At 56.1% G+C, this 230686-nt stretch carries 211 protein-coding genes, 3 tRNA genes, 3 rRNA genes and 1 pseudogene (2 of these 218 only partly in view); 87 read left to right on the top strand and 131 right to left on the bottom strand.

The annotated features are described in order from the left end of the window. Together ACMGGP_RS03110 and ACMGGP_RS03105 are read left to right on the top strand one after the other, a co-directional pair. Positions 1 to 524, top strand: partial view of an AAA family ATPase gene (locus ACMGGP_RS03110; RefSeq protein WP_498798125.1) — the 3' end only. The gene continues 3151 nt to the left of window position 1, outside the view; 524 of the gene's 3675 nt are visible here — the last part of the coding sequence; the start codon falls outside the window, past its left edge; it ends in the stop codon at positions 522 to 524. A 124-nt stretch (positions 525 to 648) separates the two neighbouring features. After that, positions 649 to 1041: a cell envelope integrity TolA C-terminal domain-containing protein gene (locus tag ACMGGP_RS03105; protein ID WP_157351621.1), complete on the top strand. Its 393-nt coding sequence runs from the start codon at positions 649 to 651 to the stop codon at positions 1039 to 1041. On the opposite strand, the gene qhpR is transcribed toward ACMGGP_RS03105, so the two are convergent. Beyond that, complete coding sequence (gene qhpR / locus ACMGGP_RS03100) at positions 1038 to 2105, bottom strand: AraC-like transcriptional regulator QhpR (protein ID WP_498798124.1); 1068 nt, start codon at positions 2103 to 2105, stop codon at positions 1038 to 1040. The genes ACMGGP_RS03105 and qhpR overlap by 4 nt on opposite strands. Before the next feature lie 162 nt (positions 2106 to 2267). Continuing rightward, complete coding sequence (locus tag ACMGGP_RS03095; RefSeq protein ID WP_498798123.1) at positions 2268 to 3272, bottom strand: phosphotransferase enzyme family protein; 1005 nt, start codon at positions 3270 to 3272, stop codon at positions 2268 to 2270. Positions 3273 to 3521: 249 nt separating this feature from the next. On the opposite strand from ACMGGP_RS03095, the gene eat reads away from it, so the two are divergent. Further along, positions 3522 to 4886, top strand: coding sequence for an ethanolamine permease (gene eat / locus ACMGGP_RS03090; RefSeq protein ID WP_033766618.1), 1365 nt, complete (start codon positions 3522 to 3524; stop codon positions 4884 to 4886). 86 nt (positions 4887 to 4972) lie between these two features. On the opposite strand, the gene mak is transcribed toward eat, so the two are convergent. Beyond that, the gene (mak, locus tag ACMGGP_RS03085) at positions 4973 to 5884 is read right to left on the bottom strand and encodes a fructokinase (protein ID WP_010255298.1); all 912 of its coding nucleotides are present in this window, start codon (positions 5882 to 5884) and stop codon (positions 4973 to 4975) included. A gap of 146 nt (positions 5885 to 6030) precedes the next feature. On the opposite strand from mak, the gene rdgC reads away from it, so the two are divergent. Then, entirely contained in the window at positions 6031 to 6942 is a 912-nt protein-coding gene (gene rdgC / locus ACMGGP_RS03080) for a recombination-associated protein RdgC (protein ID WP_284672411.1), read from the top strand. A 646-nt stretch (positions 6943 to 7588) separates the two neighbouring features. On the opposite strand, the gene ppnP is transcribed toward rdgC, so the two are convergent. From ppnP to aroL, 7 genes are all read right to left on the bottom strand, one after another. Continuing rightward, positions 7589 to 7879 (bottom strand): pyrimidine/purine nucleoside phosphorylase, encoded by a 291-nt coding sequence (gene ppnP, locus ACMGGP_RS03075; RefSeq protein ID WP_009091800.1) that lies wholly within the window; start codon positions 7877 to 7879, stop codon positions 7589 to 7591. A 95-nt stretch (positions 7880 to 7974) separates the two neighbouring features. Further along, positions 7975 to 8652 carry an AroM family protein gene (locus ACMGGP_RS03070; protein WP_498798122.1) on the bottom strand — a complete coding sequence of 226 codons (678 nt, stop codon included), beginning with the start codon at positions 8650 to 8652 and terminating at the stop codon, positions 7975 to 7977. 1 nt (position 8653) lies between these two features. Beyond that, a complete protein-coding gene (locus ACMGGP_RS03065) occupies positions 8654 to 9586 on the bottom strand; it encodes a DUF1177 domain-containing protein (protein WP_124889733.1) in 933 nt (310 codons plus the stop codon). A gap of 10 nt (positions 9587 to 9596) precedes the next feature. Continuing rightward, on the bottom strand, positions 9597 to 11156 hold the full coding sequence (locus ACMGGP_RS03060) for an OPT/YSL family transporter (protein ID WP_010671176.1): 1560 nt from the start codon (positions 11154 to 11156) through the stop codon (positions 9597 to 9599). A gap of 288 nt (positions 11157 to 11444) precedes the next feature. Beyond that, the gene (locus ACMGGP_RS03055; RefSeq protein WP_010255274.1) at positions 11445 to 12197 is read right to left on the bottom strand and encodes an IclR family transcriptional regulator; all 753 of its coding nucleotides are present in this window, start codon (positions 12195 to 12197) and stop codon (positions 11445 to 11447) included. 349 nt (positions 12198 to 12546) lie between these two features. Next, positions 12547 to 12738, bottom strand: a complete 192-nt coding sequence (locus ACMGGP_RS03050) for a YaiA family protein (protein ID WP_010255272.1) — start codon at positions 12736 to 12738, stop codon at positions 12547 to 12549. A gap of 111 nt (positions 12739 to 12849) precedes the next feature. Continuing rightward, positions 12850 to 13374, bottom strand: coding sequence for a shikimate kinase AroL (gene aroL, locus ACMGGP_RS03045; RefSeq protein ID WP_010255270.1), 525 nt, complete (start codon positions 13372 to 13374; stop codon positions 12850 to 12852). 315 nt (positions 13375 to 13689) lie between these two features. On the opposite strand from aroL, the gene ACMGGP_RS03040 reads away from it, so the two are divergent. Next, positions 13690 to 14406: a DUF2076 domain-containing protein gene (locus ACMGGP_RS03040; RefSeq protein WP_187496333.1), complete on the top strand. Its 717-nt coding sequence runs from the start codon at positions 13690 to 13692 to the stop codon at positions 14404 to 14406. A 2-nt stretch (positions 14407 to 14408) separates the two neighbouring features. On the opposite strand, the gene ACMGGP_RS03035 is transcribed toward ACMGGP_RS03040, so the two are convergent. Beyond that, a complete protein-coding gene (locus tag ACMGGP_RS03035) occupies positions 14409 to 14861 on the bottom strand; it encodes a YaiI/YqxD family protein (RefSeq protein ID WP_498798121.1) in 453 nt (150 codons plus the stop codon). A gap of 165 nt (positions 14862 to 15026) precedes the next feature. Here ACMGGP_RS03035 and proC point away from each other — a divergent pair, with 165 nt between their 5' ends. Beyond that, positions 15027 to 15839, top strand: a complete 813-nt coding sequence (gene proC / locus ACMGGP_RS03030) for a pyrroline-5-carboxylate reductase (RefSeq protein ID WP_031590347.1) — start codon at positions 15027 to 15029, stop codon at positions 15837 to 15839. Positions 15840 to 15906: 67 nt separating this feature from the next. Here proC and ACMGGP_RS03025 read toward each other — a convergent pair whose 3' ends face one another. The 3 genes from ACMGGP_RS03025 to iraP all read right to left on the bottom strand — a co-directional run bounded on the left by ACMGGP_RS03025 (position 15907) and on the right by iraP (position 18308). After that, positions 15907 to 17433, bottom strand: coding sequence for an FAD-dependent oxidoreductase (locus tag ACMGGP_RS03025; protein ID WP_437380892.1), 1527 nt, complete (start codon positions 17431 to 17433; stop codon positions 15907 to 15909). A gap of 205 nt (positions 17434 to 17638) precedes the next feature. Further along, entirely contained in the window at positions 17639 to 17941 is a 303-nt protein-coding gene (locus ACMGGP_RS03020; RefSeq protein ID WP_010255256.1) for a PsiF family protein, read from the bottom strand. 115 nt (positions 17942 to 18056) lie between these two features. Further along, positions 18057 to 18308 (bottom strand): anti-adapter protein IraP, encoded by a 252-nt coding sequence (iraP, locus tag ACMGGP_RS03015; RefSeq protein ID WP_498798120.1) that lies wholly within the window; start codon positions 18306 to 18308, stop codon positions 18057 to 18059. 601 nt (positions 18309 to 18909) lie between these two features. Between iraP and ACMGGP_RS03010 the strand changes: the two genes are divergently transcribed. Continuing rightward, on the top strand, positions 18910 to 22047 hold the full coding sequence (locus tag ACMGGP_RS03010) for a beta-galactosidase (RefSeq protein ID WP_498798119.1): 3138 nt from the start codon (positions 18910 to 18912) through the stop codon (positions 22045 to 22047). Here the strand turns inward: ACMGGP_RS03010 and ACMGGP_RS03005 are convergent. After that, positions 21929 to 23203 carry a multidrug efflux MFS transporter gene (locus tag ACMGGP_RS03005; protein WP_073970658.1) on the bottom strand — a complete coding sequence of 425 codons (1275 nt, stop codon included), beginning with the start codon at positions 23201 to 23203 and terminating at the stop codon, positions 21929 to 21931. The genes ACMGGP_RS03010 and ACMGGP_RS03005 overlap by 119 nt on opposite strands. A gap of 434 nt (positions 23204 to 23637) precedes the next feature. Between ACMGGP_RS03005 and ACMGGP_RS03000 the strand changes: the two genes are divergently transcribed. Next, on the top strand, positions 23638 to 23889 hold the full coding sequence (locus tag ACMGGP_RS03000; protein WP_010255246.1) for a biofilm development regulator YmgB/AriR family protein: 252 nt from the start codon (positions 23638 to 23640) through the stop codon (positions 23887 to 23889). 9 nt (positions 23890 to 23898) lie between these two features. Here ACMGGP_RS03000 and ACMGGP_RS02995 read toward each other — a convergent pair whose 3' ends face one another. From ACMGGP_RS02995 to ACMGGP_RS02985, 3 genes are all read right to left on the bottom strand, one after another. After that, positions 23899 to 24219 (bottom strand): hypothetical protein, encoded by a 321-nt coding sequence (locus ACMGGP_RS02995; protein WP_010255244.1) that lies wholly within the window; start codon positions 24217 to 24219, stop codon positions 23899 to 23901. A 155-nt stretch (positions 24220 to 24374) separates the two neighbouring features. Further along, complete coding sequence (locus ACMGGP_RS02990) at positions 24375 to 24671, bottom strand: I78 family peptidase inhibitor (protein WP_010255242.1); 297 nt, start codon at positions 24669 to 24671, stop codon at positions 24375 to 24377. Between the two features lie 272 nt (positions 24672 to 24943). Further along, on the bottom strand, positions 24944 to 27547 hold the full coding sequence (locus ACMGGP_RS02985) for a bifunctional diguanylate cyclase/phosphodiesterase (RefSeq protein ID WP_010255240.1): 2604 nt from the start codon (positions 27545 to 27547) through the stop codon (positions 24944 to 24946). A 213-nt stretch (positions 27548 to 27760) separates the two neighbouring features. On the opposite strand from ACMGGP_RS02985, the gene ACMGGP_RS02980 reads away from it, so the two are divergent. From ACMGGP_RS02980 to ACMGGP_RS02970, 3 genes are all read left to right on the top strand, one after another. Further along, positions 27761 to 28411 (top strand): CPBP family intramembrane glutamic endopeptidase, encoded by a 651-nt coding sequence (locus tag ACMGGP_RS02980; RefSeq protein ID WP_010255238.1) that lies wholly within the window; start codon positions 27761 to 27763, stop codon positions 28409 to 28411. Positions 28412 to 28583: 172 nt separating this feature from the next. After that, positions 28584 to 28754 (top strand): hypothetical protein, encoded by a 171-nt coding sequence (locus ACMGGP_RS02975; protein ID WP_003850083.1) that lies wholly within the window; start codon positions 28584 to 28586, stop codon positions 28752 to 28754. Positions 28755 to 28853: 99 nt separating this feature from the next. After that, a complete protein-coding gene (locus ACMGGP_RS02970; RefSeq protein ID WP_029519422.1) occupies positions 28854 to 29084 on the top strand; it encodes a hypothetical protein in 231 nt (76 codons plus the stop codon). A gap of 115 nt (positions 29085 to 29199) precedes the next feature. Here the strand turns inward: ACMGGP_RS02970 and yniD are convergent, their stop codons facing one another. The 6 genes from yniD to ACMGGP_RS02940 all read right to left on the bottom strand — a co-directional run bounded on the left by yniD (position 29200) and on the right by ACMGGP_RS02940 (position 34903). Then, positions 29200 to 29307 carry a small membrane protein YniD gene (gene yniD, locus ACMGGP_RS02965; protein ID WP_022625163.1) on the bottom strand — a complete coding sequence of 36 codons (108 nt, stop codon included), beginning with the start codon at positions 29305 to 29307 and terminating at the stop codon, positions 29200 to 29202. A 121-nt stretch (positions 29308 to 29428) separates the two neighbouring features. Next, positions 29429 to 29857, bottom strand: coding sequence for an OsmC family protein (locus tag ACMGGP_RS02960; RefSeq protein WP_022625164.1), 429 nt, complete (start codon positions 29855 to 29857; stop codon positions 29429 to 29431). A 58-nt stretch (positions 29858 to 29915) separates the two neighbouring features. Continuing rightward, the gene (gene lldD, locus ACMGGP_RS02955) at positions 29916 to 31103 is read right to left on the bottom strand and encodes an FMN-dependent L-lactate dehydrogenase LldD (protein WP_022625165.1); all 1188 of its coding nucleotides are present in this window, start codon (positions 31101 to 31103) and stop codon (positions 29916 to 29918) included. Then, positions 31103 to 31876, bottom strand: a complete 774-nt coding sequence (gene lldR / locus ACMGGP_RS02950; protein WP_045140739.1) for a transcriptional regulator LldR — start codon at positions 31874 to 31876, stop codon at positions 31103 to 31105. Before lldR ends, lldD begins: the two co-directional genes overlap by 1 nt. Next, positions 31873 to 33528 (bottom strand): L-lactate permease, encoded by a 1656-nt coding sequence (gene lldP, locus ACMGGP_RS02945; protein WP_010255230.1) that lies wholly within the window; start codon positions 33526 to 33528, stop codon positions 31873 to 31875. The genes lldR and lldP overlap by 4 nt, the downstream gene beginning before the upstream one ends. Positions 33529 to 33733: 205 nt before the next feature. Next, positions 33734 to 34903, bottom strand: a complete 1170-nt coding sequence (locus ACMGGP_RS02940; protein ID WP_045140740.1) for a cyanate transporter — start codon at positions 34901 to 34903, stop codon at positions 33734 to 33736. A gap of 87 nt (positions 34904 to 34990) precedes the next feature. Here ACMGGP_RS02940 and ACMGGP_RS02935 point away from each other — a divergent pair, with 87 nt between their 5' ends. The 3 genes from ACMGGP_RS02935 (at position 34991) to dbpA (ending at position 39622) form a co-directional block, all read left to right on the top strand. Then, positions 34991 to 35851 carry a LysR family transcriptional regulator gene (locus ACMGGP_RS02935; RefSeq protein ID WP_498798118.1) on the top strand — a complete coding sequence of 287 codons (861 nt, stop codon included), beginning with the start codon at positions 34991 to 34993 and terminating at the stop codon, positions 35849 to 35851. Positions 35852 to 35941: 90 nt separating this feature from the next. Then, positions 35942 to 37330 carry an amidohydrolase gene (locus ACMGGP_RS02930; RefSeq protein WP_480276283.1) on the top strand — a complete coding sequence of 463 codons (1389 nt, stop codon included), beginning with the start codon at positions 35942 to 35944 and terminating at the stop codon, positions 37328 to 37330. A 909-nt stretch (positions 37331 to 38239) separates the two neighbouring features. Then, on the top strand, positions 38240 to 39622 hold the full coding sequence (gene dbpA / locus ACMGGP_RS02925) for an ATP-dependent RNA helicase DbpA (protein WP_167423921.1): 1383 nt from the start codon (positions 38240 to 38242) through the stop codon (positions 39620 to 39622). Between the two features lie 35 nt (positions 39623 to 39657). On the opposite strand, the gene ACMGGP_RS02920 is transcribed toward dbpA, so the two are convergent. Then, positions 39658 to 40050 carry a YgiW/YdeI family stress tolerance OB fold protein gene (locus ACMGGP_RS02920; protein ID WP_033785405.1) on the bottom strand — a complete coding sequence of 131 codons (393 nt, stop codon included), beginning with the start codon at positions 40048 to 40050 and terminating at the stop codon, positions 39658 to 39660. A gap of 167 nt (positions 40051 to 40217) precedes the next feature. Between ACMGGP_RS02920 and ACMGGP_RS02915 the strand changes: the two genes are divergently transcribed. From ACMGGP_RS02915 to ACMGGP_RS02905, 3 genes are all read left to right on the top strand, one after another. Further along, positions 40218 to 41180 carry a chemotaxis protein gene (locus tag ACMGGP_RS02915; protein WP_010255217.1) on the top strand — a complete coding sequence of 321 codons (963 nt, stop codon included), beginning with the start codon at positions 40218 to 40220 and terminating at the stop codon, positions 41178 to 41180. A gap of 80 nt (positions 41181 to 41260) precedes the next feature. Next, positions 41261 to 41410 carry a hypothetical protein gene (locus tag ACMGGP_RS02910; protein WP_022625169.1) on the top strand — a complete coding sequence of 50 codons (150 nt, stop codon included), beginning with the start codon at positions 41261 to 41263 and terminating at the stop codon, positions 41408 to 41410. A 299-nt stretch (positions 41411 to 41709) separates the two neighbouring features. Next, entirely contained in the window at positions 41710 to 43287 is a 1578-nt protein-coding gene (locus ACMGGP_RS02905) for a methyl-accepting chemotaxis protein (RefSeq protein WP_010255214.1), read from the top strand. A gap of 283 nt (positions 43288 to 43570) precedes the next feature. Here ACMGGP_RS02905 and ymcF read toward each other — a convergent pair whose 3' ends face one another. The 10 genes from ymcF to proB form a co-directional block, all read right to left on the bottom strand. After that, complete coding sequence (gene ymcF / locus ACMGGP_RS02900; protein WP_498798710.1) at positions 43571 to 43735, bottom strand: cold shock small protein YmcF; 165 nt, start codon at positions 43733 to 43735, stop codon at positions 43571 to 43573. A gap of 9 nt (positions 43736 to 43744) precedes the next feature. After that, positions 43745 to 43957 carry a transcription antiterminator/RNA stability regulator CspE gene (gene cspE / locus ACMGGP_RS02895; RefSeq protein ID WP_003854408.1) on the bottom strand — a complete coding sequence of 71 codons (213 nt, stop codon included), beginning with the start codon at positions 43955 to 43957 and terminating at the stop codon, positions 43745 to 43747. A 381-nt stretch (positions 43958 to 44338) separates the two neighbouring features. Then, positions 44339 to 46093, bottom strand: coding sequence for a putative phage tail protein (locus ACMGGP_RS02890; protein ID WP_033766603.1), 1755 nt, complete (start codon positions 46091 to 46093; stop codon positions 44339 to 44341). 203 nt (positions 46094 to 46296) lie between these two features. After that, complete coding sequence (locus ACMGGP_RS02885) at positions 46297 to 46590, bottom strand: hypothetical protein (RefSeq protein WP_010255207.1); 294 nt, start codon at positions 46588 to 46590, stop codon at positions 46297 to 46299. Continuing rightward, positions 46587 to 46934, bottom strand: coding sequence for a DUF7940 domain-containing protein (locus tag ACMGGP_RS02880; protein WP_010255205.1), 348 nt, complete (start codon positions 46932 to 46934; stop codon positions 46587 to 46589). Before ACMGGP_RS02880 ends, ACMGGP_RS02885 begins: the two co-directional genes overlap by 4 nt. Further along, complete coding sequence (locus ACMGGP_RS02875) at positions 46931 to 47398, bottom strand: glycoside hydrolase family protein (RefSeq protein WP_010255203.1); 468 nt, start codon at positions 47396 to 47398, stop codon at positions 46931 to 46933. The genes ACMGGP_RS02880 and ACMGGP_RS02875 overlap by 4 nt, the downstream gene beginning before the upstream one ends. A gap of 204 nt (positions 47399 to 47602) precedes the next feature. After that, entirely contained in the window at positions 47603 to 47881 is a 279-nt protein-coding gene (locus ACMGGP_RS02870) for a transcriptional antitermination N peptide (protein WP_071785064.1), read from the bottom strand. Between the two features lie 423 nt (positions 47882 to 48304). Continuing rightward, positions 48305 to 49036 carry a S24 family peptidase gene (locus tag ACMGGP_RS02865; protein WP_010255201.1) on the bottom strand — a complete coding sequence of 244 codons (732 nt, stop codon included), beginning with the start codon at positions 49034 to 49036 and terminating at the stop codon, positions 48305 to 48307. A 359-nt stretch (positions 49037 to 49395) separates the two neighbouring features. Further along, positions 49396 to 50649: a glutamate-5-semialdehyde dehydrogenase gene (proA, locus tag ACMGGP_RS02860; protein ID WP_033766601.1), complete on the bottom strand. Its 1254-nt coding sequence runs from the start codon at positions 50647 to 50649 to the stop codon at positions 49396 to 49398. A gap of 10 nt (positions 50650 to 50659) precedes the next feature. Next, positions 50660 to 51763: a glutamate 5-kinase gene (gene proB, locus ACMGGP_RS02855; RefSeq protein WP_010255198.1), complete on the bottom strand. Its 1104-nt coding sequence runs from the start codon at positions 51761 to 51763 to the stop codon at positions 50660 to 50662. A 237-nt stretch (positions 51764 to 52000) separates the two neighbouring features. On the opposite strand from proB, the gene ompC reads away from it, so the two are divergent. Next, positions 52001 to 53113, top strand: a complete 1113-nt coding sequence (gene ompC / locus ACMGGP_RS02850; protein ID WP_489737669.1) for a porin OmpC — start codon at positions 52001 to 52003, stop codon at positions 53111 to 53113. 411 nt (positions 53114 to 53524) lie between these two features. On the opposite strand, the gene crl is transcribed toward ompC, so the two are convergent. The 3 genes from crl to gpt form a co-directional block, all read right to left on the bottom strand. After that, a complete protein-coding gene (gene crl, locus ACMGGP_RS02845; protein ID WP_003851176.1) occupies positions 53525 to 53926 on the bottom strand; it encodes a sigma factor-binding protein Crl in 402 nt (133 codons plus the stop codon). A gap of 132 nt (positions 53927 to 54058) precedes the next feature. Then, a complete protein-coding gene (gene frsA, locus ACMGGP_RS02840) occupies positions 54059 to 55306 on the bottom strand; it encodes an esterase FrsA (protein ID WP_033779697.1) in 1248 nt (415 codons plus the stop codon). Positions 55307 to 55422: 116 nt separating this feature from the next. Then, positions 55423 to 55881, bottom strand: coding sequence for a xanthine phosphoribosyltransferase (gpt, locus tag ACMGGP_RS02835; RefSeq protein WP_009091894.1), 459 nt, complete (start codon positions 55879 to 55881; stop codon positions 55423 to 55425). Between the two features lie 254 nt (positions 55882 to 56135). Here gpt and pepD point away from each other — a divergent pair, with 254 nt between their 5' ends. The 4 genes from pepD (at position 56136) to ACMGGP_RS02815 (ending at position 61450) form a co-directional block, all read left to right on the top strand. Further along, the gene (gene pepD, locus ACMGGP_RS02830) at positions 56136 to 57593 is read left to right on the top strand and encodes a beta-Ala-His dipeptidase (protein WP_010671162.1); all 1458 of its coding nucleotides are present in this window, start codon (positions 56136 to 56138) and stop codon (positions 57591 to 57593) included. A gap of 260 nt (positions 57594 to 57853) precedes the next feature. Next, positions 57854 to 59359, top strand: a complete 1506-nt coding sequence (locus ACMGGP_RS02825; RefSeq protein ID WP_031292786.1) for a sugar ABC transporter ATP-binding protein — start codon at positions 57854 to 57856, stop codon at positions 59357 to 59359. Beyond that, complete coding sequence (locus tag ACMGGP_RS02820) at positions 59356 to 60357, top strand: ABC transporter permease (protein WP_010671160.1); 1002 nt, start codon at positions 59356 to 59358, stop codon at positions 60355 to 60357. The genes ACMGGP_RS02825 and ACMGGP_RS02820 overlap by 4 nt, the downstream gene beginning before the upstream one ends. Positions 60358 to 60382: 25 nt before the next feature. Continuing rightward, complete coding sequence (locus ACMGGP_RS02815; protein ID WP_010255186.1) at positions 60383 to 61450, top strand: sugar ABC transporter substrate-binding protein; 1068 nt, start codon at positions 60383 to 60385, stop codon at positions 61448 to 61450. A gap of 36 nt (positions 61451 to 61486) precedes the next feature. On the opposite strand, the gene dinB is transcribed toward ACMGGP_RS02815, so the two are convergent. After that, positions 61487 to 62542, bottom strand: coding sequence for a DNA polymerase IV (gene dinB / locus ACMGGP_RS02810; RefSeq protein WP_010255185.1), 1056 nt, complete (start codon positions 62540 to 62542; stop codon positions 61487 to 61489). A gap of 244 nt (positions 62543 to 62786) precedes the next feature. Here dinB and dpaA point away from each other — a divergent pair, with 244 nt between their 5' ends. Then, on the top strand, positions 62787 to 63530 hold the full coding sequence (gene dpaA, locus ACMGGP_RS02805) for a peptidoglycan meso-diaminopimelic acid protein amidase (RefSeq protein ID WP_010255183.1): 744 nt from the start codon (positions 62787 to 62789) through the stop codon (positions 63528 to 63530). Here the strand turns inward: dpaA and ACMGGP_RS02800 are convergent. Then, a complete protein-coding gene (locus ACMGGP_RS02800) occupies positions 63501 to 64268 on the bottom strand; it encodes a class II glutamine amidotransferase (RefSeq protein ID WP_033766600.1) in 768 nt (255 codons plus the stop codon). The genes dpaA and ACMGGP_RS02800 overlap by 30 nt on opposite strands. A gap of 51 nt (positions 64269 to 64319) precedes the next feature. Continuing rightward, positions 64320 to 64898 carry a D-sedoheptulose 7-phosphate isomerase gene (gene lpcA, locus ACMGGP_RS02795; RefSeq protein WP_033756701.1) on the bottom strand — a complete coding sequence of 193 codons (579 nt, stop codon included), beginning with the start codon at positions 64896 to 64898 and terminating at the stop codon, positions 64320 to 64322. Between the two features lie 253 nt (positions 64899 to 65151). On the opposite strand from lpcA, the gene fadE reads away from it, so the two are divergent. Then, complete coding sequence (gene fadE / locus ACMGGP_RS02790) at positions 65152 to 67602, top strand: acyl-CoA dehydrogenase FadE (RefSeq protein ID WP_010255176.1); 2451 nt, start codon at positions 65152 to 65154, stop codon at positions 67600 to 67602. 682 nt (positions 67603 to 68284) lie between these two features. On the opposite strand, the gene mtnK is transcribed toward fadE, so the two are convergent. Further along, positions 68285 to 69484: an S-methyl-5-thioribose kinase gene (mtnK, locus tag ACMGGP_RS02785; RefSeq protein ID WP_033756697.1), complete on the bottom strand. Its 1200-nt coding sequence runs from the start codon at positions 69482 to 69484 to the stop codon at positions 68285 to 68287. A 122-nt stretch (positions 69485 to 69606) separates the two neighbouring features. On the opposite strand from mtnK, the gene mtnA reads away from it, so the two are divergent. Further along, positions 69607 to 70629 carry an S-methyl-5-thioribose-1-phosphate isomerase gene (gene mtnA, locus ACMGGP_RS02780; RefSeq protein ID WP_022625179.1) on the top strand — a complete coding sequence of 341 codons (1023 nt, stop codon included), beginning with the start codon at positions 69607 to 69609 and terminating at the stop codon, positions 70627 to 70629. 56 nt (positions 70630 to 70685) lie between these two features. On the opposite strand, the gene ACMGGP_RS02775 is transcribed toward mtnA, so the two are convergent. The 3 genes from ACMGGP_RS02775 to ACMGGP_RS02765 are packed head-to-tail and all read right to left on the bottom strand — an operon-like array spanning position 70686 to position 72524. After that, the gene (locus tag ACMGGP_RS02775; RefSeq protein WP_010671156.1) at positions 70686 to 71228 is read right to left on the bottom strand and encodes a 1,2-dihydroxy-3-keto-5-methylthiopentene dioxygenase; all 543 of its coding nucleotides are present in this window, start codon (positions 71226 to 71228) and stop codon (positions 70686 to 70688) included. A gap of 1 nt (position 71229) precedes the next feature. Continuing rightward, complete coding sequence (mtnC, locus tag ACMGGP_RS02770; RefSeq protein ID WP_498798117.1) at positions 71230 to 71913, bottom strand: acireductone synthase; 684 nt, start codon at positions 71911 to 71913, stop codon at positions 71230 to 71232. Further along, on the bottom strand, positions 71910 to 72524 hold the full coding sequence (locus tag ACMGGP_RS02765) for a methylthioribulose 1-phosphate dehydratase (protein WP_498798116.1): 615 nt from the start codon (positions 72522 to 72524) through the stop codon (positions 71910 to 71912). The genes mtnC and ACMGGP_RS02765 overlap by 4 nt, the downstream gene beginning before the upstream one ends. 351 nt (positions 72525 to 72875) lie before the next feature. Between ACMGGP_RS02765 and ACMGGP_RS02760 the strand changes: the two genes are divergently transcribed. Together ACMGGP_RS02760 and ACMGGP_RS02755 are read left to right on the top strand one after the other, a co-directional pair. Further along, positions 72876 to 74036 (top strand): pyridoxal phosphate-dependent aminotransferase, encoded by a 1161-nt coding sequence (locus tag ACMGGP_RS02760; protein WP_033766594.1) that lies wholly within the window; start codon positions 72876 to 72878, stop codon positions 74034 to 74036. Continuing rightward, positions 74024 to 74791, top strand: a complete 768-nt coding sequence (locus ACMGGP_RS02755) for an amidohydrolase (RefSeq protein WP_498798115.1) — start codon at positions 74024 to 74026, stop codon at positions 74789 to 74791. The genes ACMGGP_RS02760 and ACMGGP_RS02755 overlap by 13 nt, the downstream gene beginning before the upstream one ends. A gap of 27 nt (positions 74792 to 74818) precedes the next feature. Here the strand turns inward: ACMGGP_RS02755 and uraH are convergent, their stop codons facing one another. The 9 genes from uraH to hpxU all read right to left on the bottom strand — a co-directional run bounded on the left by uraH (position 74819) and on the right by hpxU (position 82017). Continuing rightward, positions 74819 to 75154, bottom strand: coding sequence for a hydroxyisourate hydrolase (uraH, locus tag ACMGGP_RS02750; protein WP_010671151.1), 336 nt, complete (start codon positions 75152 to 75154; stop codon positions 74819 to 74821). Further along, the gene (uraD, locus tag ACMGGP_RS02745; RefSeq protein ID WP_010671150.1) at positions 75151 to 75645 is read right to left on the bottom strand and encodes a 2-oxo-4-hydroxy-4-carboxy-5-ureidoimidazoline decarboxylase; all 495 of its coding nucleotides are present in this window, start codon (positions 75643 to 75645) and stop codon (positions 75151 to 75153) included. Before uraD ends, uraH begins: the two co-directional genes overlap by 4 nt. A gap of 2 nt (positions 75646 to 75647) precedes the next feature. Next, positions 75648 to 76901, bottom strand: coding sequence for an allantoate amidohydrolase (gene hpxK, locus ACMGGP_RS02740; protein ID WP_158149535.1), 1254 nt, complete (start codon positions 76899 to 76901; stop codon positions 75648 to 75650). After that, positions 76898 to 78133: a pyridoxal-phosphate-dependent aminotransferase family protein gene (locus ACMGGP_RS02735; RefSeq protein ID WP_045140749.1), complete on the bottom strand. Its 1236-nt coding sequence runs from the start codon at positions 78131 to 78133 to the stop codon at positions 76898 to 76900. Before ACMGGP_RS02735 ends, hpxK begins: the two co-directional genes overlap by 4 nt. Positions 78134 to 78153: 20 nt before the next feature. Next, positions 78154 to 78885 (bottom strand): amino acid ABC transporter ATP-binding protein, encoded by a 732-nt coding sequence (locus tag ACMGGP_RS02730; protein ID WP_010671147.1) that lies wholly within the window; start codon positions 78883 to 78885, stop codon positions 78154 to 78156. Beyond that, positions 78866 to 79525: an amino acid ABC transporter permease gene (locus ACMGGP_RS02725; protein WP_191918955.1), complete on the bottom strand. Its 660-nt coding sequence runs from the start codon at positions 79523 to 79525 to the stop codon at positions 78866 to 78868. Before ACMGGP_RS02725 ends, ACMGGP_RS02730 begins: the two co-directional genes overlap by 20 nt. Then, on the bottom strand, positions 79522 to 80190 hold the full coding sequence (locus tag ACMGGP_RS02720) for an amino acid ABC transporter permease (protein WP_010255155.1): 669 nt from the start codon (positions 80188 to 80190) through the stop codon (positions 79522 to 79524). The genes ACMGGP_RS02725 and ACMGGP_RS02720 overlap by 4 nt, the downstream gene beginning before the upstream one ends. A 10-nt stretch (positions 80191 to 80200) precedes the next feature. Continuing rightward, entirely contained in the window at positions 80201 to 80986 is a 786-nt protein-coding gene (locus ACMGGP_RS02715) for a transporter substrate-binding domain-containing protein (RefSeq protein ID WP_010255154.1), read from the bottom strand. Positions 80987 to 81177: 191 nt separating this feature from the next. Beyond that, positions 81178 to 82017, bottom strand: coding sequence for a MurR/RpiR family transcriptional regulator HpxU (gene hpxU / locus ACMGGP_RS02710; RefSeq protein ID WP_061901730.1), 840 nt, complete (start codon positions 82015 to 82017; stop codon positions 81178 to 81180). Between the two features lie 138 nt (positions 82018 to 82155). Here hpxU and ACMGGP_RS02705 point away from each other — a divergent pair, with 138 nt between their 5' ends. Genes ACMGGP_RS02705 through hpxZ form a run of 4 tightly spaced genes read left to right on the top strand, consistent with a single transcriptional unit; the run spans position 82156 to position 85711 of the window. Next, the gene (locus ACMGGP_RS02705) at positions 82156 to 83742 is read left to right on the top strand and encodes a gamma-glutamyltransferase family protein (RefSeq protein WP_033766591.1); all 1587 of its coding nucleotides are present in this window, start codon (positions 82156 to 82158) and stop codon (positions 83740 to 83742) included. A gap of 12 nt (positions 83743 to 83754) precedes the next feature. Further along, the gene (gene hpxX, locus ACMGGP_RS02700; protein ID WP_033766590.1) at positions 83755 to 83937 is read left to right on the top strand and encodes an oxalurate catabolism protein HpxX; all 183 of its coding nucleotides are present in this window, start codon (positions 83755 to 83757) and stop codon (positions 83935 to 83937) included. Further along, positions 83934 to 85331, top strand: coding sequence for an AtzE family amidohydrolase (locus ACMGGP_RS02695; RefSeq protein WP_187493478.1), 1398 nt, complete (start codon positions 83934 to 83936; stop codon positions 85329 to 85331). Before hpxX ends, ACMGGP_RS02695 begins: the two co-directional genes overlap by 4 nt. Next, a complete protein-coding gene (hpxZ, locus tag ACMGGP_RS02690; protein WP_182500296.1) occupies positions 85331 to 85711 on the top strand; it encodes an oxalurate catabolism protein HpxZ in 381 nt (126 codons plus the stop codon). The genes ACMGGP_RS02695 and hpxZ overlap by 1 nt, the downstream gene beginning before the upstream one ends. A 50-nt stretch (positions 85712 to 85761) precedes the next feature. On the opposite strand, the gene puuE is transcribed toward hpxZ, so the two are convergent. The 3 genes from puuE to ACMGGP_RS02675 are packed head-to-tail and all read right to left on the bottom strand — an operon-like array spanning position 85762 to position 88198. After that, positions 85762 to 86715, bottom strand: a complete 954-nt coding sequence (gene puuE, locus ACMGGP_RS02685; RefSeq protein WP_089414541.1) for an allantoinase PuuE — start codon at positions 86713 to 86715, stop codon at positions 85762 to 85764. 32 nt (positions 86716 to 86747) lie between these two features. Then, positions 86748 to 87479, bottom strand: a complete 732-nt coding sequence (hpxA, locus tag ACMGGP_RS02680; RefSeq protein WP_010671141.1) for an allantoin racemase — start codon at positions 87477 to 87479, stop codon at positions 86748 to 86750. Beyond that, positions 87476 to 88198, bottom strand: coding sequence for a GntR family transcriptional regulator (locus ACMGGP_RS02675; protein WP_010255133.1), 723 nt, complete (start codon positions 88196 to 88198; stop codon positions 87476 to 87478). Before ACMGGP_RS02675 ends, hpxA begins: the two co-directional genes overlap by 4 nt. Before the next feature lie 144 nt (positions 88199 to 88342). On the opposite strand from ACMGGP_RS02675, the gene ACMGGP_RS02670 reads away from it, so the two are divergent. Beyond that, positions 88343 to 89851 (top strand): NCS1 family nucleobase:cation symporter-1, encoded by a 1509-nt coding sequence (locus ACMGGP_RS02670; RefSeq protein WP_033756668.1) that lies wholly within the window; start codon positions 88343 to 88345, stop codon positions 89849 to 89851. Positions 89852 to 89900: 49 nt separating this feature from the next. On the opposite strand, the gene ACMGGP_RS02665 is transcribed toward ACMGGP_RS02670, so the two are convergent. After that, positions 89901 to 89977, bottom strand: a tRNA-Asp gene (locus ACMGGP_RS02665). A 134-nt stretch (positions 89978 to 90111) separates the two neighbouring features. Next, positions 90112 to 90843 (bottom strand): DNA polymerase III subunit epsilon, encoded by a 732-nt coding sequence (dnaQ, locus tag ACMGGP_RS02660; RefSeq protein ID WP_010255127.1) that lies wholly within the window; start codon positions 90841 to 90843, stop codon positions 90112 to 90114. A gap of 51 nt (positions 90844 to 90894) precedes the next feature. On the opposite strand from dnaQ, the gene rnhA reads away from it, so the two are divergent. Beyond that, complete coding sequence (gene rnhA / locus ACMGGP_RS02655) at positions 90895 to 91362, top strand: ribonuclease HI (protein WP_010255125.1); 468 nt, start codon at positions 90895 to 90897, stop codon at positions 91360 to 91362. Here rnhA and ACMGGP_RS02650 read toward each other — a convergent pair. Further along, on the bottom strand, positions 91344 to 92081 hold the full coding sequence (locus ACMGGP_RS02650; RefSeq protein WP_010671138.1) for a class I SAM-dependent methyltransferase: 738 nt from the start codon (positions 92079 to 92081) through the stop codon (positions 91344 to 91346). The genes rnhA and ACMGGP_RS02650 overlap by 19 nt on opposite strands. Positions 92082 to 92120: 39 nt before the next feature. Between ACMGGP_RS02650 and gloB the strand changes: the two genes are divergently transcribed. Then, on the top strand, positions 92121 to 92879 hold the full coding sequence (gloB, locus tag ACMGGP_RS02645) for a hydroxyacylglutathione hydrolase (RefSeq protein ID WP_498798114.1): 759 nt from the start codon (positions 92121 to 92123) through the stop codon (positions 92877 to 92879). A 71-nt stretch (positions 92880 to 92950) separates the two neighbouring features. Further along, entirely contained in the window at positions 92951 to 94327 is a 1377-nt protein-coding gene (gene mltD / locus ACMGGP_RS02640) for a murein transglycosylase D (protein ID WP_022625195.1), read from the top strand. A gap of 110 nt (positions 94328 to 94437) precedes the next feature. Here the strand turns inward: mltD and ACMGGP_RS02635 are convergent, their stop codons facing one another. Further along, positions 94438 to 95229 (bottom strand): endonuclease/exonuclease/phosphatase family protein, encoded by a 792-nt coding sequence (locus ACMGGP_RS02635; RefSeq protein ID WP_010255114.1) that lies wholly within the window; start codon positions 95227 to 95229, stop codon positions 94438 to 94440. 262 nt (positions 95230 to 95491) lie between these two features. On the opposite strand from ACMGGP_RS02635, the gene yafC reads away from it, so the two are divergent. Together yafC and ACMGGP_RS02625 are read left to right on the top strand one after the other, a co-directional pair. Beyond that, a complete protein-coding gene (gene yafC / locus ACMGGP_RS02630) occupies positions 95492 to 96394 on the top strand; it encodes a DNA-binding transcriptional regulator YafC (protein WP_022625197.1) in 903 nt (300 codons plus the stop codon). A 62-nt stretch (positions 96395 to 96456) separates the two neighbouring features. Continuing rightward, on the top strand, positions 96457 to 96603 hold the full coding sequence (locus tag ACMGGP_RS02625) for a hypothetical protein (protein WP_155724509.1): 147 nt from the start codon (positions 96457 to 96459) through the stop codon (positions 96601 to 96603). Between the two features lies 1 nt (position 96604). On the opposite strand, the gene ACMGGP_RS02620 is transcribed toward ACMGGP_RS02625, so the two are convergent. The 6 genes from ACMGGP_RS02620 to gmhB all read right to left on the bottom strand — a co-directional run bounded on the left by ACMGGP_RS02620 (position 96605) and on the right by gmhB (position 102890). Then, a tRNA-Asp gene (locus tag ACMGGP_RS02620) sits at positions 96605 to 96681 on the bottom strand. Between the two features lie 87 nt (positions 96682 to 96768). Then, positions 96769 to 96884: ribosomal RNA gene (gene rrf / locus ACMGGP_RS02615) — 5S ribosomal RNA — on the bottom strand. Positions 96885 to 97082: 198 nt separating this feature from the next. Beyond that, positions 97083 to 99990 (bottom strand): 23S ribosomal RNA (locus ACMGGP_RS02610). 230 nt (positions 99991 to 100220) lie between these two features. Continuing rightward, positions 100221 to 100295, bottom strand: a tRNA-Glu gene (locus tag ACMGGP_RS02605). A gap of 88 nt (positions 100296 to 100383) precedes the next feature. Next, a 16S ribosomal RNA gene (locus tag ACMGGP_RS02600) occupies positions 100384 to 101925 on the bottom strand. The 16S, 23S and 5S rRNA genes sit together here with 2 tRNA genes alongside, the layout of an rRNA operon. A gap of 404 nt (positions 101926 to 102329) precedes the next feature. Beyond that, the gene (gene gmhB, locus ACMGGP_RS02595) at positions 102330 to 102890 is read right to left on the bottom strand and encodes a D-glycero-beta-D-manno-heptose 1,7-bisphosphate 7-phosphatase (RefSeq protein WP_163639955.1); all 561 of its coding nucleotides are present in this window, start codon (positions 102888 to 102890) and stop codon (positions 102330 to 102332) included. A 189-nt stretch (positions 102891 to 103079) separates the two neighbouring features. Between gmhB and metN the strand changes: the two genes are divergently transcribed. From metN to proS, 6 genes are all read left to right on the top strand, one after another. Further along, on the top strand, positions 103080 to 104111 hold the full coding sequence (metN, locus tag ACMGGP_RS02590; RefSeq protein WP_010254188.1) for a methionine ABC transporter ATP-binding protein MetN: 1032 nt from the start codon (positions 103080 to 103082) through the stop codon (positions 104109 to 104111). Further along, on the top strand, positions 104104 to 104757 hold the full coding sequence (locus ACMGGP_RS02585; RefSeq protein ID WP_031375299.1) for a methionine ABC transporter permease MetI: 654 nt from the start codon (positions 104104 to 104106) through the stop codon (positions 104755 to 104757). Before metN ends, ACMGGP_RS02585 begins: the two co-directional genes overlap by 8 nt. Positions 104758 to 104791: 34 nt before the next feature. Then, the gene (locus ACMGGP_RS02580; RefSeq protein ID WP_010254184.1) at positions 104792 to 105607 is read left to right on the top strand and encodes a MetQ/NlpA family lipoprotein; all 816 of its coding nucleotides are present in this window, start codon (positions 104792 to 104794) and stop codon (positions 105605 to 105607) included. 128 nt (positions 105608 to 105735) lie between these two features. Continuing rightward, positions 105736 to 106134: an envelope stress sensor lipoprotein RcsF gene (gene rcsF, locus ACMGGP_RS02575; RefSeq protein ID WP_010254182.1), complete on the top strand. Its 399-nt coding sequence runs from the start codon at positions 105736 to 105738 to the stop codon at positions 106132 to 106134. Beyond that, complete coding sequence (gene tsaA / locus ACMGGP_RS02570) at positions 106131 to 106835, top strand: tRNA (N6-threonylcarbamoyladenosine(37)-N6)-methyltransferase TrmO (RefSeq protein ID WP_010254180.1); 705 nt, start codon at positions 106131 to 106133, stop codon at positions 106833 to 106835. The genes rcsF and tsaA overlap by 4 nt, the downstream gene beginning before the upstream one ends. 89 nt (positions 106836 to 106924) lie before the next feature. Beyond that, positions 106925 to 108643 carry a proline--tRNA ligase gene (gene proS, locus ACMGGP_RS02565; RefSeq protein WP_022625458.1) on the top strand — a complete coding sequence of 573 codons (1719 nt, stop codon included), beginning with the start codon at positions 106925 to 106927 and terminating at the stop codon, positions 108641 to 108643. A gap of 232 nt (positions 108644 to 108875) precedes the next feature. Here proS and arfB read toward each other — a convergent pair whose 3' ends face one another. Further along, positions 108876 to 109286: an alternative ribosome rescue aminoacyl-tRNA hydrolase ArfB gene (gene arfB / locus ACMGGP_RS02560; RefSeq protein ID WP_010254175.1), complete on the bottom strand. Its 411-nt coding sequence runs from the start codon at positions 109284 to 109286 to the stop codon at positions 108876 to 108878. 217 nt (positions 109287 to 109503) lie between these two features. On the opposite strand from arfB, the gene ACMGGP_RS02555 reads away from it, so the two are divergent. Both ACMGGP_RS02555 and rof read left to right on the top strand, forming a co-directional pair. Further along, a complete protein-coding gene (locus tag ACMGGP_RS02555; protein ID WP_010254172.1) occupies positions 109504 to 109704 on the top strand; it encodes a YaeP family protein in 201 nt (66 codons plus the stop codon). Beyond that, complete coding sequence (rof, locus tag ACMGGP_RS02550) at positions 109691 to 109951, top strand: Rho-binding antiterminator (RefSeq protein ID WP_010254167.1); 261 nt, start codon at positions 109691 to 109693, stop codon at positions 109949 to 109951. Before ACMGGP_RS02555 ends, rof begins: the two co-directional genes overlap by 14 nt. Before the next feature lie 40 nt (positions 109952 to 109991). On the opposite strand, the gene ACMGGP_RS02545 is transcribed toward rof, so the two are convergent. The 21 genes from ACMGGP_RS02545 to rpsB form a co-directional block, all read right to left on the bottom strand. Beyond that, positions 109992 to 110300 carry a c-type cytochrome gene (locus tag ACMGGP_RS02545; protein WP_033787335.1) on the bottom strand — a complete coding sequence of 103 codons (309 nt, stop codon included), beginning with the start codon at positions 110298 to 110300 and terminating at the stop codon, positions 109992 to 109994. Next, positions 110300 to 111619, bottom strand: coding sequence for a tRNA lysidine(34) synthetase TilS (tilS, locus tag ACMGGP_RS02540; protein ID WP_498798113.1), 1320 nt, complete (start codon positions 111617 to 111619; stop codon positions 110300 to 110302). The genes ACMGGP_RS02545 and tilS overlap by 1 nt, the downstream gene beginning before the upstream one ends. A 52-nt stretch (positions 111620 to 111671) precedes the next feature. Beyond that, positions 111672 to 112061, bottom strand: a complete 390-nt coding sequence (locus ACMGGP_RS02535; protein ID WP_010254157.1) for a VOC family protein — start codon at positions 112059 to 112061, stop codon at positions 111672 to 111674. A gap of 64 nt (positions 112062 to 112125) precedes the next feature. Beyond that, positions 112126 to 114276 (bottom strand): lysine decarboxylase LdcC, encoded by a 2151-nt coding sequence (locus tag ACMGGP_RS02530; protein WP_010254154.1) that lies wholly within the window; start codon positions 114274 to 114276, stop codon positions 112126 to 112128. A gap of 169 nt (positions 114277 to 114445) precedes the next feature. Continuing rightward, positions 114446 to 115402: an acetyl-CoA carboxylase carboxyl transferase subunit alpha gene (gene accA / locus ACMGGP_RS02525; protein WP_010254150.1), complete on the bottom strand. Its 957-nt coding sequence runs from the start codon at positions 115400 to 115402 to the stop codon at positions 114446 to 114448. 12 nt (positions 115403 to 115414) lie between these two features. Then, the gene (gene dnaE / locus ACMGGP_RS02520) at positions 115415 to 118897 is read right to left on the bottom strand and encodes a DNA polymerase III subunit alpha (protein ID WP_010671865.1); all 3483 of its coding nucleotides are present in this window, start codon (positions 118895 to 118897) and stop codon (positions 115415 to 115417) included. Between the two features lie 31 nt (positions 118898 to 118928). After that, entirely contained in the window at positions 118929 to 119555 is a 627-nt protein-coding gene (rnhB, locus tag ACMGGP_RS02515; protein WP_010254141.1) for a ribonuclease HII, read from the bottom strand. Then, complete coding sequence (gene lpxB / locus ACMGGP_RS02510; RefSeq protein WP_010254138.1) at positions 119548 to 120696, bottom strand: lipid-A-disaccharide synthase; 1149 nt, start codon at positions 120694 to 120696, stop codon at positions 119548 to 119550. The genes rnhB and lpxB overlap by 8 nt, the downstream gene beginning before the upstream one ends. A gap of 3 nt (positions 120697 to 120699) precedes the next feature. Further along, complete coding sequence (lpxA, locus tag ACMGGP_RS02505) at positions 120700 to 121488, bottom strand: acyl-ACP--UDP-N-acetylglucosamine O-acyltransferase (RefSeq protein ID WP_010254134.1); 789 nt, start codon at positions 121486 to 121488, stop codon at positions 120700 to 120702. Between the two features lie 3 nt (positions 121489 to 121491). Next, positions 121492 to 121947 (bottom strand): 3-hydroxyacyl-ACP dehydratase FabZ, encoded by a 456-nt coding sequence (gene fabZ, locus ACMGGP_RS02500; protein ID WP_003852639.1) that lies wholly within the window; start codon positions 121945 to 121947, stop codon positions 121492 to 121494. Between the two features lie 152 nt (positions 121948 to 122099). Beyond that, positions 122100 to 123125, bottom strand: a complete 1026-nt coding sequence (gene lpxD / locus ACMGGP_RS02495; protein ID WP_010254128.1) for a UDP-3-O-(3-hydroxymyristoyl)glucosamine N-acyltransferase — start codon at positions 123123 to 123125, stop codon at positions 122100 to 122102. A gap of 3 nt (positions 123126 to 123128) precedes the next feature. Continuing rightward, entirely contained in the window at positions 123129 to 123626 is a 498-nt protein-coding gene (gene skp, locus ACMGGP_RS02490) for a molecular chaperone Skp (protein WP_010254125.1), read from the bottom strand. Positions 123627 to 123736: 110 nt separating this feature from the next. Next, a complete protein-coding gene (gene bamA / locus ACMGGP_RS02485; RefSeq protein ID WP_498798112.1) occupies positions 123737 to 126142 on the bottom strand; it encodes an outer membrane protein assembly factor BamA in 2406 nt (801 codons plus the stop codon). Positions 126143 to 126199: 57 nt separating this feature from the next. Continuing rightward, positions 126200 to 127546: a sigma E protease regulator RseP gene (gene rseP, locus ACMGGP_RS02480; RefSeq protein ID WP_033780608.1), complete on the bottom strand. Its 1347-nt coding sequence runs from the start codon at positions 127544 to 127546 to the stop codon at positions 126200 to 126202. Positions 127547 to 127558: 12 nt separating this feature from the next. After that, positions 127559 to 128416 (bottom strand): phosphatidate cytidylyltransferase, encoded by an 858-nt coding sequence (cdsA, locus tag ACMGGP_RS02475; RefSeq protein ID WP_010254111.1) that lies wholly within the window; start codon positions 128414 to 128416, stop codon positions 127559 to 127561. An 18-nt stretch (positions 128417 to 128434) separates the two neighbouring features. After that, a complete protein-coding gene (gene ispU, locus ACMGGP_RS02470) occupies positions 128435 to 129187 on the bottom strand; it encodes a (2E,6E)-farnesyl-diphosphate-specific ditrans,polycis-undecaprenyl-diphosphate synthase (protein ID WP_010254107.1) in 753 nt (250 codons plus the stop codon). A 181-nt stretch (positions 129188 to 129368) separates the two neighbouring features. Continuing rightward, a complete protein-coding gene (gene ispC / locus ACMGGP_RS02465; RefSeq protein ID WP_498798111.1) occupies positions 129369 to 130565 on the bottom strand; it encodes a 1-deoxy-D-xylulose-5-phosphate reductoisomerase in 1197 nt (398 codons plus the stop codon). 111 nt (positions 130566 to 130676) lie between these two features. Beyond that, entirely contained in the window at positions 130677 to 131234 is a 558-nt protein-coding gene (gene frr / locus ACMGGP_RS02460; protein ID WP_010254103.1) for a ribosome recycling factor, read from the bottom strand. 143 nt (positions 131235 to 131377) lie between these two features. Then, positions 131378 to 132103, bottom strand: coding sequence for a UMP kinase (pyrH, locus tag ACMGGP_RS02455; RefSeq protein WP_010254099.1), 726 nt, complete (start codon positions 132101 to 132103; stop codon positions 131378 to 131380). Positions 132104 to 132260: 157 nt separating this feature from the next. Then, a complete protein-coding gene (tsf, locus tag ACMGGP_RS02450) occupies positions 132261 to 133112 on the bottom strand; it encodes a translation elongation factor Ts (protein ID WP_010254097.1) in 852 nt (283 codons plus the stop codon). A 181-nt stretch (positions 133113 to 133293) separates the two neighbouring features. Next, on the bottom strand, positions 133294 to 134019 hold the full coding sequence (gene rpsB / locus ACMGGP_RS02445; RefSeq protein WP_008925636.1) for a 30S ribosomal protein S2: 726 nt from the start codon (positions 134017 to 134019) through the stop codon (positions 133294 to 133296). Positions 134020 to 134337: 318 nt separating this feature from the next. Between rpsB and map the strand changes: the two genes are divergently transcribed. The 4 genes from map (at position 134338) to ACMGGP_RS02425 (ending at position 139378) form a co-directional block, all read left to right on the top strand. Further along, on the top strand, positions 134338 to 135132 hold the full coding sequence (map, locus tag ACMGGP_RS02440) for a type I methionyl aminopeptidase (protein ID WP_033767962.1): 795 nt from the start codon (positions 134338 to 134340) through the stop codon (positions 135130 to 135132). 66 nt (positions 135133 to 135198) lie between these two features. Continuing rightward, complete coding sequence (glnD, locus tag ACMGGP_RS02435; protein WP_111534817.1) at positions 135199 to 137853, top strand: bifunctional uridylyltransferase/uridylyl-removing protein GlnD; 2655 nt, start codon at positions 135199 to 135201, stop codon at positions 137851 to 137853. A gap of 83 nt (positions 137854 to 137936) precedes the next feature. After that, positions 137937 to 138761, top strand: a complete 825-nt coding sequence (gene dapD / locus ACMGGP_RS02430; protein ID WP_062759654.1) for a 2,3,4,5-tetrahydropyridine-2,6-dicarboxylate N-succinyltransferase — start codon at positions 137937 to 137939, stop codon at positions 138759 to 138761. Positions 138762 to 138985: 224 nt separating this feature from the next. Beyond that, a complete protein-coding gene (locus ACMGGP_RS02425; protein ID WP_010254085.1) occupies positions 138986 to 139378 on the top strand; it encodes a DUF3461 family protein in 393 nt (130 codons plus the stop codon). 60 nt (positions 139379 to 139438) lie between these two features. Here ACMGGP_RS02425 and ACMGGP_RS02420 read toward each other — a convergent pair whose 3' ends face one another. The 3 genes from ACMGGP_RS02420 to dgt form a co-directional block, all read right to left on the bottom strand. Then, entirely contained in the window at positions 139439 to 140596 is a 1158-nt protein-coding gene (locus tag ACMGGP_RS02420; protein WP_010254083.1) for a CdaR family transcriptional regulator, read from the bottom strand. A gap of 184 nt (positions 140597 to 140780) precedes the next feature. Next, positions 140781 to 142226 carry a serine endoprotease DegP gene (gene degP / locus ACMGGP_RS02415; protein WP_010671858.1) on the bottom strand — a complete coding sequence of 482 codons (1446 nt, stop codon included), beginning with the start codon at positions 142224 to 142226 and terminating at the stop codon, positions 140781 to 140783. Between the two features lie 134 nt (positions 142227 to 142360). Next, positions 142361 to 143851 (bottom strand): dGTPase, encoded by a 1491-nt coding sequence (gene dgt, locus ACMGGP_RS02410; protein ID WP_010254077.1) that lies wholly within the window; start codon positions 143849 to 143851, stop codon positions 142361 to 142363. 92 nt (positions 143852 to 143943) lie between these two features. On the opposite strand from dgt, the gene mtnN reads away from it, so the two are divergent. The 3 genes from mtnN (at position 143944) to ACMGGP_RS02395 (ending at position 145804) form a co-directional block, all read left to right on the top strand. Next, positions 143944 to 144642, top strand: a complete 699-nt coding sequence (gene mtnN / locus ACMGGP_RS02405; RefSeq protein ID WP_010254075.1) for a 5'-methylthioadenosine/S-adenosylhomocysteine nucleosidase — start codon at positions 143944 to 143946, stop codon at positions 144640 to 144642. Beyond that, positions 144635 to 145429 carry a vitamin B12 ABC transporter substrate-binding protein BtuF gene (gene btuF / locus ACMGGP_RS02400; RefSeq protein ID WP_010671857.1) on the top strand — a complete coding sequence of 265 codons (795 nt, stop codon included), beginning with the start codon at positions 144635 to 144637 and terminating at the stop codon, positions 145427 to 145429. Before mtnN ends, btuF begins: the two co-directional genes overlap by 8 nt. A 123-nt stretch (positions 145430 to 145552) precedes the next feature. Next, positions 145553 to 145804 carry a hypothetical protein gene (locus ACMGGP_RS02395; RefSeq protein WP_010254068.1) on the top strand — a complete coding sequence of 84 codons (252 nt, stop codon included), beginning with the start codon at positions 145553 to 145555 and terminating at the stop codon, positions 145802 to 145804. Between the two features lie 30 nt (positions 145805 to 145834). Here the strand turns inward: ACMGGP_RS02395 and erpA are convergent, their stop codons facing one another. Next, positions 145835 to 146182, bottom strand: coding sequence for an iron-sulfur cluster insertion protein ErpA (gene erpA, locus ACMGGP_RS02390; RefSeq protein ID WP_010254064.1), 348 nt, complete (start codon positions 146180 to 146182; stop codon positions 145835 to 145837). Between the two features lie 203 nt (positions 146183 to 146385). Between erpA and hemL the strand changes: the two genes are divergently transcribed. After that, on the top strand, positions 146386 to 147666 hold the full coding sequence (gene hemL, locus ACMGGP_RS02385; RefSeq protein WP_010254062.1) for a glutamate-1-semialdehyde 2,1-aminomutase: 1281 nt from the start codon (positions 146386 to 146388) through the stop codon (positions 147664 to 147666). Between the two features lie 318 nt (positions 147667 to 147984). On the opposite strand, the gene fhuB is transcribed toward hemL, so the two are convergent. The 6 genes from fhuB to hrpB form a co-directional block, all read right to left on the bottom strand. Further along, complete coding sequence (gene fhuB / locus ACMGGP_RS02380) at positions 147985 to 149964, bottom strand: Fe(3+)-hydroxamate ABC transporter permease FhuB (protein WP_122889292.1); 1980 nt, start codon at positions 149962 to 149964, stop codon at positions 147985 to 147987. Beyond that, positions 149964 to 150845, bottom strand: a complete 882-nt coding sequence (gene fhuD, locus ACMGGP_RS02375; protein ID WP_498798110.1) for a Fe(3+)-hydroxamate ABC transporter substrate-binding protein FhuD — start codon at positions 150843 to 150845, stop codon at positions 149964 to 149966. Before fhuD ends, fhuB begins: the two co-directional genes overlap by 1 nt. A gap of 7 nt (positions 150846 to 150852) precedes the next feature. After that, positions 150853 to 151647, bottom strand: coding sequence for a Fe3+-hydroxamate ABC transporter ATP-binding protein FhuC (fhuC, locus tag ACMGGP_RS02370; RefSeq protein ID WP_498798109.1), 795 nt, complete (start codon positions 151645 to 151647; stop codon positions 150853 to 150855). 39 nt (positions 151648 to 151686) lie between these two features. Continuing rightward, positions 151687 to 153885, bottom strand: coding sequence for a ferrichrome porin FhuA (gene fhuA, locus ACMGGP_RS02365; RefSeq protein ID WP_498798108.1), 2199 nt, complete (start codon positions 153883 to 153885; stop codon positions 151687 to 151689). Between the two features lie 199 nt (positions 153886 to 154084). Further along, positions 154085 to 156616: a bifunctional glycosyl transferase/transpeptidase gene (gene mrcB / locus ACMGGP_RS02360; protein ID WP_191917904.1), complete on the bottom strand. Its 2532-nt coding sequence runs from the start codon at positions 156614 to 156616 to the stop codon at positions 154085 to 154087. Between the two features lie 98 nt (positions 156617 to 156714). Further along, a complete protein-coding gene (gene hrpB, locus ACMGGP_RS02355) occupies positions 156715 to 159198 on the bottom strand; it encodes an ATP-dependent helicase HrpB (protein WP_498798107.1) in 2484 nt (827 codons plus the stop codon). A gap of 36 nt (positions 159199 to 159234) precedes the next feature. Between hrpB and thpR the strand changes: the two genes are divergently transcribed. The 9 genes from thpR (at position 159235) to panD (ending at position 166292) form a co-directional block, all read left to right on the top strand. Continuing rightward, positions 159235 to 159792: an RNA 2',3'-cyclic phosphodiesterase gene (gene thpR, locus ACMGGP_RS02350; protein WP_010671851.1), complete on the top strand. Its 558-nt coding sequence runs from the start codon at positions 159235 to 159237 to the stop codon at positions 159790 to 159792. Next, entirely contained in the window at positions 159770 to 160474 is a 705-nt protein-coding gene (gene sfsA, locus ACMGGP_RS02345) for a DNA/RNA nuclease SfsA (RefSeq protein ID WP_033756614.1), read from the top strand. The genes thpR and sfsA overlap by 23 nt, the downstream gene beginning before the upstream one ends. Before the next feature lie 247 nt (positions 160475 to 160721). Continuing rightward, complete coding sequence (gene dksA, locus ACMGGP_RS02340; protein WP_010254035.1) at positions 160722 to 161177, top strand: RNA polymerase-binding protein DksA; 456 nt, start codon at positions 160722 to 160724, stop codon at positions 161175 to 161177. A 73-nt stretch (positions 161178 to 161250) separates the two neighbouring features. Beyond that, positions 161251 to 162129, top strand: a complete 879-nt coding sequence (gluQRS, locus tag ACMGGP_RS02335) for a tRNA glutamyl-Q(34) synthetase GluQRS (RefSeq protein ID WP_033756612.1) — start codon at positions 161251 to 161253, stop codon at positions 162127 to 162129. A gap of 65 nt (positions 162130 to 162194) precedes the next feature. Then, on the top strand, positions 162195 to 163634 hold the full coding sequence (pcnB, locus tag ACMGGP_RS02330) for a polynucleotide adenylyltransferase PcnB (RefSeq protein WP_029519478.1): 1440 nt from the start codon (positions 162195 to 162197) through the stop codon (positions 163632 to 163634). Further along, a complete protein-coding gene (gene folK, locus ACMGGP_RS02325) occupies positions 163631 to 164116 on the top strand; it encodes a 2-amino-4-hydroxy-6-hydroxymethyldihydropteridine diphosphokinase (RefSeq protein WP_022625440.1) in 486 nt (161 codons plus the stop codon). Before pcnB ends, folK begins: the two co-directional genes overlap by 4 nt. Positions 164117 to 164199: 83 nt before the next feature. Next, complete coding sequence (gene panB / locus ACMGGP_RS02320; protein ID WP_010254026.1) at positions 164200 to 164994, top strand: 3-methyl-2-oxobutanoate hydroxymethyltransferase; 795 nt, start codon at positions 164200 to 164202, stop codon at positions 164992 to 164994. A 15-nt stretch (positions 164995 to 165009) separates the two neighbouring features. Continuing rightward, positions 165010 to 165864 carry a pantoate--beta-alanine ligase gene (gene panC, locus ACMGGP_RS02315; protein WP_010254024.1) on the top strand — a complete coding sequence of 285 codons (855 nt, stop codon included), beginning with the start codon at positions 165010 to 165012 and terminating at the stop codon, positions 165862 to 165864. 47 nt (positions 165865 to 165911) lie between these two features. Continuing rightward, positions 165912 to 166292: an aspartate 1-decarboxylase gene (panD, locus tag ACMGGP_RS02310; protein WP_010254022.1), complete on the top strand. Its 381-nt coding sequence runs from the start codon at positions 165912 to 165914 to the stop codon at positions 166290 to 166292. A gap of 65 nt (positions 166293 to 166357) precedes the next feature. On the opposite strand, the gene ACMGGP_RS02305 is transcribed toward panD, so the two are convergent. The 3 genes from ACMGGP_RS02305 to ACMGGP_RS02295 all read right to left on the bottom strand — a co-directional run bounded on the left by ACMGGP_RS02305 (position 166358) and on the right by ACMGGP_RS02295 (position 169492). Next, on the bottom strand, positions 166358 to 167371 hold the full coding sequence (locus ACMGGP_RS02305) for an acyltransferase family protein (protein ID WP_010254020.1): 1014 nt from the start codon (positions 167369 to 167371) through the stop codon (positions 166358 to 166360). A 424-nt stretch (positions 167372 to 167795) separates the two neighbouring features. After that, positions 167796 to 168566 carry an ABC transporter permease gene (locus ACMGGP_RS02300; protein WP_010254018.1) on the bottom strand — a complete coding sequence of 257 codons (771 nt, stop codon included), beginning with the start codon at positions 168564 to 168566 and terminating at the stop codon, positions 167796 to 167798. Then, positions 168563 to 169492, bottom strand: coding sequence for an ABC transporter ATP-binding protein (locus ACMGGP_RS02295; protein WP_010254017.1), 930 nt, complete (start codon positions 169490 to 169492; stop codon positions 168563 to 168565). Before ACMGGP_RS02295 ends, ACMGGP_RS02300 begins: the two co-directional genes overlap by 4 nt. A gap of 108 nt (positions 169493 to 169600) precedes the next feature. On the opposite strand from ACMGGP_RS02295, the gene can reads away from it, so the two are divergent. Then, on the top strand, positions 169601 to 170257 hold the full coding sequence (can, locus tag ACMGGP_RS02290) for a carbonate dehydratase (RefSeq protein WP_029519477.1): 657 nt from the start codon (positions 169601 to 169603) through the stop codon (positions 170255 to 170257). Between the two features lie 80 nt (positions 170258 to 170337). Here the strand turns inward: can and hpt are convergent, their stop codons facing one another. Continuing rightward, positions 170338 to 170874, bottom strand: coding sequence for a hypoxanthine phosphoribosyltransferase (hpt, locus tag ACMGGP_RS02285; protein WP_010254010.1), 537 nt, complete (start codon positions 170872 to 170874; stop codon positions 170338 to 170340). A gap of 235 nt (positions 170875 to 171109) precedes the next feature. Here hpt and ACMGGP_RS02280 point away from each other — a divergent pair, with 235 nt between their 5' ends. Continuing rightward, positions 171110 to 172393 carry a cystathionine gamma-synthase family protein gene (locus ACMGGP_RS02280; protein ID WP_033756602.1) on the top strand — a complete coding sequence of 428 codons (1284 nt, stop codon included), beginning with the start codon at positions 171110 to 171112 and terminating at the stop codon, positions 172391 to 172393. On the opposite strand, the gene cueO is transcribed toward ACMGGP_RS02280, so the two are convergent. After that, a complete protein-coding gene (cueO, locus tag ACMGGP_RS02275) occupies positions 172394 to 173989 on the bottom strand; it encodes a multicopper oxidase CueO (protein ID WP_498798106.1) in 1596 nt (531 codons plus the stop codon). A 181-nt stretch (positions 173990 to 174170) separates the two neighbouring features. On the opposite strand from cueO, the gene ACMGGP_RS02270 reads away from it, so the two are divergent. The 3 genes from ACMGGP_RS02270 to speD all read left to right on the top strand — a co-directional run bounded on the left by ACMGGP_RS02270 (position 174171) and on the right by speD (position 176322). Continuing rightward, positions 174171 to 174518 carry a YacC family pilotin-like protein gene (locus ACMGGP_RS02270; protein WP_003854673.1) on the top strand — a complete coding sequence of 116 codons (348 nt, stop codon included), beginning with the start codon at positions 174171 to 174173 and terminating at the stop codon, positions 174516 to 174518. Between the two features lie 102 nt (positions 174519 to 174620). Further along, positions 174621 to 175484, top strand: a complete 864-nt coding sequence (speE, locus tag ACMGGP_RS02265; RefSeq protein WP_498798105.1) for a polyamine aminopropyltransferase — start codon at positions 174621 to 174623, stop codon at positions 175482 to 175484. Between the two features lie 28 nt (positions 175485 to 175512). Then, positions 175513 to 176322: an adenosylmethionine decarboxylase gene (speD, locus tag ACMGGP_RS02260; RefSeq protein WP_489737674.1), complete on the top strand. Its 810-nt coding sequence runs from the start codon at positions 175513 to 175515 to the stop codon at positions 176320 to 176322. A 248-nt stretch (positions 176323 to 176570) separates the two neighbouring features. On the opposite strand, the gene ACMGGP_RS02255 is transcribed toward speD, so the two are convergent. From ACMGGP_RS02255 to dtnK, 3 genes are read right to left on the bottom strand one after another with little or no spacing between them, the layout of a single operon-like run. Further along, complete coding sequence (locus ACMGGP_RS02255; protein ID WP_033756597.1) at positions 176571 to 177335, bottom strand: DeoR/GlpR family DNA-binding transcription regulator; 765 nt, start codon at positions 177333 to 177335, stop codon at positions 176571 to 176573. A 6-nt stretch (positions 177336 to 177341) separates the two neighbouring features. Further along, positions 177342 to 178322, bottom strand: coding sequence for a D-threonate 4-phosphate dehydrogenase (locus ACMGGP_RS02250; protein WP_022625433.1), 981 nt, complete (start codon positions 178320 to 178322; stop codon positions 177342 to 177344). After that, positions 178315 to 179574: a D-threonate kinase gene (gene dtnK, locus ACMGGP_RS02245; RefSeq protein ID WP_498798104.1), complete on the bottom strand. Its 1260-nt coding sequence runs from the start codon at positions 179572 to 179574 to the stop codon at positions 178315 to 178317. The genes ACMGGP_RS02250 and dtnK overlap by 8 nt, the downstream gene beginning before the upstream one ends. Positions 179575 to 179761: 187 nt before the next feature. Between dtnK and ACMGGP_RS02240 the strand changes: the two genes are divergently transcribed. The 5 genes from ACMGGP_RS02240 to ACMGGP_RS02220 all read left to right on the top strand — a co-directional run bounded on the left by ACMGGP_RS02240 (position 179762) and on the right by ACMGGP_RS02220 (position 185179). Further along, positions 179762 to 180910, top strand: coding sequence for an iron-containing alcohol dehydrogenase (locus tag ACMGGP_RS02240; protein ID WP_187494531.1), 1149 nt, complete (start codon positions 179762 to 179764; stop codon positions 180908 to 180910). A gap of 11 nt (positions 180911 to 180921) precedes the next feature. Further along, positions 180922 to 181806 (top strand): dihydrodipicolinate synthase family protein, encoded by an 885-nt coding sequence (locus ACMGGP_RS02235; RefSeq protein ID WP_187494532.1) that lies wholly within the window; start codon positions 180922 to 180924, stop codon positions 181804 to 181806. A gap of 76 nt (positions 181807 to 181882) precedes the next feature. Next, complete coding sequence (locus ACMGGP_RS02230; protein WP_022625429.1) at positions 181883 to 183301, top strand: sodium:solute symporter family protein; 1419 nt, start codon at positions 181883 to 181885, stop codon at positions 183299 to 183301. A 1-nt stretch (position 183302) separates the two neighbouring features. Next, positions 183303 to 184499, top strand: coding sequence for a sialidase family protein (locus tag ACMGGP_RS02225; RefSeq protein ID WP_187494533.1), 1197 nt, complete (start codon positions 183303 to 183305; stop codon positions 184497 to 184499). After that, positions 184496 to 185179 carry an SDR family oxidoreductase gene (locus ACMGGP_RS02220; RefSeq protein ID WP_498798103.1) on the top strand — a complete coding sequence of 228 codons (684 nt, stop codon included), beginning with the start codon at positions 184496 to 184498 and terminating at the stop codon, positions 185177 to 185179. The genes ACMGGP_RS02225 and ACMGGP_RS02220 overlap by 4 nt, the downstream gene beginning before the upstream one ends. A 93-nt stretch (positions 185180 to 185272) precedes the next feature. Here the strand turns inward: ACMGGP_RS02220 and yacL are convergent, their stop codons facing one another. From yacL to ACMGGP_RS02200, 4 genes are all read right to left on the bottom strand, one after another. Beyond that, positions 185273 to 185650 carry a protein YacL gene (gene yacL / locus ACMGGP_RS02215; protein WP_010253973.1) on the bottom strand — a complete coding sequence of 126 codons (378 nt, stop codon included), beginning with the start codon at positions 185648 to 185650 and terminating at the stop codon, positions 185273 to 185275. 189 nt (positions 185651 to 185839) lie between these two features. Then, on the bottom strand, positions 185840 to 188437 hold the full coding sequence (gene acnB / locus ACMGGP_RS02210; RefSeq protein ID WP_031593569.1) for a bifunctional aconitate hydratase 2/2-methylisocitrate dehydratase: 2598 nt from the start codon (positions 188435 to 188437) through the stop codon (positions 185840 to 185842). Between the two features lie 425 nt (positions 188438 to 188862). After that, positions 188863 to 189720, bottom strand: a complete 858-nt coding sequence (locus ACMGGP_RS02205; RefSeq protein WP_158149553.1) for an MBL fold metallo-hydrolase — start codon at positions 189718 to 189720, stop codon at positions 188863 to 188865. An 86-nt stretch (positions 189721 to 189806) separates the two neighbouring features. After that, the gene (locus ACMGGP_RS02200) at positions 189807 to 190316 is read right to left on the bottom strand and encodes a phenolic acid decarboxylase (RefSeq protein ID WP_010253965.1); all 510 of its coding nucleotides are present in this window, start codon (positions 190314 to 190316) and stop codon (positions 189807 to 189809) included. 105 nt (positions 190317 to 190421) lie between these two features. Between ACMGGP_RS02200 and ACMGGP_RS02195 the strand changes: the two genes are divergently transcribed. From ACMGGP_RS02195 to ACMGGP_RS02175, 5 genes and pseudogenes are all read left to right on the top strand, one after another. Further along, positions 190422 to 191306 (top strand): LysR family transcriptional regulator, encoded by an 885-nt coding sequence (locus ACMGGP_RS02195; RefSeq protein ID WP_498798102.1) that lies wholly within the window; start codon positions 190422 to 190424, stop codon positions 191304 to 191306. A 610-nt stretch (positions 191307 to 191916) separates the two neighbouring features. Further along, positions 191917 to 192051, top strand: a pseudogene (locus ACMGGP_RS02190) (hypothetical protein); the annotation flags it as partial. 63 nt (positions 192052 to 192114) lie between these two features. Beyond that, positions 192115 to 192381 carry a Thoeris anti-defense Tad2 family protein gene (locus ACMGGP_RS02185; RefSeq protein WP_498798709.1) on the top strand — a complete coding sequence of 89 codons (267 nt, stop codon included), beginning with the start codon at positions 192115 to 192117 and terminating at the stop codon, positions 192379 to 192381. A 100-nt stretch (positions 192382 to 192481) separates the two neighbouring features. Then, a complete protein-coding gene (locus tag ACMGGP_RS02180; RefSeq protein ID WP_498798101.1) occupies positions 192482 to 194011 on the top strand; it encodes an AAA family ATPase in 1530 nt (509 codons plus the stop codon). Between the two features lie 6 nt (positions 194012 to 194017). Next, the gene (locus tag ACMGGP_RS02175; RefSeq protein WP_498798100.1) at positions 194018 to 194875 is read left to right on the top strand and encodes an HNH endonuclease; all 858 of its coding nucleotides are present in this window, start codon (positions 194018 to 194020) and stop codon (positions 194873 to 194875) included. 48 nt (positions 194876 to 194923) lie between these two features. Here the strand turns inward: ACMGGP_RS02175 and ACMGGP_RS02170 are convergent, their stop codons facing one another. From ACMGGP_RS02170 to pdhR, 5 genes are all read right to left on the bottom strand, one after another. Continuing rightward, positions 194924 to 195967 (bottom strand): hypothetical protein, encoded by a 1044-nt coding sequence (locus ACMGGP_RS02170; protein ID WP_498798099.1) that lies wholly within the window; start codon positions 195965 to 195967, stop codon positions 194924 to 194926. Positions 195968 to 196143: 176 nt separating this feature from the next. Further along, positions 196144 to 197571 carry a dihydrolipoyl dehydrogenase gene (gene lpdA, locus ACMGGP_RS02165; protein WP_022625421.1) on the bottom strand — a complete coding sequence of 476 codons (1428 nt, stop codon included), beginning with the start codon at positions 197569 to 197571 and terminating at the stop codon, positions 196144 to 196146. 157 nt (positions 197572 to 197728) lie between these two features. Further along, complete coding sequence (gene aceF, locus ACMGGP_RS02160) at positions 197729 to 199630, bottom strand: pyruvate dehydrogenase complex dihydrolipoyllysine-residue acetyltransferase (protein WP_010671838.1); 1902 nt, start codon at positions 199628 to 199630, stop codon at positions 197729 to 197731. A 14-nt stretch (positions 199631 to 199644) separates the two neighbouring features. Next, positions 199645 to 202311 carry a pyruvate dehydrogenase (acetyl-transferring), homodimeric type gene (gene aceE / locus ACMGGP_RS02155; protein WP_010253944.1) on the bottom strand — a complete coding sequence of 889 codons (2667 nt, stop codon included), beginning with the start codon at positions 202309 to 202311 and terminating at the stop codon, positions 199645 to 199647. 103 nt (positions 202312 to 202414) lie between these two features. After that, positions 202415 to 203182, bottom strand: coding sequence for a pyruvate dehydrogenase complex transcriptional repressor PdhR (gene pdhR, locus ACMGGP_RS02150; protein ID WP_498798098.1), 768 nt, complete (start codon positions 203180 to 203182; stop codon positions 202415 to 202417). Between the two features lie 512 nt (positions 203183 to 203694). Here pdhR and aroP point away from each other — a divergent pair. The 3 genes from aroP to ACMGGP_RS02135 all read left to right on the top strand — a co-directional run bounded on the left by aroP (position 203695) and on the right by ACMGGP_RS02135 (position 207617). After that, positions 203695 to 205050 carry an aromatic amino acid transporter AroP gene (gene aroP / locus ACMGGP_RS02145; RefSeq protein ID WP_010253939.1) on the top strand — a complete coding sequence of 452 codons (1356 nt, stop codon included), beginning with the start codon at positions 203695 to 203697 and terminating at the stop codon, positions 205048 to 205050. Positions 205051 to 205248: 198 nt separating this feature from the next. Next, the gene (locus ACMGGP_RS02140) at positions 205249 to 206661 is read left to right on the top strand and encodes a glycoside-pentoside-hexuronide (GPH):cation symporter (protein ID WP_010671837.1); all 1413 of its coding nucleotides are present in this window, start codon (positions 205249 to 205251) and stop codon (positions 206659 to 206661) included. Next, positions 206658 to 207617 carry a glycoside hydrolase family 43 protein gene (locus ACMGGP_RS02135; RefSeq protein ID WP_010253932.1) on the top strand — a complete coding sequence of 320 codons (960 nt, stop codon included), beginning with the start codon at positions 206658 to 206660 and terminating at the stop codon, positions 207615 to 207617. Before ACMGGP_RS02140 ends, ACMGGP_RS02135 begins: the two co-directional genes overlap by 4 nt. On the opposite strand, the gene ampE is transcribed toward ACMGGP_RS02135, so the two are convergent. Continuing rightward, positions 207599 to 208453 carry a beta-lactamase regulator AmpE gene (gene ampE, locus ACMGGP_RS02130; protein WP_010253930.1) on the bottom strand — a complete coding sequence of 285 codons (855 nt, stop codon included), beginning with the start codon at positions 208451 to 208453 and terminating at the stop codon, positions 207599 to 207601. The genes ACMGGP_RS02135 and ampE overlap by 19 nt on opposite strands. Before the next feature lie 16 nt (positions 208454 to 208469). Beyond that, the gene (gene ampD, locus ACMGGP_RS02125; RefSeq protein WP_010671836.1) at positions 208470 to 209021 is read right to left on the bottom strand and encodes a 1,6-anhydro-N-acetylmuramyl-L-alanine amidase AmpD; all 552 of its coding nucleotides are present in this window, start codon (positions 209019 to 209021) and stop codon (positions 208470 to 208472) included. A gap of 197 nt (positions 209022 to 209218) precedes the next feature. On the opposite strand from ampD, the gene nadC reads away from it, so the two are divergent. From nadC to hofC, 4 genes are all read left to right on the top strand, one after another. After that, positions 209219 to 210115 (top strand): carboxylating nicotinate-nucleotide diphosphorylase, encoded by an 897-nt coding sequence (gene nadC / locus ACMGGP_RS02120; protein ID WP_010671835.1) that lies wholly within the window; start codon positions 209219 to 209221, stop codon positions 210113 to 210115. A 174-nt stretch (positions 210116 to 210289) separates the two neighbouring features. Continuing rightward, on the top strand, positions 210290 to 210745 hold the full coding sequence (ppdD, locus tag ACMGGP_RS02115; RefSeq protein ID WP_010253922.1) for a prepilin peptidase-dependent pilin: 456 nt from the start codon (positions 210290 to 210292) through the stop codon (positions 210743 to 210745). After that, positions 210732 to 212117: a type II secretion system protein GspE gene (gspE, locus tag ACMGGP_RS02110; RefSeq protein WP_010671834.1), complete on the top strand. Its 1386-nt coding sequence runs from the start codon at positions 210732 to 210734 to the stop codon at positions 212115 to 212117. Before ppdD ends, gspE begins: the two co-directional genes overlap by 14 nt. Further along, on the top strand, positions 212110 to 213309 hold the full coding sequence (gene hofC / locus ACMGGP_RS02105) for a protein transport protein HofC (RefSeq protein ID WP_010671833.1): 1200 nt from the start codon (positions 212110 to 212112) through the stop codon (positions 213307 to 213309). The genes gspE and hofC overlap by 8 nt, the downstream gene beginning before the upstream one ends. Before the next feature lie 25 nt (positions 213310 to 213334). Here the strand turns inward: hofC and ACMGGP_RS02100 are convergent, their stop codons facing one another. Continuing rightward, positions 213335 to 214375: a GMP reductase gene (locus ACMGGP_RS02100; protein WP_010671832.1), complete on the bottom strand. Its 1041-nt coding sequence runs from the start codon at positions 214373 to 214375 to the stop codon at positions 213335 to 213337. A gap of 234 nt (positions 214376 to 214609) precedes the next feature. On the opposite strand from ACMGGP_RS02100, the gene coaE reads away from it, so the two are divergent. The 3 genes from coaE to yacG are packed head-to-tail and all read left to right on the top strand — an operon-like array spanning position 214610 to position 216172. Continuing rightward, the gene (gene coaE / locus ACMGGP_RS02095) at positions 214610 to 215218 is read left to right on the top strand and encodes a dephospho-CoA kinase (RefSeq protein WP_010253911.1); all 609 of its coding nucleotides are present in this window, start codon (positions 214610 to 214612) and stop codon (positions 215216 to 215218) included. 4 nt (positions 215219 to 215222) lie between these two features. Beyond that, positions 215223 to 215966, top strand: a complete 744-nt coding sequence (gene zapD, locus ACMGGP_RS02090) for a cell division protein ZapD (protein WP_033756556.1) — start codon at positions 215223 to 215225, stop codon at positions 215964 to 215966. A gap of 8 nt (positions 215967 to 215974) precedes the next feature. Continuing rightward, entirely contained in the window at positions 215975 to 216172 is a 198-nt protein-coding gene (gene yacG / locus ACMGGP_RS02085; RefSeq protein WP_010253903.1) for a DNA gyrase inhibitor YacG, read from the top strand. Between the two features lie 35 nt (positions 216173 to 216207). Here yacG and mutT read toward each other — a convergent pair whose 3' ends face one another. The 12 genes from mutT to murD all read right to left on the bottom strand — a co-directional run. Then, positions 216208 to 216603, bottom strand: coding sequence for an 8-oxo-dGTP diphosphatase MutT (gene mutT / locus ACMGGP_RS02080; RefSeq protein WP_010253900.1), 396 nt, complete (start codon positions 216601 to 216603; stop codon positions 216208 to 216210). Between the two features lie 154 nt (positions 216604 to 216757). Next, positions 216758 to 219466 carry a preprotein translocase subunit SecA gene (gene secA, locus ACMGGP_RS02075; RefSeq protein ID WP_010671827.1) on the bottom strand — a complete coding sequence of 903 codons (2709 nt, stop codon included), beginning with the start codon at positions 219464 to 219466 and terminating at the stop codon, positions 216758 to 216760. 74 nt (positions 219467 to 219540) lie between these two features. Continuing rightward, a complete protein-coding gene (gene secM / locus ACMGGP_RS02070; protein ID WP_323054595.1) occupies positions 219541 to 220047 on the bottom strand; it encodes a secA translation cis-regulator SecM in 507 nt (168 codons plus the stop codon). A gap of 299 nt (positions 220048 to 220346) precedes the next feature. Then, the gene (gene lpxC / locus ACMGGP_RS02065; RefSeq protein ID WP_010253894.1) at positions 220347 to 221264 is read right to left on the bottom strand and encodes a UDP-3-O-acyl-N-acetylglucosamine deacetylase; all 918 of its coding nucleotides are present in this window, start codon (positions 221262 to 221264) and stop codon (positions 220347 to 220349) included. A gap of 101 nt (positions 221265 to 221365) precedes the next feature. After that, a complete protein-coding gene (gene ftsZ, locus ACMGGP_RS02060) occupies positions 221366 to 222520 on the bottom strand; it encodes a cell division protein FtsZ (protein ID WP_010253892.1) in 1155 nt (384 codons plus the stop codon). A 71-nt stretch (positions 222521 to 222591) separates the two neighbouring features. Next, positions 222592 to 223848: a cell division protein FtsA gene (ftsA, locus tag ACMGGP_RS02055; protein ID WP_010253890.1), complete on the bottom strand. Its 1257-nt coding sequence runs from the start codon at positions 223846 to 223848 to the stop codon at positions 222592 to 222594. Continuing rightward, positions 223845 to 224669 carry a cell division protein FtsQ gene (gene ftsQ / locus ACMGGP_RS02050; RefSeq protein ID WP_498798097.1) on the bottom strand — a complete coding sequence of 275 codons (825 nt, stop codon included), beginning with the start codon at positions 224667 to 224669 and terminating at the stop codon, positions 223845 to 223847. Before ftsQ ends, ftsA begins: the two co-directional genes overlap by 4 nt. Before the next feature lie 16 nt (positions 224670 to 224685). Then, positions 224686 to 225606, bottom strand: a complete 921-nt coding sequence (locus tag ACMGGP_RS02045; protein WP_010253885.1) for a D-alanine--D-alanine ligase — start codon at positions 225604 to 225606, stop codon at positions 224686 to 224688. Continuing rightward, a complete protein-coding gene (gene murC / locus ACMGGP_RS02040; protein WP_010253883.1) occupies positions 225596 to 227074 on the bottom strand; it encodes a UDP-N-acetylmuramate--L-alanine ligase in 1479 nt (492 codons plus the stop codon). The genes ACMGGP_RS02045 and murC overlap by 11 nt, the downstream gene beginning before the upstream one ends. A gap of 70 nt (positions 227075 to 227144) precedes the next feature. Continuing rightward, positions 227145 to 228203, bottom strand: a complete 1059-nt coding sequence (gene murG, locus ACMGGP_RS02035) for an undecaprenyldiphospho-muramoylpentapeptide beta-N-acetylglucosaminyltransferase (RefSeq protein ID WP_010671824.1) — start codon at positions 228201 to 228203, stop codon at positions 227145 to 227147. After that, positions 228200 to 229414, bottom strand: coding sequence for a cell division protein FtsW (gene ftsW, locus ACMGGP_RS02030; protein WP_010253879.1), 1215 nt, complete (start codon positions 229412 to 229414; stop codon positions 228200 to 228202). Before ftsW ends, murG begins: the two co-directional genes overlap by 4 nt. Continuing rightward, positions 229414 to 230686, bottom strand: partial view of a UDP-N-acetylmuramoyl-L-alanine--D-glutamate ligase gene (murD, locus tag ACMGGP_RS02025; RefSeq protein WP_010253876.1) — the 3' portion only. 44 nt of this gene lie beyond the right edge of the window; 1273 of the gene's 1317 nt are visible here — the last part of the coding sequence; its start codon lies beyond the right edge, outside the window; it ends in the stop codon at positions 229414 to 229416. Before murD ends, ftsW begins: the two co-directional genes overlap by 1 nt.

The raw sequence follows: 230686 nt of genomic DNA, 5'->3' as shown, positions 1-230686 counted from the left end.
ATGGTGTGGCGCTGGCGCAGTGGAGCCTGCTCAACGATCTGATTGGCTCCGCCAGCGGCGATAAATTCCGGCGCTTCGCCCAGGGCTTAACGCTGGATCACCTGGTGGCCCTGGCTAACCGTCAGCTCGATCGACTGCATGGCCGCTATCTGCTGCAGCGACGGGCGCAGGATCTGCTGGAGCTGGATGTGGTCGATACCTGGCAGGCCGATGCGGCGCGCGATACCCGCACGCTGTCGGGTGGTGAGAGCTTCCTGGTGAGTCTGGCGCTGGCGCTGGCGTTGTCGGATCTGGTCAGCCACAAAACGCGCATCGAATCGCTGTTTCTGGATGAGGGTTTTGGCACGCTGGATGCGCAGACGCTCGACACCGCGCTGGATGCCCTGGACGCGCTTAATGCCAGCGGCAAAACCATTGGGGTCATCAGCCATGTTGAAGCGATGAAGGAGCGCATTCCGGTACAGATTAAAGTACGCAAGATGAATGGGCTGGGTTACAGCCAGCTGGAACTGCCGCAGGGATAGCGGGCGCCAGGGCGGCAAATTCTGGTTCTGTCGACAGTCGGAGTAATGCCATAGCATTCATGATGCCGGTCTGTAGACTGTCGGCAGCAGACCGGAAGATCTTTAAGGAAAGTTGGCCAGTTAAATGAATTTAATTAATATAACGATGAGAATGTTGCCGGGGGTGATTATTGCAATGTCGCTCAGCGCCTGTCAGCATCCTGTGACAAAGCAACGGGATAGCGTGGCAAACCTCTGTCAGCCGTCGAAAGATCCTGACAGCCAATCCTGTCACTGGACTAATCAAATGCAGCCAGTACTGAACCGGCAGTTCAGCGATGCGGCGCGTTACGCCGGGCAGCAATGTCTGGTACGGATGGAGTGGCAACCACACAGCAGACATTATGCGGTGACCCAGACGCAGGGTGATGAAGCGCTCTGCCTGCGCGCCTGGCAGCTGGTCGCGCAGACCCGCGATCTGCCGCCGCCGCCGGAGCCTGGACAGCCGGCGTGGTTCGGCTTTGCGCCGCGCGGTTAGCTGGCCAGACCTTCCTGACGCCACTGGCGCGGACTGATGCCAAACCAGCGACGAAACGCGCGTGAAAACGCGCTGACTTCCGAGTAGCCCAGCAGCAGCGCCATCTCAGAGATGGGCAGCTGCTTCTGCTGCAGATAGTATGTCGCCATTTCGCAGCGCACCTGATCGACCAGCGCGGTAAAGCTGCTGCCCTCTTCGCGCAGCCGCCGCTGCAGTGACCAGCTCGACAGTCCGAGCTTATCCGCCACCTCTTCCAGCACCGGCTCACCCTGCATCAGCGATAAATTAACCTGCGAACGCGCCTGTTCAATCATGCTCTGCTGCGACGTCCCACGGTTAAGCCGTCGGATCGCATCCTGCATCACCATTAACAGGATCGGATCGCTCTCCGGCATGGCGCGCAGCAGATCGCGCTTGGGGATCACCAGTGAATTAAACGGCTGATCGAACCAGACCGGCGCATCAAACACTTTGCAGTGATCGTGCCACTGCCCGGGACGCGGATGTTCAAAGTGGACTTCGCGCGGTGCCCAGTGTCTGCCCGCCACGTGGCGGATCAGATTCATAAACATCCCCAGCGTCAGCTCCGCATCCTGACGGCGCGACAGGATCGCGCCATGTCGCACCTGATAGTCCAGCCGCCAGCACTCTCCCTTATCCACCAGCCGGGTTAAGGTGTCGTGCTGATGCCAGGGAAACGCGTTGACCACATTATACAGCGCCTGTTCCAGCGTGGCGGAGCACAAACCGATGTAGCCGATCAGGCCTAATGACTGCGGTTTAAACTGCCTGCCGTAGTGCAAACCGAAGTTATCAAAACCGGAGTGACGCGCTGCCTCTTCCAGCACCCGACAGTAGTTAACCAGCCCCAGGCTGAGCGTCGGGCTGGCCAGGCGCTCCGGATCGATGCCGCTGATGCCGAAGATGCGATCAACATCTCCGCCCTGGGTATGAATAAAGTCGCTTAAGCCAGTCGCCGCCGCTGCCAGCACGCCGTGATTGCCTGCCCCCGCCGCTGCCGGGCAGGCCGCAAACGCATCGGGCTTTATCAGTGTCGGATTCATGGTCGCCTCAGTCAGAATTCAGGTGGATCACCCGTTACTTCTATCCGAGCAATTTCCATACCAGGTCCCTGATGCCCGACGCGCCGCCTGCGGGCTGTCCGGGCGGCGCGCGGGCTACGCGCAGGGCACTGCGGCGGCGCAGCGACGCCCGCCGCTGGTGCATCAGACGCCGACCGGCAGCTGCTCACCTTCCAGATAGCGGCGGCAGAGGCGGACCGAGTGGCTGGCCCACGCCGATCCCAGGCTGCGCGCCATTTCGGTTTCGGCATGTGATCCCACCCACGCGGTGAGCTGGATACGACGCTGGATCAACAGCGCGGGCAGCATGGCCATCTCCGCATCGCTGATATGCGCCACCTGCTCATAGCCGCGGATCCAGTGATCGATCCACTGTGGCGCGCGCGGATGATGCTCAACAAAACTGATCGCCGCCGCCAGATCGTGCAGATACCAGCCGAGCCCGCAGTCATCGAAATCGATCACCCGCGTTTCGCCCTTGTGCAGCAGCAGATTGGTCAGCCGCAGATCGGCGTGGATCAGGCCATAGCGATCCGATCCTTTACCGAACTGCGTCATCGCCGCGCCGACCTGGCTTATCGCCTGCTCTACCACGCCGTGATCGGCAGGATTCAGATTCGGCGCATCCTGCCAGCGTCCCCAGTGACTCTCTGCGCTGGTCATGGTGTGGTGATCCCAGATGATGCGCTGGAAACCCGCAGGCGGCTGCCACTGTTTACTGTGCTGATGCAGCCGCGCGGTGATCTGACCGAGCTGCTGAAAAGCGCGGGGATCGACGTCGGTGGTCGGCATCTCTCCGTCGATCCAGTGAAACAGCACCACGTAGCGTTCACCGCCCTCCGGCAGCCGCAGCGTCAGCACGGTTTCGCCCTCTTTGTCCGGCACCGCTTCCGGCACCATAATGCCGGTTTCGCGCAGCGCATTGAGCCACAGTAGTTCACTGACGATGTCGGCTTTTTGATGATAATCGCCGCGATGCAGCCGCAGCGCATAACGCCGGCCTGCCGCCTGCAGCAGAAACGTGGCGTTCTCTGAGCGGCACAGCAGGCTGAGCTGGCCCTGCAGCGCGGCGGGATAACAGGCCAGCGCCTGCTGCGCCATCAGGGTGAGTTGGGAATCAGTCAGGTTGTCATATTGTTTAGCGCTCATCAGTCCGGCTCCTTGTCACTTGCGTTATCTCAGCATGCGTTGCCAGAAGGTGAGCTGCTTGACTCCGGAAGAGACAAAGTTGACCGCAGCGTGCAGCTGGCCCGGTTGTTGCCTGTGAGTTGACCGTGGAGGACAGAAGTCACTGCGCCCGCGTCAAGTCGTGGCGAGTAATGCAACGGCATTATCCCCTTACTGTAGCGTAATGGCGGTGTAACGCCGCGCGAAGCCAACAACGACGGGGATAACAGTATGACAAACAGACTCAAGCCCACTCTGGGCACCCTGCATCTGTGGGGGATTGCGGTTGGCCTGGTCATTTCAGGCGAATATTTTGGCTGGAGTTACGGCTGGGCCGTGGCGGGCACGCTGGGATTTCTGGTCACCACCGCGTTGATCGCCACGCTCTATACCTGCTTTATTTTTAGCTTCACCGAACTGACCACCGCGATCCCCCATGCAGGCGGGCCATTTGCCTATAGTCGCCGCGCCTTTGGCGAAACCGGCGGACTGATTGCCGGTCTGGCGACGCTGATTGAGTTTGTCTTTGCGCCACCGGCGATTGCCATGGCGATTGGGGCTTATCTCAACGTGCAGTATCCCGAACTGAACCCGAAGACTGCGGCGGTCGGGGCTTACCTGGTGTTTATGACGCTGAATATTCTCGGCGTAAAACTGGCGGCGATGTTTGAACTGGTTGTGACGGTGCTGGCGGTGATTGAACTGCTGGTGTTTATGGGTGTGGTTTCACCCGGCTTCAGCCTGGCGAACTTCGCCGCGCACGGCTGGGCAGGCAGTGACAGCTTCGGACTGCCCGCCTTCTCCGGGATTTTCGCCGCCATTCCTTTTGCCATCTGGTTTTTCCTGGCCATTGAAGGCGCGGCGATGGCGGCCGAAGAGGCGAAAGATCCGACCCGGACCATTCCCCGCGCCTACATCAGCGGAATTCTGACGCTGGTGGTGCTGGCGATAGGTGTGATGCTGATGGCGGGCGGCGCGGGCGACTGGCGCAAACTTGCCGACATTAACGATCCGCTGCCGCAGGCGATGAAAATGATTGTCGGCGAACACTCTAACTGGATGCATATGCTGGTGTGGATTGGACTGTTTGGCCTGATTGCCAGCTTCCACGGCATCATCCTCGGCTATTCACGGCAGTTTTTTGCCCTGGCACGCGCGGGCTATCTGCCGCCTTCTCTGGCCAAACTGTCGCGTTTCCAGACCCCGCATCGGGCGATTATTCTCGGCGGCGTGCTGGGTATCGCGGCAATTTACAGCGATGGCGTGATTAATCTGCAGGGGATGACGCTGACGGCGGCGATGATCACCATGGCGGTATTTGGCGCGATTGTGATGTACATCATGAGTATGCTAAGTCTGTTTAAATTGCGCCGCAGCGCGCCGGAGATGGTCCGCAGTTTCCGCGCGCCGGGCTATCCGATTGTTCCGGGCATCGCCCTGCTGCTGTCGGTAGTCTGTCTGCTGGCGATGCTGTGGTTTAATCCGGTGATTGGCGCGCTGTTTTTCGCCATCATGCTGGCAGGCTATCTCTACTTCCTCGCCACCAAAGCGCAGCGCGATCGGGCGCCGCAGGACAGTATGCTGGTCGGCGAATAACACTGGCGCGGGTGAGTGCCGTGGGTTAACGATTCAGCGCCAGCGATACCCGGCGCTGAATCGTCAGCGGGAGCGTGCCTGCGGCATCAGCCGTTAAGCGGCCAGAGCCACGCCGCACCGCGAACGCCGCTGGAGTCGCCATGCTGCGCCTTCAGCACCGGCGTTTCACACTCCCCGCCAAATACCCACTTCTTCATCAGCACCGGCACGGTCTGATAGAGACGATCCACATTGCTCATCCCACCGCCCAGTACAATCACATCGGGATCGATCAGGTTCACCACCTGCGCCAGCGATTTTGCCAGCCGCAGCTCATAGCGGCTCATCGCCAGTTCGGCGATCGGATCCTGCTGCGCCAGCAGCGAGACGATCTCCGCACCTTTGCGATGCACGCCGCTCAGCCGCTGATAGTCGATACCAAAACCGGTGCCTGAAACAAAGGTCTCAATGCAGCCCTGCTGCCCGCAATAACAGGGCACTTCCTGACGGTAGCGCAGCTCATCCTCATCCATCCACGGCAGCGGATTGTGGCCCCACTCACCGGCATTGCCGTTGCCCCCGATACGCGACTCACCGTTGATCGCCACACCGGCGCCCGATCCGGTGCCGATGATCACGGCAAACACCAGCGACTGTCCGGCACCGGCACCGTCGATCGCTTCCGACACCGCCAGGCAGTTGGCGTCGTTGGCGATACGCACTTCCCGGTTCAGCGCCTGCGCCAGATCTTTATCCAGCGGCTGACCGTTGAGCCAGGTGGAGTTGGCATTTTTTACCCGCTTACTGTAAGGCGAAAGCGTGCCGGGAATACCGAGGCCGACCGTGCCGGTTTCGCCGGTTTTCTGCTCCGCCAGCGTGACCAGATCGACAATCGCCTGCACCGTTGCCTGATAGTCATCACGCGGGGTATTCACCCGGTGGCGGAACAGCTCCTCTCCCTTATCCGACAATGCGATCACTTCTGTCTTGGTGCCACCCAGATCTATGCCTATGCGCAAGATTACGTCCTCGTTATTCGTTCAGGTGAGAGATACAGTAAAAGGCGTCTGCCGGAAAGGCAATGAAACCACTCCGATGTTTCGCTATCATGCGCGCTGACTCTCGCAGACTTGTGCGCCCGATCGCGCCACGGTAAGGAATCCCGATGTTGTGGTTTAAAAATATGATGGTTTATCGTCTGAATCGTGACATTCCGCTGTCCGCAGATGAGATGGAAAAGCAGCTCGACGCCTTCACGTTTTCACCGTGTGGCAGTCAGGATATGAGCAAGACCGGCTGGGTCTCGCCGATGGGCAACCGCAGCGATGCGCTGACCCATGAAAACAAAGGCCAGATTGTGATTTGCGCCCGCAAAGAAGAGAAAATCCTGCCTTCGCCGGTGGTGAAACAGGCGCTGGAAGCGAAAATCGACAAGCTGGAATCTGAGCAGAGCCGCAAGCTCAAAAAGACCGAAAAAGATTCGCTGAAAGATGAAGTGCTGCACAGCCTGCTGCCGCGCGCCTTCAGCCGTTTCAGCCAGACCTACCTGTGGATCGATACGGTCAACAACCTGATTATGGTTGACTGTGCCAGCGCTAAAAAAGCGGAAGATACCCTGGCGCTGCTGCGTAAAAGCCTGGGCTCACTGCCGGTGGTGCCGCTGACGCTGGAAAGCCCGATTGAACTGACCCTGACCGAATGGGTACGTTCAGGCGAGCTGCCTGCCGGATTCGCCCTGATGGATGAAGCGGAGCTGAAAGCGCTGCTGGAAGATGGCGGCGTTATCCGCTGCAAGAAACAGGATTTGGTGTGCGATGAGATCGCCAACCACATCGAAGCGGGCAAGCTGGTAACCAAACTGGCGCTTGACTGGCAGGAGCGCATTCAGTTTATGCTGGCCGATGACGGTTCAGTGAAGCGTCTGAAGTTCAGCGACACGCTGCGCGACCAGAACGACGATATTGACCGCGAAGATTTTGCACAGCGCTTTGATGCGGACTTTATTCTGATGACCAGCGAACTGGCCGCACTGACCAGCAATCTGGTAGAAGCGTTGGGCGGCGAAGCCCAGCGTTAATCAGTTACCGGCAGAATCATCCTGACAGACGATATTTGCCAAAAAAAGGACCGCTAAGCGGTAATGTCAGTCAGTTAAACGACAGGTGATACCGCAGTCTGGTGCCGGGCAGGGGCTGGCGGTCCTCGCGCCGCTTCGCGGTTCCTTCACTTCATTCGCCTGCCTGACGGACCGCCGGGGATGGCACATCCTGTGCCGCCCCGCCTTTCGCCCGCGTCCTGCGGGCTCTCCTGGCAGACTCATTCTGTTCAGCGCTGCGGATTGCCTGCCCCTGCCCGCCACCGGCCTGCTCTGAAACTTCAGTGTGTATTCTTAAAAAGGGCACGAGAGTGGAGGCCTGAGCGCCTCTGCTGCTGAAAGGGCTATCCGCAGCGCTGAGGCGTGACGGTGGGCCAGAAGTCCACGCCGGGAAGCGTGGACAGTTCGGGGCCGGCCAGGGAGGGCCGATCCCCGAACGGTTCGTCGGCACAACGTCAAAGCCGAAGGTACCGCGTGAGCGGCGCGAGGACGGCCCGGCAGCAGCAGAGGTGCGCTGGCCCGCACTGCGGCACGCTCGCCCTGACAAAAAAGCTGCCACGTTTGACCGTGACAGCCTTTACAAATCTAATCTTAACTGACCAGCATTACCGCTAAGCGGCCATTTTTTTTAATCTTTCAGGTAACGGCAGAGATAGGAACTTGGCTCGCCAACCTGCAGATGAAATTCGCTGTGACCCGGCACGTTAAACACCGAACCCGCTTCAAACCATTTCCACTCGGTTTCACCTGGCAGTAATACCTTAAGCGAGCCGCTGACCACGGTCATCTCCTCCGGCTGGCCGGTACCGAATGTGTATTCGCCTTCAGCCATTACGCCCACGCTGGCACGTCCGGTGCTCGCACTGTCAAAACCGATAGACTTAACTTTTCCGTCAAAATACTCACTTACGTTGAGCATAATAGTTCTCCAGAGCACATGTTGTGTGTCTGGCAGTGTAGAAGGGAACCCGCTGATCTGTCACGCGAAATGATGGCCGTTTGTGATCTCTTCACTCAGGGAAGCAACTCCGCCGCCAGGCGCGCCACCAGCTGATTAGAGAGCAGAACCGGTACGCCCAGCCGCTGCTGTAACCCTATCCGATGCTGCTGGTGATACCCCATACAGTCGAGCACCACCAGCGCTGCGCCCTGCGCTTTCAGACTGTTTGCAGCATCGGCGAAGGTTGCCTGATCGCCCTGATAGGGACTGGCGACCGCAAAGCAGGGCTGCGCGGGCAGTTGCTGCCACTTACCTGCCTGCTCAACAATCTGCTCCTCAACCGGCACGACAATGCCGACCCGCTGCTGCTGCACCATGGCGCAGATGAGCGGTGGAATCAGGCGATCCGGCTCCAGCAGTAGCGCACGCTGGGTGCGGAGCCGGCTGAATTCACCGGTGCAGAGCAGCAGAATGGTCGCATAGCCCGCCTGTTCCAGCGCACTGATTTTGCGCTGCAATCCCTGCTCCACTTTCGAGGCCGCCAGCAGCACCTGTTCGCCACTCTGCAGCCGCGACACCAGAACCCGGTCGCCCGCTGCTGGCGCGAAGCGTGCGGCAATCTCTGCCGCGCTGAGTCCATCCAGTAAACCGACGTGATCGGTCAGCGCATCCGGCAGATGCTGCCGCAGCAGCGGCAGAATATCGCTGCGCGGAGACTGGCCGATAGTCAGCGTTACCAGTGGTTTCGTCATCTTAGTGATTCCGGTGACGCAGATGCGCCAGGCTGCCATAGAGTGAAATCAGCCGCGCATACTCTTCCGCGTCGTAGAAGTGACAGGTTCCACGACCAAACTCCTTGGCCACCTCAATGGCAAACTTCGCCGCTGCCGCAATGTCCACTTCATGGCTGGCGCCGGTTCCGCAGCCCGGCACCACCGACTCGGCAGTGATCGCCACCCCCACCACCGGCACATCCGTGGCGGTAGAAGGTTGCAGAATGCTGTTGAGGTGATAAACCCCATTGCCGTAAGGCGTAATATCCTGCGTGGTAATGGGAAAGGTCACCGCCGGACGGCCGCTGGTCATCTCCATGATGCGCAGCAGATCCTCCGAAACCCGCAGGATGTAGCCCTCTTTCACCGTCGGCGACAGGGCAAAGCCTTTGTGGTTGATAATGCGGTTACCTTTGGTGGTGTCGATTGACAGAATCGCATCCACACCCGCCACCACTTCATTATCATTCATGGTGATATCGTCAATCGGCGAGTCCATGAAATCGACCGGCAGATGCGGCCGCGTTGGCGCATCCGGGCAGATATGGGTGGTAATGATGACGTCGCCATCGAGCCTGTCGCCTTTGCTCTGCATCTGCGCCAGTTTAAGCGCGCTGGCAATGGCCGCGATCGCGCCATCCGCATCTGACACCATGCCGATACGGCCAGGACGGGCACCGATGCCACCAAGGCGACCAATAATCCCCAGCGTCGGTGCACTGCCGCCGCCTGATTTGCCCTGCGTCCCCGGAATATCAATGCGCACAAAATCGGTGCGGCCTTTGGGACCGGAGACACGGGTAAAGCGGGCATCAACATCAGGATACGCCGCGAAGAGATCCACCACCTGCTGTCCGTCAATGTGGGCGCTATCCAGTAACTCAAAAACCGCCAGGGTCTGCTGCAAACTCATGCTTTATCCTTTATTTCTTGCTGCTGCTGGCAAACAGCGAATGAAAGAAGCTGTAGAGGGCATCACCGGCAATAAAGCCTGCCGCCATCACCTCCATAGGCGACCGGCCCCGCTCGCCCCAGATCCGGATGATTACGATGCGTAAGGCGATCCCCACCACTACTGCCCAGCCCGCCATGGCGTTATTAATTAATAAACCGGTGGCGAGCAGCACGCCCAGCTGGCGTTTCGGCCCGCCGATCAACTGAATAATCGCACCCGGAATCGCCCACATCAGCAGATTACCGGCGATACCTGGCTCAGCACCCGCCTGAATGGTTTTGGCATACACCCGCGCTACAGGCGGCAGCAGGTTGTCAGCAAAGAAGAAGGTATGGGCGTACCAGACCAGCGGAATCGACACAACAAAGGCGATCATAGCTGCGATGAGCTGAATACGACGTCCCCAGAGCTCCTGCTGCAGATCGGCACCGTTGCCGCGCAGGATAAAGCCTGCCTTCAGGTCATAACCCATATCGGCGAACGCCGGACCGGTGGCGGCGGTAAAGCCGCACAGCAGGCAGAGCGCCAGCGGTGGGAAGCCGATCAGAATGCCGATAATCAGCGTAATCAGCGCCACGGCAAAGGCCGGGAACCAGCCGGAGTGCATAGCGGCAATGCCGACAATCAGTTCATGGGCGAAAGCAGCAAACGCGGCATAAAGAACAAACAGCAGCAGCATCGCGATGCCCATCTCACTCCACAGGCCGCCCGCCAGCGCCAGCAGCGCCGAAATCACGATGTAACCCACGCTGCCGAAACCCAGCGCCCGCTGCACCTCATTGCCATTGCGGCTCACCACCAGCGCATCATTTTTGCGGCTGCGAATCACCATCACGACCTGAATCAGCGCTACCAGACCGGCACCGACCATCACGCCATGCGGAATATAGAGCGCATTAATATCAATACCGGCCACCGGCTGCGCATAGGCACGCAGCAGAAAACCGATGCCGAGCATCGACAGCGCCCAGATATTGCCGATAAACGCGGTGCCGAAGGCGGACATCGGGATCTTCAGCATGGCACCGACGACGCCACCCACGATGCCCAGCACCAGCAGCCACGCCTGGCGTCCGCCTTTATCACCCGCTTTGATCGCTTCTGCTGCCGCAACGCCCGGTGGCCAGGCATTACTGGCCGGAAAGACGCGGGTATCAAACAGCCGATAGAGCAGCCAGGCATCCAGCAGCATCGCGGCGCTGACGCCACAGAACAGCGGCAGGACCAGTTGCGGTTCACCCAGCGCCCAGGGCACGGCAATCGGCATCAACAGACTGTTCGCCGCCCCAAAGGTGGCTGAAGAGATGGCGGTCTGCGCCAGGTTCTGGATTTCAATTGAACGATAACGGCGAAATGCCTGCAGCGGAATACGCGCCAGCAGCATGGCAAACAGCGCGCCGATAATAGAGGTGTTAGGCGTTACGCCAATGGTGGTAATCAGCTGAATGCCAATAATGGCACCCGCGATGGAGAGAAGAATTAAAACCAGTGCCACGCCAACGTGCTTAATCGGATTTACCCGTTCCATATGTCCCCGCCAGTCCTTGTCCAGAAGAAATGAAATAACGTCTACCCGCTCGCTGGCCGGTTTACGCCGGTTATCAGTTTCACTGCTCTGATGCGCACAGAGATTGCAACAGCCACTACAGATGGTCGTCCCTCCGCATGCTGAACCGATACAGGAGGCAATGAGAGACGGACACAGGCAACCGGGGTGCTGCATAAAGCGTGGCGATCAGATTGAAAGAAAAAGGCCCGAAGGCCTTTGTTTTCCCTGGTGTGGCGAAAGTACTACGCCGATAAAAACGGTGTGAAGTTACGCGCCATATTTTTCGGTCATCTCAGTGGCCGTTGCGCGTAATGCTTCAAGGAGCTCTGACGGGAAACCCGGTTCAGACTCCATAGACGGAAACGACAGGCAGAGTGCCACCGTTTCGCCATGATGTTTGTTATGAACAATAACTGACAGCGAGCTGATGCCTGGCAGCGATTCATTTCGGGCCAGTGACCAGCCCTGCTGGCGGATCTCAGCCAGTCTGGCACAGAGTGCCTCAGGACTTTGCGGCGAGTTCGCTGATGCGACCTGCCATTGATCATGGAAGCGCGCCAGCACCTCTTCATCGCTTAACTGCGCTAACAGCGCCCGGCCGGTTGAGGTCGCGGCAGCCGGCATCCGACTGCCCGGCGGCGTGACCATTTGCGTAAAGTGACGCCCATGAAACATACGCATCACTAATACTTCCCGCCCGTCGAGCTTCGACACGTAACCCATGCAGCCGGTCTTCGCAGCCAGCCTGACCATCGCCGCTGAAACGCTGTCAACCAGCGGTGCCGAAAGATAATGTCCGGCGGCAGCCAGCAATACGCGACCAATGTGATAACCGCGCGTATCCGCATTCCGCTCCAGCAGCCCCTGACTTTCCATGGTGGCCAGCAGACGCGAAACGGTGCTTTTTGGCAGGTTTAACGCCTCAACCACCTCACTGAATGAGAGACCAACATGCCCCTGCGTCACACCTTTGTGCTGAAACAATCGAAGTACGGCGGCAGCATTTTCAAGTGTGGTCATGTTACGTGTTCCACTATATGGAACTAAGTTCCTCTGTTGGTTTGATGAAAATAAAGCGTGGCGCTGAATCGGTCAAGCGACAATTTGACTCACACAGAGATCGGCAGCAGAGAAAATAAGGGGATAAAAATGATTAGCGGGGCTTTATCTGGTGAGACAAGGAGAGTGCAGAACAGAAGCATACGCAGAGAGCATTCGACAGTAAATCTGCGTCAATTTCGCTTCTTAAATAACCCGATCGACTGCAGGTGGGAGTAAAAAAAGGCGTGGTTCAGGCACAGCGTCAGGCGGGTCAGTAATAAGCAGTTATCCGGTGTAACAGGCTGGCGTCCCTGCCAGCAGTGAAGCTTTACTCTTTTTCAACGTCTTCGTAGCGCGCTTTAGCGTCACGCGCTTCTTCTTCCGTTTCGTGCTCACTGATTAATGAATTCGGTTTGGGATGATCAGCACGCAATTCGTAAGAGGTTACTTTATTACCTTCAGTGCCCTTTTCAACTGGCACAACTTTCGCTTCACGTGGATACGGTGGTCTGGTCGGCATACTGTGTCCCTCTTGTCTGAATAACATTCCACAGGACAGGCCGCTGCCTGTCATAGGATAAGTATAGACAATGCCGTCTGAAGCGGGATCAAAGCGGGAAAAATCTGAGGGTTAGCTGGCGCGCGCCAGAGAGAGTGACAGCAGAATTTCCTCTACCACGCACTCGGGCGATTGCATCGCATTCACCTGATGATGGGCCGCAGCCTGATAGAGATGCGCACGTTCACGCAGCACATCACTCATCTCATCAGCAATCGGACGGCCGGTTAAGGTCGGACGCTGGGCCGCTTCAGGTTCACTTTCCAGCCGCTCTGCCAGCACCTCGGGGGACGCGCTAAGCCAGATCACCTGGCCCTGCTCCTGCATAAAACGGCAGTTCTCTTCAGCAAGAATCATGCCGCCGCCGGTGGCAATGACGGTTCCGGGTGCCGTCACCGCTTTAAGCGATTCCGTTTCACGGGCGCGGAAACCTTCCCAGCCTTCCTCCGCCACAATCTCCGTCACGCTCCGCTGCGTGCTGAGTTGCAGATGGTGATCGGTATCAGTAAAGGCGTAGCCCAGCGCCCGCGACAACGCCTCGCCGACCGTGGTTTTGCCGCAACCGCGAGCGCCAATCAAAAAGATGGGTAGTGACATCAGGGCCGTTCCTCCGCCTGACCGCGCGATGCGGCTGCATGGTGAGCTTATTAATGCGACGCATAATAACTGGAAATTATTATGGCCTCTACCTGTCAGGCACGATTTACGCATTTTCGTCCCCTGAACAGCGACAATCTTTGTGTTTTCAAGGGGAAATGCATGCACGTTTTGTGCATCAGGGCCGTAACAGAGCGATAAAAACTCCGCAAAAGAGCGGCTAAAATGCGTCGGCAATATTTGCTTACTGCCCCGATTTTACTTTTCACGCTGGCGCCCACATATACTGGTAACAATCGCCACAGGAGAGTCATCATGCAACGCGAAGAACAACAACTGATCGAAGGGCTGTTCAGCCGTCTGAAACATGCTGAAAGCCAGACCGTGGCACGCGATGCCGCTGCCGAACAACTGATTAACCAGCATCTGCAGGCGCAGCCGGGCGCGCCTTACTACATGGCACAGGCGATCCTGATTCAGGAAGCGGCGCTGAAAAAACTCAATGAGAAAGTATCGGCGCTGGAAAGCCAGCTGGCCCAGCAACAGCAGCAGCAACCTGCACAGAGCAGCGGCGGCTTTCTGTCCGGGCTGTTTGGCAGCGGTTCGCGTCAGCAGCCGCCTGTGCAGCAGCAACAGCAATCGTCACCGTGGAACAGTGCGCCACAGCAACCGGCTCAGCCGCAATATGCGCCTGCACAAGCGCCTGCACCACGCGGCACCGGTTTCCTCGGCGGCGCACTGCAGACAGCTGTGGGTGTGGCGGGCGGTGTGGTGATGGCCGATATGCTGACCAGCATGTTCCACCATTCACAGCCGGAAGAGATTGTGAACATCATCAATGAGCCACCCCTGCCCGATGTGAATGACAATCTCAACACCTTCAACGGTGGCGATGACAATGCCGATACCTTTAACGGCGGTAACGACAACGCCTTCCTCGACCAGAATACGGGCTGGGACAGTAATTATGCCGACAACAGCGATCTCAATGATTTTGGCGGCAACGACTACGACGACGACAGCTTCGTTTAACTTCAGCGTTTCTGCTGGGTGAGCCAGCTATCCAGCTCATTTGCAAACTGCTGGCGGTCACGCGGACTCATCGCCGCGGGGCCGCCGGTCTGCACCCCACTTGACCGCAGGGTATCCATAAAATCCCGCATCGTCAGGCGTTCACGTATCGTCGCCGGTGAGTAACGCTCGCCGCGCGGATTCAGCGCCGCCGCACCCTTCTCAATGACCTCTGCTGCCAGCGGGATATCGGCGGTGATCACCAGATCGCCTGGCTGACAACGTCTGACGATCTCATTGTCCGCCACATCAAATCCGGCAGGCACTTGCAGGGTGCGCAGATACGGTGAGGGCGGCACACGCAGAAACTGGTTCGCCACAAAAGTGATGGTAGTTGCGGTGCGGTCGGCTGCGCGGTAGAGCACCTCTTTGATTACATTCGGACAGGCATCGGCATCGACCCAGATAAACATCATGATTCCTTACAGTCAGAGAAGAGTAAGATCTTGCCGGGTTCCCCTTAAATGGCAAATTTTATTTGCGGCGCGCTTTCCAGCCTGCGCCTGGCTGACTTGTTATTCAGGCTGGCTGAAGTAAGCTAGCTCACTGAGAAAAACGAATAATGTCCTAAGGAGATGGCGATGCTGGCAAAGAAAATCGGGTTTATCGGCGGGGGAAATATGGCGAAAGCCATTATCGGCGGACTGGTCAACAGCGGCAAAATCGCCCCGTCTGATATCTTCGTTTACGATCGCAAAGCAGAGACCAACCAGGCGATGGCAGAGCAGTATGGCATCAACGCAGCCGAGAGCGCTGAAGCGCTGGCGCGTGAAGTAGACATCCTGTTCGGCGCGGTCAAACCCAATGTCATTCTGAAAGTCTTAAAAGAGCTGACAGGCAGCCTGAAAAAAGAGGCGCTGGTGGTGTCGATTGCGGCTGGGGTGACGCTCGATTCGCTCTCATCGGTGCTGGGTTACGATCGTAAAATTGTCCGTGCGATGCCGAATACTCCCTCGCTGGTCAGCGAAGGCATGACCTCGGTCACGCCCAACGTGCTGGTTGAGCAGGCGGAAATCGACGAGGTGGTGGCGATTTTTGAAAGCTTCGGCAAAGCGGCCGTGGTGGATGAATATCTGATTCACTCCGTGGTCGGCGTCAGCGGTTCTGCGCCGGCCTACGTGTTTATGTTTATCGAAGCGATGGCCGATGCGGCCGTACTGGGCGGCATGCCACGCGCTCAGGCCTATCAGTTTGCTGCACAGGCGGTGAAAGGGGCGGCGCAGATGGTGCTGACCACAGGTAAACATCCGGCTGAACTCAAAGATATGGTCTGCTCCCCAGGCGGCACCACCATTGAAGCGGTGAAAGTGCTGGAAGAGAAAGGCATGCGCTCGGCGGTGATGGAAGCGATGCTGCAGTGCATGGCGAAGTCAGAGAAACTGAGCCGCAGCTAACCGCTCAACAAAGGATGTGCAAGGCGGCGCCGTACGCTGGCCCGCCTTGCCTCCAGCTTAACAGATATTAACGGATCTGTTCCTGACAGAGCGCCACCGCGTCGGCAAACGTCATCGGCTGCTGCATCCGCTCCACCAGCTCAGCGGTCAGCGTATACATGCCGCATGAGCAGATTGCCGCCAGCCTCCCCTGCTGGCCATAAAACGCCATAAACTTTTTATCCTCCAGCGAGCCGAGCAGCTGGAATGAATCCCATTCTTTGGCATGGCCCAGATACTCATAACGGGTGCCATACTGCGTAGTCCAGAAGAACGGCACACGATCAAACGCGACGGTCTGGTCCAGCATATTCCATGCGGCGGTTTGTCCCTGCTGATGCGCGACGCGATAGTGTTCAATGCGCAGCGGCCCCTGCGCCGACGGATACGTGGCGATATCTCCCGCCACCCAGATATTGTCAGCGACCCGCAACTGCTCATCCGCCTGCAGGCTGCCATCCTCTGCCAGCGGGAGATCGTGGATAAAGTCGGTAGCCGGTTCGACCCCGGTGGCAAACAGCACCACCGTCGCGTCCAGCAACCGTCCGCCCTTGAGCTGCACGCCACTCACCCGCTGGTCGCCCTGTAAGGCTTCGATCTCGCCCTGCACCCACTTCACGCCGTTCTGCTCATGCAGCTGATAGAAATAGCGGCCAATCTGATCGCCAAACTGTTTAGCAAAGGGCAACGCCTGTCGGGCGATTACCGTCACGTCAATGTCACGATTACGCAGCGCCGACGCCAGTTCGGTGCCGATAAAACTGTTGCCGATAATCACGATTTTATGGCTGGCATCCACCGCCTGAAGCAGCTCATCGGTCTGCGCTTTGCTGCGCAGCAGATGGACCCCATCAAGATCGCTGCCCGGCAAATCGGGGCGGACTGGCGTCGCGCCGCTGGCGATCAGCAGTTTGTCGAAGGCGAGCGTCTCGCCATCCTCGAAGATCAGCCGTTGCTGCTGGGCATCCAGGCGGCTCACGGTAGCCTGAAGCCGTTCAACGTGGTCCATCACATCCGCTTTCAGCAGCTGCGGCACCTCGCTGATATCCATTTTGCCCGACGGCACAAATTTGGTCAGCGCGGTGCGGTCGTAAGGCGCATCCGCTTCCCGCTCAACCAGAATCACACGGCCTTTGAAGCCTTCATGGCGCAGACGCCACAGCGCCGCGCTGCCCGCTGCCCCACCACCGAGCACCACATAGACCGGTGCGGCTGCCCCACTGCCAATCGGCGCCGCGGGCGACATCGCTTTCGGATTCACCAGCACCCGGCCCTCTTCAATGCGCAGCGGATACTGTTTGAGATCGGCTAACGCCAGCGGTTCACACATTTTTCCACTGGCCAGATTAAACGCGGCTTTGTGCCACGGACAGACCAGCCGATCGCCACAAATCGCGCCCTGCTCCAGCGGCGCGCCTGCGTGCGGGCATTTCGCCTGATAAGCACGTACATTGTCGCCTTCGCGGATCAGCAACACTTCCACCTCGCCGAGCGTTTTTTTAACCGGCTGGCGCTGGGGCAGATCGTTCAGGTCGACGGTAAATTGATAGTTCACGACATGGCTCCTTTAACGGTTCTTGTCTTGTGCTGCGCGGCAAAACAGAGTGCTGCGCAAATCCCCACAAACAGTAAGTGTGGCAAAAGAACCGGGAAGCCTGGCGATGAATGCTTATCAGAAGGTTAACATGCTGTTATATAATTGAATTTAATCAGCATTGCGCGGGAAGGAGAAGCGGCCACCTGCGTGGCCGGGGGGATAATCAGCTTTTTTTCAGGCACTGGCTCATAAAGGTTTTACGCGCATCGCCCGCCAGTTTTTTATCACCAGCTTCGCCGTTACAGCTTTTCATTTTCATCTGCTGCGGTGACATCTGCGACAGCTTGCTGTCCTTTTTCAGGCATTCACTCATAAAGGTTTTGCGCGCATCCCCTTTAAGATCCTGTGATTTAGCATGCTGGTTACACATCGTCATCTTCTCCTGCTGCGGGGTCTTTTCCGCCGCACCGGCCAGTCCACTGACCAGCAGGCCCGCCATCATCATCGCCATTAAACCGACTTTCATCTTGTTATCTCCACAGTGGATTGTCCTTTGTTATTCTGGCAGCGAATAAGCAAAGCGGAAAATGTTTCAGGTCAAAGTGATGTGAAGATCCCATTCCAGTCTGGCACTGGGATTGTTACTGACGAGGATGGCGGAGTAACTTTTCGATGTAATTGCGCAGCAGTTGCGCATTTTCATCTCCGGCATCGGCCACATTGTCTATTGCGGTCTCAATAATGGTGGTTATAGCCAGATGTTGTTGCGGCTCCAGCTTGCGAACCAGCGCGGTAACAACAATCTCCAGCGCTTCGATTTGCGCCATCTGCTCTTTGGCTGTCGCCTCTTTTTCAGCCAGCTTTACCAGCAATTCAGCAATCAGGTTTTTCATGCTGTTATCTCAGCGGTGGAGAAAAGCTGAAATTATCACCACGCTGGCTAAAAAAACAGAGGGTAACCGCTACTTTTTTCAGTGAGTTAGCCCGCATTCCTCACCGTCTGCTCAGACGATTCCGGCTAACCTTGCGAGCGAAACGTTTTCCCTGCAATCAACGCTATGGTCAAACGTTTCGCCCGCCCGAAATCGGTCTTTTGCTTAGCGAGGATCGACAAATCCGCGGCCTGGTCCGCCGCCGTGTCCGCCCCAGCCACCGCCACCGCCGCCTGGAGGCGGGAAAATACATCCGCTTAATGCAGTAACCAATGCCACAACGGCAGCCAGCTTAAAGATTCGTACCATATCTACCTCAGGGTGATGAAATCGGGCTGAGTGTATGGAGCCACCTGCATGGCGACAAGTGAGATTCTTCCGCATCCGGCGACTATTCATCTTTGCTGACCAGGCTTAACGATTTACCACCATTAAGGCGGCACAATCTCAACATCCCGGCTGGATTACAGCACAAATTATTTGTGCAAATCGGGAGAGTGAACACTTTACAGGCGGCGTAATTTTGCGCATTGTGAGCGCATTACATTTACAGGATATAAACATGACTCTCTCTCAGGCTGCTTTCAGTGACATCCTCTCCCGGCGCGACTGGGAAAATCCGGTCGTGACCTCGCTGCATCGGCTGGATGCGCACCCGCCATTCGCCAGTTGGCGAGATGAAGCAGCCGCGCGGGATGACAGCCCCTCGGCGTCACTGCAGAGCCTCAACGGAGAGTGGGGTTTCCGTTATTTTACGCAGCCTGAAGCGGTCCCGGCCAGCTGGTTACTGCAGGATCTGACGGACACTACGACCCTTCCGGTTCCGGCCAACTGGCAAATGCACGGCTTCGATGCCCCCATTTATACCAACGTGCAGTATCCGATTCCGGTCAATCCTCCGCTGGTACCCACAGAGAATCCAACCGGATGTTACTCGCTCACATTCAGCACTGACGCAGCCTGGCTGGATAATGGGCAGACACGCATCATTTTTGACGGCGTAAACTCGGCCTTTCACCTGTGGTGCAACGGACACTGGATTGGCTACTCTCAGGACAGTCGTCTGCCCGCTGAATTCGACCTGACGCCTTATCTGCTGCCGGGCAAAAACCGGCTGGCAGTAATGGTGCTGCGCTGGAGCGACGGCAGTTATCTGGAAGATCAGGATATGTGGCGAATGAGCGGTATTTTCCGTGACGTCACGTTATTGCATAAACCGCAGGTGCATCTGGCCGATGTTCAGCTGGAAATCCGGCTCAGCCCGGAGTTTTACCGTGCCGAATTGCGTGCCCGGGTCCGTGTTGCTCTGCCAGCTGACGTCAGCTCGCGCTATCAGCTGCGCCTGACGCTGTGGCAGGGTGACCAGCAGATTGCTCAATGTCAGCAGCCGCTGGGCAGTGCCATTATTGACGAGCGGGGTCACTATCCCGAACGCGCCCTGCTCAGCCTGCCGGTGGAACAGCCTGCGCTGTGGAGTGCCGAAACACCCCACCTCTATCGCGCCACGCTGGCGCTGCTGGATGAGAATCAGCAGCTGATCGAGGTGGAAGCCTATGATGTCGGCTTCCGTCAGGTCACCATCGACAACGGACTGCTCTGTCTGAACGGCAAGCCGCTGCTGATCCGCGGCACCAACCGTCATGAACATCATCCGGAGCGCGGTCAGGTGGTGGATGAGGCGACGATGCGCCGCGACATCGAGCTGATGAAGCAGCACAATTTTAATGCGGTGCGCTGTTCGCACTATCCTAATCATCCGCTCTGGTATCGGTTGTGCGATCAGTATGGGCTTTATGTGGTGGATGAGGCCAATATCGAAACCCACGGCATGCAGCCGATGAACCGGCTCTCCGATGATCCCCGCTGGTTTGCCGCCTATAGCGAACGCGTGACGCGCATGGTGCAGCGCGATCGTAATCACTGCAGCATTATTATCTGGTCGCTGGGCAACGAGTCAGGACATGGTGCCACACACGATGCGCTCTACCGCTGGGTAAAAAGCAGCGATCCAACGCGTCCGGTTCAGTATGAAGGCGGCGGTGCGGATACCGCTGCTACCGATATCATCTGCCCGATGTATGCCAGGGTTGATGAAGATCAGCCCTTCCCGGCGGTGCCGAAATGGTCGCTGAAAAAGTGGATCGGTCTGCCGGGTGAGACGCGTCCGCTCATCCTGTGTGAGTACGCGCATGCCATGGGCAACAGCTTTGGCGGTTTTGCTAAGTACTGGCAGGCCTTCCGCCAGTTCCCGCGTCTGCAGGGCGGCTTCGTCTGGGACTGGGTTGATCAGAGCCTGACCCGCTATGACGATCAGGGCGAACCCTGGCAGGCCTACGGCGGCGATTTTGGCGATAAACCCAACGATCGTCAGTTCTGTATGAACGGGCTGGTATTTGCCGATCGCACGCCGCATCCGGCGCTTTATGAGGCGCATTGCGCCCAGCAGTTCTGGCAGTTTGCCGTCGATCCCGGCGATCCGCTGAGCTTTACGGTCAGCAGCGACTATTTGTTCCGCCACAGTGACAACGAAGTGCTGCGCTGGCGCATCGAACAGGCGGGTCGTGTAGTAACGGAAGGAGAAGTGCCGCTGGATATCGTTCCACAGGGCCAGCAGCGGATCACGCTGCCGTCACCGCCAGCATTACAGGGCGAATGCTGGCTGAACGTCGCGGTTCATCAGATTCAACCGACCCAATGGAGCGCCGCTGGCTGGCGTGTCGCCTGGCACCAATGGGCGCTGCCCTCGTCGCTGGCGCTGCCATCAAAGCCGGAAAGTGGCGACGCACCGGGCCTGCACGATGATACCCGTGAGATTGTCATCACCCATCAGCAGCAACGCTGGCATTTTTCACGCCACAGCGGCGAACTGACGCAGTGGTTTGTGGATGAACAGCCCACGCTGCTTTCACCGCTTCAGGACTGCTTTATTCGCGCCCCGCTGGACAATGACATCGGCACCAGCGAAGCGGAACGCGTTGATCCCAATGCCTGGGTTGAGCGCTGGAAAGCGGCGGGTTATGACCAGATGAGCAGCCAGCTGGTGTCGATGACGGCGAATGCGTTGCCACAGGCGGTGCAGATTGAGACGCTGCACAGCTGGCTCGCCAATGGCCAGATCGCCTTTATCAGCCGTAAACGTTATCTGATCAATGCGCAGGGTGAATTGCAGTTGCAGCTTTCCGTTGAGCAGTCGCGCGGATTGCCCCCGCCCGCGCGCATCGGATTACGCTGTGAGCTGACGCAGATACCACAACAGGTGAGCTGGCTCGGCCTGGGTCCGCATGAAAACTATCCCGATCGCCAGCTGGCCGCGCAGTTTTCCCGCTGGGAGCTGCCGCTGGATCAGCTCTCAACGCCTTATGTTTTCCCGGGTGAGAACGGTCTGCGCTGCGGCACCCGTCAGCTCGACAGCGGCAGCTGGCAGGTCAGCGGCGATTTCGCTTTCTCACTGAGCCGTTTCAGCCTGGAGCAGTTGCGGGAGGCATCACACCGCCACCATCTGCGTCCGGAAGCGGGCTGCTGGCTGCATCTGGATGCCTGCCACATGGGTGTCGGCGGCGATGACTCCTGGAGCCCCAGCGTCAGTCCTGAGTTTTTACTGACTCAGCAGCGCTGGCAGGCTGAACTGACGATTTGCCAGCCGACGCGGGCAGCGCTGTCTTCGGACGCCGGTAAAAGCGCTTCAGAAACAGCACGTTAATCAGCACGACCACGGCGGTGGCAAAAAAGACCCAGCGGAAACCGGCCACCGCCGACACCGCGGCGCCCAGCAGCGGACCCGCGACATTGCCGAGATACATAAAGGACTGGTTATAGCCGAAGATCCGGCCGGTGATGTTGTCACGCGAGTGACGCACCAGCAGGGTCTGCACCGCGGGCATCATCGCGCCATCGGCAAAGCCCAGCAGAAAACGTAATACCCCCAGCTGTGTCGTGCTGGTGACAAACGACATGGCGATAAACAGCAGCAGCGAGATGACCATCGTTGCCAGCAGGATACGCTGCGTGCCGATGCGATCGCCCAGTCGTCCCAGACGAGGCGCGGCCAGCAGTGCAGAGACGCCAGGCAGCGCGGCAATAACCCCGCTAAGAAAAGCGATATTCTCAGCGGTGGGTGCCAGTTCCCGCACAAAGAGCGTCAGGATCGGGTTCACCGATCCGTTGCACATCTGGATCACCATGGTGGTGAAAAAGAGGCAGAGCATCAGTTTTGGATTATCCAGCGAGCGGAAAACCTCGCGTCCGCTGAGCTTCTCCTTTTTACTCACCGGGATGTAACCGGTCTCCTTGATCAGGAACAGCGTCACCAGAAAGCTGACCATCAGCAGCGCTGCGGTGACAATAAACACCGTACGCAAACCGACCCAGTCTGCCAGCAGCCCGCCCAGCATCGGTCCCAGAATCACCCCGCCAATCTGACCGGTTGAGACACAGCTCAGCGCCCAGCCGCTGCGTTCACGCGGCACCTGAGCGGCCACCAGCGCCATGGCGTTGGGAATATATCCGGAGGTCAGCCCCATCAGGGCACGCAGCAGCAGCAACTGCCAGGCTTCGGTGACAAAAGCCTGTAGCAGAATTACCACGCCCATGCCAAAAGCGGCGCGCAGCAGCATCAGCTTACGGCCTTTACGATCGGCAAGACTGCCCCACAGCGGGGCTACGGCCGCCGAAACCACAAAGGTGATACTGAAGGTAAGACCCGACCAGAGGCTCAGTGATTCGCCACCGGTTACGCCAAGCTGCTCAAGGTAGAGCGGCAGAAACGGGATGATCTGACTGATGGCCAGGCCGGTAAAAAAGCAGCCAAACCAGACCGAGATCAGGTTTATCTTCCAGGGTTCTATAGTGCGTGGCATGAGCAGATATTTTAAAGAGAGGGAATGCTCAGTCTAACGCGGCTATTCTCAGCGTGACCGACAAAACATGGCACAAATGGCAAAAGATCGGATTCCTCTTTGATTCAGCGCAATCACCGGCGCAAATTTTCCAGCCCGCCGGGTTTTTAGCGCGAAGCACGCGGGCGATGGTCTGGCCGGACGCAATCTTCCCTGACCCGCCCCGTCAATATAGAAAAATATGTCATTCTGTTACTGACAACTCTTCCCCCCGCTTCTATGTTTAAAAAACCGCCAGCCGCGGCGGTGTGGCAATCTTTTTAATCGGCGCGACATCCTCCGCAAAAAACGGTGCAGACCGTCCGGCTACGCTGAGGCGAACCAGCTTATTTCATGGTTAAACGCCCTTATGCTCAGGTGTAAGGGAGGGGGTCTTGTTTTAGCGGAGGTGGGTAATGAGAGTACAACCTGACAGCGCCAGCCGTGCTATCAGCGACTATTTTAACAGCCCGGACTGGCGAATACCGCCTGAGTCCGATCTGCTGGCGGTGATTCTGCGTGAAATAATGGAAGCGGGAGAACCCGCCACCAATAAAGCCCTTATTGCGCGGGTTATCGATAAACTGGAAGTAGAGGGCGACGAGACGCAGTTGCAGCGTTATCGCACCCTGCTGGCGCAGTTGATCGACACGCAGCCGGAGGCGTAAACCCACCACCTACTTCACCCAACGCAATTTATCCGCTTCGCTGATACTGGCCCGTCCGCTGCTGCGCTGAAACAGGCACAGCTCCCGTCCACGCTTATTTTTCATCTGCGGCTGGGGATAGCGTCCTTCCAGCAACAGTGCGCTGTAGCCCGTGTTGTCGTCATACTCGATCGCCTCGCCCAGCACCTTTACTTTGCTCAGATGACTGGCGTTAATGCAGGCCTGCACCATCACCTGACGGCTCTTTTGCCAGGCCTCTTCACTGGAAGCCTGCGCCAGTGTGCTGCTGAGTAACAATGCGGGCAGAAGTGCCCCGATTATGCGTTTCATCTTCTCTGCTCCTGTTACGGCCCGAAGCCGCTAAAAAAATTCCCGCCGGGGCGGGAATAAACAAGACGAGCACTATCTATTGTGTGACGAGGAAGTTTCTTAAACGCGCTGCTATCCTCGCCTGCCGTTATGACAAACCTATGACATCTTTGCCGTTAACCACAATAAACTGAGCTGATATTGCCATTTTTGTCAGCCAGGAAGTTCAGCCGATTAAGGTTGAAGTCCATGGTGACGGCAGAATTATAGGGAATGGCGCGGACCTTCTGTTCGAAGTGCTGACCCTGCAGCGCGGTTAACGGTTTACCGACATAATTCTGAAACTGAGAGGCACCACAGCGGTCAGCTTCCGGATCCTGCGCCACACTGGCGGTATCGGGCTTAGAGGCAGATTGACAGGCGGTTAATGCAAACAGCCCCACTACCAGCAGCCCTTTTCCATAAAATTTCACGTTTATTCTCCTGTTGGACGTGTAAAACCCTGCCCCAAGAGTAGCAAAGCGCACCTGCTGACCTGAACCCCTAAAAAGTAAAGTTGTTACAGCAGCATTAAACGGGTCGCAGCACAGGTCATCTTTTAAGATTAATCGCACTCATTGCCTAAAAAAAGCACTCCAGGAAACTACAATATTAAGAATAGTCTTAGTCCTGTGGAGGTCATGATGGAACTGATTATTTTTGTCGTCTGCGCAATGCTGATGACCGCCGTGGCGGTCAAAGTCCGTTAAACGGGTTCAGCCTGATTCTGCGCGGTTCTTTCCAGAAGCGTACTGAATGCAGCCAGCGGCATCGGTCGACCGAGGAAGTAGCCTTGCCCCTCTTCGCACGAAAGCTGTTTAAGCTGATTCAGCTGCGCTTCTGTCTCAATCCCTTCAGCCGTAATTGTCAGGGCAAAGGCGCGTGCCAGCGCAATAATCCCCGCGACCACCGATTGTGCCTGCTGCGACTCCGGGAAATCTTTCATCCAGGAGCGATCGATCTTCAGCCCATTAAATGGGAAGGTCTTCAGGTAGCCCAGGGCCGCATAGCCGGTGCCGAAATCATCAACGGTTAACCTTACCCCGAGTGACCGTAAACCCTGCATCACCTCCAGCGCATGCTGCGGATGTTCAAAGGTCACGTTCTCCGTGATCTCCAGCTCCAGCCGGGTAGCCGGCAGGCCACTTTTCGCCAGCACATCCGCAACCCGCTGCACTAAATCGCTGGTGCGGAACTCCATGGGCGAAATATTAACCGAAACATAGCGATCGCCCCCCCATCCCAGCGCATCCTCACATGCGCGCATCAGCACCCAGTCGCTGATGGTGGCGATGAGACCGCTCTCTTCCGCCAGCGGAATAAAGTGATCGGGGGTAATCCACTCATCCGGCGCAATCTGCCAGCGAATCAGCGCCTCAGCACCTGCCAGCTGACCCGTCAGCAGTTGATAGCGGGGCTGGTAGTGCAGGCGAAATTCATTGTTCTTCAGCGCTTTCTCAATCCGCCGCGCCATTTCACGCTTATCCTCACGCTGACTGGCCATCTCATTGGCATACCAGACCCACTGATTGCGTCCCGCTTCGCGTGCTTCATTCAGCGCGATATCCGCCATTTGCAGCAGCGCTTCCGGATGGCTGGCATCCTGCGGTACACAGGCAATCCCCATGCTGACGGTGAGATAGTGAACATGCTGGCCGGTGCTGATGGGCTGCTGAACCTCGTGCACCAGCTGTGCGCAACGCTGATCGACCCGCTCACGGTTCGTTTCACGCAATACCAGCACAAACTCATCGCCACTCAGCCGCGCCACCAGCTCCTGCGGGCCGATACAGCGCTTCAGACGCTGCGCTATCTGGCTCAGCACTTCATCGCCCGCCGCATGGCCCCAGGTTTCATTAATCGGCCTGAACTGATCGAGATCGAGGGTAATCAGCGTCAGCGGCGCAGCGCCATCAGGCAGCTCAAGGTGTAGCGTCAGAAACTCCTGCAGCTGCACGCGGTTCGACAGGCCGGTTAAGACGTCGTGACGCGACAAAAAATGAATGCGCGCCTCGGCTTCCATGCTCTGAGTGATGTCCGACACCGTGCCGCGAAACCCGATACGTCGCGCCTCATGCCAGATTGTTTTCGCGACCAGCTGGCCGATACGGCGGTTGCCGTGCGCCGACATAAACTGACAGCGCAGTGGCATCCGTTGCCCCTCCTCCTCCTGACGCTGCAGCCAGGCGACCAGCGAATGGCTGGGATGCGTCAGCAGGTGATCGATGTGACGGCCCAGCCAGTGTGTAATATCGTGGCCGGTCACGGTTTGAAAGCGCGCTGAGAGGTAGATGAGGCGGCCCTCTTCGTCCGTTTCCCAGATCCAGTCTGACGCTGCCTCAGCGAGATCGCGAAACCGCGCTTCGCTGTTGGCCAGCTCCTGCTGACTGATCGCCAGCAGGGCAAAGCGCCGGTCAGAAAGAATCGCATTAGAGAGCGCATGGCGGCTGACGCGATGGGTGATTATGCCTATGATGATCGCCATGAGCATCAGCAGTGGCAACAGAAACCAGACCAGGCCCATGCCAGGCATCTTTGGCGTCCAGCGCAGCACAATCAGATCGCCGCCGGGTAACGGTTGCACCATCCGCGGTTCACGCAGGGCATCCCCTGCACTGACGGGCAGGCGCAGTTCGCGCACATCCAGCGTGGCGCCCAGCGCCTGTAATTTGGCAGGGGTGAAAAGATTCACAAACACCATGACTGACGCTGGCCCCGCCATCGGCGGCATATTCGTCAGTTTGCCGCTGCCGATGGGGGCGGCAACCACAATGGCGGGCAGATGATTAATCAGTGCATCACGGGTTATCGCCGCGTCGTTGCGCTGACGTGCCGCCGCAATCAGCGCTGGAGCCTCTTTTCCCAGCCAGGCTTCCAGCGGCGTATCCACCAGCTGCCCATTAATGACGCTGTACGTGGTGTGACCGTTGCCGTCGACCACGAATACGCCCTCATAGTGATACTCTTCGTAGAGGCCCGGACCAAAGTTCTCTTCGTCATAAGCCCAGACTTTGTTGACCCTGACATGGAGATTGCGCCAGGCTTCGCCCCAGAACGCATAGTCCCGGATATCAGTGACCATCGCCTCCTGACGATTTTTCCACGCCTGCTGCATCAGCAACTGGTCATGCTCAACCGATACGCTGTTTTGCCGCTGCGCAATTGTCAGCACCATCAGCATCGAGAGCACCAGCACGCCAAACAGCAGCAGCGAAAGCGTGCGCAGGCTGCGCCGCGTAAAGCGGACAGTGCGGTCTTCAGCGGCATGACTGAATGGAGGCGAGGGTGGCGCCGGAGGGTTAGAAGTCATTAAGAGTGCTCACTACACAGTCAGAGTTTGAGATGACGGGCCTGCAATACAACATGCAGTGCTGACCAGATTAGTTTCCTCAGTTATCGGCTCACGCGCGCGGGTGTTTAGTCTGCGGTTAACATTTTGCGCTTAAATATTGTGTTACAGGCTGACTCGACAGCGATCTGGTGCATTGCTACTATGCGCTAACCTTCGCTGGCAGAGTCGCCTATGAATACCAATTCCGACAGAGTGACACTGACGCTGTTCTACGTCGGCAGCTTTGTGGTCTATTACCTGGTTACCATGCTGATCACGCTGTTCCCTAATTACAGCGTGCTGCGTAATGACGGCCTGCTGGTGCCGGTGCTCTGCCTGTTTGAATTTGCTGTTATCTATCCGCTTTACCGCTTTTACTGCCAGCGCCGCACCGACCTGCCGCTGGGTGAACTCTGCACGCTGCAAACTCTGCTGTTTACTGGCGCGCTATTTGTTCTGATGGCCGCACAGATGCAGTTCATGCAGCCGGAAGGATGGCTGGTGATGCAGGCCCAACAGGGACGCAATTCGCTGCTGATTCTGCTGCTCACCGCCGTGCTGCTCGCACCGGTGTTTGAAGAGGTGCTGTTCCGCGGTTTTCTGTTGCAGGGCTTTCTGCTGTGGGCGCCACGGAGCCGCTTTGCCTGTATGCTGCTGACCTCACTGCTGTTTGCGGTGATGCATACGCAGTATGTGCACTGGCAGACCCTTATCGCCCTGACGCTGTTTTCGCTACTGCTCTGTTACGCCCGGCTGCGGAGTAACAGTCTGGCGCTGCCCATCTTCCTGCACACGCTGAATAACCTGATTGCGCTGCTGCCCGCCTGGTATTTCGCAGGCTAGCGCCAGGCCCGCCCCTTCTGACACACCTTACAGGCCGCCGCATCACACCCTGGCTGGCGGACCATAGCTCACACTGACAATGCCGCCCCGGCACGTTTGTCTATACTGGATGTTAAAAAGGGATAAAAAGCACCACAGTCCGGACCACCAGACCGTGTAAAGGAGAGGATCTATGTTGATAGGATTTGTGTTGTTAGTGAGCGCATGCGGCTACGATGCCTGCGAGGCGCTGCCGGTATCAGAGCGCATCTATCCGACGAAGGTCGACTGTGAAACGATGGCGAACCGCATTCATAAAGTCAGACCGAATGTGGTACTGCTGTGCGGCGAAGTACATCGCTAATTCAGGGCCATGTTCAATAAAGCAGGGCTGTAACGTTGCAAGCTGACGCTTTAGCGTACAAAATATAAGCTGTTGTTAACCATTATCGTTGTGAATCCCATGAAAACATCACGCCCCCGTCGTCCTGGTGGACGCTGGGTTTACTATCTTTTGTATGATGGCATTCTGTGGCCCTGCCCCGTCCGTTGGGAGTGGGAGAGCAGCTATGGCGGCTGGCTGCCATTTTACTACACGCCAACCTTTGAGTTTGTGGTAGGCGATCCGCGCAAGGCTTATCGCATTGCGCGCAGCGATGTGCGGGCTAAAAGGCGCGAGGATGCCTTTGTCTGAGCGCGTTTATCGCCACGGCAGCCATGAGGCAGTAAGCAGATAGTGAACCGCTTCCAGCACAATAATCACCATTAATAATATGCCCAGCGTGTGGCGGCCAATCCCCTTCATCTGTTCAGGCCCAGATCATGGCAGCCCAGCGAATCAGCAGCAGCGCGCCACAGATGCACAACAGAACCAGCACCATCTTCCAGTACTTTTTGGCTGCCCGGTATCTCGTCACCTCAGTTTCCTCTGGTCAGAAAGCGAAGATGCGCCAGAAGGCGCATCTGTTCCGGTCAGCAACAGGACCGGTGAGGCATAGCATAACGCCCGGGCCGCCAAAAGGCGACCCGTTACCGGCATCAGTTGTTCAGGGTGTAATCCAGCGTAATTTCCGCGTTCAATACCTGAGAAACCGGGCAGCCCGCTTTGGCTTTATTGATGATCTCGTCGAAGGTCGACTCATCAATGCCTGGCAGAGAGATGGTGCTGGTCAGTGCCACTTTGGTGATGGCAAAGCCATCGCCTTTTTTGTCCAGCGACACGTCGGCCGTGGTATCAATGCTTTCCGGTGGATGACCTGCGTTGCCCAGCATCAGCGACAGCGCCATAGAGAAACAGGCTGCATGCGCTGCACCAATCAGTTCTTCCGGGTTGGTGCCTTTGCCGCCTTCAAAACGGGTGTTAAAGCCATAAGGCTGCTGGCTCAGCACGCCGCTCTCGGTGCTGACGGTGCCTTTGCCTTTGATATCGCCTTCCCAATGCGCCGAACCTTTCTTATGAATAGTCATGTCGTTCCTCCTGTTGGTAAAGAAGCTAAGTATAGACAATACATTCATTTTCGCAGGCTCAACTCACCGCGCGGGGACGTGGCGGTGTGCTCTGCGGTGCCAGTAACGCTTCCGCCTGCACCAGCGAATCGCGGGTAATTTCACCGATCGACTTCGCGCCGGTGAGGGTCATGGCAACGCGCATCTCTTTTTCAATCAGCGTCAGCAGGTTTTCTACGCCGCGCTGACCGTGGGTTGCCAGCGCATAGATAAATGCCCGTCCCAGCAGCACGCTGTCTGCCCCCAGCGCAATCATCCGCACCACATCCAGCCCGTTGCGAATGCCACTGTCCGCCAGAATGGCGATGTCACCTTTTACCGCATCGGCAATGGCCGGTAGCGCACGCGCCGAGGAGAGCACGCCATCCAGCTGGCGTCCGCCGTGATTAGAGACCACGATGCCATCGGCGCCAAAGCGCACCGCATCACGCGCATCTTCCGGATCGAGAATGCCCTTGATTACCATCGGCCCATCCCAGAACTCGCGGATCCACTCCAGATCGCGCCACGAGATAGAGGGATCGAAGTTATTCGCCAGCCAGCCGATGTAATCTTCCAGCCCGGTAGGCTTGCCCAGATACGTGGAGATATTCCCCAGATCGTGAGGGCGCCCCTGCAGACCCACATCCAGCGCCCACTGTGGATGGGTGACCGCCTGCCAGTAACGACGCAGCGCCGCATGATTGCCGCTCATCCCGGAGTGCGCATCGCGATAGCGCGCGCCCGGCGTGGGCATATCCACGGTAAACACCAGCGTGGAGCAACCGGCGGCTTTGGCGCGCTCCAGCGCATTGCGCATAAAGCCGCGGTCACGCAGCACATAGAGCTGGAACCACATGGGACGCTTAATCTGCGGGGCCACCTCTTCAATCGGGCAGACCGAGACGGTCGACAGGGTAAACGGAATGCCTTTCAGGTCTGCCGCGCGCGCCGCCTGTACTTCACCCCGGCGGGCATACATGCCGCACAGGCCGACCGGTGCCAGCGCAACCGGCATCGACAGGGTTTCATTGAACAGTTTGGTTTCAAGACTCAGTTCCGACATATTTTTCAGAATGCGCTGGCGCAGCGCCACATCCGAGAGATCCTCTACGTTGCGACGCAGGGTGTGCTCGGCATAGGCACCGCCATCAAGATAGTGAAACAGGAACGGCGGCAGGATACGTTGCGCGGCCGCGCGATAGTCACTGGCAGCGGAGATAATCATCAGTCAGATTCCTTTGGGTTGCGTGTGTCGTTATCCGGTAAGCGGGTGATGCGCGCCTGACGCGCTTCATCTTCATGCAGGCTTTTCATGGTGGTGTGCACGAATCCCAGATGCTGCATCGCCGCCTGGCGCGCAGCGTCGGCATCGCCAGTGAGGATCGCATCGAGCAGCGCCTGATGCTGTTCAGTCAGGCAGGCGAAAATCGCGGGCTGGGTATACATGCGCTGACGGCTCTGCATTACCGACGATTGCAGCAGCTCAAAAAAACCACGCATGGTCTGCAGCAGCACCACGTTGTGCGATGCCTCAGCAATCGCCAGATGGAAGCGCACATCCGCCTGGGCGGCGAGATCGGGATCGTCACTCTCTTTCAGCTTCAGGGTGGCGTCGAAAGCGTACTGCAGCTTCTCTTTGTCGGCATCGGTGGCGCGCAGTGCGGCGTGCCAGGCGGTGCTGGCCTCGATGGCATGGCGCGCTTCCAGAATGTCGTAGCGGTAGTCGGGATCGTCGCGCAGCAGCTGGCGAATCGGCTCGACGATGCGCTGTTCCGACCAGGGCGCCAGCTGCTGACGGATCCAGGTGCCGCCGCCGCGTCGGCTAATCAGCATGCCGTTGCTGATCAACTGTTGTATGGCTTCACGCAGCGAGGAGCGCGAGACGCCAAGCTCCGCAGAGAGCTGCCGCTCGGCGGGCAGGCGCATGCCCGGCTCGAGCTGATGTTCGGTGATATAGGCCCGCAGGCGCGTCACCAGCGGATCGGCATTGCTGCTCATGGGATCATCCAGGGGAAGACGTAGGCCTGAAGCGTGGTTATTACACCGACCATACAGGTGAAAATCAGGCTGTGTTTAACGGTAAACCGGAACAGGTCGGACTCTTTACCCACCAGCCCGACCGCCGCACAGGCGATAGCGATCGACTGCGGCGAGATCATCTTACCGGTCACGCCACCGGTGGTGTTGGCCGCCACCAGCAGAATATCGGAGACGCCAATCTGCTGCGCGGTCGTGGCCTGTAAAGCAGCAAACAGCGCATTCGATGAGGTGTCTGATCCGGTCAGGAAGACGCCCAGCCAGCCCAGGAACGGTGAGAAGAAGGTAAAAGCGTGGCCGGTGTGCGCCAGCGCCAGTGCCAGCGTCGCAGACAGCCCGGAGTAATTCGAGATAAAGGCAAAGGCCAGTACCATCCCGATAGAGTAGATCGGCAGCGCCAGCTCTTTCAGCGTTTCACCAAAGGTCTGCAATGCCGCCTTTGGCTTCATGCGCAGGAAAATCATCGCCATGATCGCTGCAATTAAAATGGCGGTGCCGGTGGCGGACACCAGATCCAGCTTAAAGATGGCCGGATAAGGGGTTGCAGTGCCGACCACGGGCGGCATCCGCGCCACCAGTTCATTCAGCATCGGCACCGGCATAGCCAGCACCCACTCATAGAGCGCACCGCCTTTGGCGAACAACGCTTTAAACGGCGGGATACTCCAGAGCGTGACGGTGGCGGTGAGAAACAGGAAAGGCATCCAGGCGCGGATCACCTGCCCCAGCCGATACTTCTGCGGTGGCAGCAACGGATCGCCCTGTTTCGCCTCTGCATCCGCAAAGCGGAAGATGCGCACCGGCTTCCAGACCCGCAGGAACAGCGTCAGCGAAATCAGCGAGGCGAGCGACGAGATAATATCGGGCAGCTCCGGACCCAGGAAGTTGGAGCTGAGGAACTGGGCAATGGCAAACGATCCCCCTGCCACGACCACCGCCGGCCAGGTCTCTTTCACTCCGCGCCAGCCATCCATGATCGCCATAATCCAGAACAGCACAATCAGGGTCAGCAGCGGCAGCTGGCGTCCGGCCATCTGGCCGATGGCAAAACTGTCCAGCCCGGTCACCTGCCCCGCCACAATAATCGGGATGCCCATCGCGCCAAAGGCCACCGGCGCGGTGTTCACAATCAGGCAGAGCCCGGCGGCGTAGAGCGGATTAAAGCCGAGTCCCACCAGCAGCGCGGCGGTAATCGCCACCGGCGCACCAAAGCCCGCAGCCCCCTCCAGAAACGCTCCGAACGAGAAGCCGACAATCAGCATCTGCAGACGCTGATCGGGAGTAATCGACAGGATAGAGGCGCGGATAATGTCGAACTGGCCGGTTTTGACTGAGATCTTGTAGACGAACACCGCGGCGACAATAATCCAGGCAATCGGCCACAAGCCATAGAGAAAGCCATACACCACGGCGGCCAGCGCCTGTGCAACCGGCATCTGATAGAGAAACAGCGCCACCAGCAGCGCCAGCACCACGGTGGTGGTGGCCGCCAGGTAGCCTTTCATCTTCAGCTTAATCAGCGCAAAGAAGAAAAAGAGAATCGGGATCAGTGCGATCAGGCTTGAAAGCCAGATATTACCCAGCGGATCGTAGTTTTGTTGCCAGATCTGCATGCCAGTATCTCCAGAGGAAAAGGTGACGTGGCACGCAGCCGCAGCGCTGGTGCCATCTGCCCCGGATTGGTCAGACCAAACCGCTCTATCGGGGCTTATGGCAACAGATAGTTAACGCATTGTTAACCTGTGGCAACAGAAGATGCGCGAATTTTCCCGGAGTGTGAACCAGAGAAAAATATTGCCGGGATTGGTCGGACCAAAATCAGCGATTCACCTCCGGAAAGGCGTGCTGATAGCTGCGCGGATGGAAACGCAGATTAAGCACGATTAACAGCAGCGTGACCGCCGCCTGCAATAACCAGACGCTGGTGAAGTGACCGGTGAGCGCATGCAACTGCCCCGCGATAAACGGCATGCTGCCCGCGATAATAAAGCCGACGCCCTGCATAAAAGCCACCAGCCGCGCGCCAGCCTGCGGCTGCTCCAGATGATCCAGCGCCAGCACCAGCGCCAGCGGAAATGCCCCGCCCAGCCCGAAGCCCGCAATCCCCGCCCAGAGCCACGGTGCCAGTTGTGGCGCAAACAGGAAACCGAGCATGCCGCTGAACTGCATCGCCAGTGTCAGCAGCAGCAGCGGACGGCGATCGCGGCCCCGCGCCAGCAAGGGCAGCAGCAGCGCACCCGTGACCTGACAGCCGATCATCATGCCAAGCAGTGACCCGCCCGCCTGTGCGCTCCAGCCGAGTTGATGATAAAAATCGGGCAGCCAGGCGACACAGATGGCATATCCGCCGTTCACCAGACCGAAGCTCAACGCCAGCGTCCAGGCGCGGGTTTTCCGCCACAGCGAAGGCAGAGCGGCGGCCTCTGTCCGGGTTGCACGTGGGGTGGTGATAAACAGCCAGAGCAGGATGGCCAGCACCACCGGCAGCGCCCAGCTGCTCAGCGCGCCCTGCCAGCCAAGCTGCCCATTCAGCCACGGCGAGATCGCCGCGCCAATCCCACCGCCGCCCATCAGCGCCGCTGCCCACAGTCCGGTCACGCCGGCACTGCGGCTGCCAAAGCGCTGACGGATCAATCCCGGCATCGCCATCTGCACAATGCCAATGCCCGCCCCTCCCGGCACAGTACTCAGCACCAGCCAGCCTCCGTCAGCCACAAACAGCCGACTCACCAGCGCCAGCAACAGCAGCACCAGGCCACCCAGCAGCAGTTTACGCACCGCAAAGCGCTGCATCAGCGGGGCGCTGACTAACGCAATGGCACCCATCATCATCATCGGCACCGCAGGCAACAGCGATGCCGCCAGCGGCGACAGACCGATGCTCTGACGCAGCTCGCCGAGTAACGGACTGACCGAGGTCATCAGCGGTCGCATATTGAGCCCGGCTAACACCAGCGCCGCCAGCAGCAGGTTGTTCTCTCTCTTCATCTGAGATCCACACAGTTAAAAGTTGCCAGCCTGGCAGCAGTCGTTACTATCTGGAAATGAAATATTACTCTGCCAGGTAGTGGAAATATGAATCGTCAGCCGATGTTTACTCCGCAACAACTGCTCAGCTTTGTCGCGGTGTGCGAAACCGCCAGCTTTACCCGCGCCGCTGACCGGGTGCACCTGTCGCAGTCCACCGTCAGCCAGCAGGTGCGACGGCTGGAGGAGATGGTCGGCAAAGAGCTGCTCAACCGCTCCTCGCATCAGGTGCAGATCACCGAAGAGGGCGAGAAGCTTTTAGGCTACGCCCGGCGGATTATCGCCCTGAATGGGGAAGCGCACGATGTGCTGAGTGACCAGTGGCGCGACGGTGTGCTGCGTCTTGGCGTGCCGGAAGATTTCGCCGCGCCCACGGCCGGTCTGCTGGCGCACTTCAGTCGCGACCATCCGCAACTTCGGCTGGACGTGATGAGCGGCATGCAGGTGGAGCTGCGGCGCGCCTGGCAGCGTGAAGAGCTCGACATCATGCTGATTAAGCAGCCTTATGGCGAGCGTCCGCTGGCGTCGCGTCCTGAACCCCTGCTGTGGCTCGATAGCGCAGAGTGGCCCTGCTTTGAGCAGACGCCGGTACCGCTGGTTCTGTTTCCCCAGCAGGGGCTCTATCGCGATGAGGTGTGTCAGACGCTCGACGCACTGGGCCGTAGCTGGCGCATTAGTTACAGCAGCGCCAGCCTGGTCGCGCTGGCCGCCGCCAGTGCGCAGGGTCTGGGGCTGACATTACTGCCCGCCAGCTGCCGCCTGCCGCAACATCGGGTACTGGGCCCGGAACAGGGTCTGCCGGTGATTGATACCTTCGAACTGGCGCTGTTCTGTCGTCATCCGCAGGATCCGCTGCAGCGCGAGCTGGCGGAATCCCTGGCAGCCTTCAGCCAGCTGCGCTGGCAGTGAGATATCGAATAGTCGTCAGTGGAAAATAACGCAGCAGGGTGGAGCGTCGTTTGTCAGATTAAGACCTTGTTCACTTTGCAGGAGCCTCTGATGCCTATTTCCTCTTCGCCGAGCCGTCGTGATTTCCTTGGGCAGGGCGTCCGCTGGACCGCCGCAGGCGGCTTGCTGGCCGCCGGTCTCGGCCAGGCCAGTGCCGCCACGCCATCACCTTTGTCCTCCATCAATCCCGACCAGCCCGCCGCCCTGCCCCGGCAGGATCACTATCTGCTGCGCAATGTGCGGCTGGAGGAGGGCTTTATCCGTGAGGATGATGAGATCGTTGCGACCCGGACCGGGCGTTACGACATCAGCGTGCGCGACGGTAAAATTGACCAGCTGACACCCGCCGGTCAGGGTGACAGCACCCTGCCGTCGTGGGATGCACAGGATGCCCTGCTGCTGCCCGCCACCCAGGATATGCATATCCACCTTGATAAAACTTTCTACGGCGGCCCGTGGCAGGCTCCGCGTCCCCGTCAGGGCAAAACCATCATGGATATGATTGCGCGTGAACAGGTGCTGATTCCGCAACTGCTGCCGCACTCTCAGGCGCGCGCCGAAGGGTTGATCGCTCTGCTGCACGCCAAAGGCACCACCCGCGCCCGCAGCCATTGCAATATCGATCCGGTCAGCGGCCTGCAAAGTCTGGAGCATCTGCAGGCGGCGTTAGCCCGTCACCCCGCCTTTCCCTGCGAGATTGTAGCCTTTCCCCAACATGGCCTGCTGCACTCGCAGGTCGATGGGCTGATGCGCGAGGCGATGCAGCACGGCGTTGAGTATGTCGGCGGCCTGGACCCCACCAATGTCGATGGTGCCATGGAGAAGTCACTGGATGCGATGTTCCAGATTGCGCTCGACTATCAGCGCGGCGTGGATATACATCTGCATGAAACCTCACCCGCTGGCGTGGCGGCGATTCAGTACATGATTGACACCGTGGCAAAGAATCCGGCGCTGAAGGGCAAAGTGACGCTGAGCCACGGTTTTGCGCTGGCGACCCTGTCCGGCAGTACGCTGGATAAGATGATCGCAGGGCTGGCTGAGCAGCAGTTCAGCGTCGCCTCTACGCTGCCGATCGGCAAGCTGACCATGCCGATTCCGCAATTACAGGCAGCGGGCGTGAAGGTGATGACCGGCACCGACAGCGTTATCGATCACTGGTCACCGTTTGGCACCGGCAGCATGCTGGAAAAAGCGAATCTCTATGCGCAGCTCTATCGGGGATCGGATGAGTTCTCGCTGTCGCGGGCGCTGGCGATCGCCACAGACGATCGGCTGCCGCTGACAGCCCAGGGTGAACGCCAGTGGCCAGTACCGGGCGATGAAGCGAGCATGATGCTGGTAGCGGCGAGCTGTTCCGCCGAAGCCGTGGCACGGATTTCGCCAGTCGTCGCGACCTTCTCGCGCGGTAAACCGGTGTTTGCGCTGGCATCAGCCTGAAACAGCAGGGCTGCGGAAAAAAACGCCGGGAGCGTTTTTGAACAACGCAACGCGTTGGCCCGGCTACGGGCGCACCTCAGGGATGAGGTGCGTAATCGCCCGCGCTGAGCCTTCTCAGCAAATGCGGAGAGATCGAGCCGGCTCAGGCCCGGTTACAGACGACCACCTTACCTAAAGCGCCGGGAGCCAGTACCTGCCCCACAACGCAAACCTACTCCCCCAAAAACAACAGAGCCTCCACAAGGGAGGCTCTGCATTTACCTGAGCGGAGTGCGGGTTACGCGCTTTTGGCCCATTTATCATTCGACATTAGTTCCATTGCCAGCGCGTATAAGCGACGATCTTCCTGATCACAGGGCTCATCTTCCGCATAACACGCAATCATCGAAGCGATCTTATCAGCCGATAAGCTCTCTCCATGAACATGCAGTGTCAGTACGGCGCGGCCTACTATTTTAAGCACATTTTCATGTGGTCCCTGGATGCGATTACTCAATGCAAATACCCTCTACCGGTCGTTGTACCAGGAATATGGCGCGCTAAATATAAAGCAATTAGCTCAGGATTTTTATCGGCACCAGTGGTGATATTTTTTAATGATTAATTCTATTACTGGAGTAGTAGTTAAGGATTTATCTGATTAACAATGAAATAAATATTTAAAAACGGCTACTTATCAAATAACCACTGGCCTCAAAGGATCGTCATCCTGGAACAATCATATTGAGTCGGGGTTAATCTATAAAAATAAACCACCTTTTTCCCGTAAACTTCAGTCTATTCCTAAGCCCTCTGACAGATATAGTTTCATACTGCTAACCATCGAGGTTCCCGTTGCTGTCAGGCGTGCTTTCTGCCAGACTTGCCCCGCAATAATGCCCTACACTTTCAGCCTCAGAGGCCGCGCCCGTGACCGCTTTTTCTACCCTCAATTCGCTTCCCGACAGCCAGCTCGAAAACCTGCGCGAGATGGGCTACACCAGCATGACGCCCGTGCAGGCCGCTACGCTGCCCGCCATTCTGCAGGGACGCGACGTGCGCGCGCAGGCGAAAACCGGCAGCGGTAAAACGGCTGCCTTTGGTATTGGTTTACTGCACCATATCGACAGCGCCCGCTTTCAGACCCAGGCACTCATTCTCTGTCCGACCCGTGAACTGGCGGATCAGGTAGGCAATGTGCTGCGCCAGCTGGCGCGCTTCACCCGCAACATCAAAGTTCTCACTCTGTGTGGAGGACAGCCGATGAGCGCACAGCGTGATTCGCTGGTGCATCCGCCCCATATCGTGGTCGGCACGCCGGGTCGTATCCTCGACCACATTAACCGCGAAAACCTCAAGCTGGACCAGCTCAGCACGCTGGTACTGGATGAAGCCGATCGGATGCTGGAGATGGGTTTCCTGAATGATATGGAAACGATCATTGAAGCGACGCCCACCTCGCGCCAGACGCTGCTCTTTTCCGCCACCTGGCCAGACGGCATTACGGCTATCAGCACCCGCTTTCAGCGTGATGCACTGAGCGTGGTGACAGAAGATGTCAGCGAACTGCCTTCAATCGATCAGCAGTTTTTCGAAGCCAGCCACAATGAAAAACTGGGTCTGCTGATAGCTCTGCTCAGCGATCGCCAGCCCTCATCCTGTGTGGTCTTCTGCAACACCAAACGTGAATGTGATGATGTCGCCGCGGCGCTTAACGCGCGTGATATCAGCGCCCTGCCCTTGCATGGCGATCTGGAGCAGCGCGATCGTGAACGCGTGCTGATCCGCTTCGCTAACGGCAGTGGTCGCGTGCTGGTCGCCACCGACGTCGCTGCACGCGGACTCGACATCAAATCGCTGGCGATGGTGGTTAACTATCAGCTCGCCTGGGACCCTGAAATTCACCTGCACCGTATTGGTCGTACGGCGCGTGCGGGCGAACATGGCGTCGCGGTCAGCCTGGTTGCTGCCGATGAGATGGCTCGCGCGCATGCGCTGGAAGATTTCCTGCAGCAGAAGCTGCCGTGGGTCTCTGCCAGCACGCTGAAAAAGGGCAGCAGCAAGCCGCTGCCTGCAGCTATGATGACCTTATGCATTGATGGTGGCCGTAAAGCCAAGATACGTCCGGGAGATATTCTGGGCGCGCTGACGGGTGAAGCGGGTTATCGTGCCGAGCAGATCGGCAAAATTGTCCTGACGCCGACCCACGCCTACGTGGCGATTGAGGCGAATCAGGCCAAAAATGCGCTGGTTAAACTCAAGCAGGGCAAAATCAAAGGCAAAACCTGCCGGGCGATTCTGCTGAAGGACTAAATAAAACGGGCGAGAAGATTATCTCGCCCGGTTTGTTACGGCTCTTCGATTTGGGTCACATGCAGCGTGGTTTTATCCCCTTTGCCCTGTACCTTGCCACTGACGCGTACTTTGTCTTCTGCGGTGTAGGTTTTACCATCAAAGGTCTTCTTCGGCGCGATAATCGGTAAGGTGCCGGTGTTGTCACGGAACTGATACCGTTCGCCCTGCTCTTTCTTCAGGATGTAACCTTCCAGCGTCACATATCCGCCCTGACGGAAATCGCGGATCTGATCAATATGCGTCTGACCGGTATCTTCTGAACCTTTATAGCCGGCATCCTGCTTGTGTTGCGGTGGTGGCGTATCGCCCGCTTTGTATCCGCCCTCTTCGGCCGAAACACCCGCACTCATCATCACCAGCAACGACGCCAAAATCACTTTTTTCATTTCACACTCCTTTATTGGAAAGGTGTCCATGTTGAACCTTCAGGGTTAATCCTGGCACATTAATTGGCGTCCGTTTTATTTCACCCTTCTCTTCTCACCTTTTTCCGTTTGCTGCCGATAACCTGTTCACACCCTATTTCACCAGCTGCGTTAATGCAGAGGCAACCATGGATAATTTTCAGAAAGAGATCGATGAGAGAGCGAACCTCGCGTTATCGAACAAGTTTGAGCTGCTGCTGTTTCGCTTAGGTTCCGATCAGCTGAAAGGCAAGTCTGAACTGTTTGGCATTAACGTCTTCAAGCTGCGTGAAATTGTGCCGATGCCAACTATCACCAAAGCCGCAGGCATGCGTTCGCCGCTGCTGGGTATGGCAAGTATTCGTGGCCAGTTCATTCCGGTCATCGACCTGCCTGCCGTGGCGGGTTGTGTGCCGGAAACCGGTCTTAACCTGCTGCTGGTTACCGAGTATGCCCGTAACACCCAGGCGTTTGCCGTGGAGTCAGTTGAGAACATTGTGCGTCTCGACTGGAGCCAGGTGCATACCGCCGAAGCCGGTATCGGCGGCCGCAACATTACCAGCATCGCCTGCCTGGACAGTGACAAGCAGAGCAACGAGCTGGCGATGGTGCTGGACGTTGAGCAAATCCTGTATGACATCATCCCATCGGTGCGCGGCGTCGAACCGGAAGCGGCCAGACCGCGTGCCTTCAACTACCGCCCAGGTGCGGTGGCGATTGTGGCAGAAGATTCCAAAGTCGCGCGTCAGCTGCTGGAGCAGGGTCTGAAGAGTATGGGCATTCCGGCGCTGATGTTTAACACCGGTCTGGATGCCTGGGAAAAAATTAAATTGATGAGCCAGGAAGCGCAGGCTGCCGGCGAATCGATTCACGACAAAATCGCCCTGGTGCTGACCGATCTGGAAATGCCAGAGATGGATGGTTTTACGCTGACCCGCAACATCAAGCGTGACCCGATCCTCAAGGCTCTGCCGGTCGTCATTCACTCCTCACTCTCTGGCAGCGCCAACGAAGATCATGTGCGCAAAGTGGGTGCCGACGGTTATGTGGCGAAGTTTGAGTTGAATGAGCTGTCAGACGTGATTTTCAACGTTCTCGACACTGCCCGCTAAGCGAATGCGGGCCGCTAAGAATGCCCGGCACGCTTTTACTTTTTAGCCAGCGGAATGGCTGACCTGATCAGGAACCGACTATGCACATTGAAACTTTACCCGTTACGCCTGCACCTGCTACGCCTTCCCGTCAAAAGGTGCTGCGTGGCCGTTTACGCCAGCTGGCCTGGATTAGCGCCGTCACATTAAGCGTCGCGTTCTGGACAGGCCTCTACTTCTTAGTTTTCTGAATCCATTCATCCTTGTCTGGATCGGGCTGTCAGCATCACTGCTGACAGCCCTTTTTTTTGTCTGAATTTCCTCTGGTTATTACTTAACCATTTCTGATGATTTTTACTGACTATTTATTCACCCGGCGTTATTACTTAAAAATTATTAAAGGTACAACTTCGTGCTCCGATAACAGTATGCGCGAGATCACCTTTTTGCCTGAGGCTGTGACCACAGACATCAGCAAGGCACTGCGCACAACAGCAGGAAACCTGAGTTTTGCTAACAAATTGATTAATAATAAAACGGGGAAGAGAACATGTTCAGTATCAAGAATATGAAGGTGGGAATGCGGCTCGCAGCAGCCTTCGGTATTATTGTGACGTTACTGATAGTGATTGGCGTGACATCCATAACCAGGATTAACAGCATTAATACGGCGATCGCCTCGATCGTTGACGATCGTTATGTGAAAGTACGACTGGCATTTGATGTGCGCGATGGCGTCAACGATCAGATCAAATACCTGCGCGGCATGGTGATCGATACGACACGTCCGGAAATGAATGTGAAGCGTTATGGTCAGCTGGATGAAGCCACGCAACGCACCAACAGCGCAATGAAAAGGATCGAAGATATTCAGGTCACGCCGGTCGGCAAGAAAAAGATCGCCGGTCTGCTGGCCTCTTCGCAGGCTTTTGAGAAAGTTAAAGCAGAGCTGATCACCCTGGTGAAGGCGGGCGATTTTGAGGCTGCCAGCACCTATGTCCTGAAATCGATGACCGCCACCCAGAACAAATTCCTTCAGGATGCCGTGGATTTTGCCAACTCTCAGGACGCACAGTTGCGCAGTGAAGGTCAGGGTATTGTGGAAAATGGTCAGTCGGCTATCTCCATTACGCTGATTTTCTCCGCGCTGGCGATTCTGGCGTCTATTCTGCTGGGCTACTTCCTGACCCGTTCTATTGTGCGTCCGCTGGTTGCAGCGGTTGACGTTGCTGAACGCGTTGCCGCAGGCGATCTGAGTTCACAGATGCAGGTGACCTCACGCGATGAAACCGGCGTCCTGATGCAGGCGCTGCAACGAATGAACGATAATCTGCTGTCGATTGTGACCGAAGTGCGTACCGGTTCCGACACTATTGCGGTGGCCTCTAATCAGATCTCCAGCGGGAACCTTGATCTTTCGACCCGAACCGAACAGCAGGCCAGTTCGCTGGAAGAGACCGCCTCTGCCATGGAGCAGATGACGTCGACCGTGAAACACAATGCCGACAACGCGCGTGAAGCCAATCACCTGGTTTCAACCACTTCCAGCGTGGCGCGTGAAGGTGGCGTGGTAATGGAGCAGGTCATTGAGAAGATGGAAGCGATCGCCCTCTCCTCACGAAAAATTGTCGATATCATCAGCGTTATCGACTCCATCGCCTTCCAGACCAATATTCTCTCCCTGAACGCCGCCGTTGAAGCGGCACGCGCGGGTGAACAGGGTCGTGGCTTTGCGGTGGTGGCGAGTGAGGTGCGTAATCTGGCGCAGCGCTCAGCCTCAGCGGCCAAAGAGATTAAGGTACTGATTGAAGATTCCGTCGCTAAAGTCGATGAAGGCAGCAAGCTGGTGACACACGCCGGTTCAACTATCGGCGAAGTGGTGAACAGCGTGCAGAGCGTGGCAAACATCATGAGCGAAATCACCATTGCCAGCAGCGAGCAGAGCAGCGGCATCAATGAAATCAATCAGGCGATTACCCAGATGGAAGCGGTGACGCAGCAGAACGCCGCGCTGGTACAGGAAGCGTCAGCCGCCTCACAAGCGCTGCAGGATCAGGCAGAGCGTATGGCGCAGGCGATGAGCGTATTTAATACCGGCAAGCTCTCACTGCAACCCGTACTGCGTTAATCCCTCTCAACGGCCTGCTTCGGCGGGCCAGTTTAAGAATGATGACGATAAGAGCAGATAGGTTACAGGCAACAGAGCGGTTAGCGGTTAGCGGTTAGCGGTTAGCGGTTAGCGGTAAAAGTTAAACAGGGAAAGTGAAAGTAAACAGGAAGGTAAAGAGGCAAAGGTTTGAGGTTTGAGGTTTGAGGTTTAAGAAGGAGGAAACGCAGAAACAAAAAAGGCTGCCAGAGGCAGCCTTTTATTACTGTAAATGCAACAACGCTATAAAGCTCACTAGCCTTAATCAGAGAGCGCGAAGCTGACTCTGAATTGCAATCCTTGCCAGGTTCACCTGAACCACGACAGATTTGCAGAAAATGCATTTCGCTCCATGCGGGTTGGCTCTTGTAACATCAAAATGTGATGTACGAAACTGTGAGCCACTACAGTGAGGACATTTAAAAGTAATTTTCAGTCCTTAGAGACCAACAACGTTCGCAGCAGCTGGGCCTTTGGCGCCATTTTCTACTGTGAATTCAACTTGCTGACCTTCATCTAATGAACGGAAATCGGTGCCCTGGATTGCAGAGAAATGTACGAATACATCTTTGCTGCCGTCTGCAGGAGAGATGAAACCGAAGCCTTTCTCTGCGTTAAACCATTTAACGGTACCGCGAATTTTGTTAGACATGCTTAAATCCTTAATATATCGAGCCTTCCGGCATACATAATGGCCTGAGAACAGATTTTAATCAGAACGTAAGAGAAGACTCAAAAAGAAGGGATGTCTCGCGACAAACTTAGAGATGAGAACTGCTTTGGTTACTTACTTTGATAGTGTCTGTTAATCAAACCGACGATTCATTAGGCCACACTTCTTAAAGTGACGCAAGCCGTAATTCAAATTAATCGCAATCAGCCCGCTGACGAGGATGAAGGCGAAAGGCTGTGTCAGGGAGACTGTCTGGCTTCACAATGCAACTGTGACTTTCCCGGCGACGTAAAAAGAAGCGGAGATAATGTCAGATCAAAAAAGGGCGAGGCCGGAGCCTCGCCCAAAACATGCCGATCATCAATCGTAGTAAGGAACCTTACGGTCAACGCCGTTGATATTGATCAGCACAAAACCGGTCGGAGCGGTCTTATTAGTCGGCGTACCCGCAGCAGTAGCCAGCGTAACCACCCCTTTTTCGTTGGCCCCGATGCCCGCCAGCCCGTTGTGCATGCCAAAACGTGCAGCGGGTTTCAGGTTGCTGATTTTGGTGATGTCCGTAACCACCGACATATCAGCCTGGAACAGCGAGCAGGAACCGGTATCGAAGCGGGTCGGACCGGTCGTCTTCAGGTTGAACATGGTCTCGCCGCTGTTCGCTCTCAGCTTGACCCAGATTACGGCATAGGTGGTCCCTACCCGGCCATAACGAATGTCCAGCACGGAAGGCTGACCCATATGGTAAGCATCCGCCCAGACCGTCTCCAGTCGCTGGAGGTTGATCAGGGTTTTACCGGTGCCCACCACATTAACCGGCGAACCGGCGGTGCCGGAGGGCGTGGTCGCATCCGCTTTCCCGATCAGCTCCATTACCCATTGCTGGTTAGGCGCCGGGAAATAGAGCTGCCCCAGCCGATACCAGTTGTCGGTATCGGTGTTGTTCACCACTTTATAGCCGCTGTAGTAGCCGGCACGCAGCGAACCGGTCATGAACGTGCCGTAGTTCTCATCCCGACGATAGCCATATTCGAAGGTCGATAACCACTTACTTCCGGCCAGATCATTGGTGATTTTCGCCCCCGCCTGCAGGTTGATATGACGCATCACCACGCGGGCATTATTGAGATTGAGCGGCGTGCCGCAATCTTCAATGTTGAGCGTTTCGATGTTCCAGCCGCCATCCGACAGATCTCCTGGGTTAGTCGTGTGCTCAATCCAGACGTTACGCATGAGCCCCTGTGTGACGCGTGGCATATAGAGCGTCGCGTCGCCATAGCCCGACTGGAAGTTGGCATTACACAGCTCAATGGCGGTTGAGTGGTCCCAGTTCCCCTTCGGTGTGTTTGACCAGCCGACATCAAACACCCGTGAAAAGGTATTGGAGCTGTAAATCTGATCGAACTTACTGTCGAGCGTATCCTGCAGCTTAAAGACGGTTCCCCCGGTACTTTGCGCCTTGAAGCAGAAGATATTGACGATCTGGCCTCCGACAATGGTATTTTCAAAGAACGGCTGCGTGTTACTGCACTGTTCAGGCGTGACGGTGACTTTGGCCGTGGTGTCGACAGTCCCGGCGTTAGCCTGTCCATGCCAGCAGATGCCTTTAATGACGATTCGACGCGCATTAACCTTAAACACGGTTTTCGCGCTTTTATCAGAAACAATGGTGGTACGCGGTGCCGAGCCGAGCTCGATATCATCGCCTGCCAGACCAAAAAACGACAACTCCGTATCGCTGATATCGATGGGTGAAATCAGGAAGCGGCCCCCCGGAAAACGCACCGGAATCGCTTTCGCGTAGGCGTTGTAGGATTGTGTCCATGCCAGCATCCGCTTAAAGGCTTCAGTGTCATCGGTCACGCCATCCCCTTTCGCGCCAAAGTGCAGAATGTTCACTTCGGCGGGATCGTTGATGGTGCGCTTCCAGTAGAAACCGTTACCCACCGCCACCGTACCGCCATCATCTTTCAGCGGAGTGGTGCTGAGAAAACCGACAAAGTCTGCGCCGCCACGGAAGCTGGAGTCCTTATCGTAATAGCGTTTAAGGCTCGCGACTTCACCTGATTTTGGTGGAACAGTGGTACGCAGTTCAGCAAAAGAGTTAACTTCGATCATAGAATCCTCCTCAGGATCATAGAGATATCGCGCTGAAATCAGCGCACTACTTAGCCGCAGCCGGATGGCCGCAAAGGGAGTCCCACATGTCGTTGTGGGTGTTGATGGCGCGCACCGTACGAACGTCCATTTTTTGCGCGTCATCGCCGTAGGTATAAAGAGGGGAAAAAAGTACGCAGGCAGAGTCGGTGATCGCCACCGGCTCAGGGTTTGTGGTATTTCGACTGCTGCAGCTTGTCGCGAGCAGCAGCGTCATCAAGGCTATGGTTGTCAGTCGCCACACGGTTAGCCTCCTCGCGGTTATGTTGTTGCTGTTGCGCTACCGCGGTGACGCGGGACGCCTCCTGTTGCGCGTTATCGACGTCAGAACGCGCTTTTTGCTGCACTTTGCCGATTTTCTTGCCGCCGAAATAACTGGCGCCCAGCGCCGCGATGACCGCAGCCAGCGCGGCGATCCAGTGCCAGCTGCCGCCCAGTAAGGTGGTAATCAGAGTCATGGCTTCGCTCCTTCAGACTGCTCCTTCGCATTGAGCAGGTTTTTCTGACGAACAAATTGTGCAATCACCCCCATCGCCACCATGAAGGCGCCCACCAGCCCGAGGTAGTTGTGCGGCAGAATCGCTTTAACGTCTTCGGGCAGTGCACTCCAGGCATCAACCGCGGCAGAAGGAAACGACTGCGCCCAGGCGCTGAGCATGGAACCCAGCGACGCAAGCCAGACAGACCAGGTTTTGAAAAGCAGACGAGCATGAGAGACAAACTGGAGGGTGGTAAAGCGCTGCAGCAGCAGCAGAATGATGATTGCCGTCAGCACGGCGGTGAGAAACATGAGCCATCTCATAGCAACCCCCTGTAAACCGCATAGGTTCCGCTGCGCATCATCTCCGCGTGACGTCTGGCGCGGCCCGGCGTCTGACGGGCCCAGAGGCTGTTCATCATCGCGTCAGCCGCATCATTAAACTGTTCAGCCACGATCGCGCTGAGCATGTTTTTGAACTGCAGGACGCCCTCGACGCCCAGCTGATAAGCCATGCTCAGCAGCACGTCGGTGCGGGCGTCGTTGCACTTCGCCAGCGCATTACGCAGCAGCTCCCTGCCCTGCATCTCCTGAATTTTGTTTTCAAGAATGCACTGCTTCCAGACATCACCGACGCGCCGTGGCACGCGGAAAGCGTAATTACTCAGAGACGCCCCCTTGGGTCCAATGCGAATGCCGCCGGCCACCGTGGGAAAGCCCAGCGTGTCGAGATAGGGCGTGTCGACATACCCCTCTTCAAAATTCAGTACTGCGATTATCTGGCTCATAACGACTCCTCAATGACGGGTTAAAGCAACTCAGCCTTGTGAAAAGAAATACATAACGCTCGCTGATCATTACTCAGCACGGCGCAGCAGAAGGCCTTACTGACCCTGCAGCAAAACTGAACAGTAATTCAGCAAATTGCGCCCAGTGAGAACTGGAGAAAGCGAAGAGTTTGCCGGAACGGAAAAATGCGTTTTCTGCGCGTTTCAGCTCACGGCGTAGAGATGAACGTGCGGAAGACAGCAATTGTCGAAACTGGGTGTTTCCTGACTGGTGACGCGGGGTGCAGTAATTGCGCGGTCAACGCGCGGGGCGACCTGACGCTGGCAGATTTGCTCTGCACGTCTCAGGGTGGGTGTTTCAGTTGGGAAGTTCAGGGCCTCGTCGATGCTCTGTGTCAGGCTGCTGAGAGGTTGGCGCCGCCGGTGGCGACGAGTACGTGCGTTGCCTATAAAAACGCTTTTGCCATAGTGAATTATCGCCATAACTCCTCCTGTGAATGAGTCTTTGGCGATGGGGTGGCAGGCGCGAGCTTTCGGCGAACCGAACGGGCCCGAATGTCGCGTATCACGGTCGCACGCTTACCTCCCGGCTGCATCAGCAGTCAGGTGGAAAGTAAGCGAGGGGAAATAAACGGCATCTGACGACGCTGCATTTTGCGCATCCACCCCATCCCAAAGTTCACTAACTTTGTGGTGGTATGATTCGCGCTTGTGCAGCGCCTCAATTGTTTAAGAGCGGCTCGTCCCTGAAAGAACTGCTTCGTTCATCCATATCCAAATTATTAACAGGTTCTTATGCTTTATCAAACACTGTTGGTTAATTTTTTATTTACCGCTGGTTAAATTTATGAATTTATGCCGATTATTTTTTTTTCAGCCTTCCTGAAAAAACCGGCAGAAGTGGCCTTAACCGAGGATTTGATAATGTCGCGCCTGGCTCATGATCACTTTGGCCAGTACCTTCAGGCTGGTGACGTCATCATGATTGAGATACCAGGTTTCATAGCGCTTATTATCTGATATCACAGCAATTTTCTTATGCTGCAGCTGCAGGCGCTTGAGATAGAGCTGCTCATCGAGGGTAAAAATATAGATGCCGTCGCCGTCGAACATCCGCACGCTGATATCCACAAACAGCTGATCGCGCGGCGCAAAGGTGTCAGCCATGGAGTCACTGTTGATAGCGATTAACCGGATGTTTTCCGCCGGGCGCCCGTTGAACAGCACCCGCGCCTCATCCAGACCATATTCGATCGCCTGGATAGTCTCGACAAACTCATCACGCGCGGGCAGGCCTGCAGCACTTCGCTGACCAATGTCGAGGCTATCAATCCGAAACACATTCTTCTGACCGGTGAGCGCACTTAGCGTCACCGGTTCAGCAGGTTGTTCCATACCGTATTGCAGCCACTCAACCCTGACGCCCAGCAGCTGGCTGAGAGCCAGTAAATTGCCGCCATCCGGCACTGACTGCGCGTTAAACCACTTCCACACTCCCGGCGTTGAAATCTTACAGCCTTGCTGCTGCAGAGCCCTGGCAACCTGTTTGTTTCGTCCATGTCCGGCAATGCCGGCACTCTCACAGGCCGCTATCAGCCTGGCGGTGAAAGCTTGTCTTGTACTTTCTTTTTTAACCATTAGTTAATAATCAGCCATAGAAGAGATACTGGATGTTATTTTCATTATTGCTACCAGTTCATTTTATATTACCGCTCGTTTACTACCTAACCGCTTTATCAAGCATTCCTGATAATCATTATCCGCTTCAGCCCGCGGCTGGACAAAAAATATTGCCTCAGGCCGCGTACAGCCCCGGCTTTCAGGAATGTTCCGTAAAAAATTGCGTGAATATCAGCCAGAATAATGGCCAGTAGTGACGAGACCGGAACGGAAATTAAGCTGATGCGCAGAAAACTCTATCTTTCACTGGACCGGAAAATGGAGCTAAAAAAACGGGAGTCTCTGAAAGACTCCCGCTTTGTTAAAAATTATGGCAGTTATGGCCGGAGCGTATCGTCGCCCCATGCTATCCATTTATAGGTCGTCAGCGCCTCTAATCCCATCGGGCCACGAGCATGCAGTTTCTGTGTACTGACCGCCACTTCGGCCCCCAGGCCAAACTGTCCGCCATCGGTGAAGCGGGTGCTTGCGTTGACATAGACCGCTGAGGAGTCGACCTGACGGACAAAACGCGCGGCGTTGCGGGTATTACGGGTCAGGATGGCATCCGAGTGCTGCGTGCCGTGCGTACGGATGTGATCGATCGCCTCATCCATATCCGCCACTAATTTGACGTTAAGATCCAGCGACAGCCACTCATCATTGTACTGCTGCGGATTCACCTGCGTGACCGATGCCGGGCCTTGCTGCAGCTGCGCCAGCACGTTGCTGTCAGCATGCAGCGCGATCGCTTCCTGTGCCATACGCGCGCTGAAGGCGGGCAGGAAACGATCGGCAATCGCCTGATCCACCAGCAGCGTCTCCAGTGAGTTACAGGCGCTGGGACGCTGTTTCTTGGCGTTGACGATCAGATCAAGTGCAGGTTCGATCTCCATCGTCTCATCAATATAGATATGACAAACGCCGATGCCGCCGGTGATCACCGGAATAGTGGAGTTTTCCCGGCACAGCTTATGCAGCCCGGCTCCGCCACGCGGGATCAGCATATCGACGTAGCGATCCAGCTTCAGTAGCTGATTCACCAGCTCGCGATCCGGATTTTCGATCGCCTGAACGATCGCCGCAGGCAGACCGTGCTGTTTGAGCGCGTTCTGGATCACCCGGACGGTGGCCGCATTGGTGCGCCAGGTCTCTTTACCGCCGCGCAGAATGGCGGCGTTACCGGTTTTCAGGCACAGAGTGGCGACGTCCACCGTGACGTTGGGACGCGCCTCGTAGATCACGGCCACCACGCCCAGCGGCACGCGACGACGCTCAATGCGCAGCCCGCTGTCGAGCTGACCGCCGTCAATTAATTGCCCCACCGGATCGGCCAGCTGACAGACCTGGCGCACATCGCTGGCGATGCTGCCGAGGCGTTGCGGATTGAGTGTCAGCCGGTCCAGCAGCGCGGCGCTCATGCCGTTCTGACGCGCATCGGCTAAATCCAGCTCATTTGCCGCCAGAATGTCTGCGCTTTCCGCCTCCAGACGGTCGGCAATGGTCATCAGAACCTGATTTTTCTCTGCCGTCGACAGATCGGCCACGGTGTAAGCTGCGGCGCGCGCCGCTTTTCCCATCTCTTCAAGCATTGTCCGCTCCTTAACTGACGATCATGTCGTCGCGGTGAACCGCCACCGGGCCATATTCATAGCCCAGGATTTCGCTGATCTGCTGGCTGTGATGACCGGCAATCATCCTCATCGCGTCGCTGTTGTAGCGTGAAACACCATGCGCGATATCCCTGCCCTGCAAACTGCGGATACGGATCACTTCCCCACGTGAGAAATTCCCCTGAATAGCACGGATCCCTTTCGGTAGCAGCGAACTGCCGCGTTCAATAATTGCTGCTAGCGCACCATCATCGACGGTGAGTTCACCTGCCGGAGGCGCACCGAAAATCCAGCGTTTACGATTTTCCAGCGGCGATTGCTGCGCATGAAAGCGCGTACCGACCGGCTTGCCGTCAATAACATCGCTGATTACGCCGCTGCGACTGCCTGAGGCGATGATCACATCGATACCGGCGCGGCAGGCGACATCCGCCGCCTGAAGCTTGGTCGACATGCCACCAGTGCCAAGACCCGATACGCTGTCGCCCGCCAGGGCACGCAACGCATCATCAATCACATGGACATCACTGATCAGCTCAGCCTCAGGATTGTTACGCGGATCGGCGGTGAACAGTCCCTGCTGGTCGGTCAGCAGCAGCAGCTTGTCGGCACCGCCGAGCATCGCCGCCAGCGCCGAGAGATTGTCGTTGTCACCCACTTTGATTTCAGCGGTGGCGACGGCATCGTTCTCATTGATCACCGGCACAATGTGGTTATCCAGCAGCGCGCGCAGCGTGTCGCGGGCATTCAGGAAGCGCTCGCGATCTTCCATGTCGGCACGGGTCAGCAACATCTGACCAATATGGATACCGTAGATTGAGAACAACTGTTCCCACAGCTGAATCAGACGGCTCTGCCCCACCGCAGCCAGCAGCTGCTTTGAGGCGATGGTGGGTGGCAGTTCGGGGTAACCCAGATGTTCGCGTCCGGCGGCCATCGCGCCAGAGGTCACAATCACAATGCGGTGGCCCGCCGCGTGCTGCTGCGCACACTGACGAACCAGTTCCACCATGTGCGCCCGATTCAGCCGACGGGAGCCGCCGGTGAGAACGCTGGTACCCAACTTGACCACTAAGGTCTGACTGCCACTCATATTTCCTGCCGTAGTGAAAAATTTTTACGAAAGGACGTTTTAACAGGAGTCGATAAGGAAGCCAACAGCCAGCGGGGGAAAAGCACGAATTTACGCGGACAAGGACGTAGACCAAAAGTTCAGGGTTAACAAGAAATCATGAAAAGTGTCATAAAAAGTTCATCGCGGACGGGTAAAAAGTCCGTGCTTTACAAAAACTTTCATTTTTTACGGCGTTCACATTGGGATTGATAGCAAATGAAGAAAAGCATACTGGCCATGATCCTCTCCACGCTGACGCTGGCATCTGCCGCGCAGGCTGCCGAAATCTATAACAAAGATGGCAACAAACTGGACTTATACGGCAAAGTTAAAGCTGAGCACTACATCAGCGATAATGCCAGCCAGGATGGAGACAAGTCCTATACCCGTATCGGCTTTAAGGGTCAGACACAGATTAACGACCTGATGACCGGTTATGGTCAGTGGGAATATCAGTACAACGTCAATAACTCCGAAGGCAGCGACGCCAACAATGGCAACAAAACCCGCCTTGGGTTTGCTGGTCTGAAATTCTCGCAGTATGGTTCGGTCGATTACGGTCGTAACTACGGTGTGCTGTATGACGTTGAGGCCTGGACCGACGTGTTCCCGGAATTCGGCGGTGACGGTACAGCCCGTTCCGATAACTTTATGACTCAGCGCGCTACCGGTGTGGCGACTTACCGTAACAACAACTTCTTTGGTCTGGTCGATGGGCTGAAGTTTGCGTTGCAGTATCAGGGTAAAAACGACGCCACCAGCGCCAACACCCGCACCGACATCAACCGTCAGAATGGCGACGGCTACGGTGCCTCACTGGGCTATGCCCTGGGTGATTCCGGTGTGAGCCTGATGAGTGCCATCACCTCTTCTGACCGTACCAACCAGCAGCAGGCACGCGCCTATGGCGGCGGTGACCGTGCGGATTCTTGGGGTGCAGGCGTGAAGTATGATGCCAACAGCGTCTACCTGGCGGCGATCTATACCGATACCCGCAACATGACACCAATCAGCGGCACCAACCGTAACACCGGTGCTACCGTCGCGGGCGCAGCCAACAAAGCGCAGAACATCGAACTGGTGGCGCAGTATCAGTTTGATTTCGGCCTGCGTCCTTCCATTGGCTATGTACAGACCAAAGGCAAAGATATCGAAAACGGTATCGGCGATGCGGATCTGGTGAAATATATCGACGTGGGCGCGACCTACTACTTCAACAAAAATATGTCCGCCTTCGTTGATTACAAAATCAACCAGCTGGATGATGACAACGCGCTGTCGATTAACAACGATGACGTGGTCGCGATGGGTGTGACTTACCAGTTCTGATTTCAGGCTAATGCCGCACAGCATAAGCTACAGAATGTGTGAGCGTAAAAAAGGGCGCGTTTTTCAACGCGCCCTTTGCTTGTTAACAACATCTGGCCCGCTCTGCTATGAGATCGAGCTGGCGCACGGAACACGGTCAGATCGGAAAGACGCAAAAGACGTCATCCTTGACAGGCTCGGCCCGCGCGATTACGCACCTCATCCCTGAGGTGCGCCCGTTGCCGGGCCAACGCTTTGCGTTGTTCAAAAACGCTCCCGGCGTTTTTGTCCCTGGCGCGGGACGCTTTCCTCTTCTGCCCATGTTCCCTGCGTGTTGAGCTTATTCGTTGCTGCCAGATTCACCCTACTTGAGATTTGTCAGCAGTTTGTGGGCAAACGTTTTAACTCACCCTTTAATCTCTAAACACCCAATCAGGCGCTCAGCTTCACCGGTTTCTCATCGAAATCGCTGGCCGGAATCAGATCCAGCTCGAACTCTTTCAGCATCGCTTTCAGACGGGTATGGAAATTCCGTAAGGTCTCTTCCACGCGCGCCGTATTCTCTTTGCCTTTGATGGTTGCCACCGACCAGTCACCCTCTTTATCGAACAGACCGATATGGTAGACATAGGTAAAGTGGTCAGCCTGCGCTTCCAGCTCCATCCACCAGCCCCAGAACTCACGCAGTTCCGGTGCCGGTTTCACATTAACGCAGGCAGCCAGGCAGTCGAAAAAGAACCGGGTTTCGCCACATTTCCCATCGCGAATATAAGGCCCAAGCTCCGTAAAGCGCTTAAGCAGGCGACTGCGGGGATGACCACTTGGTAACGTCATGCTGAATCTCCATAGATTTTGACCGCTATACAGCCTTGATTTTCCGGACGGCCAGGGGATGTCATGTTTCGCTTAACGGCAGCCCGGAAGAATTCCGCTACTAGTTGTAGCAAATACTGTAAATTTTGCCAGTTACCTTTTTAAACGCTTCTCCAGCCAGTCGCAAATTTCATTCAGCGCCTTGTCGAAACTGGCCATCATCGGCTTCACCGGAATCAGCAACGCCTTACCGTCTGACGAAGAGTTAGCGATCAGCTTGCTCTCCTCTTCCGGGCTGAAAAGATCGTTTTGCCAGTAGCCCGACAGCATGGGTGTCGGCGTCCGGCGGCCCAGCAATCCCTGCGTTTTCAGCGAATATCGATTGAGTTCGGTACGCAGCGCACTGTCAGAAGCGGTTGCCATGCCCAGCCGGCTCGCCAGCATATCCATATACATATCCGGGATCTCATCCTGCAACGCTGTCTGCGTCAGCAGCGCATGCACAATCGGGCCAAGACAGGCGACCCCACGCAGCCGCTGCGATTCCAGATAGGCCAGTCGTACGGCCACGTTAGCGCCAAAGCGATAACCAAACGCCGCCACGCGGGTATGGTCGATCCAGGGCACGTTTTTCAGATCGCGCAGCACCTGCTGATGCAGAAAGCTGGTGTCCTGATTTAGCGTCCATTTCACCGAGTTGCCTACCGACGGCACATCAATGGTCAGCATGGCGATGCCGCGCGGTGCAAGGTAATCATGGAACAGGCGATAGTGATCGCTCTGTAATGAGTCGAGCGCGCCACAGAACAGCACGGTGGGATAAGGCGCTTCAACGTCAGGCGGCATGTGCAGAAAGCCGTTAACCGGGCTGCCACCCTGAATGGCGAACGTCAGCGGTTTCAGCTCGCCCGGCAGGCGTTGAGTCGCCTCTTCATAGGCGCGGTTCGCCAGCGTCTGCGCCTGGTCGGCCAGCTCATCCCCTTTTATATAGGGATAGGCCGCAACGCTGTAGAGATGCGCCGCGTGCAGCCAGTAGTCGCCCGCCTCGCTGTCGTCGGTGGCCTCCAGCGCTTTCTGCTGCCAGATACCCGCCTGTTTACACCATTCGAAATGCCAGTTGCCGCCGCGAAAACCGATTACAGTGTCGAGCAGCGTCTCATCCGTATGTTCAACATTGCTGATGGCAATCCGAGCCAGCACTTCGCTGATCTCCTGCGGCGTCAGGCCACGCCATGTCCACATCAGCTTATTCAGCATACGATACCAGCCACGCTGGCTGTCACCATCCAGGGCTGAGTGGACATCCGAAGTAGCATGATGGTGGCGGCGAACCAGGGTTGAGGTTTCAGGATGTTTAAAGCGCGGTTTGAACAACTCCTCGCTGAGATTTTTGCTCGACATACTCACTTCTCCTGCAACAGAAACGGCGATGGCTAAGTGTACTGTACGGCAATTCGGGGTGCGAGGCACAGAAAGCACAACGCCCGGAAAACCGGGCGTTGTCTGATGCATATCAATCAGCTTTTAACAATCGGCGGGATGTAGACCACACCCATATCCCACGGCTGCTCGATCCAGGTATCCTGCGGAATATCGACAATATAATCATCAACCAGTGAGCGACCGGCCGGTTTAGCGAAAATGGTGCAGAAACGCGCTTTCGGGTACATCTCGCGAATCGCCTGGGCGGTGCCGCCGGTATCCACCAGGTCATCGATCACGATAAATCCTTCACCGTCGCCTTCTGCGCGCTTCAGAACTTTCATTTCGCGCTGATGATCGTGGTCATAGCTGGAGATGCAGACGGTATCGACGTAGCGGATACCCAGTTCACGTGCCAGCAGCGAAGCCGGTACCAGACCGCCGCGGCTCACCGCGATAATGCCTTTCCACTGTTCAACAGGAAGCAGGCGCTGGGCCAGTTTACGGGCATGAATCTGAAGCATGTCCCAGGTAACGACGTATTTTTCGCTCATAGAATAGAAATCCCAGCCAACCGAGGTGGCGTAAAAATGTGCAACGGGGAAAAGGTTGCGCGAGATTATAAGGAGTTGACGCACTAAAAACCAGCACCCGCGCACTGGTTGCGGCTTTTTAGCGCGTCTGAGAGCGCACCCGGTAGAAAACAGTGATATTCTCGGGCCTGGCTCGTCAGATTCTCTGACGGCGATTTTTCACTGGAAACTCGCGATGTCCGGCCTCGCCGGTACACTGACACAGGAGACCTGTCGTGTCTGAATTGTCTCAACTCTCTCCACAGCCGCTGTGGGATATTTTCGCTAAGATCTGCTCTATTCCCCATCCCTCTTTTCACGAAGAAGCGCTGGCGAGTTACATCGTCGGCTGGGCCAAAGAGCAAGGCTTCTGGTGTGAGCGCGATCAGGTCGGCAACATCCTGATTCGTAAGCCCGCCACCGCAGGCATGGAAAACCGTACCCCGGTTGCGCTGCAGGCGCATCTGGATATGGTGCCGCAGAAAAATAATGACACCGTTCATGACTTCACCAAAGATCCGATTCAGCCCTGGGTTGACGGCGAGTGGGTGAAAGCGCGCGGCACCACGCTGGGCGCGGACAACGGCATCGGTATGGCTTCTGCGCTGGCAGTACTGGCTGACAACAGCCTGACGCATGGCCCGCTGGAAGTGCTGCTGACCATGACTGAAGAGACCGGTATGGATGGCGCATTCGGTCTGCAACCCAACTGGCTGCAGGCAGAAATCCTGATCAACACCGACTCCGAAGAAGAAGGTGAGATCTACATGGGCTGCGCGGGCGGTATCGACTTCGTCACCACCCTGCCGCTGACCCGTGAAGCGGTGCCTGCTGAATTCCAGACCCTGAAGCTGACGCTGAAAGGCCTGCGTGGCGGTCACTCCGGTGCCGATATTCATATGGGCCTCGGCAACGCCAACAAACTGCTGGCGCGCTTCCTGGCGGCACACGCTGCTGAACTGGATCTGCGTCTGCTGGCCTTCAGCGGCGGTACGCTGCGCAACGCGATCCCGCGTGAAGCCTTCGCTACCGTGGCGGTCGAGAGCCACAAAGCGGATGCGCTGAAATCAGCGGCGGCGCACTTCCTGAGCGCCATCAAAAATGAGCACGGCATCAAAGAGCCGAACATCGCACTGGTCACAGAGCCGCTGGCGCATCAGGGTGATGCTCTGAACGCTGACAGCCGCGATCGCTTCCTGAACCTGCTCAACAGCATGCCAAACGGCGTGATCCGCAACTCCGACGTGGCGAAAGGCGTAGTAGAAACCTCACTGAATATCGGTGTGGTGACCATGGAAGCCGATCATGCAGAGATCAACTGCCTGATCCGTTCGCTGATCGACACCGGCCGCGATTATGTGGTGCAGATGCTGACCTCACTGGGCCAGCTGGCCGGTGCACAGACCAAAGCGAAAGGCGGCTACCCAGGCTGGCAGCCTGATGCGGACTCCGCCATTATGGCGCTGACCCGTCAGACCTATATCGCGCTGTTTGATAAGACCCCGAACATTCAGGTGATCCACGCCGGTCTGGAGTGTGGTCTGTTCAAAAAACCGTATCCGGAGATGGATATGGTATCGATTGGGCCGACCATCACCGGGCCGCACTCGCCGGATGAGCAGGTTCACATCGAAAGCGTTGGCCTTTACTGGAAACTGCTGACCACCCTGCTGAATGTGGTGCCAGAAAAGTAATTCTGTCACAAAAAAAGTAAACCAGGCTCCGGCCTGGTTTTTTTATGCCTGTGACTTTCCCCCAGCATAATTCGCTGCCTTTTCCGTCCTTTACCCCGTTATTCCGCCGCTTTCCCGCGCTTCGCTGGTCACAGCCGCCATTATGTCCAGATGTCTGGATGGCTAATAAGATTTCGTGCTAGCTTATGCGCTTTCGGCTGTTGCCGCGCCTGAAGGTTCAGGAAAAAATGCGGCCAGTGATTCTTCAGGAGAGTAATGACATGCCAGGGTTAAATTGCCTTGAGATGCGTAACATCTCCATCGCTTTTGGCGGGTTTGCCGCGCTATCGTCGGTGGATTTCCGCAGTGACGGCCATTCAGTACATGCTCTGACCGGCGCTAACGGCGCGGGCAAGTCAACGCTGATGGCGATCCTTTCCGGTGCGCACAGCCACTACAGCGGCGAGATCCTGCTGGATGGTGAGCCGGTCTCCATCCGTACGCCGCGTGATGCGAAACGGCTGGGTATCCATCTGGTTCAGCAGGAAGTGGACGTGGCGCTGGTGCCGCAGCTCAGCGTCGCGGAAAACATTCTGCTGGATCGGCTGGCAGAGCCTGGCCACCGCTATCGCTGGGGCGAGGTTCGGCGTCAGGCGCGGGCGCTGCTGGCTCAGCTCGACGTGGCGCTGGACGTTAACCGGCTGGTGGAGCGCTGTACCCTGGCTGAAAAGCAGCAAATTCTGCTGGCGCGCGCGCTGTCACACCACTGCCGCTTTCTGATTCTGGATGAACCCACCGCCCCGCTGGATCAGCATGAAAGTGAGCGGCTGTTTGCTGTGGTGCGTCGCCTGCAGGCCAGCGGCATCGGCGTGGTGTTTATCTCTCACCGCATCCATGAACTGAAAGCAATCTGTGACCAGCTGACGGTGCTGCGTGATGGCCGGTTGATCGAAACCGGCCCGATGGCGGCACTGAGCGGTGAGCAGATCGTGGAGAAGATGCTGGGGCATCAGCTCACCGATATCTTCCCGGCCCGTCGTGCGCAGCAGACTCAGCCGCTGCTGCTGGCGATTGACGGTCTTCATGATGAGCAACTGCTGCAGGATATCTCGCTACGATTGCACAAAGGGGAAATTCTGGGCATTGCAGGCCTGGCCGGTGCCGGTAAAACCGAACTCTGTAAGGCGCTGTTTGGTGCCAGCAAAAGCCGCGTCAGTCGCGGTGAACTGCATGGCCAGCCGTGGCAGCCCCGTTCGCCGCATGACTCCGTCAGTCGCCGCATGGCGCTGGTGCCGGAGGAGCGGCGCAAAGAGGGGATCTTTATTGATGAGTCGGTGGCAATGAACCTCAGCGTCAGCGCAGACGACAGCTTTTCGCGCTGGAGCCTGTTTGGCCATCGCCAGGCGTGGCGCTGGGCGGAGCAGGTTATCCAGCAGTTGCAGGTGCGCACCACCGGTCCGGCACAGACGCTGCGCCGTCTCTCCGGCGGCAATCAACAGAAAGTGGCGATAGGCAAATGGCTGCGCAACAACGCCGACGTGCTGATTTTCGATGAGCCGACGAAAGGCGTCGATATCAAAGCCAAAACCGAACTCTTCACCCTGATCGATAACCTGGCGCGCGAGGGGAAAGGCATCATTTACGCGTCGGGAGAGTTTTCTGAACTGGTCGGTTTATGCGACCGGATTTGCGTGCTCTGGGATGGACGCATTGTGGCCGAACTGGCTGCACGCGACGTCACCGAAGAGACGCTTTTGCTCTATTCCACCGGAGGAACCCCTGCGTGAGCAGCAAAGAAACCAGCCTGAATCTGACAGCCTCGCCGTGGCGTCACCAGTTGTTCGACTTTCTCTATAAATGGGGCATGTTGCTCACGGTGGTGATCCTGATCGCCGCCTTTGGTCTCGCCTCCGACAGCTTCCTTGAACCCAACAACATCATCAATATTCTGCGCTCAATTGCCATTGTCACGGTGATTGCGATCGGCGTCTCGATCTCGCTGACCGTTGGCGGCTTTGATCTGTCGGTCGGATCGACCGCCTCGCTGGCCAATGCGCTGGTGATTTCTCTGTTTGTCTGGTACGGCTTCGGCACTACCACCGCCATCCTTCTTACCCTGGCGCTCTGCACCCTGGTCGGGCTGTTTAACGCCTTTCTGATTGTGATCCTGCGCATTCCCGACATGCTGGCAACGCTGGCGACATTGTTCGTGATTCAGGGTGTGGCGATGACCTACAGCTTTGGCGGATCGATCACCGAGAACATGGTGCTGCCGAGCGGTGATATGGCGGAAGGCACCATTCCGGCGGCGTTTGGCCTGCTCGGCCAGGTGCCCACCATCGTCATCATCATGCTGGTCGTCACCGTCGCCGCGCAGCTGGCGCTCTCACTGACTAAACATGGTCGCCGGATGTATGCGCTGGGCGGCAATCCGGAAGCGGCACGCCTCTCCGGCATCCGCACCACCCGCTATCGGGTGCTGGCTTATGTGATCGCCTCACTGCTGGCCGGTCTGGGCGGCATTCTGCTCGCCTCGCGTATCGGCTCCTCGCAGGTGAACGCCGGTAGCGGCTACCTGATGGACGCCGTCGCGGCGGCGTGGATTGGCTTCTCACTGGCGGGCTCCGGCAAGCCGAATGCGCTGGGCACGCTGGTCGGTGCGGTGATCCTCGGCGTGCTGCAGAACGGTCTGGTGATGCTCTCTGTTCCCTACTACGCCATGGACATTATTAAAGGGCTGGTGCTGGCTTTAGCACTGGCGATCACCTATATCCAGCGCCGCTGAGGCGCGTTTACCGGAGTTGATAACAATGCAAAAAATAACACTCTCGCTGCTGGCCCTGAGCCTGCTGAACGCCAGCGCCGCCTTCGCGGATACCGTCACGCCGGTGCCTGCGGCTATCGCCAGTCATGATGGCCCGATCCGTATTGCGGTGATCCGCAATCTCGGCTCCGATGACAACACCACCCAGTTTGTTGCCGGTGCCATTCAGCAGGGTCGCCAGCTTGGCTTCAAGGTCAGCACCTTTCTCAGCAACGGCGACGATGCGCGCTTCCAGGATTTCGTGAATCAGGCGATCAGCCAGAAATATGACGGCATCGTGCTGTCGCACGGTAAAGCGCCCTACGCCAGCGGACTGGTGAAGCGCATTGCCGATGCAGGCATTAAGCTGTCGGTGTTTGATACGCCGGTGGATAGCCCGATCCCGGGCGTCACCGTCACCGCGCAGGATGACGCTTCACTGGCGCAGTTGTCGCTGGGCCAGCTCATCCATGATTTCAACGGCAAGGCGAACATCGTCAAGCTATGGGTTGCCGGTTTCCCGCCGATGGAACGCCGTCAGGTGGTGTATGAAAAACTGCTGAAAGAGAATCCGGGCATTCATCAGCTTGAGTCGATTGGTGCGGTTTCAACTGACGTTCAGGGCGACACCGCCAATAAAATTGGCGCGATTCTGGCGAAATACCCGAAAGGCAAAATCGACGCCATCTGGGGTGCCTGGGACGCCTTCAGCCAGGGCGCTTACAAAGCGCTGCAGGAGAATGGCCGTACCGAGATCAAACTCTACAGCATTGATGTTTCGAACCAGGATTTGCAGCTGATGCGCGAGAAAAACAGCCCGTGGGTGCAGACGGTAGCGGTGGATCCTAAAACTATTGGCGCGGTGAATATGCGTCTGGTGGCGAAGAAAATTGCCGGTGAAGAGACGCCAGCGACTTATCAGTTTAAAGCGGCATCGATCTCTCAGCAGCAGCTTAACAGCCAGCCTGGCGCGGTGAACGTCGCGTCACTGAACAAGATCATTCCGGGCTGGGGCAGCAATGAGGATTTCGTTGCCCCGTGGTTTGCGACCCTGGCGGCGAAATATAAGAAGTAATCGGATGTCAGCCTTGCCGGTCGGTGAGGCTGACGGTTACAGACCCAGCAGCAGCTGACGCTCCAGCTGGGGATCCACCATAGTCACATGTAATCCCACCAGCCGCACGCCGCGCCCGGCACGACGCTCATCCCAGGTTTTACGGGCGATGGCAATCATGTCCTCTTTATTCAGCACCGGCCAGATATGCTCCTGGGTCGTCTGCTGAAAATCACTGAACTTCAGTTTGACGCCCTGTCGCGCCACCTGCTTGTCAGGTCGGATCTGCGTCAGCCGGCGTTCCAGTTCGGCGTAGAGAAAATCGATAATTTCCAGGCAGGCATCCCAGTCGCTGATATCTTCCGCCAGCGTCCGTTCAACCCCCAGCGATTTACGCTCGCGCTCAACGATCACGCTGCGGTCATCAATGCCATTGCTGCGCTCCCACAGCACCCGGCCAAACTTGCCAAAGCGCTTTAACAGCAGCGCTAAGTCCGCCTTCTGCACGTCGCCACAGGTCACCAGCCCCATCTCTTCCAGCTTTTTGGCCGAGACCTTGCCGACGCCAGGGATCTTCGCCAGCGGCAGGGTCAGCAGAAAACCGGACATCTCCGGCGGGGTAATCACGAACTGGCCGTCCGGCTTATTGAGGTCAGAGGCGATCTTCGCCAGAAATTTAATCGGGGCGATGCCCGCTGAGGCGGTAAGCCCGGTTTCACGGTAGATGGTGGCACGGATCGCCTGCGCCATCAGCGTGGCAGAGCCGTGACAGTGGGGGCTGTCGGTGACATCCAGGTAAGCTTCATCGAGGGAGAGCGGTTCAATCAGCGGCGTATAGCGGGTAAAGATGTCGCGGATCTGCGCGGAGGCTTCTTTATAGGCGTCAAAGCGTCCTGGCAGCAGACGCAGATGCGGGCATAACTTGAGGGCCATGCCGGTTGGCATCGCGCTGCGCACGCCAAATTTGCGCGCCGGATAGTTGGCGGTGCTGATCACGCCGCGACGCTCGCGGCTGCCACCAATGGCGATCGGGATGTCGCGCAGCTGGGGATTATCACGCATCTCCACCGCGGCATAGAAGCAGTCCATATCGACATGAATGATTTTACGCATACCCCCTCCGGCACTGGATAAGTATACAGTTGGCAGGGGTAACTGCAATATTTGTCGCGCTGACGATTAAAGTTTACAAATTTCTGGCCGAATATCTTTCAGTAAATCGCGAATTTGGCTGACGCCGTCTTGCTAAAAAAACAGACAATGTTTAATGTTGCGCTGCGGTAGCGGACAGTTCCGATAATGCAAACAGAGACGCACATTTTGCGTCATGTTCTCTTCACCTCAAGGTACACACAGCATGGGCAAAATCGCACTCCTGTTTGCGATGATTTTACTGCCAGCCCTCAGCATGGCAATGACACCCGAACCCGTCTCAACGGCACCGGTCAGCAAAGAATTAAAGAAGCAGTTACTTGGCACCCCGGTCTATATCCAGATCTTCAAGGAAGAACGCACGCTCGAACTCTACGGCAAAATCGGTAACGAATACCGCCTGCTGGACACCTACCGCATCTGTAACTTTTCTGGCGGCCTTGGCCCGAAACGCCGTGAAGGCGATTTCAAAAGCCCGGAAGGTTTTTACAACGTGAAGCTGAATCAGCTGAAGCCGGATAGCCGGTTTTATCGCGCGATCAACATCGGCTTTCCGAATCAGTACGATCGTAATCAGGGCTACAGCGGCAATTACCTGATGATTCATGGCGACTGTAAGTCGATTGGCTGCTATGCCATGACTAACGCCTATATGGATGAGATTTTTACCTATGTGAATGCCGCGCTGCGTAACGGCCAGCAGGATATCAGCATCAGCATCTATCCATTCCGCATGACCGACAGCAATATGCAGCGTCACCGCTACTCCACCTATGCCAGTTTCTGGCAGCAGTTGCAGCCGGGATACGCTTACTTTGCTAAATATCATCAGCCGCCGATGGTTAATGTCGCCAGCGGTAAATATGTGATGAACAGCAGCCCGGCACCGGTTTTAGCCAGTCCCGAAGCCGCTTCACGTTCATTCCTGGCGCTCTCCAAGGCAGAATAACGCCCATTCACCTGGCACAATCCGCTGCCAGGTTTCATTGGCCGTCAGTGGCTGCGTAGCAATCACCGTCACCACGTCATGCGGCGTGGTGTGCTGCTGAAAATCGACCTCCACATCCTGATCCAGTAACTGCGCCCGGCCAAAGGGTGCGCGGCGGGTGATCCAGTAAAGATTGGTGGAGCAAAAGGCCATCAGATAACGGCCGTCTGACAGCAGCATGTTAAACACGCCTTTCTGCCGCAACATGCCGGCAAGCTCCCCGATAAAACGGAATACCGCAGGCCAGTTGCCTGGCGTACGCGGATAGCGCGTCGCCAGCTGATGCAGGATCCAGCAGAACGCCTTCTCGCTGTCCGTTTCGCCTACTGGCCGGAATGTGCCGGTCTCCAGCTGCCGATAGCCCCTGAGCTGCCCGTTGTGCGCATAGGTCCAGTTACGGCCCCACAACTCACGGGTAAACGGGTGGGTATTTTCCAGCGACACCTGCCCGCGATTCGCCTGGCGGATGTGCGCCACCACCGAATGCGATTTGATCGGATACTCCTGCACCAGACGCGCAATCGGCGAGTTAAAGCTCGGCAGCGGATCTTTAAACGTACGACAACCTTTATCTTCGTAAAAGGTAATGCCCCAGCCATCTTTGTGAGGCCCGGTTCCACCGCCACGCTGAACCAGACCGGTAAAGCTGAAACAGATATCCGTGGGAACATTGGCGCTCATCCCGAGCAATTCGCACATAGCCACCGCCTTAGAGTAAGCGGCCTCCCGTCAGGCGGGAGGCCAGCGCAGTTACTTCACCATCTCTTTTTCGACCAGCAGCATCAGGATGTGGATCACTTTAATGTGGATCTCCTGGATGCGATCGGCATAACCAAAGTGTGGCACCCGGATTTCAATGTCGGCACTGCCTGCCATCTTACCGCCATCTTTACCGGTCAGGGTGATCACTTTCATCCCCTGCGCACGGGCAGCTTCAATCGCTTTAATGATATTGGCAGAGTTACCGGAAGTTGAGAGGCCCAGCAGCACATCGCCCGGACGCCCTACCGCTTCCACATAGCGTGAAAAGACATAGTCATAACCAAAGTCATTACTGACGCAGGAGAGATGGCTGACATCAGAGATGGCAATCGCCGGATAGCCAGGACGATTTTCGCGGTAGCGACCGGTCAGCTCTTCAGCGAAATGCATCGCATCGCAATGTGAACCGCCGTTACCGCAGGAAAGCACCTTGCCGCCCGCCTTAAAGCTGTCAGCCAGCAGCACCGCCGCACGCTGGATCGCATGGATATTGGCCTCGTCGCTGAGGAATTTATTCAGCGTATCAGCAGCTTCATTAAGCTCAGAGCGGATAATGTCCTGGTACATAGGGATGTCCTTTTTTAGGAGAGGTTAATCGCAGCAAGTTTAACGGAATGGCCGGTCAGCGCAAAGCGTCATGCCATGGCTGGCCAGGCAGTGGCGGCGATTATCGCTGCAGCGGGTGATGCAAAAATGGACAGAAATCGGTTTTTGTGAGGCAGGTTGTAATTGCGATGTAAACAAATTGATAAATCAACCCAACTGCTCTAAACCTCTCTACATAACAGGTCAGACCTCTTACTACTTGGAGCGGTTCATTATGATGGTTGTCTCGATACTTGCCACGGTGGCGCTGATTGGCGCCCTGTTCTATCACCGCCTGTCGTTGCGGCTCAGCAGCGCGATTCTGCTGCTGTGGACTGCTGCGATGGCTTTTGCTCACCTCTGGACGCCATGGTTACTGTTGCCGCTGGCGATCATCCTGCTGCCGTTCAACCTGCCGTCATTGCGCCGCAGCCTGTTTTCAAAGCCGATGTTTCAGCGCTTCCAGCAGGTGATGCCGCCGATGTCACGCACCGAAAAAGAAGCGATCGATGCGGGCACCACCTGGTGGGAAGGCGATCTGTTTCAGGGCAAACCAGACTGGCAGAAGCTGCACAACTATCCGCAGCCGCGCCTGACCGCCGACGAGCAGGCTTTTCTCAATGGTCCGGTTGAAGAAGCATGCCGCATGGCCAATGATTTCCAGATCACCCATGAGCTGGCCGATATGCCGCCGGAACTCTGGGCCTATCTGAAAGAGCATCGTTTCTTCGCGATGATTATCAAAAAAGAGTATGGCGGACTCGATTTCTCCGCCTATGCGCAGGCCTGCGTGCTGCAAAAACTGTCGGGCGTCTCCGGGATTCTGGCGATTACCGTGGGCGTGCCTAACTCATTAGGTCCGGGCGAACTGCTGCAACACTACGGCACTGAAGAGCAGAAAAATCACTATTTACCCCGGCTGGCACGCGGCGATGAGATCCCCTGCTTTGCGCTGACCAGTCCGGAAGCGGGCTCAGATGCCGGAGCCATCCCCGATACCGGCGTAGTCTGCATGGGCGAATGGCAGGGTCAGCAGGTGCTGGGCATGCGGCTGACCTGGAACAAGCGCTACATTACGCTGGCGCCGATCGCCACCGTGCTGGGGCTGGCATTTAAACTCTCCGACCCGGATCATCTGCTCAGCGATAACGAGAATCCTGGCATTACCTGTGCGCTGATCCCGACCAATACGCCCGGCGTGGAGATTGGTCATCGCCACTTCCCACTTAACGTGCCGTTCCAGAACGGGCCGACACGCGGCAATAATATCTTTGTGCCGATTGACTATATTATCGGCGGCCCACAAATGGCCGGTCAGGGCTGGCGGATGCTGGTGGAGTGTCTGTCTGTGGGTCGCGGCATTACGCTGCCATCGAACTCAACCGGCAGCCTGAAAAGTGTGGCGCTGGCGACAGGCGCCTATGCCCATATCCGTCGTCAGTTCCGCGTCTCAATCGGTAAGATGGAAGGGATTGAAGAGCCGCTGGCGCGCATTGCCGGTAACGCCTACGTGATGGATGCGGCGGCCACGCTGATTACGGCCGGTATTATGCAGGGTGAAAAACCGGCTGTGCTGTCGGCGATTGTCAAATATCACTGCACCCATCGCGGTCAGCGCGCCATTATCGACGCCATGGATATTGCCGGCGGTAAAGGCATTATGCTGGGTAACAGTAACTTCCTGGCCCGCGCCTATCAGGGTGCGCCCATCGCCATCACGGTGGAAGGCGCTAATATTCTGACCCGCAGCATGATTATCTTCGGACAGGGTGCGATTCGCTGCCATCCTTATGTACTGCAGGAGATGGCGGCGGCAGCCAGCAACGATGTTAACGCGTTTGATCAGGCGCTGTTCAGCCACATCGGCCATGTCGGCAGCAGCACCATGCGCAGCCTGTGGCTGGGCTTAACCGCCGGACGCACCAGCGCCACCCCGACCCGCGATGGCACCCGTCGTTACTATCAGCATCTGAACCGCATCAGTGCCAACCTGGCGTTGCTCTCTGATGTGTCGATGGCGGTGCTGGGCGGCAGCCTGAAGCGTCGTGAGCGTATCTCGGCGCGTCTGGGCGATGTGCTGAGCCAGCTCTATCTTGCCTCGGCGACGCTGAAACGCTATGACGATGAAGGCCGCAACGAAGCCGATCTGCCGCTGGTGCACTGGGGCGTGCAGGATGCGTTACATCAGGCGGAAGTCGCGATGGACGATCTGCTGCGTAACTTCCCGAACCGTCTGGTCGCGGGCGCATTGCGGATGACTATTTTTGCAGGCGGTCATCACTGCCCTGCTCCGTCTGACCGTCTGGACCATCAGCTGGCAAAACTGCTGCAACAGCCGTCAGCTACCCGCAGCCGTCTGGGCCGTGGCATGTACCTGACGCCCAGCGAGCACAACCCTGCCGGTCAGCTGGAACAGGCGTTGCAGGATGTGATGGCGGCAGAAGTGATCCATGACAGGCTGTGCAAACAGACGAAGCAGCACCTCTCCTTTACCCGGCTGGATGCGCTGGCGAAGCGCGCGCTGGAGCAGGGCTGGATTGATGCTAAAGAGGCTGAAGTGTTGCAGCGTGCTGAGGCCAGCCGCCTGCGTTCGATTAACGTCGATGAGTTTGAGGCGGATGCGCTGGCAGTGCCGGTGCCAGAGAAAGCCCCTCAGGCTGCGTCGCGGGCGAGTGAGGCGGCATAGGGTTAGCGTTGCTCTGCAGCACCGGCTCAGGGGAAATCTGACCGCAATAATTAAGCCCAAAGCGCAGGGAATAGGGTCAGAAGAGGAAAGCCGACATCACGTCGTAATGCTGAACAGTTAAGATTAGATTTGTAAAGGCTGTCACGGTCAAACGTGGCAGCTTTTTTTCCGGGCGAACGAGCCGCAGTGCGGGCCAGCGCACCTCTGCTGCTCCCGGGCCGTCCTCGCGCCGCTCACGCGGTACCTTCGGCTTTGACGTCGTGCCGACGAACCGTTCGGGGCCCTCCCTGGCCGGCCCCGAACTGTCCACGCTTCCCGGCGTGGACTTCTGGCCCACCGTCACGCCTCAGCGCTGCGGATAGCCCTTTCAGCAGCAGAGGCGCTCAGGCCTCCACGCTCGTGCCCTTTTTAACAATACACACTGAAGTTTCAGAGCAGGCCGGTGGCGGGCAGGGGCAGGCAATCCGCAGCGCTGAACAGAATGAGTCTGCCAGGAGAGCCCGCAGGACGCGGGCGAAAGGCGGGGCGGCACAGGATGTGCCATCCCCGACGGTCCGTCAGGCAGGCGAATGAAGTGAAGGAACCGCGCAGCGGCGCGAGGACCGCCAGCCCCTGAGCGGCACCAGACTGCGTTATCACCTGTCGCTTAACTGACTGGCATCAAACATCACGTCGGCTTTTTTTATCCCGCCTGACGGATGCGGGCAATCAGCGCATCCACATCTTCTACATGATCGGCCGCCAGAATCAGCGTGCGTCCCAGATTAATTGCATTACGGATGCAGTCGGTACGCATCGCCGGATCGGCAATCAGCTTCATATCCGCCACGTGTGACATCCCCACAGTGCGGCGAATCAGTTCGGTGCCGCAGTAACCAATGGTATCAGCCCATACTTTACGCAGAAACGCCTCCGCATAGCCTGGATAAGCCAGCGCCTCATCACGGGTTTTCTCAGCCGCCAGTGCCAGAAAGCCCGAGGCAAAGGTGGTCCAGAGGGTGTGCACATCGCTGAGGCGCTGCTCGCGTGCATCGGCGGCCTCACGCGGTGGCAGCAAACCCGGCACGCCGCAGTAGTTAATCAGCAGATTGCCGATGGCGGTGCCGACATCAAAACCGATAGGGCCAAAATAGCCGAATTCCGCATCAATCGCTTTCAGGCTGCCATCAGCAACGAAAATCGATCCGCTGTGAATATCACCATGCAACAGCGCTTCAGCGTGGGCAAAGAAACGATGCTTGAGACCGCCCACCGCAATGCGCAGTGCATCGTCATTACGCAGGCTGGCGACCAACGGTTCAAGCGCTTCGGGGTAGCTATTGCGCTCATGGTCGGTATAGGGATCGTTAAAGAAAAGATCTTCGGTGATTTCACACATTTCCGGATTAATAAAACGCGCCACTTCCGCTTTTTTCTGGTGCGGATGCAGGATGAAATCGGAGGTATGAAACAGGGTTTGTGCCAGATAGTCGCCTAACTGCTGAGCCGCTTCCGGGTAGTAAGCGCCCTTCACCAGCTCGCCGCGCCAGATGCGATGACTGGAGAGATCTTCCATTACCATCACCGCCAGCTCCGCATCGTAATGGGTGATCTTCACCGTGTGCTGCGGACAATATTTGTAGTGTTCGACCAGGGTCTGCGCTTCCAGCCGCGCCCGATCCAGCGTCAGCGGCCACGACTCACCCACACAGCGCACATAGGGCAGCGCCTGCTTGACCACCACCCGGCTGTTGCCCTGATCGTCATAAATTTTAAACACCAGGTTGAGGTTGCCATCACCAATCTCTTCTGCGCTGCTCAGCGCGGCAGGATTGTCCACGCCGCCAAATTGTCGGGCATATTCCACAGCATCAGCAGCAGTAAAGGTACGGTATTGCGACATTGCCTGTTCCTCATCAATCGAAGGGGGATAACCTGGGTGTAATAAGCCGTTCAGACGTCTATACATCCGTTCAGCATGTTGGCACAATAGGTATCATTAACGCAACATGGATTTCACCCACAATGCAGACACTTCAAACCACCAGCTTACAGGTTCGTGACAATCAGCTCTGGATTCTGGATCAGCAGGCACTGCCGCAGCAAAAGAACTGGCTGCCCGCGCACAGCGTGCCCCAGCTGATTGAACATATTCATGCGCTGCGGGTGCGCGGTGCGCCGCTGATCGGCCTTTCCGCCTCGCTGCTGCTGGCGTTGCTGGCAGAACAGGGGCAGACGCGCGCTGAACTGGCGCAGGCACTGGAGACCCTGCGCGCCGCCCGCCCTACCGCTGTCAATCTGATGAACAATCTGGACCGGATGAAACTGGCGCTGGCGCAGCCGGACTTTGCCCCCGCGCTGGCAGAAGAAGCCTGGCGACTGGTGCAGGAAGATAAGCAGCTGTGTGATGCCATCGCTGACGCGGGTTGTACGCGGGTGAAACCCGGCAGCCAGCTGCTGACCCACTGTAATACCGGCGGACTCGCCACCGCCGGTGTGGGCACCGCCCTTGGCGTGATTGCCCGCGCCCATCAGCAGGGGCTGATTAAGAATGTCTGGGTTGATGAAACCCGTCCGCTGTTACAGGGCGGCCGGTTAACCGCCTGGGAGCTGGGTGAGCTGGCGATTCCTTACACCCTGATTACCGATTCCATGGCCGCCAGCCTGATGGCCCGTGGAGAGGTCGATGCCGTATGGGTAGGCGCTGACCGCATTGCCGCCAACGGCGATGTGGCGAATAAAATCGGCACCTACAGCCTGGCGGTGCTGGCCCATTATCATCAGATTCCGTTTTACGTGGCGGCCCCGCATACCACGCTGGATCGCTGCTGTCCGGACGGCGCAGCGATTCCTATTGAGCAGCGCGCCGCCAGTGAAGTAACGGGCGTTGCCGGCAGTTTTGGCAGCGTGCAGTGGGCGCCGGAAGCGGCGAAGGTCTATAACCCGGCGTTTGATGTCACGCCCGCCACCCTGATCAGCGGCTGGGTACTGGACACCGGGGTAGTCACGCCTGACCAGGTTCAGGGTGGCATTTTCCAGCCACAATAACGGTCTGCAAGGCGTTTGCCGCTCACGGTAAACGCCTTGCGAAAACAACGGGCGGTTTACGCCAGACGCGGATAGGCATCCGCAATCTTATCGCCGGTAAAGTTCGCTACCCAGCCTTCCTGATTATCGAAAATACGGATAGCCGTGAAGTGCGGTGACGATCCCATATCAAACCAGTGTGGTGTTCCCGCTGGTACCGAGATCAGATCGTTTTTTTCGCAGAGAATCTGCAGGATCTCGCCATCCAGGTGCAGACAGAAGAGTCCGGCACCCTCAACAAAGAAACGCACCTCATCTTCGCCGTGTGTATGTTCAGAGAGGAACTTCTCGCGCAGCACGGTTTTCTGCGGATTATCGGCGCGCATGCTGATCACATCCCAGCTCTGATAGCCCTTCTCTGCCACCAGCCGATCGATCGCATGCTGATAGGCGTTGATCACCGTTTCGGGATCCGGATTTTCACCCAGATCGCGATCGGCTTCCCAGCGCTCAAAACGGACGCCTTTGGTGCTCAGGCGTTCACGAATCTCTTCCGCGTCGGTGCTGTGCCACACCGGCTGGCTGGCTTCGCGGTCGGTAAAAATAGTCAGTGCGCTCATCCTAAATTGACTCCGGGTTAATCTGGGAAAAATCTGTCACCTGACGATGGCGGCTCTCGCCGTCCGCATCGCCACGCAGTAGTTGCAGCGTCTGCCAGCCCGCCTCAGCGGCGGCATCCAGCTCCTGATGAATATCGGAGAGAAACAGCAGCTGCTCCGCTGGCTGACCAATTTCAGCGGCGATAGCGCGATAGGCTGCGACTTCGCGTTTGGCACCCACGTGCGTATCAAAATAGCCGCTGAAGAGGTCAGTAATATCACCTTCGTCGCTGTAGCCAAATAACAATTTCTGCGCCGCAACCGAGCCGGAGGAATATACATACAGTTCAATGCCCTGCGCCTTCCAGCGGCTCAGTGCTGGCAGGACGTCAGGATAGAGATGGCCGGTAAAACTGCCGTTAACATAGCCATCGCGCCAGATCATGCCCTGCAGCGCTTTCAGGCCGGTTGATTTGCGATCCTGGTCCATAAACCCCAGCAGAATCTCTGTCACCGCATCCAGGTCGGCCTGCGGCTGACCGGCCTCCTCACGTACCGACTGCAGCGCTGCGGCGACCTCGGGCTGATGCGCATTTTCACGCAGGAAGCTCGCCAGATGCTGGCGGGCGTGGGGAAACAGGATGTTATGTACAAAACGGATATCGCTGGTGGTGCCTTCGATATCAGTAACAATGGCGCGAATCATGCTCTCTCCAGCAGGCGACGTTGACGTTCACATTCAAATAAAAATTCCAGACCTTCCAGATGACGGCGTGCTTCGCTGACATCCCGGCCCCAGCAGGTTAAGCCGTGACCGCGCAGCAGAAAGCCGTAACGCAGCGGAAAGCGGGCAGCGTAATCTTCAATTTCTGACGCCAGCGCCGCAATGTCCTGGCTGTTGTCGAACACAGGAATGGCGAGCGTATCCAGATGGGTGTGCTGGCCGCTCAATGATTTTTGCATCTCATAGCTGTGCAGCAGCAGCGCCGCGCCCTGCTCCACCCGCGACAGCACCGTCGCATTCACGGTGTGGGTATGCAGCACCGCGCCCGCCTCGGGAAAGAGTCGATAGATCATCGTGTGCAGACCGGTTTCTGCCGACGGCTTACGGCCAGAGAGCGACTGGCTGGTGGCAATATCGACCTCGATAAAGTCATCCCGCGTCAGCGTGCCTTTATCTTTGCCCGATTCACTCAGCAGGCAGACATGTTCATCGCGGCGCACCGACATATTTCCGCCGGTGGCCGGTGCCCAGCCTTTCTCGCCAATCCAGTGACAGGCGGCGACCAGTTGATCTAATGGAAGACTCTGCGACATAAAAGTTCCTTGCGGTGAAATATGATCTCGGGTGGCTCAGATAACGGTAATGGCTATAAAATTACAACAGTTTGAAAATCTTAAACAGTTAGCAAACGTGCCCGACTGCTGAACCATACTCTCCGGGTCCTGCCAGATGATCCGCATCTCAGCAAGGCGGCAAGCGCTTATCGCCGGGAGCTGACACTCGTCAGTGACCGGGGTAAGCAAACGCAGCTAACGAAGCTGAGGTGTGGAGTATGACGCATTTAGCCATCTAAGCGTCTTGATTGCCAAATACTACCATCCTGTTTATAGTGGCACAAACACCGGGTGACACCGCATCAATCTTCGCGCTTAAGGCCTGACATCATGACGCAGCACAACCTGATCCCCGAGAGTAAACTCCCTTTGCTCGGCACCACCATTTTCAGCCAGATGAGTGCGCTGGCGCAGCAGCATAACGCTATCAATCTCTCTCAGGGCTTTCCCGATTTTAGCGGCCCGGACTATCTGCAGCAGCGGCTGGCGTATCATGTCAGCCAGGGCGCGAACCAGTATGCGCCGATGACCGGTGCGCTGCCGTTACGTGAGGCGATTGCAGAGAAAACCGCGCGGCTCTATGACTATCGTCCTGATGTCGAAACAGAGATTACGGTGACGGCAGGCGCAACCGAAGCGCTCTATGCGGCGATTACCGCTCTGGTGCGGCCAGGCGATGAAGTGATCTGCTTTGATCCCAGCTACGACAGCTATGCGCCTGCAGTAGAGTTGTCGGGCGGCGTGATGAAACGCATTACGCTGCAGCCGCCCGCTTTCCGGGTGGACTGGCAGGCGTTTGCTGCGCTGCTGAGTGATAAAACCCGGCTGGTGATCCTGAATACGCCGCACAATCCTTCCGCCACCGTCTGGCAGCAGCAGGATTTCGCCGCGCTATGGCAGGCGATTGCTGCGCGACCGGTCTATGTACTGAGCGACGAAGTCTATGAGCACATCTGCTTCGATCAGGCAGGCCACGCCAGCGTGCTGGCACATCCCGAACTGCGCCAGCGCGCTATCGCGGTGTCGTCGTTTGGTAAGACCTTCCATATGACCGGCTGGAAAGTGGGCTACTGCATTGCCCCTGCCGCGATCAGCGCTGAACTGCGCAAGGTGCATCAGTATCTGACCTTCTCGGTGAATACGCCGGCGCAGCTGGCGATTGCCGATATGCTGCGTGAGCATCCGGAGCACTATCTTGAGCTGCCGGCGTTTTATCGCGACCGCCGCGATCGGCTGGCAACGGCGCTAAGCAGCAGCCGCTTTAAGGTACTCCCCTGCGAAGGCACCTATTTTTTGCTGGTCGATTACAGCGCCATCTCCGATCTGGATGATGTCAGTTTCTGCCAGTGGCTGACCCGGGAAGTCGGTGTGGCCGCAATTCCTCTGTCGGTGTTCTGCGCCGATGCCTTTCCTCATAAACTGATCCGCCTCTGTTTTGCCAAACAGCCGGCGACATTAGATGCCGCCGCGGAGCGCTTATGTCAGCTTTAAAAATCACGTTACTGCAGGAGACGCTGAGCTGGATGGATGGCGAGGCCAACCTGCGCCATTTTGACGAGCAACTGGATGGACTCACCGGGCGCGATCTGATTTTACTGCCGGAGATGTTTACCACCGGCTTTGCAATGGAAGCGGCGAAAAGCTCGCTGCCACAGGCGCAGGTGGTGGAGTGGCTGTATCAGCATGCACGTCGCAACGATGCCCTGGTCGGCGGCAGTGCGGCGATTCAGACCGAACACGGCGCGGTAAACCGCTTTCTGCTGGTGGAGCCGGACGGCACGCTGCATCAGTATGACAAGCGCCACCTGTTCCGCATGGCGGACGAGCATCACCACTATCTGCCTGGCGAACAGCGTCAGGTGTTTGAGTGGCGCGGCTGGCGCATCCTGCCGCAAATCTGTTACGACCTGCGTTTCCCGGTCTTCTCGCGCAACCGCAACGATTACGATCTGGCGCTCTATGTCGCCAACTGGCCTGCACCGCGTGCACTGCACTGGCAGGCACTGCTGCTGGCGCGGGCAATTGAGAATCAGGCTTATGTAGCAGGCTGTAACCGCGTCGGCAGTGACGGCAATCAGCATGAATACAGCGGCGACAGCCAGATTATTTCACCGCAGGGCGAGATCCTCAGCGCGGCTGAGCCGCACCAGCGCGCCAGGCTGGACGCAGAGCTGTCGCTGAACGCACTGAATGCTTATCGCGAGCGCTTCCCGGCCTGGCAGGATGCGGATCGCTTTTCGCTGTGAATGGCGGGCGGGCAGTCAGCCCGCCCATTAACTGCCGCGATAGGTTGACCACGACCAGGGCGAAATCAGAAACGGCAGATGAAAATGACTGCCCGCTTCGGCAATCATAAAATCGATCTGCGCGCTGACGTAGAGTGCATCCCGACCAGCGGCGGCAAAATAGTCGCCGATTTCTGCCGTTAAACGGTAGTGGCCCGGCGTCAGCGGCTCGGGCGTCAGATCTTTCAGACGCCCGTCGCTGTCGGTTTCACCCTGTGAAATCGGAAACCACCCTTCCGGGCTGTTCTGCTCAAGTGAAATCGCTACACCGCTGGCCGGTTTGCCCAGCGCCGTGTCCAGAATATGGGTGGTAACAGTACTCATTGAATCGTCTCCTTCAGGCGTAACAGGGTAATTTCACGCAGCTGATCCAGCGCCTCCTGCTGCTCGGCAGGATCGCTATTCTGCAACCGACGCTGCAACTCTGCCAGCATCTGCTCGCCGCTGCGCCCTTTGGCACGAATCAGAAACACCCGGCCAAAACGCGTTTCATAAGCCTGATTCCCCTGCTGCATTGCCTGCTGCAAAGCGCTGTCGGCCTGCTGCATGGCGGACTGCTCTCCGCGCGACAGGGCCGCCTCTTTATCCGCGCCGTTCGCGCGTTCGCCAATGCGGGGATGCGCCGACAGTGCTGCCTCCAGCTCAGGCTGCTGCCACTGGCGGGCCAGCGCATCGGCGGTTGCCCGTAGCGCATCCAGGGTGTCAAAAGGCCGCGCCGCCACCAGCGACTGCTGCCAGTGCGGGATGGCAACACAATGCCGGATGGCCGCCTGCGCCTCATCAGCCGACAGCTGATTAAATGCGGCTAATTCCATGTTCAGCTCCGTTCAGCAATCAGCGAGACCGCCTGTAAATAAGCCTGCAGCGCGGGCGCCACATCAGCCACCGCCACGGACTCCGCCGGATGGTGGCTGATACCACGATGGTTACGCACAAATAGCATGCCGACCGGCCAGCGTTCAGCGATAGCGATGGCGTCGTGCCCCGCACCGCTCGGCAGTGACAGACTGCGACCCTGCACCGTTTCCACCGCATGACTCAGCGCCTGTTGCAGCGCGGAGTCACAGGCGGTGGCACCGATGCGATAATATTCGTTCGACTCAAAGCGGAGTCCACGCCGCAGCGCAATCGCCTCCGCCTGGGTTAACAGACTGGAGAGCAGTGTCTCCAGCGGGTTGTCCAGCGGACCGCGCACGTCCAGCGACAGCGATACCTCGCCAGGGATTACATTGACCGCTCCCGGCGCGCAGTTAATCGTACCGACGGTAGCCACCAGTTGCGGATCCTGCTCACGGGTGGTCTGCTCAATAAACACCATCCACTCGGCAGCAGCAGCCAGCGCATCTTTGCGGTGGGTCATCGGCACCGTGCCCGCATGGCCCGCTTCACCGGTGAAACGGCAGTTGAGGCGGCGCGCACCGTTGATGGCCGTGACCACACCGAGCGCCAGATCCTCCTGCTCCAGGCAGGGGCCCTGCTCGATGTGCAGCTCAAGATAACCGACGATATCCTCAATCCGCCGCGCCGCAGATGCGATCCTGTCGCTGTCGAGACCGACATCCGCCATCGCCTGCGCCACGGTGATGCCGTTGCCGTCAGGATGCGTCACCCAGCTTTGCGGCCAGCTGCCGGTAATACCACGACTGCCGAGCAGCGTGATGCCAAAACGGGTGCCCTCTTCGTCGCCAAAGCCAATGACTTCAATCGCCAGCGGTAAGCGGCGCTGATGTTCGTTAAGCCACTGCACGGTTTCAATCGCGCTGAGCACGCCCAGCATGCCGTCGTAGCGACCGGCGTTGCGCACCGTGTCGAGATGCGAGCCAAGCAGTAACGCGGGTGCACCCGCTTCTGCCGCCTCGTAGCGCCCACAGATATTGCCGACTTCATCCTGCCACACCTGCATCCCCGCCGCCTGCATCCATTCACCGACACAGGCGTTGGCGCGCAGATGTTCGGGTGAGAGGTAGACGCGGGTCAGCCCCTCGGCCGTTTCGCTGATCGCCGCCAGCGCGTCGCAGCGCGCCATAACGCGCTGTGCAGCGGCCTGGGCTTCGCTGGCGCTCATCATCATGCGTGGCTCCCGTAGTGATCCCAGGCGGCCTGCGCCGCGGCACCCTGCGGCGTGCGATAGCCGACATAGGTCAGCACCGTTTCCAGCGCGGAGAGAGTCTGCATCACGCAATCTTTACGCGCGTTGTAGCCCATGGTGCCGATGCGCCACACCTTGCCATGCAGCGGGCCAAACGAGGTGCCAATCTCAATGCCGAAATCTTCCAGCATCAGCTTGCGCACCTGATCGCCGTTTACGCCAGACGGGATCATCACGCCCAGCACGTTGTTCATTTTGTGTTTCAGGTCGCCGAAGGTCTCCAGCTCCATCCCCTGAATGCCTTTCAGCAATGCTTCACCGTGCAGCTTGTGGCGGGCGATGCCGTTGTCCAGCCCCTCCTGCAGGATCAGCCGGGCGCACTCGCGCGCGCCAAACAGTGCGCTGGTCGCTTCGGTATGGTGGTTGAGCCGCTCCGGCCCCCAGTAATCCATGATCATGCCGAGATCAAAATAGTTGGAGTAGATCATCTCCTCTTCGCCATCCTGATGCGCCTCGGTGCGGATCCCCTGCTCTACGCATTTGCGTTTGCGGATCACCGCTTCCATCTCTGCACTCAGCGTGATCGGCGAGGTACCCGATGGACCGCCCAGGCATTTCTGCATCCCCGCGGATACGGCATCAAGCCCCCAGGCGTCCGTTTCCAGCGCGTTACCCGCCAGCGACGCGGTGGCATCGGTGTAGAACAGCACGCCATACTGTTTGCAGATCGCGCCCAATTGCTCAAGCGGCTGCAGCATGGTGGTTGAGGTGTCGCCCTGCACGGTCAGCAGCAGGCGCGGCCGCACTTTTTTGATCGCATCTTCGATCTGGTCGGGAGTAAAGACTTCGCCCCACGGCACTTCAATGGTGTGCACTTCCGCACGACAGCGGCGGGCAATTTCGCACAGCAGATGACCAAAGCGGCCAAACACCGGTACCAGCACTTTGTCGCCAGGCCGGATCGATGACAGCAGAATCGATTCGATACCGGCGCGGGAGGTGCCGTCAATCAGCAGCGTCCAGCGGTTCTCTGTGCGAAACACGCCGCGATAGAGCGCCATCACTTCATTCATGTAGTGGGTCATCGCGGGATCGTACTGCCCCAGCAGCTGACTCGACATGGCGCGCAGCACACGTGGATCGGCATTGATCGGTCCAGGCCCCATCAGCAGACGCTGTGGCGGGTTAAGTTGCGGGTAGTGATTGATATCCATCGTAATTTCCTTTTTCAGAATCAGAGGCGAACCGAAGAGATAAACTGCTTCAGCTCCGGTGACTGCGGCTGAGCAAACAGCGTCTTACTGTCGCCCTGCTCCCAGACGCGCCCCTGATGCATAAAGACCACACGATCGCCCACGTCGCGGGCGAAGCTCATTTCATGCGTGACAAGGATCAGCGTCATCCCTTCTGACGCCAGCTGCTCCAGAACTTTGAGCACTTCGCCCACCAGCTCGGGATCGAGCGCGGAGGTGATCTCATCACAGAGTAAAACTTTCGGCGTCATCGCCAGTGCACGGGCGATCGCCACGCGCTGCTGCTGACCGCCGGAGAGGCTGGCAGGATAGTAGTTGAGACGCTCGCCCAGCCCGACCTTCTCCAGCATCTGCGCCGCCAGCGCCCGGCACTCGGCCTCGCTTTTTTTCAGCACCCGGCGCGGCGCCAGCATCACGTTCTCCAGTGCCGTCATGTGCGGGAACAGATTGAAGCTCTGAAACACCATCCCGACCGAGCGGCTGATTTCACGCGCCTGCGAGTCGCGATCGGTAATCGTCATACCGCCGAGCTTGATGCTGCCCTCCTGATAGCCTTCCAGCCCGTTCATGCAGCGCAGCAGCGTGCTTTTGCCCGATCCGCTGCGACCGATGATTGAGATCACCTCGCCCATGTCGATATCCAGATCCACGCCTTTCAACACATGGTTGTCGCCGTAATATTTTTGCACCTGATTAATGGTGATGAGCGGCATTGAATTTTTTCTCCAGATACTGGCTGTAGCGAGACAGCGGATAACACATCAGGAAGTAGCCCAGCGCCACCAGCCCAAAGACTTTAAACGGCTGATAGGTCACGTTGTTCAGAATGGTGCCCGCTTTGGTCAGCTCGATAAAACCGATAATTGACGCCAGCGCGGTGCCCTTGATCACCTGGACAGCAAACCCCACCGTCGGGGCAATACCGATGCGGATCGCCTGCGGCGCAATGACCCGCCACAACGTCTGACCAAAGGTCAGGCCGAGACAGCGCGACGCTTCCCACTGGCCTTTTGGCAGGGCGCGGATGCTGCCGTACCAGATATCGACCAGAAAGGCGCTGGTGTAGAAGGTCAGCGCCAGCGAGGCCGCCGTCCAGGGTGCAACATCAATGCCGAACAGGCCGACGCCGAAAAACGCCAGGAACAGCTGCATCAGCAGCGGCGTGCCCTGAAACAGCGCGATGTAACCGCGTACCAGCCGCGTTAACCATTTGCGTTGCAGCAGGCGCATAAACAGCAGCGGCAGCGTCACCAGCGTGCCGCCGACAAAGGCCACCAGCGACAGCAACAGGGTCCAGCGTGCCGCCAGCAGCAGGTTGCGCAGGATGTCCCAGTCGGTAAAGGTCGTCATCATGATGGCTGCACTCCAAACCATTTACGGCCAATCGCCAGCAGCAGATGGCGCATTGCAATCGACAACGCCAGGTAGATCAGCGTGGTCACCAGATAGACCTCAAAACTTAAGAAGGTGCGCGACTGGATCAGGTTGGCGGCGAAGGTCAGCTCCTCGTAGGAGACCTGCGACACCACCGACGAACCCAGCATCACGATGATGCACTGGCTTACCAGTGCCGGATAAATGCGCTGCAGCGCGGGCGGCAAGACCACCCGCAGAAACGTCTGGCTGCGGGTTAATCCCAGCACCCGTCCCGCTTCCCACTGCCCTTTGGGTGTCACCTGTATTCCGGCACGAATAATCTCGGTGCTATACGCCCCGAGGTTGATCAGCATCGCCAGCAGCGCCGCCTCGCCAGCAGTGAGTTTCAGCCCCAGCGCAGGCAGACCGAAAACGATAAAGAACAGTTGCACCACAAACGGCGTGTTGCGGATCAGCTCGACATAGATGCCCCACAGGCGGCTCATCCAGCTGGGTCTGCCACTGCGCAGCGCCGCGCCCGCAATGCCGAGCGCCACACCACCGGTAGTCGCCAGCACCGTCAGCTGAATGGTGACCCAAAGACCGGAGAGCAGCTCCGGCCAGTAGGGCCACAGGGCGGGAAAGTTAAGTTGCCCGGTCATGAATCTTTCCTCAGGCGCCGAGGTTGGCGGGCAGCGGCGCTTTCAGCCACTCTTCTGACAGTTTATTCAGGGTGCCATCTTTGATGCCCTGCTCAATCAGCGCATTCACTTTCGCTTTCAGTGCCGGCTGATCTTTCTTCAGGCCGATATAGCAGGGAGAATCTTTCAGCATAAACTGCGCCACCGGCGCTTTAGCCGGATTCTGACGGGCAATGGCGGCGACCACCAGGTTGCCGGTCGCCACATACTGCACCTGACCGGAGAGATACGCAGACAAGGTAGTGTTGTTATCTTCGTAGCGTTTCACCTGTGCATCTTTCGGCGCAACGTCACTGAGCACCATGTCCTCTACCGCACCGCGTGTTACGCCAATCGATTTGCCGCTCAGGGCAGACGCCGCTTTGATTTCATCGCCTTTCGGCCCGAATACGCCCAGGAAGAACGGCGCATAGGCGCGGGTGAAGTCGATCACTTTTTCCCGCTCGGCATTTTTACCCATGCTGGAGATCACCAGGTCGACCTTGTCGGTTTGCAGATAAGGCACGCGGTTGGCACTGCTGACCGGCACCAGCTGCAACTTAAGTTTCATCTGCTTTGCCAGGTATCTGGCCGTGTCGATGTCATACCCCTGCGGCTGCAGATCGGTGCCAACCGAGCCAAACGGCGGGAAATCCTGCGGCACGGCGATGCGAATGACGCCGCGTTTCTGGATGTCCTGCAGTTGATCGGCCAGCGCGCTTCCCGCTTGTGCCATCAGTAATGCCGCTGTCGCAACCGCCATCAAAACTTTTTTCATTGTGCACCCCGGTGAGATTAACGTGAAACAAAAGATTCTTTGAGATGCAATCTGCAACTAATGTGCCAACCCGGACGGCCACAGAAAAAGGGTTAAGCGGCAAAGCTTCAGCTGAAATCTGGCGTAATCGGGACGACTACGCCGGGGGAAGGTCTGTTCTGAAATGGGGCAAAGCACCAAAACGGTGCCTTTTAGCGGTGCTCCAGCTCATCAAACTGCTGGTAAAGGTCGGCGATCTGATGAATGCGCTGGCGTCCCTGTGCCAGCATTTCATGCAGCAGTGCATTGGCAATCAGGTTAACCAGACTCATGGCGGAGCCATAACTGTCGAAGGCGGAAACGCTGTCCAGCGGCGTACAGAGCTGCCAGCGCGCCAGCGCAATCACCGTCTGCGCCTGCGGCTCACACAGCGCCAGCAGCGGGATACCGGCCGCCTGCAACTGCTGCATCAGCGGGCGAATGATGCGGGGACGACGACGGAAGGCCATCACGACCACCATATCCTCCGGCGTAATATCCACCAGCTCCTCAGCCAGCGTCTGGCCCGGCTGCGGCAGGATATGTACCTGCGAACGCGCCTGCACCAGCTGCTGTCGCAGATGCAGTGCCACCGGATAGGCGTTGCGCATGCCGATGATAAAGACGCGTTTTGCCTGCGCCAGCTGCTGGATAACCTCATTAAAGTGCCGGGCATCCAGACTGTTCACCCACTCCGTCAGGTTAGCCATTTCCTGCTTGTAGTGTCGCGCCAGCAGCGTATTGCCCTGCACCGCATCACGATTATCAGTCAGCGGCATGCCGCTCTGGCGCAGGATGCGTAACTCATCACGCATATCCTTGTACTTTTCATAGCCCAGACGCTTAAACAGCCGGCTGACCGTGGCTTTCGACACGCCACTGAGCCGCGCCAGCTCGGCACTGTTGTAGCTGATCAGGTCATCGAAGTGGTCAAACACGAAGTCGGCAATACGCTGCTCCTGCGGGGAGAGCTGGGGATAGTGACTCCTGAGTCGTTCATCAAGCTGTTTCATAACCCGTCCTGTAACTTTTGTTTCAGCAGAAGCTAGCACAATTTGCGCCAGGTTAACCGGCGCATTGTCAGCTCAGGGTGAAAACTGGAACAGCTCTTGCTTTGTTATCGGTTCTGTCACCCGGATAACGAGAAAAAGATGATTCAAAGCAATATGGCCCCGCAGGGGATGGCGGTGACGCCACACCATCTGGCGAGTGAAAGCGCGCTCGCGGTACTGCGTGATGGCGGTAATGCCATTGAAGCGATGGTGGCCGCTGCCGCGACCATCGCCGTGGTCTACCCGCATATGAATGGACTGGGCGGTGATGGTTTCTGGCTGATTCTGCCGCCCGGCGGCGATCCTGTCGCTATCGACGCCAGCGGCGCAGCCGGTTCGCTGGCTCATCACGATTTCTACGCCGATCATCCTAAGATTCCGCATCGCGGGCCGAAAGCGGCGCTGACCGTGGCCGGTACGGTCAGCGGCTGGCAGGAGGCACTGAATCTCTCGGCTGAGATGGGCACCCCACCGCTGCCGCTGGCACGTCTGCTGCGCGATGCGATTCGCTACGCCGCCGACGGTATTCCGGTGACTGCCTCACAGAGCGCCGCCACCGCAACGTTCCGCAGTGAATTGCAGCATCAGCCCGGCTTCAGCGCCACCTTTATGCCTGACGGCAACGTGCCGCAGCCAGGCAGCCGTTTTACCCAGCCCGCCCTGGCAAACACCCTGAGCCAGCTTACTGAAGAGGGACTCGACAGCTTTTATCGCGGCCCGCTGGCTCACCATATGGCCGATGAGATGGCCACGCTGGGCATGCCGGTGACGCTGGCCGATCTGCAGCAGCATCGCGCCCGCCGCACGACGCCGCTGCATCTCTCCCACAGCGAAGGTGACATCTGGAATATCACCCCGCCAACGCAGGGCATGGTGTCGCTGGCGATCCTGGGCATCACCGATCGGCTGGAGATGGCGGAGGCTGACGATGCGCAGACGGTGCACCGTATCGTGGAAGCCACCAAAAAAGCGTTTGCACTGCGCGACAAACACATCACCGATCCGCGTCACGTCACGGAAGATTTGCAGGCGCTGCTGGACAGCGATCACCTTGCCACACTCGCCAGCCAGATCACCGATGGAGAGGCGGCGGCATGGGGAAACGGACGCGGGCCGGGCGATACGGTCTGGATGGGCGTGATGGACAGCAGCGGCCTGGCCGTCTCCTTTATTCAGAGCATTTATCACGAATTTGGCAGTGGTGTGGTGCTGCCCGGCACGGGTATCACCTGGCAGAACCGCGGCGCCGCTTTCAGCCTCGATCCTGACCATCTGCTGGCCCTGGCACCCGGTAAGCAACCGTTTCATACCCTGAATCCCGCCGCCGCACGGCTGAAAGATGGCCGGACGCTGGTGTATGGCGCGATGGGTGGGGATGGACAGCCGCAGACTCAGGCGGCGATTTTTACCCGCCATGTGATTCAGGGCTTGCCGTTACAACAGGCAGTCAGTGCGCCGCGCTGGCTGCTGGGCCGGACCTGGGGGCAATCATCAGACTCGCTGAAACTGGAAGGCCGTTTTGACGACGAAACGGTATTGATGCTGCGTCTGTGGGGACATGAGGTGGAGCTGCTGCCGGACTTCAGCGAATCCGTGGGCCATGCGGGCGCCATTGTGCGCCACAGCAACGGCATGTTTGAGGGCGCAAGCGATCCACGCAGTAACGGCAGCGCCGCCGGTTTTTAACAGGAGCGAATCATGAATCAACACGACTGGGCCAGCTACATCGGCCATATGGAGCAGATACTGCAACTGGAACTGGATGACGCCCGCCGCGCTGAACTGCTGATCCAGCTGTCGCGTATCGCGGAGATGGCCGCGCCGCTGATGACATTTCCGCTGGATGACCGGCTTGAAGTGGCAGGAGTATACCAGGCATGAGATTAGGTGACGTTTCGATTCAGACCCTGCAACGGGCGATTCAGCAGGGTGAAATCAGTGCGCTGGAAGTGGCAAAGCGCACGCTGCAGGCGGTTGAGCAGCATAATCCGGCGCTGAATGCCTGGACGGAAGTGACCGGGCCCCGCATGTTAAAAGAAGCCAGTGCGATTGATGCGCAGCGGCAGCGCGGCGAAACCCTGCCACCGCTGGCGGGCATCCCGTATGCGGTAAAAAACCTGTTTGATGTGGCGGGTCACACTACCCTGGCCGGTGCCAGCCTGTTCAGCGACCGGCCGGCGGCACGTGCAGATGCGTTTGCCGTCGATAAACTGCGTCGCTCTGGTGCGCTGCTGTCTGGCATGCTGAACATGGATGCCTACGCGTATGGTTTTACCACCGAAAACAGCCACTACGGCGCGACGCACAATCCGCGCGATCTCAGCCGCGTGGCTGGCGGCTCGTCAGGCGGTTCGGCGGCTGCCGTGGCCGCCGGTCTGGTCCACTTTTCACTGGGCACCGACACCAACGGCTCGATTCGGGTGCCCGCGTCGCTGTGCGGTATTTTTGGTCTTAAGCCGACCTTTGGCCGGTTGTCACGCAGCGGCAGCCATCCGTTTGTCGCCAGCCTCGATCACATCGGTCCTCTGGCGCGGCGGGTTGAAGACCTGGCGCTGGTATATGATCTGTTGCAGGGAGCAGACCACACCGATGCGTTTCAGGCCGATCGCCCGCTGGCCGCGACGCTACCGGGGCTGTCACAGGGCAGCGAAGCCTTGCGCTGCGGCGTACTGGGTGGCTTTTTTGCCCGCTGGTGCGATGAGGATGCCCGCGCTGCCGTCGCGGTGGTCGCGGCAGCACTTGATGCACAGGAAGAGGTGCTGATGCCGGACGCTGAGCTGGCACGCTCGGCGGCGTTTATCATGACCGCGGCAGAAGGCGGCAATCACTATCTGCCCGCCCTGCGCCAGACGCCTGAGCAGTTTGAACCTAATTCACGCGAGCGTCTGCTGGCCGGTGCCATGATGCCAGGTGCCTGGTACGTGCAGGCGCAGCGTTTCCGCCGCCATTTCCAGCAGCAGGTGTTGCCGCTTTTTGATCGGTTTGATGTGCTGATAGCGCCGGCGACACCCTGCAGCGCGATCACCATCGGTCAGCAGACCCTGTCGATTCAGGGGGAATCGCTGCCCGCTAAGGCGAGCATGGGTATGCTGACGCAGCCGATCTCCTTCCTGGGATTGCCGGTCTGTACCGTGCCGCTGGCGACCCGAAGCGGTCTGCCGATTGGATTACAGCTTATCGCCCGTCCATTTAATGAAGAGGCGGTGTTACGTGCCGCCTGGGCACTGGAACAACGCGGCATTACGATACCGCAAATCAATATGGCTGGAGCCTGATGAACAGAGAGATTAATTTACCGCAGGTAGTCACCGAGGTGACGGCGCAGTTTTACCGCTACGAGCAGGCGCTGGTCAGCAATGACGTGGCCGAACTGGATGCGTTGTTCTGGCACGACCCGCGAACCGTGCGCCTCGGCGCGGGTGAGAATCTGTATGGCATTGATGAGATTCGGGCCTTCCGCGCCGCGCGTCCTTCAGCCGGGCTGAACCGGACGCTGCAAAACACCGTGATCACCACCTTTGGCGAGGATTATGCGGTCTGCAGCACCGAATTTACCCGCACCGGCAGCGATAAAATTGGCCGTCAGCAGCAGACCTGGGTACGCATGCCCCACGGCTGGTGCATCGTGGCGGCGCAGGTCAGCCTGATGAGCTGACATCGTCCGGCGCTTCGCCCGATCAACGCGGGCCGAGCGCCGGAACCGGCTTAAGGTGCCGGGTGCGTGTTGATCCAGTGGTCAGCGATCTGCTGACGGGTACAGATCCAGACATCCTCATACTGCTGGATGTGATCGAGAAAATTCTGCAGCGCGCGGAATTTGCCAGGACGACCCAGCAGGCGGCAATGCATACCGATCGACATCATCTTCGGTGCGGTTTCGCCCTCTTCATACAGCACATCGAAGCTGTCGCGCAGATAGGTAAAGAACTGTTCCGCGGTATTAAATCCCTGCGGCGAGGCAAAGCGCATGTCATTGCACTCCAGGGTATAGGGGATAATCAGGTGCGGTTTAACCGTTCCATCCTGACAGGTGACCTGGGTCCAGAAAGGCAGATCGTCGCCGTAGTAGTCACTGTCATAGCTAAAACCGCCCTGCTCCACCACCAGCCGCCGGGTATTCGGGCTGTCGCGGCCGGTGTACCAGCCGGTCGGCGCTTTACCAAACAGATCAACCAGCACATCGACCGCCTGCTGCATATGCTGGCGTTCGGTTTTTGCATCCATGCCCTGATAGTGGATCCAGCGCCAGCCGTGACTGACCACATCGTAGTCAGCCTGTTTAATCGCCTCGACAACTTCCGGATGACGCGCCAGCGCCATCGCCACGCCGAAAACCGTTAACGGCAGACCGCGTTTCTGGAATTCGTTGTGGATACGCCAGAAACCGGCGCGTGAGCCGTACTCATACAGCGACTCCATCGACATGTGGCGATCGGGATAGCTGGCTGCCCCGATGATGTCGGAGAGGAACTGCTCTGAGCCGGTATCGCCGTGCAGCACGCTGTTTTCTGCGCCCTCTTCGTAGTTCAGAACAAACTGCACCGCCACACGGGCGTTGTTGGGCCAGGCGGCGTGCGGCGGATGAGCGCCATAACCGATTAAATCGCGCGGATAGTTTTTGTTAAAGCTGTACTCTTTCTTCTCTGCAGCGTCAGTCATCACTCCACCTGTTTTGATTCGGGAAAGTTCCGTTAGTTTAGATGCTGAAACGCACCTGAGAGAGGTTTCTGCAAAGGCCAGGCCAGATCACCATGTTTGCTGGTGCCAAAACCAAGCGCCACCAGCGACTCCACCATCTTCACCGCCGCGCTGACGCCATCGATCACCGGCAGGCCGAGCTCCCGGGTCAGCTCCCCGGCCAGCGTCGCCATTCCGCCACAGCCCAGCACAATCGCCCCGCTGCCATCTTCCCGTTTAGCCTGAATGCAGCGCTGCCGCACTTTTTCCTGCGCCAGGCCGCTGCCATCTTCCAGCGCCAGTACCGGCAGATCGATGGCATGCAGTGCGGCACAGTGATGGGTAAAGCCATACTGCTGCAGCAGATGACGCGCAATCACCAGGGTGCGCGGCAGCGTGGTGACAATGGAGAAACGCGTCGCCAGCAGCGTGGCGGTATGCATCGCCGCTTCCGCGATGCCGATCACCGGTCCGCTGGCCAGTTCGCGTGCCGCCAGCAAACCCGGATCGCCAAAGCAGGCAATGACGTGGCCGCTGACGCCCTGCGCTCTGCCCAGTTTAATCTGCTCCAGCACGCCGATGGCGGCGATCGCCTCATCGAAATGCCCTTCAATGGAGGGCACACCCTGCGACGGCGAAACAGCCAGAATTTCGGTGCCCGGTGCGGCGACCGCACGCGCGGCCTGACCGATAGTTTCGGTCATCGCCAGGCTGGTATTAGGGTTAATAACCTGAATCAGGCTCATGAGGCAGCTCCAGAGCCTGCGGCAAACAGTCGGGAAAAGTCGGGCAGCGTTTCCCCGCTGCGTTCGAAGTGCAGGCTGGAGACGATGTGCTCGAAGTGATGCTGTAGCGCCTGCGTCAGCGGCTGCAGCGCACGCGCGCGCAGTAACTGAAGCAGATTCGCATGATCGTCACAGCGGCAGCCACGCTGCCAGGGTGCGCCATAGGCGGCGATCACCAGTGATGAGCGCTGCGTCAGGCTGGTCACCATGCCGGTGAGCACCTGATTCCCGGAGATCGCCTGCAACTGAATATGAAAGGCCGCTGACAGCCGGATGGCTGCCGGGCCATCATGATCGGCGTGCGCCTGATTCTCCTGCGCGATGAGCTGCTCCAGCGCCACCAGATGCGGGGGCTGCAGATGGGCCAGGACCGCTGGCAGATTAGCGCACTCCATTAAACTGCGGGTTGAGAAGATATCCCGCGCCTCTTCAACGCCGGGTGTTGAGACCTGCGCACCACGTTTGGGCGTCAGAGTGACCATTTGCACCGCCGCGAGGCGTTGCAGCACTTTGCGGATGCCGGTACGGCTCACGCCAAAGACCCCGGAAAGCGCCTCTTCCGGCAATTTACTGCCCGGCGGCAGCTGATGCTCAACAATGGCGTTCATCAATGCCTGGTAAATCCCTTCATCTTTATCCTGCAGCCTGGTGGCGTCTCGCTGTCCTGTTTTACTCGTCATTACCCGCTCCGGTCGCTTGCTGTACGCCACATATCGTATACGTGAAAAATAAATATTGTATACAAGAAAAGAGATCTGGCCTGGATCCTGCAATACCGCTTTACCAGATTATTCATTCCACTCTCGGGTAGAGGAGCAGGTTTCATGCCAAATCAATCAACGGTGGCCAGTACGGCCTCTGAAGCCAACGCCCGTTACAGCCCACGACTCTGTAACGACGACCTGGCACCGACTCGCGATCAGAACTGGTCGTGGTACAACATTTTTTCTTTCTGGATGTCGGATGTGCACAGCATGGGCGGCTATGTGGTGGCCGCCAGCTTCTTCACGCTGGGATTAGCCAGCTGGCAGGTGCTGCTCTGCCTGCTGGCGGGGATCTGCATCGTGCAGATCTGTGCGAATCTGGTGGCGAAACCGAGCCAGATGGCGGGCGTCCCCTATGCGGTGATCTGCCGTCAGGCGTTTGGGGTGTTTGGTGCCAATATCCCGGCAGTGATACGCGGTCTGATCGCGTTCGCCTGGTATGGCATCCAGACCTATCTGGCGGCGAATGCGCTGATGCTGGTGCTGCTGAAGTTCGCGCCGTCGCTGACGTCGATGACCGTGCCGCACTGGCTTGGTCTGTCGCTGCTGGGCTGGTGCTGCTTCGGCATTATGTGGTTATTGCAGGCGATGGTGTTCTGGCATGGCATGAACGCCATCAAACGGTTTATTGATGTCGCCGGACCGGCGGTCTATGTGGTGATGGTGGCGCTGGCGGGCTGGATTGTATACAAGACCGGCTTCGATGGGATCTCGTTTACCCTCGCCAGCAAATCGCTTACCGCAGGCGAGCAGACGTGGCAGATGATTACGGCGACGGCGCTGGTGGTCTCTTACTTCTCCGGGCCGCTGCTGAACTTCGGTGACTTCTCACGCTACGGCAAAAGCATGTCAGAGATCCGTCGCGGCAACCGCTGGGGACTGCCGTTTAACTTTCTGCTGTTCTCGGTGGTGACCGTAGTGATTGTGTCGGGCACCCAGTCGCTGTTTGGCAAAATGATTACCGATCCCATCGAAACCGTAAGCATGGTCGGCAACGATCTGGCGGTCGCGATTGGATTGCTGACCATGATTACCGCTACCATCGGCATCAATATCGTGGCGAACTTCGTCTCGCCCGCTTTTGACTTCTCCAACTGTTCACCGCAGAAAATCAGTTTCCGTACCGGCGGGATGATCGCCGCGGTGGGGTCGGTGCTGTTAACGCCGTGGAATCTGTTCCAGTCTCCTGAGCTGATTCACTATACGCTGGATGTGCTGGGATCGTTTATCGGGCCGCTGTTCGGGATTCTGCTGACCGATTTCTATCTGATTAAACGTGGACGTATCTCGGTCGACGATCTTTTTAACGATACGCCAGCAGGCCGCTACTGGTATCGCGGTGGCTTTAACCCTAAAGCGATTGGCGCACTGCTGCCATCGGTGGCGATTTGCCTGGTGATTAGCTTTATCCCTTCCCTGCATCAGGTGGCGAATTTCAGCTGGTTTATTGGCGCCGGTCTGGCGGCAGGCTGCTATCGCTTTATCGCCCGTGAAGATCGTGAGGCGGAGGATGGTGCCCGCTGGCAAGGCGAGGTGATGCCGCAGAAGAACCAGGCCACCGCTGAATAGCAGACAGCAAAAAGCCGATTCATTTCTGAATCGGCTTTTTTAAAGAGATTGGCGGAACGGACGGGGCTCGAACCCGCGACCCCCTGCGTGACAGGCAGGTATTCTAACCAACTGAACTACCGCTCCGCGCTTTGTTCCCCGTCGGGAACGAGGCGCATAGTAATGGCAGCCTGTTGCGACGTCAACGCTTTTTCCAGGCGAACAAATCGTTTGCTGTTTTTTTCAGCTTGCCGTTGATTTTATCCACAAAAATGCGTAATTCAGCCGCGCCACAGGCAACTACCACCCTTTTTCATCACCAGATCCAGACGTGACTCATGGGCAACCACTTCCTCATCGCTGGCCGTGACCACGCGCAGTGCAGAGGTGGGACGCACGATGCGCTGGATGCTCTCTCCCTGCGCCTGTCGGGCGCTTTCACTTTCCGATAAAAAGGAGAGTGACGTCTGTCCGCCGGTCATCGTCAGGAAGACTTCAGCCAGAATCTCGGCATCGAGCAGTGCGCCGTGCAGGGTTCGTTTGCTGTTGTCTATTTCGTAACGCGAGCAAAGCGCATCAAGGCTGTTGCGCTTGCCGGGAAACATACGGCGCGCCAGCGCCAGACTGTCGGTGATTTTGCAGAAGGTTTCGGTTTTCTCAATGCCGCGGTTCAGCTTTGCAAACTCGTAGTCCATAAAGCCGATATCAAACGGGGCGTTATGGATCACTAATTCAGCACCGCGAATGTAGTCGAGAAACTCATCGGCGATCTCGCTGAATGCAGGCTTGTCGGCCAGGAACTCATCGGCAATGCCGTGTACGCCAAAGGCTTCGGGATCGACCAGCCGATCGGGCTTGAGATACATATGGAAATTGTTACCGGTCAGGCGACGGTTAATCACCTCTACCGCACCAATCTCAATGATGCGGTGCCCCTCATAATGTACCCCGATCATGTTCATGCCGGTGGTTTCAGTATCGAGAACGATCTGGCGGTTATTTGCAGTGCTCATAAGACCCGTTTTATGTCAGACTTAGCGTTTTTGAGAGGAAGTCTACCAGAGATGCGCAAACAGGTAGAAATATTCACCGATGGATCCTGTCTTGGAAATCCCGGTCCCGGCGGTTATGGGGCGATTTTACGCTACGGTCAGCATGAGAAAACCTTCAGCGCGGGCTATCACCTTACCACCAATAACCGGATGGAGCTGATGGCGGCGATTGTCTCACTGGAAGCGCTGACTCAGCCGTGCGATGTGGTGCTCAGTACCGACAGTCAGTATGTGCGTCAGGGAATTACCAGCTGGATCCATAACTGGAAAAAGCGTGGCTGGAAAACCGCCGACAAAAAGCCGGTGAAGAATGTCGATCTCTGGCAGCGTCTCGACTTAGCACTCAGCACCCATAAGATTCAGTGGGAGTGGGTTAAAGGCCATGCCGGACATCCGGAAAATGAGCGCTGCGACGTGCTGGCCCGCAGCGCGGCTGAAAATCCCGCTTTTGAGGATATCGGTTATAAAACCGAATCCTGATCCTCTGCCTGCCGGAACTGGCGTGTGGCATTGACCGTCTGGCGGATCTTGCTGGTGCTCATACTCTTCTTAGCCCGGGTCGGCAGCAGCGGGAAGGTGCGTTTACGTGCCACCACAATATTCAGACAGCCCAGCGCCGGTAAGTGGGCGCTGATCAGTTTTCCGCCCTGCCGATGCCACGGCAGCACCTGAAAGCGGGTGCGATAGACCACCTCATAATTCAACAGTCCCAGCCAGTCGACTAACCGCACCTGGCTGAACATCCGTCCGCTCCAGGGGGCTTTGCGGTTCAGGCCCGGCACCATCTTACTCACGCCGAGCAGGCTGAATGGATTGAAGCCGCTGATAATCATCCAGCCATCATCAATTAACACCCTATCTACTTCACGTAACACCCGGTGAGGATCCTGGCTCCAGGCGAGCGTATGGGCCAGCAAACAGGCATCGATCGACTTCGACTCAAACGGCAGTTGCATCGGGTCAGCCAGCACCTGTAACAGCTCACCTTCCCTGCCAACATTGACCTGATGTGAAATAGCACAGTTTTCGGTGTTGATTTCTGCGCTGAGGTTGCCAAGCTTAAGCATATGAAAGCCATAAAGCTTTCCAAGGTAAGGCTGAAGCTGCTGCGTTAGCGCGTCGCGGAAATAATCTCCCCACGGCATATCGCGCCATGACAGCGGTGCGTTCAGAATCTGGCGTGATTTAGCGGGCTTCATGCTTTACGCTCTTCCTTTTCCTACGACCTGCGAGAGGTGATGATGAATCTTACCAGTATTCCTGCGTTGCAGGACAACTACATCTGGACGCTGACTGATGATGAGGGTAAATGCCTGATTGTCGATCCCGGCGAAGCCCAACCGGTGTTAGAAAAAATGGCCTCCAACGGCTGGCAGCCGGTCGCTATTCTGCTGACTCACCACCATAACGACCATACGGGCGGAGTGAAAACACTATGCGAGCATTTCCCTCAGCTTGAGGTCTATGGTCCCCAGGAAACTGCGGCTAAAGGGGCCAGAACCATAGTCAGCGAAGGCGATAAGGTCACGGTACTGGGCCTGACGTTTGAGGTGATCCATACCCCTGGTCACACTTTAGGACATATCTCATATTACAGCTCACCTTATCTTTTCTGTGGTGACACACTCTTTTCGGGCGGCTGCGGACGCCTTTTTGAGGGCACGGCAGAGCAGATGTATGATTCCTTTCAAAAGCTTAACCAGCTTCCAGGTGAAACATTAGTCTGCTGCGCGCATGAATATACTTTATCCAATCTGAAGTTTGCTGCGGCTATTCTGCCCCATGACCCACAAATAACGGCCGAATATCAGAAAATTAAGGACTTACGCGCTGAAAATGGCATTAGTTTGCCCACAAAACTGGCGCACGAACGGACAATAAATTTATTTCTTCGCACGCAAGACGTTGATTTACAAAGGGCATTAAACGTTAACGTTACTGATGAACCCGTATGGCGTTCATTTGCCGTTCTACGCGAGAAGAAAGACGCTTTTTGATTTTTCGGGTTGTGTTGTGAAAAGTCGTCACGTATAGTTGCTCGTCTTTTAAGCGAACTATTGACACACACATGAAGGCTAAAGCGATCTTACTCGCCTCAGTCTTGCTGGTAGGATGTCAGGCGTCCAGGAACGATGCCAATATCCCGGTACAGCATGCACAGAGTCTGTCTTCAGCTGGTCAAGGTGAAAATGGAAAGTACGGAGACGAGTTTTTGTCGCCGCGATGGCAGGAAGATGGAACTGGCCTCGCAGCAGACGCAGATCTCTGGAGTTTCATTAGTGACGAGTTGAAGATGGGGATTCCGGAAAACCCGGCAATCCGCGAACAAAAAAGTAAATTTTTAAAAAATAAGAGCTATCTCCACGATGTAACATTACGGGCAGAGCCGTACATGTACTGGATAGTCGAGCAGATACAGAAACGTAAAATGCCGATGGAACTGGTACTGCTACCCATAGTGGAGAGCGCTTTTGACCCCCGGGCAACTTCATCCGCCAATGCCGCTGGTATCTGGCAGATTGTTGCTGCAACAGGTCGAAACTATGGTTTGAAACAGAACCAGTATTACGATGGGCGACGCGATGTGGTCGCATCCACGAAAGTTGCGCTGGATATGATGCAGCGTCTTAACACCATGTTTGACGGCGACTGGTTATTAACCATCGCAGCGTACAACAGTGGTGAAGGACGTGTACTCAAAGCGATAAAGCAGAACAAGGCGCGCGGTAAGCCGACTGACTTCTGGCATTTATCGCTGCCACGCGAAACGACCGTGTATGTGCCTAAAATGTTAGCTCTGAGTGAACTGCTCAAAAATAACAAGCGTTACGGTATCAAACTGCCGACACCTAATGAAAGTCGTGCTCTGGCGCGAGTGGAAGTGGGTCAGCAGATACAGCTGACGCAGGCTGCCGAAATGGCGGGTATGTCGCTCACGAAACTGAAGAGCTTCAATACCGGTTATAAAGGCGGTGCAACAGCGCCAAACGGCCCACACTATATTATGGTGCCGAAGTCGAACGTCGCGAAACTGCGTAATTCACTGGCTTCCGGTGACATCGCAGCGGTACAGCCTACTCAGCTTGCGAAAGCCAGTGCGAGTGGCGGGTACAAAGTGCGACGGGGTGATACGCTCTCTGGTATCGCCTCAAAACTTGGCGTTAGCGTCTCGACACTGAAGCAGGATAACAACCTGCGCGGTGCTGATATCCGACCGGGTCAGACTCTGACCATTGGTTCGAATGGCACCCGACTGGCTGATAACGGCAACAGCATCACCTATCGTGTTCGTAAGGGTGATTCTCTTGACAGTATTGCCCGTCATCACGGCGTTAACATCAAAGACGTGATGCGCTGGAACAGTGTGCTGGACAGCGCGAAAGATATTCAACCCGGCGATAACTTAACGCTGTTTGTGAATAATAACGCAACACCTGATACCTGATACGTTGAAAAGGCTGACATTTGTCAGCCTTTTTCTTTTATTCATCCGCCACCGTTTACTCATCTGCCGGACTTCCCTCCCCCTTCTGCAGGCTCGCTTAATGCACCGGACTAGCTTCCTGAACTGAACTCCACCAGTAAGGGGTTATGGTCGGACGCGCGCGTCACCAGTACGGATGCCTCACTCACCCTGAGATCGCGATAGAAGACGAAATCCAGCGGGCGACCAAAGGCTTTACGGCGGTGATCGGCAGTGAACATGACCTCTTCCAGCTTCATTCGCTGTGCAAAACGGTAGAGTGCATTGATACGCTGACGGCTCCAGGCATTGAAATCCCCGGCCATAATCACCGGCCCCTGGTGATGCATGATCTGCTCCCCGATTGGCCCCAGCTGTTTACTGTAGACGTCGACGCCCAGGCTGAAATTTACAGCATGGATGTTCACGACCATCAGCATTTCACCCGTGGGCAGCGGATACGCCGTGACCAGTGCCGATTTTGACAGCCTCAGCAGAGGCTCACGCTCACGCAACGGGCAGCAATAGACCGGGTGCGCAGAGGCGAGCGTCATCACCCCAGAGGGATGCTGAGGCAGCACAAAGGCAGGTACCTGATCGGCAGCAAGATAATTACTGGTGGCAAACTCCACCAGTTCTGGTGTGGTCTGCGCTTCCTGCAGTAATACCAGGTGCGCATCTTTACCAAATCCTTCCAGTACCGACATCCAGTCTGCGCGTTGCTGCTTGAAGATGTTCCATACCAGAACTTTGAGGTTTGGGTGCGCGGGCAAGGGTGCGCCGGGTGGCAGTGCCTGACCGAGATGGAGCATCGCGCCAGGTGGAAAGATCTGTTCCACTGGTTGTCCTGCTACATATCGCATTGCATAAGTTTTTTTGCGCACTTTCCCGCCTGGCTGATGATTCAAAATACAGTTAACACCTGTCTGTTATAGGGATTTTAGACCGGGGTTTCAATGGATGCAGGTGAATGTCAGAATTCATCACCTTTTCCAGAATAAAGCAGCCCTTTTACGTTCGCTAAGCAAAACGAGGCAGATCAGGCGGTGACATCCCCGATGTCATCGTTAACGGCTCCTGTACTGGTTATAACAGCATTATCAGTCATAAACTGGCTTAATGGCCATGTGACTGCAGGGAGGAAGAATGAAGGCATCTTCTGATGAACTAAAAGTGTTTGTCAGCGTAGTAGAAAGTGGAAGTTTCAGTCGCGCTGCTGAACAGCTGAAGATGGCTAACTCTGCCGTCAGCAGGACAGTTAAAAAGCTGGAGAGCAAGCTGGGTATTGCCCTGCTGACCCGCACAACACGGCAGCTGGCGCTTACGCAGGAGGGCGAACGCTATTTTCGCCATGTTCAACGTTTTTTGCAGGAGATGACCACGGCAGAAAGCGATTTGATCGAGAGTTTACAGGCGCCTAAAGGACTACTGCGCGTTGATGCCGCGACGCCGGTCATTCTGCATTTGCTGATGCCGATGATTAAACCCTTTCGTCTGCGCTATCCTGACGTGACTCTTTCTTTGATCTCCTCAGAGAGTTTTATCAATCTGATTGAGCGGAAAGTGGATATCGCCATTCGCGCCGGCAATCTCACCGACTCAACGCTGCGCGCCCGGCTGCTGTTCAGGAGCTTTCGCAAGATGGTTGCTTCACCCGCCTATCTCCGTGAGCATGGGACACCGCAAACGGTGGCTGAGCTGGATAACCACCACTGTCTCGGCTTTGATGATTCCCCACGACTCAATCGCTGGCCCGTCTCCCGTGAAAGCGGCGAACTCTATGATATTAGCTGGGCTATCTCCTCTAACAGCGGAGAGACGATTAAGCAGCTCTGTCTTACCGGTAATGGTATTGCCTGCCTGTCGGACTATATGATCGATCGTGAAGTTGCTGAGGGAAAACTGGTGGAAGTGTTGGCCGATCAGCGTCTGCCGGTCGAGATGCCCTTCCATGCTGTTTACTACAGTGATATTGGCGTAAGCCAGCGTGTGCGCGCTTTTATCGATTTTCTGAGTGAGTGGACAGCTGACCAGCCGTGGCGTACCTGAAGTCTACAGGGGCAGGCCTGATCGGGGTCTGCCCGCACACAATTTGGAAGGGGTGGGATCGATTGCGCGATTATCGCTTCAGATTCAAAGAATTAGCGATCGTTAAAATGATCCGGGAGATCGAAGAGAATCAGCGCGGTGTATTTTTCCGTGTTGAATTTGCTGCAATGGAAAAAGCCCTGACCGTTAAGTCAGGGCTTTCCAATTAAGTGGCGGAACGGACGGGGCTCGAACCCGCGACCCCCTGCGTGACAGGCAGGTATTCTAACCAACTGAACTACCGCTCCACCGATTCTTTCACAGCTGTCAGCAACTGGCTGATGGCCGTCTGTTCCTGTTATTTTCCTTGTCAGGGGAAAAGGAACGAATTTGATGCCTGGCAGTTCCCTACTCTCGCATGGGGAGACCCCACACTACCATCGGCGCTACGGCGTTTCACTTCTGAGTTCGGCATGGGGTCAGGTGGGACCACCGCGCTAAAGCCGCCAGGCAAATCTTGGTGCACGAAACGAATCTTTTACGCCATGACCGCGTTGCCATCGCTCAGCCACACCGGTCACATACTTCAGTATGCTCCCGCTGACGTCCTCGCTCTGCGCCTTGTCACGCCGCAAAATCTTTCGTTTCCGCTAATTTTTATCCGGTACAGGCTGAAAATTGTGTCTCTCAAAAACGCCTCTGGCGTTGTAAGGTTAAGCCTCACGGGTCATTAGTACCGGTTAGCTCAACGCATCGCTGCGCTTACACACCCGGCCTATCAACGTCGTAGTCTTCAACGTCCCTTCAGGACTCTCAAGGAGTCAGGGAGAACTCATCTCGGGGCAAGTTTCGTGCTTAGATGCTTTCAGCACTTATCTTTTCCGCACTTAGCTACCGGGCAATGCCATTGGCATGACAACCCGAACACCAGTGGTGCGTTCACTCCGGTCCTCTCGTACTAGGAGCAACCCCCCTCAATTCTCCAGCGCCCACGGCAGATAGGGACCGAACTGTCTCACGACGTTCTAAACCCAGCTCGCGTACCACTTTAAACGGCGAACAGCCGTACCCTTGGGACCTACTTCAGCCCCAGGATGTGATGAGCCGACATCGAGGTGCCAAACACCGCCGTCGATATGAACTCTTGGGCGGTATCAGCCTGTTATCCCCGGAGTACCTTTTATCCGTTGAGCGATGGCCCTTCCATTCAGAACCACCGGATCACTATGACCTGCTTTCGCACCTGCTCGAGCCGTCACTCTCGCAGTCAAGCCAGCTTATGCCATTGCACTAACCTCACGATGTCCGACCGTGATTAGCTGACCTTCGTGCTCCTCCGTTACTCTTTAGGAGGAGACCGCCCCAGTCAAACTACCCACCAGACACTGTCCGCAGCCCGGATCACGGGCCTACGTTAGAACATCAAACATTAAAGGGTGGTATTTCAAGGTTGGCTCCACGCAGACTGGCGTCTGCGCTTCAAAGCCTCCCACCTATCCTACACATCAAGGCTCAATGTTCAGTGTCAAGCTGTAGTAAAGGTTCACGGGGTCTTTCCGTCTTGCCGCGGGTACACTGCATCTTCACAGCGAGTTCAATTTCACTGAGTCTCGGGTGGAGACAGCCTGGCCATCATTACGCCATTCGTGCAGGTCGGAACTTACCCGACAAGGAATTTCGCTACCTTAGGACCGTTATAGTTACGGCCGCCGTTTACCGGGGCTTCGATCAAGAGCTTCTCCTTACGGATAACCCCATCAATTAACCTTCCGGCACCGGGCAGGCGTCACACCGTATACGTCCACTTTCGTGTTTGCACAGTGCTGTGTTTTTAATAAACAGTTGCAGCCAGCTGGTATCTTCGACTGGCTTCGGCTCGGGGAGCAGGTCCCTCCACCTACGCGCCAGCGTGCCTTCTCCCGAAGTTACGGCACCATTTTGCCTAGTTCCTTCACCCGAGTTCTCTCAAGCGCCTTGGTATTCTCTACCTGACCACCTGTGTCGGTTTGGGGTACGATTCTGTGTTACCTGATGCTTAGAGGCTTTTCCTGGAAGCTGGGCATTTATCACTTCAGCACCGTAGTGCCTCGTCGTCACGCCTCAGCGTTAACAAGCGTCCGGATTTACCTGGACACTCCGCCTACACGCTTAAACCGGGACAACCGTCGCCCGGCCGATATAGCCTTCTCCGTCCCCCCTTCGCAGTAACACCGAGTACAGGAATATTAACCTGTTTCCCATCGACTACGCCTTTCGGCCTCGCCTTAGGGGTCGACTCACCCTGCTCCGATTAACGTTGAACAGGAACCCTTGGTCTTCCGGCGAGCGGGCTTTTCACCCGCTTTATCGTTACTTATGTCAGCATTCGCACTTCTGATACCTCCAGCATGCCTCACAGCACACCTTCGACGGCTTACAGAACGCTCCCCTACCCAACAACACATAGTGTCGCTGCCGCAGCTTCGGTGCATGGTTTAGCCCCGTTACATCTTCCGCGCAGGCCGACTCGACCAGTGAGCTATTACGCTTTCTTTAAATGATGGCTGCTTCTAAGCCAACATCCTGGCTGTCTGTGCCTTCCCACATCGTTTCCCACTTAACCATGACTTTGGGACCTTAGCTGGCGGTCTGGGTTGTTTCCCTCTTCACGACGGACGTTAGCACCCGCCGTGTGTCTCCCGTGATAACATTCTTCGGTATTCGCAGTTTGCATCGGGTTGGTAAGCCGGGATGGCCCCCTAGCCGAAACAGTGCTCTACCCCCGAAGATGAGTTCACGAGGCGCTACCTAAATAGCTTTCGGGGAGAACCAGCTATCTCCCGGTTTGATTGGCCTTTCACCCCCAGCCACAGGTCATCCGCTAATTTTTCAACATTAGTCGGTTCGGTCCTCCAGTTAGTGTTACCCAACCTTCAACCTGCCCATGGCTAGATCACCGGGTTTCGGGTCTATACCCTGCAACTTAACGCCCAGTTAAGACTCGGTTTCCCTGCGGCTCCCCTATACGGTTAACCTTGCTACAGAATATAAGTCGCTGACCCATTATACAAAAGGTACGCAGTCACCCCCATAAAGAAGGCTCCCACTGCTTGTACGTACACGGTTTCAGGTTCTGTTTCACTCCCCTCGCCGGGGTTCTTTTCGCCTTTCCCTCACGGTACTGGTTCACTATCGGTCAGTCAGGAGTATTTAGCCTTGGAGGATGGTCCCCCCATATTCAGACAGGATACCACGTGTCCCGCCTTACTCATCGAGCTCACAGCTTGTGTGCTTTTGTGTACGGGAGTATCACCCTGTACCCTGCGACTTTCCAGACGCTTCCACTAACACACAAACTGATTCAGGCTCTGGGCTGCTCCCCGTTCGCTCGCCGCTACTGGGGGAATCTCGGTTGATTTCTTTTCCTCGGGGTACTTAGATGTTTCAGTTCCCCCGGTTCGCCTTGCAGCACTATGTATTCATGCTGCAATGATGCACAGAGTGCACCGGGTTTCCCCATTCGGACATCGACGGCTGTAGCGGTTCATATCACCTTACCGTCGCTTTACGCAGATTAGCACGTCCTTCATCGCCTCTGACTGCCTGGGCATCCACCGTGTACGCTTAGTCGCTTAACCTCACAACCCACAGGCGTTTTACAACGCTGCGTGCTGCAAGCATTTGAGAGACTCGAACGCATCGCTGAGTCATTCCTTATTACGGAGGAATGACGCGCTGCGTCGTTTCAATTTTCAGCTTGTTCCGGATTGTTAAAGAGCAAATATCTCAAACGCGGCCCGGCTGCTTACGCAACCAAATCGGTTTTGAGATACTGTATGGAGACACCTTTCACCTGTCACCAAGCAGGTGGCGTCCCCTAGGGGATTCGAACCCCTGTTGCCGCCGTGAAAGGGCGGAGTCCTAACCGCTAGACGAAGGGGACACAAAAGTGTCACGACTTCGCAGCCGTCCTGCTCATTACTTTTTATCAGACAATCTGTGTGGACACTGCGCGGGAAGGTATCTTCAGGTAAGGAGGTGATCCAACCGCAGGTTCCCCTACGGTTACCTTGTTACGACTTCACCCCAGTCATGAATCACAAAGTGGTAAGCGCCCTCCCGAAGGTTAAGCTACCTACTTCTTTTGCAACCCACTCCCATGGTGTGACGGGCGGTGTGTACAAGGCCCGGGAACGTATTCACCGTGGCATTCTGATCCACGATTACTAGCGATTCCGACTTCACGGAGTCGAGTTGCAGACTCCGATCCGGACTACGACGCACTTTGTGAGGTCCGCTTGCTCTCGCGAGGTCGCTTCTCTTTGTATGCGCCATTGTAGCACGTGTGTAGCCCTACTCGTAAGGGCCATGATGACTTGACGTCATCCCCACCTTCCTCCGGTTTATCACCGGCAGTCTCCTTTGAGTTCCCGACCGAATCGCTGGCAACAAAGGATAAGGGTTGCGCTCGTTGCGGGACTTAACCCAACATTTCACAACACGAGCTGACGACAGCCATGCAGCACCTGTCTCACGGTTCCCGAAGGCACTAAGGCATCTCTGCCAAATTCCGTGGATGTCAAGAGTAGGTAAGGTTCTTCGCGTTGCATCGAATTAAACCACATGCTCCACCGCTTGTGCGGGCCCCCGTCAATTCATTTGAGTTTTAACCTTGCGGCCGTACTCCCCAGGCGGTCGACTTAACGCGTTAGCTCCGGAAGCCACTCCTCAAGGGAACAACCTCCAAGTCGACATCGTTTACGGCGTGGACTACCAGGGTATCTAATCCTGTTTGCTCCCCACGCTTTCGCACCTGAGCGTCAGTCTTTGTCCAGGGGGCCGCCTTCGCCACCGGTATTCCTCCAGATCTCTACGCATTTCACCGCTACACCTGGAATTCTACCCCCCTCTACAAGACTCAAGCCTGCCAGTTTCAAATGCAGTTCCCAGGTTAAGCCCGGGGATTTCACATCTGACTTAACAGACCGCCTGCGTGCGCTTTACGCCCAGTAATTCCGATTAACGCTTGCACCCTCCGTATTACCGCGGCTGCTGGCACGGAGTTAGCCGGTGCTTCTTCTGCGGGTAACGTCAATCGATAAGGTTATTAACCCCATCGCCTTCCTCCCCGCTGAAAGTACTTTACAACCCGAAGGCCTTCTTCATACACGCGGCATGGCTGCATCAGGCTTGCGCCCATTGTGCAATATTCCCCACTGCTGCCTCCCGTAGGAGTCTGGACCGTGTCTCAGTTCCAGTGTGGCTGGTCATCCTCTCAGACCAGCTAGGGATCGTCGCCTAGGTGGGCCATTACCCCGCCTACTAGCTAATCCCATCTGGGTTCATCCGATAGTGAGAGGCCCGAAGGTCCCCCTCTTTGGTCTTGCGACGTTATGCGGTATTAGCCACCGTTTCCAGTGGTTATCCCCCTCTATCGGGCAGATCCCCAGACATTACTCACCCGTCCGCCACTCGTCACCCAAGGAGCAAGCTCCTCTGTGCTACCGTCCGACTTGCATGTGTTAGGCCTGCCGCCAGCGTTCAATCTGAGCCATGATCAAACTCTTCAATTTAAGTTTGATTTGCTTAAACAAGTTAAGCAGTGCTCATCTGTAAAACGTCATAATGAATTTCATTATGTGTTCACTCGTGAGGCTTGATATTTTTTACGTCCGGAGACGCTGATATCAATCCTGCGAGTGCCCACACAGATTGTCTGATAAATTGTTAAAGAGCAGTGCGAACAGTGCGTTAGCGTCCTGTCGCGAGGTGGCGTATATTACGCTTTCCTCCTGCAGAGTCAACCTCTTTCTCAGAAGTTTTTCTCCGGCGGCGCAGTCTCCTGTGCCTCCTGACCCGTTTTCCGTTGCCGGTTTGCCGTGTCAGTGGAGGCGCATTATAGGGAACGGCTCAGATAGCGCAAGTGCAAATTGAGACTTTTTTTCTGTTCGTCTGAAATTTGCACAAAAGCGCCGTTTTACCCCTTTTTAATGCGCGCCGGAAGCTCTGCCAGGCTATTAATCACCCAATCTGCTGCTGCTTCACCTTCAGCAGTGACCGGTTTGCCGCTGCGCACCAGTACTTTCATGCCGACACCGGCAGCCTGCCCTGCCAGCATGTCTTCCAGCTTGTCACCCACCATATAAGAAGCGGCCATATCAATATTCAGTTCTTCCTGCGCCGTCAGCAGCATACCCGGCTGAGGCTTGCGGCAGTCACAGGCCTGACGGAACTCTGCTACTGTTGCTTCAGGATGGTGAGGACAGAAATAGATGCCATCAAGATCAACATCGCGATCGGCCAGCGACCAGTCCATCCATTCTGTCAGCCGCATAAAGGTATCTTCAGTAAACATACCGCGCGCGATGCCAGACTGATTGGTCACGACCACCAGCGCAAAACCCATTGTCTTAAGTTGTTGCAGCGCTTCAATCGTGCCGTCAATAAACTGGAAGTCATCGATCTCATGGACATAGCCATTGTCGACATTAAGGGTGCCATCACGATCAAGAAAAATAGCGGGGACTTTATTCGCCACGTAGAAACTCCTGCTGTAAAAATTGCCGATCAGTATCGCATGATTGCTATAAAAGGGAGAATGTCAGATTGAATCACTTCCATTGATTTAGACGTCTGGATGCCTTAACATCCATCCAGCTTTTATACCGAATAAAAGCGACGAGGCTTCCCACACCACGGACAACGCAACACGATAATAAATAACATAATGATTAAACTAGAAAATATCACCAAGGTGTTTCAGCAAGGCACGCGGTCTGTTCCGGCGTTAACGGATGTCAGCCTGCACGTGCCTGCCGGACAGATTTATGGCGTTATCGGTGCTTCCGGTGCCGGTAAAAGTACGTTGATTCGTTGCGTTAACCTGCTGGAGCGCCCTACTTCGGGCCGCGTACTGGTAGACGGTGCTGATTTAACCGCACTCAACGAACGTCAGTTAACTCAGGCGCGCCGCCAGATCGGCATGATCTTCCAGCACTTTAATCTGATGAACTCCCGTACCGTCGCGGGCAACGTCTCTCTTCCACTGGAACTCGGTAATCTCTCCCGCGCTCAGATCACGGCTCGCGTAACTGAGCTGCTGGAACTGGTGGGATTATCAGACAAGCATGATGCGTGGCCCGCCAATCTGTCGGGCGGACAGAAGCAGCGTGTCGCGATTGCCCGCGCCCTGGCCAGCAATCCCAAGGTTCTGCTGTGTGATGAAGCCACCAGCGCACTGGATCCCGCGACGACCCGCTCTATTCTGGAATTGCTTAAAGACATTAACCGCCGGCTTGGGCTGACGATTCTGCTGATCACCCATGAAATGGATGTAGTGAAGCGCATCTGCGATCAGGTTGCGGTCATCAGTCACGGTGAGCTGATTGAGAAAGATAGCGTCAGTGAGGTCTTCTCTCATCCTAAGACACCGCTGGCGCAGCAGTTTATTCAGTCTACGCTGCATCTGGATATTCCGGATGATTACCAGCAGCGCCTTTCTGCCACCGCCGCTGAAGGCACCGTGCCCCTGCTGCGACTGGAATTCACCGGTAAATCGGTTGATGCGCCGCTGCTGTCTGAAGCCGCCCGCCGTTACAACGTGAATAACAACATTATCAGTGCCCAGATGGATTACGCCGGTGGCGTGAAGTTCGGCATTATGCTGGCCGAAATGCACGGCACAGAAAGCGATACCCGCGAGGCGATAGCCTGGCTGAAGGAGAATCATGTGAAAGTAGAGGTGTTAGGTTATGTCTGAAGCGATGATGTGGTTGCTGGGACGGGGCGTGTGGGAAACGCTGATGATGACCTTCGTTTCTGGATTTTTCGGTTTTGTGCTGGGTCTGCCGGTCGGCGTTTTACTCTATGTCACCCGTCCGGGCCAGATTCTGCAGAATCAGGGACTTTATCGCGTGCTCTCCGCGCTGGTGAATATCTTCCGCTCCATTCCTTTCATTATCTTACTGGTCTGGATGATTCCTTTTACTCGCGTAATCGTCGGCACCTCAATCGGACTGCAGGCGGCCATCGTGCCGTTGACCGTTGGCGCGGCGCCGTTTATCGCACGTATGGTTGAAAATGCCTTGCTGGAACTGCCAACCGGACTGATTGAAGCGTCACGTGCCATGGGCGCCACGCCAATGCAGATCATCCGTAAGGTTCTGCTGCCGGAAGCGATGCCTGGCCTGGTGAATGCTGCGACCATCACCCTGATTACCCTGGTTGGTTACTCCGCCATGGGTGGCGCGGTGGGTGCCGGTGGTCTGGGCCAGATCGGTTATCAGTATGGTTATATCGGATATAACGCCACTGTGATGAATACGGTATTGGTGTTGTTAGTGGTTTTGGTGTATCTCATTCAATTCTGTGGCGACCGCATCGTGCGTGCGGTGTCCCATAAATAAGCCAGCAATATCACATTATTAAGAAGGAAAGGATATGTCTTTCAGATTCAAGAAAATTGCCGCTGTGGGTGCACTGATTGGCGCGATTGCGCTGGCAGGATGCGATCAAAAAGAGAAAGACCCTAACCACATCAAAGTGGGTGTGATTGTCGGTGCTGAGCAGCAGGTTGCTGAAGCAGCGCAGAAAGTTGCCAAAGAGAAATATGGTCTGGACGTTGAGCTGGTCACCTTCAACGATTACGTACTACCGAATGAAGCGCTGAGCAAAGGCGATATCGACGTCAACGCTTTCCAGCACAAACCGTATCTGGATCAGCAGATCAAAGATCGTGGCTACAAGCTGGTTTCAGTGGGTAACTCCTTCGTCTACCCAATCGCGGGCTATTCGAAAAAGATTAAGTCACTGGATGAGCTGCAGGATGGCGCTCAGGTTGCCATTCCAAACGACCCGACCAACCTGGGCCGTACGCTGCTGCTGCTGCAGAAAGTGGGTCTGATCAAGCTGAAAGATGGCGTGGGCCTGCTGCCAACCTCGCTGGATATCACTGAAAACCCTAAGCATCTGAAAATTGTTGAGCTGGAAGCGCCGCAGCTGCCACGCTCACTGGACGATCAGCAGATCGCGCTGGCGGTTATCAACACCACCTACGCCAGCCAGATTGGCCTGACACCAGCCAAAGATGGTATTTTCGTCGAAGATAAAGATTCACCGTACGTGAACCTGATTGTGGCGCGCGAAGATAATAAAGATGCGGAAAACGTGAAGAAATTTGTCAAGGCTTATCAGTCTGACGAAGTCTACGATGCCGCTAACAAAGTCTTTAACGGCGGCGCGGTTAAAGGCTGGTAATTCAGCTGTTCATCTCCTTAAGGGCGGCGCTATGCCGCCCTTTCTGTTATTGGGTGCCCTGCCCGACTTGTTATTTATTCTTGTCCTTGTTTCAATAACGCCACTTTTTGAAACCTGAGGATGTTGCCATGCGTTTTTTACCGCTCTGCTTGTTAGCATTGATGCTGACAGGGTGTGTTCATGAGTATCACCCGATAAGCAGCGCACCGTCCCGGCCGCAGCAATCCAGTGAACCCACCCGCAAGCCTGTGTCACGACCGGCACCGGTTAAGCTCTATACCGATGCCGCCGATCTGGTCAGCAAGCCGTTCCGCGATCTGGGTGAAGTCTCCGCTGAAGATTGCCAGATGAGTAATCAGAACTCCCCAGCCAACATCGCTACTGCACGTAAACGCCTGCAGATCAAAGCGTCACAGATGAAAGCCAATGCGGTGCTGCTGCATCAGTGTGAAATCGTCACCGGCACGCCAGGCTGCTATCGTCAGGCGGTGTGTCAGGGTTCGGCACTGAAAGTCAGCAATCAATGAGTGAATTCGCCTTTGCGCAAATTGGGGTAATCCGCTCACCGTGGAAGGAGAAGTTTGCCGTGCCGCGCCAGCCAGGGCTGGTACAGGATGGCGGCGGCGAACTGCACCTGCAGCCACCTTACAATCAGCCAGAAGCGGTGCGTGGACTGGAAGCGTTCAGCCACCTCTGGCTGCTGTTTGTCTTCCATCAGACGATGGAGGGCGGCTGGCGTCCCACGGTTCGCCCTCCCCGGCTGGGCGGCAATGCGCGCATGGGTGTATTTGCGACACGTTCAACGTTCCGTCCCAATCCCATTGGCATGTCGCTGGTTGAGCTAAAAGGTATCAGGATTGAAAAACAGCAGGTGATCCTGCAGCTTGGCAGTCTGGATCTGGTCGATGGCACCCCGGTGGTGGATATCAAACCTTATCTGCCCTTTGCCGAAGCATTGCCGCATGCCCAGGCGGGTTTTGCTCAGGCGGCACCTGCGGCTGATATGCCGGTTCGCTTCTCCGCGCTGGCACAACAGCAGCTTCACCAGCAGTCGCGCTACCCCAATCTGGCTCGCTTTATCAGTGAAGTGCTGGCACAGGATCCCCGTCCCGCTTACCGTCAGGGCGAAACGCAGGCGCGGGAATATGCGGCCTGGCTGATGGATTTTAATGTACGCTGGCGCATTGACGATGCCGGTACTGAAGTGATCGCTATCGACCCGCGTTAAAACCCGCTTTTGAGCCGGTGATCTCACTGGTACACTAGCCGCCAGCAAAATTCTGTCTGTGACTTTCCGATCAACTGGAACCGTAATCAATGCGTACTACTCAATATCTGCTCTCTACTCAGAAAGAGACGCCTTCCGACGCTGAAGTGATCAGCCACCAGCTGATGCTGCGCGCCGGTATGATCCGCAAACTGGCTTCTGGCTTGTACACCTGGTTACCGACCGGGGTTCGCGTGCTGAAAAAAGTCGAAAACATCGTGCGCGAAGAGATGAACAACGCGGGCGCGGTTGAGATTTTAATGCCGGTTGTGCAGCCCGCCGACCTGTGGCAGGAGAGCGGTCGCTGGGAGGAGTATGGCCCGGAACTGTTACGTATTGCAGATCGCCACGAGCGTCCGTTCGTGCTGGGTCCGACGCATGAAGAGGTGGTCACTGACCTGATCCGCAATGAGCTGAGCTCTTATAAGCAACTGCCGCTCAACCTCTATCAGATCCAGACCAAATTCCGTGATGAAGTCCGTCCGCGCTTTGGCGTGATGCGTTCACGTGAATTCATCATGAAAGATGCTTACTCGTTCCACGTTTCGCAGGAGTCGCTGCAGGAAACGTATGACGCGATGTACCGCGCCTATAGCCAGATCTTCAGCCGTATGGGTCTGGATTTCCGCGCCGTGCAGGCCGACACCGGCTCGATTGGCGGCAGCGCCTCCCATGAGTTCCAGGTTCTGGCGCAGAGCGGTGAAGATGATGTGATCTTCTCTACCGATTCTGATTACGCGGCCAACATTGAGCTGGCCGAAGCCGTCGCACCCGCTGGTGAGCGCGCAGCGCCGTCGCAGGAGATGCAACTGGTCGAGACGCCAGACGCAAAAACCATCGCGGAGCTGGTTGAGCAATTCAATGTGCCTGTTGAAAAAACAGTGAAAACGCTGATTGTTAAAGGTGCCGAAGAGAGCGGCCACGCGCTGGTTGCCCTGCTGGTACGCGGCGATCATCAGCTTAATGAGATCAAAGCGGAGAAGTCAGAGATCGTTGCGTCACCGCTGGTGTTCGCGACCGAAGAAGAGATTCGCGCCGCAGTGGGTGCCGGACCGGGTTCAATCGGCCCGGTTGGTCTGCAGATGCCTGTGATTGCTGACCGTACCGTGGCGAAGATGAGCGACTTCAGCGCCGGCGCCAACGTCGATGGTAAGCACTACTTCGGCATTAACTGGGAGCGCGATCTGCCGCTGGCCAGCGTTGCGGATATCCGTAACGTGGTCGAAGGCGATTTAAGCCCGGATGGTAAAGGTACGCTGCAGATTAAGCGCGGCATCGAAGTCGGTCATATTTTCCAGCTCGGCACCAAGTATTCTGACGCGCTGAAAGCGTCTGTTCAGGGCGAAGATGGCCGCAATCAGGTGATGAGCATGGGCTGCTACGGCATCGGCATCACCCGCGTTGTTGCGGCAGCCATTGAGCAGAACCATGACGACCGCGGCATTATCTGGCCAGCCGCACTGGCACCTTTCGAGGTTGCGATTCTGCCAATGAATATGCAGAAATCGTTCCGGGTTAAAGAGCTGGCGGAAGAGCTGTATGCCACCCTGCGTGCCAAAGGCGTTGAGGTTATTCTGGATGACCGTAAAGAGCGTCCGGGCGTGATGTTCGCTGATATGGAACTGATCGGCGTGCCACACACCATCGTCATTGGTGACCGAAATCTCGATAATCAGGAGATTGAGTACAAATCACGTCGTGCCGGTGAGAAGCAGATGATTAAGCAGGATGAAATTGTTGAATTCCTGCTGAAGGCTCTGAATAAGTAAGTTCTTAGCGTTAATCAAAGCGGGCTGAATCTGGCCGCAACAGATGAGCTCAACGCGAAGGGAACCGGGTCAGGAGAGGAAAGCGTCCCGCGCCAGGGACGGTGCGGGCCGAGCGGCCATGGATGGCTTTAGCGACTTTCCGATCTGACCGCGTTCCCTGAGCAGGCTCGAACTCTTCGCCGCTCGCCCCTGACGTTGTAAGTACTCAAACGCCCCGCCTGCGGGGCGTTTTTTATTGTACCTTGCCGCGCATCGATTTAGTTGAACTGCGGCGGGCTTTTCCTTCCAGACGGCGCTCTTTTGAGGCGCGGGTCGGCCGCGTGGCGCGCCGGGCTTTTTCCACGGTACTCAGCTCCTGGATCAGATTAACCAGACGTTGCAGCGCTGCTTCACGATTCATCTCCTGACTGCGATACTCCTGCGCCTTGATCACCACAACGCCATCACCGGTAATCAAATGATGAGTGGCGGTGAGCAGCCGCTCTTTATAAAACGCGGGCAGTGAAGAGGCAGCAATATCGAAGCGCAGATGAATGGCGGTGCTGGCTTTATTGACATGTTGTCCGCCTGCGCCCTGAGCACGAATCGCCGTCAGCTCAATCTCACTCTCCGGAATCTCAACCGAACGGGATAGCATAATCATAAGCTCGCTCCCCACACCTTAACCACGTTGACCTCCGATAACCTGTTCATCAAATTAACCTTTTGTGCTCTGATTTACTCCGCCTCAGACAGCGGAATCTGTCACTTTAGCAGTGATTCGCGCACTGTTCCTGCTTTACGCAGGCTGATTTCCTCTAAATGGCTATGATATAGTCGCCAGTTAACCAGAGTATTTACGCTCTGCCGAGGAGGGCCACGTGCAAAATTATTGTGAGTTAGTTCGCCGGAAGTATGCCGAAATCGGCAGCGGGGATTTAGGTTACATACCGGATGCGATTGGCTGCGCATTGAAGGCACTTAATGATGTTGCCGCAAATACTGAGCTAAACTCTTCTGTCAGGGAACAGGCGGCCTACGCCGCTGCTAACTTATTGGTGAGCGACTATGTTGATAAATGAAGCGTACCAACCTATCAATTGCGATGATTACGATAATCTGGAACTCGCCTGCCAGAACAACTGGATGCTGTCGCTGGAAATGAAAGATGGCGAGCAGCTTAAGGCAAAAGCCAAAGAGATCTTTTCACGTAAGAACGTTGAATATCTGGCTATCGATCTTTCCGGTGAACATCGCGAATTACGTCTCGACCATATCGCAAGCTTCACCCATCCCGAGTTGGGTACGGTGGTTGTCAGCGCAGAGTAACCTACGCATTCAGGGCGGGACCTTTCCGCCCTGTTAAACTTCAGGGCTGCAACGAACTGTAGTACGCCGCTAAATCCGCCATATCGCTGTCACTCAATCCCGCCACAAACGCCTTCATGACTTCAGCCTGACCGCCACTGCGTTCGCCATTTTTATAGGCCTGCAGCGCATGTTCCAGATAAGGTGCGTGCTGCCCGGCCAGGTCAGGATAGAGCGGCACCGCCGCTTTTCCTGCTGCGCCATGACAGGCCATGCAACTGCCCGCTTTCTGTGCGCCGCGCTGCGCATCACCCGCTGCCCATGCCGGTAACACGGTGACCGCTAAACAGGCAATAAGCCACTGTTTCATTATTGTTGTTCTCCTGCGCCGCATGCTCCGTCCCAGACTATCTGCCAGCCCTGCTGATTAGGGGCCGCGCCATCACGGGTGACAAAAAGAGTCGGAACGCAGACCAGCGTCTGGTTATAAAAAATTAACGGCAGCCGTTCACGCTGCCACGGCGGTATCTGTAACTCCTGCCACAGTTTTTTCATTTCCCTTCCGCCACGACGGCCCACCAGATGGACATGACCCTGTGCGTGAAACCGCACGCTGACCTGCTCATCCGGCTCAGGATAGCGCAACAGGCTCTCTGACTGGCTGGCACGCAGCGTGCCAAGGTTCTGCGGTAACGCCAGCGGCTGGCAGAGATCGGGCCATGCCAGCACGGTGTCGCGCAGTGAACTGAACAACGGCAGCCAGTAGAGCTGCTGACGGTAACGACGGAGTTCAGCCTGACCGAATCGCAGCCGGGGCTGCGCATCCTCCCGGCTCGCCATCACTTCGTCGTGGATGCGTTTCAGCGCTTCACGGGACGGCATCGCCCCACCCTGTCCGGCGATCCAGCGCCGCAATAAGGCATTAGCACGCAGCTCACTCATGGCCATTATGGGTGGAAAGTGCAGGCTGCCATCAGGCTGGATCAGCTCTGCCAGTTGCCCGGTAAGCAGTTCATCCAGCAACTGCTCCTGCTCACTGCACAACATCGCACTGCGGGCCGTTGCCTCGGCAAAATGGGGCCAGCGCTGGTAAAGCTCAGGCAGCAGCCGCTGACGCAGAAAGTTGCGGTCGTAGCGAAGATCCTGATTGCTCTCATCTTCAATCCACACCAGCTGATGCGCGTCGGCATAGGCTTCAAGCGACTGTCGCGTCTGATTCAGCAGCGGACGCACCAGCTGATGAGAACCCAGCGCGCGTGTAGCGGGCATCGCTGCCAGCCCGGCGGGACCACTGCCGCGCTTCAGCGCCAGCAGGAATGTTTCGCACTGATCGTCGAGGTGCTGCGCAGTGAGTAACACTTCGCCCGGCTGCAGTGCCGCACTCAGCGCCTGATAACGGGCGGTTCGGGCGGCCGCTTCAATGCCGTTTTCCCGGCCATCAACGTTAACGCGGAGCACTTCACAGGGCAGCTGCCACTGCGCGCAAATCGTCTGACAATGGGTTGCCCAGCGATCGGCATTCGGGCTAAGCCCATGGTGAACATGCAGTGCCCGCAGGCGCAACTGAGGATGCTGCTGCTGCCAGCCGCGAAGCTGATGCAGCAGCACGGTTGAATCCAGTCCACCGCTGAATGCGACCACCAGCGCGGCATCAGATTGCAACAGAGTGTCAAAAGCGGGCAAAGACATGGCAGAATCCAGAAAATCGGGCCACTGAATGTCGCCCGCTGAGCGCGCTATTTTACGCCTGATAAAGCTCCAGCGGCAAACCATCCGGATCGGCAAAGAAAGTGCATTGTTTACCGGTCAGGTCATCAATGCGAATCGGTTCGCAGATAACGCCTTTATCGGCCAGCGTCGCGACGGCAGCGGCAACATCCGGCACGGTAAAGGCCAGATGACGCAGGCCACACGCTTCAGGATGACTGACCCGCGCCGGCGGCTCAGGAAAAGAGAACAGCTCAATGGTGTAGCGATCCTGTAGGGCAAGGTCGCCTTTCCAGGATTCCCGCGCTTCGCGGTAATATTCGCCCATCAGACGGAAACCCAGTACGTCACAATAGAATGCTTTGCTGCGCTGATAGTCAGAGGCGATGATGGCGATGTGGTGAATAGCGGTTAACTGCAACATGTTCAATTCCCTGATTCGGGCAGGCTGTCCGCAGACACCCTGCCGCTGATAGTCGTTTAAAGGTTTATGCGAGGTCGTTTTTCAGCACGCGGACGCGATACTCGCCCTCTTCGGTCAGGCTGGCGCCGTGAATATCCGTTTCGAAGCCCGGATAATGCCGTCCAATGCTGCACAGCATCAGCAGAAAATCGAGCACCGCGCGGCTCTTCTCAGTAATCATCTCGCCTGGCATCACCAGTGGAACGCCTGGCGGATAAGGCAGAATCATATTGGCCGACACCCGCCCGACCAGCTCGCTGAGATCCACCGTTTCGATGTTGCCCTTCACCTGCTGCTGAAACGCCTGATGCGGCGTCATCTTCATTTCGGGCAGGACATCAAATGCCTGCAGCATCAGACGCGGCAGATCGTGATGGCGGATCAGCTGATGGATCCCCTGCGCCAGTGTCTGAATGCGCATATTGCGATAGAAGTCAGGATCTTCGGCATAGAGATCCGGCAGCATGTTTTTCACCCGCAGATTAAGATCGTAGGCGCGTTTGAACTCGGTCAGTCCGCGCAGCACGCTCATCGCTTTGGTTTTGTCGATACCGATGCTGAACAGGAACAGCAGGTTATAGGGACCGGTTTTCTCCACCACGATGCCGCGCTCATCCAGAAACTTCGCCACCAGCGCCGCCGGGATCCCCTCTTCCGCCATCTTCCCCAGTTCGCTCATGCCCGGCGTCAGAATGGTGACTTTGATCGGATCCAGGTACATGTGGTCGCGATCGGCCTGAGTAAATCCGTGCCACTCTTCGTCGCCGGGCTGGATCGGCCAGCATTGCGCTTCATCAACCTCTTCCGGCTGCCAGATATCAAAGAACCAGCTATCGGACTCCTCGCGCAGGCGCTGGATCTCCCGACGGAAGTGCAGCGCGCGCTCCACCGAGCGATTGATCAGTCGTTTACCGGGATTGCCACGCAGCATAGCAGCAGCAGTTTCAATAGAGGAGACGATGGCGTAATTGGGCGAGGTGGTGGTGTGCATCATGTAGGCTTCGTTAAACGTCTGTTCGTCGTAGTCGCCCTTAATGTGAATCATTGATGCCTGCGAAAACGCCGCCAGCAGTTTGTGGGTCGATTGCGTCTCATACACCACTTTGCCCGGGATGCGGTCGCCACTCATGCCACTTTTACCGGCGTAGATCGGATGGAAATTGGTGTAAGGCACCCACGCTGAATCGAAATGAATCGACGGTACATCCAGTGTCTCTTTGATGTACTGGGTATTGTAGAGCAGCCCATCATAGGTGGAGTTGGTGATCACCGCATGAACCGGCCACGTGGCACGGTCGGTGGCAGCCACCTTGCGCGAAATACTCTCGCGGGTGAACTCCTGCTTCGGGATACCGCCGAGAATACCCAACGCATTGCGGGTCGGCTTCAGCCAGATGGGGATAAGATCGCTCATCATCAGCAGATGGGTCAGTGACTTGTGGCAGTTGCGATCGATCAGCACGGTGCTGCCCGCCGGTGCGGCATACATGCCGACAATTTTGTTCGACGTTGAGGTCCCGTTGGTCACCATGTAACTCTGCTCGGCACCAAAAGTACGTGCAATGTACTCCTCCGCTTCAAGGTGCGGACCGGTGTGATCAAGCAGCGAACCCAGTTCGGTAACGGAAATTGAGATGTCCGATTTCAGGGTATTAGCCCCGAAGAAATCGTAGAACAGGCAGCCCACCGGGCTCTTCTGAAACGCGGTACCCGCCATATGGCCCGGCGTGCAGAAGGTGTACTTGCCCTCTTTCACATAGGTGAACAACGCTTTAGTCAGCGGCGGCGTAATGTGGTCGAGATAGTCATCGGTATATTGCCGGATATGCAGCGCGATATCGTCGGCGGCATTCAGCGCGTACTCAAAAAAGTGCAGCGGCATGCGCATCTCATTGACGCTGATATCCATCTGCGAGTGGGTGTTGATAAAGGCGTACAGCGGCAGGTATTCGTTGAGCTGATTAATCTCACCGCAGAGTTCCGGACTGTTGTGCGCGTCCCAGTCGAAGATGACGCCGCTGATACGCGGATTGTGCTCGATCAGTTTCAGCAGATCGTCACTGTTTTTCGGGTAAAGCAGCCTGAAGCCTTGCAGATTTAACGCCGCGTCGAGTTCGCGTAACGGTTCATCTTTATAAAACACGCCGTGCGCGCCCATGATCGCCAGAATATTCAATGCCCATCTCCCTGATTATTGTGGAACCGGACAAGCATAACCGCTAACCCGCGGAAGGTGTAGCAAGGCGGCTATCGGATGGCGCTGAAAGAGAGGGGAATAGCGTGCGGAGATAAACCGGCGGCATAAAAAAAGCGGACCGGAGTCCGCTTTTATTGATGGGGCTAAATCAGGCGTAGCCGTAGCTCATCAGGCGCTGATAACGACGATCCAGCAGCTCTTCAGTGCTAAATCCATCGAGATCGGCCAGATCGGCCAGCAGCTGCTGCTTCAGTGACTGCGCCATATCAACCGGACGGCGATGCGCGCCACCCAGCGGCTCAGGGATCACCGAGTCAATCAGCTTCAGCTCTTTCAGACGGTGAGCGGTAATGCCCATCGCTTCAGCGGCCAGCGGCGCTTTGTCAGCGCTTTTCCACAGAATAGATGCACAGCCTTCCGGCGAGATCACTGAATAGGTGCTGTACTGCAGCATATTCACTTTGTCGCCCACGCCAATCGCCAGCGCACCACCTGAACCACCCTCACCGATGACCGTACAGATCACCGGCACTTTCAGGCCAGACATTTCACGCAGGTTGCGGGCAATCGCTTCAGACTGCCCACGCTCTTCCGCGCCCACACCCGGATAGGCACCCGGTGTGTCGATGAAGGTGATGATTGGCATTTTGAAACGCTCAGCCATCTCCATCAGGCGCAGCGCTTTGCGATAGCCTTCCGGTGCTGGCATGCCGAAGTTACGGCGAATTTTCTCTTTGGTTTCACGGCCTTTCTGGTGCCCGATGATCATCACCGGACGTCCATCAAGACGTGCAATCCCGCCCACAATCGCTTTGTCATCGGCATAAGCACGGTCGCCCGCCAGCTCATCGAAATCGTCGAAGGCGTTGCGCACGTAGTCAAAGGTGTAAGGACGCAAAGGATGACGCGCCAGCTGAGCGATTTGCCATGCGCCCAAATCGGCGAAGATCTTACGGGTCAGCTCAACGCTTTTCTCACGCAGACGCTGAACTTCTTCATCCAGATTAACGTGTTTATCATCCTGACGACCAATTGAGGTCAGCGAATCGATCTTCGCTTCCAGTTCTGCAATTGGCTGTTCAAAATCCAGGTAATTAAGACTCATAATGTTCCTGTTCTAGTCAAACTCCAGTTCCACCTGCTCCGATCCAATCAACGAGCGCAGATCGTTAAGTAAACGATCGCTGGGCGAAATTCGCCACGCTGCACCAAAGCGCAGCTTCGCTCGCGCGTCGGCTCTCTGATAGTAGAGATGCACCGGAATAGTCCCTGATCGATGAGGTTCCAGAGACTGACGGAGTCGGTTTAATAGCTGGTCATCAATTTGCCTGTCCGTCAGCGAGATAGCAAGTCCGCGCGCGTATTTTTCGCGAGCTTCGTCGATGTCCATGACTTCACGAGCGGTCATTTTAAGGCCACCACTGAAGTCATCAAAGCTGACCTGTCCGCTGACGATCAGAATTCGGTCTTTCTCCAGCAACTGCTGGTATTTATCTAACGCATCGGTAAATAACATCACCTCAAGACGACCGGAGCGATCGTCCAGAGTACAGATACCAATTCGGTTGCCGCGTTTGGTGACCATTACCCGTGCCGCGATCACCAGACCGGCCGCCACGGTAATTTTACCCCGATCGGTAGGATGCATATCTTTCAGCCGCACCCCGCCAACGTAACGCTCAATTTCTTTCAGGTACTGATTAATCGGGTGGCCGGTAAGGTAAAGCCCCAGCGTTTCCCGTTCGCCATCCAGCTGCACCTGCTCAGGCCACGGCGTGACGCTGGCGTACGATTTCTCAACCTGCTCCGGCTCTTCCGCCAGTACGCCAAACATATCAGCCTGGCCAATCGCTTCCGCTTTCGCGTGCTGATCGGCCGCTTTTAACGCGTCACTGAGTGAACTCATCAGCGCAGCGCGATGCGGTCCAAGGCGATCAAAGGCCCCGGACATGATCAATTTTTCCATTACCCGACGGTTGATCTTTTTGGTGTCGGTACGGGCGCAGAGATCAAACAACTCGCGGAAATAACCGCCTTCGTTACGGGCGTCGATGATCGCTTCGATCGGGCCTTCACCGACGCCTTTGATCGCGCCGATACCGTAAACGATCTCGCCCGCGTCATTAACATGGAACTGATAGAGACCGGAGTTGATATCAGGCGGCAGGACTTTCAGTCCCATCCGCCAGCACTCATCGACCAGGCCAACCACTTTCTCGGTGTTATCCATATCGGCGGTCATGACCGCAGCCATAAACTCAGCCGGATAGTGCGCCTTCAGCCACAACGTCTGGTAGGAGACGAGTGCGTAGGCCGCAGAGTGTGACTTGTTAAAGCCATAACCTGCAAATTTTTCTACCAGATCGAAGATCTTCATCGACAGTTCCCCGTCGATGCCCATACTTTCGGCACCGTCGCGGAATACAGAACGCTGTTTGGCCATCTCCTCGGGTTTCTTTTTACCCATGGCGCGACGCAGCATATCCGCACCGCCCAGCGTGTAACCGGAGAGAACCTGGGCGATCTGCATCACCTGTTCCTGATAGAGGATGATGCCGTAGGTCGGTTCCAGCACCGGTTTCAGGCTTTCGTGCTGCCACTGAATGTCGGGATAGGAGATCGCTTCACGGCCATGCTTACGGTCAATGAAGTTATCCACCATGCCGGACTGCAGTGGGCCAGGACGGAACAGCGCCACCAGTGCGATCATATCTTCGAAGCAGTCGGGCTTCAGACGCTTAATCAGATCTTTCATGCCGCGCGATTCAAGCTGGAACACCGCAGTGGTTTCCGAGCGCTGCAGCATATCGAAGCTTTTCTTATCGTCCAGCGGGATAGAGGCGATATCGATCGGCTCCAGCCCCTGCTTTTCCCGGCGCGGGTTGATCATCTTCAGCGCCCAGTCGATGATGGTCAGCGTACGCAGACCCAGGAAGTCGAACTTCACCAGGCCGGCATATTCCACATCATTTTTATCGAACTGAGTTACCGGGAACTGCCCATGCTCATCACAATAGAGCGGCGCAAAATCGGTGATCTTCGTTGGCGCAATGACCACGCCGCCCGCATGTTTACCGGCGTTACGCGTGACCCCTTCCAGCTTGCGCGCCATGTCGATCAGCGCTTTAACCTCTTCGTCCGCGTCATACATGGCGGGAAGCTGCGGTTCAGCAATAAAAGCTTTTTCCAGCGTCATGCCGGGATCGGGCGGGATCAGTTTTGAAATGCGGTCAACGAAGCCGTAAGGATGTCCCAGCACGCGGCCCACATCGCGAATGACCGCTTTCGCCGCCATGGTGCCGAAGGTAATAATCTGGGAAACCGCTTCACGTCCGTACATATCTGCAACGTGTTCGATCACCTGATCGCGCTTCTCCATGCAGAAGTCGACGTCGAAATCGGGCATCGAGACGCGTTCCGGGTTCAGGAAGCGTTCGAACAGCAGGTCAAATTCCAGCGGATCGATATCGGTGATTTTCAGCGCATAGGCCACCAGCGAACCGGCACCGGAACCACGCCCCGGCCCGACCGGCACGCCGTTGTCCTTGGACCACTGGATGAACTCCATTACGATCAGGAAGTAGCCGGGGAAACCCATCTGGTTAATAACGTTGAGTTCAATCTCCAGACGTTCATCATATTCCGGGCGTTTCTCAAGGCGTTCGGCTTCGTCCGGGAACAGGAACTCAAGACGCTCTTCCAGACCCTCACGGGATTTCACCACCAGATAATCTTCGGTGGTCATATCACCGGTCGGGAACTGCGGCAGGAAGTATTCGCCCAGCCGGACCGTGACGTTACAACGCTTAGCAATCTCTACGCTGTTTTCCAGCGCTTCCGGGATGTCCGAGAAGAGCTCGCACATCTCCTCTTCGCTGCGCATATATTGCTGAGGACTGTAGTTACGCGGACGCTTGGGATCATCCAGCGTATAGCCGTCATGAATGGCGACGCGAATTTCGTGCGCATCGAAATCTTCTGCATTGATAAAGCAGACTTCATTGGTGGCAACGACCGGTATTCCCTCTGCAATCGCCAGTTCAACTGCCGCATGCAGATAGCTCTCTTCGTCCTGACGGCCGGTACGAATCAGCTCCAGGTAGTAGCGATCGGGGAAATGTTGCTGGTAAAACGACAGGCATTGCGAAACCAGGGCATTGTTGCCGCGCAGCAGGCTGCGACCCACATCGCCGCGCCGTCCGCCCGACAGCAGGATTAATCCTTCCTGCAATTCAATCAGCCAGTCGCGGTCGATGATCGGTCCGTCCACGCCATACCCACGCTGATAGGCACGGGAGATCAGCAGCGTCAGGTTCTGGTATCCGGTATTACTGGACGCCAGCACGGTAAGCTGTGTCAGCTCATCCCCCATCAGCTCACTGGCAACGTTGAAATCGGCACCAATGACCGGCTTTATCCCTGCGCTGTGCGCGCCACCGTAAAATTTCACCAGGCCACAGAGGTTAGTGAAGTCGGTAATCGCGATAGCCGGCATGCCAAGGGCAGCCGCCTTCTTGATTAACGGCCCGGTTTTCGCCAGGCCATCAACCATCGAATAGTCACTGTGGACACGCAGATGTATAAAACGGGGTTCAGCCATATCAGTTTCCGGTTAAAACAGCGTCAGGCTATTAAAGCGTAAGGGTCTGGCGTGCAGCCAGTACTTCAGCATCGAGCAGCGCATTGCGTACGGGCGCAAAACTGCGACGGTGGTGCGGCGTGACGCCATACTGCGTCAGTTTTTCTATATGCAGCGCCGTCGGATAACCTTTGTGCTGCGCAAAACCATACTGCGGGAACAGCAGATCGAGTTCGGTCATCTCCTGGTCACGCGACACTTTGGCGATGATCGATGCTGCACTGATTTCGGCAACCAGACTATCCCCTTTAACTACCGCCTGTGAAGGCATTGGCAGTGCAGGGCAACGATTGCCATCAATCAGCACATAATCGGGCTGAATGCCGAGGCCAGCTACGGCGCGCTGCATCGCCAGCATAGTGGCATGCAGAATGTTGAGCTGATCGATCTCTTCAGGCTCTGCGCGTCCCAGACTCCATGCCAGCGCTTTCTCTTTGATTTCGTCATACAACGCCAGGCGGCGCTTTTCAGACAGTTTCTTCGAGTCGGCCAGGCCGGTAATCGGGTTTGCCGGATCGAGGATCACCGCGGCAGTAACGACCGCGCCAACCAGCGGACCGCGCCCCACTTCGTCCACACCGGCAATCAGTCTGGCGACAGGATAGATAAAATCAGGCATTCACCAGCTCCAGTACCGCATCCGCTGCCTGCTCATCGGCGTTCCAGCGGATCTGTTGATGTAATTCATGAAACGTCTGCAGGAGTGTTTCTCGCTCAGGCCCGGCATGCAGCAGCGGATCTAACGCTGCGGCCAGGGCTTCAGGCTGACACTCATCCTGCAGTAACTCTTTGACCAGCTCACGCCCTGCCAGCAGGTTTGGCAGCGAGACGTAAGGGGTTTTGACCAGCCGTTTCGCCAGCCAGAAGGTGGCCGGCTTCATGCGATAACCGACGACCATTGGGCATTTTGCCAGCATGCACTCCAGTGCGGCAGTGCCTGACGCCAGGAGTGCGGCATCGCTCGCAATCATCGCCTCACGTCCCTGACCATCAAGCAGATGCATCGGCAGTTCGGGGGCGGTTTCGGCTTTAATCTTCTCAAACTGTTCGCGGCGACGGGCGTTGACCAGCGGCACCACGATTTCCAGTGCCGGATAGTGACGACGCAGCAACTGAGCGGTTTTCAGAAAATCGGCGCTGAGCATTTCCACTTCCGCACCCCGGCTGCCGGGCAGCAAGGCCAGGCAGAGCGCATCATCGGCAATGCCCAGATGACGGCGTGCAGCCAGCTTATCGGGTTGCAGCGGCATGGCATCCGCCATGGTGTGACCGATAAAACGACAGGGAACGTTATAGCGATCGTAAAAAGCTTTTTCAAATGGCAGGAACGCCAGCACCAGATCGGTGTTACGACCAATCTTAAAGACACGCTTTTGCCGCCATGCCCACACCGAGGGGCTGACATAGTGGATAGTGCGAATGCCAGTGCGTTTAAGATTGCCTTCCAGCGTGATATTGAAATCGGGCGCATCAATCCCGACAAAGACATCGGGTCTGAGTTCGGTAAAACGCCGGGTGAGATCGCGACGGATTGTCAGCAGGCGTCGCAGGCGACCGAGCACCTCGACAATGCCCATCACCGCCAGCTCTTCCATCTCATACCAGGCTTCACACCCTTCTGCCTGCATCAGAGGACCCGCCACGCCGACAAAGCGTGCATCCGGATGACGGGCTTTCAGGGCACGGATCAGACCTGCACCAAGAATATCGCCGGAGGTTTCTCCGGCGACCAGGGCAATCGTTAAGGGACGCGCTGACATGGATTAACGAATTAATCCACGGGTTGAACGGGTGAAGAAATCGTAGAAAGGTTGCACTTCGCTGTGCTGCTGTGCGATGGCTTCGATCTCCGGTTTCACTTCCTCCAGCGTTCTGCCGCTGCGATAGAGCAACTTATAGGCGTTGCGGATAGCGTGCAACGACTCTTTGCTGAAGCCGCGACGCTTGAGACCTTCGATATTGATCCCGAACGGCGTAGCGTGGTTGCCCTGCGCAATAACGTAAGGCGGCACATCCTGCGCCACGCCCGAACAGCCGCCAACCATCACGTGAGCACCGATGATGCACCACTGATGTACCGCTGTCATGCCGCCAATAATGGCGAAATCATCGACCGTCACGTGACCACCCAGGGTGGCGTTGTTGGCGAAGATACAGCGGTTGCCAATCACGCAGTCATGCGCGATGTGAGCATTAACCATCAGCAGATTATCGCTGCCCACTGTGGTGACCTGGCCACCCTGCGTGGTGCCGCGATGAATCGTCACGCTTTCACGGATGCGGTTACGATCACCGATCTCAACCCGTGTTGGCTCACCGGCATATTTCAGATCCTGATTCACTTCGCCAATTGAGGCGAACTGATAAATCTGATTATCTTTACCGATGCGCGTGTGGCCGTTCACCACAACATGTGACTTCAGTACCGTTCCTTCACCGATCTCAACATTCGCACCAATAAAGCAAAACGGGCCAATGTGAACGCGGGCGCCAATAATAGCGCCCTCTTCGATGACAGAACTGGGATGGATAGTGGCTGTTGGATCAATCACGAATTATGCCTCCCGGCTGCGGGCACACATCATGGTCGCTTCACAAACGATTTTACCGTCGACAGTCGCCACGCCTTTAAAGCGGGTCAGACCACGGCGGGTTTTCTCGAAAGTGACTTCCATGATCATTTGGTCGCCTGGTACCACAGGGCGCTTGAAACGGGCACTGTCGATACCGGCAAAGTAGTAGAGTTCGCCTGGCTCCAGTTTACCTACGCTTTTAAACGCCAGAATACCGGTAGCCTGCGCCATCGCTTCCAGGATCAGAACGCCAGGAAAAATCGGTTTACCAGGGAAGTGCCCCTGGAAAAACGGTTCATTAACAGAAACGTTCTTCACTGCACGCAGGTATTTGTGCTCTTCAAATTCCAGCACGCGGTCTACCAGCAGAAACGGATAGCGGTGCGGCAGCAGCTCTAAAATCTCTTCAATTTTCAGAGTATGAGTTTCAGTAGTCAAAATACTCTTCCTGTCCTAAAAATCTGATGACATCAATAACACGGCCTGCACAGATCAAAATGATCTTCCGCAGGCCGCAAATAGGTTCTGTGGCGCCGGGCTTCCCTGCTTAACATTTTTATTATGAAAGCCGGTCAGTTTTGGGATGGCGGTTAGTCGTCTTTGCCGACCTTGCGCTCGATGGCTTTTAAGCGTTTGCTCATGTCATCGATGTTCATCACCAGCGCTGCAGTTTTGCGCCAGGTTTTGTTGGGTTGCAGCGGAATGCCTGATGAATAGACACCAGGCTCTGTGATAGGACGCATGACCATACCCATACCGGTCACCGTTACTTTGTCACAGATTTCCATATGGCCGTTAATGACGCTGGCACCGCCAATCATACAGTAACGCCCAATTTTCAAACTACCCGCCATGATCACACCGCCTGCAACCGCAGTATTGTCGCCAATAACTACGTTGTGAGCGATCTGGCACTGGTTGTCTATGATAACACCATTGCCGATCAGAGTGTTATCCAGCGCACCGCGATCGATAGTGGTGCAGGCACCTATTTCTACGCGATCGCCGATTATCACCGCGCCTAACTGCGGGATTTTCACCCAGTTACCGCGATCGTTGGCATAGCCGAAACCATCAGAACCGATGACGGTACCTGACTGAATCAGGCAATCCTGACCGATTTCAATTTCGTGATAAACAGAGACGTTGGCCCAGAGACGGGTACCGCTGCCGATACGGGTTTTTTTGCCAACAAAACATCCTGCACCAATGACCACGTTATCGCCCAGCTCAACATCCGCTTCGATCACCGCATTGGCGCCAATGGCGACGTTGCTCCCGAGTCGGGCTGAGGGATCGATCACTGCACTGGGGGCAATATTTTGCGCTGGCTGTGGCGTGGTATCGAGTATTTGTGCCATACGCGCATAGGTCAGGTAGGGATCTTTCACCACCAGCGCTGCGGTATTGCACCACTCCAGATCCGCTTCCGTCAGCACCACGGCTGAGGCCTTAATCAGGGCGAGTTGCTCGCGGTAACGGCTGTTTGCAAGAAAAGTGATTTGGCCAGTTGTGGCGGATTGCATAGAAGCAATGCCGGAGATGACGATATCGCCATCTCCGTGCAATTCTGCATCCAACTGCTGGGCTAAATCAGCCAGTCGAATAGATGACATGAATTATTTAACCTGTTTCAGCACGTCAGCAGTGATGTCTTTTGCGTTTGACGCATAAGCCACCGCGTTAGCGTCGATCACGACGTCGTAACCATCGCTGTCAGCGACTTTCTTCACGGCATCCTGAATACGGCTCAGCAGCTTGTTACGCTCTTCCATCTGACGACGGCGATTATCCTGCTCAAAAGACTGGGCTTTTGTAGAGAAAGCTTCACGCTGAGACATGACATCTTTTTCCATACGGCTGCGTTCGCTCGCCTTCATGGTAGAACCGTCACGCTGCAGACGCTGCATTTTGGTTTGCAGATCGCGCTCCTGGCTCTGCAACTCAGTTGCACGGCCTTTGAACTCGTTTTCCAGCTGTTTAGCAACAGTCGCACGTTGCGGTAACTGTTGGAAAATGCTGGACACGTTTACCACTGCAATTTTGTCGGCAGCCTGAACACCAGCGGAGACCGCTAAAGCAAGACCCAGACCTGCGGCACACAACAACTTTTTCACTATAAACTCCTTACCATCAACGTTTGTGTCAGCGACACAGTGTTTGCCCCGGAACAGCAACAGGTGCTGTCCGGCAGCAATACTTCAGCTATGCATCCATGCTCAGAACATTACCAGGTTTTACCAATGTTAAACTGGAACTGCTCTGACTTGTCTCCATCGACTTTCTTCATCGGCTGGGCGTAAGAGAACACCAGCGGGCCGAGCGGTGACATCCACTGCAGCGCAACACCGCTGGATACACGGATATTGTTTGGATCGCTGTAGTCAGGAATGCCCGCCGCACGCGTTTCTGCGGTATTTTCCCAATGGGTATCCCACGCTGTACCGGCATCGACAAACACCGAGGTACGAACCGAGTTAGCATACTTCTCGCTCAGGAACGGCGTTGGCGTAATCAGCTCAAGGCTGGCAATCGCCATGGCGTTACCGCCTACCGCATCGTCAGACTTACAGACGCCATTTGGATCGGCGATTCGGCAGTTCGACGAGTTGTTATTAAAGTAGGCTGCTTTCGGTCCAATGGTGTTGGACTGGAAGCCGCGCACGGTGCTTGAACCACCGGCGTAGAAGTTCTCATAGAACGGCATCTCTTTGCCGTCGAGACCATCGCCATAACCTACGCGACCACGGCCTAACAGCACCCAGGTACGATCCTGGTTAATCGGCACATACTGCTGAGTATCCAGCGTGGCCTTATAGAAGCTGTTATCCGAGCCCGGAATCGTCACCTTACCGTTCAGGTTGGTACGGTTACCGGACGTCGGGAAGAAGCCGCGGTCCAGGGTGTTATAAGTCCAGCCGTAGTTAAAGGTGAAGTCATCTGCTGAGAAATCACCTTCATCATTGAGCTGCTGCGGCTTGCCGACCGAGTCAAGATAACGCCACATCGCCACCTGAGGCTGCATGTTTGACAGGTCATTGTGGACATAGCCCAGACCGACACGCAGGGTGTTGTTTTCGTTAACCGGGAAGCCAAGCGTGCCATCCAGACCATAACTTTTGTTGGTATAGTCAGAAAGGTCCGCGTTATCTGCTTTAAAGTCGTTGTAGAACAGACGACCACCCAGACTGACACCATCAACGGTAAAGTAAGGGTCAGTCAGCGAGAATTCAGCATAGGTCTGGTAATCGTTCTTGGTCCCGCTGATGCCCACGGTATTACCGGTGCCCAGCCAGTTATCCTGCGTTACGCCGACCTGGAAGCTCACACCACTTTCGGTGCCGTAGCCGACGCCGAAGTTAAAGGTACCGGTGTTACGCTCTTTAACCTTGTAGACCACGTCAACCTGGTCTGGCGAACCTGGCACACGCTGAGTATCCACATCAACGGTTTCAAAGTAACCGGTACGGTTCAGACGCTCTTTACCCTGTTCAACCAGATCGCTGCCCAGCCACGCGCCTTCCATCTGACGCATTTCGCGACGTAACACGGAGTCTTTCGACGTGTCATTGCCTTCGAAACGGACGTTACGGACATAATAACGGTTACCCGCATCCACATTGATATGCAGTTTTACGGTTTTATCGGCGTCGTTGATTTCTGGCTGTGTTGCCACGCGCGGATAGGCATAGCCGTAGCGGCCCAGCAGTTTCTTGATGTCATCTTCCATTTTCGTGACTTTGGCGCCGTTATAGAGGTCGCCCGCCGGAATCTTGGTCAGATGTTCAATTTCTGCTGAATGGCCCGCCATGCTGCCATTGACGATCACGCCAGCGATTTTGTACTGGTCACCTTCGGTGATGTTCACCGTGATGTAGATACCTTTTTTATCAGGCGTCAGGCTGACCTGCGTCGAATCGATGTTAAAGCGTGCGTAGCCACGATCCAGATAGAAGCTGCGCAGGGTTTCGAGGTCACCCGCCAGTTTCTGCTTCTGATATTTACGATCGCCGACCACGTTCCACCATGGCACTTCATCGCGCAGCTGGAAGCGGGAAATCAGCTCATCGGAGCTAAAGGCTTTATTACCGACGATGTTGATCTGCTGAATTTTTGCAGAGACACCTTCAGTAAAGACCAGCTTCAGATCTACACGGTTACGCGGCAGTGGCGTGACCACGGCTTTCACGTTGGCGGTATATTTACCTACGCTGTAGTAGAAATCCTCAAGTCCCTTCTCGATAGAGGAGATGGTGGTACGGTCCAGCGCTTCGCCGACACGGACACCTGAGGCTTCCAGATTTTGTTTGAGCTGATCCTCTTTCACCGCTTTGTTACCGGTGAAGGTAATGCTGGCAATGGTAGGACGTTCTTTGACCTGGACAATCAGCGTTGTACCGTCTCGCAGGACCTGAACATCCTCAAAGTTGCCAGTAGCGAACAGCGAGCGAATGGTATTTCTGACATCATCGTCATTCACCGTATCGCCAACCCGTACTGGCATGCTCAGCAGAGCCGCGCCGACGGCGACTCGCTGCAGCCCTTCGAAATGAATATCCTTCACTACGAAATCGTCTGCACCGTAAACGGTGGCGCTGCTAAACAGCAGCGACGCTATGAGCAACTTTTTCATCGCCATCGTTGTTATGCGTTTTCCTAACACATCCCTCGAATGTTCGCGTTCCAGCGGTTACAAACGTGAGAAATCATTGAAAAGTGCAAGCCCCATTAACAGCACCAGTAAAATTGAACCGATGCGATAACTAAAGTCCTGAACTCGCTCGGACACCGGTCCACCCTTGATCTTTTCGATCGCCAGGAAGAGCAAGTGCCCACCATCTAAAACCGGCAGAGGGAACAGGTTGATGATGCCCAGGTTGACGCTAATCAACGCCAGGAACATCAGGTAGTAAATCAACCCATACTCTGCTGACAACCCTGCACCCTGCGCAATCGAAATTGGCCCGCTCAGGTTGTTCAGCTTCACATCACCGGTTATTAACTTGCCCAGCATGGAGACGGTGAGCTTCATCAGTTGCCAGGTTTTTACACTAGCCTCACCGATAGCCGCAAACGCGCCATACTGTCTTACCGTCTTGTACTCTTCTGGCAGAGGAACAATGCGCGGAATGACACCCGCAAATCCCGCTTTACTGCCAGATTTCGCTTCTGGCGTCATCGTCAGCGCAATAGACTCACCGCCGCGATCCACCTCAAGCGCCATGCTTTTGCCGGGGTTATCCCGGACCTGCATGACAAAAGTCTGCCACTGCGATAATGGCTGACCATCGACTTTAACGATCCTGTCGCCTGCTTGCAAACCGGCTTCACTGGCTGGCGAGTTCGCCTGCACTTCTGCCAGCGTGGTCTCAATCTGCGGACCGCGTGGCTGAATCCCTAACGCGACGACCGGATCCTGCTTATCAGGCTCAAACTGCCAGTTACGCAAATCCAGCTGTTTCTGCTGGGTCGCGTCCTCGCCAAATCGAGCCACCGTTAAGGTGGTGCTGCTGTCGCCGATTTTACCCACCAGCGCCATACGCACAGCATCCCAGTCAGGCGTTTCGATACCGTCAACAGCCTTAAGTTCCATGCCGGGCGTAATTTGAGCTTCCGCAGCCACCGAACCGTTTAAAATTTCACCGATTACCGGGCGCACGCCGGGCACGCCGTGAATAAACACAACCCAGTAGGCAAAGATGGCAAAGATGAAATTAGCGACAGGACCTGCCGCAATGATGGAGGCGCGTTGCCAGACGGCTTTGTTGTTAAAAGCCTGATGACGAAATTCGGCTGGCACGCTTTCAACACGCTCGTCGAGCATTTTAACGTAGCCGCCAAGGGGAATCAGCGCGATGACAAATTCGGTGCCGTGGCGATCACGGCGCTGCCAGAGCGACTTACCAAAACCAATGGAAAAGCGCTCAACTTTGACGCCACAGCGACGAGCGACCCAGAAATGGCCAAACTCATGAACGGTAATTAATACGCCCAGCGCAACGATAAAGGCGACGAAACTCCAGAGTATGCTCAACATCTTTGCCTGTCCTTAAAGGGTGCGAAACACCAGCAGCAATAAACAGGCAAACACCGGCACCGCCGCAGTCAGACTATCAATACGATCAAGAATGCCGCCGTGACCAGGAATCAGATTACCACTGTCTTTGATGCCCGCTTCACGTTTAAACATGCTCTCAGTGAGGTCGCCCAGCACAGAGGCCAGCGTCGCGATAATCGCGCAAATCACCAGCGTACCGGTGGAAACCGTCAGTGGCGCCAGCGTCGCAAACAGCACTGCAATCAGCGCCGAGGTGACCAGACCGCCCAGGAAGCCTTCCCAGGTTTTGCCTGGTGAGACCTTTGGCGCCAGCTTGTGCTTGCCGAACATCTTGCCAAACATATAAGCACCTGAATCCGCTCCCCATACCAGCAGCAACACAAACAGCAACCACCAGGCACCGGCGAAGTGGTCGGTGTCATAGTGATACTGGCGCAGCGCCACCATGCCCCAGAAAAAAGGGACCAGCGTTAACACGCCAAACAGTAAGCGAAGGGGACGCGAATGGCGCCAGAAGGCCGCAGAAGCGGGATAGGAGAGCACCAGCAGCAGTGCAACGACCCACCACACCAGCGACGCCCAAAGCGATGTCGCGATCTGTGGCAGATGCACCGTGTGTTGATAAGGTGGCAGCGTAAACTGCATCAGCGCCAGCAGCAGACCACAAAGTACAGCCAGCCAGACGCGCTGTTGCCGTGATGCCATCCCTGCAAACTGACCCCATTCCCAGGCTGCCAGCATGCAGATAACGATGGTTGTCAGGGCGAAGCCAACAGGCGGTAACCAGAACAGTGCAGCTATTACCAGCGGAATTAATATCAACGCGGTAATCAGACGAGACTTCAGCAAAGGTTACCCCCAGATTGCTCAGGCGCCGCCTGGTGCAGCGCCGCCAAAACGACGCTCCCGCAGAGAGAATGCATTCAGTGCACCTTCAAAAACGTGTTCATCGAAATCCGGCCAGAGCACATCGGTAAAATAGAATTCAGCATAGGCAATCTGCCACAGCAGGAAGTTGCTAATCCGATGCTCTCCCCCGGTCCTTATCACTAAATCCACTGGCGCCAGCTCCTGCATACAGAGCTGCGACGTCAGGCTCTCTTCGGTAATCTGGTCAGGTCGCAGTAATCCTTCCTGAACCTGTTCAGCCAGTTTTTTCACGCCTTCGATAATATCCCAACGGCCGCCATAGTTGGCAGCAATGTTGAGCGTCAGGCCACTATTATTTGCGGTCAGCGTCTCAGAACGGCGAATACGTTCCTGAATACGCGGGCTGAAACGGCTGGTATCGCCAATGACGCGTAAGCGAACATTGTGTTTGTGCAGGCTCTTCACTTCACTATCAAGCGCCCAGACAAAGAGTTCCATTAACGCGGTGACTTCCTGCGGCGGACGACTCCAGTTTTCACTGCTGAAGGCGTAAAGCGTCAGGGCTTCAAGATTGTTACTGACCGCAAAGCTGACGGCACGGCGTACCGATTTAACGCCAGCTTTGTGGCCTGAAATGCGCAATTTTCCCTGATTTTTGGCCCAGCGGCCATTGCCATCCATGATGATAGCGACGTGGCGCGGACCGTTTCCCTGCTGGTCATCAGTGTTGTTGTGATTGTTAGACGACATAACGCTTAACCAATTCCTTTCATCAGAAATGCTGTGGTTTCTGAATACATTGCGCCCGATTCAAATCCCGACACACTCTCAGTGCCGGGCCACACCGAATTCGGTGACAGACCGTGAAACGCGAGCCAGCGACTATATCATTTTCACCTGAAGCGAACAAATGGCCTCATAACGATCGGCATCACGACGTGAAACGCGGCAACATTTCTGTCGCCAGCGCGCGCGCAGTGCGATCGATTTCAAGGACAGCGTCCACCGAATCCGGCTCCGGACACACTTGTGCCGCCATCACCTCACTATTAAGCGCGGCAATGTCGGTGAAGCGGATCTGGTGATTCAGGAAAGCCGCGACGGCAACCTCGTTGGCTGCATTCAGCATGGTGGTCGCCGCCTGCCCTGCATCACAGGCATCAATGGCCAGTTTCAGACAGGGGTAGCGACTAAAATCAGGTTCTGCAAAGGAGAGCGCCGACATGCGGGTAAAATCCAGCGGCGTCACGCCTGCATTGATGCGCGAAGGCCAGGCCATGCTGTGGGCAATCGGCGTACGCATATCAGGAGAACCTAATTGAGCCAGCACGCTGCCATCGCAGTATCGCACCATGGAGTGAATCACCGACTGGGGGTGGAGTATCACTTCCATCTGCGCTGCGCTGGCATTAAACAACCAACGGGCTTCAATGTACTCAAGACCTTTATTCATCATGGTGGCCGAATCGACAGAGATTTTTCTCCCCATCGACCAGTTCGGATGTGCACAGGCCTGATCTGGCGACATGGCGCTGAGATCCGCTAAATCTGTGTCACGAAAAGGACCACCCGATCCCGTAAGGATAATCGACTCAATGCCATTATCCCGCAGGTCAGCGTAACCTAACTGATGCTGGATGGTAGCCGGTAAACTCTGAAAAATGGCGTTATGCTCGCTGTCGACCGGTAGTAACTGTGCGTTATGATGACGCACGGCCTCCATAAACAAACGGCCGCAGGTGACAAGCGATTCTTTGTTGGCCAGCAGCACCGTTTTTCCGGCGCGAATAGCCGCCAGCGTCGGCAGCAAACCCGATGCGCCGACGATCGCCGCCATCACCTGATCTACCTCATCCAGCGCGGCCAGCTCACAGGCTGCCTGAACGCCGGAGAGCACTTCAGTATTGACCCTGATTGCTCTCAGTCGCTCACGCAACGCAGCGGCGGATGCCTCATCTGCCATGCAGGCGAAGCGCGGTGTAAAGGCCGCACACTGCTCGGCCATCAGCGCCACGTTATGGCCGGCAACCAGCGCCGTAATCTGATAAAGCGCCGGGTTGGCGCGCACCACCGCCAGCGTACTGGTGCCGATAGAGCCGGTGGATCCCAGCAGAGTTAATCGCTTCATGAAGCTATCCGTGTGAAGTCAGCGTGCCCACAGGCACAATGTAAAACGCCGCCAGATGTCGCATTCATACGAATACCTCTCTGTACGGCGTTTTGTCCGGCAGTGATGGGATTAGAAATCCATCAGCTCCGTCTCTTTTTCTGACAGTGCAGCATCAACTTTCTTGATGTACGCATCGGTCATTTTTTGCACTTCATCCTGCGCACGACGTTCGTCGTCTTCGCTGATCTCTTTATCTTTCAGCAGCGCTTTGATTTTATCGTTGGCATCGCGACGGACGTTACGTACCGACACACGGCCCTGCTCGGCTTCGCCGCGCACGATTTTAATCAGATCTTTACGACGCTCTTCTGTCAGCGCAGGCAGCGGAACACGGATGTCGGTACCGGCTGAACTTGGGTTCAGACCGAGATCGGACTTCATGATCGCTTTTTCGACTGCCGGACTCAGTGAACGATCAAACACGTTGATTTTCAGCGTGCGTGAATCTTCCACAGTGACAGAAGCCAGCTGACGCAGTGGCGTCGGCGTGCCGTAATATTCGACGACGATGCCGTCGAGCAGCGAAGGTGAAGCACGACCGGTGCGCACTTTGCTGATGGTGGTTTTGAATGCTTCAACGCATTTTTCCATGCGCGTGTCAGCATCTTTTTTGATGTCGTTAATCACGTTGAAACCCTTGGATTCGGTTTGACCTGGCCAGTTCCGGCGTAACCGGAAGCGGGATCGATAATCATCGATAATCCTGACTGGTGCGCGATGCATTATCATCGCGCTGACAGAATATACCTTATTTTATCTCGCCTCGGGTATTAATGCGTAATCAGGGTGCCTTCTTTTTCACCCATCACTACGCGACGCAGTGCGCCAGGCTTATTCATGTTGAAAACACGGATAGGTAATTTGTGGTCACGCGCCAGGGTAAAGGCCGCCAGATCCATCACTTTCAGCTCCTGATCCAGCACTTCAGCATAGGTCAGTTGCTCATACAGCGTTGCGTCCGGGCTTTTCACCGGATCCGCAGAGTAGACGCCGTCCACTTTGGTCGCTTTCAGCACGACGTCCGCTTCAATCTCAATGCCGCGCAGACACGCTGCAGAGTCAGTGGTGAAGAACGGGTTACCGGTACCGGCGGAGAAGATCACCACGCGGTTGTTACGCAGCAGGCTGATTGCTTCTGCCCAGCTGTAGTTGTCACAGACGCCATTCAGTGGAATCGCTGACATCAGGCGTGCATTCACATAGGCGCGGTGCAGTGCATCACGCATCGCCAGGCCGTTCATCACGGTTGCCAGCATACCCATGTGGTCACCCACAACGCGGTTCATGCCGGCCTGCTGCAGGCTCGCTCCACGGAACAGGTTCCCTCCGCCAATCACCACGCCAACCTGGATGCCCAGTTCAACCAGCTCTTTTACCTCTTGTGCCATGCGGTCAAGCACACTCGCGTCGATACCAAAACCTTCAGCGCCTTGCAGGGCTTCGCCGCTGAGTTTAAGCAGGATACGTTGATAAACAGGTTTTGCGTTGGTCGCCATGGTCAGTTCTTCCTGGAAGATTGGGTGTAAAGGAGAAGTAAATTCTGATCGATCATCCGCTTACCGCAATGAAATTGCTATTGGGATGAAACTGAAAACGTATCTGTTGCGATTCACAGACAAAAAAGAACCGCCATCTGGCGGTTCTTTCAAAGCATTAAGACTGTTTGGACATTGCTGCAACTTCTGCAGCGAAGTCAGACTCAACTTTCTCGATGCCTTCACCAACTTCGAAGCGGATGAAGTTGATAACGTCAGCGCCCTGCTCTTTCAGAGCCTGGCCAACGGTTTTGCTTGGGTCGATAACGAAAGCCTGACCAGTCAGAGAGACTTCGCCGGTGAATTTCTTCATACGGCCTTCAACCATCTTCTCTGCGATCTCTTTTGGCTTGCCAGACTGCATCGCGATGTCCAGCTGAACCTGGTACTCTTTATCAACCACGTCAGCAGAAACGTCTTCTGGCTTAACGAATTCAGGCTTGCTTGCCGCAACGTGCATCGCGATCTGTTTGATCAGATCTTCGTTAGCGCCTTTGGTTGAAACCAGAACGCCGATACGTGCGCCGTGCAGGTAGCTGCCCAGCTCTGCGCCTTCCAGGATAGCAACGCGACGGATGTTGATGTTCTCACCGATTTTAGCAACCAGTGCAACGCGCTCTTCTTCGAACTGCGCTTTCAGAACTTCAACGTCGGTAACGCGATCAGCTGCAGCCACATCCAGAACTTTGTCTGCGAACGCCTGGAAACCGCCATCTTTTGCAACGAAGTCAGTCTGGCAGTTTACTTCCAGAATCACGCCGTAGTCGCCAACGATCTTGGTTTTGATTACGCCATCAGCAGCAACGTTGCCTGCTTTTTTCGCTGCTTTGATTGCGCCAGACTTACGCATGTTCTCAATCGCCAGCTCAATGTCGCCATTCGCTTCAGTCAGCGCTTTTTTGCAATCCATCATGCCAGCGCCAGTACGCTCACGCAGTTCTTTTACCAATGCAGCGGTAATGTCAGCCATTCCAGAATCCTCGGTTCGTGCCTGTGTACGTTTGCACCAGCAGACACTTATTTGCGGAAAATTTACTCTGTCCCGCCGTCCGGTTGGGGGCGTGACAGACTTAGATAAAATAAAGGGGCCAGTATAGGCCCCTTACAGATCACATCTGAATGCTAAGGGCTCTTATGCAGAGCAAACCTTATTAAGCGTTTTCTAAAGACGCTTCTTCAGCTTGCTCAGCCAGGTCCTGAGAGCGGCCTTCGCGAACGGTGGTCGCAACGGCAGTCAGGTACAGGTTTACAGCACGGATCGCATCGTCGTTACCTGGGATAACGAAATCAACGCCATCTGGATCTGAGTTGGTATCAACGATAGCAAATACCGGGATACCCAGGTTGTTTGCTTCTTTGATTGCGATGTGTTCGTGGTCAGCATCGACAACAAACAGCGCGTCTGGCAGACCGCCCATATCTTTGATACCGCCCAGGCTGTTTTCCAGCTTGGCCAGCTCACGCGCACGCATCAGCGCTTCTTTTTTGGTCAGTTTGTCGAAAGTACCATCCTGAGACTGAATCTCCAGATCTTTCAGACGCTTGATTGACTGACGCACGGTTTTCCAGTTAGTCAGCATGCCACCCAACCAGCGGTGGTTTACGAAGAACTGGTCGCAGCTCAGTGCAGACTCTTTTACCGCCTGAGCAGCAGCACGCTTAGTACCTACGATCAGGATCTTACCTTTACGGGAAGAGATCTTGTTCAGTTCAGCCAGAGCTTCGTTGAACATAGGTACAGTTTTTTCCAAGTTGATGATGTGAACCTTGTTACGAGCACCAAAGATGAATGGCTTCATTTTTGGGTTCCAGTAACGGGTCTGGTGACCGAAGTGAACACCAGCCTGGAGCATGTCGCGCATGGAAACAGTTGCCATGATAAAACCTCTAAAGTTTGATTGGGGTTGGGCCTCCATGTATCCCATACGACCGACCTCTTTCAAGGCACCCCGGCGTATGTGTCGATACATGTGTGTTTTATTACACATAATGAGAGTTATGCGTTTCCTGCTGACCGAAACGGCCATACAGAGAATCGTCGGCGCGCTTTATACCACAACCAGCCCAGGGACGCCAATAAATGATCGCTGACGGAGGTCAGCGCGTTCTCTATTTGGCAGCCCATTTGCTGGCTGCTAACATGACAGCACAGAACTTATTATTGTCGAAAATTTCGACAACTGCGGATTAATTTAATGGCAATTTCAATTAAAACCCCTGAAGAAATCGAAAAAATGCGCGTCGCGGGCCGACTGGCCGCCGAAGTGCTGGAGATGATCGAGCCTTACGTAAAACCGGGTGTGACCACCGGTGAACTGGACCGCATCTGCCACGATCACATTACTCAAAAGCAACAGGCCGTCTCCGCCTGCCTCGGCTATCACGGCTTTCCGAAGTCGGTCTGCATCTCGGTGAATGAAGTGGTGTGCCACGGGATCCCCAGCGATGATCGTCCGTTAAAAGATGGTGATGTAGTGAATATCGATGTCACCGTAATTAAAGATGAATACCACGGCGATACCTCAAAGATGTTTATCGTCGGTAAGCCGACCATTCAGGGCGAACGCCTGTGCCGTGTCACGCAGGAGAGCCTCTATCTCTCACTGCGTCTGATCAAGCCCGGCATCCGCCTGCGCGAACTGGGCCGCGCCATCCAGAAATATGTTGAAGCCAACGATTTCTCTGTGGTGCGCGAATATTGCGGCCACGGTATCGGCAAGGGTTTCCATGAAGAGCCTCAGGTGCTGCATTACGATGCCGATGATGGCGGCGTGGTACTCCAGGCAGGTATGACCTTTACGGTAGAACCGATGGTCAATGCCGGGGATTACCGCATCCGCACCATGAAAGATGGCTGGACGGTAAAAACCAAAGATCGCAGCTTGTCCGCGCAGTATGAGCATACTATTGTGGTGACGGAGAACGGCTGTGAGATTTTAACCCTGCGCAAAGACGACACGCTGCCCGCTATGCTTGTTGCCGAAGGGTAATTCCCCCATTACAGATCAAGCCGGCGCTGAGCCGGCTTTTTTTTGGCTAAAAAAGAGAAGAGCTGCATGAGCGTGAGTCTGTCAGAAGATGTGAAAAACGGTCTGGTCGATTCGCCAGCCGAATGGGGTGACGACCAGCTGACACGTGACATTCTGAAGCCGCGGCTGGAGCAATTTCAGCAACATCTGGCCGCCGCGTTTGATGCCGGTGAACCCGTTGAGCCGCTGATTGATGCCCGCACGCTGTTTATCGATCGGCTGCTGCGTCGCCTGTGGCGCTTCTTTGGCTTTGATGAGATGCCGGCTATCGCACTGGTCGCCGTTGGCGGCTATGGCCGTGCCGAACTGCATCCGCTCTCTGATATTGACGTCCTGATCCTGAGCCGCCAGCCGCTGGATGAACAGGCTGCGCAGCGCACCAGCGACCTGTTAACGCTGATGTGGGACCTTAAGCTGGAAGTGGGCCACAGCGTGCGCACGCTGGAAGAGTGCCTGCTGGAGGGGTTATCTGACCTGACCGTTGCCACTAATCTGATTGAGTCACGCATGCTGACCGGCGATGTGGCGCTGTTTCTGGAATTACAGAAAAACATCTTCAGCGATGGTTTCTGGCCCTCATCCTGCTTTTTCGCCGCCAAAATTGAAGAGCAGCAGGAGCGCCACAAGCGTTATCACGGCACCAGCTATAACCTTGAACCGGACATTAAAAGCAGCCCCGGTGGCCTGCGGGACATTCATACGCTGCAGTGGGTCGCCCGACGCCATTTTGGCGCCACCACGCTGGATGAGATGGTCGGCTTTGGTTTCCTCACCGACGCGGAGCGCAGCGAACTCAACGAATGTCAGGCATTTCTCTGGCGCATCCGCTTTGCCCTGCACCTCTCCCTGCCCCGCTACGATAATCGCCTGCTGTTTGATCGCCAGCTCAGCGTGGCACAACGCCTGAATTATCAGGGCGAGGGCAATGAGCCGGTCGAGCGGATGATGAAAGATTTCTATCGGGTCACGCGGCGTATCGGCGAACTGAATCAGATGCTGCTGCAGCTGTTTGATGAGGCGATTCTGGCGCTCTCCACCAGCGAAAAGCCCAGGCCTATTGATGACGATTTCCAGCTGCGTGGCGATTTGATCGACCTGCGCGACGAAACGCTGTTCCGGCGAGAGCCGCAGGCAATCCTGCGCATGTTCTACGTCATGGTGCGTAATGACAGCATCAAAGGGATCTACTCCACCACCCTGCGTCACCTGCGCCATGCGCGTCGTCATCTTAAACAGCCGCTGTGTCAGATTCCGGAAGCGCGCCGCACCTTTATGTCGATTCTGCGCCATCCCGGCGCGGTCAGCCGGGCGCTGGTGCCGATGCATCGCTACAGCGTGTTGTGGGCTTATACGCCGCTGTGGGGCCATATCGTCGGACAGATGCAGTTCGATCTGTTTCACGCCTACACCGTGGATGAGCACACCATTCGGGTGTTGCAGAAGCTGGAAAGTTTTGCCAATGAAAGCACTCGTCCGCAGCATCCACTGTGCGTCGAGTTATGGCCGCGCCTGCCGCAGCAGGAGCTGTTGCTGATGGCCGCGCTGCTGCATGACATCGCCAAAGGGCGCGGCGGCGATCACTCTATTCTCGGCGCGCAGGATGCGCTCGACTTTGCTGAAATGCACGGCCTCAACTCACGTGAAACCCAGCTGGTGGCCTGGCTGGTGCGTCATCATCTGCTGATGTCGGTGACAGCACAGCGGCGCGATATTCAGGACCCGACGGTGATACAGCAGTTCGCCGAGGTGATGCAGAATGAGAACCGGCTGCGCTATCTGGTTTGCCTGACCGTAGCCGATATCTGCGCCACCAATGAAAGTCTGTGGAACAGCTGGAAGCAGAGCCTGTTGCGTGAGCTCTTTTTCGCCACCGAGAAGCAGTTGCGACGCGGCATGGAAAACAGTCCGGATCTGCGAGAGCGGGTGCGTCATCATCGCCTGCAGGCGCTGGCGCTGCTGCGGATGGACAACATCGATGAAGAGCGTCTGCACCAGATCTGGAATCGCTGCCGCGCTGACTACTTCCTGCGCCATACGCCGAATCAGATCGCCTGGCATGCCCGCCACCTGCTGGTTCACGACCTGAAAAAACCGCTGGTGCTGGTCAGTCCGCAGGCCACGCGCGGCGGGACCGAAATCTTTATCTGGAGTCCCGATCGCCCGCACCTGTTTGCCGCCGTTGCGGGTGAACTCGATCGCCGTAATCTCAGCGTGCACGATGCGCAAATCTTTACCAGCCGCGACGGCATGGCGATGGATACCTTTATTGTGCTGGAGCCGGATGGTAGCCCGCTCTCTCCGGATCGCCATCCGATGATCATTCAGGCGCTGGAGCAGGCGATAACCCAGTCAGAGTGGGCGCCGCCGCGTACCCGCCGTCCGTCGGCCAAACTCAGGCATTTCAGCGTCGATACCGAGGTCAATTTCCTGCCGACGCATACCGATCGTCGCAGCTATCTGGAACTGGTGGCGCTGGATCAGCCAGGCCTGCTGGCGCGGGTCGGTGAAGTCTTTGCCGATCTCGGGGTTTCACTGCATGGCGCACGCATCAGCACTATCGGCGAGCGGGTCGAAGATTTGTTTATTCTGGCCAACAGTGAACGTCAGGCGCTGGACGAAGAAATGCGAAAAGCGTTGCGACAACGGTTGACAGAGGCCCTTAATCCAAACGATAAAGTGTGACCAGACTCGATTTGTAAACATTAATCTCTTTACTTGTGTCGGGGTATTGCCCGGCATCGCACATGACAGATCAGGAAAAAAATATGCAACAGTTACAGAGCGTTATTGAATCCGCCTTCGAACGTCGCGCTGACATCACACCCGCCAGCGTCGACAGCGAAACCCGTGATGCCATCAACCAGGTGATCGCCCTGCTGGACAGCGGTGCACTGCGCGTTTCTGAGAAGATCGACGGCGAGTGGGTAACGCATCAGTGGCTGAAGAAAGCCGTACTGCTCTCTTTCCGCATCAATGACAATCAGGTGATGGAAGGTGCAGAAACCCGCTTTTACGACAAAGTGCCGATGAAGTTTGCAGGCTGGGATGAAGCGCGTTTCAAAGAAGCCGGTTTCCGCGTCGTGCCGCCTGCGGCTGTGCGCCAGGGTGCCTATATCGCCCGCAACACGGTGCTGATGCCTTCTTACGTCAACATTGGCGCCTTTGTGGATGAAGGCACCATGGTGGACACCTGGGCGACCGTTGGCTCCTGTGCACAGATTGGTAAAAACGTTCACCTTTCTGGCGGCGTGGGTATCGGTGGCGTGCTGGAGCCGCTGCAGGCGAACCCGACCATCATCGAAGATAACTGCTTCATTGGCGCGCGCTCTGAAATCGTTGAAGGCGTGATTGTTGAAGAAGGTTCCGTGATCTCAATGGGCGTTTACATCGGTCAGAGCACCAAAATCTATGACCGCGAGACCGGCGAAGTGCATTACGGCCGTGTTCCTGCGGGATCCGTGGTGGTCTCAGGTAACCTGCCCTCTAAAGATGGCAGCTACAGCCTCTACTGTGCCGTGATCGTGAAGAAAGTGGATGCGAAAACGCTTGGCAAAACAGGTATTAACGAGCTGCTGCGCACCATCGAATGATTTAAGCGACGGGCTGGTTTCCAGCCCGTCATCTTTTCTTTACAGTGATTCCTGAATAACATGCTTCGCGTCGCGAATTAACTGGTGCGTTTAGTTTTTATCCAGGTCATAATCCGCGCCAGTTAAATCCTGTCGCGCAATGTTCATCCCGCTTATTTATGTCTACAGTTGACGGACGTCATGAACAAGTCTGCGCGCTTCTCACTTTTGATGGAAACAACGCTATGTATGACAATCTGAAAAGCTTAGGTATCAGTAACCCGGACGACATTGACCGCTATAGCCTGCGTCAGGAAGCCAATAACGACATTCTGAAAATCTACTTCCGCAAAGATAAAGGTGAGTTTTTCGCGAAGAGCGTCAAATTCAAATATCCGCGCCAGCGCAAAACGGTTGTTGCCGATCACGCGACCCAGGGCTACAAAGAAGTTCAGGAAATCAGCCCGAATCTGCGTTATGTCATCGATGAACTGGACCAGATTTGCCAGCGCGATCAGGTTGAAGTGGATCTGAAACGCAAAATTCTGGATGACCTGCGTCACCTGGAAAGCGTGGTTTCTCACAAGATCACTGAAATTGAATCGGATCTGGAAAAATTAACCCGTAACGGTCGTTAATTTCCTGCCCGACCAGAGAGGCCAGCATTGCTGGCCTTTTTTATGCCGCAAATCTTCACTTCAGCCCTGCTCATCCAGTTGCAAAGCAACATAGAGCAACAGCCTGTCATCAAAATGGCCAAGATTCAGTCCGGTCAGTTCAGAAATCCGGTTCAGCCGGTATTCCAGCGTATTACGATGAATGAACAGCGCACGCGCGGTGGCGCTCGGCTGGACGTTATGGGTGAACCAGGCGATCAGCGTGCGGCGCAGCAAGCCGTTGTTATCCATGCTCTTGAGCTTCGCCAGTGGCCGGGCGAGCTCATTGGCCTGCCAGCCACCCCGCAGGCTGTCGAGCAGCACGGGCAGCACCAGATCCTGATAAAAATAGCTGCGCACCTCGGGCATACGTTGCTTGCCCACCATCATCGTGGTGCGCGCCGTCCGGTAAGAGCGTGCGATGCTGCCGGGTCCGGTAAAGAAGTTGCCCAGCGCGATACGCATCCGAAGATGACCGCTCTCTTTCATCCGCTGTAGTAACTGCTCTACGCGGCGGCGATGATCTTCCTGATCGTGACGCCCATGCCCATTAAGGGCCGGTTTTAGCACCACCATTTCGGTCAGTGATACAATCGCGATCAGATTGTCCCGCTCCGGCGTGGTCAGCAGCGTTTGCAGCTGCTGTAGCTCTGACATCGCGCTGTCGACGCCGAGCTGACCACTATCCACTTCCACCACGGCGACCACACGCGGCTGATTGAGATCGATACCGAGCCGCTGTGCCCATTCGGTCAGCTGTGGCGACAGGGTATCGCTGCGGATCAGGTTCAGCACCAGCTCTTCACGCAGACGGCTGTCCTGCGCCAGCATATGCAGCAGCCGGGCCTGCTCCAGCATCATCTCTGCGGTCATGCAGACCAGCTCGCCATAATGCCGCAGCGCCAGCGGCTCACCGGTCAGGCCGATCACCCCAACGATGTCACCATCGATGCGCAGCGGCAGGTTAATGCCAGGCCGCACGCCATGAAGATGTTTAGCCACGGCCTCATCGATGTCGACAACGCGCCCCTGAGAGAGCACCAGCAGTGCACCTTCGTGCAACTCCCCAATACGTTCCCGGTCACCGCTGCCGATAATCCGGCCCCGCGCATCCATCACGTTGACATTGCTGTCAATAATTTTCATGGTGCGCGCCACGATATCCTGTGCCAGCCGGGCATCAAGGTGATAGGTAGCCATCCATTACTCCTGAAAAGAGGGGGGAGAAACAGAATACGCATGCACAGCACGCAGAACATTGTGCAATTGCACAGAGCCAGGCCGTCATTTGCCGAATTTGCGGTGAGCATCACACTCTGACGAGGCAGAGAGTGGACATAAAAAAGGCGGACCGCAGTCCGCCTCTTCATCCGTTGCTGTTCGCTTACTGCATCAGCAGATAGATACTGCTGTCGCCGCGTTTCACATTCAGCGCCAGAACGGACGGCTTGCTGTCGAGAACTTTGCGCAGCTCACCCAGGTTGGTCACTACCTGCTGGTTAACGCCCTGGATCACATCGCCCTTTTTCAGGCCGATACGCGCCGCAGCACTGCCCGGTTTCACGTTATCAACCCGGACACCTTTGGTACCCGCTTCGATATTGCTGAGATCGGCGCCTTCAATGCCAGTGTAGATGGTCGCGGACTGCACTTTTGACTGGCTGCTCTGCTGCAACTTAACAGAGACATCGACCGGTTTGCCGTCACGCAGCAGCCCCAGTTTCAGGGTGGTGCCAACCGGCAGTGAGCCCACTTCCGCACGCAGCGAAGCAAAGCTGCTCAGCGGTTTACCGTTCATCGAGACAATGACGTCGCCCGCCTTAATACCGGCTTTGGCGGCAGCCGAGTCTGGCAGCACCTGGCTGACAAAGGCACCACGTTGTGCGTCGACCTTCATCGCTTTTGCCAGCTCGGAGTTCAGCTCAGTCCCCTGCACGCCCAGCTCGCCGCGTTTCACCTGACCAAACTCGACCATCTGTGCCGTCAGGTTTTTCACCATGTTGCTGGGGATAGCAAAGCCGATACCGATGTTGCCGCCATCGGGCGCCAGAATGGCGGTGTTAATCCCAATCAGTTCACCGTTGAGGTTAACCAGCGCACCACCGGAGTTGCCCCGGTTAATGGCCGCATCTGTCTGGATAAAGTTTTCGTAGTTTTCCACGTTCAGGCCACTGCGTCCCAGCGCGGAGACGATACCTGAGGTGACCGTTTCACCCAGACCATAAGGGTTGCCGATCGCCACGGTATAATCGCCGACGCGCAGGTTGTCAGAGTCAGCGATTTTGACTGCGGTAAGATTTTTGGCTTCCTGCAGCTGAATCAGGGCAATGTCAGAGCTGGGATCTTTACCGATGACTTTGGCGTCATAGCGACGACCGTCGCTGAGCTGTACCTGAATTTTGGTGGCATTATTCACGACGTGGTTATTAGTTACCACATAGCCTTTGTCAGCGTTAATGATGACACCCGATCCCAGAGCACGGAATTTTTCCTGCTGGGTATCAGGCACTGGCGCGCCGCCGTTACCGCCTGCACCGTCGCCGTTCTGGCACATCGGTGAACCCTGGAACGGGGAACCATCCTGGCAGAATGGCGAATTGTCGCCAAAGAATTGCTGAAATTGCTGCGGCATACGCGGGGTTTTCACCGTGGTGGTCCCCTCGACGCTGATACTGACCACAGACGGCATCACCTTCTCCAGCATCGGTGCCAGACTTGGCTGTTGCAGGCTATCGGAAGAGGCCGTTTGCGCAGCAGAAACAGTAACAGGGGCGAGCGCCATGCTCAGGCTCAACGCCAGCGCACTTAACATTAAGGTCTTTTTTTTCATTTTTCGTTTCTCAATAAGATTACTGTTCAGACCATTGCTGTGGTCGAAAGGTGAGATAAATGTTTTAGCGCGAAGTTCCTTTAAAAGTTTAAGGCAAAAGTAAAAATTTATTCGCGCTCTTTACAATTGGCGGCTTATTCTACCGCCATCAGTCGTCGGTACTCATCCCAGGCATAGAGATCGGTCATACCACTGATATAATCCTGAATGAGCCGGAAGCGATAATAACGTTCCCACAACAGACGCTGATATTTATGTTCGACAACCAGATTACGCATCTTATGCAAATAGGCTTTACGGTGTTTACCCGAGAGCTTATGAAAAAGCCGGGTTTCGATCGGATGCTGACGCAGGAAATCTTCATTTATCAGCGTGGTAAAGGCTTCGTAATTAAGGCGCATCAGCGGCTGATAGATCTCCAGCAGCCCTTTAATCACCCGGTAACCCTGCAACTCCAGCTGCTCTACTTCAGAATGATTAAAGACCTGCTGGCGCGCAACGGTTTTAAACAATTGCAGTAAGCGGCCCTCTTCACCCTCATCTTCCAGTAGCGCATGGTTAAAACTTCCATCGAATATAGCAGGAAGATTATCAACAAAACGTTTCACCGCATAGCTTACCAGCACGCTCTGAACATTTACGCGGAGTGACATAAAAAATTGATCGCTGCGGCTTCGGCGTTTTTTACTGCAGGCTTCACGCCAGGCTTCGCCAATAGTCCGGCTGAAAGCGTCATTATTTTTAACCGGCCCCCAGGCTTTATTGAGAAACTCATACAAACTTTCAACATTAAAGATATCTTTTTCTACAGCGTCGTCCAAATCGGCAATACAATAGGAGATATCATCCGCAGCTTCCATTATATAAGTCAGCGGAAAACGGTGGTGTTCTTCCATATTGGTGGCAGCACGCAGGTCGGCAATATAATCCTGCTCAGAGAGATAAAACCCAGGCTTCTTCATGAGTACGCTAAATTCGGCGGGCTTTTCCCCCTGCCACCAGGCAGGCGCGGTATATTTCAGGATGCAGGCGACCTGAGAATAACTGAGATTCAGTTGCAGCAGCGTATGCACCATCCGGATCGCCTGCGCATTGCCTTCAAAGTGACAGAGATCCTGGCGGATCATGGCGTTGAGTTGATCAAAGGCTTTACGCTGTGCTTCTCCTTCCACGCCGGCCACCAGCGGATCCACCAGCTCGGCAGAGAGGTTCTCTTCAAACCAGTCGTTAATCGCCGCCTCGCCAAAATGGCCAAAAGGTGGATTACCGACATCATGCATCAGACAGGCCATCTCAATCAGACTTTCAAACGCGCCTTCCAGCTCATCAAGACCATACTGCGCCAGCCCGCCCTGCATCTTCAGGGTTTGCAGGATCTCTTTGGTGATGTAACGCCCGGTCTGCTGCACCTCCAGCGAATGCGTCAGGCGGGAACGAACGGCAGCGTTACGCTCCAGCGGAAACACCTGCGTTTTTTGCTGCAAACGCCGGATAGCGGCGGAGTTTATAATCCGTCCGCGATCGCTCTCAAAATGGCGCGTAATGTAATATTCGCCTTCCGGTTCCTTGCGGCTGTTATAAGGGCGCGAGAAGCTGATCTTCTTCCTGAAATTGATCGCTGACATGGATTACCCCTTATTTTTTCGTGAATTAATCCCCTGAATGCCATGGTAGACTATGCCCTAAATTTTGATTCTTTACATTAGCGGAACTCACTATGAAAGCAGGCATTATTGGCGCGATGGAGCAGGAAGTCACACTGCTGCGCGACAAAATTGAAAACCGTCAAACGCTGTCGCTGGCGGGTTGTGAAATTTATACCGGCACCCTGCAGGGCGTTGAGGTGGCTCTGCTGAAATCGGGCATTGGTAAAACCTCTGCAGCGCTGGGTACCACGCTGCTGCTGCAGCTCTGCAAGCCGGATGTGGTGATCAACACCGGTTCGGCTGGCGGTTTAGCGCCGTCGCTCAGCGTCGGTGATATCGTGGTGTCAGAAGAAGTGCGTTATCACGATGCTGACGTCACCGCTTTTGGTTATGAGCCGGGTCAGATGGCGGGTTGTCCGGCCGCGTTTGTGGCAGACAGCAAGCTTATCGCCGCTGCAGAAGCCTGTATTCAGCAGCTGGATCTGAATGCCGTACGCGGTCTGGTGGTCAGCGGTGATGCCTTTATCAATGGTGCCGAACCGCTGGCGCGCATTCGTAATCTGTTCCCACAGGCGATTGCCGTTGAGATGGAAGCCACCGCTATCGGCCATGTCTGTCATCAATTCCAGGTGCCTTTTGTAGTAGTCCGCGCCATTTCCGACGTGGCCGATAAGCAATCTCACCTCAGCTTTGATGAGTTCTTAAGCGTTGCGGCGAAGCAATCTTCGCTGATGGTGGAGAACCTGCTGGCGCATCTGGCGCGTGGCTAAAACGCTACTCCTCTGCTGGCTGCTGCTGTTGAGCGGCAGCCTGCTGGCTTCACCGCCACGCGTGATTACCCTCTCCCCTCACCTTACCGAACTCGCCTTTGCTGCCGGGATTACCCCGATTGCGGTCAGCGCCTGGTCCGACTATCCGCCGCAGGCGAAACAGATTGAGCAGGTCGCAAACTGGCAGGGCATCAAGGCTGAACGTATTCTGCAGCTTAAGCCGGATCTGGTATTAGCCTGGCGAGGCGGTAATCCGCAGCGGCAGATTGACCAGCTACAGCAGCTCGGCGTGCCGGTTAAATGGATTGATCCGCTGACGCTGGATGAGATGTTCACGGCGCTGGCCGATCTGGGCCACTGGAGTCCCAGACCGGAGCAGGCAACTCGCGCTGCCCGCCAGTTACGTCAGCAGGAAGCCGCGCTGCGTCAGCGCTATGCTCATCTGACTGCGGTTCCGCTTTTTTTGCAATTTGGTCAGCAGCCCCTGTTTACCGCCGCCAGAGCCACGCTGCAGAATGAAATTATTACGTTATGTGGTGGCAGGAACATCTTTGCTGACAGCCGCGTCAGCTGGCCGCAGGTCAGCCGTGAGCAGGTGCTGATGCGCCATCCTCAGGCCGTTGTGACGGGTGGCAGTGCGCAGCAGGCGGAAAACATCCGGGTGTTCTGGCGACCGCAGCTGGATGTACCGGTGATTGCCATCAACGAGGACTGGCTTAGCCGGCCAGGCCCGCGACTGCTGCTGGCCGCGCAGCAACTCTGTGCGGCCCTGCATCCCGATGAATAAATCAGCGAATTGATTAAAGTCACTGCGATTTTTGCCGTTGATCAATACCAGAGACGAACGCGCCACGTATGCTCGCCGTCCTTTTAGCGCTCCGGCGCTTTTTTAAAACACCAGGAACCTTATATGACCAGAGCACTGCTGCTGGCCATAGGGCTGTCGATCGCCGGTTCTGCCTTTGCAGGATCGATAAATGGCTCTATTGGCGCCAGACTTGTCATCTATTCACGCTGTGAAATCAACACGGCTAACGGCCAGCCCGCACCGCAGATCAACTGCGGCAGACAGGCAAGCGCGCAGCCGCGCGTGACAAACGGCCAGATTCAATCGCAGGGAAGTGTGAAGCAAAGTAACCGGCTGGTCACAATAGAATGGTAAACGAGGCCGTCTGTATGACGGCCTGCATTATCAGATACTGAAGGAAGAGCCACAGCCACAGGTGGTTTTGGCATTCGGGTTGGTCACGATAAAGCGTGAGCCTTCCAGACCTTCCGTGTAATCCACTGAACCGCCCACCAGATATTGCAGGCTCATCGGATCAACCACTAGCGAGACGCCCTGCTTTTCAATCGTCATGTCGCCATCATTCATCTGGTCATCAAAGGTGAAGCCGTACTGGAAACCACTGCAACCGCCACCGGTGATATAGACGCGAAGTTTCAGCGCCGGGTTCTCTTCGTCGGCAATCAGGTTCTTCACCTTGGTGGCTGCGGCGTCGGTAAACTGCAACGGCAGTGCTACTACTTCATCACTCATGTTTTACTCCGGTAAACGCCCAGGTCAGAAAACGACCTTAATTACGCTATTATCAGCCAGCACCTCAGCGCAATCAAGCTCTGCCCTTCGCACTCTGTGCCGCTTTCACTCCTGTTAAGGGCACAGGGGGCGAATCCACCTTTCGTCTGCTGCCCCTCTTCCGTAGAATGGCGCAATATTTTTCTGAACCGCTGGAGCCGAAAATGAGTAAGTCCGAACAACTGTTTGCCGAGGCACAACGCCTGATCCCGGGTGGGGTAAACTCGCCAGTACGCGCATTTACCGGTGTGGGCGGCGTTCCGCTGTTTATTGAACACGCTGATGGCGCCTATCTCTATGACGCTGACGGCAAAGCCTATATCGACTATGTCGGCTCATGGGGTCCGATGGTGCTGGGTCATAACAACGCGGCGATTCGTAACGCCGTGATTGAAGCGGCACAGCGCGGCCTAAGTTTTGGCGCACCGACCGAAATGGAAGTGACCATGGCGCAGCTGGTGTGTGAGCTGGTGCCGAGCATGGAGATGGTGCGGATGGTCAACTCCGGCACCGAAGCGACCATGAGCGCTATCCGCCTGGCGCGTGGCTTTACCGGCCGCGATAAAATCATCAAGTTTGAAGGCTGCTACCACGGCCACGCCGATCATCTGCTGGTGAAAGCCGGCTCCGGTGCGTTAACACTGGGTCAGCCGAACTCGCCGGGCGTACCGGCCGATTTCGCTAAACATACTCTGACCTGCACCTTTAACGATCTCGACTCAGTGCGCAGCGCTTTTGAGCAATATCCCGAGTCGATTGCGGCCATCATCGTTGAGCCGGTGGCTGGTAACATGAACTGCATCCCACCTCAGCCGGAGTTCCTGCCGGGTCTGCGTTCACTGTGTGATGAGTTCGGCGCACTGCTGATTATCGATGAAGTGATGACCGGTTTCCGTGTCGCGCTGGGTGGCGCGCAGGCTCATTACAATGTGCGCCCTGATTTGACCTGCCTTGGGAAAATCATTGGTGGCGGCATGCCAGTCGGTGCGTTCGGTGGGCGTCGCGAAGTGATGGCAGCGCTGGCCCCGACCGGTCCGGTTTATCAGGCGGGAACGCTCTCTGGTAACCCAATCGCCATGGCGGCGGGTTTCGCCTGCCTGACGCAGATCGCGCAGCCGGGTACCCATGAGAAGCTGGATGCCCTGACCCGCAAGCTGGCAGAGGGTCTGCGTGAAGCAGCACAACAGCAAAATATCCCGCTGGTGATTAACCATGTTGGCGGGATGTTCGGCCTGTTCTTCACCGATGCTGACAGTGTGACCTGTTACGCCGATGTAACCCGCTGCGATGTGGAGCGCTTTAAAACCTTCTTCCACCTGATGCTTGAGGAGGGCGTTTACTTTGCGCCTTCAGCCTATGAAGCGGGCTTTATGTCGCTGGCGCACAGCGAAGAGGATATTCAGCGCACTGTCGACGCCGCGCGTCGTTGTTTCGCGAAGCTGTAATTGCGGCAGCGTTAAAGATGAAGACCGGCAGCAGCCGGTCTTTTGTTATTGATGAGGCTTGCCCCGCTCTGTTGTGAGAGGGTGCACGCACAGGAAACAGGGTCAGATCGGAAAGGCGCGAAAGCCGTCATCCATGAGGTGCGCCCGTTGCCGGGCCAACGCTTCGCGTTGTTCAAAAATGCTCCCGGCGTTTTTGTCCCTGCCGCGGGACGCTTTCCTCCTCTGACCCAATTTCCTGCGCATTGAGCTTCTTCGTTGTTGTCAGATTCACCCTACTTTGGATCTGGCCGGCGTCTGAAACCAGCCTGCTTTTTCCTCTTAACCTGAACGCCGCAGCAGCCAGATAAAGTAAGGCGCGCCTAAAAAGGTCGCCATCAGCCCGGCTGGGATCTGATCCGGGAATGCCAGCATTCGTCCGCACCAGTCAGCCAGCACCATCAATCCCGCCCCCAGTAATCCTGACAGCAGCAGTTGCGGCAACGCCCGCCGGAATCCCAGCATGCGCGCCATATGGGGTGCCATTAGTCCGACAAAACTCAACGGACCGATAGTCAGTGTCGCGCTGGCGGTCAGCGCGGCCGCCAGCAGCAGCAGACTCAGCCGCGCAGGCGTCAACGCCATACCGGCCGAGCGTGCGGTAGCGCTTCCCAGCGGCAGCAACGTCAGCCAGCGACTGGCCAGCGGTGCCAGCGACACCAGCACCAGCGCGCAGATTGCGCTCTGAACCGCCTGAGTGCCGCTGATGTTATAGGTCGAGCCGGAGATCCAGCTAAGCAGCCCGCCCATACGCGGATCGCCACTCGCCAGCAGTAGCATCAGCAGGGTGACAAAGGCGCTGTTAAGCGCCATGCCCGCCAGCAGCATTCGTTCCGGCGAAAAGCCGCCCCGACTGGCTACCGCCATGATCACCAGCAACGTCAGCGCCGCGCCCAGCGCACCGGCGGGCAGCAGCCAGGCCAGCGCATCGCCCGGCACAAAGAACATCATCATCACCACGCCAAAAGCGGCACCCGAACTGATGCCCAGCACTTCCGGGCTGGCCATGGGATTGCCGGTCAGCCGCTGAATCAGACTCCCCGCCACGCCCAGCATCAGGCCGGTCACCAGCGCGGCCAGCACGCGCGGTGCGCGCCATGGCAGCAGCGATTGCAGCATCTCACCCGCAGACCAGACCCAGCCCTGCGCATCACGACCAAACGCCAGACCACCCCACCCCAGCAGCGCCAGGATGGCAAGTCCCGTCAGCGCCCAGCGCAGCAGGTTCTGTCGCTCGGCGGGCACCTTATCACCCTGATTCAGCGCGGGCGGCACCGAACCGGTGCGCAGTCGCGGCAGCAGCCACAGCAGAATCGGTACGCCGAGCAGCGCCGTGGCGGTGCCGGTCGGGATATCGCGCCAGTGAGTGCTGAGCCACAACACGCAACTGTCCGCCAGCCACAGCAGCAGCGCGCCAGTCAGCGGAGCCAGCAGCATCCGGGTGATGAGCCGTCGTCCACCCAGCAGCTTCGCCAGCAGCGGCGCAAACAGCCCGATAAAGCCGATGATACCGGCGACGTTGACCAGCTGTGCGCTGAGCAGGATCGCCAGCCCGAGGCCACCAAAACGCGCCACGGAGAGCGCAAGGCCAAGGTTTTTCGCTACGCCATCATCCAGCCCCATCAGCGTCAGCGGACGCAGCAGCGCCAGCGCCAGCACAAACGCCAGCAGCAGGCGCGGCCAGAGTTGCTGCACATTTTCCCAGCTCATCTGATTCAGCGCGCCGGTGCTCCACAGAAACATGTTCTGCAGCTGATCGTGATTGAAGATAGCGAAGATTTGATTCACCGCGCCGCTGTAGAGGCTCAACACAAGCCCGGCCAGAATCAGTGTTACCGGCGACAGACGTTTGCCCCAGGCCACACCAAACACCAGCGCGCCCACCAGCAGCGCGCCACTGAGCGCGGCAAACTGCTGTGTCAGCGCCCCGCCCGGCAGATGCCACAGCGTCGCCACGGTAATGCCCAGCTGTGCGCCGGAAGAGACGCCCAGCGTGGTTGGCTCCGCCAGCGGATTACGCAATATCTGCTGAAACAGCAGACCGGCTAAGCCCAGCCCGGCACCCACCAGCAGCGCCAGTACCGTGCGCGGCAGCAGGCTGTGGTGAAACACCATCTGCGGCAGGCTATCGACCGCCGGTGACCAGAGTGCCTGCCACCATTCAGCCTGTGGCAACGCCTGATGCAGATTGACCAGCGTCAGGCTGAGCGCCAGCAGAAACAGCAGGCTGAGGAGGCCTGCGGGAAACAGAGCATGGCGCATCAGTGCGACTCCAGCGCGCGTTCCAGCACGCGAACAAAGTGCAGCGCCGAGAGCGTCGCACCGTAATACCAGACGGCCGGGACGCGCTGAAAGCGTCCGGTGCGTACAAACGGCAGCGACTGCCACAGCGGGCTGCGCATCAGTTGCTGCATCTCCGCATCGTTATCATGATCAAAGCAGATGACATCCACATCCCCGACCTGCGCCAGCTTTTCAATGCCGATCACCGCGCTGCCCCAGAAATTTGTTTCGCCCTGCCAGCCATTTTTCAGGCCCAGCAGAGTCATCACTTCCAGAAACAGACTGTTTTTGCCGAAGGTAATGGCGTGACGACTGTCGAGCAGCGACATCAGCAGGATAGTGCGTCCGGCATAGGGCGCCAGCCGCTGGCGCGCCGCCGCCAGCTGATCATCGACCTCGCGCAGATGCTGTTCTGCTCGCGCGCTTAATCCAAGGCGCGCCGCCAGCTGACGCAGCGATGCGCGCGCGGCAGTGAGAGGTTTCCCGTCGCCGCTGTGGAGGTCGAAGCCCATAATGGGCGCGATGCGCGTCAGTTTCTCTTTAGGCGGGCCGTAGCCGTTGGAGCAGAGGATCAGCGACGGCTGCATTTGCGCCATCAGCTCAAGATTGGGTTCAGTGCGCAGACCTACATCGATCACGCCTTCAGGCAGCGGCGGCTCCCCTACCCAGATGTTGTAGTTGTGCAGATCGGCCACGCCCCAGGGCGTGACGCCTAGTGCTATCAGCAGTTCGGTGGGTAACCACTCCAGTGCAATAATCCGACCCGGATTTGGCGTGGCGGCACGCAGGGGAAGCGCACAAAACAGCGGAGAGACTGCCAGCGCCAGCATCAGTCGGCGGCGATTAAGATCGGGCATCATCCTCTCCTTAACAGACAAAACTGACCGGCGCGCCGCCCTGCGGGTGCGGTAAAATGCCCATCGGAATGCCATAAATCGCACCGAGCACCTCAGGCTGCATAATCGCCTCTGCGTCACCTTCGGCAATCATCGCGCCCTGACGCAGCGCCACCAGATGATCGCAGTAGCGTGCTGCCATATTGATATCGTGCAGCACCGCAATCACGGTTAAGCCGCGCTGCTGGCTCAGCGCTTTTATCAGCGCCAGCACCTCAACCTGATGGGCAATATCCAGCGCCGACGTCGGTTCATCCAGCAGCAGACAGCGGCTGTTCTGCGCCACCATCATCGCCAGCCAGGCGCGCTGACGCTCGCCGCCCGACAGGCTATCTACCAGCCGTCCGGCAAAGGCGTTAAGCCCGACCAGGGCAATCGCATCCTCTACCCGGTCGCGATCTTCCTGACCAAAGCGCCCCAGCGCGCCGTGCCAGGGATAGCGGCCAATCGCCACCAGTTCACGCACCGTCATCCCTTCGGCTGCCGGTAATTGCTGCGGCAGATAGGCCACCTGACGGGCAAAGGCTTTGCTGTTCCAGCGTCCGACGGGCTGCTGATTCAACAGCACCTCTCCGCTACTGGCCGCGTGGTGACGACCCAGCATTTTTAACAGTGTTGATTTGCCCGAGCCGTTGTGACCGATCAGCCCGGTCACTTTTCCCGGCGGAAAGGTCAGCGACAGTGGCTGAAGGAGAGTCCGGCCCGGCACTTCAAAACTGGCGTTTTTCAGCGTAAAGGTCGCCTCTTCTGCGTGCGGATGCGGCATGGTTATCCCTGTGAACGGGCGCCGAAGCGCCCGGTTAAATCAGAATCTGAAGGTCGCGGTGCCGACAATCTGGCGCTCCGCACCCCAGTAGCAGGCGTATTCACGATAGCAGCTGGCGACGTAGTCGCGGTCAAACAGATTGTTGACGTTGACGCCCACAGCCGAACCCGGCAAACCGAAACGACCCAGATCATATTTCAGCGCCGCATCCACCGTGGTGTAACCGGCAACTTTAAAGTTCTGGTTCTGCTCAGTGCCAGTGCTGTAAAGGCCCTGACTCTCACCGACATAACGCACACCCGCGCCCAGCGTTACGCCTGACAAAGCGGTCTCGTGGAAGGTGTAGTCGCTCCACAGTGAGGCCATGTGCTTCGGCACCTGTACCGGCGTTTTGCCTTTCAGCAGCGTATCTTCGGTATATTCCGCATCGGTGTAGGTGTAGGACGCCGTCAGGTTAACGTTGGCATTCAGCGCCGCTTTAGCTTCCAGCTCTACGCCCCGTGACCGGATTTCACCGCTCTGAACGCTGAAATTGACATTACCGGGTTCAGCCGTCAGGTTTTTGGTTTTGGTCAGTTGGTAAACTGCGGCGGTAAGCACCACCGGACGCTCTTTGGGAACATATTTCACGCCAGCTTCATATTGCTTTGCGCGCGAAGGATCAAACGGTTGACCGCCGGACGTAGTGCCGGTGTTGGGAATGAATGATTCGCTATAGCTAAAGTAGGGAGCCACACCATTATCAAACACATAGTTCAGACCACCGCGCCAAGTGAATGCCTGGTCGTGATTTTTCACTTCGGTACTGCTGCTGCGGTTAAGCGCAGAGGTTGTGGCGTAATCGTAACGGCTACCTAACGTCAGTACCCAACGATTCCACTCCATCTGATCCTGTGCATAAAGACCGGTTTGTTCTTGTTTATTCAGATAGTGATAAGGGAATGGCGTACCGATTGCAGTGTCATTGCCATATTGGGGATTGATCGCATTAAGTGGCGTAACAGTGCCGAAGGCAGCATCAATATCGTTACGGGTCCGTTGATAATCGACGCCCAGCAGCAGCGTATGATCAACCTGGCCGGTGGCGAATTTCGCCTGCGCCTGGGTATCGACCGCCAGTTGGTTAAGCTTCTCTTCTGAAACCGCCGAACCGCGCGTGATTTGCTGAGTCTCCGGCAGGAAACCATTGCTGTAAATGCTGCGGTAATCGGTGCGCAGGTCGGCATAACGCAGGTTCTGGCGCAGCGTCCAGGTGTCGTTAAAGCTGTGCTCGGCGTTATAACCGACCATTTTGGTGTTGCGTGAAATCTTGTTGCTCTGCTCGCCTTCATCAAAGTTGGTTGGCAGTTTGTACTGGCTGCCATCAGCGCGGGTGATCGGTACCACCGTGCCCTGACGCGGCAGCCAGCCGTAATAACCGGTTTCTGGCTCGTTCTGGAAATAGGTCAGCAGGTCAATGCGGGTGCGATCGTCGGGACGCCAGCTGAAAGCCGGTGCGATGGTGTAGCGCTTCTCTTTGTTCATCGCCTGCTGCACATCCTGACTGCGCGCCTGGCCGGTCAGGCGATAGCTGTAGACGCCGTCGTCGTCCAGCGCGCCGCCAAAGTCAAAGCCGGTCGAGAAGAGGTTATCGTTGCCCATCTGGAACTGCACTTCGCGCAGCGTTTCCTGGGTCGGACGCTTACTCACCAGCGAGACCACTCCGCCGGGATTGCTCTTACCGTAAAGCACCGAAACCGGGCCGCGCAGCAGTTCAGCGCGTTCCAGGAAGTAAGGATCGATGGCAAACTCAGAGTAGTTGTCACCCTGCAGTTTCAGACCATCCAGATACTGATTGGTGTTGGTTTCGCTGAAACCGCGAATCGACAGCGCATCAATCACGTCTGAGCTGCCCCGGTTACCGGTCAGCACGCCAGGCGTGTAGTTAAACGCCCCTTTCACGCTGGTTACGTTACGCATCTCCATCTCTTCACGGGTGACCACGGAGATGGACTGCGGATTTTTTTCAATGGGGGTATCAGTTTTGGTCCCGGTGGCGCTGCGTTTCGCTGCCACGGTGGGTGCCGGTCCCCAGGCGCTTTCCGCCTCGACGCCGCTGCCACCATCAGCCGAGACGACCATCGTCTCCGTCTGCGCGGCGTAAAGAGAGGAGCTCAGGCTTAGTGAGATCATGATGCCAAGAAGCGGTCGGGAAAATGTTTTTTTGGTGTTGTCAGAAAAAGTCGTTCGCGCATTCATAAAAGTGTCTCTTAACAATAGGCTCAGGCAGGCGAATCGAAACGATAATGATTATTATAACGCTTAGATAATATGCGAAATTCAGCAGGTACTGCAAGAAGAAATCCCAGTAGTGACGCCGTTTGCAGGCCGATTGACGCGTATTGATCAGGAACAAAAAAAGGGCGCCGAAGCGCCCTTTTTAACCTGTCTGACTGATTTATTTGCCAAACATATCTTTTATCCACCCTGCTACGCCGTCGCTATCTTTCTGCTCCTGCTGTTGCTGGGCCGGTTGTTGCGGCTGCTGCTGTTGTTGCTGCTGATCGAAGAGCTGTTGTTGCTGCTGAACCTGCTGCTGCTGTTGCTGACACAGCGCATTCGGATCCAGCGCCCACACCGGCAGAGAACGCCAGGTACTGCTGCCCGTGCCGCAGACAAAGTTACCGGCAGAATCCACATTCATCAGCGACACATCTTCCGGTGGCGTCAGCTGTAACGGCATCGGGGCCTGAATGTCCAGGTAGCGACGGTAGAGCTGCATCGCGCCGCTGGCACCATAGAGTTTGGTCGGCTGGTTGTTATCGCGTCCCACCCAGGTGATCGCCACTTCTTTACCATCAATACCGGCAAACCAGCTGTCCACCAGATCGTTGGTGGTACCGGTTTTGCCCGCCAGATGCGCATTCGGGAAACGTGCGCCCAGTGCACGGGCGGTACCGTGGTCAGCCACCTGTTGCATGGTGTAGAGCGTCAGATAAGCGGCCTGCGCCGGCTCAACACGCTGCGCCTGCGGATAGCTCTGATAGAGCACGCTGCCATCTTCCGCAATCACCGAACGCACCGCTGACAGCGACGCGCGGTTGCCGCCGCTGGCGATCGACTGGAACGCCTGAGCCACTTCAACCGGGGTCAGGTTTAAGGCACCCAGCAGCATCGATGGCACCGGATGCAGCTGCTCTTTTGGCACGCCCAGCTTGTTCCAGGTATCCACTACCGCATCCAGCCCCAGCGTCATACCGAGGTTTACGGTCGGCACGTTCATTGAGTTGGTCAGCGCATCCACCAGCATCACTTTGCCGCTGAAGCGACGATCGTCGTTCATCGGTTTCCAGATGCTGCCGTTTGGCTGTTTCAGCGCAATCGGTTCATCGGCGATCCAGCTGTTCAGCCGGTAGCTGTTTGGCTGGCTCAGCGCGGTCAGGTAAGTCGCCGGTTTCGCCAGTGAGCCGATAGAGCGGCGTGCCTGCAGCGCGCGGTTGTAACCGGCATACTGTGGATCGGCACCGCCGACCATAGCGCGGACTTCGCCGCTGAAACGGTCAACCACCACCATCGCGGTTTCCAGATCTTTCAGACCACGCTGTTTTTTCAGCGTCGGAATGCCATCGATCACCGCTTTTTCGGCCGCATCCTGCGACACCGGATCCAGCGTGGTGAAGATTTTCACCCCGGAGAGATCTTTCACCTTGTCGCCCAGTTTTGCCTGAAGCTCGTTACGCACCATCTGCATAAAGGCCGGCTGCGGCGTAATCACGCCGCCTTTCGGCTGCACGCCCAGCGGACGGGCCGACAGCATGTCATACAGCTCCTGGTCGATTACTTTCTGCTGCTGCAACAGGCGCAGCACGAGGTTGCGTCGTTCCAGCGCCAGTTTCGGGTTACGCCACGGATTATAGAGCGACGCGCCTTTCACCATGCCGACCAGCATCGCCTGCTGATCCAGACTCAGCTCATCAACCGGACGGCCAAAGTAGTAGAGGCTGGCCAGCGGGAAACCGCGGATCTGATCGCTGCCAGCCTGACCGAGATAGACCTCGTTCAGGTAGAGCTCCAGGATGCGATCTTTGCTGTAGCGCGCATCCATGATCACCGCCATGTAGGCTTCACGCGCTTTACGCCATAGCGAACGCTCGTTGGTGAGGAACAGGTTCTTCACCAGCTGCTGCGTCAGCGTACTGCCGCCCTGCACCGCTTTCCCGGCCGTGATGTTCGCCAGGAAGGCGCGGCCAATGGAGTAAGGGCTGATGCCATCATGCTCATAGAAATGGCGATCTTCGGTGGCGATCAGCGTATCGACCAGCAGATCCGGGAAACCGGCGCGCGGTACGAAGAGTCGCTGTTCACCGTTCGGCGACTGCAGCATGGTGATCAGGCGCGGATCGAGGCGGAAAAAGCCAAAATCACGACCGGTTTCAAGGTTTTTAATCTCGCTCAGCTCATCTTTACTGAAGCTCATGCGCGCGTGGATCTGCCCCTCTTTACTGTCGGGGAAATCAAACGGGCGACGCAGCAGATCGATGGTGTTGCCCTTCACCGAAAACTCGCCAGGGCGGGTAATACGGGAGACTTCGCGATACTGAGTACCTTCCAGCAGCGCCACCATTTCACTTTTGTTGTAGGCCATGCCGGGTTCCAGGCTGACCATGCGGCCATAGACGGTGGCGGGCAGTTGCCACACTTTACCGTCAATCCGGCTGCGAATTTCCGAGTCGAGGTAGATGCCCCACGCGGCCATGACCACCACAAACACCAGGAACAGTTTGATTACCCATCCCAGCCAACGGCGTTTGCCGCGCGGCGGTTTTCCACCTTTACCTTTACGTGGCACCGGCGCTTCCTCCTCGTCATCATTAAAATCGTCCTGATCGATATCCTGTTCGATATCCCTGCGTCGTCCCCGGCCCGCACTGCTGCGCGGCGGCAACGGTTTACCTTTGCGCCCTATTGGTTCGCGATCGTTCCCAGACATTACTTTTCTTCTCCAGGCAGTGCTTACGGCAGCGCCGCTACTCTAACTGCTTTCTCGCGTGCCGCATGGCAGAACCCTCTGAATTCGATCCAGCGGACTCAACCCTGCGGGGACATTTTTTTGGTTCGCCTTGTTGGCAAGGCGGTGGCCGGATCCTCGGGCCAGGGATGTTTAGGATAACGTCCCTTCATCTCTTTCCTGACCTCCGGCCAGGCACCGCGCCAGAACGCCGCCAGATCGCGGGTGATCTGCAATGGGCGCTGGGCGGGCGATAACAGCTCCAGCACCAGCGGAATACGTCCTTCCGCTACGGTGGGATTCTGCGCTTCGCCAAACATCTCCTGAATCCTTACCGCCAGCGCGGGCGGCTTCTCCGCATCGTAGCGGATTGGCAGCCGGCTTCCGGTGGGCACAGTGTAATGAGTTGGCAGCACAGTATCCAGCCGCTGACGCTGTGACCATGTGAGTAAATGTAAGAGTGCCGTGGTCAGGTTCACCGCCTGCAGGCTGCGGAGATCGCGTACCGCTGACATCTGCGGCAACAGCCACTGCGGCAGGCTCTCAAGCAGGGTTTCATCGTCGGTCGCGGGCCAGCTCTCTTCCGGCAGCCACCGGGCCGCACACTGGATGCGCAGACGCAGCTGTTCGGCCTCCGGCGTCCAGCCCAGTACCGACAGACCTTTTTCAGCGATCCAGCGCAGCATGGCCGCGTGCAGCACCTCTGGTTCCGGGCGCGCCATCGGCTGGGTTTTCAGTATCAGCGCGCCAATCTGCTCACGTCTGAAAGCACGCAACGTGCCTTTCTCTTCGTCCCATTCCACTTCGGTCCGGCGCTCAATCAGGGCGGGCTGCTGCTGGCACAGCGTTTCAATATCGACCGGCAGTGCCAGCAACATCCGGGCATCCGGTGTGGCACTGCCCTGCAACAGAGCAGGCGCAATCAGCCACTCATTACGCGTCAGGCCATCCTGCTCATCGAGTCTGGCCCCCAGCCCGTTGGCCAGCTGATAGCGACCGCTCTGATCGCGTCGCCGCGCCAGCCGATCGCCAAAGCCCACAGCCAGCAATCCGGCGAAACGATCTTCATCGATGCGCCCGCCACGGATTTTAAGCCGCTGCTGCCACTGCTGCGCCCGCCGCTGCCATTGCGCCTGCGGCCGATGCAGCGCATCACGCAGGTCGGCGCTGCCGCTGCGGGGAGGATCTTCCAGAATCGCCACCAGCAGCGCGGCGCTGGCGACCGCATCCGGCTCATCGCCTGCGGCACACAGTATGGTGGCGAGTCGGGGATCGCATCCCAGCTGCGCCATGCGCCGTCCCAGCGTGTTGAGCAGGCCGTTGTTGTCCAGTGCTCCCAGTCGGGTCAGCTGCTGCTGCGCCGCATCCACATTTCTGGCGGGCGGCTGGTCCAGCCACTGCAGCTGTTGCGGCTGGGTACAGCCCCACTGCAGCAGATCCAGCCACAGTGGCGAGAGATCGCTGTTAACGATTTCCGGTTCACTCTGCGCCGCCGCTCGTGATGCCTGCTCCTGCGGCACCAGATGCAGGCAGAGCCCCGGCATCAGTCGCCCGGCGCGACCCGCTCGCTGGATCATCGATGCCTGGCTGATTCGCTGGGTCTGCAGACGCGTCACGCCGCTTCGGGCGTCAAACAGAGCGCTGCGTTCCAGCGCACTGTCGACCACCAGCCGAATCCCCTCAATGGTCAGGCTGGTTTCGGCGATATTGGTGGCAAGCACCACTTTGCGGCGGCCGTCGGCGGCAGGCAGAATTGCCCGGCGCTGCGCCGCCAGCGGCAGTGCGCCATAGAGCGGCGTCAGATCAACGTCGTCACTGATGCGTGATTCCAGCTCGCGCTTCACCCGTTCGATCTCCGCCACACCCGGCAGAAACAGCAGCAGCGAACCGCTCTCATCCCGCAGCAGCTGGGCGACTTCACGCGCGACCGCCTCTTCAAAACGCACATTCTGATTCAGTGACGCGTAACGCCGCTCAACCGGATAGCTGCGCCCTTCTGAGACGATCAGTGGCGCATCCGGCAGCAGCGCCGCCAGCCGGGCGTTGTCCAGCGTGGCGGACATCAGCATGATTTTAAGGTCGTCGCGCAGCCCCTGCTGTACATCAAGCAGCAGCGCCAGCGCCAGATCGGCCTGCAGGCTGCGCTCGTGAAATTCATCGAGGATCACCAGCGACACGCCTTCCAGCATCGGGTCGTGCTGAAGCATGCGCGTGAGCATGCCTTCGGTCACCACTTCTAGCCGGGTCTGTGGCCCGACGCAGCTTTCGCCACGCATCCGGAATCCCACCGTGCCACCCGGCTGCTCGCCGAGTTGCTCCGCCAGCCGCTGCGCCACATTACGCGCCGCCAGCCGACGTGGCTCCAGCATGATGATCCGTCCCGGCAGCGCCGCCTGCTGTAACAACTGCAGCGGCAGCCAGGTCGATTTGCCCGCGCCGGTTGGTGCGGCCAGCAGGATTTGTGGGGCGTCACTCAATGCCGCCAGGATGTCAGGCAGCACCGCGCTGACCGGTAAATCGCTCACAGCAAACTCCGCTTCTGCCTGTGCTAAGATGGCGCGCATTGTAGCATCCATCCGTGATATTTGCCGGAGAGCGCCATGGCGACACAACGCTTATTTTTTGCCATCAGCCTGCCTGACGAGATGCAGCAAGAGCTGGTGCGCTGGCGGGCCGATACCTTTCCTGCGGAGGCGGGCCAGCCGGTGGTCGCGGCGAATCTGCACCTGACGCTGGCGTTTCTGGGTGAAGTTGCGCCGGAAACCTCACAGCGCCTGCAGACGCTGGCCTCCCGTATTGTGCAGCCCGGTTTTGATCTCGACCTGGATGATGCCGGACACTGGCCGCGCCCCGGCGTGGTCTGGCTCGGCTGCCAGCGCGCGCCACGCGGTCTGTTGCAGCTCGCCAGCCTGCTGCGGGCCCAGGCCGCCCGGCATGGCTGTTACCAGAGCCCCCAGCCGTTTCATCCGCACATCACGCTGTTACGCCACGCCACGCAGCCGGTGACGTTACCGCCGCGCGGCTTTCACTGGCGTTTTCGCGTCTCTACCTTTTCTCTGTTCGCCTCTGAATATGCCCGGGGCCGCACCCGCTATCGCGCCCTGGCTAGCTGGCCATTACATTCTCAGGATCCACATGCACTTCTCTCCGCCCCTTAAACCCGCCCGTCTGATTGCCCGTTACAAACGTTTTTTGGCCGATGTGGTGACGCCAGAGGGCGACGTTCTGACGATTCACTGCGCCAATACCGGCGCCATGACCGGCTGCGCCACGCCGGGCGATCGGGTCTGGTATTCGACGTCCGATAGCCTGACGCGCAAATACCCCCACAGCTGGGAGCTGACCGAAACGCAACAGGGCCACTGGATCTGCGTGAATACGCTGCGCGCCAACCAACTGGTGGCTGAGGCGCTGGAGCAGGAACGGCTGCCGGCGCTGGCCGGTTATACGCATCGTCAGGCGGAAGTGAGATATGGCACTGAAAAAAGCAGAATTGATTTCCTGCTCAAAGCAGAGGCCCGGCGCAACTGCTATATTGAGGTGAAATCCGTAACCCTTCTACATGAAGGAAAAGGGTATTTTCCGGATGCGGTGACGATTCGAGGACAGAAACACCTGCGTGAACTGGCGACAGTTGCGGCAGAGGGTCATCGGGCCGTTTTGTTGTTTGCCGTTTTGCACTCGGGGATTGAGGACGTTTCTCCGGCACGTCACATTGATGTGGCGTATGCAGAACAACTGGCTCAGGCGCAGCAGGAGGGCGTAGAGGTTTTAGCGTATCAGGCAGACTTATCGGCGGAGGGAATGTTTCTTAAATCGCCGATCAACGTAACCTTGTAATATCTTTTGCAATTTTATGTGTTAAGAATGTTCTGAGCTAAGGGCCAATTACGCTGTTCCTCACAGGCTTGTCAAGGTGTGTTCATGAAGAATTGCCAACCCTGACTGCTTCTGTTATTTATAGCGGCCTGTTTTTTTCCCCAATGGGGGATCGATGTACCCCGCAGACGTCAAATGCAGGCTGGCAGCAAGGCCCCTGCGAGACGAAATTCGAAGGGTATAGTGCGTGTTATCCAGGAGAAGCAACATGCAAGAAGGTCAAAACCGTAAAACATCGTCCCTGAGTATTCTCTCTATTGCTGGCGTCGAACCTTATCAGGTGAAGCCTGGCGAAGAGTATATGAATGATGCGCAGCTGACCCATTTTCGCAAGATTCTGGAAGCCTGGCGTAATCAATTACGGGACGAAGTCGATCGTACCGTTTCTCATATGCAGGATGAAGCCGCTAACTTCCCGGACCCGGTTGACCGTGCCGCGCAGGAAGAGGAGTTCAGCCTGGAGCTGCGTAACCGCGATCGCGAACGTAAACTGATCAAAAAGATCGAGAAGACGCTGAAGAAAGTTGAAGATGACGACTTCGGCTATTGCGATTCCTGTGGCGTTGAGATTGGTATCCGCCGTCTCGAAGCCCGTCCTACTGCCGATCTCTGCATCGACTGTAAGACGTTAGCAGAAATTCGTGAGAAACAAATGGCCGGCTGATGCCGCGTCCAGCCTGTTACCACGCAGTGGAACAACTGCTGTTTTGTCCGCTGCGTGGTCACTTCTGAAACCTATGTCATCCTCCTGTATCGGTCGCTTCGCCCCTTCTCCCTCTGGTGAACTCCACTTCGGATCGCTGATTGCTGCCCTGGGCAGTTACCTGAGCGCGCGTGCGCAAAACGGCGTCTGGCGGGTGAGGATTGAAGATATCGATCCGCCACGGGAAGTGCCGGGTGCCGCCAGCCGTATCCTGCATCAGCTGGAGCACTACGGTTTAGAGTGGGATGGCGAGGTTCTGTGGCAGTCACAACGTCATGAGGCCTACCGTGACGCGCTGGCCTGGCTGCAGCAGCATCGTCAAAGCTATTACTGCACCTGCCCCCGGCGTCGCATTCAGCAGATTGGCGGTTTCTATGATGGTTACTGCCGTGAACGGCAACGCGGACCGGAGAATGCCGCGCTGCGTTTACGCCAGCATGCGCCGGTCTTTGCGTTTGACGATCGTCTGCGTGGCCGTGTGGAGGCGGACAGGCGTCTGGCACAGGAAGATTTTATTATTCACCGCCGTGATGGCCTGTTTGCCTATAACCTGGCGGTCGTTGTCGATGATCATTTTCAGGGCATTACCGAAGTGGTTCGCGGCGCAGATTTGATTGAGCCGACGGTGCGACAGATTGCGCTCTGCCAGCAATTTGGCTGGCCGGTGCCTGACTGGCTGCATCTGCCGCTGGCGCTTAACCACGATGGCCATAAGTTGTCGAAGCAGAATCATGCACCTGCGCTGCCGGATGGCGATGCCAGACCCCTGTTGGTGGCGGCGTTACGCTTCCTCGGACAGCCGGTTTCAGGCGGCTGGCAGGACTTAACGCAGGACAAACTGCTGTCTGATGCGGTGGCGCAGTGGAATATCGCTTTGATGCCGCAAGAGAACGCCCTGAAACCGGATGCATAGACAACAGCATTCTCAAACGGTTCTCAACAGGCTATGATTAGCCGCTGATTTTACCTACACCCTAATTGCCACTGTCGAGGTGTCCCATTTTTACCCGAGTAGCTAATTTTTGCCGGAAAGTCCTGAAGCGTGATGAAGAGGAAGCCCCAGCAGAGGTTGAACCAGAGCGTCTGATGACCATCATTCCTCGTGAAAGCCATACCATCTCACGTAAAGACATCAGCGAAAATGCCCTCAAAGTGCTCTATCGCCTGAACAAAGCCGGTTATGAAGCCTATCTGGTAGGCGGTGGCGTGCGCGATTTGCTACTGGGGCAAAAACCCAAAGATTTCGACGTGACCACCAATGCCACGCCTGAGCAGATGCGTAAGTTGTTCCGCAACTGTCGCCTGGTTGGCCGTCGTTTCCGTCTGGCGCACGTGATGTTTGGCCCGGAAGTGATCGAAGTCGCCACCTTCCGTGGACATCATCAGGCGGAAGAGCCGGAAGAGGATCGCAACAGCTCGCAGCGTGCCCAGAGCGGTATGCTGCTGCGCGACAACATCTTCGGCTCAATCGAAGATGATGCCCAGCGACGCGATCTCACCATCAACAGCCTCTACTACAGCGTGGCTGATTTCAGCGTGCGTGACTATGTCGGCGGTATCAGCGATCTCGAACAGGGCATCATTCGCCTGATTGGCGATCCGGAAACCCGCTACCGCGAAGATCCGGTCCGCATGCTGCGCGTCGCACGCTTTGCTGCCAAACTCAATATGAGCATTGCGCCGGAAACCGCCGAGCCGATTCCACGTCTGGCCTCGCTGTTGCGTGATATTCCGCCTGCTCGCCTGTTTGAAGAGTCGCTGAAGATGTTGCAGGCTGGCTACGGCTACAGCACATATCTCAAGCTGTGTGAATATCAGCTGTTCCAGCCCCTGTTCCCGACGCTGGCGCGAAACTTCACCGAAAACAGCGACAGTCACATGGAGCGGATGCTGGCGCAGGTGCTGAAAAACACCGATAACCGCATTCACAACGACATGCGCGTTAACCCGGCGTTCCTGTTTGCCGCGATGTTCTGGTATCCGCAGCTTGAAACGGCAGAACGCATTGCGCAGGAGAGTGGCCTGACCTACTTCGAAGCTTTTGCGATGGCGATGAACGATACGCTGGACGAAGCCTGCCGTGCGCTGGCGATTCCGAAACGTATTACGTCGCTAATCCGCGATATCTGGCTGCTGCAGTTACGCATGTCCCGCCGTCACGGTAAACGCGCCTGGAAACTGATGGAGCATCCGAAATTCCGCGCCGCTTACGATCTGCTGGCGCTGCGGGCGGAAGTGGAAAATAACCCGGAACTGCTGCGCCTGAGCCAGTGGTGGGGTGAATTCCAGGTGGCTGCGCCGCCGCATCAGAAAAACATGCTCAATAACCTGGGTGACGATCCGGTGCCGCGTAATAAATCGCGTCGTCCGCGCCGCCGTCCTTCCGCACCGCGTCGTGACAACCAGAACGTCTCATGACACGGGTTTACCTCGCGTTAGGCAGTAACCTGGCCGATCCGCTGCATCAGGTTGATGCAGCGCTGACTGCACTGGATGCGTTGCCGCAGACGCAACGCATCGCTACCTCGCCGTTCTACCGTACGCCGCCATATGGCCCGCCCGATCAGCCCGATTTTCTCAATGCCGCCGTGGCGCTGGAGACCGATCTCAGTGCAGAAGCGCTGCTTGACCATACCCAGCGGATCGAGCGGGAGCATGGCCGGGTGCGCAAGGCAGAACGCTGGGGTCCGCGCACGCTGGATATCGATCTGATGCTGTTTGGCGAGGCGCACATCAACACGGAGCGGCTGATCGTGCCGCACTATGATCTGCTGAATCGCGCGTTTATGCTGGTGCCCCTGCTGGCGATTGCGCCAGACGCCCGCCTGCCCGACGGTCGCGCACTCAGCACAATCCTGGCTACCCTCGACAGCAGCAGCATCGTGCTGTGGCACGGCTGAGCAGACAAACGCACATCTCTGATTCCGCTCTTTCACGCTATCCAGTAAACTGCGCCCATCAGAATTCCTGAGTTGAGAGCGCCATGAAACCCACCACGATTTCACATCTGCGTCAGGCGAAAGCCAGCGGTAAAAAATTCGCGACCCTGACCGCCTACGATTTCAGTTTTGCCCGCTTGTTTGCCGATGAAGGCATTCAGGTGCTGCTGGTTGGTGATTCTTTAGGGATGACGGTGCAGGGGCATGATTCCACCCTGCCGGTCACGGTCAGCGACATCGCCTATCACACCGCCGCCGTGCGCCGTGGCGCACCACAGGCACTGCTGCTCGCCGACCTGCCGTTTATGAGTTATGCCACGCCACAGCAGACCTTTGACAACGCCGCGCAGCTGATGCGTGCCGGTGCTAACATGGTGAAGCTGGAAGGCGGCAGCTGGCTGGCTGAGACCGTGCAGATGCTGACCGAGCGGGCCGTTCCGGTATGTGGTCATCTGGGCCTGACACCGCAGTCGGTCAATATCTTTGGCGGCTATAAAGTGCAGGGCCGGGATGAAGCCGGTGCAGAGCAGCTGCTGGCCGATGCGCTGGCGCTGGAAGCCGCAGGCGCACAGCTGATGGTGCTGGAGTGTGTGCCGGTGTCGGTAGCGCAGCGGATTACCGACGCGCTCACCATCCCGGTGATCGGTATCGGTGCCGGCAATGTCACCGATGGTCAGATTCTGGTGATGCATGACGCGCTGGGCGTGACCGGCGGCCACATTCCCAAATTTGCCAAAAATTTCCTGGCGGAGACCGGCGATGTTCGCGCGGCGATTCGCCACTATATCGCCGAAGTCGAGGCCGGAACCTATCCGGCGGCAGAGCACAGTTTCCAGTAATCCAGGAGAGTCACCGTGTTGATCATTGAAACGCTGCTGATGCTGCGCCAGGAAGTCCGTCGCTGGCGCCAGCAGGGTAAACGCATTGCGCTGGTGCCGACCATGGGCAACCTGCATGAAGGTCATCTGACGCTGGTGGATGAAGCACGGGCGCGCGGCGACATCGTGATTGTCTCGATCTTTGTCAATCCGATGCAGTTCGATCGCGCCGATGATTTAGCGCGCTACCCGCGCACGCTGCAGGAAGATTGTGAAAAGCTGAATCGCCACCAGGTTGACGTGGTCTTCGCCCCCTCATCTGCTGAAGTCTATCCGCAGGGCGCGCAGAATCAGACCTTTGTTGAGGTGCCTGTGCTCTCTTCCCTGCTGGAAGGGGCCACACGTCCAGGCCATTTTCGCGGTGTGGCCACTATCGTCAGCAAACTGTTTAATCTGGTACAGCCCGATATTGCCTGTTTCGGTGAAAAGGATTTTCAGCAGCTGGCTATCATTCGTAAGATGGTGGCCGATATGGGCTTCGACATTGAGATTGTTGGTGTGCCTACGGTGCGCGCTAAAGATGGCCTGGCGCTGAGTTCGCGCAACGGCTACCTGACGGCAGATGAGCGTAAGCTGGCACCGGCCCTGAGCCAGGTGATGCATCAGATGGCGACGCAGCTGGAGAATGGCGAGCGTCATGTTGACGAGATCATTGAGGCAGCCAGTGAGGCACTGCTGGCGCAGGGATTGCGTCCTGATGGCCTGGCGATCTGTGATGCGGAAACGCTGCAACCGCTGACGGTGGACAGCCAGCGCGCGGTGGTGCTGATGGCCGCCTGGCTGGGCAAGGCCCGCCTGATTGATAATCAAACCGTTGACCTGACGCAGTAATTAATCCCGCTGCAGGTTATTTTATTTCTCTGACAAGGTTTCTGGCTATGATTCGCACAGTTCTGCAAGGCAAATTGCACCGCGTGAAGGTGACGCAGGCGGACCTCAATTATGAAGGTTCCTGCGCTATCGATCAGGATTTCCTGGATGCTTCCGGCATTCTGCAATATGAAGCGATCGATATTTATAACGTCACCAACGGTCAGCGCTTTTCCACCTACGCTATCGCGGCTGAGCGTGGCTCGAAAATCATCTCGGTCAACGGTGCGGCCGCCCGCTGTGCCTGCGAAGGCGATATTTTAATTATCTGCTCCTATGTGCAGGTAGACGATGCCGAAGCGCGTCAGTGGCAGCCTAAGGTCGCCTATTTTGAAGGTGACAACCAGATGAAGCGTCTGGCGAAAGCGCTGCCGGTGCAGATTGCCTGATTACAACCTGATTAAAAAAGGGCCGCCGGTAAAACGGGCGGCCCTTTTTATTTCTGCTGCAGTAATTAAACCGGTTTGGTTGTCATCGGCTTCGATGACTTTTTCATCGTAAAGAGGAAATTAAACCAGCCGCGTTTTCTCATCAGACATAATGTCCACGGTAACGCCAGCGCCACCAGGAATGCCGAAATAAACTTCAGGTCATTTACCCAGGCAGACGGGCTTTCAAACTTCACAATCTTACTGAAGAACTGAATCGCCAGATAATGCGACAGGTAGAAGACGATAGAATTGACGCCTATGTAGTAGACCAGTTCAGACTTCAGTTTCAGCGCAATCCAGACAAAGAACGGAACCGATAATAGTGCCAGCGGTGACAATAACGCCTGGGAATGACGTTCCAGTACAAAGATATTCAGGCAGGAGAGCAGCACAAAACTAATTACCGAGATTAACAGCGTCGGACCATGCTGCACTTTCTCTGCGATATCCACCTGCTTTCTCACGACGTAATCGCCGAGATAGAAGAATACAAACAGATAAAGCGATTTATTGATGTGGGTATTGTCGAAGCTGGCAAACACCCCATCCGCCTCAATCGCTGGCAGCGCCCAGCTCAGCGTCATACAGATGGCAAACACCAGCAGGAACGGCAAGTGACGGGCAAAGATAATCACAATAAAGAAGATAAACAGCGAATGCAGGAACCAGGTCATATCACCGCCACCGGTCAGGTGGGAGAGAATAATATTCATCGGTGATTGCGGCGTATTAGCCATCGAGCTGAACAGGATTTTCAACCCGCCGTAGACGGCAACCCAGACCACAAATGGATAGAGAATACTGCGCACCTTGTTATTAAAAAAAGGACCCAGGCCTTTTCTTAACCCGGCATCGACAAATAAACCCGAAACAAAGAACATCAGCCCCAGCCTTACCGGTGCCAGCATCTCATTTAACAGGCCGCTGAAGGCGGTAAAGTGTCCGGCGTTATTATGTACGGCAATAGTGCTGTGCAAAAAAATGATTGCGAGAATACTCAATCCCCGCAGATTATCGATCCACGTTATACGATTCATCTTTTCCTGCCTTTGATTAAAAACTGGCCCTGATTCGGTTGCCATTTTTCTTATTAAGAAGACTCTTAGCCTACTCATTCGTCCCTGAGCAGAGGAATAACCTTATTCCGGCGCTATTCTGATAATTCATAATCAAATAAACAACAGCCAGACTTTAAGGCTATTCTTAAAAAATATTTAATAGTTATGAATCATTCAGATAGCGAAAGATGTCAGAGTATTATCAGATAATACTTAGGGTTATTTTTTGTGAGCAAGGGTGTAAGCGAGGCGTCGGGCGGCTTCAGAGACAAAATATAACGAATGAGGCGGGTTTTAAGGTGATTTTTAAGGCCAGGCAGAACCGTAGTCAGCGTGATTTGCTCTCCACCCAAAAAAAAGCCACGCCCTTATCGCAGCGTGGCCCTTACCATTCAGCTTAACGTCAGGTGCGTAATCCGCGCCCGCGCTGTATCAGCGCATAGACCAGCCAGTAGAACACCAGAATAAAGGCCACCAGCACCGAGAGGGTAAACACCAGCGGCACATCATTAATGCCGAGGAAGCCATAACGGAATCCGCTAATCATATAAACGATTGGATTGAGTTTAGAGACAGCCTGCCAGATCGGCGGCAGCAAACTCAGTGAATAGAATACGCCGCCCAGATAAGTCAGTGGCGTCAGCACAAAGGTCGGGATCAGGCTGATATCGTCAAAGGTGCGCGCAAAGACAGCGTTCAGCAGACCTGCCAGTGAAAACAGAATCGCGGTCAGCAGCAGCGTGACCGCTACCATCGTCCAGGAATGCACGTGGAACGGCACAAAGAACAGCGAGATGGCCGTCACCAGAATACCCACGCAGACACCACGCGCCACCCCGCCGCCAACATAACCGGCAATAATGATGTGGGTCGGCACCGGCGCGACCAGCAGCTCTTCAATATTGCGCTGGAACTTGGCGCTGAAGAACGACGACGCCACGTTGGCATAGGCGTTAGTGATGACCGCCATCATGATCAATCCCGGCACGATGAACTGCATATAGCTGAAGCCGTGCATCTCACCGATGCGCGACCCGATCAGGTTGCCAAAAATGATGAAATAGAGCGTCATGGTGATGACCGGCGGCACCAGCGTCTGGATCCAGATGCGGGCGAAACGGTTAACCTCTTTGGCCCAGATGCTTTTCAGCGCCACCCAGTAGAGATGTGTCATGCTTTTGCTCCTGTTTTTCCCTGCGTCGTCAGACCCACAAACAGCTCTTCAAGACGGTTGGCTTTATTGCGCATACTCAGCACCTGCACACCCTGCGCGCTAAGCTGGCTGAAGACGCTGTTGAGCCCCTGCTCACGCAGCACTTCCACTTCGAGCGTTGAGGTATCGGTCAGCCGGTACTGGAACCCTTCCAGCGTGGGCAGCGGACTGCGGGGTGCCAGATCCAGGATAAAGGTTTCTGATTTGAGCTTGGAGAGCAGCCCTTTCATTGAGGTGTTCTCCACCAGCTCACCGCTCTGGATGATGCCGATGTTGCGGCACAGCATCTCCGCCTCTTCCAGATAGTGGGTAGTGAGAATAATGGTCGTGCCTTTGGCATTGAGATCTTTCAGGAACACCCACATCGAGCGTCGCAGTTCGATATCCACGCCAGCGGTGGGTTCATCCAGAATCAGCAGCTTAGGCTCATGCATCAGCGCACGGGCGATCATCAGGCGACGCTTCATCCCGCCGGAAAGCATGCGTGCACGTTCAGCGCGTTTTCCCCACAGATCGAGCTGCTTCAGATACTTTTCTGCCCGCTCATTGGCTTCACGACGCTCAACGCCATAGTAACCCGCCTGATTAACGACGATTTGCATCACCGTCTCAAACGGGTTGAAGTTAAACTCCTGCGGCACCAGGCCGAGCTGGCGCTTGGCATTCACCACATCTTTTTCAAGATCGTAGCCAAACACCCGCACGCTGCCCTCGGATTTGTTAACCAGCGAACTGATAATTCCGATGGTGGTCGATTTACCGGCACCGTTTGGCCCCAGCAGCGCATAAAAGTCACCCGCTTCAACGTTAAGATCGATGCCCTTCAGCGCCTGCACGCCGCCGGGATAGGTCTTGGTCAGCCGGGAAAGTTCCAGTGCATAAGTCATTCTGCATCCATACCCTGTTTTGATGGCATTGCAATGCCGTTTAAATTTATCAGGCCCTGTCATATAGTACGCGCGCGCACTCTGCGCAGTAACCGGTCGCTCAACACCATGACAGACATCAACACCCTGATCAGAAACAACCGCGAATGGTCAAAATTACTGGTTGAAGAAGATCCCAGCTTTTTTGAGCGGCTCGCCCAGGCACAAAAACCGCGCTTCCTGTGGATTGGCTGTTCTGACAGCCGGGTTCCTGCCGAACGTCTGACCGGGCTCGAACCCGGCGAACTCTTCGTTCACCGCAACGTGGCCAATCTGGTAATCCACACCGACCTGAACTGTCTGTCCGTGGTGCAGTACGCTATCGAAGTGCTGGAAGTGGAACACGTTATCGTCTGCGGCCATTACGGCTGCGGCGGCGTGCAGGCGGCGATGGATAACCCGGAACTGGGATTAATCGACAACTGGCTGCTGCACATCCGCGACCTCTGGTACAAGCATAGCGTGTTGCTGGGGGAACTCCCGCCGGATAAGCGCCTGGACAAACTGTGCGAAATCAACGTTATTGAACAAGTCTATAACCTGGGGCACTCCACCGTACTGCAATCTGCCTGGAAACGCGGAAAGGATGTCTCCCTGCACGGCTGGGTATACGGCATTCAGGACGGCTGTCTGCGTAACCTTGATGTGACGGCAAACAGCCGGGAGATCCTCGAACAGCGCTACCGCCACGGCATTGCTAATCTGCGGAAGAACGGCGAGGCCTGAGCCGATCGCAGCGTAAAGCGCGGCATAGCCTACACCAGGCAACCGGTGCAGGCCTTGGAAGAATGTGCGGTAGAGCGGTATCAGGATTCCAGCGGCACCACTTTGCCAATATAAGGCAGATGGCGATAGTGCTGAGCATAGTCGATACCAAAGCCCACCACGAACTCATCCGGAATCGCAAAGCCGACATATTCGACGTTCACTTCGACTTCACGGCGCTCTGGCTTATCCAGCAGCGTACAGATCGCCAGGGATTTTGGCTGACGCAGTTGCAGAATCTCACGCACTTTGCTCAGGGTGTTGCCGGAGTCGATGATATCTTCGACGATCAGCACATCCTTGCCACGAATGTCTTCATCCAGATCTTTCAGGATTTTCACATCACGCGTGCTGGACATCCCGCTGCCGTAACTGGAAGCCGTCATAAAGTCGACTTCATGCGGCACATCGATGGCGCGACAGAGATCAGCCATGAACATAAAGGAGCCGCGCAGCAGCCCCACCAGCACCATATCGCTGCCGCTGTCGCGGTAGTGGTCGTTAATCTCTTTGCCCAGTTCAGCGATGCGCGTGGCGATTGCCTGTTCAGGGATCATCACTTCAACAGTGTGTTTCATTGCGTTCAGCCCGGTTACGTCAGAAAAGCCCCGGAGTCTATCACAGACGCAGCAGCGACGGCTGCGCGGCCCCATAAGCAAACGATTACGTCGCGAAAATTATTACCCGCCGCCTGCGGCTCGCTGAAATGCGCATTACCTTAGAACATTCTGGCATTTACCAGCATGATTCGCTGCATGGTAGCCTTTATCCAACAGATCGTTACCCTACTCGCGCCGCTGGCCGGAGATCACAATGACTTCATCTTCAAGCAAAAAAACGCATATCGGCGACAGGCCGCTGCACCCGGAAACCCAGATGCTGAACTATGGCTATGATCCCCGCCTCTCTGAAGGTGCGGTGAAGCCGCCGGTGTTTCTGACCTCGACCTTTGTCTTTGACAGCGCCGAAGAGGGACGGGATTTCTTTGATTACGTCTCTGGCCGACGTGAGCCGCCGGAAGGCAAATCGGGTGGGCTGGTCTATTCCCGCTTTAACCACCCTAACAGCGAAATTGTAGAAGATCGGCTGGCGGTCTATGAGCAGGCGGAGAGCTGTTCGCTCTTCTCTTCCGGTATGGCCGCCATCTCCACTGCCCTGCTGACGTTTGCCCGTCCGGGCGAGGTGATCCTGCATTCCCAGCCGCTGTATGGCGGCACCGAAACCCTGCTTAGCAAGACGCTGCACAATCTGGACATCAAAGCAGTGGGTTTCAGCGACGGCAATGATGAAGCCAAAGTGCGTGAAGCCGCTCAGCAGGCGATGGCCCAGGGCCGGGTAGCGGTGATCCTGATTGAAACGCCAGCGAATCCCACCAACAGCCTGGTCAATATCCGTCTGATGGCGCGTATCGCTGATGAGATTGATCAGCAGCAGGGTTCACGACCGATTATCGCCTGTGACAACACACTGCTCGGCCCGCTGTTCCAGCAGCCGCTGACGCTGGGCGCTGATCTGTCGCTCTACTCGCTGACCAAGTATGTTGGCGGTCACTCTGACCTGATTGCAGGCGCGGCGATGGGCAGTAAAGCGCTGATGGCGAAAGTGCGCGCCCTGCGCAGCGCAATCGGCACGCAGCTGGATCCACACTCCAGCTGGATGCTCAGCCGCTCGCTGGAAACGCTGTCGCTACGCATGGAGAAAGCCTGGCAGAATGCGGAAGCGGTCGCGGCGTTTCTGCGCGATCACCCGAAAGTGGCGAAGCTGCACTGGCTGCCCTATCTGGATGCGGAGAGCGCCGAAGGGAAAACTTATCGCGAGCAGTGCAGCGGTGCCGGTTCAACCTTCTCATTTGATATCGTCGGCGATCAGCCCGCTGCGTTCCGTTTTCTTAATGCGCTGTCGCTGTTTAAGCAGGCGGTAAGCCTGGGCGGGACCGAGTCGCTGGCCAGCCATCCTGGCAGCACCACCCACTCCGGCGTGCCGCAGGCGGTGCGTCAGCGTATTGGGATCACTGACGCCACGGTGCGGCTGTCGATTGGCATCGAAAACGCCGGCGACCTGATTGAAGATGTGAAGCTGGCGCTGGATCAGGCGTAATCAGCTGACGGTAAAGCCCAGCATCATGCCGGTGTCTTCATGCTCCAGCAGATGGCAGTGGGCCATGTAAGCGTGTTCTGCGGCGGCGACATAGTTGAAGCGTACCAGCACTTCACTGCGCCAGCCGTCGACATTCACCATATCCTTCCAGCCCTGCCGGTGCGGGGCTGGCGGTTTGCCGTTTTCTGAAAGAATACGAAACTGGGTGCCGTGAATGTGGAACGGGTGCAGCATCGCGTCGCCTTCACCTGAAATCGTCCACTTCTCGTAATCACCCAGCTTCACCGCAAACGACGGCTTCGTCATATCAAAGGCCTGGCCATTAATCTTATTGCCGTTGCGGAAATCGTAACCGGCGGACGGCGTATTGCCGTGCATGCTGTGATCCATGTTTTCCATATTTTCCATTGGTGGCATCGGCTCGGCAGCCGTTTTTTCCGGCATCGTGTGATGACCGCCCTTGCCCATCGCTTTCTCGCCGTAGCGCTGCATCAGCGCCTGCATGCCCTGCTGGTCCAGCTGCGGGTCCATCATCAGCTGCAGCCAGCGTGTCGTCAGGCCGTCTGTTGAGGGTAGCGCTGGCAGCGTCGCCAGCTGATCCGGCAGCGTGGCGCTGGCCATCACCCGCAGCGGCAGGATCTGCACCAGCGGCAGCGGCTGGTCAAACGGCGGCAGCGTCATGCCCATCTGCTCTGTCGGCAGCGTCACCAGATCGAAGCTCTTACCATCAGAGGTATCGATCATCACCTCAAAACGCTCGCCCGACAGGATCGGCAGCGAGTCGAGCTTTACCGGCTCGGCCAGCAGGCCACCATCGCTGGCGATCACGTAGAGAGGACGTTTATCACTGGCGGCAACATGCAGCGAACGGGCATTGCAGCCGTTGAGCAGGCGCAGACGCAGCCAGCCGCGCGGCACCGCATGCTGCGGATAGTGCACGCCGTTGGTCAGCATCATGTCGCCAAACCAGCCCACCGCGGCGCGCATCACGTCGAGCTGATAATCAATGCGGCTGCCATCTTTGGTCAGTTGCTTATCCTGAAAAATCAGCGGCACATCATCCGCACCCCACTGCGAGGGCAATCGCAGCGTTCCGCTCTCTTTATCTTCCAGCAGGATCAGTCCCGCCAGCCCCTGAGCCACCTGATGCCCGGTTTTGCCGTGCAGATGCGGGTGATACCAGCAGGTCGCGGCGGGTTGATCGGGCGTAAAAGAGACCTGACGCGAGCCGCCAGGCGCAATCACCGCCTGCGGGCCGCCATCCACTGCACCAGGGATTTCCAGCCCGTGCCAGTGCAGTGTGGTCGCTTCGCTGAGCCGGTTATGGATGTTCACCGTCACCGGTTTGCCACTCTGCATCTTCAGCACCGGCCCCAGCAGGCTGCCGTTATAGCCCCAGGTCGGCACCGCTTTGCCGTTCCACTGGGTGGTACCCTGCATCGCGGTGAGGCTGTAGCTGCCCCTGGCATCGGGTTCCAGCAGAGACGGAATCGGCAGCAGCGGACGGGTGGCTGCCATCAGCGAACGGCTCCAGAGCGGCAATGCTCCGGCTGCACTCAGTGCGGCAGTGAGTTTCAGGAAATGGCGACGTTGCATGGTGATCATCCTTGTGGCATCAGAGCGCACAGCCTAAACCCTGACCTTATGGGAAGGTCAAGTCCTGACCGTGCGAATCTGACGAAAAAAGGCGGTGCAGCAGCCCACAGCGGCAAATTAATCGAAAACCTGAGAGCAACTGTGCTAACGTCATTAACAATATCCATTGAAGAGAACGACTATGAAGCAAAGTATCAGGATCCTGCTGCTGACGGGACTCCTTGGCTTCTCCTCCACCAGTTTTGCCCTGAGCGAATCCGAAGCGGAAGATCTGGCCGATCTCACGGCGGTTTTCGTCTATCTGAAAAATGATTGTGGCTATCAGGATTTACCGGACGCGCAGATTCGCAAAGCGCTGGTCTTTTTTGCTCAGCAGAACCGCTGGGATTTAAGCAACTACAGCAACTACAACATGAAAGCGCTGGGTGAAGATAGCTATCGCGATCTCAGCGGCATCGCCATCACCAACGACAAAAAGTGCAAGTCACTGGCCCGCGATTCGCTGAGCCTGCTGGCCTACGTCAGGTAACGATTCTTCCCTCTGCAGCCGGACATTGACCGTGCAACCACGGTCAGTGTTAGCTATCATATGCCGCCCATCTTCATGGCGATGTCATCAGAGGAGAGCACCATGGCCCACAATGAAACGTGGTATGAAACCCTTCATGCCGGTTTTGGCCAGTATTTCACGGTCGATAAAGAGCTGTACCGTGAGAAGACTGCGCATCAGGATTTAATCATTTTCGAAAATGCCGCGATGGGCCGTGTAATGGCGCTGGACGGCGTCGTTCAGACCACCGAACGCGACGAATTTATCTACCATGAAATGATGACCCACGTTCCGCTGCTGGCGCACGGCGCGGCGAAGAGCGTTCTGATTATCGGTGGCGGTGACGGCGCAATGCTGCGTGAAGTGTCACGTCATCCCGGGATCGAAAAGATTACCATGGTGGAGATCGATGCGGGCGTGGTGACCTTTTGCCGCAAGTATCTGCCGAACCACAGCGCGGGTGCCTATGACGATCCGCGCTTTACGCTGGTGATTGATGACGGGGTGAACTTCGTTAATCAGACGCAGGAAAAGTTTGATGTCATTATCTCCGACTGCACCGATCCGATTGGTCCGGGCGAGAGTCTGTTTACCTCGGAATTTTATGCCGGGTGCAAAGCGGCCCTTAATGAAAATGGCATCTTTGTGGCGCAAAATGGCGTCTGTTTCCTGCAGCAGGAGGAGGCCGTTAACAGCCATCGCAAGCTGGGACATTACTTTGCGGACGTCAGTTTCTATCAGGCGGCGATTCCGACCTACTACGGCGGCATTATGACCTTTGCCTGGGCGAGTGATAATCCGGCGCTGCGCCAGCTCGACACCGCGACCTTAAAGGCGCGTTTCGAGGCCGCTGGCCTGACCTGCCGTTATTACACGCCAGCAATCCATACCGGCAGCTTTGCCCTGCCGCAATATCTGTTGAATGCGTTATCTGCCGCGTGCTGATAGTGCATTTCTAAGGGGGTGAACGAAATTGCAAAAGCTAAAACTACATGGCTTCAACAACCTGACGAAAAGCCTGAGTTTTTGTATTTACGATATTTGCTATGCGAATACTGAAGCTGAACGCGATGGTTACATCGCCTACATTGACGAACAATATAACGCTAACCGTCTGACGGAAATCCTGACCGAGACCTGCTCCATTATCGGGGCTAACGTGCTCAACATTGCGCGCCAGGATTATGAGCCGCAGGGGGCCAGCGTCACGATTCTGGTCAGCGAAGAGCCTATCGATCCGAAAGATATCGATAACTCAGAGCACCCCGGTCCGCTGCCCAACTCGGTGGTGGCTCATCTCGATAAAAGTCATATCTGCGTGCACACCTATCCGGAGAGCCATCCGGAAGGCGGTCTGTGCACCTTCCGTGCAGACATTGAAGTCTCCACCTGTGGCGTCATTTCGCCACTGAAAGCGCTGAACTATCTGATCCACCAGCTGGAGTCAGATATTGTCACCGTCGATTACCGGGTGCGCGGTTTTACCCGTGACGTGAAAGGGATGAAGCACTTCATCGATCACGAGATCAATTCGATTCAGAACTTCATGTCTGAAGATATGAAAGCGATGTATGACATGGTGGATGTGAATGTCTATCAGGAAAACATCTTCCATACCAAGATGTTGCTGAAAGAGTTCGACCTTAAACACTACCTGTTTAACACCCGCCCGGAAGATCTCACTCCGCAGGAGCACAAGCGCATTACCGATCTGCTCTGGAAAGAGATGCGCGAGATCTACTACGGCAGAAATATCCCCTCAGTGGGCCTGAAGACCCTCTGATTATCAGGCGCGCAGCGTTATAGCTCATAACCTGCGCGTCTCCTTCCCTCTTGTTCCCCCTGCTTTTTCATCACGGCAACTGCCTGACTGAGGTTTGAACGGGTTTCGGTGGACGCACCCGCGACTACGCGCGAAGAGAATGATGCGTACGCGCGTTAACAGCGCGTTTTAACGGCGAGAGATAAAGATAAACGCGCGGTGCTGCTCTCGTTCTGCTGATCAGGTCAGAGCAACACGGCGCGTTCTGTTCAGGCGGAGGTCAGCGCCAGCGTAATCCCGCGCTCGCGCAGCGTGCGGCAGACAGCCTCATCTAACCGGCTATCGGTCACCACATCGGTCAGGTCATCCACCGGAGAAGCGCAGAATAGCGACCAGGAGCCATATTTACTGCTGTCCGCCAGCAAGACCCGGCGAGCCGCATTGGCCAGAAGATCGTGTTTCAACCCCGCTTTCTCCTCAGTCGGCGTGGTAATGCCGCGCTCAAGGCTCCAGGAGTTACAGCTGACAAAGGCGATATCGGGATTGATGCTGCGCAGCAACCGCCGTCCATGTTCGCCCACACAGGACTGACTGGAGTCGTCGATACGTCCGCCAATAATCGTCACTTCGATCTGCTTAAACTCAGACAAAAACAGTGCAATGTGCAGATCGGCAGTGATCACCCGCAGCGGCAGATGCGTGAGCTGCCGCGCCAGCTCCAGCATGGTGGTGCCCGCATCCAGCACGACCGCATCGCCCGCCCGGACAAAGCTGGCGGCACATTCTGCAATCGCCTGCTTCTCGGCCAGGTTACGCTGCATCTTCTCCAGCGTGGTCGGCTGGGCAGGAATAAAACGATTCAGGGTAACGCCGCCATGACTGCGGCTGATCACGCCCTCTTTATCCAGCTTAATCAAATCACGGCGAATCGTGGCGGGTGAGGCGGAAATCGCACTGACCAGTTGCTCAACAGTCACCAGATTATGGCTTTTCAGGTAATCCATAATCTGGTCAAGACGGCTCTGTCCCTTCATATATCCCTATGCGAGCTGCATCGCGAGTTTAATAGAGATCGCCATGCTGTCAGACTTCGCTTTACCTGTCCAGGCGATATCAAATGCGGTGCCATGGTCAGCAGAGGTGCGGATAAACGGCAGGCCTGCGGTGATGTTGACGCCATCATAAAAGCCCAGCAGTTTAAGCGGAATATGCCCCTGATCGTGGTACATCGCGACCACCATGTCATACCGTCCATCCTGGCACTGCAGGAACACCGTGTCTGGCGGACAAGGCCCGTAGACATCAATCCCCTGCGCTTTCATCGCCTCAATAGCGGGTGCCACGGTGGTGATCTCCTCATCGCCAAACAGGCCGTTCTCTCCGGCGTGCGGATTTACGCCCGCTACGGCGATACGCGGGGCGCTGTAACCGACACGACGCAGGAAAGTGTCCGCCATACCAATCACGGTTTTGATGCGCGTCTGGTTCAGCGTATCGAGGAACTTACGCAGTGCAATGTGGGTCGTGACATGAATCACTTTCAGCTTATCGGTGTAGAGGACCATGGCGTAATCTTTGGTTCCGGTAAGATGCGCCAGCAATTCGGTGTGACCAGGATAGAGATGGCCCGCCGCATGCAGCGCCTCTTTGTTCAGCGGCGCGGTGGCAATGGCATGCACGTCGCCCGCCAGTGCCAGCTCTGTAGCACGCTTCACGCAACGCCACGCCAGATCTCCCGCCTCTTTCTGCACCACGCCAGGTTTCAGCGCGTCGGGATCGGCCAGAGGCTCATCGATGACGTTGATGATGCCGGGCGCAAACCGCGCATCCTGCACCCGGTCCAGCACCCGCAGCTCGGCCTGTGGCGTAATATTCATCGCCATAATGCGGCGCAGCGTACTGGCACAGCCAATCACCACCGCCGGGATGCCATTCAGCTCACCTTCAGAGAGTGACTTAATGATGATTTCCGGGCTGATGCCCGCCGGATCGCCCATGGTGATCGCAATAATTTTACTCACTCGACTTCTCCTCAATAAAACCAATGGCTGCTACCAGGGTATTTTCATCACCAAAGCCACCCGCTTTGGTCATCACCGGCAGAGTAAATTCACTGTTAAGCAGAACCCCGTGCGGCACACAGCCCGCCACCAGACCCTGAATTTTAAAGCCGCTGGCCCCCAGTGCCTGGGCAACGGCAATAGCCACGTCGCCTCCCGACAGATAGAGCGCATGCGGCAGCTGTGTCCGGCACAGGCTGTGGGTTATTTCGCCCAGCAACTGACTGATCGCTTCGCCCAGCTGCTGGCGGGTCACGCTGTGCTGCTGGCTGAGATGCTCAATGTCGTGACGCTGGGATTCATGCTGGCAGGTGCGGATCACCGTATGGCGACCGGCACGCAGTGCGGCGGCAGCCTGTTCGATCCAGCGATTCCGGTCGGGCCAGGCGGGCTGCTGAAACAGCTGGCGGATATCGACATCTACGATCTCAACTGCCCGCTGGTTAAGCAGCGTGGCGATCTGCTGCTGCGCGCTGCTGCTCATCGATCCCACTACCGCCAGCACGGGCCGCGACGGGCGAACAGAGAGCGCTGTGCCCAGCGCATCGCTTAATCCGGCGGCGCCCACCAGCAGCGGCTTTTCTGTCAGCCGCGCCGCAGCGATTATCAGTCGCGCCAGATCGGCTTCATTTTCGGCATCCACCACCACCACGCCGTGCGCCGCCGCTAACACCGCATCAAGCCGATCGCTGCGCAGCGTCGGGAGATCGATCTCCGTGCCGTCGATCTGCATCTGATCGAGTACGCGGGCGCTGAGGATCGGGGTTTTCGGATCGCTGGCAAATTCGGTGTCTGTCAGTAAGCGCTGATTGACCCACACTTTACCTTCGCGTGTGGTGCGGCCCAGTCGTGGCACGGCCGGCGCAACCAGCGCCAGCCTTTTGCCGCTGGCCCGCAGCGCAGCCGCGGTTTCAGCACCGACGTTGCCGCGCAGCGTGGAGTCGATCTTTTTAAACAGCCAGCCCTGCTGAAGCTGTGCGGCGAAGTGCTGCACCACCTGAGCGACGCGCTCTGCGGCCTGGCTGGCGCTGACTGCCCGACTGTCGGTGCTGATAACCAGCACATCCGCAGCGTCCTCTGGCAACGGCGCCTCAGTGCCAAACAGCACATGTACGCGGGCGCCAGCCTGTGCCAGTCCGCTACCCGCATCATTGGCACCGGTAAAGTCATCAGCGATGACCAGCACCGGGGTTTTCCATAATGATGAGCCCATCCTCACTCCTGTCAGGCGATTGCCGCTGCATTTGATTATATTCAATCATGATTGATTATATGTGAGCAAGCTCAAGTTAATCGAAATCGATATGCCTTATAAAATTAGCCACAGAGAGTGACTGACTTCGCATTGCGCTGAGCAAGATTAATCATCTGCTCAGACAGGACAGAAATAAGGGTATGAAATGAACATTAACAGCACGGTGATTAGCGGTTATCAGGCGTTAAACGACATGCGCTATCTGCTGAAGGGGATATCGACCGCAGTCGTGGTCACTGACCGGAACATTGAGGCGATTCCGGCAGTGCAGGCACTGATGGGTCAACTTCGGGATCAGATTCCGGGTATCAGCGTGGTCAACAGCGTCCCGCCTGAACCAAGCCAGCATGATGTGGCAGCGATTATCGCGACGCTCTCCCGGCCCCATGTCGATATGGTGATTGGCATCGGCGGCGGCAGCGTGCTGGATGTGGCGAAGCTACTCTCAGTGCTGTGCATCGACGCCGCGCCTTCGCTGGACGCCCTGCTGGCAGGCGAAAAACCGCAGCGCCGTACCCGTTCAATACTGATCCCTACCACCGCAGGCACGGGTTCTGAGGCGACGCCCAATGCGATCCTGGCGATCCCGGAGAAAGAGACCAAAGTCGGCATTATTTCACCGGTGATGCTGCCCGATGTGGTGGCCCTGGTGCCGGAACTGACCACCAGCATGCCGGCTCACATCGCCTCTTCAACCGGTATTGACGCCCTCTGCCATCTGATTGAGTGCTTTACCGCCAATGTCGCCAACCCGGTCAGCGACAACTATGCGCTGATTGGGATGAAGAAACTGTTCGCTAATCTCGAAACCACCCTGCGCGAGCCAGAAAATTTGCAGGCACGCCTGGAGATGCTCTGGGCCTCTTATTATGGCGGTGCATCGATTGCCCATGCCGGGACACATCTGGTGCATGCCCTCTCTTACCCGCTCGGGGGCAGATATCATCTGCCACACGGCGTTGCCAACGCCATCCTGCTGGCTCCCTGCATGCGCTTTGTCCGTCCGGCGGCGGTGAGCAAATTCGCTCAGGCCTATGATCTGCTGCCCGACGCCGACGTCCGTTTAAGCGATGAAGCGAAATCACACGCGCTGGTCGACTACTTCACCGCGCTGGTGGCGCGGCTGCAGCTGCCTGCCAGCCTGGAAGCCCTGGGCATCAGCCCGGATCACCTGCCCTGGTTAGTGGAAGCCGCGCTCGACGTCCAGCGTCTGATGAACAACGTGCCGATGGCGGTCACCGCCGACGATGTGCGCGCCGTCTACCTGACGCTTTTCCCTTCCTGCCAGGCGTAATGAGGATTGTCATGAATAAGAAAATAAACGGCGTACTGACCGCCATCGTCACCACTTTTGACCGGGAAGGTGCCTTTGAGCCGGTGAGGCAACGCGAACAGGTCAGACGCCAGATCAACGCCGGTAACGGCATCTTCTGCGGCGGAACCAACGGCGAATTCTTTGTGCTGAACGAGCAGGAGAAGATCGCGGTTACCACCACCTGCGTCGATGAAGTTAACGGCCGAATGCCTGTGGTGGCGCACATCGGAGAGATTTCGACCCGGGAAACTATCCGGCTCGGCAAACAGATTGCCCGCCTTGGCGTAGATGCTGTCTCCGCGATCACGCCGTGGTTTGTTCCGCTTAAACAGCAGGAGCTGATCGACCACTATCAGCGCGTGGCTGACGCGCTTACGGTGCCGCTGTTCCTCTACAACATCCCGGCGCGTACCGGCAATACCTTGCAGCCAGAGACCGTTCGTACGCTGGCCGCGCACCCGAACATCATCGGCATTAAAGATTCAGCAGGCAGCTATGAAAGTCTGAGCGGCTTTCTGCAGGCTACCGCCGACTGTCAGGATTTTGATGTGCTGAACGGCCCGGATTCGCTGATCCACCAGGGTTTTGTGGATGGCTGCTCCGCCTCAATTTCCGGGCTGGCAAACGTGGCACCGGGGGCGATTAACGCCATCTGGGCGCGCTTCCATGCGGGCGATATTGCCGGTTCGCATCAGGCACAGGAGAACGTCACCGGCCTGCGCACCGCACTGTACAGCATCGGTTTCTCACCGGCCGCCGTGAAAAAAGCGGTCAGCCTGCAGGGCTTTGAGGTGGGTGAAAGCCGCTATGCGGTGCAGTTCAGCGCCGAAGAGCAGCAGCAGATCCGCCAAATCGTGAACCACTACCTGCAATAACGTCCATCACCTTTGCACCCTACCGGTCAGATGAGAACGAACCTGATGGTCGCCATCTGCCAGAACAATCGAGGTCATGATGAAAGCATTTTCAACTGAGAGCACCTTACTGATCGTCGGCATGGTGGTCGCCTATATTCTGTTCACCACCTGGCTCACCTGGCGGCTGCGCAGTAAAACCAGCGGCGACTTTATGGAAGGCTCGCGCGCCATGCCTGCTTTTATCGTCGGCATTATGCTGATGTCTGAATATATCGGGGCAAAATCCACCATCGGCACCGCGCAGGCGGCCTTTGAAGATGGCTTCGCCGCCTCATGGTCGGTGATTGGCGCGGCAATTGGCTTCCCGCTGTTTGGCCTGATACTGGTCAAACGCATCTACAACACCGGAAAGATCACTATCTCCGGCGCTATCGCCGAGAAATATGGCAGTTCGACCAAAAATATTATCTCGCTGATCATGATCTATGCGCTGCTGCTGGTGAACGTCGGTAACTACATCAGCGGCGCAGCGGCGATCTCCACCGTGCTGAAAATTGACCTCACTCAGGCTGCCTTTATCACTGCGGTGGTCAGCACCTTCTACTTTGCATTTGGCGGCATGAAAGGTGTGGCCTGGGTCACGCTGCTGCACAGCGCCATCAAGTATATGGGGATCCTGATTATCCTCTATGTGGCGCTGAAGATGACCGGCGGCGTCGCCCCGATGATGGAGAAAATGCCGGCGTTCTACTGGACATGGGATGGTCACGTCGGTGCCAGTACCATTGTGGCCTGGCTGATCGGGACCGTAGGTTCGATCTTCTGTACCCAGTTTGTGATCCAGGCGATCTCCTCCACCAAAGATGTGAAGTCAGCGAAGCGCGCCACCTGGGTCGCCTTCTTCTTCTGCCTGCCGATCGGTCTGGCGATGGCGCTGATTGGCGTGGCAGCGAAGTTTGCTCACCCGGATATCAAGAGCCTCTATGCGCTGCCGGTGTTTCTGCAGGATATGTCGCCGTGGCTGGCGGGCATTGTCACCACCTCGCTGGTGGCCTCGATTTTCGTCAGCGTCGGTACCGTGGCGCTGGCCATCGCCTCGCTGGTGGTGAAAGACTTTTACGTGCCTTATCGTAATCCTACGCCAGAGCGCGAATTTAAAATGACACGCTGGATCTCAATCGGCATCGGCTTCTTCCCGCTGCTGTTTGTTCTGTTCTTCCCGGAAGTGCTGAAGCTCTCGTTCTTTACCCGTGCGATTCGTCTGTCGATTACCGTTGTGGCGATCATGGCGTTTTACCTGCCGTGGTTTAAGAGCACACGTGGCGCCAATGCCGGTCTGATTGGCGCCTGCGTTGTCACTTCCGTCTGGTTCCTGATGGGTAACCCGTTTGGTATCGACAATATGTACGTGGCGCTGATCACCCCGGCAATTATTATGGTGATTGACCGCTGTATCCCGTCACGCCAGTCTCAGCCTCAATCGCAACACAATGCACAAAACAGTGGAGCCTAAAATGACTCAGGAAACCGTCACCGCAGAACGCACCGGCCTGCTTGCGCCTCACCCGCAGGATAGCGCGCAGCAGGTTGCGATGCTGCCCTCCTCCTGCCCGCAAAACCACGCGGCTAACCTGCTGCCGCTGCCCGATGGCGATCTGCTTTGCGTCTGGTTTGGCGGCACGCAGGAAGGGATTGCCGATATCTCTGTCTGGTGTTCACGGCTGCGAAAAGGCAGCGATCGCTGGAGTGAAGCCCAAAAACTCTCTGACGATCCGAGCCGTTCAGAACAGAATCCGGTGCTGTTTCTCGATCCCGACCAGGTACTGTGGCTGCTGTGGACGGCGCAGAAATCGGGCAATCAGGACACCGCGATTGTTCGCTATCGCCAGTCTCACGATCTGGGCCAGAGCTGGGGTGAGACCAAAACGCTGCTGGATAAGCCTGGCACCTTTATTCGCCAGCCGATTGTGGTGCTGCCCAACGGTAACTGGTTGCTGCCGGTGTTTTACTGCCTGACGCAGCCCGGCGAAAAGTGGGTCGGCAGCTATGACGTGAGCGCGGTAAAAATCTCAGAAGATAAAGGCCAGAGCTGGCGCGACGTCAGCGTGCCTGACAGCACCGGCTGCGTCCATATGAACGTAACCCTGCTGGATGATGGCTCGCTGCTGGCGCTCTACCGCAGCCGCTGGGCCGACCACATCTATCAGAGCCGCTCACTTGATCAGGGTGAAAGCTGGAGCGCGCCACAGCCGATGTCGCTGCCCAACAATAACTCCTCAATTCAGGTCACAACGCTGCGCAATGGTCATCTGGCGCTGGTGTTCAATGCCATGAGCGCCGAAGGTGCCAGCGAACGCCGGTTGTCGCTGTATGACGAAATTGAAGATGATGAAGAGGAAAGTGATGTTGCCGTCGCCGCTGAGCCGGTGGTCCACAGTGGTCGCACCGCTTTCTGGGGGGCGCCTCGTGCGCCGATGACGCTGGCTATCTCAACGGATGGCGGTAAAAGCTGGCCGCTGCAGCGCAATCTGGATGAGGGCGATGGCTACTGCATGACCAATAACTCCCAGCAGAAATTAAACCGTGAGTTCTCCTATCCCAGCATTAAACAGGGCCTGGATGGCGAACTGCATATCGCCTACACCTGGTATCGTCAGGCGATTAAGTATGTGCGGGTCGCGGAGTCATGGGTGAAGGGAGGTGATGCGTGATTGAACGGATGGCGCTGGTGACCGGGGCCAGCTCCGGCATCGGTCAGGCGATTGTGGATCGCCTGCTAAATGAAGGCTGGCATGTGACCGGCCTGAGTCGCTCGGCGATAAACCGGACAGAAGCGGGCTGGCAGAGCCATCAAATCGATATCAGCGACAGCGCGGCACTGCAGGCTTTACTGGACGCGCTACCGGTGCCGCAGGCGGTAATCCATGCAGCCGGTATGATGCAGGCCGCGCCGCTTGGGGAGCTGGATCTGAACGCCAGCACACGCTTATGGCAACTGCACGTTGCCGCTGCTGAGCAGCTGGCGAATCATTTTGCACCGCGGATGCGTGTGGGCGGCAGAATTGTGCTGCTGGGCAGCCGGACATCAGGCGGTGCGGCGGGCCGCAGTCAGTATGTCGCCACCAAATCGGCGATGATCGGTATGGTGCGCAGCTGGGCGGCGGAACTCGCTCCGCGCGGCATTACCGCCAATATTGTGGCGCCAGGCGCCACCGAAACGCCGATGCTGCAACAGCCGGGCCGTGCCAGTTCACCGCCCCGTCTGCCACCGATAGGCCGCTATATTCAGCCGCAGGAAGTGGCCGGGCTGGTCGATTTCCTGCTCTCCCCTGCGGCGGCGGCGATCACCGGCCAGCAGCTGGTAACGTGCGGTGGTGCATCACTGAGTTAGTTAACAGGCCGGGCTGCTGAGTTCGCCCGGCTTTATAACCGTAAAGGATTGCCTTACTGTCTTACTGTCTTACTGTCTTACTGTCTTACTGTCTTACCGTACGGGTTTGCCGTACTGATTCATAAACTGGCGATAAGCAGCGATCACCAGCTGAAAATCTTCAATGCCGCAGAACGAGAGGCTCTCTTCGTCATAGTAGTTCATCCCCTCTTCCATACCGTCATCTTCCAGAGCCAGCAGGTTGGCGCGGATCATCACCTCCTCTTCATCCAGCAGAATGGTGTACTCGCTGCCGATCCGCTGCCACTGACGTACGCTGCCTTTGACATCTTCAATGGCGGCTTCAACTTCATCCAGCAATCCCGGATCGTTTTTGACCTCTTCGTTGAACCAGTGGCCGACCGCTTCATGATCCATCGACATGCGAACCTTAATCTGTCCGGTCACATCGCGTAAAAATTCATATTCCATCGCCCGTTCCTCTCAACGTCGTCGTCTCACCTGGTAAGTGTCCGTGCTGCTCTCGCGGCAAAGTGTGACACGTCGCGCATTATTACAGGCTGTCTGCCGAAAGCCAGCTTTTGATCGTCTCTCTACCCCATGCTGAGACGAAAAAAGGGGCGAATCATCGCCCCTTATTCATGCCTGCAAGGTGAAGAATCAGACCGCGGTCTGGAAAATCACACCATCAGCTTTGTCGGTGTACTGCGTCAGCTGGTCGAAGTTGAGATAGCGATACGTGTCGCTGGCCGTTTTATCGACCTGCGCCATGAATTGCTGATACTCATCCGGCGTTGGCAGTTTGCCAAGCAGAGACGCGACCGCAGCCAGCTCCGCTGACGCCAGGTAGACGTTAGCGCCGTTACCCAGACGGTTCGGGAAGTTACGGGTCGAGGTAGAGACCACCGTCGAACCATCTGCAACACGTGCCTGGTTACCCATGCAGAGTGAACAGCCCGGGATCTCGATACGCGCACCGCTTTTGCCGAATACGCTGTAGTAGCCCTCTTCGGTCAGCTGTGCCGCATCCATCTTGGTTGGCGGTGCCACCCACAGACGGGTTGGCAGCTGGCCTTTGTGGCTATCCAGCAGTTTACCCGCAGCACGGAAGTGACCAATGTTGGTCATGCATGAGCCGATAAACACTTCGTCGATCTTCTCACCCTGAACGTCAGAGAGCAGACGTGCATCGTCCGGATCGTTTGGCGCACAGAGGATTGGCTCTTTGATTTCAGCCAGATCGATTTCGATCACGGCGGCATATTCAGCATCGGCATCCGGCTCAAGCAACTGAGGATCGGCCAGCCATTTCTCCATACCTTCAATGCGACGCTCCAGCGTACGACGATCGCCGTAGCCTTCTGCGATCATCCACTTCAGCAGCACGATGTTAGAGCTGAGGTATTCGATAATCGGCGCTTTATCCAGCTTGATGGTACAGCCCGCAGCGGAACGTTCTGCTGACGCATCGGACAGCTCAAACGCCTGCTCGACTTTCAGATCCGGCAGACCTTCAATCTCCAGGATACGACCAGAGAAGATGTTCTTCTTACCTTTCTTCTCAACGGTCAGCAGACCCTGTTTGATGGCATACAGCGGAATGGCGTGAACCAGATCGCGCAGGGTAATGCCCGGCTCCATCTTACCTTTGAAGCGCACCAGAACCGATTCCGGCATGTCGAGCGGCATTACGCCGGTCGCGGCGGCAAACGCCACCAGGCCTGAACCCGCCGGGAAAGAGATGCCGATAGGGAAACGGGTGTGCGAGTCACCACCGGTACCGACGGTATCCGGCAGCAGCATACGGTTCAGCCAGCTGTGGATAATGCCGTCACCCGGACGCAGTGACACACCACCGCGGTTCATGATGAAGTCTGGCAGCGTATGGTGCGTGCTCACATCCACCGGCTTCGGATACGCGGCGGTGTGACAGAACGACTGCATCACCAGATCGGTCGAAAAGCCCAGGCAAGCCAGATCTTTCAGCTCGTCACGGGTCATCGGGCCGGTGGTATCCTGCGAGCCAACCGAGGTCATCTTAGGTTCGCAATAGGCGCCAGGACGAACACCGGTCACGCCACAGGCGCGGCCAACCATTTTCTGCGCCAGCGAGAAACCACGGGTGCTCTCCGCGACATCTTTCGCCTGACGGAATACGGTGCTGTGCGGCAGACCCAGCGACTCGCGCGCTTTGGTGGTCAGACCGCGACCGATGATCAGCGGAATACGGCCACCGGCGCGCACTTCGTCAATCACTACTTCGGTTTTGAGCTCGAAGCTGGCCAGCAGCTCATTGGTTTCGTGGTTGCGGACTTCGCCTTTGAATGGATAGATGTCGATCACATCGCCCATGTTCAGGTTGTTTACGTCCACTTCAATGGGCAGTGCGCCCGCATCTTCCATGGTGTTGAAGAAGATGGGTGCAATTTTGCTGCCCAGCACCACGCCGCCGCCTTTTTTATTTGGCACGTTCGGGATGTCGTCGCCCATAAACCACAGCACCGAGTTGGTGGCGGATTTACGTGAAGAACCAGTTCCGACAACATCACCGACATACGCCAGCGGGAAACCTTTGGTCTTCAGAGCTTCGATCTGTTTGATCGGGCCGATATTGCCCGCGTCATCAGGCTCAATGCCTTCACGGGCATTTTTCAGCATCGCCAGGGCGTGCAGAGGAATGTCTGGACGTGACCAGGCATCCTGGGCCGGAGAGAGATCGTCGGTGTTGGTTTCGCCAGTGACTTTAAACACTGTAACCGTGATCTTCTCTGCCAGTTCAGGCCGTGACAGATACCATTCCGCATCTGCCCAGGATTGCATCACCTGCTTCGCGTATTCATTACCCGCTTTCGCTTTCTCTTCGACATCATAGAAGTTGTCGAACATCAGCAGCGTGTGTGAAAGGGCTTTCGCGGCAATCGGAGCCAGTTTGCTATCGTCCAGCGCCTCAATCAGCGGATGAATATTGTAACCGCCCTGCATGGTGCCAAGCAGTTCAACCGCTTTTTCAGAAGATATCAGAGGAGAGGTTGCTTCGCCTTTGGCGACAGCCGCCAGGAAACCGGCTTTGACATACGCCGCTTCATCGACGCCAGGTGGGACGCGGTTGACCAATAAATCGATCAAAAATTCTTCTTCACCCGCAGGTGGATTTTTTAGCAGTTCAACCAGCGCGGCCATTTGGGAAGCCTCTAAAGGCTTAGGTACAATTCCCTGGGCAGCACGCTCGGCAACGTGCTTACGGTATTCTTCTAGCACGACGTTATCCTCGCTCTCATTATGTAGGGCTTTCCGACCACCTTGCTCACTTATGGAGAACAATCTTCCCTTTCTCGTCCAGGTTGAGGTGCCCGGTTTCGCGGAGGGCAGAATAGCAGTATTTCGTCTGTTTGTTAATCTGTTTACAAAAATACAACATAATCCACTACGGCCATTCTGCCCGCTTAACTCCCTGCATCAGCCAGCTGAGTCGGCTGAATGGGTCTCTCTGCAGCGTACCGCATTCCACACAAATGGCTGCAGGTTTATGTCAGTTTTGCCGTGGCTTTAGCGAAGTGATTCAGTGAAATAGATAACTGACAGGAATAGAAGCCGGCGCGCATCGGGTTTACAGCGGAGGTGAGCTCAGAAGGATAACAACACCAGGCCGGAAATCAGCCTGGTCTGTTTTGCACTTAAGAGGATTACAGCGTTGTTTTCATTTCCCGCAGGGATTCCGGCCAGTCACCCGGCCAGACGTAGTGATCTTTCAGAATCCGGGCGCTGTAGTCGAGACAGATTTTCACTGGCAGGTTGGGATAAATTCGCTCCATCTCCTGCACCAGCTCTTCGCTGTTGTTGACCTTATGCAGCGTCTTAATGAAATCTTTGATATAGGTGCGGGTAAAGCCTATCGCCGACGGGCTAAGGGTTGGCGTGGTTCGCGAGTGCCCGGGGATCAGCACTTTCGGCTCCAGCGCTTCGAGCGTATCCAGACTTTCCATCCATTTCGCCATACGCTCCGGCGTACGCATATCGGCAATCCAGACGTGTGCGTCAGCGAAGACCACATCTGAGGCAATCAGCGTTTTGGTCGAGGGGATCCAGAGCGGTGTGACCCGGATACAATCGCCGCTGAGATCGCTCAGAATTTTAATCTGCTGCCCTTCCAGCCAGATTGTGTCCTCCTCCAGTTCAGTAATCGGAAAGGTAGTGCGGGCACCATTCTCTTTTAATACCTGCTTACCCCAGTAATCAATTTTGAAGTCGAAGGCATCATTAACGTCTTCGGCAACCTGCTTATAAGAGAAAATTTCGGCATCCGGAAAGACGGATTTAATCACTTCAAGACCCAGAAAATGATCGGGGTGCAGATGCGTAATAAAAATGCGTTTCAGGTCGAGACCGGTTTCGATAATTTCAGCGACTAACCGATGCGCATTCGCCAGCGTAAACTGGGCATCAACTAACATCGCCTCTTTTTCGCCCATGATGAGGGTGGAACTGACACCGAAACCGTCGTGCTGGTCACTACTGATAAAAACCTTCGTCGATAAATCCATTTTTCGTCCTCGCAAGTTACACGTCAGAAGCTACAAAACAGAAACTGCTATTCAGAAGAGGTCGTCATGACCTCTTCTGTGCATGCTTAATTTTTCAGATTTTCCGGAAAATTGGCGGGCAGCTGGTCAGGCGGACAGTCGATCACGCTTTCGTTATTTTCACCCACATCGCGGATTACGGTCAGCGTCGCGAACTCATCAATCACTTCGGTTGGATAAGCCGGGCCCGCTTCGCGGAATTTTGCCATCTCTTCCAGATGATCATTCTGGAAGCAGACGGTTTTCTCCGGATTATTCATTACCCAGCGCGGGAAGAAGATGGTGCCGTGGAAAATTTTATCAGCCAGATTAACGGCCAGGCTGACGTCGGTGCCGGTTGGTTCAGTCCAGGAAACTTTATAGACATCCTGCGCCAGACGAACGACATAGACATGCTGATTTTTAACCCAGCGATTACCGACCATACCGCTGTGAATGCGATAGTCGATGGTGCTGGCATTTTTAATGTAGAGCTCGTAATTCCAGCCGTTGTCGTAGGTGTAAACCAGATGTTTGCCGACGATGCCAGACAGGTCATGTTTATCGAAAGTGCTCATGGTTAATTCCTCATTTGTTTTCCTTGAGGAGATTATTGCGCGTTACAAAACCGATTAATAACGCTATTTTTAGCACTAAATCATTTAATTTTTAGATGAGTTATCATGTACAAGACAACACTCGAACAGTGGTATCTGCTTGATGCCGTAGTGAATGAGGGGAGTTTTGCGCTGGCAGCGGAGAAGAACAATCGCAGCCAGTCATCACTGAGTTATCAGCTGAGCCTGTTACAACAGCGACTGGGTTTGACACTGTTACAGCAGGAGGGCCGCCGCGCTGTTCTGAGTGCAGAGGGACATCAGTTGCTCGCGCAGGTGCGTCCGCTGCTGGAGGGATTCGGCGCGCTTGAGGCGCAGGCCAGTGCACTGCAACGCGGCGAACGGTCGCGCATCGATCTGATGGTCGATGCGACGCTGCCCAAACCCTTGCTGTTTGATGTGCTTCAGACCTTTCAGCAACGCTATCCGCATGTCCGCATCTGGTTTAGCGAAATCGTCCGAAGCGAAACGCCGGACAGACTGGCGGAAAATCAGGCTGATCTCTGGCTGGTGGCACAATATGGCGACACGCCGTTAGCAGGCGAAAGCCTGATGAGTGTCGATTTCGTCGCCGTCGCCCATCGCGACCACCCGCTGCACCGCGAATCCGCCCCGCTTAGTGCTGCTACGCTGGCACGCTGGCCCTGCATTACCATTCTGGATCGTCAGCAACAGCAGCAGTCAGAGGTCAATGGCGATCAGGCGGAGAACTGGTCATTCACGACGCTGTCGGCAGCCATTGAAGCGGTCCAGCATCAGTTAGGTTATGGCTGGCTGCCGGAACAGAATATTGCCGCGCTCTTAGAGAATGGTGAGCTCCGTCCCCTGCCGCTGCTTCAGGGCCGCCGACGCAGTAGTTCGCTGGTAATGTATATCAATGAAGAGAGACTGCCCGGCAACAGCGCCATTGCTGCACTGGCACAGATGTTTATTGAACGGGTGGCAGTGTAGGAAAAGGTTTATACCGACAATGATGTTGCCGGGGTCTGTATCCAGAATCTCCTGAACGTGAGTCACGATGCCGTTATCATCCACGCTGGCCTCCAGCGTGCGGTTAGACGGCACGTTTTCCAGTGTCACCGGCTTACCGTCAATCATCACAACCGCAAATTCAGGCAGGTTAAGCCGTCCGGTCCTGGCGTAATACGCGGCGCGGCGCCCGTGGCCGTAATACCCGAACATTTCCCCCAGCTGAATGCGCTCCTGCGTTTCGGGGCTGGCGAAAGTTTCGCGTACAGAACGCAGCAGGTAGTTGCGGTCATTTTGTGGTGTAAATCGACGAATTTTATCAATCAATGAAAAACGGTCCGTAACTGTGCGGAGTGCTTCCATAAATACCTCATGTTCACAGGATAATGCCCCGCAAAGTGGCGGCAGCGCTGGCGATAGCCTGCGTAAAAAGATGGTAGGGAAGTTGTAATTTATGGCGGTAGCGATTCTTTGATTATCAGTGGTTCTAATAACCAGTGGATAATTTCATATTAGAAATATTGAATTTATTCGCGCTGGGGATATAGTGTTCGCGCCATTGCAAAACAGTGGTCGGGATTGGAACCCCGGAATGTACAAGGTTGGCACACAGTGCCTTCGGCGCTACCACGTCTGGAATTTGCCAGGCGTTTCAATGGTGGCGTTGGCGGGGCTACCTTCGGGTAGGCCGGTTCCCTTGTACGCCGGTAGTTCCAACCCTGTTAACGTCACCACCCGGAGATTGGAACCTCCAGTTGTGACGCTTCTTCGCCGTACAGGGACCAATTTCATGCCGGAAAAAATTAATTCACCTCACCCTGCATTTTACTCCAGCAGAAGCGAGGGGGGGATGCAATACAGCAGTGCTCTACAAATTATATGCAGTAATACTAATGCGTTATGCCGCCGAGAAAAATGGGGCAAAACAGTAAAGCATGTTTACGTTGAATCTTGTGAAAGCGATCAGCTCATTATGACCAATGAAGATGGAACATTGCTTTTTTACATTCCATCAATTGATGATCTAATAGCGAGTGACTGGCTTATCATATATTGATAAAAGTCTTTTTAGGATTTTTGGTCAGGCTGAAGATATTACTTATTATAATTTTTTGTGCTCTTTTTAATCTCGATTATCTGATGAGTGGGAGGTTTTTTTGATAAAGTTCTTGGTTGCAGAAAAGGCTAAGGTAGATCATGGTAAAATTACCAATGTAGTTTTACTTTCTTTTTCTTCATGGAATGATTATTCATTCCAAACCTTATTCGATTTTATATATGTGGATACTAATGGAAACGCAAACAAAATCGGGCAAATAAAAATAGGTTTTATAGGTCAAGTAGAAGCAAAATCTACACTGCATGAGATTGAGCCAGCTTTTCAATTTTTAGAGGATAACTTTTTTAGTATTGCTTCCAGCGTTGAGTTTTACCAGAACCTGTATGCTTTTGGTAAAGAATTTGGTGACGAAGTGCTAAAAAATTTAAACTGTGTGCTTCTTGTTCCGGACGCTTTGGCAAAAGCAAAGCCAGAAAAAGTGTTTAAGTCATCCCTTCTTCGCAACGCTCATTTAAAGACTTTAAGAAATCAATTGAAACGTATTAGGAATGGCGATAGTCCATTGTCAGATTTTTATTTCTCTTTTAAAAGAAATGAGGGTAAATATGCAAATCTAAATTTAAACTTTACAGTTGTAGCTGAATCACTCCCTCCCACGAACATACATGCTTTAATTGGCAGGAACGGCTTGGGGAAAACTACTATTTTAAATGGAATGGTTGATTCGATTGTTAAAGGGAAGAGTCATGATTCCGGGATGTTTGTGAATAGTTACGGCGAAAAGATTGAAAAAGGTTTTTTTAGTTCAGTCATATCTATCGCTTTTAGCGCTTTCGATCCTTTCAATAAAATTGTTGATCAAAAAGATAATAATAATGGATTTAGTTACCATTATATAGGTCTTAAAGAGGAAGATAATCATAAGACTTTTCATACTGGTTATTTGACGAAATTATTTTTAAATTGCTCGGAGTCTGTCTACGAATGTTTGTCAAATAGTTATAAAAGAAAATTGTGGTTGGAAACTATGGGCGATATGGGGACCGATGAGAATTTCCGCGATCTGGAGGTTCTTAAACTGGCTGAAATTGAACCTATGGATGTTATATTCGAATGCCAGAAAACGCTTGAAAGCATGAGCTCGGGGCATGCAATTGCATTTATAACTATTAGTATGCTTATTGATAAAATTCAAGAGAGATCACTGGTCTTGTTTGACGAGCCAGAAAGTCATCTGCACCCGCCATTACTATCAACATTAATTAGAATCCTGAGTAAATTGTTATATAAGCGCAATGGTGTTGCAATTATGGCTACTCACTCCCCAGTGGTTATACAAGAAATGCCTAAAGATTGCTGCTGGATTCTAACTCGCTTTGGTGATTCGCTTAGATTTGATAGGCCATCAATCCCCACATTTGGCGAAAATATTGGTGTAATAACTAAAGAAGTTTTTAGCTATGAGTTAGAAAATTCAGGATATTTTGAACTTTTCAAACAAAAGGTTAAAGATGGATATTCGTTTGAAGAGATAGTTAAAATGTTTAATAATGAAATTGGAAAGGAAGGATTGGCAGTCCTAATGGTTATGGTGGCGTTAAGAGACAAGGACAAGGACAAGGAATAGGAGGCCATGATGCGTAGTCTAACTTTTCCAGATATTCAGTGCACCGATCCATTTGGGACGTGTCTAAAATCAGTTTCTATAAAACATGTTGATTATATAAGCCGCATGTTAGACATTTCGCATACAGTTGCTGCTGAATGGGTTGACTTTAAAAGGCTGGTTGTAAATCAAGACCTTGATCAGCTAACATACTGTGAAAGAGGTAAAGTAAAGACAATCATTGCAGGTGATGTGAAAAAGTCCGAGTTAAGGGCTCTTTATGAAATACACATGCTAAAAAAAGGCAGTAAGGCTCGTAAAATCTATGATGCCCTCAGAGTTACTGATCAATATTGTCCTTTATGTGGAGTTAAGAAGGTCGCAACTTTAGATCATTATCTCCCTAAATCCCGCTATCCACTACTGTCTGTAAATCCAGAGAATTTAGTGCCTGCTTGTCGTGAGTGTAATACAGTAAAGCTGGATAAAATATTTACTAAAAAAGAAGAGCATACTCTTTATCCTTATGACGAAGCTCCACATTTTTATGAAGAAGATTGGATTACTGTCAATGTAAGTGTAGTGGGTGGTCAGTTCGCTTTTGAATTCCTTGCAATGCCTCCTCAACATTGGCCTCAGGTTGACAAAGAGCGTGTAATAAACCATTTTAAAGTCTTTAATTTAGCAGAAACATACAAATCGAGTATTATAGAGCATAAAACGGCTTATAATATTTCATGTAAAATGTTGTGGGAATTGGGTAAAGAAGAAATGGTAGAGAGATGGTGTAGAGAATGCCTGAAGAGAGAAAAAAATTTCTCTCACCTCAGAGCTGCTTACCGAGGTATTCTTGCCAATGTTCATCTGTGCGCGCAGTTGACTTAATTTCCTTTAAAAAAAGCCCACCAGTATTACACTGTCGGGCTTTTTAATTTATTCGCCCATTGACGTTACATACCGGGCAAATGCCACCAGCTCTTCATGTGTCCAGCTGGCCGGATCGGTACCGTCCGGCGCAGACTCGTTCATCATGCCGCCGCCTTCATTCTCCTGTGCGTCCGCCTTCTTCCGGCTTTTCTCAAACTCCGCCAGCATCTTGTCGAGCGTGCCGCCGTCCATCTTCAGCTGATCGCTGAACAGGTAGCGCATGAATGTGTCGTTTTCCGCCAGCTTGTTGTTGGCCTGCAATGCGTCCATGACCTGAACCATGAGCATAATGAAGTTGGCGCGGGCGTCCATTTCGCGGCTTTCTTCTTCCTGAATGGCGGTGTTTATGTAGTTGAACTGCACGACGTAGGGGCGATCGTTAACCGGGTAAACTTTGCCGTATTTGAACGCCAGGTGAATGTCGATCAGCCGGTAAATCATCTCCTGCGCACCCTGTCGCAGCCACTGCGCCCGGAGTGCCGCCTGAATGGCCGTCTGAATCCAGCCGCCTTCACCCAGTCCGCCTGCCATCTGATCGGCCCAGCCCAGCATGGTTGAGTCGATACCGAGCGCGGCGCACAGCTGGCGCAGATGAAACATCACGTCCTCAATGCCGGTAATGTCGGCGGGTATCGACTGCGTATCAATCGTAATCCCGTTCTTGCCGTCACCCATCACCGGGATCACATGGTTCATCACGGTAGGCATGGTGTTGCCGTTCACCGCTTTTTTCTGGAGCGCTTCGCCGTGGCGCTTGAGCGTTTGCGACACGGTGCGGGTGTAGTTCGCACCCACAACCGGATCGAGCGAGTTAGTCGTCAGGGCAATCAGGCGGTCAATTCTGGCGGCGTTGTAACGTGTTGCCTTCAAGGCATTCAGCGCGCCGACCAGATTCAGGAAGGGTTCATAGGCATGCGCCAGGAAGCTGGTGCCATAGTTCTGCGTCTCCGCAACTTCCTTATCTTCTTCCTCCGACAGCAGAGAGTAACCGCGATTCCCGGACGTTACCGGCTGAACGTTGCGCGTGGGCGTCCAGTACGGATTTTTCATCGGGACCAGTGACCACGGCGTAGACAGTGTGCGGGTATGGGTGGCGCCTCGCTGAGCGTAAAGCAAATGTTACTCAGAAAGTTTTTGAAGAGGAGTGATGGGTTTATTATCGCTTAGAATCCAGCCGAAAAAAAAGCCCCCATAATGGGAGCTTTCTTTTTAACAGCGGCAGAAACTTATTTCTTCTTCGCTTTCGCGTTAGGCAGATCGGTGATGCTGCCTTCGAAGATTTCTGCCGCCAGACCAACTGACTCATGCAGGGTCGGGTGAGCGTGGATAGTCAGCGCAATATCTTCCGCATCACAACCCATCTCAATCGCCAGACCGATTTCGCCTAACAGCTCGCCGCCGTTAGTACCGACAATCGCGCCACCAATAATCCGGTGCGTCTCTTTGTCGAAAATCAGTTTGGTCATACCATCTGCACAATCAGAAGCGATAGCACGGCCTGAGGCTGCCCACGGGAAGGTGGAGGTCTCGTAGCTGATGCCTTTCTCTTTCGCTTCTTTCTCGGTCAGACCGACCCAGGCAACTTCTGGCTCAGTATAGGCAATTGAAGGGATCACTTTAGGATCGAAGTAGTGCTTCAGACCAGAGATCACTTCTGCCGCTACATGGCCTTCGTGCACGCCTTTGTGCGCCAGCATTGGCTGACCGACGATGTCACCGATAGCATAGATGTGTGGCACGTTGGTGCGCATCTGCTTGTCGACGCGAATGAAGCCGCGATCGTCCACTTCCACGCCCGCTTTACCGGCATCCAGACCTTTACCGTTCGGCACACGGCCGATCGCCACCAGCACCGCATCGTAACGCTGCGCTTCGCCTGGTGCTTTTTTACCTTCCATTGAAACGTAAATGCCATCGTCTTTTGCTTCAACGGCGGTCACTTTGGTTTCCAGCATCAGGTTAAATTTCTTGCTGATTTTCTTGGTAAAGACTTTCACCACGTCTTTATCCGCAGCCGGGATAACCTGGTCGAACATCTCAACCACATCAATCTCTGAACCCAGCGCATGATAAACCGTCGCCATTTCCAGACCGATGATGCCGCCGCCCATGACCAGCAAGCGCTTCGGCACTTCTTTCAGTTCCAGCGCATCGGTAGAGTCCCAGACGCGTGGATCTTCATGTGGAATGAATGGCAGTTCGATTGGACGTGAACCCGCAGCGATAATGGCATTATCGAAGTTGATGGTGGTCGCGCCGCCTTCTCCTTCAACCACCAGGGTGTTAGCACCGGTGAATTTGCCAAGGCCGTTAACCACGGTGACTTTACGACCTTTTGCCATTCCTGACAGGCCGCCAGTCAACTGGTTGATAACCTTCTCTTTCCAGCTGCGAATCTTGTTGATATCAGTAGATGGCTGGCCAAACACAATGCCGTGCTCTTCAAGGGCTTTCGCCTCTTCAATCACTTTAGCAACGTGCAGCAGCGCTTTAGATGGGATACAACCGACGTTCAGACAAACACCACCCAGGGTGCTGTAACGCTCTACCAGTACGGTTTCCAGACCTAAATCCGCACAACGGAAGGCTGCAGAGTAACCTGCAGGACCTGCCCCAAGTACTACGACCTGGGTTTTAATCTCTGTACTCATCATGACCTCTTAATTGATATCCGGCGGGTCAGACTTTCTTATAATGCCCTTGTTCCACCGGGACTTTCACCGCAAGAGTTTACAGAATTGTTAACAAACTGCCAACCGCGGCGCGACGAATCGTTACAGGAAGGCCGGCTTCCGCCGGCCTTCTTTACATTTACATAACTAAACGACGAATGTCAGACAACATATTGCCGATGATGGTGATGAATCGCGCACCATCAGCACCGTCGATTACGCGGTGGTCGAAGGAGAGAGAAATCGGCATCATCAGACGCGGAGTAAACTCTTTACCGTTCCACACCGGCTCCATCGCCGATTTAGAGACACCCAGGATAGCCACTTCCGGCGCGTTCACGATCGGCGCGAAGTGCGTGGTGCCCAGGCCGCCCAGGCTGGATATGGTGAAACATCCGCCCTGCATGTCGCCCGCTGTCAGCTTACCGTCACGCGCTTTCTTCGAAATCGCCATCAGTTCACGCGACAGCTCGGTGATGCCTTTCTTGTTCACGTCTTTAAAGACCGGAACCACCAGGCCATTTGGCGTATCAACCGCCACACCGATGTTGATATATTTTTTCAGCGTCAGTTTCTGCGCATCTTCAGACAGCGAGCTGTTGAAGCGTGGCATCTGCTCAAGCGCCGCCGCGACCGCTTTCATGATGAACACCACCGGGGTGTACTTCACATCCAGCTTACGCTTCTCTGCTTCAGCATTCTGCTGCTTACGGAAGGCTTCCAGATCGGTGATATCGGTTTTGTCGAAATGCGTAACGTGCGGGATCATTACCCAGTTACGGCTCAGGTTCGCGCCAGAAATTTTCTGGATACGACCCAGTTCGACTTCTTCGATTTCGCCAAATTTACTGAAATCAACTTTCGGCCATGGCAGCATGCCTGGCAGACCGCCGCCGCTGGCTGCAGCTGGTGCCGCTTCAGCGCGTTTCACGGCCTCTTTCACGTAAGTCTGCACGTCTTCTTTCAGAATGCGACCTTTACGGCCGGTGCCTTTGACTTTCGCCAGGTTAACACCGAACTCGCGCGCCAGGCGACGGATCACCGGGGTAGCGTGAACGTAAGCGTCGTTCTCTGCGAACTCACCTTTGCTTTCCGCTTTAGCTGGAGCGGGTGCTGCGGCTTTAGCTTCAGATTTGGCAGCAGGAGCCGGTGCGGCTTCCTGTTTCGCGGCCGCAGGGGCAGCCGGAGCAGCACCTTCGACTTCGAACACCATGATCAGTGAGCCGGTGCTGACTTTATCGCCGGTCGCCACTTTCAGCTCTTTGACGGTACCTGCAAACGGCGCAGGCACTTCCATAGAGGCTTTGTCGCCTTCAACCACAATCAGTGACTGCTCAGCTTCAACTTTGTCGCCAACTTTGACCAGGATCTCGGTAACTTCAACTTCATCACCGCCGATATCCGGTACGTTAACGTCTTTTGCGCCTGCAGCCGCGGCAGGTGCCGATGCCGCTTCTTCTTTCACTTCTGGCTTCGCGTCAGAGGCCGGTGCTGCGCCTTCTGCTTCAAAGACCATGATGGCTGAACCGGTGCTGACCTTGTCGCCGGTGGAAATAGTGATCTCTTTGACCACACCCGCGAACGGAGCCGGGACTTCCATCGACGCTTTATCGCCTTCCACCACAATCAGTGACTGCTCGGCTTCGACTTTGTCGCCAACCTTAACCAGAATCTCAGTGACTTCAACTTCGTCACCGCCGATATCCGGCACAGCCACTTCTTTGCTGGCCGTGGCCGCAGCAGCGGCTGGCGCTGGCGCCGCGTCCGCTTTTTTCTCTTCGGCGGCGGCAGGTGCTGCTTCCGCAGCGCCTTCAGCATCAAACACCATGATCAGTGAGCCGGTCTCAACTTTGTCACCGGTAGAGATTTTGATCTCTTTCACTACGCCAGCCTGCGGCGACGGCACTTCCATTGAGGCTTTGTCGCCTTCCACGGTGATCAGCGACTGCTCGGCTTCCACCTTGTCGCCAACTTTCACCAGAATCTCGGTGACTTCAACTTCGTCAGACCCGATATCCGGTACCTTAATTTCGATAGCCATTACTCTATTACCTCTTAAGCCAGACGCGGGTTAACTTTATCGGCATCGATATTGAATCGGGTGATCGCGTCGGCCACCACTTTCTTCTCGATCTCGCCGCGTTTAGCCAGCTCACCCAGCGCGGCAACCACCACATAAGATGCATCAACTTCAAAGTGATGACGCAGGTTCTCACGGCTGTCAGAGCGACCAAAGCCATCGGTACCCAGCACGCGATAATCGCTGGCCGGGACATAGCTACGAACCTGCTCAGCGAACAGTTTCATGTAGTCGGTTGAGGCGACAGCAGGTGCGTCGTTCATCACCTGAGCGATGTAAGGTACGCGCGCTTCTTCTGTCGGATGCAGCATGTTCCAGCGCTCACAATCCTGGCCATCACGTGCCAGTTCAGTGAACGAGGTGACGCTGTAGACATCAGAGCCGATACCGTAATCTTTCGCCAGGATCTGCGCAGCTTCACGCACATGACGCAGGATAGAACCTGAGCCCAGCAGCTGCACTTTGCCTTTGCTGCCGTCTACCGTTTCCAGTTTGTAGATACCCTTACGGATACCCTCTTCTGCACCAGCGGGCATTGCTGGCATATGGTAGTTTTCGTTCAGCGTGGTGATGTAGTAGTAAACGTTCTCCTGCGCTTCGCCATACATACGCACCAGACCGTCATGCATGATGACAGCGACTTCATAGGCGTAAGAAGGATCGTAGGAGATACAGTTCGGGATAGTCAGCGACTGAATGTGGCTGTGACCATCTTCATGCTGCAAACCTTCGCCGTTCAGAGTAGTACGACCTGAGGTGCCGCCGACCAGGAAGCCGCGCGCCTGTTGGTCGCCCGCCAGCCACATCAGATCGCCGATACGCTGGAAGCCGAACATCGAGTAATAGATGTAGAACGGGATCATCGGCAGGTTGTTGGTGCTGTAAGAGGTCGCCGCAGCCAGCCAGGATGAACCTGCGCCCAGCTCGTTGATCCCTTCCTGCAGGATCTGGCCTTTCTCATCTTCTTTGTAGTAAGCAACCTGCTCGCGGTCCTGCGGGGTGTACTGCTGACCGTTCGGGCTGTAGATACCAATCTGACGGAACAGACCTTCCATACCAAAGGTGCGCGCTTCATCGGCGAGGATCGGAACCAGGCGATCTTTGATCGACTTGTTCTTCAGCATCACGTTCAGGGCACGTACAAAGGCGATGGTGGTTGAGATCTCTTTGTTCTGCTCATCCAGCAGCGCACTGAACTCTTCGAGTGCTGGCATTTCCAGCTTTTCAGTGAACTTCGGCTGACGTGTTGGCAGGTAGCCGCCTAACTTCTCACGCTGACCGTGCAGATACGTGTGCTCTTCAGAGCCCTTTTCAAAGGTCACGTACGGCAGTGATTCAATTTTGTCATCTGCAACTGGCACGTTGAAGCGATCACGGATATAGCGCACGCCATCCATGTTCATCTTCTTCACCTGGTGGGCAATGTTTTTGCCTTCCGCGGTGTCGCCCATACCATAACCTTTGATGGTATGCGCCAGGATCAGTACTGGCTTGCCTTTGGTGTCCTGCGCTTTTTTCAGTGCCGCGTAGATTTTCTTCGGATCGTGGCCGCCACGGTTCAATGCCCAGATTTCATCATCGGACAGATCTTTAACCAGCGCGGCGGTTTCCGGATATTTACCAAAGAAGTGCTCACGCACATAGGCACCATCACGGGATTTGAAGGTCTGGTAATCGCCGTCGACGGTTTCGTTCATCAGCTGAATCAGCTTGCCGCTGGTATCTTTGCGCAGCAGCTCATCCCAGCGACCGCCCCAGATGACCTTGATCACTTCCCAGCCAGCGCCGGCAAAGATGCCTTCCAGCTCGTTGATGATCTTGCCATTACCGGTCACCGGGCCATCCAGACGCTGCAGGTTGCAGTTGATGATAAAGACCAGGTTATCCAGTTTTTCACGGGTCGCGATGGTGATCGCGCCTTTGGATTCTGGCTCATCCATCTCACCGTCACCCAGGAAGGCGTAAACGGTCTGAGCAGAGGTATCTTTCAGACCACGGTGTTCCAGATACTTCAGGAACTTCGCCTGGTAGATAGCCGACAGCGGACCCAGACCCATTGATACGGTCGGGAACTGCCAGAATTCCGGCATTAATTTCGGGTGCGGATAAGAAGAGAGGCCTTTACCGTCAACTTCCTGACGGAAGTTATTCATCTGGTCTTCGGTCAGACGACCTTCAAGGAACGCACGGGCATAGATGCCGGGAGAGATGTGGCCCTGGAAATAGACCAGATCGCCGCCATCCTTCTCACTGCGCGCGCGGAAGAAGTGGTTGAAGCACACTTCATAAATCGTCGCAGAAGACTGGAAGGAGGACATGTGGCCGCCGAGTTCCAGATCTTTCTTCGATGCGCGCAGCACCGACATGATGGCGTTCCAGCGAATTGCGGAACGGATACGACGTTCAAGAGAGGTATTGCCCGGATAATCGGGTTCATCTTCAACGGCAATAGAGTTGATGTAGTTGCTGATTGCAGAAGATCCTGCAGCCACGTTTACGCCGCCTTTGCGGGCTGCACCCAGTACCTGATCAATCAGATACTGTGCACGTTCAACACCTTCTTCACGGATGACCGATTCGATCGCCTGTAGCCAGTCACGAGTTTCAATCGGATCCACGTCATTGTGTAAACGTTCTGACATGGGTGTGTTCCTTATCTGTGTCTAATACGTTGAATAATCGGGAGCCTGTTAAAGCAGATGCAGGCAGGCTCGTCGCACATGTCCGTACGATCTTTGTCGCACGTTATTCCTTACGTTGCTGTAAACGACGCAGGGAGCGTTCTCGACGGCTCTGCTCCCGACTTCTGTCCAGCAAGATTTCCTCTATGAACGCCAGGTGACGGTGTGAAGCCTCGCGCGCTTTTTCTGGCTCACGAGCCACAATCGCCTCAAAGATTCTGGCGCGGTGACCGCTCACTTTTGCCAGCATTTCCCGGCGCGAGTAGAGCAATTCGAAATTCTGGCGAACGTTTTGTTCCAGCATAGGGCCCATTGAGCGTAGCAAATGTAAAAGCACAACATTATGGGCCGCTTCTGTGACAGCGATCTGATACTGCATCACTGCGTCCGCTTCGGCGTCTAAATCGCCGCTGTCCTGCGCCTGCTGGATATTCACATGGCAGTCGCGAATGCGCAGCAGGTCTTCCTCTGTGCCGCGCAGTGCCGCGTAATAGGCGGCGATGCCTTCTAAGGCATGGCGCGTTTCCAGCAGATCAAACTGTGATTCCGGATGGTCGGCGAGAAGCTCAACGAGTGGATCGCTTAAGCTTTGCCAGAGATTCTCCTGCACGAACGTTCCGCCACCCTGTCGGCGCAGCAATAATCCTTTGGCTTCTAAGCGCTGGATCGCTTCGCGGAGAGACGGACGTGAGACATCGAATTGTTTGGCGAGTTCGCGCTCAGGCAGCAGCTTCTCTCCCGGACGCAGGGTCCCTTCCATAATCAGCGATTCGAGCTGTTGCTCGATAGCGTCGGAGAGCTTAGGTTGGCGAATCTTACTGTAAGCCATCATCCCTTCTTATTAAGCCAATCGTCCGGAGTAAATTGGTAATACCAATTGCAAAGAGGTGCCGGTAAAGTAACAAAGTATTCACCTTGTGTCTATATGGTGTCTGCGACATTCACCTGCCCCCAAAGCCTGTGCTGGCGCTAACTTGCGGTTAAAAAAATGAAAAATTCGCGTTACCGCAAATGTTAAATAATTTCACTTTTACCAAACCTTACACCCGCTTAGCGCGTTAGCGCAGCGGCAGACATAAGTGAAAGCTATTCGTCATTAACGGAATTTCATGGCAGAAGTTGCTGTGGGCAGACGTGACCAGGACGGCGTTTTTTCAGTCAACTCTCAGCACGAAAGGCGAAAGCAGGTGCAAAGCGATTCGCTTATCACTATTCTTGTCGCCAGGGTAGCAGATGGCACTATTCAGCACGCCAGATACCGTAAAATAATCAATACGTTATTGTAACTACTTCATTACAGCGTCCTGCGCTGCGAACGAAGAATAAAAACATCACGAGGTTTGTATGGAACAACAGCAAGGCGAAGCGCTGAAACGTGGTCTCAAGAACCGCCATATTCAGCTCATCGCGCTGGGTGGTGCAGTGGGAACCGGCCTGTTTCTGGGCAGTGCATCGGTCATTGAATCCGCCGGACCGGCCGTAATTCTGGGCTATGCAATTGCCGGTTTTATTGCCTTTTTAATCATGCGTCAGTTAGGTGAAATGGTCGTGGAAGAGCCGGTCGCCGGCAGCTTCAGCCACTTCGCATATAAATACTGGGGCAACTTTGCAGGCTTCGCCTCGGGCTGGAACTACTGGGTGCTCTATGTGCTGGTCGCCATGGCGGAACTCACCGCCGTTGGCAAATATGTCCAGTTCTGGTGGCCAGACTTTCCGACCTGGGCTTCGGCTGCCATCTTCTTCGTGATGATTAACGCTATCAACCTGACCAACGTGAAAGTGTTTGGTGAGATGGAGTTCTGGTTCGCCATCGTTAAAGTGGTTGCGGTGATTGGCATGATCCTGTTCGGAGGCTGGTTGCTGTTCAGCGGTCACGCGGGTCCGCAGGCTACCGTGCGCAACCTGTGGGAACAGGGCGGATTTTTCCCGCATGGCATCGGCGGTCTGGTGATGGTCATGGCGATTATCATGTTCTCCTTTGGTGGCCTGGAGCTGGTGGGTATCACCGCCGCTGAAGCCGATAACCCGGAAGTGAGCATTCCAAAAGCGACCAACCAGGTGCTGTGGCGTATTCTGATTTTCTACATTGGTTCGCTGGCGGTGCTGCTGTCACTGATGCCGTGGACGCGTGTCACGTCAGAAGTCAGCCCGTTTGTCTTTATCTTCCACGAGCTGGGCGATGCCATGGTAGCGAATGCGCTCAACGTGGTCATCCTGACAGCGGCGCTGTCGGTCTATAACAGCTGCGTTTACTGTAACAGCCGTATGCTGTTTGGTCTGGCACAGCAGGGTAATGCGCCGAAAGCGCTGCTGAAGGTCGATCGTCGTGGTGTGCCGGTGTTAACGATTCTGGTCTCTGCTGTCGCCACTGCGCTGTGTGTGCTGATCAACTATCTGATGCCGGGTGAAGCGTTTGGTCTGCTGATGTCGCTGGTCGTCTCTGCGCTGGTGATCAACTGGGCGATGATCAGCCTGGCGCACCTTAAGTTCCGTCGTAAGAAAGATCAGCAGGGCGTAACCACCCGCTTTAAAGCGCTGCTCTATCCGGCGGGTAACTGGATTTGCCTGATTTTCCTGGCGGCGATTCTGGTACTGATGGCGACCACGCCGGGCATGGCGATCTCTGTCTGGCTGATTCCGGTCTGGCTGGTGATTCTGGGCGTGGGTTACTTTATCAAGAACCAGACACAGAAAGCCTGATGCTTTACCACGTGCTGCGACCTCCTGCGGGGTTGCAGCACGTCACCCGCGCCTCTCTGTCCGTCTCAACTGCCCCGATCCAGTTCACACTTCTCTCCCCGCAACTGTTTTGTCCATCTTCATAACGAATTACTCCCGTTCATCTCGCTGATTTCCTGCCAATAATTCCTGTTCACACTGGATGCGCAGGAGAAAACCATGAAAGGTACAGCCCTCCCGTTTCGGGAAAAACTGGGATATGGCATGGGCGATGCCGGATGCAACATGATTGGCGGTGCCATCATGCTGTTCCTGAACTACTTCTATACCGACGTTTTCGGCCTGGCCCCGGCGCTGGTGGGGACCCTGCTGCTCTCGGTCAGAGTGCTCGATGCGGTAACCGATCCGATTATGGGCGCGATCGCCGATCGCACCCAGAGTCGCTGGGGTCGTTTTCGTCCCTGGCTGCTGTGGGTTTCCGTACCTTATGTGGTGTTCAGCGTTTTGATGTTCACCACGCCAGACTGGACCTATCACAACAAGGTGATATGGGCCTTCGTCACCTACTTCCTGATGTCGCTGACCTACACGGCGATTAACATTCCTTACTGCTCTCTGGGCGGCGTGATTACCAACGATCCCGGTGAGCGCGTCTCCTGCCAGTCTTATCGCTTTGTCATGGTCGGCATCGCTACGTTGATACTCTCTCTGTCCCTGCTGCCGATGGCAGAGTGGTTCGGTGGCGAAGACAAAGCGCGCGGCTACCAGATGGCGATGGCGGTACTGGCAACCATTGGCCTGGCGATGTTTCTGTTCTGCTTTGCCACGGTACGTGAACGTATCCGCCCTGCCGTGCCGAGCAATGATGACCTGAAAAAAGATCTGCGTGACGTCTGGAAGAATGATCAGTGGGTACGCATTCTGCTGCTGACCTTCTGTAACGTCTGTCCCGGCTTCATCCGTATGGCGGCCACCATGTATTACGTGACCTGGGTCATGGGCCAGTCGACGCACTTCGCCACGCTGTTTATCAGCCTGGGTGTGATTGGCATGATGGTCGGCAGCACGCTGGCGAAACTGCTCACCGATCGCTGGTGCAAACTCAAAGTCTTCTTCTGGACCAATATCGCGCTGGCACTCTTCTCCAGCGGGTTCTACTGGATCGATCCCCACGCCACCGTGATGGTCGTGGTCGCCTACTTTGTGCTGAATATCCTGCATCAGATCCCCTCTCCACTGCACTGGTCACTGATGGCCGATGTGGATGACTACGGCGAATGGAAAACCGGCAAACGCATCACCGGCATCAGCTTCTCCGGCAACCTGTTCTTCCTCAAGGTGGGACTGGCGGTTGCCGGTGCGATGGTCGGCTTTCTGCTGTCGATCTATGGCTACAATGCAGGTGCTAAGCAGCAGTCACCTGAGGCGATTAACGGCATCATGCTGCTGTTCACCATTATTCCTGGCGTCGGCTATCTGATTACCGCAGGTGTGGTACGACTGATGAAGGTCGACCGCAAAATGATGATTACCATCCAGCAGGATCTCGCGCTGCGCCGCGAAAACTTCCATGAGTTACACACCGTTCGCCTGCGCGACGGTGTTGTCACGCCAACCGGAGATGTTAAATGACCGCAATCTTGCCGAATCCTTTTATCGAGCAGCGTGCCGACCCCTTTATCCTGCGCCATGAACAGTACTATTACTTTGTGGCATCGGTGCCGGAGTATGACCGGCTGGAGATCCGTCGCGCCACGACGCTGGCTGGCCTGCGCAGCGCCGAGCCGGTAGTCGTCTGGCGCAAGCCCGAGAGCGGCCCCTTTAGCGAGTTAATCTGGGCACCTGAGCTGCACTACATTGACGGACAGTGGGTCATCTATTTCGCGGCAGCACCGACGCGTGAAATCAAAGAGGGACTGTTTCAGCACCGGATGTATGCGCTGGTGTGTGAGGCGGAAGATCCGCTGCAGGGCGATTGGCAGCCCTGCCGCCGGGTCTTCAGCCAGTTCGACAGCTTCTCACTGGATGCTACCCACTTCGTGCATCAGGGTAAAAACTGGTATCTCTGGGCGCAGAAAGATCCATTGATTCCCGGCAACTCTAACCTCTATCTGGCTGAGTTGCTTAATCCCTGGACGCTGAAAGGCACGCCGGTGATGCTGAGCCGGCCAGAATATGAGTGGGAGTGCGCAGGCTTTAGCGTTAATGAAGGACCGGCGGTTATCCGTCACGGGGATCGGCTGTTTGTGACCTACTCTGCCAGCGCCACCGATGAGAATTACTGTCTGGGAATACTGTCGATTGCTGCTGATGCCGACCCACTCGATGTTGCCGCCTGGCAGAAATCTGCACGGCCGGTATTTGTCTCCAGCTGGGACAACCATCAGTATGGGCCGGGTCACAACAGTTTTACCCAGGATGAGGCGGGACGCGACGTGCTGGTGTACCACGCGCGTAACTACACTGAAATTGAAGGCGATCCGTTATGGGATCCGAACCGCCATACCCGACTGAAATATTTCAGCTGGCGGGAAGATGGCACGCCTGATTTCGGCGTGCCGCCTGCCGATTACACCAGCGTGCCGTAAATCGTCAGCAACGCGACAGCGACAACCAGTACCAGTGAGGTACGTTTCGCTAACGCCACGGCAACCCGTGGCGTTTCGACTTTATCGGTGTGCGGATCGCGTGACAGTGAGAACTGCGCCAGGGTCGTCAGCACCTGATACTGAGAACGATGCCGATCGGTCAGCGAAGCAAACCAGGCAGGCAGCGCTTTTTCGCCATGACCCAGCAGGGCGTAAGCCACACCCGCCAGCCGCGCAGGGATCCAGTCGAGAAGATGCAGAATGGCATCCACGCCAGATTGTGAACGCGCCATCGGTGTTCCATGCTTTGCCAGCCAGCCTTGCCAGGCCCGCAGAAAAGCGTAACCCACCAGCAGCACTGGCCCCCATGGACCGCCCGCCACCAGCCAGAACATTGGCGCAAGGTAGAAACGGAAGTTTATCCAGATCAGGGCATTCTGCAGTTCACGCAGGAACTCGCGCTCGCTGCATTCCACCGGCACGCCATGAATCAGCGTCAGTTCAGCCGCCATCGCCTGATGCGCAGCGTCGTCGTCATGACTGGCCGCTTTCAGGTAGCTGTGGTAGTGCTGTCGCACCGACCCGGCACCGATACAGAGCAGTCCGGCAACAATCCAGAAGAGCAGCTGCAGCACGCCAAACAGCAGCCCTTTCAGACTCCAGATCACCAGCGCGGTCAGCGCCATCGCCAGCACGGTCATCAGCAGGGTACGCATCATTGAGAAATGGTGGCGCTGGCGAAAGATCGGCTCCAGCCGGTGTTCGAGTTGCCAGTGCTCGCCCAGTTTAAACAGGCGCTCCCAGCCTAAAACCAACAACAAGGTAAACAACGTCATACTGACTCCGCAAAAATCAGGATTTTTGCTGCGTTAACAGCTGTTTGTAGTAGTCCCAGTCAAAAGCAGGTCCGGGATCGGTTTTGCGTACCGGTGCGATGTCACTGTGCCCCGTGATACGTGCAGGCGTTAACGGGTAGTGTTGCAGCAGTAATTGCGTCACCTGCTGCAAGGCCCGATATTGCGCCTCGCTATAAGGCTCACTGTCTGTTCCTTCCAGTTCGATGCCTATGGAGAAGTCGTTGCAGTTCTCACGTCCTTCGAACTGCGAAATGCCTGCATGCCAGGCGCGTTTATCAAAGGGGACATACTGCACGATCTCCCCGTCACGGCGAATCAGGCAGTGTGCCGCCACTTTCAGCGCGGCGATATCCGCAAAATAGGGATGGGCATCGGGCGGTAAGGTGCCGGTGAACAGTTTATCGATCCATGGCCCGCCAAATTCACCGGGTGGCAGGCTGATATTGTGGATCACCAGCAGTGAAGGTGCCTCATTATCAGGGCGTTCGTTGCAATGCGGCGACGGCACATGACGCACGCGGGTCAGCCAGCCCTGTTTGATTTTCATAGCGGTTTTCCTTATTTCACCTGGCTGAGAATAGCATGAATAATAAAGGATTCTTGCTTCTTAGTGTGCCGGTCTGATGACATTCACGCACTGCGTGTTAAGGATACTAAACAAAATGCTATCAGTTGCTGGAACCGAATGGCGGTTCAGGCTATTGTGACCGCCTCTGTCATTCCCCTTTCAGGAGTAAAACGTCTATGTCATCCCGTGGTTATGATCCCGACAGCCGTCGTCAGGCGCTGATTAAACGCATTGAAAGTGACATTCCGGATAGCGTTGCGCTGGCGTTAAAAGAGGATCTCGGGGGCGAGATCGACGCTGACCGCGATATCACCGCGCAGCTGTTACCCGCCGATACCCAGGCCGATGCGCAGGTCATCACCCGCGAAGCCGGTGTTTTCTGTGGTAAACGCTGGGTTGAAGAGGTGTTCATTCAGCTCGGCTCACACGCGACCCTGATCTGGCATGTCGAAGATGGTGATCAGATCGAGGCTGACCAGCTGCTGTTTGAAATCGAGGGGCCTGCCCGGCTGCTGCTTACCGCCGAGCGAACGGCGCTTAATTTTGTGCAGACGCTCTCAGGCGTTGCTACCGAAGTCAGCCGCTATGTCGCGCTGCTGGCGGGAAGCCAGACGCAACTGCTGGACACGCGTAAAACCCTGCCCGGACTGCGGACTGCGCTGAAATATGCCGTGTTGTGCGGCGGTGGCAGTAATCATCGGCTGGGCCTCTCTGACGCTTATCTCATCAAAGAGAACCATATTATTGCCAGCGGTTCGATTCGGCAGGCAGTGGAAAGAGCGCAATGGTTGCAGCCCGATGTGCCGGTTGAAGTTGAGGTGGAATCGCTGGAGGAGTTACGTCAGGCGCTGGAAGCGGAAGCCGATATCGTGATGCTGGATAACTTCAGCCTGGAAGCGATGCGTGCCGCCGTCGAACTTAATCAGGGTCGGGCGTTGCTGGAGGTCTCCGGTAACGTCACCGAAACCACCCTGCCACAGATCGCCCTGACCGGCGTGGACTATGTTTCGGTTGGCGCGCTGACCAAACATGTGCGGGCGCTGGATCTCTCGATGCGCTTTAAACAAAAATAGCCTGCCTCGCCGTCACTCAACACGGCGATTTTGCGACCCTGCTTCCGGCGCAGTTTCGACTGCGCTGTAAGTCTGAAATCTGTTCACATCACGCTTTCCAGTTTGCCCATCTCTGCCTGTCTTTTACTGCCCCCGATTTTTAACCTGTCGCCTTCTTAATACGGAGACGATGTGATGAATTATCAACGTGGATTTACGCTGGTTGAACTGATGATTGTGGTGGGTATTGTGGCAATCTTAAGTGCCATCGGCCTGCCCGCTTATCAAAATTATCTGCAGCGTGCTGCCCTTACCGACATGCTGCAAACCATGGTGCCCTATAAAACCGCTGTTGAGCTTTGCGCCATGGAGCGCGGCGGCCCGACGCAGTGCCAGGCCGGAGAAGCGGGTATTCCTGCTGCCAGGGGATCGCGCTATGTCTCAGCACTGAGCGTGACCAACGGGGTCATTACGCTGACCGGCCAGGAGAGCCTGAATGGGCTGAGCGTTGAAATGCTGCCTCTCTGGGACAGCACCGAGGGCGGCATCAGCTGGCAACGCAGCTGCACCAGCAGCAACAATAGCCTGCGTGACAATTGCCTGCAGCAGTTCCGCTTTGCGGATAAAGGAGCCAGCGATGAGCAAGCCTGATGAGGCGATCGCGGCATTATGTCAGCGCTATCGCGCCCTGGTTTTGCACCATGATGCCAGCCAGCTGCGTGTTGCCGTCGCGGAGAGCGTGCCGCCAGGGCTGGCTGAAGCCCTCCATTTTGCCAGCCAGTGTCAGATTGAGATTGAATGCTGGCCGCAGGCCCGGCTCGACCAGCTTCAGCACGCTGACACACCGCTTGTAGCGCGCGAAGAGGCACCAGCAGAATCAGCGATCGAAGCGACACAGCTGATCCTGCGTCAGGCGCTGGAGCGTCGCGCCTCTGATGTACATATCGAACCCGGCCGTGATGGCCTGCGTGTGCGTCTGCGTATCGATGGTGTATTGCACCCTCTATCTTCCCTGCCCGTCACCCAGCCTGCTGCGCTGCTGGCGCGACTGAAGATCCTCGGCGGACTGGATATCGCCGAACGCCGGTTACCGCAGGATGGTCAGTTCAGTCTGGAGATCGCTGGTAAACCCGCCTCTTTTCGCCTGGCGACCTTACCCATCTACGGTGGTGAGAAAGCGGTGGTCCGGCTGTTGCAGAGTGAAAGCGCGGCGCTGTCGCTGGATAAGCTCGGCTTACCCGCCGCGCAGTTGCGCCTGTTCTGCGCCGCGCTGGCGCAGCCGCAAGGGCTGATTCTGGTCACCGGGCCAACCGGCAGCGGCAAGACGTTTACGCTCTATAGCGGACTCAGTGCCCTGAATACGCCGGAAAAAAATCTGTGCAGCGTTGAAGATCCGATTGAGATCCCCCTGCCCGGCATTAACCAGACGCAGATCCATGCTAAAAATGGCCTCGATTTTAATCGCGTGCTGCGGGCGCTGCTGAGACAGGATCCGGATGTAATCATGGTCGGGGAGATCCGCGATGCTGAAACGGCGGAGATTGCGGTTAAAGCGGCACAGACCGGGCATCTGGTGCTGTCGACGCTGCACACCAACTCCACCGCCGAGACCCTGACCCGGCTACGACAGATGGGTATTCCCGGTTATCTTCTGGGGTCGGCGCTGAAACTGATTGTTGCTCAGCGCCTGGTTCGACGCCTCTGTCCCCACTGCCGTCAGCCCGCTCAGGCGGTGGCGCACTATCCTGCGGAACTCTGGCCCGGTACCTTGCAAACCTGGCGGGCACCCGGCTGCGACCACTGTTTTTCCGGCTATTTTGGCCGGCTGGCGCTGTTTGAACTGCTGCCGATCAATGCCAGGCTGCAAAATGCAATCGCCGCCGAAATGCCGCTGGAAAATCTGCTCAGCCTGGCGAAACAGCAGGGATTACGCACCCTGCTGGTTTCAGGCCTGGAAGCAGTAAGCCGGGGCGATACCTCGCTGGAAGAGATGCAACGGGTGATTGGGCTGGACGATGGCTGATGCGTCTTTATTTCGCTGGCAGGCGGTCGATAGCCAGGGCCAGTTAGTCAGTGGCCAGCTACTGGCTATCGACAGTGATAACCTGCTGCTGATGCTGGCGCAGCGCGATCTTCTGCCGGTGAGCTGGAAGCGAGAAAAAGTGTGGCGTCAGAGGGAGTGGAAGTGGCAGCACAAAACCGATCTGATTCGTCAGCTGGCAACCCTGCTCAAAGCGGGACTGCCGCTGGCAGAGAGTCTGGCTTTGCTGGCTGAGGGCCATCCGCATGCAGGCTGGCGTGCTCTGATGCTTGTCCTGCATCATCGGGTACTCAGCGGTGCCCCTTTTTCGCAGGCTTTACGTGAATGGCCGCAGATTTTTCCGGCACTCTATCCGGCCCTGATGGAGGTGGGCGAACTGACCGGTCAGCTGGATACCTGTTGCAGTGAGCTGGCCCGGCAGCAGATCCGGCAACAGCAGTTATGGCATCAGGTGACGAAGGCGCTGCGTTATCCTCTGTTCATTCTGCTGGTGGCGATTGCGGTCACCTGCGGCATGCTGCTGTTCGTTCTGCCAGAGTTCGTTGCCGTCTATGACTCCTTTGATGCCCCTCTGCCCGCCTTTACGGCAGCGGTAATGCAGTTATCTGCCGCGCTTCAGGAGTGGGGAGCGGTGTTAGCCATCAGCGTATCGCTGATGCTGGCAGCCTGGCATCAGTTACGACGACGCTCTGCGGGCTGGCAGCGCCGTGAACAGGCGATTTTCCTGCGCATCCCGCTGCTTTCCGGGTTATGGCGTGGCACGCAGCTGACGCAGATCTATACCATTCTGAATCTGACACAGCGCGCCGGGTTAACTTTGCTACAGGGACTGGCTGCCGTTGAAGTCACGCTCTCATCATTGCTATGGCGGGAAGCAATGGCCGGACTGCAGCAGCACATTGCTCAGGGGAATCCTCTGCATCAGGCGCTGATGCATCATCCGCTGTTCACACCATTATGCGGTCAGCTGGTTCGCGTCGGCGAAGAGGCGGGCGCGCTGGATTTAATGCTGGCTCGTCTGGCGGAATGGCATGAGGCAGAAACCCGTGAGCGCGCTGACACACTGGCTGCTTCGCTGGAACCGATGATGATGGTGGTGATTGGCGGCATTGTCGGCACGCTGGTGATTGCGATGTATCTGCCGGTGTTCGGGCTGGGTGATGCGATGCATTAAGGGGCGCAGGCTGCGCCCCGGATGACTATCGGTTGAAAACGCGGTTTTCCTGCTCATTAACCCGAATAAAGGTGGTGCGCTTGGTCAGCTCTTTCAGCCGCTCCGCACCCACGTAAGTGCAGGCGGAACGCAGTCCACCCAGAATATCGCGCGCGGTGTCAGCAACCGGGCCACGTAATGGCAGCTTCACCGTTTTACCTTCTGCTGCGCGATATTGCGCGACACCGCCAACGTGACGCTTCATCGCCGATTCGGAACTCATGCCGTAAAACAGCATAAAGCTTTCGCCATTCTCTTCAACCACCTGCCCTTCACACTCATCATGTGCCGCCAGCATGCCACCCAGCATCACGAAGTCGGCACCGCCGCCAAACGCTTTCGCAATATCGCCAGGCACTGAGCAGCCGCCATCACTGACAATCTGTCCGCTTAAGCCATGCGCCGCATCGGCACATTCAATGACAGCGGAAAGCTGCGGATAGCCCACGCCGGTTTTCACCCGGGTTGTACAGACCGAACCCGGGCCAATGCCGACCTTAACGATATCCGCGCCAGAGAGAATCAGCTCTTCCACCATTTCGCCCGTTACCACGTTACCGGCACAGATGGTTTTAGCCGGGAAGGTTTCACGGGCGCGCTGCAGAAAATCAACAAAATGCTGAGAGTAACCGTTGGCCACATCGATGCAGATAAACTGCAGATCGTCTGACAGCGCCATAATCGCGACCAGTTTATTGAGATCGGCCTCCGAGGTGCCGGTTGAAACCATCACATGTTTCAATACCGTCGCGGGGACGCGCTGAATAAACGCGCGCCACTCATCTACGCTGTAATGCTTATGGACTGCTGTAAGGATATTGAAGCTGGCCAGCGCCTCAGCCATTGAAAATGTGCCGACGGTATCCATGTTGGCGGCGATAATCGGTACGCCGCTCCAGCTAAGGCCCGAATGTCTGAAGGTAAAGCTGCGTTCCAGCTCAACCTGTGAGCGACTTTGCAGCGTGGAGCGTTTGGGGCGGATTAAGACATCTTTAAAGCCCAGTTTTAAATCTTCTTCAATACGCATAAACAGTGTCCTGGTAAGTGGCAATGAATCGTCGTTCACGAAGTAAGCACAGCTCCAGTGACGTTATGATACGCGCCTCTCGCTGCGCGACAAGACTGCGAATTTCACTTTATTTACGCTACAATCCGTTAAATTTAATTGTGCTTTATCGGTGTGATCTGACGCGCATTTTTGCGTTTTTTATTCAGATCATTACCCTGAAGCCCTGTCGAAAAGAGAAGTCAGGTGAGAAACATGCCCTATATCGTCGCGCTTACAGGGGGGATCGGCAGTGGTAAAAGTACGATTGCCCAGGCATTCGCAGCGTCTGGCGTGGAAATTATTGATGCTGACCTGATAGCACGTGAAGTTGTCGAACCCGGCACCCCCGCTTTGCAGGCCATTCAGGCGCGCTATGGCACGTCGATAGTGACTGATGAGGGGAAGCTTGATCGTAGCCGGCTTCGCGACATTATTTTTCAGCAGCCGGAAGAGAAAAGCTGGTTAAACGCGCTGCTGCATCCACTGATTAATGCCCGGACGCGTCAATTGATCGCCGAAGCCACCACACCTTATGTGCTCTGGGTGGTGCCGCTACTGGTGGAAAATCAGTTACAGCACCAGGCTGATCGGGTACTGGTGGTGGATGTTGATGAGGCAACGCAGTTAGCGCGCACCCGGCAGCGTGATCATCTTTCCGTCGCGCAGGCGAAACGCATTCTTGCCGCACAGGCGACGCGCCAGCAGCGCCTCGCCTGTGCCGATGACATTATTGATAACAGTGGCGAGCCCGACGACGCCTTGCCGCAGGTTGCCGAACTCCATCAGCGCTATCTCAGGCTGGCGGCAACGAAACAGGATTAATACCATGAGCACACCCGTTCTGTTTGAACACCCACTGAATGAAAAAATGCGAACCTGGTTACGGGTTGAGTTTTTGATCAATCAGTTAGATGAAATTGTCCCACTGGATAAAACCGTTAATGCGCTGACCTTTTTTCGCCTGATTAGCGAGCTGCTCGACATTTTTGAGCGGGGCGATATGCGTACTGAATTGTTAAAAGAGCTGGAGCGTCAGCAGCAAAAGTTACGTGCATGGGCTGATGTGCCAGGTGTTGATATGACGCTGGTTAATGCCCTGCGCGATAAACTCAAAATTCAGTCAACGCAGTTGATGAATGCCCCACGTATGGGCCAGCAACTCCGCGAGGACCGTCTGATTGCCCTGGTGCGGCAGCGTCTGAGCATCCCTGGAGGATGCTGCAGCTTTGATTTGCCAGGCCTGCACATCTGGCTCCATCTGCCGCAGGAAGCACGCGATGCGCAGGTCGAAGCCTGGATGCTGACGCTGGAGCCACTGCATCATGCGCTGGCGATGATACTGGATCTGATCCGCCAGTCCGGCGCGTTTCATGTGCAGACCAGCCTTAATGGTTTTTATCAGGATAATGCCGAAGGCGCCGATCTGCTGCGACTGCAGTTGTCGCTGGAGGATGCGCTCTATCCACAGGTGTCCGGACATAAAAGCCGCTACGCCATTCGTTTTATGCCGCTTGATAGTGAGCGTGGTGAAGTTCCGGCCCGCCTTAATTTTCAACTGGCCTGTTGTTAGAGGTAAAAATGCAGCAAGAAGTGATGACCGTTGCCTGTCCGCAGTGCGGCAAAGATGTGATCTGGGATGAACTCAGCCCGTGGCGCCCCTTTTGCAGTAAGCGCTGCCAGCTCATTGATTTAGGTGAATGGGCCGCAGAAGAGAAACGCATTCCCAGCCGCGACGATATGAACGACAGCGACAACTGGAGTGAAGAGGATCGCTGATAGCTGAACCGGATGGGGCGCGCAGCCCCATCCGCTCAGAGTTCGCCGGCGATCAGACGCGCAATCAGCTGATGATTCGCGGGCGGAAACTCCTCCGCGACCAGCGCATGCTGATCAACCCAACGCTGCGGCTGACCCTCTTTGCCCCACGGCTCTCCTTTCCACCCTTCAACCAGAAAGAAATGCAACGTCACGCGCAGATCGTCATAACTGTGGTCTGCATGACCAATCGGGCGTGCCTCGGTGACCTCAATCCCGGTCTCTTCCTGAAGTTCCCTTATCAATCCCTGTTCGGCGCTTTCGCCCGCTTCAATCTTACCGCCAGGAAACTCCCACTTGTTCGCCATGTAAGAGGTCGCCGCGCGCTGGGCAAGGAAAATTTGTTTACTGGCATTGCGAATGATGCCAACTGCAACCTGCAGGTGCTTCATGGAGACTATCCGGTAGTAATGGGTGAATGAAGCCTGATGTTAGAGCATGCCGTAGCGGATGTTAACCGCTTTAGCTCAGCGGAGTCGCTGTTGCCTGGGTGGCAGAGACCATAAAAAAAGGAGCCAGCGGCTCCTTTTTTATTAGCATTCAGTCTCAGGCGATGCGGCCATGACACTGCTTGTACTTTTTACCGGAACCACATGGGCAGGGATCGTTGCGGCCGACTTTGCGTTCACCACTCTGCTCCGCCACAGGCTCTGCGGCTGCCAGCAGATCCTCTTCAACATGGCTCAGCTGCTGTTGCTGTGCCAGACGTTCAGCTTCTTCGCGACGTTGTTGCTCCATCGCTTCAACTTCTTCTGGCATGCGCACCTGGACTTTGCTCAGTGTACTGATCACTTCATATTTAAGAGATTCAAGCATCGCAGCAAACATGGCGAAGGATTCACGTTTGTACTCCTGCTTCGGATCTTTCTGCGCATAGCCGCGCAGATGGATGCCCTGACGCAGATAGTCCATCGCGGCCAGATGCTCTTTCCACAGCGAATCCAGCGTCTGAAGCATCACGCCTTTTTCGAAGTTGCGCATCATTTCTGCGCCAACGATCTCTTCTTTCTCAGCGTAGCTTTCCATAGCATGGGTCATGATGCGCTCACGCAGCACTTCTTCATGCAGATCGGGCTCTTTATCCAGCCACTCTGCAATCGGCAGGTTCAGATCGAAGTCAGTGCGCAGACGCTCTTCCAGGCCTGGCACGTCCCACATCTCCTCCAGCGACTGCGGCGGAATGTAAGTATCAATAGTAACTTTGTAGACATCATGGCGAATGCTGTTGATGGTTTCGCTAACGTCAGACACATCCAGCAGCTCATTACGCTGACTGTAGATGGCACGACGCTGGTCATTAGCCACATCATCATATTCCAGCAGCTGCTTACGAATATCGAAGTTACGGCTTTCAACTTTGCGCTGAGCATTGGCAATCGCTTTGGTGACCCACGGATGCTCAATCGCTTCGCCTGGCTTCATGCCCAGTTTACGCATCATATTCGAGACGCGGTCTGAGGCAAAAATACGCATCAGCGCATCTTCCATCGACAGGTAGAAGCGAGAAGAACCGGCGTCACCCTGACGACCTGCACGACCACGCAGCTGGTTGTCGATACGACGCGATTCGTGACGCTCAGTACCGACGATGTGCAAGCCACCTGACGCCAGAACCGCATCATGACGAATCTGCCATGCCGCTTTAATCTCTTCGATTTGCGCTTCAGTTGGCTCTTCCAGTTCGGCCACTTCAGCGTGCCAGCTGCCGCCCAGCATAATATCCGTACCACGTCCGGCCATGTTGGTGGCGATAGTGACCGCACCCGGCTGACCAGCCTGCGCCACGATATCCGCTTCGCGGGCGTGGAATTTGGCGTTCAGAACGTTATGTTTGATACCGGCACGGGTCAGTTCGTTAGAGACCACTTCTGATTTCTCAATCGAGATGGTTCCCACCAGCACCGGCTGACCATTGGCGGTGCGCTCACGGATATCTTCGATAATGGCATCGATCTTCTCTTTCTCGGTCATGTAGACCAGGTCAGCCAGATCTTTACGCACCATCGGACGGTTAGTCGGCACGACAATGGTGTCGAGCTTATAAATGGAGCTGAATTCAAATGCTTCGGTATCAGCGGTACCGGTCATACCAGCCAGCTTCTCGTAAATACGGAAGTAGTTCTGGAAGGTGATAGAGGCCAGCGTCTGGTTCTCGTTCTGGATCTCAACGCCTTCTTTCGCTTCAATCGCCTGATGCAGACCATCAGACCAGCGACGACCCTGCATGGTACGGCCGGTGTGTTCATCAACAATCACCACTTCGCCATCTTTCACGATGTAATCCACATCGCGGGTAAAGAGTGCGTGTGCACGCAGCGCCGCGGTGACGTGGTGCATCAGCATGATGTTGGTCGGAGAGTAGAGTGACTCGCCCGCTTCCATGATGCCCTCGCTGACCAGCAGCTCTTCCACTTTGACCAGACCGCGCTCAGACATGTGAGCCTGACGTGCTTTTTCATCGACCCAGAAGTCGCCTTCACCCTGATGGGTTTCGGTATCTTCTTTATCCTGGCGAACCAGATGAGGGATGATCTTGTTCACTTTGGTGTAAAGCTCAGAACTGTCTTCTGCCGGACCAGAGATGATCAGCGGCGTACGCGCTTCATCGATCAGGATGGAGTCGACCTCATCCACCAGCGCATAGTGCAGTTTACGCTGTACACGCTCTTCCGGGCTGAAAGCCATGTTGTCGCGCAGGTAGTCGAAGCCATATTCGTTGTTAGTGCCGTAGGTGATGTCTGCTGCGTAAGCTTCACGCTTTGCCACCGCCGGCAGGCCCGACATGTTGATACCAATGGTTAAACCCAGGAACTCAAACAGCGGACGGTTATTTTCCGCATCACGCTGTGCCAGATAGTCGTTGACGGTAACCACGTGAACGCCTTTGCCGGACAGCGCATTCAGGTAGGCTGGCAGCGTTGCGGTCAGCGTTTTACCTTCACCGGTTCGCATCTCAGCAATGCAGCGATCGTTCAGCACCATGCCGCCGATCAGCTGCACGTCGAAGTGACGCATCCCGAACACGCGTTTACTCGCTTCACGCACGGTTGCGAACGCTTCCGGGATCAGGCTTTCCAGCGATTCACCTTTTTTCAGGCGTTCGCGGAACAGATCAGTTTTCGCTTTCAGTTCATCATCAGAGAGCTTCTCAAAATCGGGCTCCATCTTATTGATGACGTCCACCACTTTACGCATACGACGCAGGGTACGATCGTTACTGCTACCAAAAACCTTGGTTAATATTTTGCTTAACATAGTAAATATATTCTCAATTCAGCCGGAGCATTCCGGACTGCGAAATCTTAACAGAGTGAATAAAACCAAAAATATTAGCAGAACAATCGGGCAGGTCCGGCGCGAATGCCATGCACGCTGGCATGCCACTCTACCCATGAACGGGTAACGGCCGTGAAAAGAGGCGGCGTAGAGATCTGCTGCGGTGCAGTGTGCAGCGCAGAATGTGATGTCAGTAAACTATGCAGTGAGTCGATCAGCGCCAGCTTTTGTGCCGCCAGCGGTAATGTCTGTTGCTCCGCCTGCGCCTGGGGCGCCAGCGTGAAAGAGAGATGACGAATAACGGTACGGATGGCGTGCTGATGCCAGTAATCCACGCTGAAGCTCGGGCGTCGGGATGCTTCCTGCAGCCGGATCAGGTGATCAAAGCGTGTGGCATTGCCAAGAAAGAGACTGCTGGCCGGAGATTCAGACGACGCGTTGAGTTCGGAGCTTTGCGCACAGGCTGGCAGGCCAAAGCTGGCCGCTACCATCCCTAACAGGAGATGAGGCCAGAAGTAGCGTCTACCTAATTGTCGCCAGCGCAGAAGAATCCCGATCACAACCTTTCCATCGCGCATGCTCTGTTGCGCTCTTGTTTTCTGGTACCCGCCGCGAGCCGCAACGGATTTCGGCCTGTAAAAGCGCCACAGATAGTATCATTAATGTGGGGCATCCACACCTGGGATTAAAGTGATGGCGAGAGAAAACGCGTGTGATTGTTCAGCAAATCAGCAGAACAGACAACGCTTTGCGAGCGAGGTCGCAGTCATCAGGCGTGTGATAAGAGGCAATAAAAAACGGCTGGCGCCGCTGACCGGAGAGGGTGTCAGCATAACCAGCCGTTTCACGTTCCGGGGTATTAAGCCAGAACCAGATTCGGTGCTTTGAATGCCAGCGGCAGTTCAGCTTCGTCTTCGAAGGTTGCCCATTCCCAGGCTTCCTGCTTAGCCAGAACCGCTTGCAGCAGCTTGTTGTTCAGCGCGTGGCCCGATTTGAACGCAGTGAATGCGCCAATGATGTTGTGACCACACATAAACAAGTCGCCAATCGCGTCCAGCATTTTGTGACGGACAAACTCGTCCTCAAAACGCAGGCCTTCTTCATTCAGTACGCGGAAATCATCCAGACCTATCGCACAATCTAAGCTACCGCCCAGGCACAGGCCTTTAGACTGCAGATATTCGATTTCACGCATAAAGCCAAATGTACGCGCCCGGCTGATTTGACGAACAAAGGCGTCAGCAGAGAAGTTCATCGCATAACGCTGTGAGCTGGAATCAATAGCCGGGTGTTTGAAGTCGATGGTGAAATCAAGCGAGAAGCCGTTAAACGGTTTGATCTCGGCCCATTTGTCACCCTCTTCCACACGCACGGTCTGCTTAACACGCACAAATTTCTTCGCGCTGTTGAGCTGCTCGATGCCCGCATCCATCAGCAGATAGATAAACGGTGCTGCGCTGCCATCCATGATCGGGATTTCTGGCGCATCGACTTCAACAATAATGTTGTCGATACCCAGACCCGCCAGGGCGGCATTGAGGTGTTCAACCGTGGAAATACGCACGCCTTCATCATTCACCAGGCAGGTACTCAGCATGGTGTCGCGCACGTATTTTGCATCAGCCGGAAAATCTACCGGTGGATTCAAGTCGGTGCGACGATAGATGACCCCGGTATTAGCCGACGCAGGGCGTAATGTCAGGGTGACTTTTTTGCCGGTATGTAAACCGACACCAGTCGCCTGAACAATACGTTTTAATGTCCTTTGTTTGATCATCGTATTATCTCGCAATATCACCTGTCCGACCGCCAGTATACTTTACCAGCGGACAGAGACTTTAGCACAAAGAGCGGAGAATCCCAATTATAGGGTTAATCCTAATCGGCCTGCTTACGTAAAAAGGCCGGAATATCAAGATAATCGGGCTCTTTGTTCGACTGCGCAGCCTGGTCGTTAACGACTTTGGCAGCAGGTTTCTGCTCCTGCGGCAGCGGTGACATACCGTGCTGCTGATAGCGATGATCCATCACTGGCTGACTGGCTGGCTTGTTGGTTACCAGGGTGATTTCAGGACGCTTGTCCATGCCGATACCGGTTGCCACCACGGTGACGCGCAGTTCGTCATTCATTTCCGGATCTAGTGAAGTACCGATCACGACGGTCGCGTTGTCAGAGGCGAAGGCGCGGATAGTGTTACCCACGGTCTCGAACTCATCCAGACGCAGGTCGAAGCCCGCCGTAATGTTGACCAGCACGCCACGCGCACCAGAAAGGTCGATATCTTCCAGCAGTGGGCTGGAGATCGCCATTTCAGCCGCTTCTTCCGCACGATCTTCACCGCACGCGACGCCTGAACCCATCATTGCGTAGCCCATTTCGGACATGACGGTACGCACGTCAGCAAAGTCGACGTTCATCAGGCCAGGACGGGTGATCAGCTCAGCGATACCCTGAACGGCACCTTTCAGCACGTCATTAGCTGCACCAAACGCATCCAGCAGAGAGATACCACGGCCCAGCACTTTCAGCAGCTTGTCGTTTGGAATGGTGATCAGTGAATCGACATGCTTAGAGAGTTCGGCGATCCCCTGCTCGGCAAACGCCATGCGCTTTTTGCCTTCGAAGTTGAACGGCTTGGTGACAACCGCCACCGTCAGGATACCCAGCTCCTTAGCCACTTCAGCCACGACAGGCGCTGCACCGGTACCGGTACCGCCGCCCATACCTGCTGCGATGAAGACCATGTCTGCCCCTTCCAGCGCAGAACGCAGTGCTTCGCGATCTTCTTCTGCAGAGTTACGGCCCACTTCCGGGTTCGCACCCGCACCCAGACCTTTGGTAATGTTATTACCGATCTGAATGGTCTGGCCGACAGCTGTTTTACGCAGCGCTTGCGCGTCGGTATTCACAGCAAAGAATTCCACACCTTCGATACGCTCGCGTACCATGTGCTCTACGGCGTTACCGCCGCCGCCACCGACGCCGATGACTTTAATCACCGCGTCGTTGGTTAATTCCATAGGTTCAAACATGATTTCTCTCCGTTATGTGCCTGTCGCCTGGAGATCACTAAAGAAAACAGCATGATCCCCTTTCACAAAAATTAAAACTCTTTTTTTAACCAACTGTTAATACGCTTGAACCAGTTACCTACTGAGACCCGTTTTTCGGTCTCTGCATCACCGTTCATGTGCGACTCTTTGCCGTAATGCAACAGTCCCACGGCAGTGGAGTAGTACGATTCCTGCGCATAGTCAGTCAGGCCGGTAATATTCAGCGGCTGTCCGATACGCACCTGCGTATGGAATACGCGTTGCGCACAGGCCGCCAGTCCTTCGATTTGCGCTGCACCACCGGTCAGGACAATGCCTGCGGCTAAGTGATGCTTCACGCCCTGCTGACGCAGTTGTTCCTGTAACTGCAGAATCTCGTCATTGACCAGATTCAAAAGTTCGGTGTAACGCGGCTCAATCACTTCAGCCAGCGTCTGACGTTGCAGGCTACGTGGTGGACGTCCGCCCACACTCGGCACCTCAACGTTCTCATCTTTGCCGACAATCGAGCCCAGCGCGCAACCATGGCGCACTTTGATCGCCTCAGCATCCGTTGGTGGTGTGCCAAACGCATAGGCGATGTCGCTGGTAACGACGTTGCCTGCATACGGAATAACCTTAGTGTGCCGTAAAGCGCCGCCGGTATATACGGCTATGTCCATTGTACCGCCACCAATATCGACAACACACACGCCCAGCTCACGTTCGTCTTCAGTCAGAACGGCAAAACTGGAGGCGAGACCGGCAAAAATCAGCTGATCCACTTTCAGCCCGCAACGCTCAACGGCTTTAACGATGTTCTTCGCCATATCGTTGTGGCAGGTGATCAGATGCACTTTCGCCTGCATACGCACGCCGGAAAGCCCGACCGGATTTTTAATCCCTTCCTGATAGTCGATGGCGTATTCCTGAGGAATGACGTGCAGGATGCGATGCTCGTCACGTACTCTCACCGATTTGGCGGTATGTACGACGTTCTCTACATCATCCTGAGTCACTTCCTCTTCGGAAATCGGAACCATCCCGATTTCGTTCTGACAACTAATATGTTTGCCCGATAAAGCAAGGTAGACGGAGGAGATCTGGCAATCTGCCATCAGCTCAGCCTGATCGATGGCGCGCTGAACGCATTTCACCACCGACTCAAGGTCGTTTACGCCACCTTTATCCATACCGCGGGAAGGGCAGCTGCCCACCCCAATAATGTTGACCATACCATCGGGCAGAACTTCCCCAACCAGGGCGGCAACCTTCGCAGTGCCGATTTCGAGTCCAACTACCAGTTTTCTGTCCGTTGCCTTGATCATTGTTGTTTAGCCTGTGCCTGGTTCTGTTGCTGATTACTGTCCTGTGGCTCCATCACGATCGGTGTCCAGCCAACAGAAGCGCCAGAGTCGTATCGTAAATCCACGTAGCTGATACGTTTGCTCTCGTTCTGACCTTGCTGTTGCAGCACCGGGTAGAGCTCAATAAAGCGATTCAGTCGTTTCATGGTGTCGCTGCGGCCCAGTTCGATACGAACATCGTCGCTGGTGACCAGCTGCCATGAACGCCGCGCCGTCATCGACGCCACCTTTAGAGTAAACTTCCGGGCTTTCAGCACATCATCCATGCTGTGATAGCCCGCCAGGACCTCTTTCTCACTCCCTTCCGGCCCGTACAACATCGGCATTGTCTCTTTGCCGACATGACTGGCGGGTACGCTGAAGGAGACACCCTCAGCATCCACCATGTGCAAATCGTTCCAGCGCGCCACCGGTGTGTACTCCACAAGGTGGATCTTCAGTTCGTCCGGCCACTGCTTACGTACGCTGACCTGCTTAATCCAGGGCAGCCGCTCAATCTGCTGCTGCAGGATGTCCACATCCTGAGACATAAACGTACCAGGCGGACCCAGCGACAAAATCGCCTGACGAATATCATCGTGTGTGGTGTAGTGCGTCTGTCCTGTCACCACCAGTTTTGACAATGGCAGCCGGGACGCATCGTTCATCCACTTCAGTACCACCAGCCCGCCGGCCACCATAATCCCGATGACGATCAGCAGAAAAATAATGCCGAACAGTCGGGCACCGTTACTGCGCCCGGTGCGAATACGCTCCTGCGGTTCACGGTTTCGAACTCTCATCGCCGCCTGTGACATATCAGTCGGCCAGCTCCAGAATATGGGCAACCAGCTGCGGGAAGCTCATGCCCGCCTGTTTCGCTGCCATTGGCACCAGACTGTGGCTGGTCATGCCCGGTGAGGTATTGGCTTCCAGTAACTGAAAGCGCCCTTCCCCGTCGGTCATCACATCAACCCGTCCCCAGCCGCGACATCCCAGCGCACGCCAGGCCGCCAGTACCAGCTGTTGTAATTCCGCTTCACGTTCAGCGCTTAAATCGGCCGGACAGACGTACTGAGTATCGTCAGAAATGTATTTAGCTTCATAGTCATAGAACTCGCTGGCGCTCTTTATTTCAATCGAGGGCAGAATACGATCGCCCACAATCGCGACGGTGTACTCCGCGCCGCTGAGAAACGCTTCGACCAGCACGTCATTGTCGTGCTTAAACGCCATGTCCAGTGCCGCCGGCAGCGCGCTCAGATCGTTAACCCGACTGATGCCCACGCTGGAGCCTTCGCAGGCTGGCTTGACGAACAACGGCAGGCCAAGTGCCGCAATTGCCGCGTTGTTTTCTGCGTCCAGACCGGCATCAAACTGCTGACGCGTCAGCCAGACAAACTTTCCTGACGGTAAACCACGTCCCTGCCACAGCAGCTTGGTGCGCAGCTTATCCATAGTCACGGCCGATGCCATCACGCCGCTGCCGGTGTACGGCAGTTGCAGGAACTCCAGCACCGCCTGCAGCGTGCCATCTTCTCCTCCCCGGCCATGGAGTGCGATAAAGGCTTTGGTAAAGCCCTGCTCTTTCAGCGTCAGCACAGAGACATCACGGGTATCAATGCCATGCGCATCAATGCCCATTTCCCGTAATCCGGCGAGGACGGCCTGACCTGAGTTCAGCGAAACCTCGCGCTCTGCCGAGGTGCCACCCATTAATACTGCAACTTTATCCGCCATGACGATCCTCCGCTTTGCGTTCCGGCTGGAGCTTAGTGTCAGCCAGCTTGCGGGCAACCTTGCCGACGTTACCGGCTCCCTGCACCAGAATCAGGTCATTGCCTGACAGCAGCGGTGCCAGCATCTCTGGCAGCGCGTCATGTTCCGGCACCAGAATCGGATCCACCTTGCCGCGATTACGAATCGCACGGCACAGCGACCGGCTGTCAGCACCCGGAATAGCGGTTTCACCGGCAGAGTAAACATCCAGCATCAGCAACACATCCACATGCGACAGTACGTTGGCGAAATCATCAAACAGATCGCGGGTTCGGCTGTAACGGTGCGGCTGAAACACCATCACCAGTTTTTTATCCGGCCAGCCTGCGCGCGCGGCTTTAATTGTCGCGTCCACTTCGGTGGGATGATGACCGTAATCATCAACCAGCATCGCGGTGCCCGGCTGTCCATTGACCGGCTCTGTCGGGAATTCACCCAGCAGATCAAAGCGACGGCCCGTGCCCTGGAAACTCTCCAGCGCAGCCAGGATAGCATTGTCTTCAATGCCCTCTTCACTGGCGACGGCGACGGCGGCTGCCGCATTCAGGGCGTTGTGGCGACCCGGCGCGTTCAGCGTAATCTGCAGCGGTGCTTTATCCTGACGGATCAAGGTGAAATGCCCCTGCGCGCCACTCTGTTCATAATTTTCAATGCGCAGGTCAGCATCATCACTGAAACCGTACGTGGTGATATGGCGTCCCACGCGTGGGATCAGGTCACGAATAACCGCATCATCCACACACATCACCGCACGACCGTAAAACGGCAGGTTGTGCAGGAAGTTAATAAACGTCTGCTTCAGGTTCTCAAAATCGCCCTGATAAGTGTCCATATGATCAGCTTCGATGTTGGTCACAATCGCCACCATCGGCTGCAGATGCAGGAACGACGCATCACTCTCATCCGCTTCAGCAATCAGATACCGGCTGTGACCCAGACGGGCATGGGTGCCTGCTGCTTTGACCAGTCCACCGTTAACAAAAGTCGGATCGAGACCCGCTTCCGCATAAATACTCGACACCATCGCCGTGGTGGTTGTTTTGCCATGGGTACCCGCAACGGCGATGCCGTGACGAAAACGCATCAGCTCAGCCAGCATCTCCGCGCGACGGATCACCGGGATACGCTGTTCACGTGCCGCCACCAGTTCGGGGTTATCCTGCGAAACGGCGCTGGAAACCACCACAACGCTGGCATCGGTCACGTTTTCGGGGCGATGGTTAAAATAAATGGTGGCACCCAGCGCAATCAGGTTCTGCGTCACCGGGTTAGGGGCCAGATCTGAACCGCTGATATGGTAGCCTTCATTTGCTAACACTTCGGCAATACCGCCCATGCCAGCACCGCCGATGCCGACAAAGTGGATGTGCCGGACGCGACGCATCTCGGGCACGATAGAACGCAGTTTTGCCAATTGTTGTGTATTCATCGCTCTCAGTTACCTGCTATTTCAGTTTGTACCCAGTCCGGGTACAGGTCAGACACGCTGACCGGAATGATTACTTTGCGGCGCGAGCCACTTCCTGAGCGACCCGTTCAGTCGCATCGGGGATCGCCACCTGACGGGCCTGCTCAGCCATCGTCAGCAGTGTTGCGCGATCCCAGTGGCGTAGCTGATCCGCTACAGCCTCCGCAGTAAATTGCGGCTGCTCAAAAATTCTGGCGGCGCCCGCTTTCTCCAGCGGCAGCGCGTTCCAGTACTGCTGGCGATCTTTGTGCTGAAATGGCACGAAAATCGCCGGTAAGCCAGCGGCAGCGACTTCGCTCACGGTTAACGCGCCGGAGCGGCACACCACCACATCAGCCCAGGCGTAGGCGGCAGCCATGTCATCAATAAACTCGGTCACCTTGTGCTGCGTCTGCCCGACCTGCTGATAAGCTTTCTCTGTTTCGGGCAACGACCCTTTACCGGTCTGATGCCACAGGGTGATCTCATCACCCACCAGCGCGGCAACCTGCGGCAGCGTCTGGTTCAGTATCCGCGCACCCTGACTGCCACCGATCACCAGCACCCGTATCGGGCCATGACGATTCGCGAGACGTTGCGCGGGTAAAGGCAGTGCCAGTACATCAGTGCGAACCGGATTTCCCACCACATCGGCGGCGGGAAACGCGCCCGGAAACGCCTGCAATACTTTCTTAGCGATTTTCGCCAGCCATTTATTGGTCAGCCCGGCAATACCGTTCTGCTCATGCAGCACCACCGGAATACCGCAACTCCAGGCCGCTAAGCCGCCAGGACCGGAAACGTAGCCACCCATGCCCAGCACCACATCCGGCTGCCAGGCCTTCATGATGCGACGGGCCTGACGCCATGCATTAAAGATGCGCAGCGGTGCCAGCAGCAACGCCTTCATGCCTTTACCACGTAATCCGCTGATGCGGATGAAGTCGATGTCGATGCCGTGCTTTGGCACCAGATCGGCTTCCATACGGTCGGCAGTGCCTAACCAGCGGACCTGCCAGCCCTGTTCCATCAGATGATGGGCGACAGCCAGACCGGGAAAGACATGTCCGCCGGTTCCGCCTGCCATCACCATCAATCGCTTACCGCTCATCGACCACCTCGGGTAAACGCCTGCGCTTTCGCCAGGCGCGTTTCATAATCTATGCGTAATAAAAAGACGATGGCAGTCGACATAATGATCAGACTTGACCCACCGTAACTGATCAGCGGTAAGGTCAGACCTTTGGTCGGTAACATACCGGCTGCCGCACCGACGTTAACCAGCGCCTGGAAGCTGAACCAGACTCCGATTGAACAGGCTAAAAAGCCGGAAAAACGCTGATCCAGTTCCAGAGCACGACGGCCAATCGACATCGCACGAAAAGCGACGAAGAATACCATTAAAAGTGCCATTACCACACCGACGTAGCCGAGTTCTTCCCCGATGATGGCGAAAATAAAGTCGGTATGCGCTTCGGGCAGATATTCCAGCTTTTGCACGGAGTTACCGAGCCCCTGGCCCCAGAATTCCCCGCGACCAAATGCCATCAGTGACTGGGTCAGCTGGTAGCCGCTACCAAAGGGATCTTCCCACGGGTTCCAGAACGAGGTCACACGGCGCATACGGTAGGGTTCTGCAATGATCAGCAGGATCACCGCAAAGATGCCGGAACCGATGATTGCCAGGAACTGCCACAGTTTGGCGCCCGCCAGGAACAGCATCGCCAGGGTCGTCACAAACAGCACAACCACCGTACCGAGATCCGGCTGCGCCAGCAGTAACACGGCCAGCACCACCATCACGCCCATCGGCTTACAGAAGCCCCAGAAGTTGTTACGCACCTCTTCCACTTTGCGCACCAGATAACTGGCGAGATAGCAGAACAGAGAGAGCTTCGACAGCTCTGCAGGCTGAATACGCAGCGGACCCAGCGCGATCCAGCGCGATGCACCGTTAACCGAGCTACCGACCACCAGAACAATCAGCAGCATCGCGACCGTGACCATCAGCATCACGTTGCTGTAGCGCTGCCAGAAATCCATCGGCACCCGCAGCGTGACCAGCGCCATACATACAGCCAGCACGATGTAGAAGGCATCGCGCTTGGCGAAATAAAAGAGATCGTCATTCAGACGCTGACCCACCGGCATTGAAGCCGACGTCACCATCACGAAACCAATCACCGCCAGGCCCAGCGTCAGCCATAGCAGTGTGCGGTCATAGAGCACCAGCGAAGAGTCATCACTTTCGCGTGCGCCCATGACCCAGTCTTTCAGGCGTCCTGAGAAATATCCCGCCAGTCCGGCGCCAGGAATACGCATCAGCTCAGCTCCTTCGCCAGTTGCGCGAACTGCTCACCGCGCTGCTCAAAGTTTCGGAACTGGTCAAGGCTGGCACAGGCTGGCGACAGCAGAACCATATCGCCTGCTTTAACCTGCGGCGCAATCTGCTCCATCGCCTGGCGCATGGTCTCAGTGCGCACGGCGATTTCAGGACGCAGCGCCGCCAGCGCATCGCCATCGCGACCAAAGCAGTAAAGGCGCACATTGTCGCCCTGCAGCCAGGGGATCAGCGGCGTAAAATCGGCCGACTTGCCATCACCGCCCATCAGCAGCCACAGCGTTCCCTTCACCTGCAGGCCATTCAGCGCTGCTTCGGTGCTGCCGACGTTGGTGGCTTTGGAGTCATTGATCCAGCGCACGCCCTGATGCTCATGAACCAGCTGGAAGCGATGCGCCAGACCGTTAAAGTGCGTTAAGGCGGCCAGACTGGAGGCGCGTGGCAGACCCACCGCATCGGCCAGCGCCAGCGCAGCCAGCGCATTGGTGTAGTTGTGCTGTCCCACCATCTTCATTTCGGCCGTGTTCAGGACCTTCTCGCCTTTCACCCGCAACCAGATACTGCCCTGCTGCTTGTTAAGGTGGTAGTCCCCGAAATCGACACCAAAGCTGACGCAGCGGGTGTCCGCGCCGCGTACCGGCATCGTCAGGGCATCATCGGCATTAACGATGCAGACCTGTGCATTTTCATAGACCCGCAGCTTAGCGGCGCGATACTGCTGCATACCCAGCGGATAGCGATCCATATGATCTTCGCTGACGTTAAGTATGGTTGCCGCCGCGGCTTTCAGACTGTGCGTGGTCTCCAGCTGAAAACTGGAGAGTTCCAGTACATAGAGTTGCGCCGGTGACTGCAGCAGACTCAGCGCGGGCAGACCAATATTGCCGCCGACGCCCACCTGCCAGCCTGCGGCTTTCGCCATTTCACCCACCAGCGTAGTCACCGTGCTTTTACCGTTGGAGCCGGTGATCGCCACGATCGGCGCCTGCGCCTCGCGGCAAAAGAGCTCAATGTCACCGACAATTTCAATGCCGGCTTCGACGGCTTCGCTGAGAATCGGATGCGCCAGCGCGACACCAGGGCTGGCAACAATCAGATCGGCCGCCAGCAGCCAGTCGCCGTTGATGCCGCCCAGATGGCGTTCAACCTGCCCGGGCAATTTATCCAGCCCCGGCGGCGAGACACGGGTGTCCATCACGCGAGGCGTTACGCCCTGCGCTAAAAAGAAATCAACACAGGAGAGCCCGGTGAGG

The organism is Curtobacterium sp. BNK-1 (genome assembly GCF_048685235.1).
GTDB classification, from domain to species: domain Bacteria; phylum Pseudomonadota; class Gammaproteobacteria; order Enterobacterales; family Enterobacteriaceae; genus Pantoea; species Pantoea agglomerans.
The sequence above is the reverse complement of the archived record's forward strand: the minus strand, read 5'-3'. Positions and strand labels throughout refer to the sequence as shown.

Bases quoted from the DNA above. Each gene is read 5' to 3' on its own strand.
- gpt (WP_009091894.1), bottom strand. From the start codon at position 55,881: ATGAGCGAAAAATACGTCGTTACCTGGGACATGCTTCAGATTCATGCC.
- mtnA (WP_022625179.1), top strand. From the start codon at position 69,607: ATGCAGACACTTCAAACCACCAGCTTACAGGTTCGTGACAATCAGCTC.
- lldP (WP_010255230.1), bottom strand. From the start codon at position 33,528: ATGCAGATCTGGCAACAAAACTACGATCCGCTGGGTAATATCTGGCTT.
- crl (WP_003851176.1), bottom strand. From the start codon at position 53,926: ATGACGTTACCAAGTGGTCATCCCCGCAGTCGCCTGCTTAAGCGCTTT.
- ACMGGP_RS02695 (WP_187493478.1), top strand. From the start codon at position 83,934: ATGAGATTAGGTGACGTTTCGATTCAGACCCTGCAACGGGCGATTCAG.
- aceF (WP_010671838.1), bottom strand. From the start codon at position 199,630: ATGGCTATCGAAATTAAGGTACCGGATATCGGGTCTGACGAAGTTGAA.
- ACMGGP_RS02420 (WP_010254083.1), bottom strand. From the start codon at position 140,596: ATGGCTACCTATCACCTTGATGCCCGGCTGGCACAGGATATCGTGGCG.
- rpsB (WP_008925636.1), bottom strand. From the start codon at position 134,019: ATGGCAACTGTTTCCATGCGCGACATGCTCCAGGCTGGTGTTCACTTC.
- can (WP_029519477.1), top strand. From the start codon at position 169,601: ATGACAGACATCAACACCCTGATCAGAAACAACCGCGAATGGTCAAAA.
- ACMGGP_RS03095 (WP_498798123.1), bottom strand. From the start codon at position 3,272: ATGAGCGCTAAACAATATGACAACCTGACTGATTCCCAACTCACCCTG.
- ACMGGP_RS03050 (WP_010255272.1), bottom strand. From the start codon at position 12,738: ATGCCGACCAGACCACCGTATCCACGTGAAGCGAAAGTTGTGCCAGTT.
- ACMGGP_RS02880 (WP_010255205.1), bottom strand. From the start codon at position 46,934: ATGAGATGGCTCATGTTTCTCACCGCCGTGCTGACGGCAATCATCATT.
- dnaQ (WP_010255127.1), bottom strand. From the start codon at position 90,843: ATGAGCACTGCAAATAACCGCCAGATCGTTCTCGATACTGAAACCACC.
- rof (WP_010254167.1), top strand. From the start codon at position 109,691: ATGTTGATAAATGAAGCGTACCAACCTATCAATTGCGATGATTACGAT.
- rseP (WP_033780608.1), bottom strand. From the start codon at position 127,546: ATGTTGAGCATACTCTGGAGTTTCGTCGCCTTTATCGTTGCGCTGGGC.
- ACMGGP_RS02985 (WP_010255240.1), bottom strand. From the start codon at position 27,547: ATGACTTCTAACCCTCCGGCGCCACCCTCGCCTCCATTCAGTCATGCC.
- puuE (WP_089414541.1), bottom strand. From the start codon at position 86,715: ATGACTGACGCTGCAGAGAAGAAAGAGTACAGCTTTAACAAAAACTAT.
- proS (WP_022625458.1), top strand. From the start codon at position 106,925: ATGCGTACTACTCAATATCTGCTCTCTACTCAGAAAGAGACGCCTTCC.
- pdhR (WP_498798098.1), bottom strand. From the start codon at position 203,182: ATGATGGCTTACAGTAAGATTCGCCAACCTAAGCTCTCCGACGCTATC.
- eat (WP_033766618.1), top strand. From the start codon at position 3,522: ATGACAAACAGACTCAAGCCCACTCTGGGCACCCTGCATCTGTGGGGG.
- tilS (WP_498798113.1), bottom strand. From the start codon at position 111,619: ATGTCTTTGCCCGCTTTTGACACTCTGTTGCAATCTGATGCCGCGCTG.
- aroP (WP_010253939.1), top strand. From the start codon at position 203,695: ATGGAACAACAGCAAGGCGAAGCGCTGAAACGTGGTCTCAAGAACCGC.
- cspE (WP_003854408.1), bottom strand. From the start codon at position 43,957: ATGTCTAACAAAATTCGCGGTACCGTTAAATGGTTTAACGCAGAGAAA.
- hpxU (WP_061901730.1), bottom strand. From the start codon at position 82,017: ATGAAACAGCTTGATGAACGACTCAGGAGTCACTATCCCCAGCTCTCC.
- ppdD (WP_010253922.1), top strand. From the start codon at position 210,290: ATGAATTATCAACGTGGATTTACGCTGGTTGAACTGATGATTGTGGTG.
- hpt (WP_010254010.1), bottom strand. From the start codon at position 170,874: ATGAAACACACTGTTGAAGTGATGATCCCTGAACAGGCAATCGCCACG.
- yacL (WP_010253973.1), bottom strand. From the start codon at position 185,650: ATGGAATATGAATTTTTACGCGATGTGACCGGACAGATTAAGGTTCGC.
- ACMGGP_RS02425 (WP_010254085.1), top strand. From the start codon at position 138,986: ATGTATGACAATCTGAAAAGCTTAGGTATCAGTAACCCGGACGACATT.
- dnaE (WP_010671865.1), bottom strand. From the start codon at position 118,897: ATGGCTGAACCCCGTTTTATACATCTGCGTGTCCACAGTGACTATTCG.
- ACMGGP_RS02765 (WP_498798116.1), bottom strand. From the start codon at position 72,524: ATGTCGCAGAGTCTTCCATTAGATCAACTGGTCGCCGCCTGTCACTGG.
- ACMGGP_RS02545 (WP_033787335.1), bottom strand. From the start codon at position 110,300: ATGAAACAGTGGCTTATTGCCTGTTTAGCGGTCACCGTGTTACCGGCA.
- lldR (WP_045140739.1), bottom strand. From the start codon at position 31,876: ATGAGCAGCAATGCCGATCCGCTGGTGACGCGCCTGCGGGCCTATATC.
- ACMGGP_RS03010 (WP_498798119.1), top strand. From the start codon at position 18,910: ATGACTCTCTCTCAGGCTGCTTTCAGTGACATCCTCTCCCGGCGCGAC.
- murC (WP_010253883.1), bottom strand. From the start codon at position 227,074: ATGAATACACAACAATTGGCAAAACTGCGTTCTATCGTGCCCGAGATG.
- ompC (WP_489737669.1), top strand. From the start codon at position 52,001: ATGAAGAAAAGCATACTGGCCATGATCCTCTCCACGCTGACGCTGGCA.
- ampD (WP_010671836.1), bottom strand. From the start codon at position 209,021: ATGAAAATCAAACAGGGCTGGCTGACCCGCGTGCGTCATGTGCCGTCG.
- bamA (WP_498798112.1), bottom strand. From the start codon at position 126,142: ATGAAAAAGTTGCTCATAGCGTCGCTGCTGTTTAGCAGCGCCACCGTT.
- aroL (WP_010255270.1), bottom strand. From the start codon at position 13,374: ATGTCACTACCCATCTTTTTGATTGGCGCTCGCGGTTGCGGCAAAACC.
- mtnN (WP_010254075.1), top strand. From the start codon at position 143,944: ATGAAAGCAGGCATTATTGGCGCGATGGAGCAGGAAGTCACACTGCTG.
- ACMGGP_RS02135 (WP_010253932.1), top strand. From the start codon at position 206,658: ATGACCGCAATCTTGCCGAATCCTTTTATCGAGCAGCGTGCCGACCCC.
- arfB (WP_010254175.1), bottom strand. From the start codon at position 109,286: ATGATTATGCTATCCCGTTCGGTTGAGATTCCGGAGAGTGAGATTGAG.
- rnhB (WP_010254141.1), bottom strand. From the start codon at position 119,555: ATGCCTGATTTTATCTATCCTGTCGCCAGACTGATTGCCGGTGTGGAC.
- ACMGGP_RS02775 (WP_010671156.1), bottom strand. From the start codon at position 71,228: ATGAGCGCACTGACTATTTTTACCGACCGCGAAGCCAGCCAGCCGGTG.
- ACMGGP_RS02705 (WP_033766591.1), top strand. From the start codon at position 82,156: ATGATTCAAAGCAATATGGCCCCGCAGGGGATGGCGGTGACGCCACAC.
- cueO (WP_498798106.1), bottom strand. From the start codon at position 173,989: ATGCAACGTCGCCATTTCCTGAAACTCACTGCCGCACTGAGTGCAGCC.
- ACMGGP_RS03070 (WP_498798122.1), bottom strand. From the start codon at position 8,652: ATGACGAAACCACTGGTAACGCTGACTATCGGCCAGTCTCCGCGCAGC.
- ACMGGP_RS02650 (WP_010671138.1), bottom strand. From the start codon at position 92,081: ATGAAGCCCGCTAAATCACGCCAGATTCTGAACGCACCGCTGTCATGG.
- coaE (WP_010253911.1), top strand. From the start codon at position 214,610: ATGCCCTATATCGTCGCGCTTACAGGGGGGATCGGCAGTGGTAAAAGT.
- ACMGGP_RS02915 (WP_010255217.1), top strand. From the start codon at position 40,218: ATGGATAATTTTCAGAAAGAGATCGATGAGAGAGCGAACCTCGCGTTA.
- ACMGGP_RS03105 (WP_157351621.1), top strand. From the start codon at position 649: ATGAATTTAATTAATATAACGATGAGAATGTTGCCGGGGGTGATTATT.
- ACMGGP_RS02930 (WP_480276283.1), top strand. From the start codon at position 35,942: ATGCCTATTTCCTCTTCGCCGAGCCGTCGTGATTTCCTTGGGCAGGGC.
- ACMGGP_RS02235 (WP_187494532.1), top strand. From the start codon at position 180,922: ATGAATAAGAAAATAAACGGCGTACTGACCGCCATCGTCACCACTTTT.
- fadE (WP_010255176.1), top strand. From the start codon at position 65,152: ATGATGGTTGTCTCGATACTTGCCACGGTGGCGCTGATTGGCGCCCTG.
- hrpB (WP_498798107.1), bottom strand. From the start codon at position 159,198: ATGCGCGCCATCTTAGCACAGGCAGAAGCGGAGTTTGCTGTGAGCGAT.
- ACMGGP_RS02225 (WP_187494533.1), top strand. From the start codon at position 183,303: ATGACTCAGGAAACCGTCACCGCAGAACGCACCGGCCTGCTTGCGCCT.
- gloB (WP_498798114.1), top strand. From the start codon at position 92,121: ATGATGAATCTTACCAGTATTCCTGCGTTGCAGGACAACTACATCTGG.
- secA (WP_010671827.1), bottom strand. From the start codon at position 219,466: ATGTTAAGCAAAATATTAACCAAGGTTTTTGGTAGCAGTAACGATCGT.
- ftsZ (WP_010253892.1), bottom strand. From the start codon at position 222,520: ATGTTTGAACCTATGGAATTAACCAACGACGCGGTGATTAAAGTCATC.
- mltD (WP_022625195.1), top strand. From the start codon at position 92,951: ATGAAGGCTAAAGCGATCTTACTCGCCTCAGTCTTGCTGGTAGGATGT.
- uraD (WP_010671150.1), bottom strand. From the start codon at position 75,645: ATGGAATTAGCCGCATTTAATCAGCTGTCGGCTGATGAGGCGCAGGCG.
- ACMGGP_RS02735 (WP_045140749.1), bottom strand. From the start codon at position 78,133: ATGGATATCAATCACTACCCGCAACTTAACCCGCCACAGCGTCTGCTG.
- ACMGGP_RS02960 (WP_022625164.1), bottom strand. From the start codon at position 29,857: ATGACTATTCATAAGAAAGGTTCGGCGCATTGGGAAGGCGATATCAAA.
- ACMGGP_RS02140 (WP_010671837.1), top strand. From the start codon at position 205,249: ATGAAAGGTACAGCCCTCCCGTTTCGGGAAAAACTGGGATATGGCATG.
- lpcA (WP_033756701.1), bottom strand. From the start codon at position 64,898: ATGTACCAGGACATTATCCGCTCTGAGCTTAATGAAGCTGCTGATACG.
- ACMGGP_RS02280 (WP_033756602.1), top strand. From the start codon at position 171,110: ATGACTTCATCTTCAAGCAAAAAAACGCATATCGGCGACAGGCCGCTG.
- accA (WP_010254150.1), bottom strand. From the start codon at position 115,402: ATGAGTCTTAATTACCTGGATTTTGAACAGCCAATTGCAGAACTGGAA.
- ACMGGP_RS02295 (WP_010254017.1), bottom strand. From the start codon at position 169,492: ATGACTTATGCACTGGAACTTTCCCGGCTGACCAAGACCTATCCCGGC.
- dtnK (WP_498798104.1), bottom strand. From the start codon at position 179,574: ATGGGCTCATCATTATGGAAAACCCCGGTGCTGGTCATCGCTGATGAC.
- ACMGGP_RS02815 (WP_010255186.1), top strand. From the start codon at position 60,383: ATGCAAAAAATAACACTCTCGCTGCTGGCCCTGAGCCTGCTGAACGCC.
- ACMGGP_RS02580 (WP_010254184.1), top strand. From the start codon at position 104,792: ATGTCTTTCAGATTCAAGAAAATTGCCGCTGTGGGTGCACTGATTGGC.
- tsaA (WP_010254180.1), top strand. From the start codon at position 106,131: ATGAGTGAATTCGCCTTTGCGCAAATTGGGGTAATCCGCTCACCGTGG.
- ACMGGP_RS02890 (WP_033766603.1), bottom strand. From the start codon at position 46,093: ATGATCGAAGTTAACTCTTTTGCTGAACTGCGTACCACTGTTCCACCA.
- ACMGGP_RS02185 (WP_498798709.1), top strand. From the start codon at position 192,115: ATGCCGGAAAAAATTAATTCACCTCACCCTGCATTTTACTCCAGCAGA.
- ACMGGP_RS03000 (WP_010255246.1), top strand. From the start codon at position 23,638: ATGAGAGTACAACCTGACAGCGCCAGCCGTGCTATCAGCGACTATTTT.
- aceE (WP_010253944.1), bottom strand. From the start codon at position 202,311: ATGTCAGAACGTTTACACAATGACGTGGATCCGATTGAAACTCGTGAC.
- hpxA (WP_010671141.1), bottom strand. From the start codon at position 87,479: ATGAGCCTGATTCAGGTTATTAACCCTAATACCAGCCTGGCGATGACC.
- pyrH (WP_010254099.1), bottom strand. From the start codon at position 132,103: ATGGCGACCAACGCAAAACCTGTTTATCAACGTATCCTGCTTAAACTC.
- ACMGGP_RS02230 (WP_022625429.1), top strand. From the start codon at position 181,883: ATGATGAAAGCATTTTCAACTGAGAGCACCTTACTGATCGTCGGCATG.
- rnhA (WP_010255125.1), top strand. From the start codon at position 90,895: ATGCGCAAACAGGTAGAAATATTCACCGATGGATCCTGTCTTGGAAAT.
- frsA (WP_033779697.1), bottom strand. From the start codon at position 55,306: ATGTCGAGCAAAAATCTCAGCGAGGAGTTGTTCAAACCGCGCTTTAAA.
- hpxX (WP_033766590.1), top strand. From the start codon at position 83,755: ATGAATCAACACGACTGGGCCAGCTACATCGGCCATATGGAGCAGATA.
- ACMGGP_RS02875 (WP_010255203.1), bottom strand. From the start codon at position 47,398: ATGAGCCAGATAATCGCAGTACTGAATTTTGAAGAGGGGTATGTCGAC.
- ACMGGP_RS02935 (WP_498798118.1), top strand. From the start codon at position 34,991: ATGAATCGTCAGCCGATGTTTACTCCGCAACAACTGCTCAGCTTTGTC.
- ACMGGP_RS02730 (WP_010671147.1), bottom strand. From the start codon at position 78,885: ATGCCGCTCATCACCATTAATCAGGTGCAAAAATATTACGGCGACAAC.
- hpxZ (WP_182500296.1), top strand. From the start codon at position 85,331: ATGAACAGAGAGATTAATTTACCGCAGGTAGTCACCGAGGTGACGGCG.
- lpxD (WP_010254128.1), bottom strand. From the start codon at position 123,125: ATGTCATCTATTCGACTGGCTGATTTAGCCCAGCAGTTGGATGCAGAA.
- panB (WP_010254026.1), top strand. From the start codon at position 164,200: ATGAAACCCACCACGATTTCACATCTGCGTCAGGCGAAAGCCAGCGGT.
- tsf (WP_010254097.1), bottom strand. From the start codon at position 133,112: ATGGCTGACATTACCGCTGCATTGGTAAAAGAACTGCGTGAGCGTACT.
- ACMGGP_RS02045 (WP_010253885.1), bottom strand. From the start codon at position 225,606: ATGGCGGATAAAGTTGCAGTATTAATGGGTGGCACCTCGGCAGAGCGC.
- ACMGGP_RS02240 (WP_187494531.1), top strand. From the start codon at position 179,762: ATGAACATTAACAGCACGGTGATTAGCGGTTATCAGGCGTTAAACGAC.
- yacG (WP_010253903.1), top strand. From the start codon at position 215,975: ATGCAGCAAGAAGTGATGACCGTTGCCTGTCCGCAGTGCGGCAAAGAT.
- yafC (WP_022625197.1), top strand. From the start codon at position 95,492: ATGAAGGCATCTTCTGATGAACTAAAAGTGTTTGTCAGCGTAGTAGAA.
- ACMGGP_RS03020 (WP_010255256.1), bottom strand. From the start codon at position 17,941: ATGAAAGTCGGTTTAATGGCGATGATGATGGCGGGCCTGCTGGTCAGT.
- ampE (WP_010253930.1), bottom strand. From the start codon at position 208,453: ATGACGTTGTTTACCTTGTTGTTGGTTTTAGGCTGGGAGCGCCTGTTT.
- ACMGGP_RS02755 (WP_498798115.1), top strand. From the start codon at position 74,024: ATGTCAGCTTTAAAAATCACGTTACTGCAGGAGACGCTGAGCTGGATG.
- glnD (WP_111534817.1), top strand. From the start codon at position 135,199: ATGAGCGTGAGTCTGTCAGAAGATGTGAAAAACGGTCTGGTCGATTCG.
- mrcB (WP_191917904.1), bottom strand. From the start codon at position 156,616: ATGTCTGGGAACGATCGCGAACCAATAGGGCGCAAAGGTAAACCGTTG.
- lldD (WP_022625165.1), bottom strand. From the start codon at position 31,103: ATGATTATCTCCGCTGCCAGTGACTATCGCGCGGCCGCGCAACGTATC.
- qhpR (WP_498798124.1), bottom strand. From the start codon at position 2,105: ATGAATCCGACACTGATAAAGCCCGATGCGTTTGCGGCCTGCCCGGCA.
- ACMGGP_RS02200 (WP_010253965.1), bottom strand. From the start codon at position 190,316: ATGAGCACTTTCGATAAACATGACCTGTCTGGCATCGTCGGCAAACAT.
- proA (WP_033766601.1), bottom strand. From the start codon at position 50,649: ATGCTTGAAGAGATGGGAAAAGCGGCGCGCGCCGCAGCTTACACCGTG.
- ACMGGP_RS02825 (WP_031292786.1), top strand. From the start codon at position 57,854: ATGCCAGGGTTAAATTGCCTTGAGATGCGTAACATCTCCATCGCTTTT.
- gluQRS (WP_033756612.1), top strand. From the start codon at position 161,251: ATGTCATCCTCCTGTATCGGTCGCTTCGCCCCTTCTCCCTCTGGTGAA.
- fhuA (WP_498798108.1), bottom strand. From the start codon at position 153,885: ATGAATGCGCGAACGACTTTTTCTGACAACACCAAAAAAACATTTTCC.
- ACMGGP_RS02905 (WP_010255214.1), top strand. From the start codon at position 41,710: ATGTTCAGTATCAAGAATATGAAGGTGGGAATGCGGCTCGCAGCAGCC.
- uraH (WP_010671151.1), bottom strand. From the start codon at position 75,154: ATGAGTACTGTTACCACCCATATTCTGGACACGGCGCTGGGCAAACCG.
- rdgC (WP_284672411.1), top strand. From the start codon at position 6,031: ATGTTGTGGTTTAAAAATATGATGGTTTATCGTCTGAATCGTGACATT.
- ACMGGP_RS02205 (WP_158149553.1), bottom strand. From the start codon at position 189,720: ATGGATTTATCGACGAAGGTTTTTATCAGTAGTGACCAGCACGACGGT.
- hofC (WP_010671833.1), top strand. From the start codon at position 212,110: ATGGCTGATGCGTCTTTATTTCGCTGGCAGGCGGTCGATAGCCAGGGC.
- ACMGGP_RS03060 (WP_010671176.1), bottom strand. From the start codon at position 11,156: ATGGAACGGGTAAATCCGATTAAGCACGTTGGCGTGGCACTGGTTTTA.
- ACMGGP_RS02255 (WP_033756597.1), bottom strand. From the start codon at position 177,335: ATGAAGGGACAGAGCCGTCTTGACCAGATTATGGATTACCTGAAAAGC.
- proB (WP_010255198.1), bottom strand. From the start codon at position 51,763: ATGAGTGGCAGTCAGACCTTAGTGGTCAAGTTGGGTACCAGCGTTCTC.
- ACMGGP_RS02270 (WP_003854673.1), top strand. From the start codon at position 174,171: ATGAAGCAAAGTATCAGGATCCTGCTGCTGACGGGACTCCTTGGCTTC.
- ACMGGP_RS02195 (WP_498798102.1), top strand. From the start codon at position 190,422: ATGTACAAGACAACACTCGAACAGTGGTATCTGCTTGATGCCGTAGTG.
- ACMGGP_RS02395 (WP_010254068.1), top strand. From the start codon at position 145,553: ATGACCAGAGCACTGCTGCTGGCCATAGGGCTGTCGATCGCCGGTTCT.
- nadC (WP_010671835.1), top strand. From the start codon at position 209,219: ATGTCATCCCGTGGTTATGATCCCGACAGCCGTCGTCAGGCGCTGATT.
- ACMGGP_RS02585 (WP_031375299.1), top strand. From the start codon at position 104,104: ATGTCTGAAGCGATGATGTGGTTGCTGGGACGGGGCGTGTGGGAAACG.
- panD (WP_010254022.1), top strand. From the start codon at position 165,912: ATGATTCGCACAGTTCTGCAAGGCAAATTGCACCGCGTGAAGGTGACG.
- ACMGGP_RS02715 (WP_010255154.1), bottom strand. From the start codon at position 80,986: ATGAAAAAAGTTTTGATGGCGGTTGCGACAGCGGCATTACTGATGGCA.
- ACMGGP_RS02720 (WP_010255155.1), bottom strand. From the start codon at position 80,190: ATGACCGGGCAACTTAACTTTCCCGCCCTGTGGCCCTACTGGCCGGAG.
- erpA (WP_010254064.1), bottom strand. From the start codon at position 146,182: ATGAGTGATGAAGTAGTAGCACTGCCGTTGCAGTTTACCGACGCCGCA.
- mtnK (WP_033756697.1), bottom strand. From the start codon at position 69,484: ATGTCGCAATACCGTACCTTTACTGCTGCTGATGCTGTGGAATATGCC.
- ACMGGP_RS02100 (WP_010671832.1), bottom strand. From the start codon at position 214,375: ATGCGTATTGAAGAAGATTTAAAACTGGGCTTTAAAGATGTCTTAATC.
- ACMGGP_RS02725 (WP_191918955.1), bottom strand. From the start codon at position 79,525: ATGATGACGACCTTTACCGACTGGGACATCCTGCGCAACCTGCTGCTG.
- ACMGGP_RS02995 (WP_010255244.1), bottom strand. From the start codon at position 24,219: ATGAAACGCATAATCGGGGCACTTCTGCCCGCATTGTTACTCAGCAGC.
- ACMGGP_RS02305 (WP_010254020.1), bottom strand. From the start codon at position 167,371: ATGAATCGTATAACGTGGATCGATAATCTGCGGGGATTGAGTATTCTC.
- ftsA (WP_010253890.1), bottom strand. From the start codon at position 223,848: ATGATCAAGGCAACGGACAGAAAACTGGTAGTTGGACTCGAAATCGGC.
- sfsA (WP_033756614.1), top strand. From the start codon at position 159,770: ATGCACTTCTCTCCGCCCCTTAAACCCGCCCGTCTGATTGCCCGTTAC.
- gspE (WP_010671834.1), top strand. From the start codon at position 210,732: ATGAGCAAGCCTGATGAGGCGATCGCGGCATTATGTCAGCGCTATCGC.
- ACMGGP_RS02885 (WP_010255207.1), bottom strand. From the start codon at position 46,590: ATGACTCTGATTACCACCTTACTGGGCGGCAGCTGGCACTGGATCGCC.
- ACMGGP_RS02975 (WP_003850083.1), top strand. From the start codon at position 28,584: ATGTTGATAGGATTTGTGTTGTTAGTGAGCGCATGCGGCTACGATGCC.
- fhuD (WP_498798110.1), bottom strand. From the start codon at position 150,845: ATGATGCCCGATCTTAATCGCCGCCGACTGATGCTGGCGCTGGCAGTC.
- proC (WP_031590347.1), top strand. From the start codon at position 15,027: ATGCTGGCAAAGAAAATCGGGTTTATCGGCGGGGGAAATATGGCGAAA.
- mutT (WP_010253900.1), bottom strand. From the start codon at position 216,603: ATGAAGCACCTGCAGGTTGCAGTTGGCATCATTCGCAATGCCAGTAAA.
- dgt (WP_010254077.1), bottom strand. From the start codon at position 143,851: ATGTCAGCGATCAATTTCAGGAAGAAGATCAGCTTCTCGCGCCCTTAT.
- ACMGGP_RS02865 (WP_010255201.1), bottom strand. From the start codon at position 49,036: ATGGTTAAAAAAGAAAGTACAAGACAAGCTTTCACCGCCAGGCTGATA.
- ACMGGP_RS03005 (WP_073970658.1), bottom strand. From the start codon at position 23,203: ATGCCACGCACTATAGAACCCTGGAAGATAAACCTGATCTCGGTCTGG.
- ftsW (WP_010253879.1), bottom strand. From the start codon at position 229,414: ATGCGTATTCCTGGCGCCGGACTGGCGGGATATTTCTCAGGACGCCTG.
- dapD (WP_062759654.1), top strand. From the start codon at position 137,937: ATGCAACAGTTACAGAGCGTTATTGAATCCGCCTTCGAACGTCGCGCT.
- degP (WP_010671858.1), bottom strand. From the start codon at position 142,226: ATGAAAAAAAAGACCTTAATGTTAAGTGCGCTGGCGTTGAGCCTGAGC.
- murG (WP_010671824.1), bottom strand. From the start codon at position 228,203: ATGAGCGGTAAGCGATTGATGGTGATGGCAGGCGGAACCGGCGGACAT.
- hemL (WP_010254062.1), top strand. From the start codon at position 146,386: ATGAGTAAGTCCGAACAACTGTTTGCCGAGGCACAACGCCTGATCCCG.
- ACMGGP_RS03040 (WP_187496333.1), top strand. From the start codon at position 13,690: ATGCAACGCGAAGAACAACAACTGATCGAAGGGCTGTTCAGCCGTCTG.
- ACMGGP_RS02870 (WP_071785064.1), bottom strand. From the start codon at position 47,881: ATGGCGATAATTCACTATGGCAAAAGCGTTTTTATAGGCAACGCACGT.
- lpdA (WP_022625421.1), bottom strand. From the start codon at position 197,571: ATGATGAGTACAGAGATTAAAACCCAGGTCGTAGTACTTGGGGCAGGT.
- ACMGGP_RS02675 (WP_010255133.1), bottom strand. From the start codon at position 88,198: ATGACGAGTAAAACAGGACAGCGAGACGCCACCAGGCTGCAGGATAAA.
- zapD (WP_033756556.1), top strand. From the start codon at position 215,223: ATGAGCACACCCGTTCTGTTTGAACACCCACTGAATGAAAAAATGCGA.
- thpR (WP_010671851.1), top strand. From the start codon at position 159,235: ATGGCGACACAACGCTTATTTTTTGCCATCAGCCTGCCTGACGAGATG.
- ACMGGP_RS02920 (WP_033785405.1), bottom strand. From the start codon at position 40,050: ATGAAAAAAGTGATTTTGGCGTCGTTGCTGGTGATGATGAGTGCGGGT.
- ACMGGP_RS02760 (WP_033766594.1), top strand. From the start codon at position 72,876: ATGACGCAGCACAACCTGATCCCCGAGAGTAAACTCCCTTTGCTCGGC.
- ACMGGP_RS02670 (WP_033756668.1), top strand. From the start codon at position 88,343: ATGCCAAATCAATCAACGGTGGCCAGTACGGCCTCTGAAGCCAACGCC.
- ACMGGP_RS02300 (WP_010254018.1), bottom strand. From the start codon at position 168,566: ATGACACATCTCTACTGGGTGGCGCTGAAAAGCATCTGGGCCAAAGAG.
- fhuC (WP_498798109.1), bottom strand. From the start codon at position 151,647: ATGCCGCATCCGCACGCAGAAGAGGCGACCTTTACGCTGAAAAACGCC.
- ACMGGP_RS02170 (WP_498798099.1), bottom strand. From the start codon at position 195,967: ATGAAAAATCCGTACTGGACGCCCACGCGCAACGTTCAGCCGGTAACG.
- fhuB (WP_122889292.1), bottom strand. From the start codon at position 149,964: ATGCGCCATGCTCTGTTTCCCGCAGGCCTCCTCAGCCTGCTGTTTCTG.
- ftsQ (WP_498798097.1), bottom strand. From the start codon at position 224,669: ATGAGAGTTCGAAACCGTGAACCGCAGGAGCGTATTCGCACCGGGCGC.
- ACMGGP_RS03055 (WP_010255274.1), bottom strand. From the start codon at position 12,197: ATGACCACACTTGAAAATGCTGCCGCCGTACTTCGATTGTTTCAGCAC.
- ACMGGP_RS03065 (WP_124889733.1), bottom strand. From the start codon at position 9,586: ATGAGTTTGCAGCAGACCCTGGCGGTTTTTGAGTTACTGGATAGCGCC.
- ACMGGP_RS02910 (WP_022625169.1), top strand. From the start codon at position 41,261: ATGCACATTGAAACTTTACCCGTTACGCCTGCACCTGCTACGCCTTCC.
- iraP (WP_498798120.1), bottom strand. From the start codon at position 18,308: ATGAAAAACCTGATTGCTGAATTGCTGGTAAAGCTGGCTGAAAAAGAG.
- dinB (WP_010255185.1), bottom strand. From the start codon at position 62,542: ATGCGTAAAATCATTCATGTCGATATGGACTGCTTCTATGCCGCGGTG.
- ACMGGP_RS02940 (WP_045140740.1), bottom strand. From the start codon at position 34,903: ATGAAGAGAGAGAACAACCTGCTGCTGGCGGCGCTGGTGTTAGCCGGG.
- ACMGGP_RS02175 (WP_498798100.1), top strand. From the start codon at position 194,018: ATGATGCGTAGTCTAACTTTTCCAGATATTCAGTGCACCGATCCATTT.
- ispC (WP_498798111.1), bottom strand. From the start codon at position 130,565: ATGAAGCGATTAACTCTGCTGGGATCCACCGGCTCTATCGGCACCAGT.
- hpxK (WP_158149535.1), bottom strand. From the start codon at position 76,901: ATGATGATGAGCGCCAGCGAAGCCCAGGCCGCTGCACAGCGCGTTATG.
- ppnP (WP_009091800.1), bottom strand. From the start codon at position 7,879: ATGCTCAACGTAAGTGAGTATTTTGACGGAAAAGTTAAGTCTATCGGT.
- ACMGGP_RS02970 (WP_029519422.1), top strand. From the start codon at position 28,854: ATGAAAACATCACGCCCCCGTCGTCCTGGTGGACGCTGGGTTTACTAT.
- metN (WP_010254188.1), top strand. From the start codon at position 103,080: ATGATTAAACTAGAAAATATCACCAAGGTGTTTCAGCAAGGCACGCGG.
- ACMGGP_RS02535 (WP_010254157.1), bottom strand. From the start codon at position 112,061: ATGTTGCAGTTAACCGCTATTCACCACATCGCCATCATCGCCTCTGAC.
- ispU (WP_010254107.1), bottom strand. From the start codon at position 129,187: ATGTCGTCTAACAATCACAACAACACTGATGACCAGCAGGGAAACGGT.
- lpxC (WP_010253894.1), bottom strand. From the start codon at position 221,264: ATGATCAAACAAAGGACATTAAAACGTATTGTTCAGGCGACTGGTGTC.
- ACMGGP_RS02980 (WP_010255238.1), top strand. From the start codon at position 27,761: ATGAATACCAATTCCGACAGAGTGACACTGACGCTGTTCTACGTCGGC.
- ACMGGP_RS02800 (WP_033766600.1), bottom strand. From the start codon at position 64,268: ATGTGCGAATTGCTCGGGATGAGCGCCAATGTTCCCACGGATATCTGT.
- mtnC (WP_498798117.1), bottom strand. From the start codon at position 71,913: ATGATTCGCGCCATTGTTACTGATATCGAAGGCACCACCAGCGATATC.
- map (WP_033767962.1), top strand. From the start codon at position 134,338: ATGGCAATTTCAATTAAAACCCCTGAAGAAATCGAAAAAATGCGCGTC.
- rcsF (WP_010254182.1), top strand. From the start codon at position 105,736: ATGCGTTTTTTACCGCTCTGCTTGTTAGCATTGATGCTGACAGGGTGT.
- ACMGGP_RS03035 (WP_498798121.1), bottom strand. From the start codon at position 14,861: ATGATGTTTATCTGGGTCGATGCCGATGCCTGTCCGAATGTAATCAAA.
- dpaA (WP_010255183.1), top strand. From the start codon at position 62,787: ATGGGCAAAATCGCACTCCTGTTTGCGATGATTTTACTGCCAGCCCTC.
- dksA (WP_010254035.1), top strand. From the start codon at position 160,722: ATGCAAGAAGGTCAAAACCGTAAAACATCGTCCCTGAGTATTCTCTCT.
- speE (WP_498798105.1), top strand. From the start codon at position 174,621: ATGGCCCACAATGAAACGTGGTATGAAACCCTTCATGCCGGTTTTGGC.
- lpxB (WP_010254138.1), bottom strand. From the start codon at position 120,696: ATGTCAGCGCGTCCCTTAACGATTGCCCTGGTCGCCGGAGAAACCTCC.
- folK (WP_022625440.1), top strand. From the start codon at position 163,631: ATGACACGGGTTTACCTCGCGTTAGGCAGTAACCTGGCCGATCCGCTG.